Below are 230,686 nucleotides of genomic sequence, written 5' to 3' on the forward strand. Positions count from 1 at the left end.
CCACATCTAATGGCATTATGCCATACGTTTCGGAGCGATGAATTTTAGTTGGAAAGTTAACTAAGCTGGGAGGTGTTTCTTCGATTGATTGTAAAAATAGTGCATATAGATGGTCGTTAGTGTAATTCCAGATAATAAATTGGCGACTAATGTGTAGTTATAATAGATAAAAGTAATATCTTTCAGGCCAGCTAAATGTCTTATGAAGTACTCCAACAGCATTAATACAATCATCACATAACCTGCCAAAATAACACCTTTAAGTTGCCAATCTAAAGCAATTTTACCTGATTGGTGCCCAAAGTATTGAGACATAAGAAGTACCCTTTTAAACAATAATTCCATCGCAATATCCATCAGTGTCAAAAGCCCAATAAAATAGTAAATATGAGGTTTGTTAACATAAGATATTTGCCACCAAAAAATTTCAGCGCCAATGCTGCAAAGGATAATGGCGAGGGTGATTTTTGTTGAAACTTGTTCAAAACGGTAAATGGAAATGGCAATGCAGAATGCGTAAACTAAAACCATAAATGTTGTACTTTCTGGAAGCTCATATAGTAAAAGTGTTACGAACCAAAGGCCGAGTAAAATTAATAATGCTCCTAAAGTATCTTTGTCTGACCAACAAAAAATACAACTCAACAAAAGGGCTGCTATATAAATCAGATTAAAGTATTCGGGGTTGTCACCATACAAATATAGTAAAACGGCAAAAAGAGGAGTCGTGAGATAAAAAAGCGCGCGATGAAAATAATATTGGGTATTAAAAGGCAGGGCTTTAAATACTTTAAAGATAGTGGTTAATCCTGCGCGTCAGGCTTAGTGATTTCTTTGGCCCTATTAGACAGATGTTGATCTGAGAAACCAAAGTATTGCATCACGTGTTCAAAGAATTTATGACGGGTGGCAGCCGATGCCCGTTGGGCACAAATCATATGCCACTTAGACATCACTTCAGCGCCTAAGGCTTCAATGGTTTCACGTTTATCATTTTCAATTGCAGAAACTGTTTCACGGCTAATGCCTATGCGTGTAGCTAGATCTTGCTGAGTGAGTTCGGCTTCCTTTCTAAGCTCTCGAAGTAACAGACCACTAATTTTTGTTCGTCTACTCATAGGTTAGATACATCACTAGGTTATTAATACCTGAAGGTTAATCCATTACAACTTGTTTTGTCTACCAATTTCGCCTTAAATTTTTACCTGTAAGGTATGACTATTGATAGTTATCACCGACACTTTTGGAGATGACCATACTCAATTCCTGTAATGAGAGGCCACTTTGTTGCTGCAGTTCGTTAAAGCTGTGTTGAATAGCGCTGAGGCTACGTTTTGACTGATGTGAGCCAGAGATAATATTGCGCTTAGTAAAATAACCCACCACATCACGGGTAAGTAAAAAAGTATCTTTGCCCATTGCCCGCAAACCATAAGGGCCAGTGTTACCTCCGAGCCTTGCACCGTGTTTTTTTAAATAGGCCCAAAGGCCGATAATATCCTCCCTTGGCCAATCAGCTACAAACTTAGCAAAGCTGCCGTGCTCACGAGCTACTGCATCAATCATTATGGCGTTGTCGCGGATTGTTTTAACCTTAGTGTAATTGCGGATAATACTAGGGTCGGTGGCTTTTTGTTCGAGCATTTCATCAGGAATTAAAAGCATTTTTTCGATATTAAAATCAAAAAATACCCGTTCAAAGTCTGGCCACTTATTTCTCACCACTCGCCAAACAAAACCCGATTGGAATACTTTTTTACTGAATTCGGCTAAAAATCTAGCATCGTCAATTTGACTCAATTTGTGGTGAGACAGAGGTTTGTCGATCACGGCCAACAAGGCTTGCGGACCTCCTTTTCGCTCGCAAGCACGTTGGTGGATTTGTTTAAATGTTTCTAGATTAACCATATTTTCTACTTTTTAAGTACAGAGGGTAGTAGTTAGTGGAAAGTAAATAGTTAAATGGTAAGTAATTTAACCGCCAAGCGCTGCGCGACACAAAGGCTACGCGCACAGAGAATCAAAATTAATCTTAAATTGACTAGGCTTTGCTCTGTGCCCTCTTTGCCCTTTGCAGTTCAACGTCTTTTGTCTTTTCAGTCGTACCTATTTACTATCAAGTGCTTTAAGCAGTTATGCCAGAATGCCGGAGTAATGCGTCGACTTCTGGCTCCCGGCCTCTAAAAGCCACAAATAATTGCATAGGGTCTTTGCTACCACCCATTTCTAAGATGTTAGTCAAAAAATCATGACCTGTTTGTACATTAAAAATACCTTCTTCTTCAAAACGGCTGAAGGCGTCAGAAGAGAGTACCTCAGCCCATTTGTAGCTGTAATAACCCGCTGCATAACCACCGGCAAAAATATGTCCAAAGCTATTTTGAAAACGATTAAAGCTAGGAGGAATAAGTACTGCGACTTGCTTGCGCACTTGATCTAACCACTGTTGCACATTGGTTTCCCCAGCAACAAAATTTTCATGCAAGCTAAAATCAAACAGACTGAACTCAAGCTGCCTGAGCATCTGCATGGCTGATTGGAAATTTCGCGCGGCTAACATATTATCAAGTAGTACTTTAGGAAGCTGCTCGCCTGTTTCAAAGTGTCCAGAAATAAAACTTAACGCTTCTGGTTGCCAGCACCAGTTTTCTAAAAATTGACTGGGTAATTCTACTGCATCCCAAGGCACACCGTTGATCCCTGATACGCCACCAACATTTATTTTTGTTAGCATATGGTGGATGCCATGACCAAACTCATGGAACAAAGTGACGACTTCGTCGTGTGTAAATAGCGCCGGTTTGTTGCCCACTGGGCCATTAAAGTTACAGGTTAAATAGGCAACAGGATATTGCTGGCTACCATCTACTTTTTGTCTACGCACTTGGCATTCGTCCATCCAGGCACCACCGCGTTTTTTCTCACGGGCATATAAATCAAAATAGAAACTGCCACGTAACTCGCCAGTTTGATCATGAATATCATAAAAGCGTACATCTTTATGCCAAGTATCTATGTTGTCACGAGCAGTAATGGTTAAGTTGTATAAACGTGATATCACCTCAAACAAACCTTTCACAACTGTGCTTTCGGGGAAGTAGGGGCGCAATTGTTCATCGGAAATTTTGTATGTTTGTTCTTTTAACTTTTCACTGAAATAAGCAAAATCCCAGGCTTGCAATTTATCTGCTTGATAATGTTCTTTGGCATAGGCTGTTAGTGTATCGATATCTTGTTGTGCTTGGGGTTTAGAACGTTTGGCTAAATCTTGCAAGAAACCATTCACTTGTTCACCAGAATTAGCCATTTTGCTAGCCAGAGAATATTCTGCAAAATGTTTAAAGCCTAATAGTTGTGCTAATTCTTGACGTAAACTTAAGGTTTCGTTGATGATCTCGGTGTTATCCCATTTACCAGCGTTGGGTCCTTGATCAGATGCTCGGGACGTATAAGCACGATACATTTCTTCACGTAACTCAGCATTATCTGCATGGGTCATAATGGGTAAATAACTCGGAATGTCCAAGGTAAATAACCAGCCTTTCAAATTTTTACTTTCGGCGAGTTGTTTGGCCGCACTTAAGGCTGATTCGGGTAAACCTGCTAATTGAGACTCATCAGTAATTTGTTTTTGCCAGCCCAAGGTAGCATCCATCACATTATTGCTAAAGGTCGACCCTAAGTCTGATAAACGACTTTGTATCTCAGCATAACGGGCTTTCTTAGATGCATCTAATGCAACACCCGATAGTTTAAAATCACGGATAGCATGAGTGATGACTTTTTGTTGAGCGTCTGACAAGTCAACAAATTCATCGCTTGCTGCGATTTGGCAATAAGCCTTGTATAAGTCAGCGTTTTGACCTACCCAAGTGCCGTACTCCGATAAGGCAGGTAAACAAGCATCATGTGCTTTGCGTAATTCTTCATTGCTGACCACAGAGTTCATGTGGGAAACCGGGGACCATTTACGACTCAGCTCGTCGTCTATTTCTTCAATGGGTGCCACTAGGTCCTCCCAAGTGTAATGACCTGAGTTTAGTACTTCAGTAATTTTAGCTTTGCAAGACTCAATGGCCTCTATGATAGCAGGTTGAACATGCTCAGGTTTAATAGCCGAGAATTGCGGTAGGCTAGATAAATCGGTCAGTGGGTTAGTCATAAAGTATTTCTTCTGTGCTAAGTTACTTAAAGAAATTGGGTTGCATCAACTAAATCTCAAGAGCTGACCGACGGTTCCAACAGATAATTTTGTCAGTGCTGTAATTTAATCATAATAATTAAGTTCTTTTTACATTCAAAACACCCATCGATTGGCTAGATTGCATCAATTGAAAAATTGCGGTGTTATTTTTGTAAGATAGGCATTATCTTCAACTATGATTTTTAACTAGGCAGGCTCATGGCAGATTTTGATTATATATGTATTGGTGGTGGTAGTGGCGGTATTGCATCGGCAAATCGCGCAGCTAAACACGGTAAGAAAGTAGCATTAGTAGAAGCCAACGCAATTGGTGGCACCTGTGTCAACGTAGGCTGCGTACCGAAAAAAGTGATGTGGTTTGGCGCACATGTTGCCGAGGCAATTAATCTTTATGCACCTGATTACGGTTTTGATGTCACCGTGAATAGCTTCAATTGGCAAACGTTAGTCAATAGCCGAGAAGCTTACATTAAGCGAATTCACGCTAGTTACGGCAGTGGTTTTGAAAAAAATGGTGTGACACTTATCAATGGTTTTGCGAAATTTGTTGATAAAAACACCATCGAAGTGAATGGCAAGCAGTATACCGCTGAGCATATTCTTATCGCCACAGGTGGTCGTCCTATTTTTCCTAATATTACTGGGTCCGAACTAGGTATTGATTCTGATGGTTTCTTCGACCTAACAGAGCAGCCGAAACGTGCAGTTGTGGTTGGCGCTGGTTATATCGCTGTAGAGCTGGCTGGTGTAATGCACGCATTAGGTACAAAAACTGATTTAGTGGTGCGTAAACATGCTCCACTTCGTAGCTTTGATACTATGTTGTCTGAGACCTTGGTAGAGCTTATGGCTCAAGATGGTCCAACGTTGCATACCCACGCCACCCCCACTCAAGTGATAAAAAATGCAGATGGCTCTTTAAACATTGAATTTGAAAACGGTGAATCAATTGAGACTGATTGTGTGGTGTGGGCCATTGGACGTGAACCAGCAAACGATAAAATTGGCTTGGAGAATACCGGCGTTGAGCTGAACGAAGGTGGATACGTTAAAGTCGACAAATTCCAAAATACTAACGTCGATGGTATTTATGCAGTGGGCGATAACATCGGTTATGTTGAACTTACCCCTGTAGCAGTTAAATCTGGACGTTTGTTATCGGAGCGTTTATTCAATGGCCAAACAGACGCTCATATGGACTACAGCTTAATTCCAACAGTCGTTTTCAGTCATCCACCTATCGGCACCATTGGTTTAACTGAAGTAGAAGCTAATGAGCAATACGGTGAAGATAACATCACTGTGTACAATTCAGGTTTTGCTGCAATGTATACAGCCGTGACTAAGCATCGTCAAATGACTCGTATGAAGTTGATTTGTGCAGGCGAAGATCAAAAAGTAGTCGGCTTGCATGGCATAGGTGCAGGCATGGATGAAATACTCCAAGGCTTTGGTGTGGCCATGAAAATGGGTGCCACTAAAGCTGATTTTGATTCTTGTGTAGCGATACATCCAACTTCTGGTGAGGAGTTTGTTACTCTAAATTAGGGACGCGTTTTGTATCATCGAAGGTTTAATGTGAGTAAATAAGGAGAAGCCTGAAAATATCGTTGCGGTATTTCCAGGCTTTCTCAATTCTATCTAACCTTGCATACTCTCCAAGGTTTTGCCCTTTGTTTCTTTGACCATTTTTATAACAAAGATCACTGATAACAATGCGCACAGCGCATAAAATCCATAAGCACTGGCTAAGCCTATGGTAGTCAGCATAATTGGGAACATCATAGTAATCGCAAAATTAGCTATCCACTGAGCAAATCCTGCTACAGCCAAACCTGAACCACGTATTTGATTGGGGAACATTTCACCCAGCAACACCCACATAACGGGACCCCATGACAAGTTAAAGAAAAACACATAGGCATTGGCTGCGACCAAAGCCAAGGTGCCATTTTCACCCAATATTAAATTACCATTTTCCGCTACATCTGCATTGGCGAACACCCAGACAAGTGTAAGCAAGGTAATACTCATGCCTATTGAACCGATGATCAAAAACGGACGCCTTCCAAGCTTGTCGATCAAGCTGATGGTTATGATGCAGGCAATAATACTCACAGCACCAACAATCACATTGATCATCAGGGAGTCAGATTCAGAAAATCCTACGGCTTGCCATAATACCGCACCGTAATAAAACACCACATTAATGCCCACTAATTGCTGAAACATAGCCAAGCCAATTCCCACCCAAACAATGGTCCTGACTTTTCCACCTGATACTAAGTCAGATAATTTGGGTTGCTGGTTTTCTGATGCAATAGATTGTTCAATTTCGCTCAATGTGAATTTTGCTTGGTTAGCCCCATAAAGTTTTGTAAGCGTGTCTAATGCTTTTTGGCGTTTACCCTTTATCACTAAAAAGCGTGGGCTTTCTGGGATGGCCAATAAAGATAGAAAGAAGATAACTGCTGGCACAAGTTCAATCCAAAACATCCAACGCCAAGTTTGATAATCAAGCCAAAAAACTTCTGTAGAGCCTCCAGCTGCATTAGCCAGTAGATAGTTGCTGATAAATGCGCAAAATAAGCCAAATATTATGGCTATTTGCTGAATCGTGGCGAGTCGACCACGCATTCTGGGAGGCGCAATTTCGGCTATGTAGGCGGGGGCCATTACAGACGCAGCACCCACTGCAAGACCACCAATAATGCGATAGAAAATAAACTCTGCGGAGCTTTGTGCAATCCCAGAGCCCCAAGCACTAAAGATGAAAAACACTGCAGCAATAATAAGCAAGCCTTTGCGGCCAAGCCAATCAGCTAGGGTTCCGGCGGCAAATGCACCTACAGCACAACCTAACAGCATACTGGCGACATTAAATCCCTGGCCAATAGACTCAGACTGAAATGCTTGTGTCAGTCCATCGACAGTGCCATTTATGACGCCACTGTCAAAGCCGAATAAAAATCCGCCAATGGTGGCTACCGTACTTATAATAATAATAAAAAGTAGATTTTCTTTTTGAGAAGGGTTGTACATCTTTGAATTTCACTTTTCTAGGGTTAATAAAATGCCATGCAACAGCAATTGGCTGTTACTCGACACATAGAATGGGGGATTCGATTTACTCGGTCAGGGGCTTTTTACTCAGTCTTATCTTGTTGGAACTCATTTTTTTGAAGACCACATTAAAATTAGTTTCTAAAGCAGCTAATAAGCCGCTGATATCCGACGTTTTGAAGAGTCCAGCAATCTGAAGGCTTTTAGTATCTTCATCGCCAAAATCAAACTGATAGTTGGTGTAGCGAGACACTTCTTGCATTGCATCAAACAGACTTTCACCACGAAAAATTAAGTTGCCTTGTTGCCAGGCTAAATCAGAAGCAAGTTTCCCTTTATCACTACCAATGATGCTGGTATTTCTGGCTTTTAGCTGAGCTTTTTGTCCTTTGCTGACTGCAAATGATTTGGGAGATAAATACACATTTTTTAATTTAAGAGGTGCAACGCTTTGGCTGTTCAGATCTGACACTAAAACCTTGCCATCAGTCACAATCAATTCCACTTCTTCACTGCCAAGTTCGACATTAAAAGCCGTACCTACCGCTTGGATGATATTGGCGCCGGCATACACACTTAAGGGTTTACGCTTATTATGGGCTACCACCACATGCATTTCTCCCCGTAATAACTCGAACACACGCTGCTTGTCGGTGTAAGTCACTCTAACCAGGCTGTTAGTATTTAATTTTATTCTGGTTTTATCCTGTAAAAAGAAAGTGGATTGCTCACCAATTTTAGTTTCATAGTCACTATTAAATTGCACAACTTGTATTGTGTCTTGTCCAAAGAAAATATCTGCATTTAGCCATAAGCCTACAGAAATGAGCGATGCGAAAATGAAACTCGCAGCCCAAGCAAAAATAGGTGCTTTGTTGCTGGGTACAGGTTGAGGTTTGTGAGGGAATAATTCACTGAGCTGAGACAGTGACTCCATTTTGTCCCATAATTTTACCAACTGCATGAAGGTGTCAACATGAGTTTGAGAAGCCTGTAACCAGATTTTTAGCTCAACCTGTTCTTGTTCAGACAACCCTCTGTCTAGTCGAGTAATCCATAAACTCGCCTCGTCCATAGGGTCTTTATTCAATTCAATTACATTACTCATTTTAGACCCCCTTGATATTTGTTGTAGATCCGGACTGACTCGATCTCTCATCTGTTTGACTGAACTCCAGCATATAACTGGCACATCGTTTAAATCCTACGGCGATATGTTTTTCCACAGTACTCTCACTTAACGTCATTTCTTTCGCTATTTCTTTCTGAGAATATCCATATACTTTTTTTAATACAAAAACCCGTCTGCATTGAACTGGGAGTTGACGAACCGCCTCACAAAAATGAGCAAATTCTTCGTTACTTGCGATACTTTCAAACACTTCATCATGAACCCGCGCTTCGACATCAAAATCACAATCAGTTTCCACTCCATCAGCCAGTCGCGTCTCTGCTTTTTTCAGATGGTCGTAAGCTAAATTCCTTGCTGTTTTCATTAGAAACGACTTGGGTTGTTCAATGGTCTCACGCTTATCCATTTGACAAATTCGCACGTAGGTTTCTTGAACTATATCTTCAATTTCTTTAGGGGGAACTATGCGTGACACCATACGTGCCATGCTGTTCCTCGCAGCCATAAAAATTGGATGCCAAGATGTATGCGTTGCTGATTTTGTTTGCATCTTTATACGTTATTTCTTGCCGACATTGAACTTGCTCTGTGTATCAGACGATTAGTAACGATTATTCCGCTAGTTGAATAATACTTTTTCTTAATCGTGGATGTAGACATTGCTCCAAAAATAGAAATTAAGTGTAACTTTTTTGTTAATACATGTTAACGTTTTAGACTATTTTAATCTTGAAATACCTTCAATAAATACGCTCATAACGTATTGTTTAATATATGAAATGTAAGAACCCAATCTTAACAGCGATTCTCAAGACTAAACTTCATAATATTGGTTGCTGTGTGGTTCTCTGTTTGTTGAGTTCGATGCTCTGGGCTCAACCTAAACAAATTTCTCAGGATTTTAATCTTGACGCCAACTCTGCCGATGTTTCGTTAATCGAGTTTGCTAAGCAAGCTGACCTCACTATCATCTTTCCTTATGAAAAAGTGCAATCTCGCCAAGCCAATGCTTTAAAAGGCAGCTTTACCATCGAACAGGGAATGAGCAAGCTCCTTGAAAATACGGGATTGGCTGCTTCTTTTGAACGGGATGGGGTGGTGACTATCAAACGCATCTCTATTCACGATACCTTGCTTGAAGACAAATCATTGATGCAGGAAATAGTCGATTTGCTTATAGGTAACGGCGACAACATTGTTACTTTTCCTGAAGAACCCTCATATGTTGAACTGATTGAAGTCCTCGGGATCCGTGGCAGTATGGATTGGGCATTGGACATTAAACAAGAGTCAATAGGCGTCTCTGAATCCATACAATCGGAAGAAATTGGAAAGTTTCCAGATCTTAATTTGGCCGAGTCATTACAAAGGATAACAGGGGTATCGATTGACCGTTCTGAAGGTGAGGGGCAATTTGTCACCGTGCGAGGTCTAGGACCACAATTTAATACGGTTTTGAGTAATGGACGAAGGTTGGCAACGGATAACCAAGGGCGTGAATTTAGTTTTGATACAATCGCGTCAGAACTGGTGACCTCGGTGACGGTAGACAAAACGTTTTCTGCATCCCAACCTTCGGGAGGGATTGGTTCAGTTATTAATATAAAAACAGCAAGACCCATGGCATCCAAGGATTTTAAGGTAGCCGGCAGTGTCAAAGCCACATTTGACAATAACAGTCAAAAAATAACGCCTCAGGGCACCGTTTTTTTTAGCCACAGTAATGACAAGTTGGGATGGTTAGTTTCTCTATCACACCAAACGCGCAAAGCACGTATTAACGAAGTGCAAACAGACGGCTGGTTGTTAAATACTGACATTCCGACCGAGCAGCTAACGTCCACGGCAGACACCATTTTTGTCCCGAGAAACTATGATCAACGTGTGCGGTTTGATCAACGCACTCGCACTGGCGGTACCTTGGTTTTACAATATAAGGCAACGCCAAATCTGGATATTAGTCTTGATTATTTGCAATCAGACTTTAATGTGAAAACTGATTCAACATCCCTGGGGCATTGGTTTACATCCAGTAATTTAGAAGATGTTGTGACTGATGAAAACGGTACTGCGATAGCGTTTTCTCAGAATGTAGGGCATGCAACAGACTTTCATGCCCGCACATTCGACAGGCCATCTAGTATTAATGCCTTAGGTGTTAATAGTCGTTGGCAGGCCTCCCCAAAAGTGTTGCTGGAGTTTGATGTGTCTAGTTCTAAGGCCAGTACCAAAGATAGGATAGGTGCAGGTAATGCTTTGACTTTAATTGGTTACCTCAATCGGTCCTCTTTTTCCATATCCGAAGGTAATGTTCTTCCTCGTATAGCAGGCTTCGAGTCTTCAGATCCAAGCATCGTTGATGCCTTAGGAGATGTCACTGGTGTGTCTGATTATTTGGATCCAATCAATGGTAGAGCGCATGTGATGATGCGTCGCGGTTGGAATATTGAAGATAAATTTGATCAACTAAAGACTGATATTACATTTTTCGATGGGCTTGATTCTAATATAGATATCAAGTTTGGCTTCATGTATTCAAAGCAATCAAAACGTAACGAACGCTGGGATAATGAAAAAAATGCAGTGCATTGTTCGTTTTGTGGATATTTCCCAGAACCCGACCTTCCAGATGGGTTTCAAACAATATTTGATGCGGGTAGTGATTTCCTTAGTGGTGTTAGTGGCAGTGAAAATTTGCCAACCCGTTGGTTAAGACACGATGGTGAAACCCTCTTTAACTTTCTGGAATCTGCCAGCGATATTAATTTCGATGCAGTGATACGCAATAATTCTTTCACTGTTACTGAGAACGTCACGTCTGCTTACCTTCAAGGACAGCAGAGATCCCAATGGCGTGATATCGAATTATCCTCACTATATGGGGTGCGTTATGAAAACACTGATATCGTGGTGACGGGCTTTGAGTCAGACTTGTTAGCCCTGACCATCCTTGACCAAACCGAACTAGGTCAACTTAACTCTCCCGGTCGTGCTATCTCCAAGTCTGCATCTTATGATAACTGGTTACCCAGTGTGTCGATAAAAGCAGATTGGCAAGATAATATTATTGCTAGACTCGGTGTATCTCGATCCTTAACTCGGCCCACTATGGGACAGTTGTCGCCGAGTTTGGTATTAACTACCACTCGTCAAGGCGGCGATTTGCGGGCTAGCTCGGGTAATCCAGATCTTAAGCCATTTGAATCCACCAACTTCGATGTGACCCTTGAATGGTATTACCAATCATTGAGTTACTTATCTGCAAGTTATTTCAAAAAGAAAGTGAGCAATTTTATTGTTAGTACAGTGATGCAAACTACTATAAATGATGTCACTGACCCAAGCACTGGGGCGGACTCTCGTGCCCCGGATAGTGAAGATACACTAGCCGAATTTGATTTAACCACACCTACAAATGGTCAAACGGCAACCGTAAGTGGATTTGAGTTTGCGATCCAGCATGATTTCAACAGTGGTTGGGGGGTAGTCGCAAACATGACACTGGTCGATAGCAACGCAAAACTGGATCCCACAGATATTTCACAGAAATTTGCCCTCACCGGCTTGAGTGACTCACAAAATTTGATCGTTTATTATGAAAAAGGCCCCGGTCAAATTAGGCTAGCATGGAATCATCGTGATGGATTTTTGCAATCTTTGGTGCAAATACAAGGGCCTGAGCCAACTTACGTGCGCAGCTACCAACAATTTGACTTAAGCGCTAGTTATGCTGTTAATGACAATGTTTCAGTGTTTATTGAAGGAGTAAATATTACTGAAGAAAATGTGCTTAAACATGGGCGTTATCCCAATCAACTGCTTTTAGCTCAACAGCCAGGTGCACGTTATTCTTTAGGTTTACGCGGTATTTTTTAATGTCGTGATAAACATAGAAGGTATTTGTAGTACAACAACCTTGGGGTGGGTGGAGTAATAGACCATTGCCGGATGAACCCGGAATGAAACCAATGACAGCCTTCGTATTCATCGCTTACTGACGAGCAACTACATTAATTATACTTCGTAGAACGCCAGCTAAAAGTTGCACATCATCAATAAAAGCCGCATCACAGCAACACCACTCTACATTTTATTTTGTTTAAAATAGCCCACCATTATTTTGTACGAAAAACGGTATAACCGACAAGGCCTCAAGAGATTAATTTTTTGTAATGTCAATGCTCAGGGCATTGCAAATATTAAGAGTGCATTAAAATCGGTTTAAAATGCAATAAATTCGGCGTTCACAATGATGTAACGAAAATTAACATTACGTCAAAATCGGTTCTGTATACAACAATATCGGCGTTTTTAATATTGGAAGTGTTACATTTTGTTTTTTAAAAAACAATAAAATTCAATTAAAACAGTAGTTTGGAAGGTGTAACCACGAATAAAATAATAAACATTTATTTTACAGTCTGTTTACATAGGCAGTATATTCCAATTAACAAATGAGTCTTAAGTAAGTAAATTTTTAGGCTCGTTTATTCTGTTCAAAGATCTGGTTAAATAATTCATTACGTTCTTTTTGAAGTAATTCAGCACAAGCATTATCTGTCATTTCCATAGCTTGCTCATCTAGTATTTCAAAATGAAAGTCTGCTTTCAAATATGTTTTGGCATTGGGTAAAGATTTTAGTTTTTCATAGGGCGTCATCATACTTTTGTAAGGGTAAGTTTTACGTTGTTTCCCTTTATCATCAGTGGTGACTTCAGGAAAGAAACAAGGTCTATGATAATTGATATACGGGTAAAGATATTTTAAATTAAACGTATTGATTAACGGTGCCCATTTCTGTGGAATATGTGTGTAACCAAACTGTTTTCTTACAATTGATGCATTTTTACTTTCTGCTAAGGCATTATCGTTTGAGTGTCTTGAGCGTGATTTAGTGAGCTCTATTTCAAGTTTGGTGAGTAATTTACACACGTGTTTGTTGATGTATTCAGAGCCATTATCTGAATGAAACCCTTTGATAATAAAAGGAAATGCGGCCATCATTTGCGTTAGTACTGGAATGAGGTAACGCTCACTAATACGTTCAACTGAGCAAACAACCTCAAACTGTGTCACCTCATCAACTGCATTAATATGATACACGCCTTTTTGTTTATCTAGGTCTCCTTGGTGCACGGTATCAATACGAATATAGCCAGGCTCGCCGTTGGGTTGAGGTTTACGCCGTTCGCCAATAGGCACTTGTCTTGATTGTGTTTTTGTGAAGTGTCTGCGTTGTTTTTGGTAGCCTTGAGAGTGCCTCAAGTTATATAAATGTGAAACAGAGATAGTGGCAAGCATTTGGTATTCTGATTGCTCAAACGTATTGTAGGCACGCTCCAACAGCTTTTTAGTGGCATGACCACAGATATCATCATGCCTTGCGTCCATTTCAGCCAGTAGCTTAATATCCTTTGTACTGTAAATGGTTGAAAAGCCGTTAGTTCGGCAAGGTTGCCAGTTAATTCTGCCGACGTCCTTGTATTGTTTTATCAATCGAGTGAGTTGCTGCCGCGAGTAGCCTGTCACCTTTTTAAGGTATTGATTGACGATCCCTTTGTCGGTTTTTTTTAACGTGATATAGCGAAATTTTATCAATGTTTTTTGAATGAATTGATATCGCTGATTTTTATCACCTAAAACGGTAAAGGCGACGGCTTGGTTACCTTGAATAAAGCGTTCAAGCTCTTCAATAGTGGTGAGGTTTTCTATATTCATGATCGCTTGCATCTTATGATCATGAACAGAATTTAAGTCTTTAGACGCATTTCATTTTGGAAACACGCAATTAGTTAAGACTCATTTCATATTGGACAAGGCTTAGGCTGTTCAAAGTTAACATTCTCATGTTTTAATTTAAGCGCAGAAGGAATAAATCAATATCAAAATCCTGCTGCACAGACAGACATTTCTTGGCAGATAATCAGTTTATCAAAAGACAAATAATGAGTTATTTATTGCCCGGAAGGTAGATTGACTGGAGGAAAACCGATAGCCAATCGTCTATCAGATACAGCCATGTAAAAAAATTGTAAATTAAGCCAAATAAATATTTAACATGGTGTAAACGTTTTGTTTTTTAACTTAATACTAAAACACACATAGGCACAATAAGATGATGAAAACACATAAAGTATTTAAAAAGTCGTTATTAACGCAAACTATCGGAATCATGCTTGGCACAGCAATAGTTTTACCTTCTGTGGCACAAGAAGTAGATAATACCGAAGTGATCCAAGTTAAGGGTGTTCGAGGCAGTTTGTCTCAGTCAATGGACATCAAACGTCAATCATCAGGTGTAGTTGACGCGATTTCTGCTGTTGATATGGGTAAATTTCCAGATACTAACCTTGCAGAATCTTTGCAGCGTATTACCGGTGTATCCATTAACCGTGTTAATGGCGAAGGGTCTGAAGTCACAGTGCGTGGATTTGGCGGTAATTTTAACTTGATTACCTTAAACGGTCGTCAAATGCCGGCAGCGAATGTATCTACTATTACCGGTAACCCGGTGGATAAAGGATCATCAGGCACCAGTCGTTCATTTGATTTTTCAAATATCGCTTCTGAAGGTGTTAGTGGTATCGAAGTATATAAAACAGGTCAAGCAGCCACGCCTTCAGGTGGCATTGGTGCAACCATCAACATCAATACCATTAAACCTTTAGCTGCCGGTGAAAATCGTGCTTCTGTTGGCGTTAAAGCCGTGAAAGATGAAGGTGGTGATGGTGTTACTCCAGAAATCAGTGGGTTGACTAATTGGGTTAATGACGAGGGTAATTTCGGTATTTCATTATTTGGCTCGTTCCAGGAGCGCAACTCGGGTAGTCGCCATGCAAGTGTTGAACAATTCCAATTACGAGAATGGGCAGAAGGCGATCTAGAAAACTTCACTGCACCTGGTGTTGAAGTTATAAACCCACCCACTATTGGGCAAATCGTGGCGATCCCATCTAACATTGGTTTAGGTGTTAACGAGGATGAACGTGAACGTACCAATGCTATGTTAACAGTGCAATTTGCGCCGATGGAAAATTTAACATTAACTGCCGACGTTACTTACGCAAAAAACGAACAGAACTCTAAATCATTAATTGATGGTGTTTGGTTTTCACAACAATTCAATAGTGTCGAGTTCGATGGTAACCCTGTTGTTTCTACTCCTGTTAAGTTTTCTGAGGACATCGATGGTGGTAAAGATTTCTTCTTCCAAAACCTAGCATTAGCCACAAAAGATGAATTAAAATCTTTTGGTTTTAATGCCGATTTTTGGGTCAATGATTCGTTAAATTTACGTTTTGATGCAGCCACATCAAACGCAAAAAGTGGAGGCAATGGACCTTTAGGAAATAACGCTATTCGCTTTAACTTGGCAGGGTCAAATGCTGGCTGGCAAGCAGCTGATTTTACAACTGCTATACCTCAAGCAAGCATAGTGATTGACGACATATTAAAAGGTAATAATAACGGTATTTTTGATAAAGCTGACATCGGTTCTCAGGTTGTGCAAACAGATAAGTCTAATCAAGAAACAGATGTAGACCAATTACGTTTTGATGGCGAATGGGCTAATGATGACATCACTGTCGATTTTGGCGTAGGGTACCTTAAAACAGAAATGAGGCAAACACGTGAGTCTACTAGCGAAGCTTTAGGTGGCTGGGGTGTAGGTTTTCCTGGCGATATTCCAGAAGGTTTGTTTGACCAAAGTTGCACGGCTTGTGCCTTTGAAGATCATGATATGTCAGGTGTAGCTGGCGCAGACTCTATTGCAGTGCCAGCGGGTTCCACAACTATTGCTTTGGGTAGTGTTTCATTTAGCGGTGATCCAGTTGAGCTTTTAAGAGAAATTGGTCCTCTATATGGACTCACTTTAGAAACACTTCCTATAAATGGATTTGATGACAATCTAATTGAAGAAGATATTCTATCTGCCTATGTTCAAATCAATATGGATTATGAAATTGGTGATATGCCTTTAAACATTAACGCTGGTCTGCGTTATGAACAAACTGATGTGACTTCAACCTCGTTCCAGATAGTGCCACTGCAAATCGTCTGGGAATCAGACAACGACTTTAGAACCGAAATCAGTGATACCTCTGAAGCTTTAACGGCAGAACATGACTATTCAAACTTGTTACCTAGTCTTGATTTAACCCTTGATGTGACCGATGAAGTTAAGGCTCGTGCTTCTTTTAGTAAAACCTTAGCTCGACCTGCATATAATCAGTTGTTTAATTCAACTACTGTATCTGCACCGGGTCGTCCCACTGCTTTAGGTGGTATACCCAGTGGTAATTCAGGTAATGCTAGATTGGATCCCCTTGAATCGACTAATATCGATCTGTCTTTAGAATATTATTACAGTGACTCAAGTGTTATCTCAATTGGCTATTACAGAAAAGATGTTAAAAACTTTACGGGTATTGCCCAGGCTACTGAATCATTGTTTGGCTTGTTAGATGCGTCTTCAAATCAAGCTGGAACCTTGGCAGCACAAGCGGCAGATGAGTTGGCGACCTTAGGTTTTGATAACAACGAACGTAACCTGTTTACGATGACGGCTATTTTGCAAAACCCGGATGCTTTCCCAGAAGGCGCGGCAGAGTTTGATGCCTCACAATCTTTTGCAGACTCGGTATTTGGTACTTATGATGTGTTCCCGGAGGCTGGCGATCCATTATTGGAGTTCCAGGTAACACGCCCTGTTAACAACAATAGTGCGGTAATCGATGGATTTGAATTTGCATGGCAGCATTTCTTTGGAGATAGTGGCTTTGGTTATCAAGCTAACTACACCACGGTTGATGGCGATATTGGTTTTGATGTTGGTGGCGCGATAAGCGTAGACCAATTTGCCCTAGAAGGGTTGAGTGATACAGCTAACTTGGTGTTAATCTACGAAAAAGACGGGCTTTCAACGCGTATTGCTTATAACTGGCGAGATGAGTTTTTGAGTCGCGTAAACCGTGGCAGTGGGCCCCGTAATCCCTTGTTTGTCGATTCATTCGAACAACTTGATATTAACGTAAGTTATGACATCAGCGATGATATGTCCGTTAGTTTGGATGTTATCAACTTAACGGAAGAAGGGCAGCGCCAGTTTGGTCGTTCGAAAAATAACGTGTTCTTTGTTCAAGAAGCAGATAGACGCTTTGTATTAAGCGCAAGTTACAACTTCTAAACATTGAGGAACTTCCCCGAGCAGAGTCTCTGTTCGGGGTATTTACCCCCGAAATTATTTTGTAAATACAAAGCACGCACTTTACGTTTCTTTGTTAGCCGTTGCGAGGCCATACTCAGCAAGTTAGTATGAACTCAATCAAACCTTTTTATATAACCAGTAAAGCGAAGTACGCTGATGAGCAAAGCAACAGTCTTAAACAATGTTGATCATAAAGACGTGAAGGTTAATAACCAGCCAAGTCTTTATAAAAATGAACATGTTAACCGTTCGATGATATACGTCACCGAAATTGGCGAGTTACACAAAGAATTCCCGTTGGTTTTTTACAAAAATCCTAATACGGATTCTGATAAAGGACAGCTACAATTACATGCCATTCTTGGTCTTGAAAAAGACGAAAATCTATTTCTGGGAGAAAATGGCTGGAATAGCCGATTTGTACCAGCTTTGTTAGCTCGGGGGCCATTCAGTTTAGGTTATAAAAAAGCCGAAAGTGACGATAGTGAACAAGCCGCCCCTGTTATCTGTATCGATATGCAAGACTCTCGTGTTAACACAGAGCAAGGAGAAGATATTTTCCTTCAATATGGTGGAGAAGCGCCTTACCTTAGCTATGTAAAAAAAGCACTGCAAACCATAGAGAACGGCATAACGTTTAATAAGACTCTTTATACCCTTGTAGAAGAATTAGACTTATTGGAACCCGTGTCTATTCAAATTAAGCTTAGTAATATTGAAGAAGTCAATTTCAACGATTATTATACCGTTAACCAGAAAAAACTGGCGCAATTGGACGGCGAGAAACTAGCTAAGTTAAACCAATATGGGGTGCTGAGTTTGTTGTATTTTGTGCTGTCTTCAATGGGAAATTTTCAACAATTGACTGAGCTTAAAAATGCAAAATCGGCTATGTTCTGATCTGCTGCAAAACGCGGAGTGGCAGGTATGACACCAGCAAAAAATCACGTTAAAGTTTTGCATGGGATAACACCCCAATGTATTCCCTATGATGAGCTGTTTTCATCAAACCAGCCTGTTTTGTTAAAGGGATTGGTAAAAGATTGGCCCTTGGTAAAAACCAGCCAACATTCCCCACAAGATGTTATGTCGCAGCTAGAACAAAATTATAGCGGACGCCCCATGCTGTTATATAAAGGGTCGCCACAGATAAAGGCACGATTTGGTTATAACGAAGCCTGTACCGGATTTAATTTTGATAGCCAACGTTCGACTATCCCTGAGGTGTTCAACACAATACGTAGTCAATTAAATCAAGATGAACACGACTATTTGTATATCAATTCCCTCAAATTAGATGAGGGTTTCCCGGCACTGAGTTCAGCCCACCAGTTAAGCTTTGATCATGCTGAATTCGAGAATAATACGCCTGTTGCTAAAATTTGGTTAGGCACCGAGTCTATTGCCGCTGCACATTTTGACCAGCCTAAAAACATTGCCTGTTGTGTCTTAGGCAAACGACGTTTTACACTTTTTCCTCCGGAGCAAATTCATAATCTCTATCCCGGGCCGCTGTCGCCGACGCCCGGAGGCCAGGTTGTGACTATGGCCGACCTAAATGAGCCAGATTTTGAGCGTTTCCCCAGACTACAGCAAGCACTGGATAGTGCCTACATCGTCGAGCTAGAGCCCGGTGACGCCTTATATTATCCGAACATGTGGTGGCACCAGGTACAAGCCTATGCTCGTTTTAATGTCATGGTGAATTTTTGGTGGATGACCGCCGAGCCGCATATGGGCAATCCTATGGATTTATTAATGCACGGTATGATGAATTTGCGGGACAGACCAACAGCGGAAAAAGAAGCTTGGAAAACGTTGTTCGACTATTACGTTTTTGGCGATGCCAACACTGTTCGGGAGCATCTACCATCCCAAAGCCATGGTGCATTTGCTGCAATGGATGATCAATTAGCAAGGCGTTTACGGGCCATGTTACTCAACAAGCTCAACCGCTAAAGAAGAGATAAGTAAGCATATGAATGCAAAGACTAAAGTAGTGGTAGCGGGGGGCGGCACATCCGGCTGGCTGACCGCATACAGTTTGAATGCTCGACTGGGCGCTTTGTTAGATATCACACTTATAGAGTCTGATCAAATTGGCACGGTGGGAGTGGGAGAAGCGACCATTCCTACCATGCGTACCTTTCACCGTTTAGTGGGTATTGATGAGCAGGAGTTTATGGCTGCCACCCAGGCAACGTTCAAGTTGGGGATCATGTTTGACAACTGGGGCCAGCAAGGTGACAGCTACATTCATTCTTTTGGTGAGATTGGTCAGCGCTCGTGGATGGCCGAATTCCACGAATTTTGGCTGGAGGCAAAAGCACAGGGTTTTGGTGGCAGCCTGGAAGATTATTGTCTCGAACTCAAAGCCGCTAAAGCGAATAAATTTGCTACTCACGTAGGAAAAAAGCCCCTTAACTTTGCTTATCATATGAATGCCACGGCTTATGCAGCCTATTTGCGCAAAAAAAGTGAGGCGGCGGGTGTCAAACGTATTGAAGGGCGTATCACCGAGGTACAAAACGATCAAAGCGGTAATATTTCATCACTCATATTAGAAGGGGGTGAACACCTATCAGGGGATGTGTTTATTGACTGCACCGGGTTTAGAGCCCTATTAATCGGTGATAATTTAGATGTGGAATATGAAGACTGGACTCACTTGTTGGCGGCCGATAGTGCTATTGCGGTGCAAACTCAGGCCGTAGAAGCGCCCCGACCTTATACCCGAGCGATTGCTCATCCAGCGGCTTGGCAATGGCGTATTCCTTTGCAAAACCGGGTGGGTAATGGAATTGTCTATAGCAGTCAGTTCTTGTCTGATGATGAAGCCCGAAGCACCTTATTAGCGAATCTTAGTGGCGAAACAATCACTGAACCACGGCAACTTCGGTTTAAAACCGGTAGACGTAAAAAAGCATGGCACCTTAACTGTATTGCCATTGGCCTTTCCAGCGGATTTTTAGAGCCCTTAGAATCAACCAGCATTCATCTTGTCACGACCTCAATACTAAGACTGATGAAGTTGTTTCCTTTTGGCGGCAATAGCGCCTTGCTGGCAGAACAATTTAATCGGGAGACTCAGCTAGAGCTTGAGACGGCTCGGGATTTTGTTATTTTGCATTATCACCTGACACAACGTCATGACAGTCCATTTTGGGATCATTACCGCACTATGCAAATTCCTGACTCCCTTGTGCACCGCATGGCCATGTTTCGTGAAAATGGCTATGCATGGCCTGACGATGTGTCTTTATTTCGGGTAGATTCCTGGGTGCAGGTCATGATGGGCCAGGGTTTGATACCTGAGCAACATCATGGTGCAGGACGTGTTTTACCGGTCGAGGGTCTAAAAGCGCAGATGCTAGCCCTTAGCAAAATGATAGACAACTCTGTCGCCCAATTACCTGAACATGGCGATTTTATTCAAACGTACTGTCCTGCGCAGGAGTGATAGTTTATTAAAGCCTTAGGTGAAAAAAAATGAAGACGCGGGTGGTCATAGTTGGTGGTGGAACAGCAGGTTGGTTAACGGCGGGTATCATCGCCGCCAGGCACTGCGCAGACAGTACCTCATCTGAGCAAACCGAAGTTGTCCTTGTAGAGTCGCCGGAGGTTAAAAATTTGGGTGTGGGTGAAGGCACCTGGCCTACCATGCGGGACACATTGCGCCAGATAGGCATCTCGGAGAGGATGTTTCTGTCTTGTTGCGATGCGAGTTTTAAGCAAGCTTCGAAGTTTGTGGGATGGTCACAAGGAAAAAATGAACATTATTATCACCCATTTACGGCGCCGGTAGGGTATGGCGGGATAAGTGCTGCGGAACATTGGTTGGCAACAGCGCAAGAGGTGGATTTTGAGTCTTGGGTGTGTGCACAAGGGGCTGTCTGCAAGGAAACCTTAGCTCCCAAACTCCCGCAAATGCCCGAATATGCCTTCCATCTCAATTACGGCTATCACCTGAATGCGGGTAAATTTGTAACGATGCTGCAGCATCATTGTGTTGAGAAACTGAGCGTCAAATATATTCAGGGGCATGTGCAACATGTCCTTCCCGCAGACAATGGTGACATTAAAGCGATTGAATTGGCTGACGGCGAGCAGATCACTGGGGAATTGTTTATCGATTGTAGTGGTTTTGCGGCCATATTGATTGCTAAGCATTATCAGATCCCGATCACGTCAAAGCAGCATATTCTATTTAACGATACGGCCCTTGCGCTGCAGGTTGATCACGCTACAGATGAGGTGCCGATAGCCTCCTGTACGGTGGCAAGCGCACAGGAAAGTGGTTGGATTTGGGATATTGCCCTGCAAAATCGACGGGGCATTGGACATGTGTTTTCCAGCGATTTCACCAGTGCAGAGCAGGCAGAACAGGCCTTGTTAAAGTACGTGCAAAATGATCCCTACCTCGCTGCACAAGAAATTAGCCCGCGCACTATTAAATTTACCCCGGGTCACCGGGAAACCTTCTGGCACCATAACTGTGTGGCCATTGGCGTATCGGCGGGCTTTGTTGAGCCTCTCGAGGCGACCGCTCTGGTATTGATTGAAAAGTCAGCCGAATGGATTAGCGAGCAACTTCCTCGTGAACGCAGCGCAATGACGGTGTTGGCGAAACGATTTAATACCCTTACCCGACAACGGTGGCAGGAAATCATTGATTTCCTGAAGTTGCATTACGTACTGACACAGCGCCAGGACAGTGAATATTGGCGAGAACATCAACAATTGGACTCCATCCCCGACAGTTTGCAAGAGGCCTTGACTTTATGGCGCTCCCAAGCGCCCGGTTTGTATGAAAGCAATCAACGTTTTGAGCTGTTTTCCTCGGCCAGCAAACAATATGTACTTTATGGTATGGACCTTAAATCCGAACAAAAACACCCTGCAAGCTTTGCGCAAAAAGAAGCTTCGCTGATAAAACGATTACGGAATGAAACCGTGCATACCACGGAAAAGTTGCTCAGTGTTTTACCCACAAATCGGCAATTTTTGCGCAGAGTAATGGAGGGACAAGGGCAGAAAAAGTAACATGCCTCTGTATTTGACTTAGGCTGGGTTGGTGGCAAAAAATATTATGTTTTACCACAGAGTACACCGAGGACACAGAGGGAATGATTGTTAAGATCGAATGATCTTATACGTTTTTACTTTGTGATCTCTGTGCTGAATTACTTCTTTGTTACTTTTACGGTATAGGCCACCCTGAATAATCTGCATAGCCATGAAAAGTAAAAAAGCTGAAAAAGTAAAAATGAGTGTGCAGGCAAGCTGGCTCGATAATGCCACAGGGCCCCCTACGTTAGGCTAGTTGTCACCTATTCCTGCAAGGTAGTTCATTCATCACAGAGCAAACATCGGATAGCCAGACCTGAGGCCCAATGTTAAACGCTAAAAATCGACTTCAGGGAAATTGGATAGGTAATGGGTCAAGACGAGTTTTCAACATTCGAATGTGATAAAAATGCAGCACTTCAGTATCTGCGGATCGGTAATGAAGCAGAGCCGCTGGTTCAAGTTGACAGCTTCCTAAAAGGGCTCGATGCCCTTAAGGCTTATGCCGTGTCCAACAATCAGTTTTCTGCACAGGATAGTTTCTATCCCGGTATTGGAATGCAGGTGCCGGATGCGTATGTTATCTCCTTGGTGAGATTGCTTGGAAAACCCATAAGAGATTTTTTTGAGCAGGATGTACGCAAAATACGCTCAGCCGCCGCCAGATTTTCCATTGTCACTACTCCAGCATCCGATTTGAACCTTTTGCAACGCGTGCCCCATTTTGATGCGCCCTCGCGATATAGTTTGGCGACTATTCACTATTTGTGCGATGTCCCTGACTCAGGCACTAAATTATATCGTCACCGCCAGACCGGTTTTGAATTTATTGATAACGACCGAATCAATCATTATATGCGTAGCGTGAAGGCGCAATTTTCGGACCCAGCGCACCACCCATCTGGGTATATTTGTGGTAGCAGTCCTGAATATGAAGAAATTGCATCATTCGAAGCGGTGTATAACCGCCTGGTGATGTATCGGGGATCCAGCCTGCACTCGGGAAATATTGGGCCTGAATATAATTTTGACCCGAGTCCGGCAACTGGGCGCTTGACGATAACGACCTTTATTGAGTTTTCCCCTTGAAGGGCAACGAGCCTTGAAGGCGTATAGCCAAGCTCAGGCATAGCTTGCTGTGATTGAGTCCCGAATGTACTCCAATACCAGGGTTAGGTATTGGCATGATGATGTAGATTGATGAAATCCACAGATTGTAATAATAGTTGATCTACTGTGTGTGCCACGTTTACGTTTAGGGTAAGTTGAGCCATTTCGTTACTCAGGGGCTCCATGGCCGCAATTTGGCTACTCAGCAGTTGTGGCGACATAAAGTGATTGCGCCGGGCCTGCAATCGTTGTGCGAGTATGCTTTGATTGGCCTTGAGTAAGATACCAAGTGCATGGTGGTATGCGTTGAATATTAACTCCCTGTGCTGCTGTTTAAGCCCGGAGTAAGCGAGTACGCAGCTAATATTTTGTGCTTCAAATTGCCTAAGTTGCCGGCAAATTCGCTTGATCCAGGGTAGGCGAAGTGTGTCGGTCAATGGGATCCCTTGGGACATTTGTTTGATGGCATCTTCACTGTGTAAGGAGTCCGCATCTAAAAATTCTATGTCGAAGTGTTTAGCTATTTCAGTGGCAAGGGTGGTTTTCCCGGTACCGGATACGCCCATAACGACCACCAATAATGGCGGTTTATTACTTTGCATGACGGAATTGGACAATAACACTATTGGCTCCTCTTTTTCAGGCATGCAGCTTGGCACAAACCTGCATGACAAATTGAGTATCGAAGTACGAAAGATAATATTCTCCAGGTAAATTAGCACATCAACAGCCCTTAAGGCTTCTATATATGGGAATAAGGCGATGAAATAGGCAGCAAAAATAAAAACTCACCACAGAGAGCACAGAGGGCACAGAGAAAGACGAATTAGCTGAAAAACATAACCATTGGGCTAGTAGTTCGGCGGCCAGGGAACTCAGCCCCTTGGGCTTAGACCGACCAAGTGCAACGGGTTTGGCAATAGAGATGAATGGGAGCAGCCAACAACGCTGCAATAAAAATAAAGGTTAAGACAATGGACATGAGTTTACTTTTTGTTGCGGCTGCTGGGGTTGCGCTACTGCTTTTACTGGTTATCCGACTGCGAGTACCGGCCTTCTTAGCCCTATTGGTTACGAGTTTATTGGTTGGACTTTTGTCTGGATTACCCCCAGAAGCAGTGCTCAATTCAATTAAAAACGGCATGGGTGGCACCCTGGGTTTTGTCGCGATTGTTGTGGGGCTGGGTGCTATTCTTGGACAAGTTTTAGAAAGCGCTGGTGGGATAGAACGCATTGCCGGCAGTTTAATTCGATCTTTTGGCCCTGAAAAAGTGCAGTGGAGTTTAGCCATAACAGGCTTCATTGTGGCCATCCCGGTTTTTTTTGACGTGGCATTTATTATCCTTGCGCCCTTGTTATACGGTTTAGCCAAACGTTCCGGACGTTCACTTTTGTATTACGCGATCCCCCTATTAGCCGGACTGGCTATTACACACAGTTTTATTCCACCCACTCCCGGGCCTATAGCCGTGGCAGAATTAGTCAATGCCGACTTAGGCTGGGTTATTTTGTTTGGCGCAATAACGGGCATACCTGCCATGATAATTGCTGGTCCATGGTTTGGTAAAATAATCGCCAATAAAATTTTCATTGCAGTGCCAGAAGCTCATAAAATAAACCATAAAACCTCAGACCAACCGTCGCCTAATTTTGCTTGGGTGGCATCTATTATTTTATTGCCACTTATACTCATCATGCTAGCGACCACCGGGCCATTTTTTTTAGATGAAAGCAGTGGATTGTTAACGGTACTTAGCTTCTTAGGACATCCATTTGTGGCCCTGAGCATAGCGACTATTTTTGCTATGTTTATAGCGCATACTAAATGCAAATTAAGCACCCATTCTCTACTTAACATTGCCAACAAAGGCCTAGAGCCTGCTGGCGTTGTGATACTCATTACCGGCGCTGGTGGTGCTTTTAAACAGGTATTAATTGACTCTGGTGTAGGCCAAATGTTGGCTTCGGTGTTTATTGAAGCTCAGTTTTCGGTGTTTATTTTAGGGTTTTTAATTGCAGCTATTACTCGAATTGCCCAAGGTTCAGCCACAGTGGCCATGATCACTGGTGCCGGTTTAATTGCTCCCGTTCTGGAATTACATCCCATGTCCGCCCCCAGTTTAGGTTTATTAGTGATCGCGATTTCATCCGGTGCAACCATACTTTCCCACGTGAATGACTCGGGCTTTTGGTTGGTAAGTCGTTACCTTGGTATGAGCGAAAAAGACACATTAAAATCATGGACAGTCATGACCACCCTCATTTCATTAACAGGATTAGCCAGTTGTCTGGTCATCTCGATATTTTTATAAATGTTCGACGGGTTTTAATCGTGCTTTGTATTGATACACCTGATGGGTTTTTGATAAAGGAAATATATGCCCAGTAAAAAGTCTCACACCATTGCCACTCTTCGAAGTGGCAACAGGCTCACATTGAAAGACGTCGCTGTAAAAGCAGGCGTTAGCCCAATAACCGTTTCCAGAGTGGTTAACCATTATGCTGGTGTGCGCAGTGAGGTGCGCGAAAAAGTTGAAGCGGCAATTAATGAATTAGGATATATCCCCAATCGTTCTGCAAGCATTCTGGCGTCCTCTCGATCAAAACTTATTGGTGTGCTTATCCCTTCATTATCAAATGTCGTGTTCAACGATGTACTGCGTGGCATTTACAGTATTGCCGTTCCAGCTAATTATCAAATATTATTAGCTGATACACATTATTCCCCCATGGAAGAAGAACGTTCAATTCGTACCTTATTAGGGCAATCTCCGGATGGACTGATTATTACCGGTGGTGAGCAAACAGACACAGCCAAAACGATGTTAAAAGCGAGCACTTTCCCTGTAGTTCAAATTATGGATCACGTTAAAGACCCTATCGATATGAACATTGGATTTTCTCATTTCCAGGCAGGCGTAGCCGTTGCAAAGTCTCTGTTGGAAAAGTCCTACTGTAAAATTGGTTTTATCGGCGCCCGAATGGATCCTAGAACTTGTAATCGATTGGCGGGTTTTAAATCAGTGTTATCCGCCGTTGACCGTTTAGATCACAAGCGAATAATCACCAATCCACAGCCATCTTCTGTGGCGATGGGGGCAATGTTATTTAGAGAACTGATGGCTGCCACTGATGGCGAATGTGATGCGGTATTTTGTTGTAACGATGATTTAGCTCTGGGTGCACTGCACGAATGTAAAAAAATGCACATAAGCGTGCCTGACAAATTTGGCGTTTGTGGATTTAACGATATTGAAATGGCTGCCTACGCAGAGCCATCGCTGTCGAGTGTTAAGGTGAATCGTTATGAAATGGGCCGCCAAGCTATGGAATTGATCCTTGAACGATTACAAACTAGCGGCAATGAGAGTGACACTGTTAGCAACACTGTTAGCAAAAAAGCAATACGAACCAATAACACAGCAACCCCGACACAAATAATAAAAAGTGTTACGGATACTTATATCGACACTGGCTTTGAACTTATCAATCGTAAGTCCACAAGATAAATTCAAAGTAGGACTCTTTTGGTTTTTAAAGGAAAACTATGAACATTAGACATGCAATACAAAACGATATCGAGCTCATTGCTCAGATATATTTAACTTGTTTTCCAAATGAACGAGATCACATTTTGTGGATTAAGTCATCATTCAGTGCATTTCCGCGGGCGGTTTATTATGTTGTCGAACACCAAGGGGTGATTGCCGGGTATATCCTGTGGTGTGTGAAAAATGGGTTTAGAGATTCAACTATCGCCGAGCTGGAACAAATAGCCGTTGACCCTGAATATAGTGGTGGCTGATTAGGCCGAAGACTGATTGAAGATTCGTTTGAGCAATTCAAAAAACATGTGGAAGATACAGGCCACCGAGTATGCGCGGTGATGGTGACTACAACAGAGGGCAACTACGCAGAAAATTTGTATAAATCGACTTTAAACGTGTCTAGGGCAGCAGTATTGGCAGGATATGGCTCTGGCAACGAAATTATTTTATATAACTCATCGGTCGGATCTAAGTAGGCCAATTATGCAAAACAATCACTTTTCAGAAAAACTGGCAAACACAGGGAGTCACCAAGACTATCGTTTTGCATTTGTTATCATGACATCGCTGTTTTTTCTGGGGTTTTATCACTGTATTGAATGATATTTTGATCCCTCTTTTAAAAGAGTCATTTAATCTGAGTTACACCCAAGCCATGTTGGTACAGTCCTGTTTTTTTAGTGCCTATTTTATTGTATCCCCCTTTGCTGGTCGATTAGTAGGTAAGGTGGGCTATCAAAAAGGTATTGTGCTGGTACGCACTTAATGGTGCTAGGTTTATAGCTAAGCCCGACTAATATCACTAGATTTTGCAGGTAAAAAAATATAGATTTATACACCAGCATCGTTAACAATTATCTTACAATAATTTACCTGAGGGAAAGGTCATTTCGGTGAGTAAAAATAAACAAACACCACCACACATAAGTTTAGATAGTCTTCCTGTGGAGTATTTATTAGAAGCCTATGATCTGTTGCCAGACATATTGTTTTGGATTAAAGACACAAACAGTAAAGTGATATATGCCAATCAATGTTTTTTAGATCATGTTGGCGTTCCCTGTTTGGAACAAGCTATTGGCCTGACAGATTTAGACTTTGCACCTAAACACCTAGCCAAACAATTTATGATGGATGATCAACGCGTATTAAAGGGTGAATCCGTCACGGATAGGTTGGAGATGAACATGCCTGACTCAGGTGAAATCTGTTGGTTTACTACTTCAAAGCGCCCATTAAGAGATGAAACCGGCCAAATTATTGGTACTTATGGTATGTCTCGACATTTGGAAAAAACCGCTATTGCACTCAATGTTATGAGTGCGTTAAAAATGCCGGTCTCATATATACGTCTTAATTACATGCATAAAATCAGTCTTTCAACGTTGGCCGATATTTCATACCTGTCTATTAGTGCCTTGGAAAGACGTTTTAAAAAATTTTTACATAAAACGCCGCAACAATATATAACACAGGTAAGACTCGAAAATGCACGACGAATGTTAGTAGAAACCACATTACCTATCTCAGTTATTGCAGGTGAAACTGGCTTTGGGGACCCCAGTTATTTTAGTCACAAATTTCATCAAGAATATGCTGAACTTCCCTCAGAATTTAGAGCAAAGCACCAATAAAATAGCTGTAGCGAAACTTTCAGCGCAGGTAAAACACCTGAGTTGCTGGACTAATTCAGTCATATTGGTACCGCCTAGCCTCTGAAATTTAGGCTTGTAGGCTATCTCCATATTGAATGGATCTAGCCTTTGGTTTGATCAAAGTTTAAGTAAATACCCATCCAAACCCTTTTTAGACATTTCAACTGCTTGCATCGGTGTCAGGTCATTAGGATATTCTTCTTGCTCCACTACTAACCAACGGGTGCCTCCCACCTCAATATTCGCTTGGATTAATGCAGGCCAGTCTATAGTGTCTTGTCCAATAATAGGCAGCTTACCTTTTGTACCTTCAGGTAATCGCACTTTATAATGAGTCGTTAAAGTACGTCCCGGATAACGACGGACATATTCTACTGGGTCTTTACCTGCGTAAGTTACCCAGCCCACGTCTAGTTGTAATATCACGTTTTGGTGAGTAGATTGAGCGATAAAATCCCAGTATGTGTTTTGTTTATAATCATTAAATTCTTGAGCGTGGTTGTGATAACCAATCTGCATTCCGACTTTCGCCAACTTCTCTGATAATGTGTTCAACTCATTGACGACTTGCTGCACACCGACAGGACTAAAGGCTCGTTCATCGTAGGGCACAATTAAGCTGGTGCAACCAATCGCTTGGTAAAACGCGACAGTTTGCGCTAAGTTATCATCACTGAGTTTGTCAAAATGCACATGGGCACCACTGACCTGTAAGCCCAATTCATCTAACAATGATTTTAGGCCCGTTGGGTTCTCAGAAAATTCACCAAATTCACCAGCAAATTCAACGCCTTTAAAACCCATATTAGCCAATGCCTGCAGAGTGCCTTTAACATCGGCTTTTACTTCATTCTTAACCGACCAAAGCTGCACACTCACTTTTGATAAGCTTGAGGCCGTTGTTGACTGGGTTGCACAACCCAGAAAACTCAATATTAATACACCTACCATACTGGCCAGGCTCATTCGTTTAATTATGTTCATGTCTTTCTCCAAAATCATCAATATTATATGCAATTAATTCATACCTAAAGGCAACCAATGCAGGGTGACTTTATATTCTGCCCTGTTTCAATTGCTCGGCTGCATAGTCCACAGCGCGCACAGTGAGTGCCATAAACGTTAATGACGGGTTTTGAACCGCTGATGAACAAAAACTTGCACCATCGGTGACAAAAAGGTTGTTTACGTCATGAGATTGGTTGTATTTATTTAACACCGAGGTTTTTGCATCATGCCCCATACGAGCACTACCGACTTCATGTATAGCGATACCAGGACTACGATGTGTTGCACCACTTGTAACGTTTTCTAAACCGGCTTTAACCAGCATCTCAGCGCCAACTTTAGCCGCATCTTCCATCATTAACATTTCATTCTCTGACCATCGACAATTGATCTCCAATTGCGGCATTCCCCATTTATCTTTAAGGGTGGGATGTAAGGCTATATGATTTTCAAAGCGAGGTAACATTTCACCTTGGGCACTCAAATTGAATCTCCATTTACCCGCCTGACCTAATTTTTGTTTAAGATTTATTCCTATGCCATCTGCATGTTGCATACTTTTCCAATCCTCTCGATAAGCACCACCAGAGAAAGCAAATCCTCGAAGATAGTGTTTACTGCCCAGACTTGGTTTATATTGAAAATTGGGTATCAATATTCCACCGGGGCGTCGTCCCCGATAGTTCTCATTTTCAAAGCCTGGGATGTCTCCTTGGGCAGTAGCGTTGTAGTTGTGATCCATTAAATAATGGCCGAGTGTACCTGAGCTATTGGCAATACCATTGGGAAAGGATTTTGATTTGGAGTTGAGCATGATTTGAGTACTACCAATAGTAGATGCACATAAAAACACTACTTTGCCAAAGTATTCACGTTCACTCAGATCATTATTGTCAATAATCCTGACTCCCTTGACCTTTTTGGTTTTTTCATCATAAATCAGGCTTTGCACCACACTATTAGCGGCCACATGTAAATTGCCGGTTTTTGCTGCTGCAGGCAAAGTAGAGCTTTGAGTCGAAAAATATGCACCAAAAGAACAACCCTTATGGCATTCGTTTCGGGCCTGACATTGTATCCGCCCCTGAGAAAGATGCAGTTCCGTGGGTTGAGTCAGATGTGCCGTGCGCCCCATGATCATAGTGCGCCCCGGAAAATTCTTTTCGATTGACGCTTTAACCGCTATTTCTGGAAGGGTCATTTCAAGGGGGGGTAAATATTCACTATCAGGCAGTTGTTCCAGATTTTCATGAGAACCACTGATCCCGGCATGAATTTCCACATGGCTGTACCAAGAGGCCAAATCTTTATAACGAATTGGCCAGTCATTGCCATGTCCATCGAGGCTATTGGCAGCGAAGTCGTGATCACTGAGCCGATAAGACTGGCGATGCCAAGTTAGAGATTTTCCGCCTAACTGGTTTCCGCGGATCCAACTGAATGTCGTACCTTTTGCTGTGGTGTAGGGTAGGTCTCGGTCATTACCAAAAAAGTGCTTTGTTGCATCATTAAAGGCATAACACTGTTGCTGGATTTTGTATTGTTGCTCAACCAGTAAATTATTAACTTTGGTGCGTTGGGGTTGCTGCCAGGGAGGAATACCTTCCCCAATATAGTCTTTTCTATGTTCAACTACTGGGCCTCGTTCAATCATTAATGTCTTGAGACCGCGCTCACAAAATTCTTTGGCTGCCCATCCTCCTGATATGCCTGAGCCAACCACTATTGCGTCAAATACCTGCTTGGTTTCTTTGATATACAAGTCGTCATTCATTGCTTGTTCCTTTATTCACTTATCATAATTTCTAAAATATTGGGAATATGTTTGTGATCAGTTACTATCAATAATAGGCCAGTGAACCTGTGCCTTTTCCGTCTTTATCATAAGGGACTGAACCTGTGAAACCACCAGGCACGGCTAAATAATTTAGCTCTTGTGAGGCACCAACCTCGGAAGTGTAATAGCCAAAAATAATCAGACCTTTAATTAACTTCCAGTTTTGTTTGTCTTCACTGTTAAACCCATTTTGTATTTTTTCCAGTGACGTCAGTAAGTCATATTGTTGCTGCTTGTCACAAGCAGTGAATGGCTTGTTAAACTCTTTGCTAGCCACTTGGTCAATTTTCATTAGGATAGATTTGGCCTGCTGTTGTTGATCTTTTGTGTGGCAATGAAACAACTGATTATCTAAAAAACCATGAGTGTCGACTTCTGCAGCACCTAGTGTTTTAGTTTTAGGGATCACTACCGCACAGATATCCTTTAATTGATTCATCTGCGTTTGTCTGAATATTTTCCCTGCAGTTTTGGCACTATTGGCTTTGGGGGTATAAGCAACTGCCACCGAAATGGCATTGCCCCCTAGCAACTGCGCAGCTGTGGCAGCACTGAAAATTGCGGTCATGCCAGCAATAAAACATCGCCTGCTTTTATCTGTGACTGCTGGTTTATCAACTTGCGTTGTGTTTTTCATATTGCCTCCTAATGGCTATAGGTAAAATTTTGTTGTTGTGCTGCCAAACATGTTTTATCAATCACACTACTCGTCAACGGATCCCAACTACTGGCGACTAACATTCTCAATGAGGTTAGTTAACCTTTAAGGATGGAACTTAGTCACTGGCAGTGATCTTCTCATTTTTAAATGCCAGTAAAAATATGATGAATACACCCAAGGCAAACGCGGCTGGAAATAACCAAATATCAAACCAGGAATGACCCACATCGGTTGTGTACGAGTCGGTTATTTTACCCGCCATCCAAAATCCGATTAACATGCCGACACCATAAGTGGCCAAGGTAATAAGACCTTGCGCCGCATTTTTGACTTTTTCACCTGCTTTGGAATTGGTATATATTTGCCCAGACACAAAGAAAAAGTCATAACAAATCCCATGTAAGGCTATACCTATGAGTAACAGGGCAATGCCGCTATCTGCGTTGCCATAAGCAAACAAGATATAACGAATGACCCAAGCAAACATGCCAATTAGTAAAGTGATCTTGATGCCAAAGCGATTTAAAAATACCGGCAGTGCCAGCATAAATACAACTTCTGATACCTGCCCGAGGGTCATTTTTCCTGTGGCGTTGGCGACACCTGATTCAGTTAAAAATGGGTTGGCATTTTGATAATAAAAAGCCAAAGGAATACAAATTAGAATCGAAGATAAGAAGAACACTAAAAAGTTTCTATCCTTCAACAGTGCTAATGCATCCAGTCCCAATACCTGTCTCAAACCCACTCTCTCCCCGGAACTTTTGGGAGGCGTTTTAGGTAAAGTGAAACTGAACAATCCTAATAATAGTGAGGCAACGGCACACAATAAAAAGGTGTTACGCAACATGCCCTGTGCGATAGCTTCCTTGCCGTCCCAGGCAAACAGGTAACTGATTGCTAAACCGGCAACAATCCAGCCAATCGTGCCCCAAACTCTAATTTTTCCAAACTGCTTTGACGGATCCTTCATTTGTGCAAAGGAAACTGAATTAACTAAAGCTAAGGTTGGCATATAGGCAATCATGTAGGCCAGTACAAAGGGGTAAAACGCTTCAAAATCAGCTGCTTGATATAAACAATATAACAGCCCAGCACCAATCAAATGCAATACCCCCAGGATCCGCTCGGCATTAAAATAACGATCGGCAATGAGACCAATAATAAAAGGGGCGATGATCGCACCCCATGATTGAGTTGAGAAAGCCATACCAATTTGGCCGCCCGAAGCAGACAAGTTGTTAGCTAAGAATGTTCCTAGGGTAACAAACCAGCCTCCCCAGATGAAAAACTGTAGAAACATCATGACACTAAGGCGAAGGGTTATATTATTCATCATTGTTATTACTCCTATAGGCAAAGTCGCTGCGCGCAGGCCATTGCAAAGACTTAATCATGTAAGCCTAAAATTTGGCGATTTAAATTGTCATCTTTTGCAGTAGAAGCAAAATCATCAAAAGCCTTTTCAGTGGTTCTAATGAGATGTTTACGGATAAAATCTACCCCTTCTTTTGCGCCATCTTCCGGGTGTTTTAAACAACATTCCCACTCAAGCACTGCCCACCCATCAAAACCATATTGGGTGAGTTTGCTGAAAATGCCGTTAAAATCTATTTGTCCATCACCTAGAGAACGGAAACGTCCAGGACGCTCTACCCAATCTTGATACCCTCCATAAACGCCTGATCGACCAGACATATTGAATTCTGCATCTTTCACATGAAATGCCTTGATGCGCTCATGGTAAATGTCAATAAAGGCAAGGTAGTCCACATGTTGTAATACGAAATGACTTGGGTCATAGAGGATATTGGCCCGAGGATGATTATTGGTGGCGGCTAAAAACCGCTCAAATGTTACGCCGTCATGAAGGTCTTCACCGGGATGTAACTCATAACAAACATCAACACCCGCATCATCAAAGGCATTTAGAATGGGTAGCCACAGACGAGCCAATTCGCCAAATCCTTTTTCTACCAATCCCGCGGGGCGCTGTGGCCAGGGATAAAAAGTTTGCCATAATAATGCGCCTGAAAAAGTGACATGGCAGGTAAGTCCAAGTCTTTTACTGGCCAGTGCCGCGTACTTAAGTTGTTGCGTTGCCCATACAGCCCTTTCTTTAGGATTGTTTCTCACTGTTTCTGGTGCAAAGCCATCAAACATTTGATCATAGGCTGGATGTACCGCTACCAATTGTCCCTGTAAATGAGTGGACAACTCACTTATTTGTAATCCGGCGGCTTTTACGACGGCGGCAATTTCATCACAATATGTTTGGCTATTAGCTGCCAACTCCAAATCGAAGACTCGCTTGTCCCATGTGGGTATTTGTACCGCCTTATACCCCAGCTGTGCCACCCAAGTACAAATATTGGTTAAGGAATTAAATGGGGCTTCATCGCTTAAAAATTGTGCCAGAAATATCCCTGGTCCTTTGATGTTTTTCATGAATATGGGTTACCTGTATTTTTATTTTTGAGACATGGGTTGAAGAGTGAAGCTATGCCATTTTTGTTGTGATTGACTCGAAGCCACTACGTTTTCAATAAATGCCATGCCTCGAACAGCTTGGTGAATGCCTGGCATATCCTCAGCGTACTCCGGGCTAGGTTGATTCGCTTTTTTTGCCTCAATTTGCCCAGCAAAGTTTACGTATAAGTTGGCAAAAGCTTCGATATATCCTTCTGGATGTCCAGCTGGTGTTCTCAGGTTAGCAAGCGTCAAAGGAGACAGGGATCCCACTCCAGCTCTGAGTATCTGAGTTGATTGGTCAGGAAATTTAAGCCACAGCGAATTGGGTTCTAATTGAGACCATTCCAAACTGGCTTTCTCACCATATACCCGTAAATTCAGTCTATTTTCTTCACCTATGGCCACTTGGCTTGCCAGTAATACCCCTCGTGCACCCGAACTAAACTTCAACATCACAGTGCCATCATCGTCCAGTACTCGGCCAGTAACAGTGGGAGCGATATCAGCACACATCTCACTGATTTCATCATCACAGCAATACTCTGCTAGATTAGCCGCGTGTACTCCGATGTCTGCCATACAACAACTTATACCCGCGTATTTAGGGTCGAGGCGCCACATGGCTTGTTTACTTGCTTCGTCATCAGAGCTGGCTAACCATCCTTGAGAGTATTCAACGACCACTTTTTTTATCTTTCCCAATTGCCCGTCAATGATGCGTTGTCGCGCTTCTTTTACCATGGGGTAGCCTATGTAGGTATGGGTTAAACCATACAAACAGCTAGAATCGTCAAGCAGCGTTTTAAGCGCTAATGCTTCTGCGAGATTAAAGGTGGCAGGTTTGTCAGACAACACGTTGAAGCCACTTTGAATAGCCAATTTGGCAACCGGGAAATGTAAATGATTCGGCGTGACAATTGTCACAAAATCCATACGTTCATCTTCAGAGAGAGTGGACTCGGTGGCAAACATTTGTTGATAAGAGGCATAACACCTTGATGCATCTAAACCCAAAGACTGCCCACTATGCAGGCATGTTTGCGGATCACTACTAAAAGCACCACATACCAGCTCAATTTTACTGTCTAATGCGGCGGCCATACGGTGGATCTCACCAATAAAAGCACCAGCACCCCCACCCACCATGCCCATCTTTATTTTATTGATCATCATTCACCTTTGTTTGCTAAACACGACACCGCGGATTACATTGCAAAATGTTAATTTATTGTAAAGGTAATATTAAATGTATTGGGACCAAAAAAGGTATCGTAAAATCGGTTTTATATGCAACAAAATCGGCGTCATGAAGACAATATCTTTAACTACTCATTTTTGAAAAAAATCGATTCATTAAAAATATTACGTTATACCCGTTCCATTTCTAAGCATTCGCTGTAACTAAATGTTCTAAAAAGTAGAACAAACGTAGCTAATTATTGCGTTATTTTTTCATTAATATCGCAAGTATACTTTCCTCATCAACTTAGAAGAGGAAAGTATTATGTTCGTTTTAAGACCATCATCACAGCGCGGTAGCGCAGACCATGGCTGGTTAAAAAGCCAGCATAGCTTTTCCTTTGCAAATTATTATGACCTCGCACAAATGGGCTTTTCAAAACTCAGAGTGATCAATCAAGATATGGTTCAACCCAGCATGGGTTTTGGCACTCACAGCCACCGAGACATGGAAATTATCAGCTATGTGCTTGAAGGTAATATCGCCCATAAAGATAGCCAAGGAAATGTCAGAACCTTGCCCGCGGGTGAGTTCCAATTGATGTCAGCTGGAAGCGGTATTACTCATAGCGAATACAACCATTCAAATACACAGGCACTGACATTTTTGCAGATTTGGATTGAGCCCAATATTAAAGGGCAAGCGCCGGGATATCAGCAAAAGGACTTTGGTCAAAATGAAGGGTTAACGCATATTATTAGCCCAAATGGAGCTGTCGATACTTTGCAAATAAAACAAGATATGCATTTGCATCAATTGATTTTAAGTACAGGACAGTCAACCCATTTAACTAACACGCTTGCGAATCAGTATGTGCATTTAGTCAGTGGGAAATTAGATGTCAATGGTGTTGAAATGGGGCCTGGAGATGGATTAAAGATCACTGATGAAGTAAAACTGGTCTTTAAATCAGTAGATGAAGAGGCAGTTCAAGCGTTAGTTTTTGAGCTGCCTTAGCTAAGACAGTTTCAATGTGTTTTGATATTTTGGTTACATCTGTAAATCGAACAAATTGGACCTTAGACAATTCGACAATTCGGGTGGTGTTGAGTGAGACCCTGACTAGGTTAAATAGGAGTGAAAAGTATGTCGTCTGTTATTAATGTGTTTGATCTAGATTTTCCTTGGCAAACACAGGATCCTTTTTTATTTTGTGTGTATCACAAAGATGATTTTCCAAAAGGTAACGGAAAATCTGGACCTAAAGCGTCATTGGCTGAGCGTAATATTGGCCAAGACTTCAATTCCCTCGATGGTTGGAATATGTATCACGGTGAAACTGTACCGGGGTTTCCTGCTCACCCACATCGTGGTTTTGAAACCATTACGGTGGTGAATGAAGGAGTAGTTGATCATGCGGATTCATTGAATGCTGCAGGCCGATATGGTGGTGGTGATACTCAATGGATGACCGCGGGCAAGGGCGTTCAGCATTCTGAAATGTTCCCCTTGGTAAACGAAGAGCAAGGTAATCCATTGGTGTTATTTCAAATCTGGATTAACCTGCCTGCGAAAAACAAAATGGTAGAACCACATTTCGCCATGCTGTGGGGTAAAGATATCCCCGTTGTGGAATGTGCCGATGTCAAAGGCAAGGTCAGTACGGTTAAAATTATCGCAGGGCAGTTCAATGGGTATCGACCACCTTCACCCCCACCAGAATCCTGGGCTAATGATCCGGAAAATGCTGTATGGGTGTGGAATATTAAAATGCCTAGCCATGCTCAATTTACCTTGTCAGCCTCAAGTGCGGGACTGAACCGTGTGCTGTATTTTTATAAGGGACAAGTAGCGACGGTTCAAACAACGCCGATTAAAACACAACAAGGTGTACATCTAATGTCAGATGCTGAGGTGATATTGCATTCTGGAGATGAAGCATGTGAATTTTTATTGCTTCAAGGTCGCCCAATTGATGAGCCCGTTGCTCGGTATGGTCCATTTGTCATGAATACCGAACAGGAAATTCAACAAGCATTTTCTGATTACCGTAAAGACCAGTTTGGCGGTTGGCCTTGGCCGAATACTGCCCCTGTGCATTTCGATGCCAAAGGGCGTTTTGCAAAACATGCCGACGGCACACTAGAAGAGCCAGATGTTTGATGTTCGATGCTGCAGCCCCACTTAAATCAGCTATCTCATCCGTTTTGACACTGCCGTTATGCCTTGCAAATCGCTGTAAACATTTAAATAAGTTTCTCTTTTAAATGTTGTTGCATGAAATTATTTGCAGCCCAAATGTCTGTTAAAGGTTGCTGTGTATTCGGTTGCACATGAGCGTAGGGAAAGGGGCCAAATTCTGGAGTAATGGTAAAGGTTTTTTGACCTCTATTTTTGGCAAGATTAATCACTTTTTGCCATAGATCCACATGATTCTTTAAGTGACCTGCCCAAAGTTCGTCTTGAGGGTTAATGACCTGTGGCCCTTCTTCAAAACCTACTCGCCCATGAATGTGATGTACGTGTGGAAAAATAGTGTCCAAACGAGTCAGTTGGTCGCTTAAGTCAGACTCATGCACCACCATCCAATGGCTGATATCCAAATTTAATTTTAATTCTGGTAACACCTTGATAATTTTTTCAGTATCGAATGTGCTGAATGTGGGTCTAAATCGGTGGGTTTCATGGGTAATGATTACATTGTATTTTTGTTCGAGTTTTAAGGCGTTTTCAAATAAGCGTAAATTGTCTTCAAGGCTGAAAATATCTCGGCCGGTATGGGAGTTAATAAGCACAGGGGAAAACTCAACCGCGCGCTCAATTTGAGCATTCATGCTTTTGAGATGGGCTTGAACGTTGTCTCCTTGAGTCGCTATTCCAGTAATGATGTTGAGGCCGTGTTCGGCATGGGCTTTAAGGGTGGTGTCGGTATCAATCTCAAAGAAGGGTAAGAACAGTTCGGTACCCTGATAGCCATCGTCAAAGCTGCGTTTTACTAGTTCATTAAAATCCTGCTCGTTATTGCAGGGCGCTTCCCAAAAAGATTTATGAAAATTAAGTTTCATTTAGTGTTCTCGCAAATGCAGGCTGCTTGATAGTGAGCAGCGTTGAGGATGTGGTTCTGTTTTGATTTCTTTAGGCCAGTGCTGTCGAAAGGCGCATTGCTCGATGAAACACATAAGTATTGGTGCGCAAATTGGGGTTGTGTTTGATGATGTTGTTACGTCTTCCTTGTTCAGTGAAGATGCGATTGGGGTCAATTTCAACCTCAAAAGGTTTGATATCTAAGCGTATCAGGCGTTTACCGTCTTGGCGCAAGATAACAAACACTCCACTACGTTCAATAATTTGTTGGATAACATAATCATTGGCTAGGTTCTCGTTTTCGTGTGGAGCAAAAAGAGCGAAATTAGGGTTGCTTGAAACTTGCCCAATCACTGCAAGCTTTATGTTGGGCTGAGCAGGGAACAGGATAATCTGACTTAGAAGGAGAAAAATAAAATTCACGTTGGGCTTATTTACTGACATTAAAAATAATAAGTGGAGCGGTAAATTAACAAAATTGGTGTTCTGATACAAAGAAAATCTATTCCTGATTATCCAGAGATCAGGTTAATTATTTATGTGGTTATATTCATCTAATGAAGGGGTACTGTTATCAGATGTCTGCATAATTAGGATGAAGCTACGAAAGTACAGTCATATTATATAAAGGTGGCTATTTCACCGAGTGGCTTTTTATTAATAGCATGGCGTGGCACAGTGGCATCTTCTGCGGGATAACCGACAATCAATAACATATAGGGGCGTTCGTTATCAGGACGGTCACATATTTTGGATAAGAAACTCATGGGTTTGGGGGTGTGGGTGAGGGTTGCCAAGCCACAGTGATGCAAGGCATTGATGAGAAAACCTGTCGCGATACCCACCGATTCGTGTACGTAGTAGTTGCTTTGTTTATTGCCGTCTTCTTGCTGAGTATTCTTTTGGCTGAAAATAGCAATGAGCCAAGGGGCATGTTCTAAATAAGGTTTATCGGCATCAGTGCCTAAGGGTTTGAGTGCGTCTAACCATTGTGCCCCTCCACGCCCTTCGTAAAATCCTGTTTCGTGTGCTTCGGCCTGCTCGCGGACTTGTGTTTTGACTTGTCGTGAGTGGATAGCAACAAAATGCCAAGGTTGATGATTGGCACCATTTGGCGCAGTACCTGCGGCTTTGATGCAGTTTTCGATTATGGTTTGGGGAACTGGACGATCGCTAAATTGCCGAATGCTATGCCTGCGTTTGATCTCAGTATAAAACTGCTCAGATCTGCTCAGCATTTCCGCTGGTGCATATTCGATAAAGTCCTTTAGGGGTAAAGCATCATGTTTTTGCATGGAGCGTCTCGTTATGGATGATTTATTTACTGTATTTTATCAAATTCTTTTTTTACTAGCGATGAGAACAAATATTATGCGGACCTGATATTTTAAATACGTCAAAAATACATGTCGTTAGTGCGCACTGAATGTTTCTCTTACTTGCGGCATCATTCGTCGGCTAACAGGGATTTGGGCGTCATTAGACAAGACTAAGTACCCATTTTCACCATCTCGTTTCATACTGACTACTTTATCAATATTGACGACATATGACCGATGCACACGGACAAAAGTGGTGGGCAACTGCTCAGCAATACTTTTTAAACTGCCACTATATAGCAACTCTCTACTTTGCAGATATATTTCAACGTAATCACCAGATGCCTGACAGTAGAATATGTCTTGTGTCGTTATTTTTTCAATTTTCCCCGCACTGTGAATATTGAGGGTCTCTGATTTTTGTTGTTGCTGCATTTGCTCTAATTTAAACTCAAGCTTCGCACGCAAGGTTTTCTCTGCTTGTGCGGACTCAAGCTCCATGGAATATTCGCTAGCTTGCTGTATAAACAAATACGCCAGTAACATGGCAACAAGGAAGTAAAATACGAGTTCATGAAAGTATCGAAAAGTCAGAATTACGGTGAACAAAAACACACTCAGAACCGCCAAGTATTTTAGCGCATGCCAGCTAAATTGACGTTTTAGGTTGACTATTATAAGGACAAACGAGACCAAAATAGGTACCACAATCGCTAAGTTAGTTTTTATATCAAAACCAGGAAACATTAAAACAATGACACAGGTTAATAACGCTCCTGCATAAATCCAATGCAGTTTGTGGGTATCCGCAAATTTGATACTCAGCAACGTTAATAATGAAAGCCCAAAGCCCAATGCGAGCAAACAGACACTAATAAGTCTTAGGTCGTGTGTTGGATATTCATAGTTGACCAATCCTCTTGATATTTCGACTGCTAGTTGAGAACCCCCGAAAAACGACATTAAAAATAGGAGTGTTGGATTACCTTTGTTCTCCGATCGCAACGCTAAGCTGCCATAATAGAGGCTACTTAATACAAACATACCCACAAAAATAAGCCCTAGAGTGCTATGACTTTGAACAAAACGTTTGCTGTCTCCATAGGTTGCTAGGCCAATAAAATGCATGGGATATGACAAGTCAACATAACCATTGTGACCAGATAAATGGATCACCAACTCATTTTTTTGGGCTCTTAAAAGTGCTCTGGGCACATAAAACACATGATCCATTGTCCCTACAGCTTCTTTTTTAGCGCCGCTATTGGGCTGACCATTATTACCAATTATCACGCCATTTAAGTAAATGACGCTGGCGGCTTTTCCCATTAAATATAAACCTAACGGTTTTTTACTAAGCGCAAATATTGTCTCATTGGGTATTTCAGTGTGTAACCACAACTCGCTACTTTGGGGATCAATGTCGCGAAATTTTATTGGTACGCAGTTTGGCTGAGAAAAATCTGGCAAGATCGCAGGGGAAGTAACATGAGAACACTGAATAAATATTTGCGAATTTAGCGAATAAATAGGATCAGCAGAAAATACGCTTGAGGACATCAAGATGAAAATAATACTGATGCAGGCGTGGTATGGACGCAATCTCTATCCCTTTTATAAAAAACAAACTAAAAAATGGCTACCGAATATCTGATAAACACTACCGCTTATCGATTGAACCTTATTTTTCGGGGTCTCAGGTAGAAACCTTCTGTCGCCAAGGCTGTGTTATATGGTGCAATTGTTGAGTCTTAAATCAAACCATAGGTAAAACCCATGCGCCATCAATTTTTGTTTTTACTACTGTGTGCAACATTTAGTTGTGTTGCAGTTGATAGCCAGAAAACGCTTTCCCCAGAAACATTTAATAATGAAAAGGCCATCATATTTAAAGCGAATGACGGTCAAGAGACTGACGCATTTGAAGGGTTTATTATGGTTGATGAAAATCGTAATAACGCTAAGTCAAGAAAGATACGAATAAACTATGTGCGTTTTCCTGCTACAGGTACAAAAAAGGGATCGCCGATAATCTATTTGGCTGGAGGCCCCGGTGGCTCAGGTATTGCCACTGCCAAGTGGCGACGATTTCCTTTGTTTGTAGCCCTTAGAGAGCACGCCGATGTTATTGCGTTGGACCAACGAGGCACGGGAGCATCAGAACAAATGCCATCTTGTCAGTCCGATTTTTCATTGAGCCTGACAGAAAAAATAACGCCCTTAAAAGTTACCAACCAATATCGCCAGGCTGCCATTGTTTGTGCAGCCGACTGGACTAAACAAGGTGCTGATGTTTTAGGATATACAACAGTACAAAATGCTTGGGATTTGAATGATTTACGCCAACATTTTAGTGCAGAAAAAATATCACTCTGGGGGATTTCGTATGGCAGTCATTTGGCGTTGTCAGCGATATCCTTGTTTGAGCAACATATTGATAAAGTTATTATTGCCAGCGCCGAAGGGTTAGATCAAACCGTTAAGTTACCGAATAATACGGCTTTATATTTTCAGCGTGTGCAGCAACAAATAAAGCTACACTCAGAATTGACTCCGTTTTATGGCGATATTGTGCTTAGAATGCAGCGAGTTCATCAGCAATTACAAGATAATCCGATTGCTCTACAGTTAAATAAAAAAGACGCTTCTGTCTTGCCATTTTTGTTCCAAAAACATCACATGCAGCTTCTCGCATCGATGATGATAGCCGATCCGAATCAATATCTAGCCATGCTATTAAACATTTATCGAGATATAGAAAACAGCAACTATCAATCGGTCACTAAAATACTTGAACGGGGTATGTTTAGTGATGAAAAAATTAGTTTTAAGTTAATGTCCATGGCAATGGATGTTGCATCGGGGATCACGCCATCTCGTCTTCAAAAAGCTAGCCAGCAAGCGCAAAATGGATTATTGGGTAACTTGCTCAATTTCCCTATGCCCCATTTGAACGAAGTCATTAATGGACTCGATCTTGGTGATGATTTTCGTCAACCTAAGTTGTCCTCGGTCCCGGTTTTATTATTGACAGGAACGCTTGATGGTAGGACGTATGTCGAAGGGCAAAAACAAGCGGTCGCACACCTCAATAATCTGACGCAAATTTATGTTGTCAATGCAGGACACAATCTGTTTACGTCGACTCCTGAAGTATTAAATAGCATGCATCAATTTTTAAATGGAGAAAAGATAGAGAGGCTTGAAATTAAGGTAGAGCCGGCATTTATTGAACACCTCAAACAGTCTTTGTAGTTGACCGATAATTTACAATAGCGGGGAACAGTGTAAGCTGGTCCTCGCTATAATCCAATCATTAAAGGTCTCGTTAGTAGAACTAAACTAAGCTACCTTTAATGCAGCCTCGCGACTGGAGAGGTATTCGTTGTAGGTACCTTGAAAATTAATGATTTCGTGATCAGTAATTTCAATAACGCGAGTGGCTAAAGACGAAACAAACTCTCTATCATGACTGACAAAAATAAGCGTGCCGTCGAATTTTTTGAGTGCGTTATTTAAAGCTTCAATGGCTTCCATATCCATATGGTTGGTGGGTTCGTCCATTATCAATACATTGATATCTGACATCATTAATTTACCAAACAACAAGCGGTTTTTCTCTCCACCTGAGCAAACTTTCGCTTTTTTATTAAAATCGTCAGCCGTAAATAATAAGCTACCCAATAAACCACGGACTGCTAAGTCATCGTGTTTTGGAGTACGCCACTGTGACATCCAATCAAACAAAGTGAGATCGGTATCGAAATCAGCGGTGCTGTCTTGTGGACAATAACCTATGCTGGCATTTTCAGACCATTTGACTACGCCACTAGTGGCTTGTAAATCATCAATCAAACAACGTAATAGGGTGGTTTTACCTGCGCCATTTTCACCTATTATGGCTAGTTTTGCGCCAGCTTCTAAAATTAAGTCAGCATTGTTAAATAGCGGTTTGTCATCAAATCCATGACTAAGTTGCTCGAGAATCAAAGCCTGACGATGCAATTTTCTGTGCTGTTTTAACATGATTTTTGGTGTGCGGCGGCTGGATGATTTGACTTCGTCTAACGTAATCTTTTCCATTTTTTTAGCGCGAGAAGAAGCTTGTTTCGCTTTAGATGCATTAGCTGAGAAACGATTCACAAAAGCTTGTAACTCATCTATTTCAGCACTTTTCTTAGCGTTTTCTGTGTGTAATTGTTCTTGAATTAATGACGATGCCGCTTGGTAAGCTTCATAGTTACCAGGGTAAATACGTAATTCGCCATAATCAATATCGGCCATATGGGTACACACTGAATTCAAAAAGTGCCTGTCATGGGAAATAATGATCATGGTGCATTTACGTTCATTCAGCACACCACCAAGCCAATTAATGGTGTAAATATCCAAGTTGTTGGTTGGCTCATCCAACAGCAAGATATCTGGATTAGAGAATAATGCTTGGGCTAATAATACCCGCAATTTCCAACCCGGTGCTACCTGTGCCATCAGTCCAAAATGATAATGCTCGGCAATACCGGCTTGTAATAATATTTCACCGGCTCTAGATTCTGCAGTGTAGCCGTCCATTTCGGCGAATTGGGTTTCCAATTCTGCCACATGCATACCGTCTGCTTCACTCATTTCTGGTTTTGAGTAGATGGCATCACGCTCTTGTTTGACCTTCCAAAGCTTAGCGTCACCCATGATCACGGTGTCGACTACTGTGTATTCTTCAAAGGCGAATTGGTCTTGGCTTAGTGTGCCGACTTTGTCTCCAGGCGTAATAGATACATTACCGGCGCTAGGTACTAAGTCACCGCTGAGGATTTTCATAAATGTGGATTTACCACAGCCGTTAGCACCAATCAGTCCGTAGCGATTGCCGTGGCCAAATTTAGCCGAGATGTTTTCAAACAAAGGCGCAGCGCCAAATTGCATGGTGATATTTGCAGTAGAAATCAAAAGTAGGTCGTCCAGAAATAAAAAATTAATCGATATGTTTGCCAAATGGTTCAGCCATCAGGTAAACAAGGCCGCGCATCATACGGAAATAAGAGACTAAAGTCGAGTCGAGCTGATGATTATTTATACAGCCGGGGTATTAATTGTACTTCTCATAAACTGCTTGATAGCATCCTCATGCAGACAAATTTTTAATGGATTATTTATGACCCTTAGCTTTAATGTGAAATCATCTGTTGTTGTGATGTTAATACTGTTTGTATCTGCATGTGCATCGCCACCACCACCCATTAGCGAAATTGACAGATTAACTGCTAGAGCTCAGCAGGTCGAAATTATTCGCGATGACTTTGGGGTACCGCATATATACGGCAAGACTGATGCAGACGCTGTATTTGGTTTGTTGTATGCCCAAGCAGAGGATGACTTTAAGCGGGTAGAGCGCAATTACATTTGGGCTATCGGCAGACTGGCAGAAGTGGAAGGCGAAAAAGCCTTGTACAGTGACTTGCGTGCGCGTTTATTTATGACCATCGAACAAGCAAAATTAGCCTATCAAAATTCTCCTGCAACACTTAAAGCTTTGTGTGATGCGTTCGCTGACGGTCTCAATTATTATCTCGCCACACATCCAAACGTGACACCAGCCTTACTGACACAATTTGAACCTTGGATGCCGATGTTTTTTTCTGAAGGCTCGATAGGTGGCGATATTGAACAAATTTCAGTGAAAGGTATAGAAGCTTTTTATGGGGAGAGAGCGGATTACCTCGATATTCCAGACTTGGCTATGGTTGAGCCTAGCGGTTCTAATGGGTTCGCTATTTCGGGTAAGTTGACCCAATCCGGTGATGCCATGTTATTGATCAATCCTCATACTTCTTTTTACTTCCGACCAGAAGTGCATGTGGTTAGCGAAGAAGGCTTAAATGCCTACGGAGCAGTAACCTGGGGTCAATTTTTTGTGTATCAGGGATTTAACCAAAAAAATGGCTGGATGCACACTTCGACCCATGTAGATTTTATGGATGAATACCTTGAAACCATTATTGAACGTGGTGAAGATTTATATTATCTATATGAAGGTGACGAATTGAAGGTTGATACCTCAGCCATAACCTTAAAGTATCGGGATGCAGACACATTTAAATATAAAACTTTTCCTACTTTTCGCACCCATCATGGACCCGTAACCCATATGGTGAATGGGCAATGGGTAACTACAAGAATAAATTGGGATCCTGTGAATGCCTTACAGCAGTCATTTGTCCGCACAAAAACAGCTAATCATGACGAATTTCGTAAGATGATGGATATGCGCACCAACTCATCAAACAACACCGTTTATGCTGATGCCGATGGCAATATCGCTTATTATCACGGTAATTTTATCCCCAAACGCGATCCCAGCTTTGATTATTCACAGCCGGTGAATGGCTCCAACAAAAAGACAGACTGGAGTGGTCTGCATACAGTAGATGAAACCATTAGCATTCTTAATCCTGCCAATGGTTGGATCCAAAATGCCAATTCTACTCCCTTCACTGCAGCTGGTGAATTCAGTCCTAAAGCTGAAGATTACCCAACTTATATGGCACCTGATCCTGAAAATTTCAGAGGCATACACGGGGTTCAAGTACTAACAGGTCAATTTGATTTTACTTTAGATAAGTTAATTGAGGTGGCTTACGACCCCTATTTATCAGGATTTAAAACCCTTATATCTGGGCTTATTGACGCATATGACAAATCACGTAAGCCGCTTAGAGCTCTAGAGGAACCTATTAATGTGCTGCGTCAATGGGATTATCGTGTATCAGTGGATTCTGTTGCTATGTCTCTGGCACATTATTACGGTATGCAATATTTGGCGGATGGTACCCGGCCTGAAGATAAAAGTTTTATGCAAATGATTGAACATTTTGGCAAGGGGTCGCTGCGTTCAGAGAGATTAACAATCTTTGATTTGGCAGTAGAAAAATTGAACGCAGACTTTGGCCAGTGGAACACCCCTTGGGGAGATATAAATCGACTCCAAAGGCTTACAGGGGATATTGATTTGCCCGTAGATGATGCACAGCCAAGTATTCCAATCGGTATGGCCTCAGGGAGGTGGGGTGCATTGGCCGCTTTTGGTGCCCGTAGTGTCAATGGCAGTAAAAAGCTTTATGGCTATCGCGGTAATAGTTTTGTGGCTGTGGTGGAATTTGGCGACAAGGTAAAAGCCAAATCGTTATTGGCAGGCGGCCAAAGTGGTGATCCAACATCGCAGCATTTTTACGATCAGGCTCAGCGGTACGCTCAAGGTCAGTTTAAAGATGTTGCTTTCTACAAAGACGATGTGTTGAAGCGCGCAGTAGAGAGATATCAGCCGGGTAAGCGCCAATAAACTTGGTGTTTACCCTTAATAGATGATAACAAAATTGCTGATCAACCCTTGGCCATATCATTGCCTTTTGCATCAGCAGGTCGAGCTTTTAAATACTGTTGGGTTATTTTTTCGGCGGAACGACCCGCTACATAACCACCTAAACCTATCTGCAGCAGAGTCCAAGCTTCGTCAGCTAATGGCGTCACTAATAAACCAAAACTATTAAGGACGACTAAGGCTAAAAATGTCAGCATGGTGATGGGCCGCCAATTGCGCTGCATCCATGACTGCCCTGTGGCTTCGGCTGTGATAATGGCGGTTTTGCCTTCCAGTAACTTGCTTTCGTAATCAATGACTTTGGCCAATAACTCGTTTTCTACCGCTTTAATTTGTGCCTGTAGCTTGAGTTTTTCTTCGTCACTGGTGTGGATTTCATCTATCAACTTTACGGCAGGCTCAAAGATGTTACTGATAAAAGAAAAAACGTTCATATTCCCTCCTAGGAATGGTTTTGTTCTGAGTTAGGCATCATCTTTTTAAATGCTGCATAGTGTTTTTGTATTTTATTGCCATACACTTTTTTCTGACCTTTACCGTTGTACATGCCAGCAAAATCTTCAAAGGCTAAATCTTTCAGGTACTGCAACATTCTGGGTGAGAAAAAATCAAACAACCCATTAATTTGGCCCTGAATACTGCCTGCAAAGGCATCAAACATTTCGACTTTTGATTGATATCCAATACGTTCAAAATGAAATCCCATAATTTGTGGTGCGCCCATGCTGATAGATAAAATTGCCGCGTCTTCATCTAACTGACGAGCAAATTCAAATACTTGCCATTCACTTAGTTGACTGCCGTGAAATACCTGCCATTCTGCATTTGGTTCCTTTCGCCATTCATGACCTTGCCATACTTTGTTACTGCTGTAGCGAAAGTGCTGACGGTATTGTGGGATATTGCTTTTACCCCAAAATTTCCAAAACTTGTGATTCTCAAAGCGAATGATCATCCGGTCACTGTTGTTTTGTTCAAATCCTTTGCCAGAGCTTTCTACGCACAACACCGCTAAGGCACAGGCTACGTCTAGTTGCTTTTTATCGCTTAAATCAGTTAATAACGCCCCCCACCGGTTCCATGTTTCAGCGGCATTACGTTGTTCGCTGTTACCAGTAACAGTCAAAATGGTAGAAGGTGTGAGTCGAGATAGTTCTTGATCTTGTTCAGCAATAGGAATACCAATATCGTCTTGATGATCCGATAAAGCGATAGGGCCTGATTGTTTTGGGTTGATGTGGGCTATATCTACTGGCGTTAAGTAACGACTGGCCACATAACCTCGGTTGCCATTAAAGCGAATTTGACTCCACTTTTGTTGTTGCCCTTCAACCCATATTTGACCACCCATAGTGATTTGGCCAAATAGACTGGCGCTTGGGTAGGGGGCAGAACGGACATTCAAATGGTCTGCACTGACTTTGGCATAGTAGCCTTTTGATACGTAAACCAAATCAACAAATCGTGCGGCAACATAGGCAGTTTCGCCATTGAATTCAATTTCTAACCAGTCGTTTAACACAGCTAGTGTTTTAACTGACGCCCCTCGGCTTATTGTTGCTAGGTGTTTAGCGCTAGATGAGGGACCTTGGCGTACATTCAATCTGCTGGTGTTAACTGTGCCGGTGAGTCTGGCTAAGTCGTTGACAGGTTTAAGGTAGTGGGCGGATACAAAACCAAAGGTATCGTTATAGTTAAGTTGTAGCCAATTATCGAAGGGTCCGTCGCCCTTAATCACCATGCCTTCAGTGAGCTGTCCCAAAATAGCACCACTGGACGTTGGCATGCTGCGAACATTGAGTAATGAGGTAGAAACTGCGCCTAACATTTTGGATGCCCGTTACGGGGATGTAGAACGAAGAGGTCAAACACGTCAGTGATCCTTTGACTATTTATTGAACAGCTATGAATATAGGGTGCGGAAAGACAATTTACAAATTTCTGTTGGTCAGTCTATATATTTTATATTTAGTAAGATTCTGGATTGCCTAGCAATTATCGTTACCTATTCGGGCTGTTATTCATCATAACTTAGCAAATTTAGCATTAACCGCCTCGTATATCAGTCTAGCTGCCAACTTGGCTGTTCTATTGTCGATGTCATAATTGGGATTCATTTCGGCAATATCAGTAAGTTGCCAGTTGTAGTGAAATGCAGATTGTGACTGAGCAATCCAGTGCAGCATGTTGATCACAAATTCTACTGGAATACCTAAAGCACTAGGTGCACTTACACCAGGCGCAACACTTGCTGGGAATGCATCAAGGCAAACAGTGACATACAGTTCATCTATTTCAGTTAACATCGATTCAAGTAATTGTTTGGCGGCGTTAAGATTGCAATCAATATCCAGCAGATACCGTGTTTGAGTTTGTTTGGCATAGGCAAAAAGTGCCGAGGTATTTGATGATTCAGCCACACCTAAGCAGGTATAATGAAAAGGCAGATTTTGGGCTTGGCAATATTCAGAAACTTGCCTGAAGGGTGTGCCTGAGCTGGTAATTTGAGCAGGGTTACGTAGGTCAAAGTGGGCATCAAAATTAATGATGCCCACTTTGTTGTTGTTAGCAGCAAGATGCTGAACCAAACCTTGGTAACTACCCCAAGCAATTTCGTGTCCGCCACCTAAGCCAATCACAAAAGAATTTTCACCTAGGCTCTTTGCGATTTGCTGGGCATATTGAGTTTGGGCATCGGCCAAATGGGTTGCAGCAACGATATTGCCAACATCCGATAAACCACAATCTGCATGCCAGGCTAAGTTAGCTAGTGCATTACGTATGACATTTGGACCTTTGGCTGCTCCAACCCTGCCTTTATTAGCGGCCACACCTAAATCACATTCAAAACCAAGCAGACTGCAACTATTGGTTCGTTGATGGTTATCCATCACTTGATGCCATCGCAGTCCGTTTTGACCCTCTTCAGTATCTTCACGGCCTTGCCAGTGATAGGTTTTATCTAGGGTAGTCACAATGCTTAGCACTCCCTTCCAGCGAACCACTTAGCCGATGGCCTATGCTGGTTAATACCATAAACCAGCTCTGCCGGGTGTTCGATATCCCACAGGCATAAGTCTGCATCCATCCCGGTTTTAATTTGGCCTTTGTTTGCAAGATCTAGTGCTTTGGCAGCATGCAGGGTGACACCTTGAAGTACTTCTTCTGGTGTCAAACCAAACAACACACTCGCCATATTCATTATGGTTAAAATGGATGCAATAGGTGAACTACCAGGGTTTAAATCGGTGGCTATGGCAATAGGCACATTGCTGGCTCTGAGTTCGGCTACAGGGGGTTTTTGGGTTTCACTCAGATAATAAAATGCGCCGGGTAATAACACAGCAACAGTACCTGATTGTTTTAATGCAGGGATATCTTGCGGGTCTAAATATTCAATATGATCGACAGAAATGGCACCAAACTCAGCGGCAAGTTTGGCACCCTTTAAATCAGATAGTTGTTCAACATGGGCCTTCACATTGAGTTTGTGGATTTTAGCGGCTGCAAAAATCTTGCGGCATTGCACAGGTGAGAAACCAATGCTTTCACAAAATACATCGACACAGTCTGCCAATTGTTGTTGAGCGACAACAGGTATCACCTGATCGCAAATAAATTGCACATAGTCATCTGGGTTGGAACGATATTCTTTAGGAACAGTGTGAGCACCAAGATAAGTGGGAATAATATTTACAGGTAAATGTTCAGAAATTTGTTTGGCAACTTTGAGCATTTTTAACTCTGTATCCAGATCCAAACCGTAACCCGACTTCACTTCAATGCAGGTTACACCTTCTTCAGCTAATCTCGCAGCGCGTTTAATGGCACTGGTGAGTAGGGTTAGTTCAGATGCTTCTCTGGTGGCATTCACCGTACCTTGAATACCTCCACCTTGTTGGGCTATTTCAGTGTAGGTTTTACCTTGTAGGCGTTGTTCAAACTCATTGGCTCTATTGCCGCCATAAACAAGATGGGTGTGGCAGTCGATAAACCCAGGTAGTAACCATTTGTTTTCGCCATCGACTCTTTTACTAGTCTGATAGGACGTGTCAGTACTATCGAATATGGCGAGCACTTTGCCGTCTTTTATGGCAACACAAGATTGACTAAGTATGCCGTAAGCTTTGCCGTTTTTTTGCATCGAAGCAATACGCACATTGTCTATTACTACATCACACTGCTTAGTCATGGCTTATACCCTTTAGTTTATATACGTATGAGTCTACTTGTACATACTTGTATATACAAGTATGTACAAGTGTATTAATATCACTTTATTCTTACATGCTGGATGGGTTGATGATGAATAATACACCTTCGGTGCAAGCCAGATTTGTACAAATTAAGTCTGCATTATTAGACAAAATTGAACGTGGCGACATGCGCCCAGGTGACAAAGTGTTGTCAGAAAATAAGCTGGCAGCTAGTTTTGGTGTGAGTCGTATGACTGCTCGCCGTGCTTTATCTGAATTGGTAGTGGAGGGTATTTTGGCCCGGTCTCAAGGTGTAGGTACCTTTGTTTCTGACAGCAGACCCATGAGTTCGATTCTTGAAATACGCAGCATAGACGACGAGATCATGCAGCGCGGACATCGTTATTCAAACAAAGTGTTAGGTGTGGACACAATACATGCATCTGAACGACAAAGTGTTTGGTTGGGAGTTTCGGCTAATAGTTTAGTTTTTCATACTAAGGTTGTGCATATGGAAAACGATCTAGTCATTCAATTAGAGGACAGATTAGTTAATCCTACCTTAGCTCCTCAATATATTGAACAAGACTTTATACACACTACAGCGAATCATTATTTGAGTAAAGTAGCGCCTCTGACTCAGGCCGACCATTCTGTTGAAGCTATATCCTCCAATAAAGAATTAGCCGATATATTGGATATTGATATCACCCAGCCTTGTTTGAAAATAAGTCGTCGCACTTATTCAAGTAAAGGCATTGTCAGTTATGCCCGTTTATATCATCCAGGTAACCGCTATCGAATTGGCGGTCACCTTGATTTTCACCCTTCAAATTAGGACATTTTTATGAATCGTTTTGATCCCAGTCGCACTATCCGCGCACCTAGAGGCAATCAACTCAACGCTAAGAGCTGGCAGACAGAAGCGCCCCTTAGAATGTTGATGAATAACCTTGACCCTGAAGTGGCTGAACATCCCCATAGTTTAGTGGTTTATGGTGGCATTGGGCGCGCTGCTAGAGATTGGCCAAGTTATGACAAAATTGTTGAAGTTCTGAAACGCCTTAATACTGATGAAACTTTGCTGATCCAAAGTGGCAAACCCGTAGGAGTGTTTCCTACTCACGAAAATGCACCGCGGGTCATTATTGCTAACTCAAACCTGGTGCCACACTGGGCAAACTGGGAGCATTTTAATGAGTTAGATAAACAAGGCCTAATGATGTATGGCCAAATGACAGCGGGATCTTGGATATACATCGGCTCACAGGGCATTGTTCAGGGCACTTATGAAACCTTTGCCAGTGTGGCAAAACAACATTTTAATGGTGAAGCCAAAGGCCGCTGGATTTTAACCGGTGGTTTGGGCGGTATGGGGGGCGCGCAACCACTTGCGGCCACTATGGCTGGTTTTTCCATGTTAGCCATTGAAGTGGACGAAAGTCGCATCGATTTTCGGATCAAAACTGGGTACTTAGATAAAAAAGCCCAAGATCTAGACCATGCTATTGAGTTATTAAATCAAGCTAAATTGGCGGGAGAGCCTGTTTCAATTGGGTTGTTGGCGAATGCTGCAGACGTTTTCCCCGAATTAGTAACACGAAATATCACCCCAGATGTAGTGACTGACCAAACCAGCGCTCATGATCCATTAAATGGATACTTACCTAAAGGGTGGAGTTTGGAGCAGGCGATAAACATGCGTCAATCCGACGAAAAAGCAGTCGTCAAAGCGGCCAAACAATCTATGGCCGTGCAGGTTAAAGCCATGTTAGACCTGCAAACCAATGGTGCGGTCACTCTGGATTACGGCAACAACATTAGACAAATGGCGTTAGAAGAAGGCGTCAAAAACGCCTTTGATTTCCCAGGTTTTGTACCAGCCTACATCAGGCCCTTATTCTGCCAAGGCATAGGCCCATTTCGTTGGGTGGCATTATCCGGCGATCCAGAGGATATCTATAAAACCGATGCAAAAGTAAAAGAATTAATTCCAGATAATGCACACTTACATCAATGGTTAGATATGGCCAAAGAGCGCATTCAATTCCAAGGTTTACCGGCACGTATTTGTTGGGTGGGTTTAGGTGAAAGACAAAAACTGGGTCTGGCCTTTAATGAAATGGTCAGAACAGGTGAACTATCGGCACCCATAGTGATTGGTCGAGATCACCTAGATTCAGGATCAGTCGCTTCGCCTAACCGTGAAACAGAAAACATGTTAGATGGCTCAGACGCGGTATCAGATTGGCCGATACTGAATGCGCTGCTGAACACCGCTGGTGGCGCAACATGGGTAAGTTTGCATCATGGAGGCGGCGTAGGCATGGGGTTCAGTCAACATTCTGGTGTGGTTATTCTGTGTGATGGCACTGAAGATGCTGACAAACGTATCGCCAGAGTGTTACATAATGACCCCGCCACAGGCGTGATGCGTCATGCCGACGCAGGTTATGAAGTAGCGAAATCATGTGCCAGAAAGCACAATTTAGACCTACCCATGTTAGACAATGAGGAAGATAAGTAATGGAACGCATTGTAATTCAACCGGGGCAACTCACCTTATCGCAATTAAGAGACGTGCATCGTCAGCATATCCCTATTTCTTTATCACCTGATGCTCATGAGGCTATTCATAAAGCGGAACAGGTGGTGTTGGATGTGATTGCACAAGACAGAACTGTGTATGGGATCAATACTGGTTTTGGTCTATTAGCTAACACCAAAATTGATGTGTCGGAGTTAGAGCTTTTGCAACGCAGCATAGTGTTGTCACATGCTGCTGGTATTGGCAATTTTATGTCTGAAGATGTTGTACGTTTGTTGTTATTACTTAAAATAAACTCGCTGTCACGTGGTTATTCCGGTATTCGCCTGCAAGTGATTGAAGCCCTGATTACCTTGTACAACAAAGAAATCTACCCTGCCATTCCAGAAAAAGGTTCGGTGGGTGCTTCGGGAGATCTAGCGCCACTGGCCCACATGAGTGTAGTGTTGTTAGGAGAAGGCGAAGTTATCTATCAAGGCACGCGAATTTCAGCAGAACACGCCTTAAAAATAGCGGGACTTGAGAAAATTGCACTCGCACCTAAGGAAGGATTGGCCCTACTCAATGGGACTCAGGCGTCTACAGCTTTTTCCCTAAGAGGTCTGTTTTGTGCCGAAAATGCATTAAATTCTAGTATCGCCATTGGGTCATTAAGTGTCGAGGCTGCACTGGGTTCGAGGGTGCCTTTTGATGAACGTATTCATGAGGTGCGTGGCCATCAGGCACAAACTGATGTGGCGGCGGCTTACCGAGGTTTATTAAAAGAATCCTCTATTGGTCATTCCCACGGCGGCTGTGAAAAGGTCCAAGATCCTTATTCACTGCGTTGCCAACCCCAAGTGATGGGCGCTTGTTTGCAACAAATGCGCTTTGCGGCACAGACGCTTGTAGTAGAAGCCAATGGCGTATCAGACAACCCATTAGTGTTTGCTGATAGTGGCGATATTCTTTCTGGAGGTAATTTTCACGCTGAAATAATTGCTATGACCTCAGACATGTTAGCCATAGCCTTATCTGAAATTGGTGCCTTGTCTGAAAGACGTATGGCTTTGTTAATTGACTCGCACCTAAGTGGTTTACCCCCCTTTTTAGTGGATAACGGTGGAGTGAATTCTGGGTTTATGATTGCACAAGTGACCAGTGCCGCTCTTGCAAGCGAAAATAAAACCCTAGCACACCCAGCATCAATAGATTCATTACCGACTTCGGCCAATCAAGAAGACCATGTGTCTATGGCCACCTTTGCAGGCAGACGATTATGGGATATTTTCGACAATGTAGCGGGTATTTTGGCCATCGAATGGCTGGCGGCTAGCCAAGGGTTAGACTTTAGATCACCACTTGAAACCAGCGACAAGCTCAAATCAGTTAAAGCCTTGCTACGTACCAAAGTATCCTTTTACGACAAAGACCGATACTTTTCACCGGATATTGAGAATGCCAAAAAGTTGATAGTGAATCGTAGTTTGTTGGATATTGTTGATATTGAACTGCTCTGATGTAAATAAATCTATGTCTCAGAATGCCAAAAGTTGGGTATTGACGCTTTGCCAAGGGGCCAGCACAAAAGTGCTTGAGCAAAACTTAGAGAGTAGTTGTCCCGAAGCGTTCTTAAGAGGCGAAATTGGACAATTCGTTGTACGTTAATAAAAAACAGATTGTCAGGAAATTTTTTTAAATTGATTACGGCCACTTGACCCTAAGTAACCTGAGTTCGGGATAAGCCATACCGTCCAGCACCACTATTATTGCGCCTATCTTCGTTGAACTTGCTCACAATAGCTTGCTATTCCTTCGCAAGCTCGCCTCGATAAACGCAATAATAGCAGCACTGGATGCGTCTAAAGCTTTAGTCAATCAATTATAACGATCTAACATACTGTTTTTATTACAATTACTATTAGGGGAGCGGCACGTCTTAACCCGAGCTCAGGTTAAGTAATCTATCGATAACAACCATTAATACGACATTTTACTTAGGCCACAGCCAGATAATCAGCTTTGGGCTCTTTAATTAAGTTTTGTTCGGGTAAATCAATGGGACTAATGGTTGCTAAAATCAATATCTTTTATGCGGATCCTCAATGCTTCATTAATCCGCAAGCCACAGCCATATAATATAGCGGTTACCAACCAATACTTACCTTTTAGGCAACTAAGCACCGCCTTGACCTCATCAGCGTTTAAAACAGTAGGCAAATTTTTAGGGGCTTTAGCATAGCGATATTTTAAATCTACTAGTTCTTGATTCAGTACACGCTTATACATAAAAACAATGGCGCATAAGGCAAGATTTTGTGTTGCCGCACTAACACCACGATTCACAGCAAGGTGATTTAGAAAACGCTCTATTTCAGCATTACCCATCACATTTGGATGTTTCAGGCTATTAAAACGAATAAAATACCGACACCAATACAGGTATGTTTTTTCTGTTTTAAGACTGTACTGAAGAGTGCGGATTTCTAAGCGGATCGACTCAATAAAAGCTGACATTAAAACATCTCAATTAACTGTATGTATGTAAGGGGTATCCTGTTAGCTCCACTACCCACTACATGTTGTGTTTAGCGCTTTTTGATATTTTCATAACTAACGGGCGGTGTAACCACCGCTTGTTCAAGCAATCTATAAAATAGTAAACCACGTGAATTAGATGCTCGACGATTAAAACGAAAGGCATATTCGTCGAGATAACTATCTAAATGTTCATGCCCTACTGAGCCTTGATGAGTTCCTAATATCCATCTTTTCAATAGTGAAGCGACTCTATGCACACCGACTAGCGTCTCATGAGCAGGCTCTTTAGACCCAAGTTGAACCAACTTATTACGCTCATAACCAAGCTCATAAATTCTATGATAGGCACTTGAACCATCTGTTTGGACGACTGAACCGGGCTCTATCGTTTCTTGTATAAACGAATGCAATTGAACTTGCGTTGCCGCTTCAATACGTTTTAACCTTATTCTGCCAAATCCCTTGGGCTTTTTAATTTCAACCGCTATCGCCACAATTGATTTCTTACTTTGGGCACAAGGAGCACGGGTTTTGGCTTTATCAGCGCCACCCACGTAGGTTTCATCTACTTCGACAATACCTGATAATTTTCCGCGACTGGGGTTGACCATCGCCCGCCGGTAACGATGTAACATTGTCCATGCAGTTTGATAACTACCTAACCCAAGTAACCTTTGCAGACCTAACGCACTCACTCCGTGCTTTTCATTAGTGATATACCAAGCTGCGGCAAACCAATTAGTTAAGGGAGTTCGGCTTTTTTCAAATAGTGTTCCTGCTGTCACCGTGCCTTGATATCGACATATAGAACACATCATTCGACCGCGAGTTAAGTGATAAGGTTTGGATAATTTGAGACAACGTGGGCATACAAAACCAGAGGGCCAACGTAAGTGCTCCAGAAACTGAAGGCATGCATTATCATCCGGAAACCATTGTAAAAACTGAGTCCAATTTCCGGGATAATCTCTACCTGATTTTAGTGAATTTGATGAAATAGCCACCACTACATATTGACATAGGTGGAGCTAAGTGGATACCCCTTATGTATGTACAGTTATAATAAATATTTGAAATATTGCCAATGTTTTATGGAGAACTCACGCAAAATGTGTAGCGCTTAATGTCATATTTCTCTTGTAGGTTATTGTTAAATATGAATTTAATGTGAAATCATATTTTTATGAAATTTCGTATTTAACCGGAATAGCGGTTTCCACTTGTCAGAAACATCCAGGAAATGACTTACATATGCGCTAAGACTATGAAAGGATGTGATATATTTTTACCTTGTCGGAAGTATTAAGTCAAATTGAATCCGGACTTAACACGAGTTCCGACTAATAAACTGTTATGTGAATTCAGCGGAGATTCGAAGTGAAAAGTAGAATCGAATTATTTCATGATTTTAATAAGCTCCTCGACGGAAAAGAGGAAGGGCAAGTATCTGCTCCACTGGTTTGTTACGGTACAGTTCAACAAATGGAGAAAGAGAATATTGTCTTGTCTGAAGGACAGATCGTAACGCTCATAGATCCAGATGACGTCGATGAGAATGGTAAACCTGATCGTCTTGAAGTGGAGGCACAAATCCGATTTGATCAAGAGCATAATTGCTGGGTGGGTGATTTCACGCGTGCAGAATTGAAATATAGGTCAGAGAAATAATGACTCACATAATAAACAAGGATAGGTCGCGAGCTTTTTCCGCGACTTAATCCTGTTGTTGGACAAGCCCGGTGTTGAAGGTGTCTGCTTATATAGTAGATATATCGAAGGACGGCTGAGGAGTAACGATTTGTTGTTGTAACATCTCTTTTTTATAGACGAGTTTGGCTAAGACCGCCATTATTACTACTTTAGCTGTCTGTTTTACTTACCTTTTTAGTTCTTTTTTTCTTGTCACCTCCTAGGTTGTTTTTAGTTGTTTGGGCGTGGGCGCATCCTGTGCCTAGGCGCAATCCATTGCTGCTTGAGTTCGTGGTATCAGTAGTATGGGTTTATTTCGTTTTAGCCATATCAGGTTCAGTTTTGTGCCACAGTCAGGGCAGCACATTGCTGCTTTATGCCGAGGCGTTGGTGGTGTGAGTATGACTTTCAACATCAGTTGAATACGCTGCAATGTGCGCTTGGCGTTGCCATGTAAGAAGCCATAATCTCTGGCTCGGCGAAAGCCTTTTGGCAACACATGTTGTATCACGCGCCATAAGAATTGAGTGGCAGTCTCGGTGATGTTTTTATATTGCCCTGTGGTGCTGTCTTTATAACGAAATGTGACCTGGCCATTCTGGCAGCGCAGTATGTTCTTCTCATTGATAACACCGCGATACAGATACCGAGCGAGGTAGGTCAATGCGCCATTTCCTTTACCGACATGCTCACAGTCAGCGTTCCATTCTTTGGGTGTATGAGGAGGTAAGCGATATGCCGCTTGATACATAGCTTGAATGAACTTGCCCCTAAATACCTTAGCCAGATTGTCAGCATTAAATAGGTAATGGCCAGTTTTTTGTCGCCATAATCCACTGCGTTTGTTTAGGCTGCCTGCTGGAACAATGAGGTGGATATGGGGATGGAAGTCCAAGTTGCGGGCATGGGTGTGTAACACCGCTGTCATTCCGGCTTTGCCATTAAGACGTTTGTCGCGCCCAAAGAATGATTGCAAGGTCGCTACAGCACAATCCAATAACGCCTTGTAAGCCCATTTTTGATGATGCCATATGAAGGGTCTTAACTGGCGAGGTACAGTGAAGGTGATGAGATAATACTCAACGGGTAATAACTTTTGCTGTTGCCTGTCTAGCCAGTCACTGTTAGCGAGGTGTTGGCAAGACGGACAAAAGCGGTGCCCGCAAGAAGGGTAATGCACATTATCATGCTGACAGTCTGGGCACTGGCTGTGTATTTCACCAGAACTGGGCGTGTGACAGGCCAATATCTTGTCAATGGCGCGGTGATGCACCGTGTGTATGAGATGAGCATAGGCGCTGATAAATTCACCATGATGCTCACGTAGGATATCTGCCAGCTTAATCATCACTGCTCTCCTCGTTATCGTCGACCCAATCAATCTCAACATCGCTGAGCATGTCATTGATCATCAATGCACTGTTTTGTATGACTTCCTCAGTCATTTTGGTGTATCTGGCAGTGGTGACTGGACTGGCATGGCCTAGATGAGTTTGAATAGCGCGTAAACTCACACCCCGCTCCAACAGGTGAGTGGCAAAGGAATGTCGCAGGGTATGAATGTGTACGTTTTTACTGATACCGCATTCTCGGGCGACCAACTTAATGGTTTTTTGCACCCCGCCTTTGTCCATTACCATCGTTTTTCCCTCACGTAGATAAGGCGCTTTCCCCCCGGGGAATATTAAACTGGGATGACGATGAGTCAGCCAATAGCGTCTAAGCGCCAACAAGGTCACTTGTGGCAACGGCACAAACCGGTCTTTTTTACTTTTAGTGAAACGTAAATGCACCCGCATCAAATGCCTGTCGATATCCGCCACGGTCAAATTCAGTGACTCGCTGAGCCGCAAACCCAAACTGTACGTCACCCAATAATAGGTTTGATAACGCAACTTTCGAGTGCAACTGATAATGGCCGCCACCTCAGACAGCGATAACACATCTTGCAATGGCTGCACCACAGGCGGCTTAACAATGGGTATCCAATCCCAGGGTTTATTCAGCACATGTCGGTAAAAGAACTGGATGGCGTTACGGGCAATCTTCACCGCACTCCATGATTTAGCCTGCACCAAGGACAAAAAGTAGGTTTTAAGTTGGGCTGCGGTTAATGTATCGGGGCAGGTATCAAAAAACACCGAGACTTGACGCAGGCAGCGGCTATACATGTCAACGGTTTTAGGACTTTTACCTTGCAAGGTCAGTTCATTTAGATATGCTTGGTAAACTTGATTAAAACGGGTTTGGTCGTTGATGTTCATTACAATACTCCTTAAGACACCTCCAATATTGAAGGGTATAAGTAGTACAGACGATCATTGCTTTTTCTGCCGCATAGCGGCTTCGTTCAACAAGCGGCTCAAACGGACAAATATTCGCTGTCACCTTTTATGCAAAGAAACGCATAAAAGCCGCCATCAAACATTTGCGCGGTTAGCCGGGCGTTAGAGCGTCAAGTTTAATCTTGATGCGTCTTGCAGGGTGCAAGTCCCTGTCGGGTAAGGCTTAACTAGTCACCCGTATCGAGTGTTGCGCCTGTGGCGGAAGGCGAGGAAAAGAAATATTATTTTCCTCTAAAGCCCGAACAAAACAGGTGAAGCGTACACAGAGAAATGTATAGGCCGTAGGGGTTTCGCAGACCCTGAGAACTGGCATAGCAGACAGCTTCGAAATAAAAATTGAGGTCGGTGAGGGGTTTAACGCCCACCGAAACCAACACAGAAGCATTCGTATTAGTGAGAATGTGGAGGGCCTCCGGAGTCAAAAGGTTGTGGCATGTACATAGAGATGTATTTGAGAACTTGAGAGATCCATTTATTCCCCTTATGACATTATTCTCAGAAACTGAAATGCTAGAGACACGAAGCGATGTGGAGACGGTTCTGCGCTGGTGTCTGAGAATAATTAATTCGCGTGAGGAAAGTTGTGAGACCCGTAACTGGGATAGCAACCGATGGTTAAATGGAAGTCGGATCAACCATAGTACTCTGAGGTTGGGAGAGCCAACTACACGGGGAAGGTCTTGACGGAAGTACGTAGCCTGCAAAGTTATTTCATGCCGACATTGAAGATCGGATATACATGAGCAAAACTCACTGCGGGGAACAGCCACTTGTAAATGCAATCCTGGAGGTGTTTTGTATCAGGGAGGTTTACACTGCGAGAGCGAGTATGACCGAGGAGCCGGATGCGGGAAAACCGCACGTCCGGATCTGTATGGGGGGCACTGGGAAACCGGTGTTCCTACCATGACTATTTCACGGAGGATTCGAGTTGAACAAAGAGGATGTCATATCAATTTTAAAATTAGCTCAGGATCAAAAACTTCCTGACAATATAAATTCGGATTCAGGATTAAACCTAGATTGTGTAAAAGGTTTAGTTGAAAGTGGTTATATTCAAGCTATCGATATTTCTTCTAAATCAGGTGTAGGTTTCATGGAACCTAAAATCACCCTTGCTGGTGTCGAGTATCTAGAGGCTAATTCAACCAAAGTTAAATGGTTTCATTCTTTCCCAAATCGTATCGCAGTAATCTCGCTAATCGTAGCTGTAATTGGTTTATGGTTTGCGGTAAAGTGAAATATAACAAGCTAATTAATAAGGACAAAAAACAGTTGGCTGTTTTCGTTCCTCAACATTTTAGCCAACAATTTTTTGCCCATTATTAGGGCGTTAGTAGCCCTATTAGTTTTCATCATGGTTACTTGCAAGTAGGTGCTCAAACCTGATAGTTTTTAGTTTCATACAGTCGGTAAGTTTGTCACACCATAACCAGGGAGTTGGTCATCACATGCACATCAAATCTTTTACCCAAATCACCGTTGGTAAATTCAGCATTCCACTTCAGCAAGTTATGGTGTAGCGTGTCAGTTATTCAAAATAATCAAGTGCTTGCGTGTATCGTGGGCACTAACAAGTTAAATCAACGGAAAATCCCTCGCAGGCCAAACAACGGCCAAAGCGCTCGGTCTTTCCGCTGTTTAAAGCGTTATAGCTCTTAAGGAACAACCGTGATAATCAGTGATGGATTACGCAAATTTATTAATAGGGCTATTGTAAAATCTAAGCGTGAACGCGTGGCTGGTTTTATCGCTAACTCAAAGAATCATAAAAAGTTTTTTCGTATTCTAGATCATGAACTTTTGGGTATTTTGGACAATTCAAACTTCAGAGAACCAATTGATGTAAATTCCTTAAATGAGCTTGGTTTCCTATATTGCTCAAACGGTGTTTCAAGCGAGATAGGCACTAGTATCACTGACCTTTATGGTAAGGCTCCATGGGAAGGTGGTTGGTTAATTGTTAATTTAGCAGGTAGTTTTGCTATATACCGTCCTGAAGGTAAAATCGATGATGAAGTGTTTATCGAGCTATAACAAAAACATCATGGTGGGAATTTTACTCGCTGGTAAAGCGCTCCTAAAATCCCCATATGTTAAGCGTTAACTGCCAACGAGAGTCATGGAAGAATTTAAGCCTAATCACATTCCGAAGAAGACGCGCATTTTTAACGTAATATGGGCGTTCGTCCTTATATTTCTGGCTATATATGGTTGGTTATCTGGCAGCTTTTATTTTCCTGGTCGGGCTGGTAGCAATGGTGTTACGTTCACCAGTTTAGGTTTGATTTTATTCATTTGCGCTTTGATCACCGCAGCAATAAATGCGCTTTTGGTAGTTGTAGACCACTACGATAAGCGTAACAATGAAACACAATATAAAATGTTTTCTCGGTATCTTAATATCTTTGGTGTCATTGTCATTATCAGCGCTTTTGGTTATCAATATGTTCATAGTCAAAAGCCAGCGGTAGTTATTAGCAATGGCAGTTAACAAAAACATCATGGTGGGAATTTTACTCGCTGAAAAAGCGCTCCTAAAATCCCCATATGTTAAGCGTTAGCATGCCAAAGCGGATTTTCAATTGGCTACCTAAAAGTGGTGTGCAAAGCGGTTAGCTTTTTAGTCCATCACAAACGGTAAAAAAGGTTCACGTAACTAGTAAGTTCTGGCAATATCAATCATCAATCACTGACAACAAAAGGCAACGGATAATGCAGCATTTAGTTTCACAATGGGACGTCACAGTTTGTTAGTTCGTCAATCAAATCAAGCAGCACCGTGTATCTCGGCTGCTAACAAAACAATCAACATCGTTCGCTTTGCTCACTGTGAAAAAAACTCGCTCTCGCTCTTTTTTTCACGTTATTGTAGGCGTTAGGCTTCTTTAGAGATTCTGAGATGTCAAAAACTAAGAAGAAAAATACTACTTGGGCTGCGCTAATAATATTTAGCTCAAAAATATGTTTTCTATGGAGCTTGATTTCAATATTTCAGTTTGTCCAGGGAGCCGATGAAAACATGGTAAAAGTGGGCCTGCTAATGTTATGTGGAGTTATCACTGCGATAGTGGGGTTTGCTATGGTTGGTGCTTCAAAAACCGCATGGTTACAGTTACCACATCAAACATTGGCAATACTAGGAGTCGGTTTGTTTGTATATGGTGGTATTGAAATATACGATGGCAATAGCAGCACTGCTTTATGGGTCTTAGTTTTACTTGGCCCCATTTTTACAATAAGTTGGATATATTGTTCAAAGCATAATGTTTACAAAGCCTAACAAGCCAAGTCAGCGGGAATTTTACTCGCTGAAAAACACTCATAAAATCCCCTGCTTGGGGCGTTATATTTCACGGAGGATTCGAGTTGAACAAAGAGGATGTCATATCAATTTTAAAATTAGCTCAGGATCAAAAACTTCCTGACAATATAAATTCGGATTCAGGATTAAACCTAGATTGTGTAAAAGGTTTAGTTGAAAGTGGTTATATTCAAGCTATCGATATTTCTTCTAAATCAGGTGTAGGTTTCATGGAACCTAAAATCACCCTTGCTGGTGTCGAGTATCTAGAGGCTAATTCAACCAAAGTTAAATGGTTTCATTCTTTCCCAAATCGTATCGCAGTAATCTCGCTAATCGTAGCTGTAATTGGTTTATGGTTTGCGGTAAAGTGAAATATAACAAGCTAATTAATAAGGACAAAAAACAGTTGGCTGTTTTCGTTCCTCAACATTTTAGCCAACAATTTTTTGCCCATTATTAGGGCGTTATGTGCCAAGGAGAGGTTCAAGTTTTGCGTAATTATCACATCGTCTTATTCTTTATCGCTTCTTTATTTGGATGTGAACAAAAAGCTGAATCAACTTCGGAGCAGATTGAGGCAAATATTGTTCAAACCTTGAAAGTTGGAGATGATGCTAAAGCTATTGAGAATTATCTTAACTCCCAAAATATCCCTTTCACTTATGACAAATACACCAATAGATTGCAGGGCATAATTCGAGATGAAGACTCAAGCTTTCATGCTATTACCATTTCAATTGTATTGGATAATCAACAGAGGTATGTCAACGTTGAAGTTAATGATAGTTACACTAGCTTGTAAGGCACATAACAAAAACATCATGGTGGGAATTTTACTCGCTGGTAAAGCGCTCCTAAAATCCCCATATGTTAAGCGTTAGTTGCCTATGACTAAACTTGAAATTTTTGGAATTAATATTCAGCAATACTCAATTGGGTTTGCCTGTCTACTTTTTGGTTACTTGTTTAAAGTCCTAATTGTATTCAATGTCGTTACAGGAGATGGATACTGTCTTCATACTTTTTGGTTGGGTGGCCCTCATCAACTGTTGTCACCATTTTTTCTAACTCTTGGTTGTGTATCGCTGTTTTTTATTTTTGGTGCATCCAAATTTATTTCATTAGCATTAAGAAAATTTGAAAAACGACAAGAGGCTTTTTTCTATTTTGTATTGTGTGTTGTAACTGTTGTATGGTTGCATGGGCTTTTTGGTTTGTGGAGGGCATTTGAATATGAAAAAGGCAATATTGCTAAGGAAGACTATTTCTCTCAGCAAACTCTTTCATATTTGGAGTTTAACACGCAGCCTATTCCCCATAAATGCAGCACCGGCAACTAACAAATTGCCTAAGTTCGCCGCAAAAAGCGCGGCTGGGACAAATGCTCACTGGGCAAAGCCCAACAACGTTCGCATTTGCCCCTTGGCAAAGCGTTATACAACTTGAGGAAGTAGTAAAAAATGGAAGTGGTAGCTAAGAAAATATCAAAAAAATCACTCTTTAAACTTTTAACCATAGGTTTCACATTTGGTATCAGTGTATTCGCCATACTTTGTGGTATAGCTGCATTTTTTGGCACTGAAACTGTTGAATGGAACGGGGTGTACAAAACGGGGATTGAAGGTTTCCTCTACAGTTTATTAATCGGGCCGGTACTCGGCTTTTTGTCGGCCTGTTTCATTTGGCTATTTACTGTATTCGGGCTTTGGATTTATTCCTTTTTTCGCCCAATCAAAATTACTTTCAAACATCCTATTGGTGAGTGAAATAACGTTGTATAACAAACCAAGTCAGCGGGAATTTTACTCGCTGAAAAACGCTCATAAAATCCCCTGCTTGGGGCGTTATACGAAAGGAGGCGTTCCATGCACTTAAAGTTTCATGCTGAAGAAGTATGTTATTCCGAAGCTCTCGGTGGTGATATTATTCAGGTCTCATTTCAAGAAAAACCTGATCCTGAAATTGACTACGACAAGAAAAATAATTTGCTATCACCACCGATAAAATATATCGGGTTTTCTGCCTGTTATGAGTTTCCTCCTTTTACTACTTCGGTTGACTGGTGCGATGGCGAAAATGACGATGGCGGAGAATTGATTAAAAAAATAGAGCTAACCGAGACCAACCTGAAACTCGTATTGGAAAATAACTATAGTTTTGAGGTTAACTTTAAAACTGACGATATCACCTTTCAAAAAATAAAGTCGTTTTTGTTGGGTGCTAACTCATGAATAAATCGTATAACAAACAGCTCAAATCGGATTCCGTAAATCTGTCAACTTTCTTGCAAAAGGCCGCAAAAAAATCGCCAAATTTACTCCACCGTTTAGCTGGGCGTTAACTGTCTATGAGTATGGAAGTATCACAAATAAATAAAATGGAGCTAGCTGAGCAGCTTGAGTCCTATTTGTCTGGAAAAATGGGTCATGAGGCCATCAAGTCTCATGCCTGGAGTTTATCTGATGCCTCACCAAAAGAGCCCACGGCAACCGATAAGGTTTTTTGGTCTAGTGTATTTTCTATAATTCACTTAGCAGATGATAAACACTGGAAAGACGGTTGCACCCAAAGAGATTTAGGTGAATTATTAATCCAGCTAAAAGGTAGTAATAGCTAGCTATGAGCCAACGGCAACAGTTAACAAGAGTACTATGTTGTTCGTAAACTCACTGGGAAATGCAAACTGCGCATTCCCCATATACAAGCGTTAGTAGCCCTATTAGTTTTCATCATGGTTACTTGCAAGTAGGTGCTCAAACCTGATAGTTTTTAGTTTCATACAGTCGGTAAGTTTGTCACACCATAACCAGGGAGTTGGTCATCACATGCACATCAAATCTTTTACCCAAATCACCGTTGGTAAATTCAGCATTCCACTTCAGCAAGTTATGGTGTAGCGTGTCAGTTATTCAAAATAATCAAGTGCTTGCGTGTATCGTGGGCACTAACAAGTTAAATCAACGGAAAATCCCTCGCAGGCCAAACAACGGCCAAAGCGCTCGGTCTTTCCGCTGTTTAAAGCGTTACATGCTCTAATTGGCGTTGCATGGGTACCGTGATTCCGTTAATATAATTCTTATGATTATCTCTTTCGGCGACAAAGCTACTTCTGACCTATTTCATGGTGTATCGAGTCGCCATGTTCGGAAGTTACAAAGTCAATTACCTGAGACAGCTCTTTACAAGCTTGATGTACTCAATGCCGCTCAGAATTTAGAAGATCTCCGGTCGCCTCCTGGTAATAGACTTGAGCCATTGAAGGGCAATTTTAAAGGGTTTCACAGCATTCGCATTAATTCACAATGGCGAATTGTTTTTCGTTGGGACTCCAATGCAGCACATGAAGTCCAAATTGTGGACTATCACTAATATTGAAAAGGTGAATTATGATCCCGTCAAATAGAACAGCCACTCATCCAGGTGTTATCTTACTCAAGGAATTTCTAGAGCCGCTTGAATTGACTCAAAAAGCTCTTGCTACTCACGTTGGTGTACCCGTTCAACGGGTTAACGAAATAGTCCGCGGTAAACGAGGTGTTACTCCAGAAACTGCTTGGCTACTTTCTGAGGCTTTAAGTACTACTCCAGAGTTTTGGCTCAATCTGCAATCAATTCACGACTTATCGGCCAATCGGCCGGATCACCATGTTCAGCCATTAATCGCTGTCGGCATGTAACAAAACAATGTTAGCGATGCAAAAAACGCACGCCAAATTGTGGCGTTAGGTAACTAATTTAAATTATGCGTAAAACTGAGATTAGTGAAATCAATAGAGTAGCCTCTGTTAAAAGTAAAAAATTGTTTACCGTTGCTATTCCTATTTCATTTTTGGTAATTATCACTGCAACAATACTGATCAAATTCGACCTCGTTTCTGAATCATATGTAAATTGGTTATATATCACGGTTATATTAGGCTTGATTATCCCACAATTTATAGTGTTTAAAGGACTACGGAAACTAACTAAAGGCTTAGATATAGTTTGTGTGAGTTGTTCAACTAAAATCGACTTGGATTCGTTAGACAATGTGAACCCAAATAGTGTTTGTCCAAAATGCGATAATAATATATTCAGTGATTAAGTTACCTAACAAGTTGCCTAAGTTCGCCGCAAACAACGCGGCAGGGACAAATACTCACTGGGCTTCGCCCAAAAACGTTCGCATTTGCCCCTTGGCAAAGCGTTATAATTCAAATTAAATTATGAAGTATGGATATATATATGAACATAAATGCGACCTTCGCAGGAGAAGTAATTTTCATCAACTTTATCGTTATTATGTATTTGACTTTAAAGTTTGCAAAAGGCAAAACCCATAACCTTCCTCTAGTGGGGTTTTATACTTTTTTACTCAGTTGTCTCTTCTTCCCAGCAAGTTGGTTTTACTGTTGGTACTGGTCAAGAAAGCATAAAACAGTAGAAAATGAATTATAACAAAAACATCATGGTGGGAATTTTACTCGCTGAAAAAGCGCTCCTAAAATCCCCATATGTTAAGCATTATATTTTTGAGAAAGTATGGATGTAATTGAAACGGTGTTTGGCATTATTCTAATTTTATTTTTAAGTTTTTGTGGTGTATTTGCACCAATGTTAATGCCATTATTCGTAAAGGATGAATATAAGGATAAGTTTCCTAGCTATATGGACTCTATTCAGCCGCCTTATGTTTACCAATCAAAATGGTTTAAGCCGAAAGGTGTTATTCTTCAAAGATTAGCGCTAATGATCTGGATTCCCTCAATATTTTTCGTTGTATATATGTTGGTTACAGGGCAATTAAAAATATAACAAGCAATTAAACAGGGTCAAAAAACAGTTGGCTGTTTTCGTTCCTCAACATTTTAGCCAACAATTTTTTGCCCGTTAATTGGGCGTTATGCCTACCACACAGTATCAAGTAACTCACTATTTCGAAGGTTTTTATCAGCGGTTATCAATTGAGCGTTATAGATAATAGATGTTGCTGCAATGATTCGATCAGCGGGGTCATTGTTAATTTCGCTGTCAAAATTGACTGATAGCTCTGCAATCTCTGGGGAAATTGATTTAACAGTAATGTTTCGAGACTGAAGAAATAAATTGATAAAATTAGCAGCGGTTGTTGCCACTTCAATCCGCCCCTTCTTGATTAGCATTGATATTTCCCAAATAGAAATATCGGAAACAATCAAAGCATTGTGCTTGTCTGCTTTATCAATGGCGTCTACTGCTTTGCTAGTAAGTTGTGCCGGTTCTAGTGCATCCCAAACAATTACGCATGTATCCATCAAAATCATGATAAAGCATCCCAGTTACTATCAATGGGGTTAATAACGTCCTGTATTTTTGCAGTCGAGGCAAGAGAGTTTAACTGTTTCTTAGCAAGTTCTTTTTGGTTCAGTGGTGGTGCTATTGTCGCTAAAAGCTTACCATTAGAAGTGACTGTAATCTGCTCGCCAGATCCGGCAATTTCTAAATATTTCAATAAGTTAGCTCTAAAATCACTTATATTAACAGTTTGCATTTTAGTACCCATAAAGGCTTGTACCGAATTGTTGTACAAGTGTATACTCCAGGCATAACAAGCGCAAGCACGCGGAACAATTTTCCGCTGCGCTCCAAATTGTTCGGTGTTGCGGGCGTTGTGTAAGAGGGAATTAAATTGTGAGTGAAGCGGACATCGTATACCAACTGTCTGAAATCTATAATCGATATTGGGTTGTTCTTCAATGGTGGACAGGTACGACGTTTGTACTTTTAGGCGTTGCCCATGTCGCTTCGAGTAAATTGCATATTTTCATAAATGTCATTCTGACATTGCTATACAGCTTGTTCAGTTTGTGGATTCTGAATTTCAACAATAGCAATATTCTGGCGATCAATGGTTTTATCAAAGATCTGATTGCTTTAGAGGAGGCAGGTGTGACCATTTCGTATGGAGCGAAGGGTTACCTTGAAGGTTATCATCAAATTTCACAGGTTCTTCCTGTGTTTGTTTCTACTAGCATGTACTTCTGTGCAGTTGGTTTTATCATCTATTCAACCACGTCATGATGGAGTTGATACATAATAAGCAATTTAAACGGAACTAAAACAGTTGGCTAAGTTCCGCTTCGCTCAACATTAAAGCCAACTGTTTTAGTCGGCTTTATTGTGGCGTTATGTTTGAGTTGATACCGGTTGAAGTTTTAGATGTTTTGTAAAAGGAATGAAGTCTCTGTCAGCAAATAGCAAGGGAATGCGATTACTTATACAAAATGTAGCAATTATCACGTCAGCGGTTTTCCTTATCGTTATCCCTTTTTTCCTTAAAATACGATAATTTTCTGCAGCTTTTAATGCTATATCTGGCGAAAGCATGCTGAATTGATGCAATGCCAGAAGGTGCGCTTTAGCCGTTTCATAGTCCTTGTCAGATCGAAACCCTTGAAGTATTTCTAACAAAATTAGATCACCAATCGCAACCTCATCATTAATTAAAGCGATATCTAGTAAATTAGATTCTTGGGTCTCTACTCCTTTGAAGTAATCAATCCAAACGCTTGTATCGACCAATATCATTCAGTGACTCTCATATCGTTAAGATCACCTTCCCAATTAAGCTTTCCTCTGAGGCTACGAATACTAGCTTGTTTCCTTAGTCTTATTAAGGCTTTAAGGCCTTCTTCAACAGCTTCTTTTTTAGTTTGTAGTCCGGATGCACTTAGTGCGTCCGCCATTAATTTATCATCAATTACAATATTAGTTCTCATGTTGCGCCTATGTGTAAGGGGTGGTGCATTTATACACATTATGACTCAGTCGAGAAAACATAACAAGCCAAGTCAGCGGGAATTTTACTCGCTGAAAAACACTCATAAAATCCCCTGCTTGGGGCGTTCTACTAGTTTGACAATTCCGCCTCATGTACATACAATGTACATGTGATTAAGTTCGATTGGAATGCAGTAAAAGCTGCAACAAATATTAGAAAACACGGGGTTTCTTTTGAAGAAGCTAAATCTGTGTTTTTTGATGATTTTGCTTTGCAGTTTTTTGATCAAGCAAACTCAGAAGTTGAAGACCGATTTCTGATGCTTGGAATGAGTAATGAAACCAAGTTACTTATCGTATGTCATTGTGAACGCGATGATGGAAATACCATCAGAATAATCTCAGCTAGAAAGGCAACGAAAAACGAAAGTAAACATTACCTGAAAGGGGATTAATTATGAAAGATGAATATGATTTATCTGCAATGAAATCGCGTAAAAACCCTTACGCAAGCAAACTAAAAAAATCAGTCACTATGCGGCTAGGGGAAGACGTTATTTCGTACTTTAAGAGTATGGCTGAAGAGTCAGGTGTTCCTTACCAGAGTCTTATTAATTTGTATTTACGAGACTGTGTAGCGACACATAAAAAAATTGATATCAACTGGCATGCGTAATCGCAGCCCTAACAAGCACAGCCATCCGACGCCAAACTACGGCGCGGCGGCTGTGAATCGTTATAACTCAAAATAATTTCTTAGCATCTCTGTAGAAATTTTCATGTGTTCCTAAAGTCATCAATTCAAGAACTAATGCTCCGTCTTCGTAGCTGTAACCAAGAAGCGTGAGTTGTTTTGCCATCTTGAATTTGTACACTCTCATAAAAGAAAGGTCACCTTTCTTTTGTTCACCGATAATTGGCGATTCCAATAACGTTTTGACTGCACTATCTAAATCAGACTTTTGGTTTTTATGCAGTTTCTTTACTGCTTTTTTAAAACTTGGGGTTTGTAGTACTTTGATCTTACTAACCAAAAGTATATTCCTCTAGCTTCCCGGCCTCTTTTTCCGCTTTTGCAATGATGACTTGTTTAACAAATTCGTAAGGTAACTCAGGATTATCTTCCATCATCTCGCCTATCTTAGCCCAATGTTCAATTTGCTTTGGGGCCGTTCTATTTAGGGCTTTAGCCATAATTGTTGCTTTTTCAACTAAGTTTTGATCTAATCGAATACTTGCAGTTGCCATAATAACTCTCCTGTTGCTTGAGTTCATTGTAGTACTTTGCTACAAATGTGGCAATGATTTATAATCGGGTAGCCAGAGGTCTCTAACCTCCAGCCCCCACAACACCCTGCATGCGGCTCCGCACAGGGCGTTTTATTTAGGATAGTGAAGCGCAATCCAACCATCACGTAACGAATAAAGCCCTTCGGATTTTAAGTAATCAAGCGATAAGGCTTGATTGATCCCCGGAGTTTTCGCACTACGCCATGGCCCTTTACTGGTAATGCCACACGCAACCGCAGCTTGTACATGCACACCTAATCTCATTAAACTTCTGACTTTGGTACGTGGTCTTCGCCACTGCCGCCAATACGCCATTCTCACTCTGCGCCTGATCCAATGATCTAAGTCTACACATCGTTGATAGCTATTAGCGATACCAAAGTAGTTTATCCAGCCTCGTAAATATTGACTGATTTTAAAGAGTTGATAATGCATAGACACGCCCCAGTTACGGTTCGTTAACCGCCGAACTTGCTGTTTAAACTTCAGCAAAGTCTTCGGATGCCATTGAATGCGTCCTCTGTTGAATGTGAATCCAAGGAATTTGCTTTCACTGGTTTTAACGACGTGGCTTTTGGTCGTATTAACGACCAGTTTCAAACGGTGACACAGGAACCTGCTGATACTACTCAGCACACGCTTGCCCGAACGCGGCGTCTTTACCAAAATGGTAAAGTCGTCCGCGTATCGGGCAAACTGATGGCCTCGTTTCTCAAGCTCTTTGTCCAGAGGGTCGAGCATGATGTTGGACAGCAAGGGTGACAACGGCCCGCCTTGTGGTACTCCTTCTCGGCTCTCCACGTAAAGCTGGTTATCGATAACCCCAGCTCGCAGATAACGTTTAATCAATTTAAGTAGACGTTTGTCCTTCACTTTGTAGCCAAGGAGCGTCATAAGTAAATCATGATTAACGCGGTCAAAGAACTTAGACAGATCAACATCGACTGTAAAACGGCGACCCGTTTTAATGATGCTTTGTACCTGTTTCACCGCTTGTTGCCCATTTCGATTTGGCCTGAACCCAAAACTGTTGTCTGAGAAGGTCGGGTCGAAAATAGGCGTAAGGACTTGAGCAATGGCTTGTTGGATCACTCGGTCAACGATGGTCGGGATACCTAGCTGACGTTTACCGCCATCTGGTTTATCTATTTCCACACGCCGAACGGGTGAAGGTTGGTATTGACCTGAGCAAAGCTCAGACATAATACGTTTCCAGTTTCCATCCTTTGCCCAAGCGGGGAAGTCATCAATGGACATCCCATCAATGCCAGCGGCCCCTTTGTTGGCTCGAACTCGTTTCCATGCAGCCAAGATATTGGCTGGACGAAGAATAAGCCCAAGTAGATCTGCACTAAAGGCTGGCTGCTTGTCGGTACGCTGAGTCACGTCACTACCGGACGGCATTCGTGTATTCAAGTCTGACAAGGCTCCTCCTTTGTTCTAAATGTTCGGACCTTCACCGTGTCCCAACCATTACGATGGGCATTTGGCTAATATGTCGTCTGCTGACTTCTGCTTAATCACATGACGGCTTACACCGTTATGCGCTATCGGTTTTCATCTATTTGCTCTTTCCAGTCGATGACACTGAAAAGCCAAGGCACTTGTATACCAGAGCCTCACTGGTTAGTTACCGATCGCTTGTTAAGCAGATCTCCGGAAGGCCGGTCCCACCCGAGATAAGAGCATAAACTTTCTCTGCACTGCTGCATCATTTACGGTGGCCATTAGATCACGTGGTTTCGTCGTCTTGTGCCAACTCACCTCTAGCCTACGCCTCATATGATGTTCTTGTTCATCAGCTCGCAAATTTGCGTCCGGCTTCCTCCAGACCAAGCCTCGCGGCTAAGCCCTTGCCATTCGCTAGTAGTTAACGTTTAATAACGGTAAGTTATATAAACGGTGATCTTCCTACAGAGGACTTTCACCTCATTAGTTCGTGCCCATGCTGGGCGTACACAAGCGCATCAAGTCAGACTGCACAATTTAGTCCAATTTTTTGCAGGAAAAAACGACGCAAAAAAGCGTCCAAAATTGTTCCGCTTCTTATGCGGCGTTAGTAGCCCTATTAGTTTTCATCATGGTTACTTGCAAGTAGGTGCTCAAACCTGATAGTTTTTAGTTTCATACAGTCGGTAAGTTTGTCACACCATAACCAGGGAGTTGGTCATCACATGCACATCAAATCTTTTACCCAAATCACCGTTGGTAAATTCAGCATTCCACTTCAGCAAGTTATGGTGTAGCGTGTCAGTTATTCAAAATAATCAAGTGCTTGCGTGTATTGTGGGCACTAACAAGTTAAATCAACGGAAAATCCCTCGCAGGCCAAACAACGGCCAAAGCGCTCGGTCTTTCTGCTAAGCAGACACCCATAAGTAGTTGACTAGATAAAATAGTGAACTAGGCTTTATGTACGGTTGATTTTTGAAGGTGGTGGGTTATGCCGCAGGCAAGAAAGAGGTTAATCAGTTTAATTGATACGCAGTTTTATCATTGCGTATCGCGTTGTGTGCGTCGTTCATATTTGTGTGGTGTGGATGATTATTCTGGACAGAACTATGAGCACAGGCGAGGTTGGGTAGAAGAGCGTTTACTTTATCTATCCTCGGTGTTTGCCATTGATATTTGTGCCTTTGCCGTGATGAAGTAATCATGTGCACTTGGTTTTACATGTCGATGTATTAAAAGCTCAAGGCTGGTCAGATAAACAAGTCTTGGCGTTATGGCATACTGTTTACAAAGACACTTTGCTCACCCAAAAGTTCATGCGGGACGAAACGTTAAGCCAAGGTGAGTTGATATCCCTGAATGAAACCATCGAGATTTATCGCAAGAGGCTGTATGACATTAGTTGGTTAATGCGTAATCTCAATGAATACATTGCCAGAGAAGCCAACAAAGAAGATAACTGCAGTGGCAGGTTTTATTCGCTGCCATCCCTGGCGCTCACCCTACGGGCCAGCTAAAGCTGTTCTAATTTATTCCCGATAAATTAGTGGGAAGGACGATTCAAATCTCAAGCCTGCTTTTACGGCAAGGAGGGATGAATCAGCTGTTTTAGCTTGTATGGCTTATGTAGACCTAAACCCTATTCGCTCCAAGATGGCCAAAACCCCAGAAACCTCAGACTATACCAGTATTCAACATCGTATCAATGCAGCTAAAAAAACACAGCAACCTAATAACCTATTACCTTTTGTAGGTAATCCGAGGCAAGACATGCCTAAGGGTATTGCCTACAGCTTCAAAGACTACTGTGAATTAGTCGACACCACAGGCAAGAGCATTCGAGAAGACAAACGCGTTTACATTGAAGAGAAAAGCCCGATACTGGAAAGACTAGGTTTAGACTCAGAACAATGGCTGATTCTGACTACAGAGTTTGAACAACACTTTAATACAGCGGTAGGCAGCGAAAACCTGATGCGTCAATTTGGTATTCATACTCAACACCAAAGAATACGAGGTATAGGTAAAGCGAAAACGTTGTTAAAACACACCTAAATCTACCATTTGAAGTTTAATAATATCAATCGTAGTGATTGAGATAACAACTTGTTCTAAATTCTAGAAAAACTTTATTCCCGACTGTTTTCAAACGAATTTATCTAAAACAGATATCTTGATATCTCCCATTTTTTGTTACCCATAATTCGATAAATTAAACCTTGTTGGTCGAGTGTATTATTGGTAATTAGTATTAGTTGGACCTTTATTCCGGTAAAGATTCGAGCGCTTAGTTGATAAAAATACTGCTGTCAGTGCCATAACAGTAATAATCGGCGTCGTAGTAAAATAGGTCGATTTTGCACCGACCTTCAGGATAGCATGACTAGCTGGTTTGAGCTGTGAGTTGAATCGTTTGAGGCAACACATTGGTTGAATCTCTCTGCTGGTGTCTCATAGTCTAACGTTTTTCTCGGTCTTTCGTTTAGTTGTCTAGCAACTTGACTCAATTTTTGTTGAGAATATGCATTTAAGTCTGTTTGAATAGAGGCAGTTAATCATAATAAACAAAAGCAATATCCAAAACTGGTATACAAAACAATAGGTGTCGTTTATTTTAAATTCTGAATGATGTGAAAACAGTCTAGTAATAGACAAAAAATAGCCGACTTTCACTCTCTCAAGGATATAAATTAGTGGTGAAATTTTAAATAAGAGTTAATACAATCTTTAATGGGTAGGGGCAAAGTTGTTGGTAACATTTTAAACAAAGGTTAACTTAATTTTATGAAAAAAGTAGTGGTGTTAGGTGGTGGTGGATTCATCGGTGGCCATCTGGCCAAAAGACTAAAAGATGATGGAAATCAGGTGACAGTCTGTGATATCAAAGATCATGAGTATTGGGACTCAAACACAATTTGCGACAAATTTATTGTTGGCGACTTAAGAGATCCCAGCATAGTATCTAGTGTAATCAGCACAGACACAGATGAAGTATATCAACTGGCTGCAGATATGGGGGGGGCCGGTTATCTCTTTACTGGAGACAATGACGCCAACGTCATGCACAACTCTTCGTTAATTAACCTAAATGTTATACATGAATGCACTAAGAAACTGGTAAAGAAGGTATTTTACTCATCTTCGGCTTGTGTCTACCCGGAACACAATCAATTAGATCCAAATAACCCCAACTGTGAAGAATCATCGGTCTATCCTGCTAGCCCCGACTCCGAGTATGGTTGGGAGAAATTATACTCTGAAAGGTTATTCTTAGCCTTTAACAAAAATTATGGGATTGATGTGAGGATTGGCCGATTCCATAACATTTTTGGACCTATGGGCACATGGTCAGGAGGTAAAGAAAAAGTACCTGCCGCAATATGTAGAAAAACCGCAGAAGCTAGTAATAGCGTTGAAGTATGGGGCGATGGCTTACAAACACGCTCATTTTTATATATTGACGAATGTGTTGAAGCCGTAATTAAATTAATGGAATCCGATTTTATGGGACCGGTTAACATCGGCTCCCAAGAAATGGTGTCTATTAATGAGTTAGCCCAGATGGTGATTGATATTTCTGGAAAGGACATTAGTATTCAGAATATCCAAGGTCAAACATTTGTCGATAAATATGGATTCAATTGTCCGGAGGGTGTCAGAGGACGCAACTCTGACAATAGGCTGTATAAAGAAAAAATAGGTTGGGCAGTATCACAACCACTACGAATTGGCCTAGAACAAACCTATCGCTGGATAAACCAAGAGGTTAACAGTCCAAGGCACTAAATCGCATGGATCTATGTTTAGCAAAGTCACAGTGACTTTACATCAGGTAAAAAAGTCACTCATACTTTGTTAACATAGGTGATGAATAAGAGGGATACAGATCAAAGAGCAATTAAATTGTTCTTTGATCTGATGTTTTCATCAATTTCAGACATCATTTTATGAGATGAGTATCGAATGAAAAACAATCAAAAATCTGTGTTGTTATTTACCATCTTTGGTACCGGCCACAACCTAGTTCATTTTAATATCGTCATCAAAGCGATGATAGATAAAGGTCATCAGATCACACTTGTTTTGCCTGAAAACTGTATTAACAAAGACTCATACAACACTCATATATTACCCTATCTAAGCCATGTGAAAATCATCACACATCAACATCAACATGTTAATGGCCTATTTTTAAATAGCTGGCGTGAATGCGGTGTTTTAAGAGATACCATCTTATTTAACAATAGCCGCTACGATGCAATTCTGGCACTTAATTGCTCACAAATACCTTTTTTATGGCCAATTTTTAGGATCTTCAACCTTAAGGCTTTAAAAAATATGGCGGAAATTAAATTTGGCATGAGTAGTACTGGTTTAAACCATGCTCCACCCACCATTAAAACCAAAGTAAACAATTTGATTAGAAAAACGTTGTTATCTTTACATACAGACGGCGCCTTAAAAACCATAGACGCTTATGCCTTTTCCAAGTTAAAAAACAGCTCCCCTAGGTTGCAAAACGCCTATACATTAATACCCGACCCAATGGACAAGGTAGCGATTGTAGATAAGATATCAGCTAGAGGGCTATTGGGAATACCAGATGATGTATTTGTGGTGAGCATTAGTGGCTCTATTAACAGCCACCCTAGAAAAAACTGCCCATTATTAATCAGCGCTCTGTCTGATCAGAGGATAAACAAAAAGATTTGTTTATTAATTGCTGGAAAATTGACGCCTGACATCAACGAATACATTAAAAAATCCCAAGCATTTCAAGATAAACGAATATTTGTTATGGATCGATATTTGAGTGATGAAGAATTAACAACAATCACTTGTGCCTCTGATTTAGTCTGTACCCCATATTCTGGCCATTATTGCCCGTCTGGCATCGTATTAAGGGCCGTCAAATGCGATGTGCCGGTTTTGGTCCCCAATTATCATTGGTTCAAATTCATGGTCGACACATTTAATATAGGTTGCACACTTAAGACCCTAACCAAAAGCACCATCATAGATTCGCTAAATGAAATTTCTGAAGGAAACGGCAAACTTAGAAACATAACAGCCCAAAGAATGCTGGTAAAAAAATACTTTAGTGAAGACAATTTCGCAGCACACTGGTTATCACAATTTGAAGGCTACCACCCCTATAGTTTTGAAGAATTATTAGTGGACTACAATAACTAAATTATTTGGGACAGGATTAATTTAAACCCAAAACAGCCTAAGAATAGATTTGCCATTAATACTATTTCTGCAGATTACCCAAAGCCATATAGTAAAAATGCGCAAAGATTTGTTTCTATTAAGCTATGAAAGTGATTTACTGGAAGTAGAAATTGATGGCCAACGAGTATCAAATTTCACCTCGTCAAATACCGCACTTTATATACATTTGGTCGATCATCCGATTCATTGAATGCAACGATTTATTGGATTACCTTTCACAGTTCTAAATGTCGTCCAAGAGCATGAGGGATTTTGTCAATTATTTAGGATCAAAAGTATTTGGTTTCCTCATGCAGTTGGTGAAGATGAAATTCGCACTCTGGCGAAAGGTGAGCATGAGGCTAAAACTGACGAAATACTATTTCCAGCAATTTACCTCAACTTAGAAGAAGTTCATAAGCGTTTAAAGCCAGTTTGGCATCAAGTAGGTCAAATTCTCGAGCAATGTCCGGATGTCACACGTTTCATGCAGGTCTTAGGCGTTTTACCTTCAGGTAACCTAGCCGCAACTGTGCAATTGGACGAAAATGTGCGTCGTATAGTTGTATTTGCAGACCTTTATGTGCTCGCCAAAAGGCGTGAAGCGTGCTTTAGATGTTTTTGAAAACATACACCTCCGAGGTCAGAACCGATGCAATTTTATTTATGAGTCTGAAACAGTCGATGACATCAGGACCAGTGTACGGCCGAAAAGGTGGCCTAAATGACTACCAAAACCCGTTTTATCGAGCCCCCGCTATAACCGCTTCTGGCACAGGCTGTGTAAAAACTCTTTCCTAAAAATGAAAGTGGAAAATGTATTTCACATATTGACCGAGAATGATACAAAAGTGGGTAATAGAGCGCAAAATACGACTTTATATTAAGCCTACGTGGGAATAAATTTGACGCGAGTGTTGAATTTTGGAGTTTTCACACAGCCTGGGCACAAAGCGCCGATAGCCGTGACCGTCTGTTTTACTTTGTGAGCCAGAGTGACAAATTAGCCACTTGATTTGGCTAAATGAGTTTCAACCTTCTTACTTTTAGAACGCATGTCTTCTCTAATCATCACCAATGCTGGAATAAGAAACAGGATGATCACGCTGGCGAACACAATACCGGTTGCCAAGCTTACCGCCATGGGGATCAAAAACTGCGCCTGTGTGCTGGTTTCGAACAACATGGGTGTTAAACCAAGCGCGGTGGTGGCAGTGGTCAGAAAAATAGCGCGAAACCTGCGCCGTGCAGCCTCGACAACGGCTTTGGCGTTGTCCCAACCTTCATCAACAAGTTTGTTGTAACGGTCCAACAGCACCAGTGAATCGTTAACGACCACACCACTGAGTGCGACTATTCCGAAGATAGAGATGAATGACAAGTTGTAGCCAAGTAAGTAGTGCCCAACCAAGGCTCCTGCCGCACCAAAAGGCACGCCTGCTAAGATGATGAGCGGTTGTGAGTAACTTTTTAATTGCGATGCCATCATCGCAAAAATGATGAGCAGTGCGACTAGGGTCAACCTGCCCAATGAGGATAGATCATTTGATTGTTCACGGCCTGCTCCAGATTGGCGTATTTGTAAGCCAGGAAATTGTTGCTTAAGCGCGGGGACAAATTGCTCTAATATCTGAGTGTTAGCAATGCTTGGCGTGGTCACAGCATTGTCTACCTGACCTGAAACCGAGACAATTCTTAGGCCGTCAATACGATTGATGGCAGACAAGCTTCTTGACTCTGTGACTTGGGCAACACTGGCAAGCGGTGCTTCGCTACCGTCGGCAAGGCGGATACGTGCATCAAACAAATCTTCGGTAGAGCTGCGGTTGGTCTGTGGATAACGAACCATTACTTTTAACTCTTCGCGTCCACGCTGAATACGTTGCACTTCTTCACCAAAAAAGTTTCGGCGAAGTTGCCTAGCGATGTCAGTCGGGGTGAGTCCAGCGGCTTCACCAGTGGCTGTTAAATTTATATCAAGTTGCCGTTTACCAATGCTGTTGGAATCTTGGACTTCGTAGACACCATCAATGGTTTCGTAACTTGCCCTTAAACTTGAAACAGCTTGTTCAAGGGTTTCGCTATCTTGATGGGCGAGTTCAAATTCCAGATCAGCTTGGCCGCCAAAAAAGTCAGCGACATAAGAGAGTCGTTCGACACCGGGAATATCACCCACCTCGGCTCGCCACAAGCGCTCCAATTCTTTTGCGTTGCGGGTTCTGGGAGGCTCAGGCCCCAGTGTTATTTGTACTGATGCAAGATGACTCGCTATTGTCATGCGACTGCCACCGCCGGGTCCACCGCCTGATCTTGTTTGTCCACCTATAGTGACGCTAATAGATTCGAAGGCAACACCATCGAGGCGTGCATTAACCGTATTCGCTGCTGCAACCATTTTGTTAGCGGCGTCTTGTGTTGATTCAAACGGAGTACCAATGGGGAATTCAACTGTAGCCCGAATCGAGTTTGCTTCCAATGCAGGAAAGAATAAGAATCGCACAGCACCACTTCCCACTAATAAACCTGCAAGTACTAATAGGCCGATACCGCCCACCAGTGTCAGGTAACGAAAGCGGACAGCGCGTGCTACCGCCGGTGCTAGGATTTGGGTGCGGAATTGGTCAACTTTCACTGATACGGCGTTTTGTATTCGATCTAGAGGCCATCGGCTCCAATTTCCTCCGTTTGCTAAGTGCGACGGTAAAATAAGGAAGGCTTCAATCAACGACATAGCCAGTACCAGAATAACCACTACCGGCACCACGCCAAGAATTTGCCCAAATGTCCCTGTGACAAACAGTAATGGTGCGAATGCTGCCATGGTTGTTAACACCCCCACCATCACAGGCCCAATTACAGCATTGACACCGTCCATCGCGGCTTGCATACCCGTTTTACCCTGTTCTTGTTCTGAAATAATACTCTCGCCCACCACCACTGCATCATCAACGACTATCCCCAGCACAACAATCAAGGCGAAAAGGGATATCATATTAATATTGATAGCGAAGGCATCAAAAAATAAAAACGCACCCAAAAATGATATTGGCACACCCATGGCAACCCAAAGGGCGAGCCTTAAATCCAACATGATCACTAGGAAAAGGAAAACCAGAGCAAAGCCAAGTAAGCCATTTCTCAGCAACAAACCAATACGATCTTCCAGAACTTCTGTTTGGTCATTCCAAACGGATACATCGATACCCGGTGGCGGAGTATAATCTGCTAGAAATGTTTTGATCTCTTTTGCTATAGCAAGTACATCTTCTGTTTCTGACTTTTGGATTTTTACCAGTACACTCTCGCGACCATTAAATTGATTGATTAGGTCAACGTCGACAAACCCATCACGGACGGTCGCTACATCAGATACTCGCAGCACACTGCCATCTGGATCTGCGCGAAGTACAATATTTTCGAAGGCGTCACCAGAAGTACCCTTGGTGTTGGTGCGAAGTAATAGATCGCCACCTTGGGTTTGAATCTGACCCGACGATAGGTTAATAGAAGACCTACGGATTGTATTGGCGACTTCTGACATCGTGAGGTCATAGCGTCGTAGCGTATCCTCACTTATCTCGATAGCGATTTCGTAATCCTTCGCGCCGATGAGTGACACTAGGGATACGCCAGGTAGTGCCAGTAATTCTTGCTCAACCCTTTCAGCGCCGCGCCTGAGTTCCCGCTCACCCATTTCTGAGCTGACAACAATAGTCAATACATCTGATAGCGTCTCAGCACGGACTATTTTGGGTTGCTCTGCATCCTCTGGTGGAAAGTCGATAAGTTGCTGAACTGCAGCCTCAGCATCGTCACGGACCTTGTCCGCGTCGACAAAATCCTTTAATTCAAGTGTCACTGAACCGAGGTTTTCTGAAGCGCGAGAAATAACACGGTCAACGCCGTCGATGCCAAAAACGGCTTCTTCGACTCGCCTAGTAATACCTTCCTCAACTTCCGTAGGTGTTGCGCCAGGGTATACAACTGAAATACTCACAGTGCCTGGGTCGATCGTCGGAAAGACCTGCGCAGTCAGGCCCAGTGCAGACAACAAACCGCCCACGAGCAGGATCACCATAAGAAGATTGCCCGCAACTGGATTGTTGGCAAAATATCCGATCAAACCGCGATAGTTATCTTGGGTAGGTGTATCGGTTTGTATCTGTTTGAGGTCAGACATCAGTTTGTCTCTGCCAAGCGAACTGCCATTCCATCTCGAGCACCAGGAATAGTGCCAGTAACGATCCCGTCTGCAAATTCGAATGCCTCAACTAGATATTGGCCATTACTACGCCCTAAAATTTTGGCTGAGACACTCTCGATGCTGCCATTTTTCAAAATCCAGAACGTTTGTGCGACTTGAAGCGCGCTCTCTGGCAGCATAAAAGTGTTGTCGATTTCCGGTCCGCTTAAATTAACAGATACAAAGGTTCCTGGTGTTAATGACGGGTTATCATTTACCGTTAGAAAAACTTGAGAGAATTGGGTACGCGAATTTCGTTCGGCCGCTATTCTGTCGATGCGACCTTCAAAAGTGACACCATCGACCGTGATCATGGCTACGCGGTTTTTTGCAGGCAATATTTTAGCCAGCTCTTTTGGCGCAAGTGCTATGACGATTTCAACTGCATCTAAGGCATAAACTCGGCCAAAAGATTGACCCGCATTTAATATTTGACCTTCATCGGCGGAACTTTCAACTACTCTTCCCGAAAAAGGCAACGAATAAACGCTGCGCTCAAGGTTGACTTGTGCAATGTCCCGGCGTGCAATAGCGGCTTGCAATTGTGCATTGGCACGGGTTATTTGTGGTTCTTTAGCGATGAGTGGTGGCACGTCTTTTCCTGGGTTCAGACGTTGGTAACTGGTGATGTCAACTGAAGCTTCAGCTTGACTCAATTGCAGTGATGCTTGGGCTGAGGTGACGTCTGCCTGTACCTGGGCTAAAGCAAGGGTAAAGTCTCGCTGTTCAAGGGTGACTAATGTCTCTCCTGCTGAAAAGCTACCACCATTTCGTAAAACATCAGAGGTGGCAACAACTCTGCCAGATACTTGAGATGTTAGGGTTACATAACTGCGAACGGTAACAGAACCGGTTGAAGTGACCGTTAGTTGCTCGGACGAAATAAAAGGTTTTACAACGGAAACCAGTGGTATCAGTTTACTTGAGTCAGATGAAAAATTTTGTAGTGGTGTTGCCGCCGCGGATTGATCAGGGGCTCTCGAATAGACAAATGCTAAGACCATCAAAACAACCACACCTACTATTTGAAGCACACCGATTATTGGTTTTTTTCTTACGGTTACCGTCATACATTTTTCTCAAATTACGTGGCATGGCGCCAATATAAACTACACAAAGATCTTATACGGAAATTTTGTCTTTATAGACCACAAAAAAATATGCTGTATAACTTAGATAATAAGGTTGCTTGGCTAACAAACTAGATTGCAGATTAATTAGGTTCTAAAACCAGAAACGGATTAGCTTAAATATTTCGTGGTTGGATGTTGTTTGCGTCTATGTATGTCGCTATTTTTTTGACGGGGATACAGAGTGGAAGCTGAACTTCTTGGTGAAGTCCAGCTAGTCTTTAATACTATAGGTAGTAAAGCAACACATAAGCCGATAACAACCCTGCAATCCATAAAGCGGTGGTGCCCACAGGCCAAGAACGAGCAAACACGCCACGTTCTTTACTGTCAGAGGTATGTGGTTGACCCAGGTAATTGATGGCCATCCGATGTAAGAATTTCTGCAAACTTACTCTTCGTACTGCAATCACTTCACCGATTGAACTAAGTACATGCTCAATTATTCTCACCAATGAAACGGCCGCACGTCGCCACAACCAATCAGTGTCGAGACTTATCGTCATGGTCCGTTTCATCAGTGGTAAGAGCACGAAAAATGCCAGACCTGAAAATAGTAGTAGCTGTAAATAAAATAGCACTTTACCCACAGTATACGGTTGATAGTCAACTGGGTAAGGTAGCAAGCTATAAAGCAACTCGGGGAAAATACCCAGCAGAATACATAAGCTGGCAAAGATGATCATCGCCAGTCCCATATTCCATGGAGCATCTTTAGGTCGTAAACCTGAATCTTTTTGAAAAAACACAAACCAAGGAAATTTGATCCCTGCATGTAGAAATACACCGGCAGATGCGGCGGTTAATGCCATGTACACCCATACTAGATTTCCATCAACGGCAGCTTGGGAAATCATGCTTTTTGTGGTGAAGCCTGATGTCAGTGGAAAACTTGAAATGGCTAGAGCACCAATAATACCGCAAACGCAGGTAAGTGGCATGGTGCGAAAAAGACCACCCAGCTCCATACATTTATTTTTCCCAGTGCGGTAGATAACAACACCTGCGCTCATAAATAGTAGGGCTTTGTAAATAATATGAGCAAAGGCATGCGCCGTCGCACCATTGAGAGCCATTTCGGTGCCAATACCCACGGCAACAACCATGAAACCGACTTGGTTAACCACAGAGTAAGCAAGAATTCGCCGAACATCGTTTTCAAGTAGGGCAAAGATGATGCCGTACATAACCATAAATAAACCGATGCCAATCAACACAGGCTCGCCCGGGAACAATAATATAAGTGCCAGCACCGCAGTTTTAGTCGTAAATGCCGACAGAAACACCGAGCCTGTGGGTGTGGATTCTGGGTAAGCATCGGCCAGCCATGCGGAAACCGGTGGTGCTGCGGCGTTTATCAATATGCCAATCAGTATCATCCATGTACTGAAATCTGTTGCCAGCATAGGTTGAATTTGGATAGAACCGGTACCCACAACCACACCTTCAATTCCAACCTTTAGCACCACTCCACCGAGGAGATGCATGATGGCATATCGTATCCCCGCTGCTCGTGCGCCTGGCGTACCGCCGCACCATACAACTATGGTAGAAAATATCGCCATCAGTTCCCAGTATAAAAATAGGGTAATAAGGTCACCAGCAAAACAGACACCTATGGCACCCGCGGCGTATGCAAAAGCGGCGGCAAGTTCATACCAACGTGCTACGCGAAAAGAATAAAGCCCTCCCACAAAGACCATTATCGCAAAAATGGTAGCGAACAAGCGCCTTAGGGGGCTACCCTCAACGGGTTCAATATTGTAGGAAAGAAATTTCACGGTACTTTGAACACCGTCGGGGATCTGCCATATGGCCCATAGGGTAATTATGGGGGCTACTAATATGACGGCGGTCCGAGCATGACCTTTAACCAGACATATTAGGACAGCAGCTATCAGCAAGATAAGTGCAGGGGAGAAAATGTCAAACTCCATTGCTGCTCTCCTTTACCTTGTCATGACTCGAGTCTGGGATTTGAGCATTTTCTGATTCATCATAATAGTCTTGTGGGCGCTTCAATACCAAGCCTAATAATTTTGCTACTAACACCATTACCAGACAACTTACAAATCCATAAACTGCACCAAAACCAAACCAAGCATCAAAGCCGAAATAACCTTTAACGTAAATCACGGTCTGTGCAAGTACCGTTAATGCGAGCAAAATGCTGGAACCAATCCATAACTTACGAATAGTTGACGGTCGGACTAACCAGTGAAGTTTATTTTCATCATTCATTACTATCCCAACCCCTGCACTACTTGGCTTTCCAATTCGATTACTGGACCGTTAAACAAAAAGAAAGCGAGTGTCAGAAGTGCGGTTAAACACAATGCTAATACGGCTAAAAACGGTGCCTCTCCATGTTCTTTGCCACCTTCTTTTTCACGTTCAAACCAGACCATGTATAAAATAGGTAAAAAGTAAGCTGCGTTGAGAACAGTACTGGCAATGATAGTGAATACGGCTACTAGATTGTTAGCTTCGAATGCGCCCGCTAAAATATACCATTTGGAGACAAAACCGCCTGTGGGTGGCACACCGATCATACTCAGCGCTCCGATCGTAAACGCCGCCATGGTCCATGGCATACGCCTACCAATACCCCGTAATTGATGAATTTCGGTTTTCTTGGAGGCAATATAAATAGCACCTGCCGCAAAGAATAAAGTTATCTTTCCGAAAGCGTGAGCAACCATATGTATGGCGGCACCTACCTCTGCTAACGGTTTTAGTATAGCTGCGGCCATCACCACATACGAAAGTTGGGCAATAGTAGAGTAAGCAAGTAGGCGTTTGATGTTGGTTTGCCGTAATGCCACTAAGCTTGCTGTAATGATGGTAAATGCTGCAGCATATAACAACCATTGTGAGCTGGAAGCTTCAAACAGAAAATCAATTCCAAATATGTAAACGATAATTTTTGTTATAGTAAAAACACCCGCCTTTACCACTGCAACGGCATGCAATAAGGCGCTCACTGGCGTAGGTGCCACCATAGCTGCAGGTAGCCATTTGTGGACCGGCATCACTGCTGCTTTACCCACACCAAATACGAACAGGCCTAGAAGTAAACCAATCTCAGGATCATTCAATTTACCAGCGAGGATACCCCCAGTGGTAAAATCGCCTGTTCCTGCCACGGTGTAGGTCCAGATTATCGCAGGCAAAAATAAACCGATGGATGTGCTAAGTAAAACACCTAGATAAATTCTTGCTGAACGCACTGTAGCAGCATCACCTTTGTGGGCTACCAGCGGATACGTAGAAAGCGTTAACAATTCGTAGAATAAAAATAAAGTAAACAGATTGCCGGCAAAAGCGACACCAATAGTGGCGGAAAGAGCAAGGGCGAAACAGGCAAAAAAGCGTGTTTGGTTTTGCTCTTTGTTGCCACGCATGTAGCCTACGGAATATATTGAGTTGATAAGCCAAAGACCAGATGCCAAGGCAGCAAATAACATGCCCAGCGGTTCCACTGTAAAAGCAATGGTAAGCCCCGGCATCACCTGACTTACCTCTACTGAGGGACGTCCACCATCCATCAGAATTGGCAACAGTCCCCAGACTACCCAAATCAATGACAGTGAGGTAATGGCAGTGGCTGCTTCACGCAGGTTAGGACTTATGCGCCCAGCAAGAGCAATAGCTAGTGCGCCTAATAATGGAATGCCAATGGCGACTAATATTGCGGTTTCTGGTGTCATCGTGAGCCCTCTAATAGCAGGGCTGCAGCACTATTTGCTAGCTCTAATGGAACCTGCGGAAATAATCCAAAGTATATGTTCAGCACCGCAACCAGCCCAGTAATCAGTAATAGTTGTACTGGTGCTTCAGATAGCGGGGCTTCTCCTTCAACAGGAGCCTGGAAGTAAAGTGCTTCAACGATGCGCCAGATATACACTACTGCCATCAATGAACTAACAAGAATAATAGCGACTAAGCCCCAGCCCCAAGGTCCGGTCTCTAGTGCTGCATTAATTAGCATCCATTTACTGATAAATCCTGCGGTACCCGGGACACCGATTAGGCTTAAACCACAGACCACAAAAGCGGCGCAGGTCCAAGGCATACGAGTGGATGCACCACCGAGTTGGTCTAGTCGCAAGTCGCGATATTGGTAGGCTAGGCAGGCAACAGCAAGAAATAGCCCCCCTTTTGCTAACGCATGGTTGAATATATGCATGGCACTGGCACTTAACCCTGCCATGCTCACAAAACTAACACCCAGCAAAATATAGCCAATTTGTGCAATAGAAGATGAAGCAAGCAACCTCTTAAGATGGCCTTCAAACATAGCGACTGCTGAGGCGATAAGTATCCCTAGAATGGCTAGGGGCATCATAAATATTGCGAATTGGATTTCGTGAGCATCAAGCGTGGCTTGAAATACCATGTAGTCAAAGCGTATTAATACATATAACGCCACCTTGGTGGCGCAAGCCGCGAGAAACACTGTCACCATATGTGGTGCATGTGTATACGCATTTGGGACCCAAACATGCAGTGGAAACACTGCCGCTTTAAGAGCTAAACCGATAGTAATGAACCCTGCTGCAACAAGGATTGGATTGATATCGGTAACATCACCAATCCGCGCCTCCATATCAGCCAAGTTAAGCGTGCCAGTCATCATGTAAATAAGACCCACACCAATAAGGTAAAAGGTTGCACCTATTGTGCCCATCATCAAATATTTGAAAACAGCAGGTAGCGCGCGACGGTCAGGACCACCCGCTATCAATATGTAGCTAGCGAGTGATGAAATCTCCATAAATACAAAGATATTAAAGGCGTCTGCTGATACAACTATGCCTACTAACCCAGACAGAACAAGGAGCCAAGCCGAGTAGAAAAGGGGGTGACGTTCGACTTCTATTTGTTGATCAATGCTGGGTTTAGCCCCTAGTAGGGCGGCTGCTGCTGCGCCCGTAATGACCAGTAACACCAGCGCACTAAACGCATCTACAGACAGGGCAATACCATAAGGTGCAGGCCAGCCACCCATGGCATACTCAATGGTTTGACCGTCTAATACCGCAATGGAAAGGGCCACGGCAATGGCAAAACTGAGCACAGCAACGGCAGTTGCTCCCGCCCATGCTAGACCACGTGGTTGTAATAAGACTATAAGTGGGGCCGATAACATCGGAACCACAACTTGCAGTGCAGGAAGGTGTGCTAATAAATCCATAGTAGTTAGTCGGCGTCCAAAATTTCGTTTTCTTCGATAGTGCCGTAACATTCACTGATACGCACCACCATGGCCAAGCCTAATGAGAGAGTCGATACCCCCACAACTATGGCTGTTAGTATCAAGACTTGAGGCAGAGGGTTAGAAAATATTTGATCTTCTACACCCTTTTGTATGATGGGAGCCGTGCCGCCTTCTACCTTGTCCATAGTGATATACATAAGGAATACTGCTGATTGAAAGATGGATAATCCAATCAATTTTTTGATTAGATTGGTTTTATTGATGACTGCGTATAATCCCACCGTTAAAATGATAGCGAACACCCAATAATTGAAATATCCCAGTAGTTCTAAAAAATTCATGACAATATCTCACGGGCTGCAAAAGCATGGAAAATAGCCAGAAGGGCTCCACAAACGGCCATGCCCACTCCGGCCTCAATAATTAAAATACCCAGCTGCTGTCCAAATATAGGGTCGGCTGCCAGTACAGAATAATCTAGAAAAGCGCCGCCCATAAACATACAAGCCACTCCAACACCGCCATACAGTAGCGCACCACCTATAACCATACCCAGTAACACTCCACGAGGTATTGCGCGCAGCGCTTCAGATTCGCCTTCAAGCAAAGCGTAAAGGATGACACCTGTGGCAATAATAGCGCCAGCCTGGAATCCTCCGCCTGGACCATACTCACCATGAAATTGCACGTACAGACCAAATAGCACTATAAACGGGATCAGTAACCGACCGACCACTTGAGGTATCAGATGATGGCGAAGACCACTATTCTTTTCGGTCACTTTTCGAGTTTTCCGTGGAGGGCTCACACCAAGAATAAATAAGACCCCAATACATGCAGCGAAAACAACAAATACCTCGCCAAGTGTATCGTAACCTCTGAATGAGCTCAGAATAGCGGTGACTACATTGGGGATATCGATATATTCAGTAGTTTTCTCTATATACCACGGAGCAATATGTTGATGCACTGGGGCATCTGGGTCGCCAAGCCTTGGTTTATCAAAGGTTGCGTAAATAATCAGCAGTGCCAGCACGCCCACAGTACCAAAAGCTACCCAACGTCCTCCCTCTCGAGGTTTCTCCTTGTCATCAGTTAGCGCTAATGCATACAGAAAAATGACTGTTGTTACTCCAGCACCCACCGCGGCTTCTGTTAGCGCTACATCGGCAGCGTCCAGAATAAAAAAGTTGGCAGCCATCAGTAAACTGAAGATAGATGTCAGCATAACTGCAACGAAAAGATCTTTAGTGCGCACAATAGCGATCGCGGTAATCACGAGTAGGGTGAGTAGAAACAACCCAAAAATGAATATCATTCTGGCGTGTTTTCCTTGGGTTTGTCGCTAGCAGTTCCAGCGTCTGGTTTGAGACCGGATAACAGTGCCGCATTGGCTAGCGCATAGGTAGCGGTTGGCCCCGTTAACAGTAGAAATAGCATGATAGCGAACAGCTTTAAAGTGGCCAAAGTTAAGCCGGCTTGTAGCATCATGCCAACAAAGATTAAAATGGTTGCCATGGTATCAGTAAGGCTGGCGGCATGAATTCTGGTGTAAAAGTTTGGCAGGCGCAGACCGCCAATGCCGCCGATCAACACACAGGCACCTCCTAAAGAAAGCAGGATCCAACTTAGAATATCCAACGCGATATCAATCATCTTTGGACCCAGATTCTTTTCGTGCGCGATTTTGGAAGAACTCCAATACCGCAAGGATCCCAACCATATTGATTAGGGCGTAAGCTAGTGCAAGATCAAGAAAATCTGGCCGACCGTAAAGAAAAGCAATAACAGACAGCAGCAATACTGTCTTGGTGCCGAATACATTGACCGCCAGTACACGGTCGTAAACACTTGGGCCCATTAGAGCTCTAACGAGGGCTAAGACCATGGTTACCAAAATGGCGATAGAGACGAGAATATACATGCCTATTTGCGCTCCAGTGCGGCGGCTCGACGATTGGCTTCGCCTTTTTGTAATTCACGTGCACCTTCGTTGGTTAGGCAGTGAATCAATAGTTTCCCCTCATGTAAATCCAAGGTGACAGTCCCCGGAGAAAGCGTAATCGAATTGCCAAGGATCACCTGACCCACATCAGTTTGGGCTTGGGCTTCTAGCACAACCACTGTGGGACTTATAGGTAGGGAGGGTTTTAGTATCAGCTTGGCCACATCTATGCTTGAAACAATAATTTCACGTAGCAACCATATCCAATAACCGGGCAGGCGGGGCAAAAGTCCAAGCAATGCCTGATGCCGGAAAAACCCCATGCGGTGGGCTAGGTAAACACTAAGCACGCAGGAGAAAACGCCTAATCCCACGACCAGTGGTTTGTAAAGACCTGACCAAAGTAGCCAAGTGATAGAAAGAATAAGTAACAACAGCAAAACAGACGAGAGACGAGCCTCACCTCGCTGCAGCATATGCGGGGCTCGAGTTAGACTCATTGTATACAGGGGTAATTATTAAGTAGTGATTTGTATACGGCTTCCATAGCAGGTTCATCTTTTGTTTTACTATGTTGTTGGACTGCCAGATCGGCAACAACAACGGCAACAACATCACGAAGTGGCAGTGGGTCACCAAGGCAAAAACCGGCCAGTTTTGCAGCTCGAGAACGATCAACACGGCCTGGCATACGAGTGCGCATCGCACGATCTGCAAAGGTCTCATTGCCAGAAATAGCATTTTCGGCATTCAACATGACACGGGCATCGGTCGCAATGGCCCCGTCTATAAAGCCTTGAATATAACGGACACAGTACTGGCCATCTACGCCTTCCGGATCAGTTTTAAGTAATGCACAGTGGGATGCCAATTCCTGAGAAGAAAGTACTTCCAGTGCATTGGCCGAAGTTACTGACATTAATTGCAGTAACAGGAGCGCGCAGCCAAGCTTGGAATAGCGCTTTGCAGTATTACGTAGACTTGAATGTTTATTTTCTAGATACATGGACAGAGACCCATTGCTAACATTATGAATAGTATGAACTATTTACCGAGGGGTGCAAGCATTTGCGAGTGAGTATCAGTAAGTTTGAGTGAACGCATATTTTCTCGTACTTTTGTTATATTTTGAACGACAACTTTATACTGCTGTTGTTGTGATTTGGATCTGAAGTTGCCTAATAACGATTAATAAATTAGTTGAGCACTAATCTGCAACTGCCAGATTAAATTTAGATACATTCTTATAAAAAATATAGAGTCGATATTTAAATGCCATTCAAGTTGAACGGCATTTATATTTTATTTATTGGTTTGAAATTTACAGAATAAAGCGACTTAAATCTTCATCGTCTACTAACTTCTCTAAGTGATCGTCAACGTATTTAGCATCGACAATTAACGATTCGCCACTTTTTTCAGAGGCGACGTAAGATATCTCTTCCATCAGTTTTTCCATGACAGTATGCAAACGTCTGGCACCAATGTTTTCGGTACGTTCATTTACTTTCCAGGCGGCCTGAGCGATACGCTCTATACCTTCTTCAGTAAATGACACATCTACACCTTCGGTTTTCAGAAGAGCAACATATTGTTCGGTAAGCGATGCGTTTGGCTCAGTCAAAATGCGCACAAAATCGTGAGCAGTCAACGCGGAAAGTTCAACACGAATGGGTAAACGGCCTTGTAGTTCGGGAATTAAGTCTGAAGGTTTGCACATTTGAAACGCACCAGAAGCAATAAACAAAATATGATCGGTTTTGACTGTGCCATGTTTAGTGGACACGGTCGAACCTTCAACTAAGGGCAATAAGTCCCGTTGTACGCCTTCACGGGATACGTCTCCACCGCTGGTCGAGCCTTCCCGCTTACATATTTTGTCAATTTCATCAATAAACACTATGCCGTTTTGTTCAAGTGACTCTATAGCGGTTTGTTTCAGGTCTTCTTGATTGATTAACTTGCCAGCTTCTTCGTCGATTAGTAATTTAAAGGCTTCTTTAACTTTAAGTTTTTTCTTTTTATTTTGACTACCCGACAAATTTTGAAACATGCCTTGTAGTTGATTGGTCATTTCTTCCATGCCTGGAGGTGCCATTATTTCTACGCCAACTTGAGGCGCGGCAACGTCTAGCTCAATTTCTTTATCATCTAACAAACCTTCACGGAGTTTTTTGCGGAAAATTTGTCTAGTGCCCTTATCCTTATGCTCTTCCTTATCATCAAAGGCATTTTCTGGTGGTGGTAATAATGCATCTAAAATACGTTCTTCTGCCGCTTCTTCAGCGCGGAACTTTACTTTGCTTTTGGCTTGTTCTTTGGTCATTTTAACCGCGATGTCAGCCAAGTCACGAATGATAGTTTCGACTTCTTTACCTACATAACCCACTTCCGTAAATTTTGTGGCTTCGACTTTAATAAAAGGTGCGTTGGCTAATTTGGCTAAGCGACGTGCAATTTCGGTTTTTCCCACACCCGTTGGGCCGATCATCAGTATATTTTTAGGGGTCACTTCTTGGCGCAGCTCCAATCCAAGCTGCATTCTGCGCCAGCGATTTCGAAGAGCAATAGACACTGCACGTTTTGCATCTTGCTGACCGATAATATGACTGTCCAATTCGTGGACGATTTCTCTTGGGGTCATTTCTGACATAAATAAAACCTTCTAATTTGGGTAATCGACTGGCGATAAATGTATTCAACGCCAGTCAGGAAAAGTGTCTTAGCCGATATGGTTAATAATCGATTGTTTCAATTGTTTGGCTATGATTCGTAAATACGCAAATATTGCCCGCTATGGTCAAACTTTTTTCGGCTATTTCTTTGGCTGATAATTCGGTGTTATCCAACAACGCCATAGCGGCTGATTGGGCAAAGTTGCCGCCAGAGCCTATGGCAATTAGGTCATTTTCTGGCTGTACTACGTCGCCATTTCCAGTAATGATGAATGAGGCTGTTTCGTCTGCAACAGCTAGGATTGCCTCTAGTTTGCGTAACATACGATCGCTACGCCAGTCTTTTGCTAATTCAACGGCTGCACGTGTTAAGTTTCCTTGATGCATTTCAAGTTTAGATTCAAAACGTTCAAACAAGGTAAACGCATCAGCTGTGCCGCCAGCAAAACCCGCCAACACTTTATCATTATATAAGCGACGTACTTTTTTTGCGTTGCCTTTCATTACGGTATTGCCAAGTGATACTTGACCATCGCCTGCTATTACAACTTGATTATTGCGGCGTACAGATACAATTGTAGTCACGAAAATTCCTTGAATGTCCAAGGACAACAATATAGGTATACACGAAGGTTTACATAAAGGTTGTCAGAGCTAAGAGTGGGCTATTGTCTTCTTTATCAGAGGAACAATGCCAGATGGATTAGATGTGGGGAGTATTCTGTTTTTTTCAAGCCGCAAGCAGTTGCTCACGACTTGTAATATTCAGTGTCCGATTTTATTAGAGGTTCCAATTCCAAATCTTACAGCCGTTAATTTTTGCACGTTGCAAAGTATGGCGGTGTTTTTCGGCTAAGCGTTTGCTGTCATAAGGACCAAGGATGACACGATACCACACTCCTGACGTCCCTTTACTGGACCTAACTTGTGCTTCTAAACCTTGAAAGGCAATATTTGCTTTAAGCGCTTGAGCCTGTTCCTTTTTTCTAAACGACCCACACTGGATTAGACGGCGCACTGTTGGTACGTCTTGCTCTTTATGCTCTATTTTGACAGTGAATTCTGGCAAGCTTTTAATAAATTCCCATTCTTCCTCTGGAATATCAGGCATTGATTTTTTTTCGTTTTGGGCTTGCTCAATGCTTGCGTCATCCTTGGATATCTCTTCAGGCGCGGTACCTTTGATACTCCATAAAAAATAGCTAAAACCGGCCACCAATGAAAGGGTGATGACGATCCGCAACCAAGGTAGTGAATGTAGTGAATGTAGTGAAGGTTTGGGAGGAGGTGGAGCTTGTTTTTTGCTGCGTCCACGAGCCACGTAATCTTTGTGAGCCATGTTTTAAAAAGTACTGCATAGAAATAAGGGCCATGATGTTACCTAGGTTCACAGGATCCTCAATCAGAATTTGCATTATTATTGAATATAACCTGAACTCTGGTTAAGACTTGCTGCTGGACGGTATGGCTTATCCAGAGTTCAGGTTAACTAAAATCCTGCGGATCGATATCTAACGACCAGCGAATTTTATTGGCCAAGTTTAATGTTTCGATCTGTTTGATTTGTTGCCCAATGGCTTTTTGTAAGGTACTACGCTGCGGACTTTGTAATAATAATTGCATTCGATATTGGCCTTGTCGTTTTTCCATTAAAGCTGGAATAGGGCCGACACAATCCACAGCGCTAGCAGCACAGAATAGATGGGAAATTTGTTGTAAAAAATCAAAAGCATCGCGGGCGCTTAATGCCTGTGCTTTGAATAATGCTTGAAACGTATAAGGTGGCAAATTTGCATGTTGTCTCTCCAATAAAGCATATTGCGCAAAATGTGCGTAGCCGTTATTAATCAAGTCCTGTAATAACGGATGACCAGGGTCGTGAGTCTGCAACCACATTTCACCGGGTTTTTCTGCACGCCCTGCACGTCCTGCGAGTTGCGTGATAAGTTGCGCCAAATGTTCTGCTGCTCGATAGTCTGCACTAAACAGTGCACCGTCAACATCAAGAATAAGCACCAGTGTGACATTGGGAAAGTGGTGACCTTTAGACAAAATCTGTGTGCCAATGAGGATTTGATGCTCGTTGTTGTTAATACTATTGAGCATGTTATCTAGTTTGTTTTTGCCTCTAGCGCTGTCACTATCTATTCGAATGCTGCTGTACTGTGGAAAATAAGCGGCTAGTCCTTGTTCCAATTGTTCTGTACCGACACCCATCGAAGTCAGCTCATTGGATTGGCATTGTTGGCAATTCTTAGGGATCGACTTAGCGCTACCACAGTGGTGGCATTGTAATTTGAACAACTGTTTATGCACAGTGAACGGTTTGTCACATCGCTTACAGTGTTCAACAAAACCACATTGATGGCACATAAGGGCTGGCGCATAACCCCTGCGATTAATAAACAACATCACCTGACTGCCTTGCTGCAAATGCTGACTCATACGATCCAACATGCCCTGGGCCACACCAAATTTCAGAGGCTGCTGGCGAATGTCAAAAACGTGTTGAGTAGCGAGTGATGCATTGCCAGCTCGCTCATGCAATTTAAGGTGTTGATATTTACCGGTTAGTGCATTGTTTAGTGTTTCTAGCGCTGGAGTTGCCGAACCCAATACCAGCGGTATATTTTCTTCACGGGCGCGCATCACCGCGAGATCACGTGCGTGATAACGTAATCCATCTTGTTGTTTATACGAAGAATCATGCTCTTCATCAACAATTAGCAAACCAGGTTTAAGCATGGGTGTGAATATTGCGGAGCGGGTCCCTATAATGATACCTAACTGTGCATTGGCACTTTGTTGCCATACCTGAAGGCGTTCATTATTGTTAAGTCCTGAGTGTAAAATGCCTACATCAATACCGAAGCGATATTTAAATCTATGCACAGTTTGTGGTGTAAGCCCAATTTCGGGCACTAAAATCAGCACTTGTTTACCTTGTTTAAGCACCTGTTCTATTGCCTGTAGATACACCTCTGTTTTACCGCTACCGGTAATACCGTCTAACAAAAAACAGCCATATTGGTCGAGTTTTGCTTCAATGCAACTTATGGCGATGGCTTGCTCTACATTGGCCATAGGTTTGTCTTGGATGGTTAGATCTTGTTGCCATGTTGATGCTGTAGATGGGGTTTTTTCAATGAGATTGATTAAATCTTTTTCTACTAAAGATTTAATCACAGCCGCGCCAAAATCAGCTTTGGCCTTAGACTTAATCATATCTTGGTTACGCAATGACTCTACTAACGAGCGCTGTTTCGGTGCGCGGGACAAACTGTTTATATCTGCAGACTGGCCAGCGTCGCTTAATGTCCAATATTGAATCGGTTTTGCCAAGCTTGACTCACCTTTTCTAAGCGCTACCGGGATTGCCGTTTGAACTACGTCACCAATGGGGTGTTTATAATATTGAGCCAACCAGTTGCACAGTTTAATTAATGTTGGATTAAATATCGGTGTATCATCTATTACCGTTTCAATGGATTTTAGTTTACTGATATCCCAATCTGACTTTTCGCTTATTCCCCAAACCACACCTATTAATTTGCGAGGACCAAAAGAAACACGCACACGAACACCCACAGGTAACGCTGTACCTTCATAGATATAATCGAACAATTGACGCTTCGGAATAGGGAGCGCGACACTAAGTATTGCCATTTTTTTACTGTATAGCCTTTGATTGAAGAGGTGGTTTGGGTATAAAATCAACAAAACCCTTGATCGCCTAAGCCCGTTACATTAATATGCGCGCCACTTTGCGGCAAGCCACAAAGCTTTTTAATTTAATTTTCGTATGGTGTTCAACTTCGGGTTGGATAGCGATGCGGCCTGACGAAGAGGTAACCCATGAAACAAGATATCCATCCTGATTATCAAATAATGACTGCAAACTGTTCTTGCGGAAATATTATCAAAGTACGTTCTACTTTGAAAAAAGACCTCAACTTAGACGTATGTTCGTCTTGCCATCCTTTCTATACTGGTAAGCAACGTAACGTCGACACTGGTGGTCGTGTTGATAAATTCAACAAACGTTTTGCTGGTCTTAAGAAAAGCTAATACTTTTTTTAGTCTGACAATACACCGAAAAGGCGCTTGTTTAGCGCCTTTTTTGTGTCTTTTTATCAGTACATCCCACTTATACTGAAGTTAAAGTGGCTATCACTACTAAGTCACCAGTTAACAGCAACTCATACTAAAGTTGTAGTTTAATCTCTACTAAGTTCGGTTATTATCAAAAAGATTGTGGTATTGCTGAGTCTATGCGTTTCAAAACCATCAAGAATACCACTACTACTCTTACACTTATTGCTATTTGTTTAATGTGTGCAGCAGTGCTTATCTTTCTTGGGTTGAGCAAACAACCTTATGGCGAAGACTAAAACACATAAACTAAAATTAAAAAAAATTGGAGAAACGTAATTAAAAAACTCCCTACGATTGACGAAGCACTCACTGAAATTTTAAATGATTTAGTTGGTTATTCATGGCCTAGTAATATATTAGAATTAGAACTTGTCCTTGAACAGGTTATTGCATCTATAAATATGCCGGAAAACCCCTCAATGATTAAGCACGCATTGCGTGAGATTTCCCCTGAACTCTTTATAGAAAAAAATTAATACTGGTTGAATTTAGGTTAGGAAAAAAAAGCGCTGGAACTGGTGGTAAACCCAATACATTGATGTGGCTCAATAGATCCTAATACCTAGGTTAAGACCATAATATTTTTAACTTGGTATAGGTAATGACCACACTAAGAAATATTCAAAAGAATTCAAACTAGCTTGTTCTGCTTTGATTCAACTCGCTTAAGTTTTGTGTTCAATGGGGAAACTACGAAATATCAATACTAATTATAATGGCTATATAGAAATACTGGTCTGATCTGATATGTTCAGTGGCTAATGCTGTGTTACATTCCAGCAACAATGTTGTTTAACGCTTTGTTTGGTGGGACTTTCATATAAGAGCCCTTTTTTAGAAGAGCATATTTATATAAAAGCATTCATTTATGAAAACACCAATAAACGTTTAAACTTGCCGTCAACATTTCTTAATTTTAAAAGGACTGACAACATCATGTCTGATTTCCGCCAACAAGCCCTTGATTATCATTCCAAACCTGTACCAGGAAAAATCAGCATTGAGCTCACTAAGCCTGCCGAAACTGTCACCGACTTAGCGCTAGCATATAGTCCTGGTGTGGCTGAGCCCGTTAGAGAGATTGCAGCCGATCCCGATGCTGCTTATAAATACACTGGCAAAGGAAATCTAGTGGCGGTTATTTCAAACGGCACGGCCATTTTAGGCTTAGGTAATTTAGGTCCTCTTGCGTCCAAACCCGTTATGGAAGGTAAGGCCTTGTTGTTTAAACGTTTTGCCAACATCGATTCTATTGATATTGAAGTGAAACATACTACAACGGAAGAATTTATTAACACTGTCGCCAGTATTGCAGATACCTTCGGTGGGATTAACCTTGAAGATATTAAAGCCCCTGAATGTTTTGAAATAGAGCAAGAATTAATTAAACGCTGCGCCATACCTGTTTTTCATGATGATCAGCACGGTACTGCTATAGTCACCGCCGCAGGCATGTTGAATGCGTTGGAAATTCAAGGTAAAAGTATTGGCGATGCGACTATTGTGTGTCTAGGCGCGGGTGCTGCAGCTACCGCTTGCATGCAGTTATTGATTAAATGTGGTGCAAAACGCGAACGCATCTACATGCTTGATAGACAAGGTGTGATCCATACTTGTCGTGAAGAACTCACCATCCACAAAAAGATGTTTGCCAATAACACAGACAAACGCACCTTAGAAGATGCCCTAGATGGCGCAGATGTATTTATTGGCGTCTCTGGACCTAATTTATTACCTCCTGAAGCATTGAAGTTAATGGCGCCTAATCCCATCGTTTTTGCATGCTCGAATCCTGATCCTGAAATTAAACCTGAGTTGGCCCATCAGGTACGGGATGACTTAATTATGGCAACAGGGCGCTCTGACTATCCTAATCAAGTGAATAACGTACTGTGTTTTCCGTTTATTTTCCGTGGCGCGTTGGATGTGCGTGCCTCTAAAATTAACGATGAAATGAAAATTGCTGCGGTAGATGCCATTCGCAGCATTGCTAAAGAAGACGTGTCCAAAGAAGTACTGGCTGCTAGTAATATAGATAGTCTTAGTTTTGGTAAGGACTACATTATCCCTAAACCAATGGATCCACGACTCTTGAAACGTGTGGCTCGGGCAGTGGCTCAAGCCGCTATAGATTCAGGAGTGACAGCCATAAAAGAGTTACCTCTAGGTTATATGCAGGAGTAAATACAAAGAACACATGGCCTCAATGTTGCTAGCCTCAATACTAATAACAAGTACTAGTTAGTAAAAATTGATATTAATAGCAGCATGACACTAGCAATGAGATTTTGACTTAAAATGTCATCTGCATGTAACAGGAGTCAAAGTCATGTCCACAGTCAATTCAATCCATCATTTAAACTTTGTGGTGCGAGAACTCGCGCCACAGGTTGAGTATTTACGCACCCTCTTGCAGTCTGAGCCTATCATCGAAGACTTACCCACCAGACAAGTTAAAACCGCTCGTTTTTGTTTGTCAGGGGTATGGATTGTCCTTGTGCAACCCTTATCAACGGAAGGTGAAGTGGCTCGAATTTTGGCCGAACGAGGAGAAGGACTGTTTTTATTATCATTCAACGTAGATTCTTTGGATGAGTCCTTGGAAACGTTATCTAAGCAGGGTATTTATTCAGATAACAAAGGTAAACGACAGGGATTAGATAATTGGACAATTCAAGATCTTGATTGCCCCAATGCATTAGGTCCGATTTTACAACTCTGCCAACTGATTTCTAAATAGCAAATCTCTTTATTATTCATTCAATTTGAAATATTATTTTTCAAATTGAAATGAAAACCATCTAAAAATTCTTCGTTAGTTTGATTATAAATTTTCAAACTAACATTTAGCGCCATTAAAAATGGGCTATCAACTATAAATTGATGAAAATGGCATAACTAATGCTATCTAAAGCTATCTTTTATTCAACTTGAAAGTTGGCTAGTTATTTTGCATCAGCTTTTGTTCACTTTTATACAACCTCTAGTTGTCAGTCCTCCGGATCTGGAGAGAGCATTGTGAATAAAGTGAATACAAAACCCCAAGCAGTGAGGATTTTAATCTTTGGTCATAAAGAATTTAGTCAGCTGATGACAAGTGTCTTGCCCGAATTTGGGGGACAGGCAAAATTTAAATTATTCGATGCCATAGTCGGCAGTGTATCGGAAATAGATGAACATATTAGTAGTTTTTTACCCGATGTAATTGTCAGTGCTGGCTCTAATGCAGCCTACTTGAAGTCAGCCTTAGATTTACCCGTTGTATCCTTAGATTGCAGTGTCATAGATATTATTTCAGCATTAAAACGTGCTGCCCAAGTGGCTCGCAAAATAGTGATGATTAATTTTGCTGAAGCGTCACCTGTTGTGCCCGTGTTAGAAGCGGCATTGAATGTCACGGTGCAAGAGGAAATTTATACCACTGCCGAACAAGCCCGTGAATTATTTCAGTTAACACGTCAGCAGCCCAATATTGCCTATGTCGGGGCTAGTTTGGTGTGCGGTTTGGCTACCCAACATGGTATCCCTTCTTTTTTGTTATACAGTGCGGACTCCTGTCGCCAAACCATTGCTAGTGCCATTCGAATAGCCAATGAACAGTTAGTGACGAATCAAGGTGCTGCGTTAACTAATTGGTTGTTGAAACAATCAAAAACACCGATTTTTATGACCGACGAAGATGGTCAGTCTATTATTTTTAATCAAGCCGCTAGGCATGATTTAGGTGTGGAAAACGACAACTGTTCAGATTTAGAAAGTCTCATTCACTCCGAAGAAATAACCCGTCCCACAGACGGCGAGTGTCGAATTCAAGGGATTGACTGGTGGTTCCATCAAGATTGTGTGATGACAAAAGGTAAACCTCTTTATATTTACCAATTATATAGAAAAAAGCCTAAACCAGAAAAAGCCAAAGCCTCCTCTCGTCACAAATTAGTCTTTGAGTCATCCGCTATACAAAAAGTGATGCAGCAGGTCAGGGCATTTTCTTCTTCACCCAGTAATGTATTAATTTATGGTGAATCTGGAACAGGTAAGGAGCTTATTGCTCGTTCGGTACATGCAGCTAGTCCATTTTCAGAAGGTCATTTTGTCGCCCTTAACTGCTCATCCATCCCTACTGAATTGTTTGAAGGAGAACTCTTTGGGCATCGGGATGGTGCCTATACTGGAGCCAAGCGAGGTGGCAGGAAAGGACTCATCGAAGAGGCGCAGGATGGGGTGTTATTTCTTGATGAAATCAGTGAGCTTGCACTTGATCAACAATCAAAGTTACTGCGGTTTTTGCAAGAGCGTCATTATCGACCTTTAGGCTCTAATGAAGAAAAGCCTGCCAATTTAAAAGTGGTCGCTGCATCCAATAAAGAACTTAAACAGCTAGTCGTAGAAGGCAAGTTTCGGGAAGATTTATTTTTTAGACTCAATGTATTTAATATTGATATCCCACCTCTACGGGAACGCCCTGAGGATATCTCGAGTATTGCACAGCAGAAACTTTTTCGCTTTATCAGCAGTTATCAATCGCAGTTTACAGTTGATGAAATACTCACTGAAATCTTAGGTGACTTAGTGAGTTATTCGTGGCCGGGTAACGTACGTGAATTAGAAAATGTCCTTGAACGGGTTATTGCATCTATACAGATGGCAGAAGATCTCTCAAAGATTAAACATATTTTGCAGGAGATTTCCCCAGAACTATTTTTAGAAACAACATTTAATAACGACCAAGCATTGGTTAGAAAAAAAGAGTTACAACTGGTGGTGGACACCATGCATAGATTCAATGGCGATAAGCAACAGGTCGCCCAGTACCTTGGGTTGAGTCAAACAACCTTATGGCGAAGATTAAAACACATAAATCTAAAATAAAATAATAGGAGAAATACAATGGCAACACTCCGTAAAAGCGCGCTTGCAACAAGTATCTTTGTCGCTCTGTCCGCAAGTAGTTTAGTTGGAATCAATCAAGCGGTAGCTCAAGAGACGGCTGATCAAGAAGACGATTTTGAAATCATCAGTATTTCTCGTAAACGACCAGAAAGTCTGCAGGAAGTACCTATTGCCGTCACTGCTATCTCTGAAAAGATGATTGATAGTGCTGGCATCGAACGTCCTGGCGATTTTATTGGGCTTATTCCTAACGTGACTATGGTTGATGCAGCAAACGTGGGTGATACGCAAGTGACCATTCGCGGCATAGTATCGACCCGTGATGCTGAGGGTACTTTTGCCTATGTGGTAGATGGTGTGTTGATGACTAACCCAAACAGTTTCAATGAAGAATTATTAGATGTATCACAAATCGAAGTGCTTAAAGGCCCACAAGGTGCGTTGTATGGTCGAAATGCTGTGTCGGGTGCGATAATAGTCACCACTAAAATGCCAGCAGATGAACTAGAGGGCAGGGTCACCTTAGGCGTAGGAAATAACAATAGCCAAAGAATAAATGGTGTGATCAGTGGCCCATTATCAGAAAACGTTCGTGGTCGCTTAACCGCTAGTTATAAAACCACAGATGGTTTTTATGAAAATACTTTTACTGGTGCAGATGATTCAGTTGATTATCTTGAAGATACTAATATCCGCGGTCGTTTGATTTGGGATGCTAGCGATGATTTAACCTTAGATTTTCGTGCCAGCATGGGCAAGGTCGAGGGTGGTGCAATCAACTATAACGCTGTGTTTGCGTTACCTTCATTTGTGGCTAATGGATTTGATCCCGCTTTTAACAAAGACGTGAATGATGTCGATATTAAATTTGCTTTTAATGTACCAGGCGTCAATAAACAAGACACCACTGAGTTATCTTTAAAAGCTGACTGGGATCTAGATGGTATGGATGTCACCGCCGTTTTAGCTTACAACGATTTAGAAGAAGACCTACTGTCTGATGGGACCAGTGCCACCTTCTATGGTTATGAATTGACCCCTCAGTGTCAAACCGACCGCGCTAGCCTAAACAATACACCCGGTGCATTAGGTGGGGCAGATAGAACTGACTTATTCGGTGATTTTTTTGCACCTTTTGGCGTATTTCCTCCTGGCGTAGAGTTCACTGGGGTTTACGGACCCTTTACACCCTTATCGTGCGATGGTTATCAGTATCAAGAGCGAAGCCAGTCTGATATTAGTGGTGAATTACGTTTTACCTCAGACGATAACGATGCAGACTTAAGATGGATTGGTGGCGTCTATTTTGCCGAGATCGAACGTGATGTAGTCGTTGCTTATGGTGCCGATACGGGGCAAGGTTTCTTGAGCCAAGCTTATGTGCCACCCACTGGCCCTAATCCAACTGATTTACTATTCTCTGACACCTTTGATACCTCAGTAATGTCTGCATTTGGTCAGCTTGAATATGATTTGAGTGAGCAATGGGAATTAGCTGTAGCGCTTCGTTATGACTACGAAGATAGAGAAGTAAATAATAACGTACCCAATGTGACTGCCTCTGGACTGAATGTGAACACTTATGTTAACGGTGTATTAGGCCCAATTAATCCAGCCTTTAACGCTAATCCAAATGGTATTCCGAATCGAAACCGCTCATTTAGCCAGTGGCAACCTAAAGTTACTTTAGGTTATGCGGCGAATGACAACCTTAATTGGTATGCCAGTTATGGTGTAGGTTTCAGAAGTGGTGGGTTTAACTCTATCGGCACAGAAGCGACATTAGACTTTTGGTTTAATGCCAATGGTAATGGAACACCTGGTGATGCGGTGAATGCACAGCTCATCGTTAAAGACGAATACGATAAAGAAGTCACGACTAATATCGAGCTGGGTTTCAAATCGAAGATGATGAACAACAAAGTGAAACTGAATGCGGCTGTGTTCTCAACCACTGTTGATGATAATCAATTCTTTGAATTTTTCGCGGGGCCATTTGGTCTATTGCGTGCTGTGACCACTATCGAAGAATTAGCTATTCAAGGTTTTGAATTAGATCTCAGTGCCCAAGTGACTGAAGACATCACAGTATTTGGTGGTATGGGTTTATTGGACAGTGAAATTAAAGAAAACCGCAATCGTCCACTTTCTGTGGGTAATAAGGCTCCCCAAGCCGCGGATGAAACGTTTACTTTTGGAGTAAGCTGGGATTACACACTGACTGCTGATGTATTTATGACTACTCGATTAGATTGGCAGTATGTAGGCGAAACTAACTTCCATACATTACAAGGTACAGGACCCGAAGAAACGGCACAAAGTTTACCCACTATTTGGGACTTTTTTGGCACTTTGGGCGGCGGTGTACCTCCCGGTCCACATCCAGTTAACTTTGACAACGCTAGTCGTGATGCCTACAGCACAGTTAACCTAAGAGTCAGCTTTGACGCCGAAAATTGGAACTTAGCTATATGGGCTAAAAACTTAACGGACGAGAAATATTTGCAAGAAGTTATTCCTACTCCTGAGTTTGGTGGTTCTTTCATCCAACCTTCAGCACGTGATGCTTACGGTATCGACTTTACATATCGTTTCTAGTGTGTGGGAGCCGCAAGGCTCCTCTATTATTTATTGGAGTAGTTTACAGTGACTAATAAACCATTGTCAGGCACACGTATTCTTGATTTAACGCATATGTTATCTGGACCTTATTGCGGCATGATATTAGCCGATTTAGGAGCAGAGACCATAAAAGTTGAACCACTTAAGGGAGAGGGAACCCGCAAACTCTTAGCCACAGATCCAGAAAATTCTATTAATGGCATGGGGGCATATTTTATTACCCTTAATCGTAATAAACAAAGTGTTTGTATCGACCTGAAAACGGCCAAAGGCCTCGAATTATTTTATGACTTAGTGAAAATATCTGATGTGGTGATCAATAATTTTGGCGCAGGAGTGCCAACACGACTCAAAATTGATCATGCACATTTAAAAGAAGTGAATCCTCGTATTATCAGCTGTTCTATCACCGGTTTTGGTAACGATGGTCCAGGTTTTAAACGTCCGGCTTTTGATCAAGTTGCCCAAGCTATGGGCGGTGGTATGTCCATTACTGGTGCCAATGCGGATCAGCAAGTGCGAGCGGGTATACCTATTGGTGATTTAGGTGGTGGAATGTTTGCTGTAATGGGCATTCAAGCGGCATTGCTGGAGCGGGAGAAAAGTGGCGAGGGGCAAGATGTGGATATTTCTATGCTGGATTGCCAAATATCGTTATTAAATTATATGGCAACCATGCATTTTATCTCAGGTAAGGATCCCTATCCAATTGGTAATTCACATTTTGTGCATGTGCCATACAACACATTCAGCACCAGCGATGGACAAATTGTTATCGCTGTTATCACCGATAATTTTTGGCAAAATCTGAAACAAGTGGTGCAAATTGATGGTTTAGATAAACCTGAATATGATACCCAACCAGGTCGTTTTAAAGATCAGCATTTTATTAATGCCACATTAAACGAAACACTATCAACCCAAAGCTCTAGCCACTGGTTGGCGTTGCTTGAAGCTGCGCGTATTCCTTGTGCTCCAGTGAATAAGTTTTCTCAAGCACTGAGTGATCCCCAAGTATTACATCGTAATATGGTAGTGGAGTTATCTGACCCGCAAGGGCACAAAACCAAAGGACCCGGTAACCCTATTAAATTTTCTAGAAGCAACGAAGAAAGTTTTAGTGCTGCGCCTGCTTTAGGTGAACATACCAACAAAGTATTACATGATTTGTTAGGTATGAGCTCAGAGGATGTTGCCATTCTAAGAGCTGCAGAGGTGGTGAGTTAATGGTTCCCAATTACATAACAATTAACGATGTAGGCCCTCGAGATGGTTTGCAAAATCAGCCTAAATTATTAACTAAAGAACAACGACTGAGTTTAATCAGTGCATTGATAGATGCCAAAGTACCTGAGATAGAGGTGGGGGCTTTTGTCTCTCCTAAATCAGTGCCAGCTATGGCCGGTACTGCTGAGTTATTTGCGGCACTTGAAAACAGCACAAGCTTATTGTCTGCCTTAATACCCAATATGAAGGGGTTTGAGTTAGCGATGTCAGCACAGGTTCCGGTGATGTCATTAGTGGTTGCTGCATCAAATACCATGAATCTGAAGAATATTCGTATGTCCACAGAGGATAGTATCAGAGTCAGCAAAGACGTACTAAAAGTGGCCAAAGAACAGGGAGCAAATGTACAAGCTTATGTGGCCACCGCTTGGGCCTGTCCTTTTGAAGGAAAAATTGGTGCAGATAGTGTGTTTAGTGTCACTGAAAAATTACTGCAAGCGGGTGCTTCAAATATCGTTATCGCAGATACCATTGGTGCTGCTAACCCTTTAGAGGTCAATCAGCTGATGGAAGCCATGGCTAGTCGTTTTGATCTTGCTCAGTTGTCCTGTCATTTTCATGACACCAGAGCCATGGGTCTCGCCAATGTTTATGCGGCGATAACAGCAGGAATAAGAAAGTTTGATGCGTCCATCGCCGGACTAGGCGGCTGTCCATTTGCACCAGGTGCCAGTGGTAACGTGGCCACCGAAGATGTCGTTATGATGTTAGAACAAATGGGATTCTCTACGGGTATCGATATGGCACTCTTAGTTAAAGCGGCAGACTTAGCCATCGAATTGACTGGTACTGCTAAAGGCGGCAACGCCAAACCCTGGATTGAAAATTATTATCTTAATTAATCGGCATACTAAAAGTCGCCGGATATTGGAGTAAAATATGAGTTATAGATTAGGTGTTGATGTGGGTGGAACGTTCACTGACTTGTTACTTATTAACGAAGTGAATGGGCAAACTCATACGGCTAAAGTGCCATCCACTCCCGAGGATTCTTCTATCGGGGTGTTAAATGGCATCGATAGAATTTGCCGAGAGTCTGGTATAGACCCGAAGAAAATTAGTCGTGTGATGCACGGTACCACAGTGGCCACCAATGCAGTCTTAACAGGAAAAGGCGCAAAAGTAGGTCTAGTGACGACTAAAGGTTACAAGCAGGTTTTACAAGTTGCTCGCTCATTCTGCCCAGGTGGACTAGGTGGTTGGGTGAGTTTTGTGAAAAAACCCTTATTGGCCCCGCTCGAATTAACGATTGAAGCCGATGAAAGAATGGGCGCAAATGGTGAGACAGTGGATACCTTAGACGAAGCCGCACTTCGCGCTTCGTTAACCACCTTAAAAAACACCGGTCAAGTTGAAGCACTGACTATTTGTTTTATTAATGCCTACTTAAATGGTGCTCACGAACAGAGGGCTAAAGAAGTCGCTGCAGAAATATTTACGGATATTCCTATTTCAATATCCAGTGATTTAGTCCCTGAAATGCAGGAATACGAACGTACAGAAACCACTGTTGTGAATAGTTATGTACGCCCAGAAGTAGCAAGATATGTAGAAAATTTAAATCGTTCTTTAATAACCACTATGGGTGAAGACTTACATCTTTCTATCTTGCGATCAGATGGAGGGCTAGCATCAGCTAGAGCATCAGCTGAAAGTCCGGTTAATCTATTAATGTCTGGCCCTGCGGGCGGTGTGTCGGGTGCCATGCATTTTTGTAAAAAAGCCGGATTCAACGACATTTTGACTTTTGATATGGGCGGTACATCCACAGATGTCGCCTTGATCCAAAACGCCAAAGCTCGGGTCAGACGTGAAACCAGAGTCGGTGATGTCACAGTTCGCGCTCCATCGGTTGATGTACGCACAGTGGGTGCTGGTGGCGGCTCATTAGCCTTTGTACCTGAACTTACCAAAGCGTTACGTGTTGGACCTGAATCAGCCGGCGCTAAGCCCGGACCTGCAGCCTATATGAAAGGCGGCACTGAACCTACAGTGTGTGATGCAAATGTTGTATTAGGTTATTTGCCGTCCAATGTGCAACTTGGTGGCGCAATGGCGATAGATAAAGATGCGGCAGTGGCGGCAGTCAAGAAAGTTGCTGATGCTATGGATTTAACAATAGAAGAAGCCGCGGAAGGTATTGTTAAGATTGCCAACGAAGCCATGTTTGGTGCGTTACGCTTGGTATCTGTGGAGCAAGGATTTGATCCAAGAGATTTTGCTCTGGTTGGTTTTGGTGGCGCGGGTCCATTACATGCCAATGCACTGGGAATTTTGACTCAAGCTTGGCCTACTATTATTCCTCCGGGTCCTGGGGTGTTATGTGCTTACGGTGATGCGACAACTGTGGTGCGTGATGAAGCATCAAAAACCTTTGTTAAACTACTTAAAGATGCCTCTGCAGTAGAACTAGAAACAGTATTAGATGAGTTAAAACATAAAGCCAGTGCCACCTTGATCACTGATGGTATTGCGTTATGCGATCAAAAAGTGACTTATCAGGCAGACTTGCGATATACCGGCCAAGCGTTTCAATTATCCATTGAATTTACGTTAGCTGAATTACAAGCTCAGGGTGTAGAGGTACTTAAATCTCAGTTCGACAAAGAACATACACAGCTCTTTACGTTTGCCTTAGAAGAAGGCCATGAGATTGTTATGGTGCGCGCTATTGCTACCGCCAGTAGCGGTGAGTTACCCACCATGCCACAAGGCAGTGCGGTTAACACGCTAGATGAATGTAAGTTGGCAGATAGTCAGATTTATTTCGAAGGACAATATCACCCTACACCTATTTATGATCGAAATAAGATGCAAACTGATTTGCAGATCCCGGGACCAGCCATTGTGAGTGAAATGGACTCAACCACCGTTATTTTACCTGGTTATCACACTAAGGTTGATGCAGTCGGTAATCTTCTTATTAATCCAGCGAAGTAATTGGAGATGACAATGAATAACAAAATTTTACAAACCAATACGTCACCTTTGAAAAGAGTCGAGGTGGACACAGTTACGGTAGACATTATCGAAAACGCCCTGAGTAATGCACGCGAAGAAATGGATGCGGTATTGTTTAGAACCGCCATGAGCCCGGGCATTCGAGAACAAGGTGATTGTTTTCCGATGATTGCCAATAAAGACGGAAAAATGGTTGTGGGTCAGTTTGGCTCATTTATTCATGGGTTTTTAGAAGCATACACCGGGCAGTTAGAAGAAGGGGACGTCATATTAACGAACGATCCTTATATGACTAATGCCGCTGTATCCCATCTACCAGATTGGATTGTGCTTGTGCCTATTTTTAAAGAAAGCCGGCATATCGCGTGGTCTGCCATGTTTGGTCATATGTCAGATAATGGCGGTATGGTGCCTGGCTCTATTCCTATTAAAGCAGAAAGTATCTTTCAGGAAGGGATCCGTATTCCTCCCACAAAACTGTATAAAAAGGGTGTATTGCAAAGCGATCTTTTAGACCTGATTTTGCACAATGTGCGCACCCCACAATGGAATAGATTTGATTTGAATGCCTTAGTGGCGGCTTGTAATACCGCGGCTAAAAGGTGTGTCGAAATCTCCGAGCGATTTGGGGATGATATGTTTTATTCCACCATGGAGATCATGCTCGAGCGTAACCATGTGGCAATGGAAGCCATTATTAATATGCTGGTACCAGAAGAACCACGTACCTTTGTAGACTATGTCTGTGATGATGGCGTTGGCATGGGTCCTTATAAAATACAGTGTAAAATGTGGCGAGAAGGTAATCGCGCGATATTTGATTTTGAAGGTACCGATCCTCAAGCCAATAGCTCGATTAACTTTTACCTAAATGAAGACATGTTTAAGATGTTTTTTGGGTCATTTACTATCAATCTTGTGGATCCTCAAATTGTGTTCAACGATGGTTTTTATGACCTAGTCGATGTGCACATACCCGCAGGTAGTTTGCTCAAACCCAATTTCCCCGCTGCGCTGTCAGGACGGACCCATGCATTAGGTCGTATTTTTGATGTAATGGGAGGATTGTTAGGACAAGGTGCCCCAGAAGCCATGAATGCGGCGGGATTTTCTGATTCACCTCACTTGTTTTATTCAGGTTACGATGACAAAGGCGAGTGGTTCCAATTGTTCCAAATTGGGTTTGGTGGCATACCGGGTCGCCCAGTTGGTGATGGACCGGATGGGCACTCTTTGTGGCCAGGATTTACTAATGTTCCCAACGAATTTATCGAAGCCTACTTCCCATTAAGGGTAGAAAAATACGAGACCATTACTGACTCTGGTGGCGCGGGTAAGCATCGTGGTGGTAATGGATTATCGGTAGCTTATCGTTTTCTTAACGATGGCAATATCGCCATTCATGATGAAAGATGGTTGACTTACCCTTGGGGAGTAAACGGTGGCACACCAGGACAAAGGTCTACTAAAATACTAAAACGTGCAGATGGTACACAGCAGATTTTACCAGCTAAATGTGATGGTGTTGCAGTGAAAACAGGTGACCTATTGTACTTCAATACATGGGGCGGCGGCGGTTGGGGTGACCCATTCTTGCGTGATTGCAATAGTGTACTTGACGACGTAAATCGTGGTTTAGTGTCTATTGAGGGAGCAAAACGTTATGGCGTGGTGATAGTTGATGGTGTGGTTGATGCACGACAAACCACCACATTACGTGCGGCCTTAACTGAGAAACGCGGTGAAACACAGTTATTTGATTTTGGTGGCACTATTGAAGAAATCAAAGCTAGATGCCTTGAAGAAACGGGGTTGCCTGCACCACAAACGCCTAGTTTTTTGAAGTCTCGAGCCCTGAAGTGAGATAAGTAGACTATGTCAAATACACCACAGGATCGTGATTTAGCCGTTGGCACATTAAGTCTGGGCTTATGCCCAGCACTTATTGTGGTTGATTTGTCTAATGGCTTTAGCGATCCAGCTAGCTCACTTGGGGGAGATTTTGACAGTCAAATTTCACAGATAAACGGGTTGTTAGAGGCTTTCAGAGCTAAAAAACTGCCCGTTTATTATACTTCTGTGGTATATCACGATGAGACCACTGCCAGTGTGTTTCGTCAACGTTTACCTGATTTAAATATCCTACAAGCGTCTAGTGAGTGGGTAAAAATCAACAGTAAAATCAATAAAAAACCCGATGAACTGATCATTGAAAAACAATGGCCAAGCGCCTTTTTTAATACGGAGTTAGTAACACAGTTAGAAAAAAATGCAGTGGACTCAATCGTGGTTGTGGGTTTAACCACGAGTGGTTGCGTTCGAGCAACTGTGGTGGATGGCCTACAACATAACTACCCAGTTTTTGTGGTGCCTGAAGCATGTGGCGATAGGAATGTAAGTGCCCATCACGCCAGTCTGCATGATATGCATGCTAAATATGCTGTGGTGATCCCCGCTAAAGACTTATGTGCTCAGATTTTATCTCTGTGACTGCGACAGCAATATTGAGACTAGTTACCTCAGATAGGTAAATGTAACAAAATTAAACAGAATACGACGAAAAGTAGAGGATAAGCGCTCGATTATCGCTGTATTTAACTGTTTGAACGCTTCGTCGCGTTTCACCGTGATTAACCTGTTTCGTCCCGTCAATATCAATATTTGTCCCTACTCTATGGGTGTACTTAAAATTAATCAAAACAAACATAGAGAGACTTATCATGAAAAAAGTAATTATTAGCACCATCATCACTGCAGGTATTCTTTTAGCGGGCAGCGCGCAAGCAAACTATATTGACCCAGTCACTGAAAGCAAATTAGTCAAAGTATGTGAAGCCATAAAAAGTGATAGACTAATTAAAGTGAATGTTGCGGTAAAAAATAGCGGCGTAAGTATTAAACAAATTGCTAACGGTTTAGTGTGCAATGGTCTTGACCCAGTCAGTTTTGCTTTGGCCAACGATGCCCAAAAAACGGCTAAATTCATGGCTAAAAGAAGCAATGTTAATGGCCAAGAGTTTTTGGCTAAGTTATAGGCTGCCAACATTCCGTTAGATAAAGAGTGTGAGCTAAGCATGGTAGTCATATCATCTTTGCTCAAAGACTTTCCACAGTAACCCAATCAGTTGACTTTGTTTCACAGCGAATACAAGCGAGTATTGACATTCTCACTAATGTTCATTATTTTTCGCTGAGATAAAGTCCTTTGTAACAAACCATCATCTCCTTAATAGAGTCGTGTTAACTCCTAATTTACGTTTGGACATTAGGGGCATGATGATACATAAAATGATGTTAAACATGGGGTTAAGAGTTTTTCAAAAGGCGCCTCCCTTGTATTATTTGATAAATACTACTTCTTAAAGAGACTTGAAAATTAGTGATGTTAGATAGTTTCAAACATGTAAGACGGTTGAATGAAAATCAAGACTTTTCACTATTGCTAATTATTTAATATCATATATTGAATTCATATTTACACTCTAGTATAAGTACGTAATATAACCTTGAAGAAAGAAAGGGTATTGATAATTAACCTTAAAATAAAAGTGCTAAGTATTGTTACCTTCACTTTACTGATTTTACTCTGGGTTAACAACCTGTAAGGTAAAGTTAGAGTTATACGGGTAATATAGTTGACAGCAAAAGAGGAATATAAAGAATGGAAGAATCAAAATCCAAGAATGAATCTAATGCTGATGATGTACAAGAATCATCAAAAGTTATGCGTAACACGCAGAAACAAAAACGCGTGATTGTTGACTTTCCTGGATGGATGTTGGAATCTCTTGACAGGGAAGCTAATCGAGTTGGCGTTACTAGGCAATCTATTATAAAACTTTGGTTGGCTGAAAGGTTGGCGGGTGAAACTAGTGATTTCATAGAAAAAAGACGGGGGAAAAAAGTTAATGGTTAGCCTTAGATATCCCGAGGATGTACTAGGTTTTGTGTAACTGACGTTAGTTAAATCTGTACATCAAACCTAGACATAAATTCAATCATAAATGGTATCATTCCCTGTTGGCAGCTTATGAGCAGCATGGCCAGTTCTTTTTGCATCTATGAAAACAGCATAAAGCATCTTCTTGGCTGAATAATCAACTGGACCACCTTACGTTTTTCAATGCCTTTCGAATATTATCGTTGATCGACACTAACGCATTGGTGGTGTAAATCATTTTGCGTACGTCATCAGGGTAATTGAATAGGGTGTTGAAGTTGTCCCAATGAGCCATGATTTGCGGATATTGAAAATCCTATTTGTCCCATCTTAGAATAAATTAACAATATTTAAGCCAGCGATTATCGCAGGCTTTTTATTATTTGCACTTTGTTAGGTGTTTTCATATCTAAACTCAAATGTGGCCGCATCTCGTTGTAGATGTTTATCAATTCGCTTACCAATATTCTTAGCTCATCCAGTGTATGGCTTTGATAAAGTAAGAATTCTTGTTTAAGTATCCCGTTTATTCGTACAGCAAGTGAGTTTTGATACTAATCATAGCCATCTATTCACGCCAATACATGATCCATTCTTTGATAGGACTGGGTTCTCTCGCCTAATGTCCATTGTCGATACCGATGGATAAACCGATTACCGAGATATACCGGACAATCGGCAAGCAATAGCTAAGCTTATTTCGCCTTTTTCTACTAGCTCAGCAACACTTAATTTAAGCCTAATGTGTCATCTCGTTGTTAGCGTCTAGCGCTTTTTTTGACCTTTGATGCAATTAGCGAAAGGCTTGTCGTTTAAATTCATCGGATATATTTATTCATAATATTTTCACCTTGCTTTGGTCACTAAGTAAAAGTGACTACAAATTTAGGGGGAAGATCAGTATTTGTCACCAATAAGCCCAAGTCTTTATTAAAACAATAAAATAGCTTATCCCTCTGGGATTGGGCAGTTCCTTTATTCTGAGGGAGTTAGATACAGTAACCCAGCTCTTATAGGCGCTTAAAAGATAAAGGAGGATTAAACAGAAGGATGAATACAGGTGCTTTTTTAGCCATGTAATTGGTTAAATAACACCTATTAAGGCATGAGTTTCAGAGTATTTTAAATCACTTAGTATCTACAGCGATATCTTTATGATAGGGTACTTTCGATATTTAAGTGTGTTTATATGTCACTTACATATCACATATGTGGTACTTTTATAGCACTGCAGGTTGCATTTATGATCAGTTGCTTACCGAATATGTAGTATCGTTGTTTAGCGTACAAAAGCCAGATAAGGTAGAAATATGCAAAAAAGAAGTGGTTTGAGTGCTGTGCTACCTTCAGGGATAGTAAGTTTAATAGCTCTAACAATAGTGGCCTTTAGTGACTCTTTAATTGTCTTGGCAGTTGCCTTTTGTTTGGTAATGGCTGAATTTTATTTGGGTTATCTGAAGAAAAATATGCTCGCTGTAACCAGTGAAAATAATGAAGCGCTCAGACTAGTTATATCTGAATTAGAAAATGACCTGCAAACACTGAAAGTTTCAATTAAATCATTTGAGTCTATGGGTAAAGATTGTTTGCCAATTTTGTCTCACCAAATAGGCAATTGTATTGACATATCTACCCATGAAATGAATGAGCTCGCTGAACGATTTGTGGGTATGGTTAATGATTTAAATAATATCGTGAATAAACGCGATGATGTTGACGCACTATCCTCTTCGCAAATACAAGACCGATTAGATACTGTTTCCCAAACATTAACTCATCTACTCGACGTGAGAGTTAAATCCCAAGAGCAGATTTTCGAACTTTCTAGTTTTACTGAAAGTTTGGAAAACATGGCCCGAGATGTAGGCGGCATAGCCTCTCAAACCAATCTTTTATCGCTAAACGCTGCTATTGAAGCTGCTAGAGCGGGTGAAAGTGGGCGTGGGTTTGCTGTGGTTGCTGATGAAGTGCGCAGCCTAGCCAACCGTTCAGGTCAAATAGCCGCTAATATCATTACTACTGTGAGCGATGTTAATGCTCAGTTTAATCAGATAAGAGATAGCTTTAGTATTGATAGTGATAACGGAAATAAACTGACTATGACTGCCAATGAAAATATTAAAACCGTTATTGCGCAATATAATGAGACCAAAGCGGCCCGTGATAATCATGCTAAAAACCTAGAAGAATTATCTTCAGGTGTTCGCAAGAAAATAGAAGACACGTTGGTGTCCCTTCAGTTTCAAGATCGCGTTTCACAAATTTTGGGTCATGTAAAAGGTAATCTATCACAGTTATCTGATGATATCCCAAATCACGAAAATCTTAATATTCAAAATTTTTTAGAGCAAATGTCGGCTAATTATACCACCACAAGTGAACGTGAATTTCATCGTAAATTTTCACATGAAGTCGCCTATGACATTGATGAAGAAACGTCTAACGATAGCGAAGTTGTATTTTTTTAGAGGATAAATAAACATGTCAAAAACCATACTGATTGTCGATGATTCAGCTTCTGTACGAAGCGTTGTCGGAATTGCATTACGAGGAGCCGGTTATGATGTTATCGAGGCCTGTGATGGTCAAAACGCTTTAGATAAGCTAACGGGAAACAAGGTTCATCTCATCGTAAGTGATGTCAATATGCCTATTATGGACGGTATTACCTTCGTCAAAGAGGTTAAAAAGCGACCAGAGTATAAATTCACACCCATATGCATGTTAACCACTGAAGCCGGCCAAACAATGATGCAAGAAGGTAAAGCCGCTGGTGCAAAAGCGTGGATTGTCAAACCTTTTCAGCCACCTAAATTATTAGATGTTGTATCGAAATTAATCTCATGAAAAATCCATTAAATATGACACGCTTTATTAATTTAATAAAAAGATAAATAGGAAAACAGATGACGCTTAAAATAAGTCAAGACAGCAATGTTGAAGGGTTATGTAAGTTGACTATTGAAGACGATATGACCATTTATTCGATTAATGAGATTAAAAGCGCCATAAGTCACGAGATTGAACTCTATCAAAAATTTGAGCTTGATTTGAGGGGAGTTGAAGAAATTGATACCGCGGGTATTCAATTGATATTAGCGTTAAGGCGTGAGCTTATTTCAAAAAGTAAGGAGCTCAAGATTTCTGCAGCGAGTGGCGTGGTCACTAAATTATTCAAAAGTTATAGTATTAATAGTCTTTTTGATCTGGGAGATAACGTATGACCGATGAAGGATTACAAGTATTCTCAGATGAGGCAGAAGATTTATTACTGGTTGCTGAGAAAGCCTTACTGGGCTTAGATGATTTAAGTAATAAAGAGGAAACAGCAGAAGGGGTTAATGATTTATTTAGGACCTTTCATACTATTAAAGGTGCTGCAGGGCTCTTTGCATTAAACAGTGTTGTTGAATTTACGCATGTGGTTGAAAGTGTATTGGGTGATATTAGAGAGGGGACCCTTCCCCTTGATAAAGACTTGGTTTCGCTATTCTTGTTAAGTCGGGACCATTTGGAAGTGCTAGTTGACAGTGCCTTAAATGGCGTTGTTGAGATCAGTGGAGCAATAAAAACAACAGATGACGCACTTATTGAGCGTTTAAATTATTATTTGGGCCTTAATTCTGTTTTAGATAAGTCGACAACTCCCACCATCGAAAACGCTGAGCAAAGCGACAACGATGGGGTCGAAAATCAAAACTGGCATATATCATTGCGCTATGGAATTCATGCTTTAAGTAATGGAATGGACCCCATCTCATTTATCTCATACCTCAATAAAATAGGCGAAATTAAAAGTATCATTATCATGGGTGATGCTATCCCCGTATGGTCTGAATTTGAGGCTGAGAACTGTTACTTGGGTTTTGAGATAGCATTATACGCACCCAACAGCAATAAGGCTGAAATAGAGGACGTATTTGAATTTGTACAAGATGATTGCAAAATCCGGATCCTTCCACCTCATAGCTATATAGAAAGCTATATACAATTGATTGAGCAACTGCCAGAAAAAGATTTACGTCTTGGGGATATTTTACTGGCCTGTGGTGCGTTGACAAAATTAGAAATAGACGGTGTTTTAAATATTCAAGATGTGATGATCGATGACGTCACTGTGAGTGGTGAAGACATTGCAAAATCTCGATTAGGGGACATTGCCGTTGAACAAAAAGTGGTGGACCAAACCATCATTGATGCTGCAATAAATAAGCAGACTACAAACAAACTTAATCGTAATAACGAACAACAAACCATTCGAGTTAACGCAGGTAAACTTGAAAATTTAGTGAACTTAGTGGGCGAATTGGTGATTGGTACGGCGAATGCCGAAATAAGTGCCATACGACTTGCTGATCCTAAGATGAATGAGGCAATGGAAAACTTATTACGCTTAGTTGAAGAAGTACGAGATACGGCATTGGGATTACGCATGATGCCCATTGGTGAAACTTTTTCCCGCTTTAATCGTGTTGTCCGTGAAGTCAGTCGCGACCTTGGCAAAGAGATTGACCTGTGTATTACCGGTGAAGATACCGAATTAGATAAAACCCTGATAGAAAAAATTGGCGACCCATTAATGCATTTAGTTAGAAATGCCATTGACCATGGTATTGAATTACCTGAAGAGCGAATAGCTTTGGGTAAGCCAGCTAAGGGTGTCGTGAATTTAGATGCGTTTCATGAATCGGGCAGTATTGTCATCCGGATAAAAGATGATGGACGAGGTCTGCAAAAAGAGAAATTACTCAGTAAAGCGCTTCAAAATGGGTTAATTCAAGAAGGACAGCAATTAACCGATCAGGAAATATATCAACTTATTTTTACGGCTGGTTTTTCTACCGCAGATCAGGTGAGTAATCTATCAGGTCGTGGCGTCGGTATGGATGTGGTCCGCACAAATATTGAATCACTGCGAGGTACGATTGAAATAACCAGTGAACAGGGGATAGGCAGCAGTATCACCATTCGGTTACCACTCACTCTGGCAATAATCGATGGTTTTCAAATACGTGTAGGAGACGGAAAATATATTGTGCCATTAGACATCATAGAGGAATGTCTTGAATTAGATAAATCTTTAGATGGTGAAAGCAAAGGGGCAAATTATTTGAATTTGCGCGGTGAAATTCTGCCCTTTATGTATTTAAGTGACTTATTTGGTGAGAAGAGAAATGTATCCGAGGGGCATAGGGACGATATTATTGTCGTCAAATGTGGGGGTAAAAAAGCCGGTTTTGTTGTGGATGAATTATTAGGCGAACATCAAACGGTTATTAAGCCGCTGGGTGAGATATTTAAAAATCTGAAAGGCATCAGTGGTGCAACCATTTTAGGTAGCGGTGAAGTGGCTATGGTAATAGACACACCGGCGATGATCAATCTAGTGATTAACGCTGGAAATGATCAATCTGTTACTTCTAAGCTGTGACTTAAATGAAAAAAATAGGCGGATAGATAGATGCAAGAACAAGTACAGAGCATCGAAGAGACTGAAGGTTTATCACAGACTGAACAGTATTTAACGTTCCAGATGATTGATAAATCATATGGTCTTGAAATTCTTAATATTAAGGAAATTATTGAATATGCAGAGGTAACAGAAGTACCTATGACCCCTGATTTTATTTTAGGGGTCATCAATCTTCGGGGCAGGGTGGTTCCTGTTATCGACCTGGGACTTCTTTTTGCAGGACAACCGGTAATTCTAACAAGGCGCACCAGTATTATTATTCTTGAAGTGAAAAACAGTGATTTGCAACTCGAGATTGGCATTGCAGTAGATGTAGTAAATGAGGTGATAGACATTAATGATAATGATATTGAACCCAGCCCTTCGTTAGGCGATAAAATCAATACAGCATTTATCAGTGGGATGGCAAAAGTGGATAAAGAATTCTTAATTTTACTGAATGTTGAAAAAGTGATGTCAGTAGATGAATTTACCATCATTAGCTCTATTCAAGCTTAGATAAATGGTAGGACTCATATAAGAATATGTGAAAAGGTACATAGCAGCAAACGTCTTTAATTGTGTTGAACAATACTTCTTTAATGAATGATGTTTTAACCGACGGGTTGGTTCTATTTTAGGTTAAATCAAGAATAATCAAACTATTAGGAAGTAAGTTATGAATATACGACCACGAATATCCGTAAAAACATCAAGTGTGTGTTTAGCTTTCTACGCAACGCAATACTCAAAAACTTTTTCTAAAAATATTAAGAGAGCTTAAGTCATGTTAAAAAATTTAAATTTAAAAACCTTGTTAATAGCAGGTTTTGGGTTGGTAATATTATTACTGTTAGTGGTATCGACAAGTGCGTTACTAGGAATAGGTAGTTCAGGTACCGGTTTTAGCGACTACCGTGGATTAGCGAATGATTCTAACCTAGCAAGGAACCTGCAAACCAATATGATAGGCACTCGTATGCAGGTAAAAGATTTTATTATCAGTAAAAGTGACAAGGATATACGTCAATTCCAAGAATACGGAGATGCGACCACAGCATTAGTTGATAGAGCAAAAAAAGCTCTGCTAGATCCTAAAAGATCACAACTCATCAGAACGATTGAATCAGAGCTTGATGCTTATAAAAAAGATTTTGATAACGTTGTCAAATTAAACGAGGAAAGAGAAGACGAGGTTAACAATCGATTATATGTTCAGGCCATCAAAACACGTGAAATAATGGGTTCTATTATTGAAAGATCCTACAGTGAGAAAGAGATCACCTCGACTTTCCTTTCTAATGAAGCACAAAAGCGGCTGCTATTAGGCCGTCTGTATGTTGTCAAGTATCTCCAAAGTAGCGACGACAAGGATTATAATCGCGCTATGTTAGAACTCTCAACCAAACTTCCTAAAGATGTGATTGCGTTGGAAGTGGCCCTTTCAAATGAAAAAAGTAGCGATGAGTTAAGAAAGTTCAGTGACGAACTGGATCTTTATATTAATTCCTTTAAGGCTACTTATGCCTTAATACAAGAAAGCGACGAGATTATTCAAGTTATGTTGGATGAGCGGGGTCCACTGATCGCTAAAAATACAGATGCGGTAAAAGAATCTCTTAAAGACAGTCAAGCGCTTCTTGGTGCAGACGTTCAAGGCAATAATCAAACTACAGAAAGTATCGTAACCTGGGTGTCATTAGTGGCAGTGCTTTTGGGCATAGCGACGGTAATCATTATTATCCGAGATGTGTTACACAAAGTAGGCGGAGAGCCTAATGTCGTATCCGATATAGCACGAAATATTGCATTAGGTAAACTGGATGTTGAACTTGATATGGATGAGACAAAAACCACGGGTATTTTGGCTCAAATCATTACCATGCGGAATAAATTAACCGAGGTGGTTGAGCAGATATTATCTAATTCACAACAAATATCATCCGCCGCTACTCAGGTGAGTAATACCGCGTCATCGCTAAGTGGAGCCGCTAGTGAGCAAGCCGCAAGTGTTGAAGAAACGAGTGCCTCAATAGAGCAAATGGGCGCATCTATTGCACAAAATAATGAAAATGCACGAAACACGGATACTATTGCTACTGTGTCAGCAGATGCCGCCAAACAAGGTGGCGATGCTGTTAGCGACACTGTTGTAGCCATGAAACAAATAGCCGATAAAATTACGATCATAGAAGATATCGCCTATCAAACCAATATGCTGGCCCTGAATGCTGCCATTGAAGGCGCTCGAGCGGGTGAGCATGGTAAAGGATTTGCTGTAGTGGCTGCCGAGGTAAGAAAGCTGGCTGAGCGCAGTCAGATAGCCGCTTCTGAAATTAGTAGTCTAACCAAAGACAGTGTGTCCATTGCGGAAACTGCTGGTACATTACTTGAAAAAATGGTGCCGGATATTATTCAAACGGCAGGATTGGTTCAAGAAATAAGTGCTGCATCAGAAGAGCAATCAGCGGGTGTATCTCAAATTAATAAAGCGATGCAGCAGCTCGACGTAGTGACACAGCAAAATGCGTCAGGCTCAGAAGAACTAGCGGCAACAGCTGAAGAAATGCAGGCCCAGTCTAAAAACTTGACCAGTGCAGTCTCATTTTTTAGTATGAAAAACTCTGACTCATCTAACTCTGGACAATATAAGCATTCACCCGACAATAACGCCTCATTTGATAAGTATGATAATTCAGGGGTTGATAATAAAGCGGTTGATAAATCAAAATTTGAACGTTTTTAACAGAGGCTTGTGGTTCAGTTATGGAAAAAAATATATCTCAGCCAACACCCTTGAAATCGGGTGCGGGCAACAATAGCCGGAAATTTTTAACCTTTGTGTTAAACAATGAGATTTATGGGATAGACATTCTTTCAATTAAAGAAATAACCGATTTTAGTAATATTACTCGAGTACCTATGGTGCCGGGTTATATTGCGGGGATGGTTAATCTTCGTGGCAATGTTGTACCTGTGATTGATTTGGCGCAGCGCTTCTCGGAACAACCTTCCGAGCGAACTAGGCGAAGCAGTATTGTTATCGTTGATATAAAGAGTAATGAAAAAAGTATGGTCCTTGGTATTATTGTTGATGAGGTCAGTGAGGTGATTGATGTTTCTTTATTGGAAATTGTGCCTGCACCTGAATTTGGTACCAAGATCCGTGCTGACTTTATTCATGGAATGGGAAAAGTAGACCAACGGCTATTAGTGTTACTGAATATTGAAAATATTCTAGCGATAGATGAGCTTTCTTCATTTTAAGATGCGAGTCGATTGATTTATGCCACAGGACACTTTGATTAAAATACGTGTCCTGTGCAAATATTCTTTGCTAGTTAGCATTATGAGGGGCGACGGTACCTGTCTTGTCGCTTTTTTGGGGATACAATAAACAATATAGCTCAACAGTGTAAATCATTCGTTATCATTGATTTTAATTTTAAGGTTAATCACATCCACACCATCTTAATTAAGTCACAAGTGTGATGTTGAATGGTAGTTCTACCCTTCAGCATCACACTTATATCGAAAGTATTTAGGTGATCATAAAGGTTCATATGTTTCAGGAAAGAATATCAGATGCAGAATTCAATCGATTTAAAGATTTTATCTATGATCGTGCAGGAATTAGGCTAAGCGATGAAAAAAAAACCTTAGTGACTTCTCGTTTAAGTAAACGGTTACGGCATTATTCTATGACTAGTTTTGGCACTTATTTTGATTTAATGACTGAGTTAGGGCGCGAGAAGGAGCAGCAAATAGTTATTGATCTGTTAACCACGAATGAAACCTTTTTTTTTAGGGAGCCCAAACATTTCGAATTCTTAGCCAATGACATTATTCCTACCTTAAACAGAAATAAAAGGTTTAGGGTGTGGAGTGCAGCCTCATCAACAGGCAAAGAAGCCTATAGTGTAGCGATGTTGTTAGATGATAAATTAAATAATAATCTCTGGGAAATATTGGGTTCTGATATTAACCACACGGTTCTTCAAGAAGCAGCGCTTGGCCTTTACCAACAGGACAGGATTGATGGTATACCAGCGGATTATTTAAAAAAGTATTGTTTTAAAGGTAAGGATGAATTCGAAGGCAAATTACTAATAGATAAAGGCTTAATCGACAGAGTTAAATTCATCTATGTTAATTTAACGTTACCCTTGGATGAGTTTGGGACTTTCCAGCTAATATTACTCCGTAATGTGTTGATATATTTTGATAACGAAACTAAAAGCCAAATTATAAAAAAGGTAGTCCTTAAATTGGAATCTGGAGGCTTCTTATTTATTGGTCATGCTGAGTCTTTAAAGGGATTCACCCATGGGTTAATTCGAATATCATCATCTATTTATAAAAAGCCATAATCTTAACTTGAGGTAACCCAAAAAGTATTTTGATGACATCTTAGTTGGTTTTCAATTTTGCCAACCGTATAAATGTTCACGGATGGTGTAAAGTTTAAGGAATGCAAGGACGTGGTTGTAGAGGATCCAATCAAACGACAAACTCATTTAAACGTAGACAGAAAATGATGTGAGCCCTTTAACAGAGGTGCTTGTATCGATTCATAACCATTAAGCTCTCGCGGCCTCGCAGCGACGGTAATCTAAGGCGACACGGCATTCAACTGCGTTAGAGTGTCGCCGCTTAAATAGCTTACAGAAATGGATGTCAATTTATCACGTGCCCGGAGGGCAAGATCAGTGCACCAGTTAAATCTCAAATGCATGACATTATTTAACTGAACTAGAGTATGTTGTTCACCATCTGAATTGATCAACCACTCCTAATGTACAAGTAAACTTAATAGCCTCATATTTCATGGATAATAATGATGAGGCGAGCGTTAATAAAAATGAATGGTCAAACTTGTTGACCATTTCGCTAACTGAATATAAAAGTTTTTAGTTTAATAATGATAAGAGAGTATAAATGAGCATACGCGTCTTTATTATTGACGATTCAGCTGTTGTCAGGAAAGTACTGACTGATATCTTGACTGCGGCAGCAGGTATTGAAGTGATTGGTAGTGCACAAGACCCAATATTTGCCCTAGCACATATGGAGAAAAATTGGCCGGATGTCATCACCCTCGATATCGAAATGCCTAGGATGGATGGCATTACCTTTTTAAAAAAAATAATGGTAGAGCGACCAACACCGATAGTAATGTGCTCTACCTTGACTGAAAAGGGCTCAAAAGCCTCACTTGATGCCCTTCGTTTTGGTGCTATTGATGTTGTAGCTAAACCTAAATCGGATGTTAAAACATCACTGCCTGAATCTTCACGAGATTTGGTCAATGCTATTAAGGTAGCAGCAAAAGCAAATATGGCCGTTTTAAAGCCAATGCCCATTGCTCGTATCAGTCCAAATAGAAACAAGTTTACTGCTGATGCTATGTTAGACAAAGGGCATAAACTTGGATTAAAAAAAGCCGGTCCATTAATTGCTATCGGGGCATCTACCGGAGGTACGCAAGCGATAGCCGCTGTCTTAGCGGCATTGCCTAGTAATACTTTACCCATTCTTATCGTGCAACATATGCCAGCCCATTTTACCCAAGCTTTTGCAAAAAGATTAAATGAAGTGAGTAGGCTCGAAGTTAAAGAAGCCCAAGACAATGATGCATTATTACCTGGTCTGGTGTTGGTTGCACCAGGAGGCAAACATATGATGCTCCAAGTTACACAATTTGGAGCATCAGTAAAAATAAAAGATGGTCCACCTGTCAACCGTCATAAGCCTTCTGTTGACGTACTGTTTCGTTCAGTTGCCAAATACGCAGGAGCCAACGCATTAGGTATTATCTTGACAGGCATGGGTGATGATGGGGCAGTGGGCATTAAAGAAATGCATGAAGTGGGCGCTAAGACTATAGCTCAAAATGAAGAAACTTGTGTTGTTTATGGCATGCCTGCTGTAGCAGTAAAATTAGGTGGGGTAGACCATGTCCTTGCACTAAGCAAAATCCCACAAATGATTGTTCAGCATAGGAGAGTGTAAACGATTCTGGGTAGGTGACTGCTTTACACTTTACCCGTAAATCGCTCTTCAAACACAGTCTTCAAGGACTCATTGCTGTTCGCCAAATAGGCCGCATTATCCTGTGAATCATTACTGGGAAATAGTTTGTGTGTCATAGTGACCATTTTTATAAGTCTTTTGTTTAAAGCTAGTGTGACTGTTTAATCAAGGTCTATTTGGCAAAAAGTATAGCCATATCATTCTTATTTGCATTCGATTGCAATGCTTGTGTATGGCATCTGGAATTGACGAAAATTTGCTCAAAAGAAGAGGATATTAATATTGAGCGAGTTTAAGTCACGTTAATCTAAGGCTCAATAATATTTTAATAAAGTCAACAGTAACCTTCTGTCGTGATGAAATTTCATTTGCCATTTAAATAACATGCACGACCAGAATATACATCATTTATGTATATTCTGGTCGTGCATATGTGTCATATTAGGTGTGTATGTATGTTATAATTATTTATTTAAATATCCGGGTTACGTCATCAATTGCATCTTAATATAAAAAATAATCAGAGGCTTTATGGAATCCTGTTGATATTATTATCCCTTCGTTATTTTCTAAATCCAGTGCCAATAGTTCATCGATTGGCTTTAGACACTAGTGAGGCAAAAAAAATTACTAATGCATTTGAAGTTTTTTCAGGTGACAGAATAGGTGTACTAAATGATGTGGCTATTTTATGGCCAGATAGGGATGTAAATTTATTAGATTGGTTTCATTTCATACTTAAACAGCGAAAGGACCTTAGACTTAATTGATGAAATCATTTCGAATTATTTTCCCGTTATTTATCACTGCTGCCATTCTTGTTAGTATGAACATTAGTATGTCTTTAAACGCTGCTGATGAAAGTCAGCAGGCTGCATTTGAACGTAAACAATCTTTGCTGGCAATGGACATGTCAAGTATCCTCCTCTCTAGTATAAAAGACGCGGAAACAGGGCTGAGGGGCTACCTTCTTACCCAAGATAATAGCTATTTGGAACCTTATTGGACTGCCGAAGATAACATTAAATTACAGCTAAAAATGCTTAAAAAGCTTATGCAACATGATGACCATAAAAAAGATTTATACGAACTTGAACCTATTATTTACGCTCTAATGGCATCCCTTCATACCTCCGTTGAATTCATAAGCAATGAACAATCCATTGACGCATATGCAAAGTTACAAACAGGTTCCGACAAAAAATTAATGGAGAATATTCGTCACTTGATAGGGCTGTTTAAAATAAACGAAACGGTGAAGTTAGACCAGTTAGATAAAACATTTAATTATTCATTACGTAGAGTATCGATTATTAGCACCTTGTCGAGTGCTATGATTACGTTGATGGCCATCATTGCTTCATTATTTATTTATCACGCGTCACGTCAGCAATTATTGTTACACAAAAAAACCAATAAAAAATTACAGCAGTCGAACTATGATCTTACTAATGAAGTTGAGATGCGTCACAAAGCTGAAATTGAATTACGTATCGTGGCCTCCACTTTTGAACTAAAAAACGGTATATTAGTCACGGATGCTGATGGCGTTATTCTGCGAGTCAACTCGGCATTTACCCAGACGACTGGCTATAGTCCGCAAGATGCGATTGGCAAAACACCTTATATATTATCCTCTAAAAAGCATGACAAAGCTTTCTACGCTAACATGTGGCATCAAGTTACCCATACCGGTGTCTGGGAAGGTGACACATGGAATCGTCGTAAAGATGGCACAGTTCATCCAGAGTATCTCACCATCACAGCCATCAAAAATAATGACGGACTCGTTGTTAACTATGTTGCCTCTTTGATTGATATTTCTCATCGTCTTGCGGCAGAAGACGAAATTAAGCAGCTCGCGTTTTATGACCATTTGACACAGTTACCCAATCGAAGATTGTTGCTTAAAAGACTAACTCAGGCGTTGGCTAAGGGCATTAGTAGCGGTAAACAAGGGGCGTTATTCTTTATTGACTTGGATAATTTCAAGTCGATAAACGATACCTTGGGGCATGATATAGGCGATGTATTGTTGCAACAAGTGGCTAAACGATTGACCGAGTGTGTTCGAAAAAATGATACTGTTGCCCGCCTTGGTGGCGATGAGTTTGTCGTCATGTTGATGGACGTGACTGAGTCGTCAACAAAGACGGCAGCACAACATGCTGAGACAAAAGGGCAACAAATACTCAATAGTCTGAACCAGGCATACGTCCTCGGCAATAAAAATTACTCTCGTCATGTCAGTCCCAGCATAGGGATAACACTATTTGGCAATCATGAGCAATCAATAGAAGAAATACTCAAGCAAGCAGATATCGCCATGTACAAGGCAAAAGAGGATGGACGAAATATGCTGCGATTTTTTGATCCAAAAATGCAAACTATAGTCGTTGCCAATGCCTCGCTGGAAATAGATCTGCGTGAGGCCCTACACAAAAATCAGTTGGTGCTTTTCTATCAAATGCAAACAACCAATACTAAAATTATTGGTGCTGAGGCACTTATTCGATGGCATCATCCAAAGCGTGGCATGGTTATGCCAATGGAATTTATCGCACTGGCAGAAGAAACAGGGTTGATCATTCCTATCGGAAATTGGGTACTTAGAACATCCTGTGAACAGCTTAAGAAATGGGCCTTGAACCCCTTGACACAACACTTATCACTATCAATCAATGTGAGTGCACGACAGTTTCACCAACCTGACTTTATTGAACAGGTACAATCTATTATTGATGACAGTGGCCTTAATAATCTGGATAAATTAAAGTTCGAACTTACCGAAAGCGTTATCCTTGATGATGTAGATGACGTTATCTTAAAAATGAACCAACTCAAAGGAATGGGCATACTTTTCTCAATGGATGATTTTGGTACGGGCTACTCTTCATTGTCTTACTTGACACGTCTACCCCTTGATCAAATTAAAATTGACAAATCATTTGTAGAATATATAGGTAAAAAGCATCTTGATAATATAATGGTGCAGAGCATTATCAGTTTGGCTAAAGAATTAAATCTGGACATCATCGCAGAAGGTGTAGAAACTGAAAATCAGCGCCTATTCTTAGAACGAAATGGTTGCTTTAGCTGCCAAGGCTATTTATTTAGTAAGCCGTTACCCTTGAGAGAATTTGAACTGCTTATCACGTAAATAAGTGCGTGACAGATACTAAACCTTACGTTGGTGTTCGATTCCTGTAAGGAAGCGTCCATCTCATCACCCATTGTTAAGAAAAAAATGAAGCAGGTTAAGGGAGCCATTGTGACTTACCGATAACTGATTGTAAGAGGCAATACTGCGCGGTGGCATGTTGATATGCAGTTAAAAACTGCCCAACAACGAGGGAGCCCTCACCTCCAGCTCAGAATTCAAATATCCCTCGCGGCATAATATACGCGAGGCTTCAAAACGATTGGGCACATTTTCAAGCCAGGCACAGGCTTGTTTTAAAGCTGTACACAACGCGAATACAGTATTGGGGATCGTGGTACGGGTGCCCAAACCCAGAGTTAATCTTACGCGTATTTACGGGGTGGCCTCCACTTAATAGTCGGCACCGCTGACAATAACACCGTCCTTAAGAAATAAGGCTAAACAAGCTTTGCCGACAGGGCAGGAAAAAACACGAGCAGAAAAGCACCAGTCGATGACCTAGACGCAGCCAGCGGTGGTGCTGTCCTGTCTTTTTTTCGATATCACTTTTACGCGCAGAAAAAGTATTCACTAGCTGTGACGCCACTTGATTACTGGGCCACGAATATTGCTGTCTATGCTTATATGGTTCGACGTTCTCTACGTATAATGCACTAGACTGATTATCAAAAAAACACATTGTGCGGTGAGGAGATGGCTTTTGCTAGACGCTAACTTTCATATGCCATATAAATAACAAATATTCAAAAAAACATCATGCACGTATATTATTATGATGTATATGTGTCGTATTGGGTATGTACATATGTCACTATAGTATATCTATGTGTTCAAGTTAGGTCATCAATTGCATCTTAATATAAAAAATAATCAGAGGCTTTATGGAATGCCGTTGATATTATTATTATCCCTTCTCATGTTATTTTTATTCCTTCGTTATTTTCTAAATCCAGTGCCAGTAGTTCATCGATTGGCCTTAGCTACTAGTGAGGCAAAAAAGATTACCAATGCATTTGAAGTCTTTTCAGATGACAAAATACGTGTACTTAATGATATGGCCAATTTATGGCCATATACGGATCCACATTCACTAAATTGGTTTGATACTCAGGCTGCCAATATGAGCAAGGTACATACCGACATTGTTGATATTGGGTGGATAAATTCAGATTTTACGGTCCGTCAGGCTTTCGCCTCTAGAGAGCACCTTTTGGTACTGGATAAAAGCATCACTGAATTTGGTATCAATACTGATGAACTTAAGCTTATTGGTCAAACTTCCAGTTTATATCAAGCCAATCATTCATTCGTTTTCTTCGTAGTTAGAATCGATCCAGATAATCCTCAGCTAGGTTATCTGTTAGCAAAATTTGACTTAGAAAAAAACTTATCTGTGATGACGGGTGACCTAATCAATCGCAAGTTTAATTTCTCTATCAGTGATAGCAAAATCTCATTGTTGGAACACAGTGACTTTGTGGATGACGAGACAGTGGTGTATCAATCGTTCAACTTTGCCGGTCGCACTTGGATGTTAAAACTACAATACGCTGATACATATTTGAAAATAGATAATATGATGTTTTGGCTAGGCTCAATCGTTTCTTGCTTCGCTAGTCTATTTTTATATTGGCTACTACGCATAAAAGCTTTCAGACCCAGTAAGAACCAATTATGTCATCAAGCTGTCATTGAAGCCGCACTCGACGGTATTCTTGTCTATAAGGCTTTGGGTGAAAAAAACTGCGATATAATCGAATTTGTGTTGGTTGATGCTAACAAAGTGGCAATGAAAATGTTGAATATTACGCTGCCTACAACACAGCCAATTAAGCTCAGTCAGCAATTGCAGCTAATTCAAGCTCAGGATATTTTGCCTAATATTATTGACGTAAACCAAAGTGGCTCACCATTCGAGTATGAATTACACATACATTCATCAAACATCAATCAATGGTTTAAATTACAAGTTGTCAAAGCCGGTGATGGAGTTGCTCTGACGTTCAGAGATATCTCTCAAAACCTACTTTCCCATCAGAACCTGCAACGCAGTGCGACCAAATTTCGACGTTTGATTGATGGCCTCAATGACCATTATATTTACTCGAAAGACGTCTCAGGCCAATACACTTTTATTAGCCATAGTATTAAACACATACTTGGGTATGAGGTTGACGATTTCCTAAAGAATTACAACAATTATCTGATCTCTTTGCCAAAAGACACGGAAGATCCATGCCTAAATCAACAACGAGGCAAAGGATCTCAATCTTACACTGTGGTCTATCTTTCTAAAAATCAGCAGGAAGTGAATATTGAATATCATGATTCACCGGTATTCGATGGGTCTGGTAACGTGGTCGCAATAGAAGGCATTGGGCGCGATGTTACGGCCGAATTGATATTAAAGGAACAAATTTACTATCAAGCCAATCATGATAAGTTAACTGGCTTGCTCAACCGTCACGCCTTTGATCTTGAATTACAAGCCCTCATTACACGATCGAAGGCAACCCAAGAGCAGGCCACTTTATGCTATATAGACATAGATGGATTTAAGTTAATCAATGATACCTGTGGTCATCATGCTGGTGACCAATTGTTGAACCATATTTCTAACTTACTGGGGGAAAAATTGTACGGTGATGATGTATTAGCCCGCGTGGGCGGTGATGAATTTTGTATGATATTGTGGGGTGTGGACAATAAAAGTGTTGAATCGAAAGTACAAACCGTTATAGAGCATGTGGCAGCCTATCGATTTTTATGGGAGGAAAAAATATTTCACGTCAGTGTCAGTATCGGGTTAGTGCATGTCGAACCTGAAGTTTCAGACGCGGTAAGTCTGGTACAGGAAGCGGATCTTGCCTGCTACAAAGCTAAGAGTAACGGTAAAAATCAATTTTGTGTGTATGAGTCCAGCGGATTACAAGAATCATTTCGCAAGCAAGAACTTGATATTTTAGAGTTATTACAGGTTGCAATCGAGCACAATAAACTGCAACTGTATTTTCAAACTATTAAACCACTGGGCTCATCAAACACTAATCACAACTATGAAGTCCTCTTAAGAATGTTCGATGAAAATGGTGCTATGATAAGCCCAAGCGTTTTTATTCCAGTCGCAGAACGTAACGGCTTAATGTCTCGGGTAGATACATGGGTTTTTGAACACACCATAAACTTACTTGAACGACATCCTAAACACACCCTATTACTGGATAAATGTGCGATCAATTTGTCGGGCGCTAGCCTCAACTCTCCATCACTATTAATAACCATTTTAGAACGATTGCAGCACACTAGTGTACCGCTTAACAAATTGTGTTTTGAAATTACTGAAACCGCTGCGGTGATGAATTTAGTCACAGCGAGTAAAACGATTGATAAAATTAGACTGCTAGGGTGTCAGTTTGCACTAGACGATTTTGGTGCGGGTATGTCTTCATTTACCTATTTGAAGAACATGAACGTTGATTATGTGAAAATTGATGGCTCATTTGTTAAAAATATGAGTAAAGATATCTGTGATTTTGCCACAGTCAAAGCCATCCATGAGATTGCTAGAAGCATGGGAAAACAAACTATTGCAGAATTTGTAGGTGATGAGGAAACAGAACAACTATTGCGGCAATTGGGAGTGGATTTTGCACAGGGTTTTAGCATTGCTCATCCCATGCCTATGCTGCCAATGTTATCCCAAATTTAGTTGTTATTAGGTTGGCTCTTTTTAATCCTCAGCGGTGCTAGAAATTGCAGTGCTGTAGCTGGCGAATAGCTTATTTGGGTATGGGTACAGCGTGTTTGGTAATGATGGCATCAATGTGTGTCGCCAGTGCACTCAACGCCAAACTGTTCCATTCAACAGGGCTGATTAATGTGGATATGGCGTGATGTTTTAAACTGACATAACCATGCACAAAAGCCCAAATTTCAAGCGCAACCCGTTGTTTTTCTGCTTTTTTTGTATCCTCTGGCAGTATAAGAGAGCTAATATCAACTAACTTTTTAAAGGCTTTTTCTGCCATGGCTTGGGCTTCTTCAGATGGCAAGTAACCCGCATCACCTTCACCAAAAATCAGCCGGTAATGGGCTTCATATTGGTCGGCTAGCTCTAGGTACCCCTTTACGCCCTGCAAAATAACGTCTCGTACTGGTGCATGAGTATCAAGAATATCCATAGCCGAAAATACTTTTTCGAACCCCTCTATATACAGTTCGTCTAAGATCCCTTGCTTGCCTTTAAAATGACTATAGATGCCAATAGTAGACACCCCGGCGCGTTTAGATATGGCTCTTACACTCAGTGCAGAGGTGCCTCCTTCGAGAAATAATTCAGATGCGGCTTTTAAAATGGTGTTTCTTGCGTCGCTCATAATGATGAATATCTAACCAATAAGAAAGGTGTAACAGTTGACTGACATAACAGTGTTATGATTAACTATAACACTGTTATGCGCAATGTGATTCTTTGCTTTTCACTGGTGCACAATAATAATTCATTCACACCGGGGATCAAAAGATGACAGCACACACTCATGAAACAGATTACCTAATAGTTGGTAGCGGCGCAGTAGGAATGGCATTTGCAGATATTTTATTAACAGAAAGTGATGCAAATATCATCATTGTTGACCGCTTCCATAAACCTGGTGGTCATTGGAATGTCGCCTACCCTTTTGTCACACTGCATCAACCGTCTTATTTCTACGGCGTCAGTTCTCGTGAGTTGAGCAAAGGTTGTATTGATCAGGTGGGATTAAATAAAGGGCTGAATGAATTAGCCTCTGGTGCTGAAGTCAGCGCTTATTTTGATGATGTGATGCGCGAGCAGTTTTTGCCAACTGGTCGGGTGAAGTACTTTCCTATGTGTGATTATAAAGGTGACGGCAAGTTTGTTTCGTCACTGACCGGTGAAACCCATCAAGTCACAGTGAACAAAAAAACAGTCGATGCTACCTACTTAAATACGAATGTGCCGTCTACACACACGCCAAATTTCAGTATTGCCCCAGATATTCAATTTATGCCCTTAAATGATTTGCCCAAAGTCACCCAACCACCTGCTGGTTATGTGGTCATAGGTGGTGGTAAAACCGGCATTGATGCAGTGTTGTGGTTACTTGAAAAAAACGTTAATCCTGATGATATTCAATGGGTAATGCCCCGTGATGCTTGGTTAATAGATCGTAAAAACACTCAACCTACAGAAGAATTTTTTGCCGATGCCATTGGCGCACAAGCCTCTCAAATGGAAGCCATTGCGAATTCATATTCCATTGAAGATATGTTTGACCGATTAGAACAAGCGGGCGTATTCCTAAGGATTGACACTAATGTTCAACCAGAAATGTTCCATGGTGCCACTGTCAGCCAAATGGAGCTGGAAGCCCTACGTAAAGTAAAAAATATTATCCGTATGGGGCGAGTCACCCACATTGAAAACCAACAGATTATATTAGAGCAGGGGGTCATCCCAACTAGTACCAAGCATTTACATATTGACTGTTCGGCTAGTGCATTAACTAATTTAACCATCAAACCTATCTTTGCAGGCGACGTTATCACGCCGCAAACTGTGAGTTCATATCAACCTGTTTTTAGCGCCGCTTTCATTGCCCATATCGAATTAGCTTACCCAGAAGAGGCAAAAAACAAAATCTGTAATGTGGTGCCTTTACCAAATACGTTAATTGATTGGTTACGTTTAACCGCCGCCTTTATGATGAATCAGTATATGTGGTCACAAGACGAAAATTTACGTCAATGGCTATTAGAAAATCGCTTAGATGGCTTTAGCCAGTTGATGCGCGGTGTTAAAAAAGACGACATTGAAAAACAAGCCATAGTGAAACGTTTACGAGCCAATGCACAACCAGCCATGGCAAAGCTGCAGCAATATTTGGCTCAAGCACAAGTCAGCGTTAATTAAGGAAAGGTATATGAGTGAATTTCAAATACGTAAAGATAACTACCTGACCAATCGAATCGTCGATACTAGTTTGTCTGAAAGTGATATCGCAGAAGGTGAGGTGTTAGTAAAAATTGACCGCTTTGCGTTTACAGCCAACAACATTACCTATGCAGTGGTGGGTGACCAATTTGGTTATTGGCAATTTTTTCCGCCAAGCGGTCACGATGTTAAGAACTGGGGCATTATACCCGTTTGGGGTTTTGCCGATGTGGTGGCTTCCCATGCTGAGGGTGTGCCAGTAGGCGAGCGATTATTTGGTTATTTCCCGCCCGCCACGTACCTTAAAATGACACCCACTCATGTGAATAAACTGCGTTGGATTGATGGTGCTGAGCATCGTGCTCCCTTGCCTTCAGGATATAATGCGTATCGCAGAGTATTGGCTGAACCCAATTATAATAAGGCAATGGATGATTTTAGGATGTTGTTGTTTCCACTGCATCTAACATCCTATTGTTTGTACGATAACCTACTTGATAACAACTGGTTTGGCGCTGAGCAAGTTGTGGTGATAAGTGCCTCAAGCAAAACCAGTATTGGTTTGGGTTATGCATTGGCAGATGATGAAAATGCGCCTAAAAGCATTGGCATGACATCGAGTCGCAACCTAGATATGGTCAACAATTTAAGCCTTTATGACAACACAGTGACCTATGATAATTTGACAGAAATCGATGCATCTAAGCCAACAGTGATAGTGGATATGTCTGGAAATGGAGAGGTGTTAGGTAGATTACATAAACACCTTGGCGACAATATGAAGTTTTGTTCAAATGTGGGTTTCACTCACTGGGAAGACGGTGGCATGGGCCCTGATTTTATTCAGCAGCGTAGTGAAATGTTTTTCGCCCCTAGTCATATCCAAAAGCGGCTCAAAGAATGGGGGCCTGAAGTATTCGAGCAAAAAACTACGGCCTTTATGCAATCCACTATCCGCAGAAGTGCCAGTTGGTTGACGTTGACCCAGCTTAACGGGTTACAGGGGTTAGCCGAAATTTATCAAGATGTGTGTGAAGGGAAGGTTGATCCTGAAGCCGGATTGATCGTTGAAATGTGACGAATAGGTAAAACAATACCTTAATCAGTGTCCGGCAGGGAAACCTCAATGTTACCTGCTGTGATATTGCTAAGTTCGGTTTTAAACGTGCTCACTTCGCTGCTCGCAATTGCAATACTGAGAGTAACTTGTTGAGCATAATCTGGATCAACATCCTGGACATCATAACGTGCTAGTAACCGCGATATACTGCCATCATAGGTATAATCATAGGTAAATTTTAAGAGGGTTCGGTTAACCTTAAGCCTTATAGGTAAATCTTTTAGCACCAACGACACCGCCTCAGAATAGGCTCGTTGTAACCCGCCAGTACCTAACTTAGTGCCACCAAAATAACGGACTATTGCAACCACAATATCACCGTATCCACTGTATTCGAGGACCTTTAACATAGGCATGCCCGCCGTTCCGCTGGGCTCACCGTCGTCACTCATTGAGCGAATAGTCGTATTGGGAGCACCAGCAATATAAGCCCAACACACATGATTAGCTTGAGGATGTTGTTGGCGCAAAGTGCGGATGAAATGGTCTGCTTCCCGGCGATCGACGGCAGGCGCAGCAAAGGTCAAAAATTTGCTGCGCTTTACCTCTAGTTCAACTTGGCATATTTGCGCAGGCACTTGATAGCTTTGTGAACTCAATACATTATGCCCACATTACCAAAACAGCGGCCGCAGCGATAAGCAATAAGCCAATTATTTCATGTTTCTGTACTTTGTTTTTTAACCAAAACGTTGCGAGTAACATGGTGAGTAATACCTCTACTTGACCTAATGTTTTCACATAGGCGACATGATGTAATGACACCGCACTAAACCAACAAATAGTGCCAAAACAACTGATAATGCTAGTGGCTAAGGTCATCCTAGCGTTATTTTTCAATGCTACAAAAGTGCTTTTGTGTTTTACCGCGATATAACTCACAAGTAAGCTAGTTTGAATGCATAACACCCATAACAACACCCAAGCCGCACTGTGTGGAAATGGCACATTTAGCAAATGACTCGCGTCTCTCACAAATAATGATGTCAGTGCAAAACAGGTGCCACAAGCCAAACCTATGATCACCGTTTTAACGCTTAACTGGCCTTTTCTGCCACCACCTGACAATACAAATATCGCTGTCGCACCAACAACAATGCCTACCCAGCCAAATGCACTCAGTTGGCTGCCAAAAAATATAGTCCCTAATACTGCGGCCACCAAAGCCTCGCTTTTGGCTAGTCCGGCCCCAACAGAAAAGTTTTTTTGTTTAAACAGAATAACCATTAATGAAGTCGCGGAGATTTGCATTACAGAAGCGAGTAAAACAAGGAGCACAAATTTGAGGGGGAACTCAGGGATAGCTTGATGTGAAAAGGTATACAGCAGTACTAGGTATGTCAACGCAATAGGTGGTGCAAATAAAAACCGCGCTAGAGTCACACCAGAGGTGCTCATATTCGCACTTAGCTTACTCTGCAACGCGTTTCGAAACGTTTGCAGTACCACCGCACTTAGCGTAAAGAAAACCCAGCTCACAGCAAGACCTTAAAAATTAGAAGGTTTGATCTTACTCCATAAACGAGCGAATAGATTATCATCTGTTTACATAGCTAATATTTTCACTGTCTATCCAATTCAATTTATTACTTTGGTGAATTTTTTGTTATTTTAAATTATTGATTAAATTAGCTATTTTCGCATGTGGCGTCAAAGTGTTATTTGTGACGAATCAAAAAATTGTGGCTCTATTTTCTCTTATTTAGAATGCGGACATTAAAAACGCCAATCCTTGATGAGTGGCGCTTTCGTGTCATCTATAAACCACAATGTGGCAACTAAGCCCTGTGCCTCAATGGTTACTGTGGTTCCAGCTAAAATATCCGTTTATTCGTTGGGTATATTGCGAAGGTGCAGACAGCGGTTGATAGTAAGTTCGATAACGTTAAGCACAATAACAGAAATGCTAGTTAGTGAAGGATGGAAGTCGACAGTGCCGCTGATGGTGGATCAGCGAAATAAAAACATGAGGTTATGCCAGTGGTGGCTGGATTATCTCGACTTAGCACGGCAGTCTAAGTTTCAACAAAATATTGGTTTACTGACCCATGCTTGCATTGCACCTATTGGTCACTTGCGAGTTAAACAAGCCTTTGACAGCCGACCACAGCAAAATGATATGCGCTTTCCAATCGAGCAAGCTATTGCCATGCAATACGATTTTCTCGAATATGCTAACCAACAAAGTGCGGCTATAGGTGGTGCTATTGGTGCGGGTGGTGTTGCTCCCAAATTGTTATTAATGGTAGAAAATGAACATGTTTATATTGATGCTGACTTTGCTGGAAAACCACTAGCAGCGACGCCTTATTTAGTTAAGTTTGCTCGTAACAACAGAAGTGAACGTGACAATAACGTTTTAAGAGCTGAAGGTATTTATTACCGTGTGCTTGCCGAATTGTTAGCTGATACTAGTTTACAAACTATCGATGTTGAAGAGCTGCGAATAGAAGAACACCAAGGCCAAGTCAGTTTATGGTTACCACGCTTTGGCTCTTCTCCGCTCCTGTGAGCGAAAATGGCCTGGCAAAACGTATTGGCCTAGAAAGTGTTTATTCCATTATCGAAGCAGGGCCGGGAAGTGCACAACAACATTTTGATGTAATCGACCGTTTATGGCAGCGATTAGAGTGGGTAAGCAAAATGTCACCGGCAGATTTTGTCAAAGAGTATGTAGCCAGAGACTTACTGAACATTGTGTTTGGGAATTCAGATAACCACGGCCGAAACACTGCTTTTTTAAAGTTAGACAATGACGTTCGTTTCGCGCCAATTTATGATTTTGCGCCTATGAAAGCCGCCCCCGAAATGGTGACTCGTTTATTTAAATGGGGTAAAGATTGTGAAACAGGCGGGGAGGTAAACTTTGCACAAGTCGCCCAGTATTTAGGTGAATACTGCCCACCGGAAGAGATGATGGCCTTTTTAAACAAGTTGGCTAATAAATTAATTAATGTTCCCAAATACCTAAAGGAACAAGGATGTCCCAAAGAAATTTTAAATTTCCCAGCCATTGGCTTTAACTTCACAGAACAAAAATTACAGCGTATGGGGGTAATCAATGCATAACCTTACAACACAAGAACGTAAAACCTTATTGGCCGACATTAATCATAACTTATTAACCGGCGGCTTGACGCTGGGACAAGCCGCTCGGCGGATACGTACCGAGTTGTACCAAATGTCACAAACTCAATATGCCGCGTTTATCGGCCTATCTGCAAAGACCCTTCGAGATATCGAAAAGGGTAATACCGATCCTAAGTTATCGATATTAAGTAAAGTATTCAGACCTGCTGGAATGAATATTATTGCTCAAGCGAAGTAATATAAGGTAATGAAATGAGGATATTCTTCATCCAATGATCAGCGAACTTTGAGTAGAGGGTAAGTCAGAAGCATCGCTTTTGCTGAAGTTTTAGGTTGCTTCGTAATTAATTAAAGTGGATGTCCTGTTAATTTCATATGGCTATCTGGGATCCCCTGGAATCCCTGTATCAGGCACACCCGATCAATACGGATCCCACATATTATACTTGTTTTTGCTATGTTGTTGGCGGTGCTATATCGCCGCTTTTGGCGAATATTTACCTTCACTATGCATTGGATAAGTGGGTGGTAGAGTGGCGGTTACATGAGGCGCGAGGAGAGGTGTACATCATCCGATATGCCGATGATTTTGTCATGGGTTTTCAATATCAGGATGATGGAAAGAGCTTCAAACGAGCCTTGGAAACCCGTCTTGGTGATTTTAAACTGAGTTTACACTCAGGCAAAACGCAGTTGATAGAGTTTGGTCGTTTTGCCAAAAGTAATCGAGAGCAAAGAGGGGTAGGTAAACCCAAGAGTTTTGATTTTCTTGGATTCACTCATATTTGCTCAATCCGCAGAGACAATGGAAAGTTTAAGTTAATGCGCGAATCGATAAAGAAGAAACTCAGGGATAAAATCAAGCAAATAGGTAACACACTAATGCAATACCGGCACAAACCGCTATGGGAATTAGGCAGTTGGTTAAGGAAAGTATTAACGGGTTACTACAACTATTTTGCTATCCCAGGCAACCACACTAGTCTACAGATGATGCGCACGGAAGTAGCGCGAGCTTGGATCAAAGCCATGCGTCGTCGAAGCCAAAAAGGAAGAAATTTCAATTGGTTTAAGATGCAGCGATGGATAAATCGATTCAGCCCGCACACTCGCGTGCGCCACCCGTATCCCAATCAACGCTTTCACCTTTGACTCGATGTAGGAGCCGTATGCGTTAGTAGCGCCCGTACGGATCTGTGCCGGAGGCCTGATTTAAGCTTGTTAAAACTAATTAAATCAGGGCTTTACGGCGATTCGTATCAAAATCAAAAGCAATATTTCTGTGCCGCTAGGCATAATGCTTTTTGTTCACTAAAATCGGGTTTTTCGTTTATAACTCAATCACTGAATTTTGTTAACTTTCCACATAAGTCATATATCCGCTATAGTGAACTATGAACTGTCAACTAAATACTAAGGAAGAGATCATATGAAGGTTTACCGTCAATTGCTGTTGCTCACGGCGTTCACGAGTGCTTTATTTGTTGCTATCGCAACTCAGGCTCATGAAGGTCACGATGATCCGGATATGATCATTAAAAACCTCGGTAATTTAGGTAAAGTCGACTTTTCCGTTTCCTGTAGTACCGATGCACAAAAGGCCATAAGCACCGGTGTTGGACTGCTACACCACATGATGTATGCCCAAGGGGAAATGTTTTTCGGAAACTGGCTTGAGAAGGAGCCAACTTGTGCCATGTTGCACTGGGGTTATGCAATGACCTTGTTCCACCCTCTATGGCCAGATACCATAAAAGAGGAAGCTCTGATCCGCGGTGAAGCCACCCTTACTAAGGCAATGCAACTCACTGCTACATCTAGAGAAAAGGCCTATCTCAACGCGGCAAGCGCATACTACAAAGATTGGCAAAACGTAGCAGACAAACAGCGCATTAAAGCATGGGCAAGCGCCCAAAAAACTGTATATCAACAAAATCCCGAGGACATAGATGCAGCGGCTTTTTATGCTTTGTCTTTACTGGTTACCGCTTCAAAACAGGATCAAACTTTTAGTCAAAACCGAGAAGCGGGTTTACTTTTGGATAAACTCCAAAAGCAATCGCCCACTCACCCCGGCGCTATTCATTATACTATCCATGCCTATGATAATGCGCCTTTAGCCGAACTAGCAATTGATTCAGCAAGGGCTTACGACCAAATTGCACCTGACGTGCCTCACGCACTACATATGCCAAGCCATATTTTCGTGCGTTTAGGAATGTGGGGAGATGTAGCAAGTTGGAATATTCGTTCTGCAAAAGCGGCTTTGAAATATCCAACAAAAGGGGCGACGACCATGCACTATGTGCATGCGATTGATTACTTGATATACGCCTATTTACAACTTGGAGATGGGGAAAAAGCCGCCCAAGCGCTTAAACAAGTGCAAGCTTATCATCCCATTCAGGGGACTTTCCCAGCAGCTTACGCTTTATCTACCATGCCCGCCAGGATAGCTCTAGAGCAAAAAAATTGGCAGCAAGCAAGTCAGCTAAGCACTCAACAACCGGACTATATAAACTGGCAGAATTTTCCCCAGGTTGAAGCTATTACCTACTATGCTCGTGGCATAGGTGCTGTCAAAACTGGTGACTTAAAAGGGGCTAGAGAAAATATAAACATGTTGGATGAGCTATACCAAAAAACAAAAATACTCAGTCCAAATTATTGGGCCATTCTGGTAGACGCTCAACGACAGGTAGTAAAGGCGTGGGTCAACTATGCAATGGGAGAAAAAAAACAAGCTTTAGTTGAACTACGTCAAGCAGCCGATCTTGAAGACACTCTAGACAAAAACCCCGTCACTCCTGGTGCGGTCTTGCCCGCAAGAGAGCTACTGGCCGACATGCTAATGCTTAACCAGCAGTATGCTGATGCTGTGACCGAGTACGAAGCGAGCTTGGCTATTAATCCAAACCGACGAAATAGCATAACGGGTTTAAAAGCTGCCAAAGGAAACCTTCAATAAAATTACAAGCCAGCATTGCCTAGGAAATAAAATATAGACCAATAAAAAGCCTTATATCAGTTACCTAAGATAAGGCTTTTTAATAGTCAGTTTTCTTTAATATTAATGTTGATAAACTCGCTAGGTTTATACTACTCCCAATCCATAATTGGTAACGAGAGATGGTTCGTTTTATTATCGAGTTCGGGGAACACCTCGAAAAGCATATTAACTAAATAGCATTTACACAGAGTATAGGTAAAATAAAACTTCATTTTTCCTAAAATCAAAATACATGATGCCTTATATTTTCCATATTGACATCTATTTCATATTCTTAAGGGAGTGAAAGTTGGTTGTTTTTCGTCGATTAATCAACTGTTTCTTCTTAATTCAGAATTCAAGACAAGCGCCTCCCGCTGTTGTGCAAACCAGTTTTGCTTATGATGATGAACGGCTTTTATTCAAACAGACTTATCTGAGGCGGTGCTCGACTTTGTGGAGTGGCAGATACGACGACTTCATCATTCTTTGTATTCAGGTGGATGAGTATCTTTTGGATCACCAATGGACAATAGAGCCGTATTTAACGACTGGCTGAACGTCTGGTTTGTAAGTAAACTTGCTGTAGAATTTTTGCTACTGACTGACTATAGATCGCTCAAACTAATCCTAAACATGGCTTGGAAAATCGACGTCGCTTAAGTCAGCAATGTCGCAACTGCTGAAATTAGATACAGTATCTCGACTGGCGACTGATCGCTCAAACCCGCCTGTCAGTTTATTAGGCAAGTCTGAGTTTCAAACATTAATTCGTCGAATTTTTATAGAGTTTTAACTTTGGTTTTTCCTAGTTACAAACATTAATATGCTCGCACACCAAATGAACTATTAGCCCGATTAGGTACATTAGGACAAGTACAATAGGGCCAAAGCCGACAATAGATTATTGAAGAGCGGCTTAAAGCAAATGTTGTCTAGGATTTGTAGCCTCGAATGTCGTTGTGAAGCTATAGTAAGATCCTTTGCCCTACGATTACCATATGTTCAAAAAGTAGGGCAGAGGTCAGCGTCGCGTTGCTGATTTTGTTTGTCAATAATACATTAAGGTGACGGATGCTCCGTCAAGGGCTTCGCTGAGAATGTTAGTATCCAAAACGAACCGCTCCTTGATCGCTAGTCTTCTTCATCTAAGGTCATGAGTGAGGTATTACCACCAGTAGCGGTGGTATTAATACTGATAGCTTTTTCTGTTAATAATCGTTGCATTAAATTATCAAAATATTTTGAACTGATCACCGGTAAAATTGCACCTTGACGTTCTGCTAATTTCTCACTGATATAATGTTTACGGTCGCAATGACTATCAACAACAACACCTGATAATCCAGGCTGTACCAGCAACGCTGTTAAATGGCATAACCGAGTAATTTGAAAAACATTCTCATCTTCGCCTGTTGCAATGAATTCATCTCTAAAAGCCATTGCTTCATCATAAAACAAGTCAGAAACAACCGAGATCACGGTATTACCGGTTGCCAAAGCCGTTACGACAGAAAGCAACCAAAAGTGAAAACTAACATTTTCGTCAGCAAAACAGATGATGTTGCCACGATTTTCTAAATATAGAGTATTAGACTCACCTGTTGGACCCGGTAAAACGGTTGGTTCCTTCAGGTGTTTTTCAATATCAATTAATTGTGAGCGCGCCGCTTTTAAAGTATGCGTTAAATCGTCTGCTAAATTACCAATGATTTCGATATGAGCTATTTTTGCTAACACTTCGCTAACACAAGATATACGGGTATTTAACTCGGTCAAACGCCATACTTTTTCTGCTGTACTCGCTCTGTCCATAAATAATACGGCTTGCGCATCCGTATCGCTGTTTGAGGCTTGTGCTTGCTGCGGTATTAAATTAAGTTTCTTGGCACTGGGTGTTGTTATTTCTTTAACTAAACGCGTTAAATAATATGGTCCACCTGCTTTTGGCCCTGTACCTGAAAGACCACGACCACCAAAAGGTTGCACACCCACAATGGCGCCAATCATATTGCGATTTATATACACGTTACCTGCTCGTGATAACTTCGCCAAATTTATGGCTCGCTGTTCAATGCGGGTATGGATACCCATAGTTAAGCCAAAACCTGTGCCGTTAATATCATCAATGACTTTTTCTATTTCATCGCCTTTAAAGCGAACAATATGAACACAAGGGCCAAATACTTCCTGCTTCAGCGCGCTAATATTCTCTATTTCATAAAGTCGCGGCGCAAAAAAGAAATGGTCGTTATCTGCTATTTCATTTGTTATCTCATCAGAAATATCGCATTGGTATAATAGCTGACCATGAGTTTTCATATAGTCACTGTGAGCATTGAGTGAATCTAGCGCTTTTTGATCAATGACAGGACCTACGTCAGTACTCAGTTTTTCTGGGTTACCCACATGTAATTCTGCTAATGCGCCTTTAAGCATTGTAATAACATTATCAGCAATATCTTCTTGTAAAAATAACACTCGAAGTGCAGAACAACGTTGACCTGCAGATTGAAACCCTGAAGAAATAACATCATCAACGACTTGTTCAGGTAGGGCGGTAGAGTCAACTAACATGCAGTTTTGACCACCCGTCTCAGCAATAAAGGGCACTTGATCGCCGCCTCTATCAGCCAATGTTTGCGAAATGATAGTCGCTGTTTTAATAGAACCAGTAAAAATAACCGCTTGAATACGTGCATTAGGAATAATAACACTACCCACATCACTACCCCGTGCAATAACGGCTTGTACAACGCCATGTGGTAATCCAACAGAGGTCATGAGTTCAATAGCGCGCAATGCAATTAAACTTGTTTGCTCGGCTGGTTTAGCTAACACCGTATTACCAGTAGCAATGGCAGCAGTCACTTGCCCTATAAATATAGCTAACGGGAAGTTCCAAGGGCTGATACATAACACTACACCACGGGCTTCTAAACGATCATCTTCTGCAAGTTCAATCGCTTGTTGTGCATAATAGCGACAAAAATCAACCGCCTCTTTGATTTCATCAATACCATCTTGTGCCGTTTTCCCTGCTTCTTTGATGCATAAGGCAATTAACTCGTCCATATGATGTTCAAGAACATCGGCAACACGGCATAATAAGGCCGCGCGTTCAGATACAGGCGTTTGTGACCATGAACCAAATGCGTTTTGAGCTGTTTCGATCATCGCGAGCATTTCATCGTTGCTGTGATGTCGTTGAAAGCCAATAATTTCACTCTGCTTTGCTGGGTTTCTAATAGCGACAGACCCCTCTGGCACATCATCTTCAGAGAACAAGTTATCCATAAGCCAGTTATCCAGTGATGTTTTTAAAGGGGTTACTGTATTGATATCGGTTAAATCTAGGCCCTTGGAATTATCTCGACCACCACCTTTTTCATCATGGTATAACGCGATGGGTTTGATTATCTGGCCATTATATTTGTCTTTTAAGCGATGCATTTTTTCAACGGGATCGACAAGTAAAGATTCGACCGGTTGTGACTCATCAATAATGGCATTAACAAAAGAAGAGTTAGCGCCATTTTCTAACAAACGACGCACTAAATAGGCGAGTAGATCTTTATGAGGACCAACCGGTGCGTAGACGCGACATTGAACATTTTCATTGGCAACAACTTGATCATACAACGAGCCACCCATGCCATATAGACATTGAAATTCAAAACTTGTTTTGTCATCGCCCGCCAGTTCAAGAATAGTCGCGACAGTATAGGCATTATGCGTAGCAAACTGTGGGAAAATGGTATCTCTATATTCTAATAATTTTTTCGCACAGGCGAGGTAAGATACATCAGTAGAAGCCTTGCGAGTGAATACCGGAAAATGCTGATAACCCCCTTTTTGGCTGTTTTTAATCTGAGTATCCCAATAAGCGCCTTTCACTAAGCGCACCATCATTTTTCGGTCAACACGCATGGTGAGTTCACGTAACCAGTCAACTATAAAGGTGGCGCGTTTTTGATAAGCTTGCAGGGCCATCGAAAAGCCATTCCAACCTGCTAACTCATCATCACTAAATACCGCCTCAATAACATCAAGGGATAGTTCTAATCGCTCAGATTCTTCCGCATCAACAGTTAAACCAATATTGTAGCTTTTGGCTTGTAAACAAAGTGCTTTAAGTTTGGCGGCAGCTTCAATCATTACCCGTTCTCGTTGTGCAAATTCGTAACGAGGATGGATAGCAGAAAGCTTAACTGAAATACCAGGCACTTTGCGAGGGTCGTCCTTACCCGACGCACGAGCAACTGCGCCAATGGCATCTATGGCAACTTGATAAGCTTTAAAATACTTTTGGGCATCACTCATGGTTCGGGCACCTTCACCTAGCATGTCGTAAGAATATACGAAGCCTTGCCGCTCTTTCTTGGCAGCATGATCAGTTGCCTCTTGAATCGTTTCGCCCATAACAAACTGCTCACCCATAATTTGCATGGCGTAGTTCATTGCCTTGCGAATGACAGGCTCACCTAATCGACCAATAACCTTCTTCAATAGACCAAAGCTATCTTTTTCCCGTTCATCAGCATAGTCAACCATGGTTCCGGTCACTAATAACCCCCAAGATGAGGCATTAACGAACAGTGAATCACTGCTGCCTATATGACTGTTCCACTGCCCTTTAGATATTTTGTCACTAATTAGGGCATCTTGAGTTTGCTTGTCTGGTACACGTAATAAGGCTTCGGCTAAACACATCAATACCACACCTTCTTCACTGGATAATGTGTATTCTGCCAGTAAGGCATCTATTGCACCGTTTCCCGATTCGTCTCTACGTATTTTCAGAGACATTTTACGGGCTTTTTCCCACGCCTTGCTTGCAGCATTATCGCTAACTTCTGCCAAGGGTAAAATATGCTCTACCGCAACACTTTCATCAATACGATAGAACTCGCGAATTTTTTGACGAATAGGGGACTCCGTGATGTTTGAATTATTAAAAAGCATATGCTTCACCTCAAATTTTTTTTAAAATGTTTTGCAATTACATAAGTTAATTACAATTTAATTTACTGCTTCGATTGAATGTAAAATTCAGTTGCTGTGGATCCACAGAAGCTCACATTGTAATCAGGGTACTGCTCATCATTTTTATGCAGATTAAGTTGATATTTTTCGCTAATCAAAATAACGGTAAGACTGACCACTGAGGCCCAGCTCACTAAAATATCTGAATACACTTTGACCCGTAAAAAAGCACCTAGCCTAAACACTTGTTTTGCGCTGAATAAAATTGAATGTGTACCCTAACTTTGACGGTCACTTTTTAACTCTTCAGTCTTAAATAGGCGCATGACCCATATAAAGAAGAAGGGCGCGAAAAATAAAACCAATATTGTTGTGGCCGTAATACCACCCAGTACGCCAATTGATATTGCATTTTGCGCTCCTGACCCTGGCCCTGCGGCAAATGCCAAAGGCATCACACCCAAAATAAATGTTAGTGATGTCATCAAAATAGGGCGAAGTCTTTGTTTAGCGGCCATGACCGCTGAATCATAGGCATTCATGCCATCTTCAAAATTAATTTTTGCAAACTCAATTATCAAAATTGCATTTTTGGCAGCCAAGGCAATGGTCATTAATAAGCCCACCTGAAAGTAAACATCATTTGCTTGTCCAGACCACCATGTGGCCAAAACAGCACCAAATATACCAAGTGGAACAGTTAGTATGATCGCCAAAGGTATGGTCCAGCTTTCATATAATGCGGCCAATGCTAAGAACACGGCAATGATTGAAATCAAGTAAACAATCCAAGCCTGTCCACCGGATTCTTTTTCTTCATACGATAAGCCCGTCCATTCCAAACCAATTCCACTTGGTAAGCTTTCAGCGAGTTTTGATATCTCGTTAAGGGCTTCACCTGAACTAATGCCTTGTGCGGCCTCACCTTTAATTTCAAGAGAAGAATTGCCGTCAAACCGTGTTAGCTTTGGTGCGCCATATGACCATTCACCTGAGCCGAAGGCTGACAAAGGAACCATGCCACCAGTTGAATTGCGTACATACCATCGGTCTATATCCTTTGGCAGCATACGGTACTCAGCGTCCGCCTGTGCGTAAACACGCTTAATACGACCATCTTCTAAGAAGTCATTAATGTAAGAACCGCCAAGTACAGTACTTAAGGTTTGGTTGATTGTGGCAATGGGTACACCCATTGCTCGCGCCTTGCTCGAATCAATATTGATGTCATATTGTGGGCCGGGCGCCAAACCATTAAAACGTACGCCTTTTAAAGAACTGCTGTGGTTAGCCTCTCCAAGAAACTGTTGCATGGCATTGTTAAGAGCGTCTTGCCCCAGTCCCGCTCGGTCAACCAATTGAAATTCAAAACCGCTGGAATTACCTAACGCTATTATGGCCGGCGGCACAATTGGAATAATCATAGCGTCTTTTACAGATGACAATGCTTTACCTGCTTGTTTACTCACTTTAAAGACGCTTTGATTTTCTGTGCGCTGGGCCCAATCTTTCATTTTGATAAATGCGATTCCCACGTTTTGACTGTTCCCAGAAAAACTAAAACCAGCCGCAGTAAATATTCCTTCAACCGCACCGTTTGTTTGGTCTAAATAGAAGTCTTCGACCTGTTTATTTTTCTCAACTGTTTGTTGCAAGGTTGAACTGACAGGCCCGTTAACCAATGTGAACATACGGCCTTGGTCTTCGTCAGGCAAAAATGACGTCGGTATTCTAATGAACAGACCAATTGCAACAGCGATTATCGCAAAGAACACGGCAGGTAGAATAAATCGGTTCGCCAATACTTTTTCTAAAAGGTTTGCGTGGCCCATCTTCATTTTATTAAATGCTTTATTGAAAAGTCCGAAGAATCCAGTGTTCTTTTCTACCTTCGCTTGTTTTAGAACAATGGCACATAATGATGGCGATAGGCTAAGCGCGACAAAAAGTGATATCCCCATTGCCACTGAAATCGTAACGGCAAACTGTCGATAAATGACCCCAGTCGATCCTTCAAAAAATGTAATCGGAATAAACACCGCCCATATAACTACGGTTGTGCCGACAAGTGCTCCTGAAATTTCTTTCATTGCTTTTATGGCTGCGTCCTTTGGACTTATATTGGGATCCTTTTCCAATTTATTTTCAATGTTTTCGGTAACAACAATCGCATCATCAACCAACATTCCGATGGCCAGAACCAGCGCGAACAGTGTCAAAATATTGATGGAATATCCGATCACAAGAAGAAACGCAAAAGTGCCAAGCAGCACAACTGGAATGGCTACCGTCGGTATGAAAGTCGCGCGTGCTGTTTGTAAGAATATATAAATCACTAATATTACTAATAAGATTGCTATTAATAGCGTTTTTATGACGTCATAAATTGAAGCTTCAACAAAAGGTGAAATATCAACTGGATAAACGACCTTTAATTGTTTAGGAATAATATCGTCAAATTCTTGAATTCTATCTTTAACCGCTTGGATGGTTTGAAGGGCATTTGCATCTGACGCTAGTTCAATGGCAATTCCCGATGCAGGGCGGCGATTATAGCGGCCGATAACACTATAGCTCTCGGAACCAATTTCAACGCGGGCAATATCACCTAAGGTTACGTGAGCTCCGTCTTGATTCACAGTCAGTAATATGTCTTCAAATTCATCCACGGTTTGAAGTAAGGTTTGTGCCGTAATGGTTGCGTTTAATTGTTGACCTTCAACACTCGGGGTCCCACCAATTTGTCCGGTGGCTAGCTGAACATTTTGTTGCTGCACCGCATTAATGACATCTTGTGTTGTGATGTTGTGATGTTGAGATTGTTCATTGATTGTGGATTGAGCCAGATACGCATGGCATGCTCTGGCCCGAATGTTCTGATTTGTCCGACACCGTCAATGCGGCTAAGTGGTTCTTCCAAATTAGACGCCAAAAAGTCGGAAATTTCATTTCGCCCATATGTGTCATCCGTTGAATAAAACCCAACGATTAGGGAATAACTGCTTCCGGCCTTACTAACGGCAACACCTTGACGTTGAACCGCTTGAGGCAAAGAGGATTCCGCTTGAGATACTTTATTTTGAGTTTGCACCTGCGCGATATCTGAATCGGTTCCTGGCTCGAAGGTCAGGTTAATGCTTGCCCGCCCAGATGAAGAACTTTCCGATTGGATGTAGCGCAGATTATCAATACCCGTCAAATTTTGTTCGATAATCTGCGTTACTGTATTTTCAAGTGTTTGTGCTGAAGCACCTGGATAAGTTGCTGATATTGATACCTTAGGAGCTGCAATATTTGGATATTGCTCAACTGGCAGTGATGTTATGGCAAGCGTTCCGGCCCCCATAATAACGATGGCAATAACCCACGCAAAAATGGGTCTGTCTATAAAAAATTTAGAGATCATTAATTTGAGCTCGTTTTGTTATTTTCAGCATTGGCTGTAGCACGGTCATCAGATTTCGTTGCTCCAGAGGACCTATTAGTTGAATCCTTCGAGTTGATGTTTTTAGGATCGACTTTGGAGCCTGGCTGCAACATCATTGCCCCCACTACAACAACGGTATCGCCAGTTTTAAGACCGCTTTTGATTACCCAATTATTTTTGTAAGTGCTGTTGGTGACCACTGCACGCTTGCTTGCTATATTCCTAGCATCAACAATCCAAACCGCCTTTGAGCCATCGGCCTCTATACTGACGGCTTTTTGCGGCACTATGATTGTTTCTTGAATTCCCATTTTATCGATGGTTGCACGCACGAACATACCAGGTAATAAAGCTGTATTTGGGTTTGGAAACACAGATCTCAATCGGATCGTACCCGTGTTCTCATCTACGGCTAAATCAGTAGCATACAGACTGCCTGTGTGGGGATAGACAAAATCGTTATTGCCAAATAAAAGCGTTACCTCAAACTTTGCATCTTCGCCTTTGGTCATGTGACTGGTCATCAAACTTTGCTGCAAAGTCTTTGCATTGGCCGCAGACTGAGACAAGTCGACGTAAACTGGGTCAAGTTGTCTAATGGTTGCTAAAGCTGCTTGTTGTTGCGCAGTAACGAGAGCACCGTCGGTCACTGTAGATGGGCTAATATAGCCTGAAATAGGTGCATAAACCTTAGTGTAGTCAAGGTTGATTTTTGCTATTTTCACCTCAGCCCACGCAAGAGAAACAGCGGCTTCGGCTTGTGCCACACTTGCCTTCGCGCTATCAAACTCTTGCTCGCTTACGGCGTTGGTTTTTATCAGGCTTCGATAGCGGCTCTCTAATGCAAGGGCAAGCTCCAGTTCTGCTTTTATATTTTGCAAACTCGCATTTGTGCTTTGATAATCCGCCTCATATCTTGCCGGATCAATCTGGTAGAGTTGCTGACCTTCTTCAACAAGGCTACCTTCTTCAAAAAAACGGGATTGAATAATACCGTCCACTTGAGGACGAATTTCTGCTGTCTTAAAGGCCTCTACACGGCCGGGCAATTCGTTAGCCATGGATATTATTTGCGGTTCTATCGTCATGACATTTACTTTTTTTAAAGGACGTTGCCGCGTTTGCTCTGCATCCCCTTGTGAAGAGTTTGATAGGGACTGATGCGGATTGTCCGTGCAGCCCGTTAACAAAAATACGCTTAAACATGCCATTAATATTGAGGCCACCGTTTTCTTGGGTGAAAAAGGGTATGTAACCGTTGCATTTGGTGAGCAGGGGAGTATGCCACCAGATTCGCTGCTTATGATTTTATTTGCTTCGAATGTTTTCGATTTCATCCGTGAACCCGAACAGCAAGAACGTCTTGTTTCACGCCATGCAATACAGAATTGGCTGTTGAACCAAGCAGCAATTTAATGCCACTTCTGCCATGTGTGCCTATTACAATTAGGTCTATATTCTTTTCATTGGCCATTTCTCTTATCTCATCTGCCGCGACACCAATTTTTACAAAAACATTATGTTCAGTAATGCTAAATTCTGTGGCGATATCACTTAGTTTTTTATGGGTTAAGGACATGCGTTCAGAATCGTCTATCGCGTTGTATTCCATTGGATAAAGGTAAGGTTGAATATATGTTGTAGGTAGCAAGGTATACATCAATATTAAATCCTCAGGAGACTGAGAAACCGTTAATGCTTTGCGAATAATACTTTCGTGGGGTGCATTAACATCTATTGCGACTAATATGTTTTTGTAATTGCTCATCGTGTTTACTCCATTGAGTGTGTAAATTGTAGAACGATTTTATTGCTGTTAGTCCGTGCATGCTCAATCAAATGATTAGCTAGTTGTGTAGCGATGCCCTGATGTTGAAACTCATCCGACACAGTGACAGCCATTTCACGTTCATCTGGTTTTGAATCTATCGCATAAAAGCTGCCTCTATTTCTATGCCATCGGATGTGATCGGTCGAATAGTGACGTCTAAATCGCCAGCTTTTTTATGTTTGTAATCATGAGTAGTCGCTCTGTCATGATTAATATCCCCTGTAAAACAAAGTAGTAGTTTGTTTTACACTCAATATATATATTCAATTCGATAAGCTCAATTAGGGGTATCCATGCACAAACTGTGGAAACCACGTAGTGATCTTAGGATTCACACTATGACTAACCCTTGCAAAACATGTCATATTTCTGATGTACTAATGTTTTTATTGGTGATAATCCTCAACAAACTAATTTACGGTTCGGTATCAAGGGCAAACCGTGCTGACTTAACACGACCTCCAAGCGGGGTATTTAGACTAAAGACAAATTAAGAAACAAGGATTTGAATAATGCACAGATATGTATTGATGGTTTTATTTACATGGGGGATATTACTGGCAAGTAATGTCAGAGCAAAAGATGTACAGCTTGTCCCTGGTGAAACATTTAGTAATGATAACGTTACTATCACATGTGGCCAATCGACAACTCATACCCCCTTGGCACTGAACGACTGCCAGTATTGGGATGATTTTAGTAACAAGTGTCTGTTTGAGAAAACCACTTATACGAATGAAAGCCTTGAATGCGTTGAAAAATGTCAGCGCTGGGATAAGTTCACAAGCACTTGTTTTTACCAATCAAAATGTACCTTTTACCCATCGCATATGACATTTGTGAGGACTACATGCGAAAAGTTTGACGACTTCAACAATACTTGTTTGAAAATGAAGGATACAAAAATTGGGCGGTGAGAGGAAAAAAACCAAACTGATCTTCCCCTAAAACTCTAAACTATTTTTTAATATAGCAGTAGTACAATTGATGATGATGAAGTTGTATTGAAATTGGACGCCATAGTAAGTCGTAGGTGGGTTGATGCACACTTAGTCTAATGAGGATTTACATGTGTTTCACGAAACAAGATACAAAACCATATATGTCTAAACTTAGGTAGTCGGATCTATTCAACCACCTCACTTAGTAGACCTATTTTACTAACAGGGTACAGATCTGATAAATACCCTCCCGGCATTGTTAAAAAACAACGGTAAAGGTAAAATGGGAGACAGAAAAACTCAGGCAACGTTTAGTTGCATTGTATGCACAAGGTTTACGTTAAATTTTATGGACCATTTTGAGCTATTGGGGGTCACCAGAACCTCCACGACCACCGAAATTAAAAAAGCGTATCGAAAACTGGCCAATCAATACCATCCCGATAGAAATGATGCTGCAGAGGCAAAAGAACAATTTCAATTAATTCAAAAAGCGTACGAAGTTATTGTTGATCCTCAAAAGCGCTCTTTATACATTAAGAGCAATTACACTATTATCACCGACCCAAGAGAAATCGCAGATTCTTTTTGGCACAATGCTTTGTTGTAGGGATCAATTAAATGTCATTTGAAACACCCATACCTTCTTATCTATCCGATGACTTTTCTATGTATTTAGAAAATATGGAGTCATTGACCGATCCAGAAAACCCTGATTTGTTGACTAATTATTTAAAGGTTTTGTCAGCTCAGTTAGCCTCAAACAGCTCGGTCTTTAATGGCCTAGTGGACCAATTGGCCATGGCCATTACTCGCAGCGTAAGAATTGATTCGAAAAATCTAGCTAAGCTAGATGTCACTCAGCAACCGGCATGGGCTGACATCAAGCCTTTTGTGGGTGTACATGCTGATGCCAGAGCCACTATTACAGAATTAATGAATCACTCAGAAAGTGAGCTAAAAACGGCAGTGCTGCTTATTCATTTTTATAATACCTATGATGCCACCCCTTTACCTGCTTTACCCCAGGACGTGGAAGCTGACGATGACACAGAACAACCCTATGCAACCTACGGCTATGATGAATAATATGAGATTATTTTTAAGGAATACCAATTGACTAGTAAAGCACTGATTCTCGCCACCGATATTACGGAACAAGCCCAACACAGCGGCAGGCATGCGGGTACCTCATTAGAAAAAATTGCATCTGAGCAGGGTGATAACGCCATGTTAGCGGTATTTGCTGAAATGGATATTTTAACCGTGGCTAAAATTGTGCGCGAGCATGATGCCACTATACCTTCTATTGCCACTTGGTTGATGGATGCGGATTCCATTAAAAAATTATTAAATGTCGAGCCTTCATATTGGCAAAATTTGGATGAAGAGTCGTTATTTTGTGCACAAACCGAGGCCCACAGTTTGCTCGCACAAATATTTCTTTCTTATGAAGATGATGAAAAACAACGAGAAATACTCAAGGCCATTATTCAAGATGATTTTGGCTTGTTATATTTATCATTGCCTTTTATTGGTCATGACTTTTCTGAGCTCGAATACGATGAAGAACAAGTGTCTGGCAGCATTGAAGAGTTGCTTCTGAAAATAAAAACCCTAGATGAAGAAGCCTATAATGAAGTGATGGCCGTGAGCACTAATGGCACTTTGGAGAATATAGAGGCGGCCTTAAAAAATAATGCCAATAAACAAAGAGTGACGGCTGTGGAAATGGATACAGACGATATGTTTGCACCGCTATAGGATAATGTCATGAAAATAGCAGAGTTGCGGAATAAACCCTTTATCCTTTTGGTATTAAAAGACGGTCTGGCTGACGGATATTTTTCTGAGGAGTTTGTGCATAAAACTAAGCAACAATTGTCAGATATGTCGCTGCGGATCGCCTCTGATAATTTATCTATTATTTATGCTGATCATATTAAAAAAGCCTGTGAAATAGTCCTAGGGATCATCAATCTAGGGCTGTTAAGTCATTGTGACAATAGTACCGAAAAAGCCAAAGATATTATCAAGACCCAAGGTATTGTTTACTGTTTCAGAGCGGGCTGGGCAAAATATGCTGGATTAAAGAATATTTCAGCCGAATATTTTAAACAAATCAAACTCAGCACTTACGCTTTAGCAGCCAACGACACCTCTGATATAACAAGCATACATGCTGGTTTAGTTAAAAAAGGCCAGGACAGCTTAAAGCTATTAAACTTGTACAGAAGTATCTCGTCAAAATATGCTGCCAACGCAATAATACCTGAAACCGATGAAGACTATCTAAAATTTGAGCTGCAAAAACTGCTCAATTCAGCCGTGGCCTTGCTGTTGATCGACTCCCAGCAGAATGTTTTTAATCATGAGCGCTACACCCAACTGATGACTTATCTGAGCAGTACAGATGTGCAGCTTGTGCTCGAAAAATTTGCGGTGTGTGTGTCAAACTTTTCGGAAAGTCAGTCAGTTAGTATAAGAAATTTTCTTGAAGAGACGTCTTTACTGGATTTTAGTGAATTTAAAACCATCATCACCTCACAAAAAAACTTGGCTATGTATATTCCTGAGATTTTAGAACTCTCAGTCAATGTCACCAATGAATTAAATGATGACTTTGAAGGGGGCTACGATTTTGGTTTAGACGACCAAGAGGATATCGCTTATCTAAAACCTGATTAGGCTTATGCCAAAAAGGCAGGTATGCCTATCTCAGTGTTTATTTGAACACCCTGAGACTGACATCGTTTTAGAGTGAATGCACAAACAGTGTTATTGGGTGTTCAAATAACACATGCTGATCTTTCTTTTCAATTTAGACCTAAAAGTGCCTTATAAAATCAACAACGAGTGCCATTATGGCGATAGCTATTTCCCCTTCCAAACTCAGCCTACCTCAGCATAACCCTGGTGTAACGACTGTTCTAGAATTTCTTATTCGTAAGTTTCCCGGTATAACAGCTGATGTGTGGCTACAACGTATGGTTGATGGCAAAGTGCATTGGCATGACGGAAGTTTAATTCGTGCGCAAACCCCTTATGCGGCCCAGCAGCGGGTGTATTATTATCGTGAAGTGGCACGTGAGCCTGTGATCCCTTTTGCAGAGGAAATTGTGTTTGAAGACGAGTTGATTTTGGTGGCCTATAAACCGCATTTTTTACCGGTTATGCCAGGGGGAAAGTATGTTGAAGAATGCCTGCAAAATCGCTTGCGGAATAAAACTGGTAATCAGCAATTACAAGCAGTGCATCGTATTGATAACGGCACTGCTGGTTTGGTATTATTTTCAGTTAACCCTGACTCACGTACCCATTACCACCGATTATTTGAAGCTCATAAAGTGACCAAAACCTATCAGGCGATTGCCAGCACGATTAACAACCCAGTGATTGACAACCAGAAATGGGAGGTTAAAAATCGTTTGGAGAAGTCTGAACCAAGATTTTTAATGCATATTGTCCCAGGGCTGGCCAACAGTCATTCGCGGATCCGTTGCCTGCAACATGCAGCCGACAAAGCCTTATTTGAGCTGAATCCCATAACAGGTAAAACGCACCAATTACGCGTACATATGCAAAGCCTTGGCTGGCCGCTATTAAACGATACTTACTATCCACAGTTACAGGCAAGTAAGCCGGATGATTACAGCCAACCCCTGCAACTATTAGCACAACAATTGCAATTTATTGATCCTATGACAAAACAGCTTAGACATTTCTTTAGTGGGAATGAACTTAGATTAAATTAAAGGGCACACAGATGATGTGCCCAATTGACAAGTTTAGAAGGTATTTAGACTTATTGTATTGTCAGTAGAATATTATTCTGTGCACCTTTTTCAACACTAAAGGTTAGGGATTGCTCTATACCTTGATAGCTAAATGTAATTTCATAATCGCCATAAAACCCACGGCCTGAAAAGATACCCTCGGAGCTGGTTTTAGCTGCAAATTGGCTGTGCCACTGGTTGAATACTAAGTCTTTCCATACAATTGCATTTGGCTTTTCTCGCCATTGAAGGTCATATAATGCGGCATCTGGGAACCAATGCCTACCCGCCCAAAATCCCCATAGTTGCACGCCAACCGTCGCCGGGTGGCTGAAGAATATGGTGAGAAAATCACGGGTGTAATCGGCTTGTAACTGCTCATCAAGTGTTGAAACATCAAACTCAGTTGAGCGTATGGAGGCACTGGGGAATGCCAGATGGAAACGGTCAATGATGCTATACACCTTAGTAATATCTGTGAGCACATCATTAAAGTGGCTTTGTAATCCAATACCATCAATGGGCGCATTTTGGGCGAATAAATATTCAATGGTGTCTTGGTAATGTTGCTGGTGGGCTGTGTCTGACCCAGCCGATGATAAAATGCTGTAGTCGTTGATATACAGTTTATGCTCAGGCAAGTTTTTACGGGCTTGTTCAAACCAATCAAGCATGACTTCATCACCAAATGCGTCCATTAAATAGTGGTTGTCGTAAGGTTCGTTAAGTACGTCCCATTCAGAAATTAGGCTGGCTGTTCTTGAGGTAATGTCATCAATATGGTTACTCATCTCAACTAAAGCTTGAGGATCGGCATTGGCAGGGTCGTCAGGTAAATATTGTTGCATGGCATCAGGCAGGTTGCGTTTAGAAGGCCAAACTAACACATGGCCACGGGTGTAAAACTCGTTATCTTTTAGCCACTGCAAACCCGCTAGGGTAGTTTCTTGGTTAAAACTACTGCCCCATTCACCAGTCCACGGTGCCCATTTTAAATCGTTTTCTGGCCCAGCTTGATTAAAAAGCTCTAATACTTTTTGTTGGTATATTTTTTCATCAGCACCTTCACCTACTAACATGCTCGATACCACTGCCGAGCCAAAATGATATGCATGTTTTTGCATATTGATACTAATATCAGCATCGCTAATTTTGTCGCCGCTAGGCGTTTGTAAGGTGACAGTGAAGTCACCTTTGCGATGTTGTTCAATGCGTGCTTCTGCTGCTGCGCGCCACGTTGCCGTCTCGTTTCGGCCCCCATAAGTCGCTTTGGTTTGAGGTAGGTCGGCAAATGCTATGTTTTGTTGATAGTTGTACAATTCAATGCCTGCCAGCTGAAACCTTTGTGGTTTGTCTCCCGCTCCCAGTTCGAACATTAGGTTGAGTTCACCTTTAGCAAAATCTTGGGTCACTGTGGCAGGAATAAAAAACTCTTCCCATTCACTGGCACTGTTGATGTTGCGACTAATTAATTTTACATATTCAGGTTCAGGACCCTGCAGTAACACACGAGTAAAACCGGTGCCCGTTTCATACTGACTGGCCATAGTACGAAAGTATAAATGTAGCAGTATGTTATCACCGACTTTTACGTCTTCACTGAGGCCAATACTAATACTGCCATTCCAAGTGACACCTGAAGGATTAGTAATATTCACTTCTAAGGCTTGTGAAAATTGCGGGTGTACTACATCGACAATGGTTCGAGTGCCCACTGGTTGACTACCGTTACCTTCCCAAAACGTTGCCGAGGCTAATGGGTCGGCTTGTAAAATAAACGCTCCGCCGTCAGGCACCGTCATTTCGCCTGTTGGGGGCGGAGAGGGGGGGCTAACGTTCTGAATGGTGACCGACACCGTATCGCTGCTAGTTGCACCATCGTTGTCGGTGACAGTAAGAGAAAATGTCAGCACTTCGTCACTCGTTAAATCAGGTGTTGTAAAAGTGGCAGATGCCTTATCTGGTCCGGTTAACGTTACCGATGTGCCAGTGGAAGTTAATGCCCAGCTATAGGTGTTGATTGTTCCATCAGAATCCGATGCGCTGCCAGTTAATGTGACATCAGTTAGTTCATCCACTACCTGATCGACACCTGCATTGACTATTGGGGCAATATTAGCTGCAGGCGAACTAGGAGGATTGGTTGCTGTACTTCCGCCGCCACCACCACCGCAAGCACTCAGATAGCTAAGCAGGAGTATAATGAAGCCAATATTTTTTCTGTTATATAACATCAGGCAGACCTTGTAAAATTAACCTTAATTGAGGAAATGTTGGCATTCGAATTTTTTTATTGCAATTATGAAAATATATAAATGCTTTATGTATCATTGTGCAACTGCTTATGTTGATATCGTGATTGGTTTACTAGGATAAATTACGCTTAAGAGTGATTTATTTATGTAGATTTGCATAAATGTTGGGCACACTAGCCGCTAACTTAATTGTAAATACTGAGATTTCTTTGTGCGTGTCACTACCGTTTTTACTCATTTCCTGTTTTTTTCTATAACAATGTATTTGGCTTACCACCCCTTGGTGGCAGCACAGCAATGGCCTGAGGGTCATAAAATAGCGATTAGTTTGTCATATGACGACGCCCTAAATAGTCAGTTAGATAATGCATTACCAGCGTTAAACCAGCGGGGGCTTAAGGCGTCATTTTATATTGTGCCTTTGTCAGACGCATTTAAAAATCGTATTGAAGAATGGCGTCAATTGGCTAAGCAAGGACATGAGCTGGGCAACCATTCGTTATTTCATGCGTGCCTTAGTGCCAAACCAGGCCGAGAGTGGGTTCAAGCCTCGAACGCACTGGATGATAAAACGGTGCAAGCTATGGTGAATGAAATCACTGTGGCCAATACGGTACTCACGTCATTGGACGGATATAGTGAACACACGTTTACGCCACCTTGTTTTGATCAAATGGTTAAAGACGGAAACTACGTTGAGGCAGTAAAAGAGCAGTTTGTAGGGGTGAAAAGTTTAGAAGATCCCAATTCTACCGCACTTATTGGACCAAGTGACATGAGTAGCGCACAAATCATCAATTTCATTGAAAAACAGCCGCCTAACATCAGGTTGATTAATGTGCTTTTCCACGGAGTAGGGGGCGACCATTTAGTTACAACAACTGAAGAGCACGCTAAGTTTTTAGATTACTTAGTGGCTAACCAAGATAAATATTGGGTGGATACCTATCGAAATATTATGTTGGCTGAGAAAAGTAACCTAAAGTAAAACCATCCGCTCTATTGGTTAGTTCGGCCTATGTGGAATTAAATCCTAGTCGATCCAAAAATGGACAGCATGCCCTAACTCACAACAAGCATCACTCACCAAGTGATGCTTGTTGGCTATAGTCACCAAATGGTCCTAAAATATTTTTTGACAGTGATACAAATAATTAAACTCAGAGAAGAAAAATTATGCCAAGTCATCCTGTCGGTTGGTTTGAAATTTATGTTGATAAGTTAGACCGCGCAAAATATTTTTATGAATCTGTTTTAAACGTTAGCCTAGAAGAGTTAGGTGATCTGAACGATTCTAGTATTAAAATGCTAGCGTTCCCGTTTGATATGGAAACATATGGAGCCAGTGGCTCATTGGTAAAAACACCAGATGTCTTTGCTGGTGGCAATCGTACTTTGGCTATTTTTCCTAGGATGACGCTACCCTAGAAGAGTCTAGAGTTGAAGCGGCCGGTGGACGAATAGAAAAACAGAAAATGTCTGTTGGTGACGACGGTTTTATTTCCTTGGTGGTCGATACCGAAGGTAATATATTGGGTTTACACTCTCAGCAATAATGCTAATTTTTTTAGACTGGCATTTAATCAGTGGGGTAAAAGTGGCGCCGACAACACTATCGCCAAGTATGTTTTCGGCTATTGACCAAATGTTTGTTAACATACCCAGTCCAGTTTACACAGGTAATTCCTAGATGACGCAAGCCTACGCCGACACCCTTGTTGTACTTGATTTTGAAACCACTGGGCTTTCTCCCGACATGGGAGACAGAGCCATCGAAATAGGGGCGGTTCGTCTGGAAAAAGGGCTGGTGGTTGATCGTTTTCAAGCATTAATGAACCCAGGAAAACGCGTCAGTGCTTTTATTGAAAATTATACCGGGATCACTAACCGTATGTTAAGCAAAGCGGCCCCCTGCAATGAGGTAATGGAACAGTTTGCTGACTTTATGGGGGAGCATAACCTTGTTGCCCATAATGCGTCATTTGACAAACGCTTTTTGGATGCGGAGTTAGCTCGAATTTATAGATCCTATCATGGCCAATTTGCGTGTTCTTTACTGGTATCGAGACGTATCTATCAACAAGCGCCTAATCATAAGTTAGGTTCGCTCATAGCCTATAAAAACATTCCATCAGAAGGAGGATTTCACAGAGCGTTATACGATTCAGAAATGACTGCCAAACTGTGGATGACCATGCTACACGATATTTCCCACTTAATAACGTTACAAGACGTACCCTTTACATTGACACAAAAGCTCGCTAAAACACCTAAGAATGGGGTGAATAAATTGCTGCAAGCACAGTCATTACTGCGTGGCTGATGCAGCAAGCAATTACTCAATTCATTGAGGTGGTAGGGCTTCACGCTAGTCTTTTTTACTTATCGTTACCTCAATATTTTTGCTATTACCTCGACTCCTACGTATAAAAATAGCGCCACTACGCCTAGTATCAATTGTGGGTAAGCTTTTAAGCTGCCCGCTTCTGCATCCGCCGATTGTGGTTTTTCCAGGACTAAGTCTGGTAATGATGAAAATTTTACTAAAACGGCTAATGCAAACAAAGCCAGAGCCATATAAGCATAGGGCAAGACTAACCCATCAGATAAAGCAGTAATTTGGGCAACACGTTCGGCTTCTGGCAGTGCTGCAATAGATTGGGCATTCACGCCTACAAACTCTCCCAACACTAAGGCAGTAAAAACAATTGGCGCAAGAAAACCCGCAAACTTATTCAGTAAACCCATAATGGAAATACGCACTGCTGCGGTTTCCTGTGGACCGATTTTAACAATATACGGGTTAGATGCAGTTTGCAGAATAGTCAGACCTGTTCCTACAATAAACTGAGCAACAAGAAACACTGCGAATTCTTGGGAATATGCCGCTGGAATAAACAGTAAACATCCTAAAGCTATTCCTACTAAGCCTAAACACATAGCATGTTTGTAGCCTACTTTGTCTAACACCCAAGACATAGACAGTGCCATCACTACATAGGCAATATAAAAGGAAAAGGCAACGAGTAATGCCTGTGATTCTGTGAGATCACAAACTATTTGTAAGAATGGGATCAATGCGCCGTTGAGCCATGTGAAAAACCAAATACGAAGAACAACATGCCTATAATAAGCATAGGTATTAGTGCACCTGATTTAGACTACGGGGTATTAATTGTTTGTATTGTTCACATTCTTATTGTTTTTAGGGTTAAGTCTGCTTTAGCCGAATACTTGCTCACCAGCTATATAACTGGCATTCACATAATATTGGTCGGTTAATACGACCCAGTCTGCGGCAAACCCCGAAGCCAAATAGCCCTTTTGTTGTTGCAAGCCTAGGAATGTGGCTGGAGTAGTGGAAGCCATCTTGATAGCGTCTTCAATAGAACACTGTAAATCTTGTACGCAGTGACGAACGGCACTGGCCATATCAAGTGCCGATCCCGCTAATCTACCGCCTTCAATGGTCAATTTATTCCCTTGTCGATTGATCTGCATACCGGCAAATTGCAATTCAATTTGTTCACTACCTACATGAGACATAGCATCGGTAACCAGCATGATACGGTTGGGGGTTTTACATTTAATGGCTAATTGGCAACTGGTCATATCCACATGTTCATGATCAACAATCAATCCACAGTAGCTAGTTGCGTCTAATAATGCCGCTCCAACCATGCCCGCTGCTCTACTTTGCAGCGGAGACATGGCATTGAATAAATGGGTAAAACCTTGGGCACCCGCTTGCAGTGCTGCAAACGTTTGGGCGGCACTCGCATTAGAGTGACCTAAACAGACCTTTACATTAGCTTGTACTAACTCTTTGATTATCTCGACAGGTACATTTTCAGGGGCCAAGGTTACACATACTAAACCGAGGTCGGTGCGTTTAAACAGGGCCATTTCATCAGGACTAATTTGCCGAATATGCTGAATGGGGTGAATGCCTTTTTTAGGCTGACTTAAATGAGGTCCTTCAAAATGAATACCTATTATGCCTTTTACATTTTGGGCAATGGCTGCAGCCACGGCATTTGCTGCCTGCTGCATAGTCGCGAAATCATCGGTGATAAGCGTAGGCAAGATAGCGGTGCTACCAAATTGTTGATGGGCACGACTCATAGTGAGCAGCGTCTCTAGGTTTGGCTGATTATTAAATAATACACCGCCACCACCATTGACCTGCACATCCACAAAACCGGGAGCAACTAAACCAGATAATTGAATCACATCATCTTGCAACTGTGCTGATTCAATTGAGCGAATGGTGCCGGCCTCAACAGTAATCATTTGATTTTTTAGAATGGTGTTTCCATCAAACAAACTTTCTGCAAAAAAACGCTGCATCTGTACCTCTAAAATGTTTTAGTTAATTTTGTCTTGGCGTATAGAATTGCGCCTTGTTCTGGCGTCGCTTTAGCGGGCTGAATGTTAGCCTGTAGTTGGCTATCCAAATAAGGCATCAAGGGTTGCGTAATGCCGCCGATCAGGGATAAACGATCTAAGTTACCTATTAATAATCGATGGCAAAGCTTGTTGATATAAGTCGCAGCTTGATTAACTAGTAATAATGCATCTTCTTGCTGACTTGCCGCGAGTTGCAGAATCAGCGGGGCAATAGATGCGTAAAATGCCGGTTTTGCCTCTAAAGTTAAACTAACCAAGTCGTAAGGATTGTCACAATTAAGTAAGCTCAGTACATGTTCACAAAGAAGATTGTTAGGGGTAATACCATCCAATGTTTCAAGGCAATGACTAACCGCCATCTTGCCAAGCCATGCGCCACTGCCTTTATCGCCGACGACAAAACCATGACCTCCCACTTCTAACTGTTGATTGTTATGGATAGCTATCCCAGATGAACCTGTTCCTACTATTACAATGGCTCCGTCTTGACCTAAATGAGCGCCAAGACAAGCAATGTGTAAATCAGTGGTAATGTGCCAACTAGCAAAGGGCAGGGTTTGTTTTAGAAAGGTTTGTTTAACTTGGGGAATATTAATACCAGCCAAGCCAATTCCCGTATGGATATGGTTTAGGGTTAATCCTTTAATATTAGCGTTGGCGATGGCTTTTTCACTGGCTTCAAGCACAGCTGCAACTGAACCCATTAAATGTTGCGCGGCATTTGCTGGACCTGAGGTAGCTTCAGCCAAAAGGTTTCCCTGTGCATCTTCCAAGCGAGCTTTACATTTGGTGCCGCCGCCATCAATGCCTAGAAAAATATTCGTTGAATGAGTCAAAAATTATTCCTCTGTTTTTAGAACAATACACACTTTATTTATTCATCATTATTAGATTACTTTTTATGGTTATACAGCCTTGCCTGGCACTCATTATTGAGCAGCCGTCGCTATTTAACTGCGTATTTAATAGTTATGAAAATAACCGTAATCTTCAATTAACTTACGATTTTCGTTATCAGCCCACTGATAGTAACTTTGGTCGCTTAATTCACTGGCGGCTGCTTTATCTAATAAGATAATTGCATTTTCATGCATTTGTAGTGCAGAAGCGGGACACATGGCCGAAACACCACCAGTGATCATATCTTTAACCCCATTGGCTTTGTTAGCACCAGTAGCCATCAACAACACATAACGTGCATCCATAATTGTGGCAATACCCATAGTCATTGCCATAGTGGGTTGCTTTTCATTGGGCTTAAATAAACGACTATTATCGGAAATTGTTTGTTGGGTTAAAGTTTTAATTCGTGTTCGCGAAGACAAGCTTGAGGTAGGTTCGTTAAAACCAATGTGTCCATTAGCTCCTATACCTAAAATTTGTAAATCAATACCGCCTTGTTGTTTGATTTTTTCTTCATAAGCCAATCCTTGGATTCTTGGGTTTTCGCCCGTAGCGCAGGTAGGTAAAAAGGTATTGCTCACATCAATATCAACATGATTGAATAAATTTTTATCCATAAAACTGCGATAGCTTTGTGAGTTGGCTGGATCTATTTGGTGATATTCATCTAAGTTGAAGGTGGTGACGTTTTTAAAGCTAAGGCCTTGCGATTTATGTTGATCAACTAACTGTTTGTATAAGCTAATGGGTGTATTACCTGTTGCTAAGCCTAATACAGGGTCGGGTTTTTTCTTAATCAGCTCTTTTACCCATAGTGCAGCGCTTTCGGCAACCTGTTGAGCATTGTCATAAATAATAATCTGCATAAAAATTCCTTTGAACTGTATTATTTTTAGTTAGTATATTCACTATCCATTGCGATAACCTATTGATAAATGACAGCGTTGTCATTTATTCTATCAACTAAAGAATTATTTACAACATTCTGAGCTTGTTATTTAAAGACTGGGAGTGAAGACGTAATCATCAATACTGATTGCTCTGTTATTTACCTAAAAATGACACTGACAATGTTATTTTTGTTGATTTAAAAATTTAAGCCAAGTGTTCGTTACACAATATAAAAAATGGTGCTTGATACAACAATGAACACAAAAACTACCATTAAAGATGTGGCTGAATTAGCCGGTGTGTCTTTTAAAACTGTATCCCGTGTCATCAATAATGAAGGCTCGGTCCGTAAGGAGACGTTGCAAAAAGTTAACGACGCAATTAACGAATTACACTATCAACCCAATACTGCTGCACGAAATCTTGCGGGCAGTAAATCTTACTCTCTAGGTTATGTGTACGACAATCCGAACGCTTATTATGTGCTCGATATGCAAAATGGAATATTGGCTGAATGCAGAGATCGCGGCTATGAATTGGTTATTCACCCTTGCTCAGCCAATAACAAACATATCGTAGAAGAATTAGCGACTATGGTTAAACGTTCTCAGTTAGCTGGGTTGATCATTTCACCACCATTGTCGGAAATGCCTGAGGTGCTTAGGGGCTTAGATGAAATGAATATTCCGTTTATTCGGATTATCTCTGCCAGTGAAGTGAGTCAAGAATCGTCGCCCTGCGTATATATTAATGACAGAGACGCGGCCTTTGATATTACCGAACACCTGATCGAACAAGGTCATAGCAAGATTGCTTTTCTACGAGGTGACGAGAGTCACCGTTCGAGTCATGAGCGCAAAATAGGTTATTTAAATGCATTGAAGAAACACAATATACCGATTATTGAGGATTATCAGATTGATGGCTCTTACTCTTTTGAGTTCGGCGTTCAAGGAGCGAAACAATTATTGTCTTTAGCAGAGCCTCCTACTGGGATATTTTCCTGTAACGATGAAATAGCGGCGGGAGCGTTATTTGCAGTGCGCTTGCAAGGTCTCAATGTGCCTGATGATATGGCAATTGCTGGTTTTGAGGATAGTCCATTTTCCCGTCAAACTTGGCCAATGTTAACCACTGCCGCACAGCCAACTAATATTATCGCGCGCAAGGCAGCTGCGTCTTTGATCCAGCATTTAGTGAATCTACGCTCCCCTAAAACCAGCGTCGATAGTATTCCTCATCTGCACTTTAGACCGCAATTAGTGAAACGTGAATCGACCCTCACAGTCACTTCTGAACAGTCACTTGAATGAATCTCGTTCATTATTCATAGTAGGTGGAGCGACTGAAGTTTGTGTGACAACCAATTCGTTATTACAAATGTTGTTTGCTCGTTTAACGCTAATTTTGTCGGCGTCTAAATTCACTTGGTGATATGCCGACTATTTTTTTGAAACTTTTTGAAAAATTAAAGATATTTGTGTACCCAACATAACTCGCGATATGTTGCACAGGCCAGAGGGTATTTAACAATAAACTTTTGGCCCGTTCAATACGCAAATGAATGAGTTTTTGTATAGGGCTTTTTCCAAATTGTGCTTTGCACAGGCGGTGTAAATGGGGCGGCGAATAGTGTAGTTGGTCACACATCGCCTCTATCGTCCAGTTGTACTGGAGGCGTTTCTCGATATCTTGAAATAAGTTAAATAGTCGGTTATTTGTTTTGTTTTGATTGTCCCCTGTGAGGGTGGCATTGAGATAATAACTCAATATTGGCATCACACCTTCGCGCAAAGTAGCATCTGGCTCACTATATAAAAGCTCCATGGCAAGATGTAATGGCGCGAGTTTTTGGTCCTCGATTATTAAGGCTTTTTCCAAAGCGAGATGTTGCCAACGTTTTGTGTTTGCGAGGTTTAGCCAAATAATATCCCATTGCTCTGAAGCGATGCTTACCTCGAAACTCTGCTTGGTTGGCAAAATAGCCAGAGTATTTGCCACGAGAGAGTATTCGCAGTCTATAGTGGTTAACTTACCTTGTCCTTTAAGGGTATAAAACAGTGTATGTTCAAGAGGAGCTGTGCGCCCTACACAATATCTCCCTGATAAGTTTGAACATCCAGCTAAAGTGATTTCCAGATCTTTTATTTCAGCTAATACATCCGCATCTATGAAACGTTCATAGCAGTTTTGGCCAATATCCAGTAGGTCTTTGATGTGATGTTTCATAAATTTAAAATGATAGTTTTAGATAAATTTTAGATAGTTTTAAGCATAATATAAACATAGGGTTTTAGCTATATTATGTGGCATCAGCAAAACACTATAATATGCATGTATATGCCTACGAGAAATACCATGACGTCATTAGATCACATTCTTCAGCGCCGCGATTGGGAAACACCACTCACGACGCAAATAAATACAGTGAGAGCCCATAGTCCACTTAATGGTTATAAAACCCTTGCTGATGCACGTCAAAAACAAAACCCTCAAAGGCAACTCTTAAACGGTGACTGGGAATTTAAGCTATTTGATAAACCTGAAGCAGTAGATGGCTCCTTTCTTAGTGAACAAACCAATGACATCTGGCAAAAAACGCCAGTACCGTCAAATTGGCAACTTCAAGGTTTTGATAAGCCCATTTATTGCAACGTAAAGTATCCCTTTGCGGTCAATCCGCCTTTTGTTCCCAGTGATAACCCAACAGGGTGTTATCGTACCGAATTTGAAGTCACTCCTGAGCAACTCAGCCAGCGTAATCATATTATTTTTGATGGTGTTAACTCGGCTTTTCACTTGTGGTGTAATGGCCAGTGGGTGGGATATTCACAAGACAGCCGCCTACCTAGCGAGTTTGATTTACAAACATTTTTGCAGGCAGGTAAAAACCGCATAGCAGTGATGGTGATCCGTTGGAGCGATGGCAGTTACCTTGAAGACCAAGATATGTGGTGGTTAAGCGGTATATTTCGCGATGTGATATTACTCACCAAACCCCAACAGCAAATTCGCGACGTATTTATTACGCCTAATTTAGACGCCTGTTATCGCGATGCCACTTTGGCCATTAAAACGGCTATTAATGCACCTAACAATTACAAGGTAAGTGTACAAGTATTTGATGGTGACATTGCCATTAGTGAACCCCAAACTCAAAGTACCAACAACAAACGAGTCGATGAGAAAGGTGGCTGGCATGATGTGGTATTCCAAAGTATTTCCATTGAAAACCCTCGAAAATGGACTGCTGAAACCCCTAACTTGTATCGCTGTGTGGTAAGTCTGCAAGATGAACAAGGTAACACCGTTGACGTAGAAGGTTATGACGTTGGTTTTAGAAAGGTGGAAATTACAGATGGGCAATTATGCGTTAACGGACAACCGCTGCTGATACGCGGGGTTAATCGACACGAACATCATCCAGAAAATGGCCATGCGGTAACTGAATCAGACATGATTGCTGATATTAAGTTAATGAAACAAAACAATTTCAATGCGGTGCGCACTGCTCATTATCCCAATCATCCTCGTTGGTATGAATTATGTGATGAGTTAGGGCTGTATGTGGTGGATGAAGCCAATATAGAAACCCACGGTATGTTTCCTATGGGCCGGTTAGCTTCAGATTCTCAATGGGCTGGGGCTTTTATGTCGCGTTATACACAAATGGTAGAACGGGATAAAAACCATGCCTCTATTATTATTTGGTCATTAGGAAATGAGAGCGGCCATGGTGCAAATCATGATGCTATGTACGGCTGGTCAAAAAGCTTTGACCCATCACGACCAGTGCAATATGAAGGCGGTGGTGCCAATACCTTTGCTACGGATATTATTTGTCCCATGTATGCACGAGTTGATTATGATATTGAGGACGAAGCGGTACCTAAATATTCCATTAAAAAATGGCTCAGTTTACCAGGCGAAACCCGACCACTGATTTTATGTGAGTATGCTCATGCGATGGGTAACAGCTTAGGTAACTTTGATGATTATTGGCAAGCTTTTAAAGAATACCCGCGCCTACAAGGTGGTTTTATTTGGGATTGGGTTGACCAAGGTCTATCAAAAATAGATGAAAATGGTGTGCATTATTGGGCCTATGGTGGTGATTTTGGCGATACGCTGAATGATCGCCAATTTTGTATTAACGGGCTGCTATTTCCTGATCGAAGCCCTCACCCTAGTTTATTTGAAGCTAAATATTGCCAACAACATTTGTCTTTTACACTAGAGCCTTTGTCTAATCCTGAGTCTACAAAGGTAACAGCAAAACAGTCAGTCCCAAATGAATATAGACTCGCAATTTTTAGTGACTATGTGTTTAGAACCACAGACAACGAAAAACTAGTGTGGCGACTGCTGCAAAATGGTGTGGAGGTTGAGCAAGGTGATTTAACCCTGAACATCGCACCGCAAAGCTCAGTCAACATGGTCATTGTACCTACTACACAATTTGCACAAGGTGCTCAATATCACTTAAATATAGACGTTGAACTTGTTGACGATTGCAGTTTTGCGCAATCCGGACATGTCATGGCTACCGAGCAATTTGTATTGGCAAACAGCCAACGGTTATTGAGCACTACTTTTTCGAATAAAAGTGCTCAAGCGCCTCTTACCTTAAGTGAAAATATTGATACCATTACTATTCTAGGATCCGGTTTAAAACTCATATTTGATCCCAAAACAGGGTTGATCGAAAGTTGGCAGCAAGACAACATCGCCGTCATAGCCAGTCCACTAGTTGATAATTTTTATCGTGCTCCACTTGATAATGATATTGGTGTAAGTGAAGTGGATAACTTAGATCCCAATGCTTGGGAAGCACGCTGGATAAAAGCAGGCGTGGGTAAATGGCAACGTAGATGCCGCCAGATTAATGCCATAGCCTCAAAAATCGACGTGCGTATTACCTGTGTCTTCGACTATGAATATAAAGATGAGCTATGTGCACAAACCCAATGGATCTATACCATCAACAATAGTGGTGAAATAAAAGTTAATGTTGATGTACATTTAAACGAAAACTTACCACCGCTGCCACGTGTTGGAGTCAGTTTGGGGATAGCAATACAAGAAAATCTTCAAGTTAACTGGTTAGGATTGGGACCATTTGAAAACTATCCTGATCGAAAATCGGCAGCACGTTTAGCTCAGTACAGCTTAACTTTAGATGCATTGTATACTCCTTATATTTTCCCCACTGATAACGGCCAGCGTAGTGATTGCCAACGGCTTGAAATCGGTGAGTTACAGGTGGCGGGTCAGTTTTCATTTGCAGCAAGCGAATATTCCCAAAGCCAGTTAGCAGCAGCTAAACACACTAACGAGTTGGTAAAAGATGATGTGGTTTATGTGCACATAGACCATCAACATATGGGCGTTGGTGGTGATGACTCTTGGAGTCCGAGCACCCATAAAGAGTATTTGCTAGAGAACAAGCAATTTAGTTATTCATTCTTTTTTCAGCACAAAAATAACTCATAAGGCAGCGATATGTGCAGTTAATGGATATTTAACATACGCCCCATCGCAGACTTTAATTGCAGGTTAGCAATGCAGATGCAGTAGATAACCAAGCCTATTTTTTGAAACATTCAACTGGCTTCGAGTACCCTCTGTATCTGCTGCTCCACATCCCTTAAATGCCCAGTCTTTATCCAAATTTTTGCACCAAGCTCGGCAGTGGTAAAAGTTAATGGATAACCGACTGGGGTGCGCAACCAACTGTGTGTTACTAGCAAATCCTGCTGCTCTTTTACGCTGCCTTGTAAAACAAATAATTCTGCTCCGCCCTCAGGAACAAATTCCATATTAGTGTGTGGCTGAATATCCATTACAGAAACGTGTTCGTGTTTATCTGTAAACAATGGGATAAGCGATACACCTTTCACATTTGCGTGTGGTAAAGGTATCACCTCGTTGATATTTAGCCTTACTGGGGTTCGGTCTTCTGGTTGGAATTGCCATAATTTGACGAGGATTACGCAGCCAGCTTCTGAGCCTGGAGTATGGCTAGATTGAGGAGGGTTACGTACATATGAGCCTACAGGATAGTCCCCATGCTCGTCTTGAAATACACCTTCCAAAACCAAAAATTCTTCTCCACCAACATGTACGTGAGGTGAAAACTGGCTGCTAGGGGCATAGCGCACAACTGAAGTGGCTCGTGCAACTTCATCACCCACTCTGTCTAAGGGTCTTCTTGACACACCAGCCATAGGTGAATCTACCCACGACATGCTGGCACTGTGAACTATCTCTCGCTTATTAAAATCAGCGGCAATTTTCATGTTTATGCTCATTGAAAGTGAAAAAGTTGGGCTGGAAAAATATTGTCTGTTATCCCTAAAACAAAACAAGCGCCGATTAAGGCGCTCGTTTTATTAATCACAAGCCTAGGCTTCTGAAGGGGATGTATCGGTAGGACCGGTATTTTTGCTTTTTCGGCTAAACACTCTGCCAATAAATTTAAACAGAGTGATAAATAAAGCCTTGAAATCTTCTAAAATCATATACAAACAAGGCACTAAAATTAGGGTGACCAAGGTTGCGTAAAGCACCGCAAAACCTAATGCTACGGCCATAGGCACTATGATTTTGGCTTGCAAGCTCGTTTCAAACATTATGGGTAATACACCAGCAAAGGTGGTGATAGAAGTAAGGGTAATAGCTCTGAATCTGGCACAACCTGCTTCAGTTACAGCAGCTTTAGTCGCATGGCCTTGTTTACGTCTTTGGTTAACAAAGTCAGTCATCACTAAGCTGTCGTTAATGACCACCCCAGCTGCAGCGATAAGTCCAAAAAATGACATCATGCTTAAATCAATGCCAAAGAAAAAGTGCCCCCAAATAGCGCCGGTTAAACTAAAGGGGATAACTGACATGATAATCAGTGGTTGACCGTAACTTTTTAAAGGCGCGGCAAGTAAGATAAACACAATTAGCATACCAGCAATAAAGAAAGTAATTTGCTGATCTTCTTGGGCTTGTTGTTCTTCGATGCTGCCACCTAGTTCCGATTTAACCCCAGGGAAATTAGCTTGTAATTGAGGCAAAAGCTTTTCTTCAACCTCTTTTATCACCTCGTTTGGTTCAACCTGTTCTTCATCAATAGAACCATACACATAGACACTACGATACCCTTGTTCTCTGCGAATATAGTTGATACCAGGCTCTTCTGTAAGAGTCACTACATCACCTAACATCACTTCTTGTCCGGTTGGCGTCGTAATAACCGCATATTTTAACTCGGCGAAACGTTCGCGAGTAAGTTTAGGGTAGCGCACCATGACGCGTACTTCTTCACCATCACGGATCACCCTTTGTGCTTCGCCACCAAAGAAGCTGGCTCCTACTTGACTGGCAATACTGGAAAGGTTTAGACCAAGATCATAAGCCACAGGTAACAAATCAATTTGAATTTCTTTGCTGGCAGGATCGATAGAAGAGCTAATATCAAACAGACCTTCTTGTTGTTGTAACATGGCAATAAATTCACGACCAGCAGCATTCAGTTGATTGATATCAGCGCCAAATAACATGAAGCCAAATTCACCGTCGTCGTTGCCACCACCCATTAAGTCGTCTTGAATAGTAATAGATTTAAGCCCTGGTATCACGGGTAGCTCTTCGCGCCATCTTCTGGCTAACTCAAAAGCATCAAAATGACGTTCTTCCTCATCTACTAATGGCACTATGATTCGACCATCAGTGCGACCCTGATTAAACACCATAATGTCTTTCATCATGCTGCTACCGTATTCTTCGATTATCTTTTTATCTACAAAAATGATAGTACTTTCGATGGCTTTTAATGCGTCGATAGTAGCCATGTCAGAGGCATTTTCGTTCATCGATATATTGATACTTGGAAAGTCGTGGGGCACTTTTGGTGAAGGAACCATACGAACGTAATTACCTTGAAGTAACCCAAGGCTAATAAAAAGCATGGCAATGAAGGCCGCAAACACTAACCAGCGCCATTCAATGCAACGGATAATAAAGCGTTGATAAGGACCATTCACAAAACCAAAAAAGCCCTTGTTGAATTTGGCACGCCAACTGTTTTCTTTGATTGGAGTAAACTTCATATGGGCTAAATGTGCTGGTAAAATTAACTTTGATTCAATTAAACTAAATACCAAACACAAAATCACCACTGTGGAAATATTAACAAAAAACGCGCTTTCTGGACCAGATGAAAACAGAGTCGGAGCAAAAACCGCTATAGTGGTTAACACCCCAAAAGTAGCGGGTGTCGCTACGCGTTTAGCCCCGCGAACAACACTTTCAACGCCACCCCCTTTCTTTTCTATCTCTGTATAGGCGCTTTCACCTATGACAATGGCATCATCTACCACTATCCCCAGCACCATAATAAAAGCAAAAAGTGACAATATATTTATAGTGATACCAAATACCGGCATCATCATTACCGCACCTAAAAAACAAACAGGTAGCCCCACCATTACCCAAAAAGCTAATCTAAACCTTAAGAAAATAGTCAGTAATAAGGCCACCAAGAATGCACCTTGAAACAGGTTGCCTAACATCATATTCAGCCGACCATTCAGATAGAAGGTCATATCGACTAGGGTTTTAATTTGTAAACCTGGTGGTAACGTTTTATTACGCTCTTCTATGTAGGCCTTAACCGATTCGGCGACTGGTACGGTATTTTGGTCTTTAGTGGCTTTAACTGATAAAAATATGGCGTTTTCGCCTGAGTATTTAAAGTACCGCTCGCCTTCAGTGAAACCGTCCTTTATTTCGGCTACATCTTCGAGTAACACTTTGGCACCGTTAGCACCAATTTTGACCGGAATACGTCTAAATTCATCGCCGCTGTATAATTGGTTTTCAACTCGTATGGCGACTATGCCCGAATCAGTGCGTAATTGTCCCGCAGAGATATTGGTTGAATATCGACTAATAGCTTGGGTAACATCCGCTATAGTCAAATTATATTTACGCAGAGTTTCTGGGTCGATTTCAATGGCTATTTCGTCCTGAGGCGCATCTAGCGACACCAGTGAAACGTTATTCAACTGCAATAATTCATCTTCAATTTGTTTCGCTATGGGTTTGAGCTCAGTAATAGGAGTATCACCCACCAGTGCCATTTCAATTACATCTTGCCTAAATTCAACTTGTGAAATATTAGGTGGCTCCATATCTGCCGGAAAAGTTGCAATGCTATCGACCCTAGCTTTGACCTTGTCGAGTACCTCAGTGAGTTCTTGGTCTTTTTGAATTTCTAAGCTAATTCGCCCGTTGCCGCGAAATGCCCGTGAAGTCGCCTTTTTGATTTCAGTAATGTCTTTGATGGCTTCTTCAATTTTTATCAGGATGCTTTGTTCAATTTCCTGAGGCGAGGCGCCGCGATAGACCGCACTAACATTGATATAGTTGACTTCAATGTTAGGGAACATTTGCCGTTGAATAGAAAAATAGCTATATAGCCCCATGACAATGATAAACATCATCATTAAATTAGCGGCCACTGAATTATTGGCAAAAAACGCGATTAACCCAGTTTGTTTAGGCTCGGGTGTTTGTGGCTCGGTAGCTGGACTGCCTGTATTTTCGGTAGACATGATGGTGCCCTTATAATGATTTCTGAACGACTAAGTCTTCTTTAGGCTCGGCAATTTTAACTTTCATGCCTTTCTGGGGATATTCAGGCAGAGTCGTCACTAATTTATCTTGGTTTTGTAGACCTTCACTTATCAAAAAATATGCACCTTCTTCGCGCAGGATTTCAACCCGTTGCGGCTGCATTTGTTGTTCTTCGTCTAACAGCCAAATAATACGGTTATTGACTAATTCTTGGGGTAAACGATATACCTGATTTAGCGTTTTTCCGGCAAAACTCACTTCCACATAATGGCCAAATTTTAATGGTGGAGCAGAAGATTTTAAGCCGTAAGGGTCTTCTATTTTCACTACCAACTGACTCATGCGTGTACTTTGGTCAATAATGCCTAAATCTCGGGTAACCATACCCTCGCGAACAATGGCGTTATATCCTTTGGTTCTGATAGTGGCTATTTGTTGGGTAATGTCGTTGGGTAAAAATTCTCTGTCAAAGCCAGCAATAGGGAAAGTGACTTCTGCAGATTCGATATTGTAAAGTATACCTACTTGAGAACCTTGGTTAACGTATTGTCCAACACCTAAATCACGACTAATTACCAAGGCATCATAGGGTGCTTTAATTGTGCAGTTTTCTAGGTCTCGTTGGGCGATTTTTAATCTTGCTTGAGCTGATTTGACTGATGCTTGAGCACTTAACATCTGCGGTTTACGCAAATACAAATCAGATACTCTGCTGCCTTTTGCTTCACGCTCGGCCACCTCTGCTCTAGCTTGTTCTTCAATTAGATTTGCTTGAGCTAAACTCAGGTCAGCTTCTGCTTGTAATAAAGCGGCTTCATAAGTGTATAGTTCGATGGTAAAAAGAGTATCACCACGCAAAACCAAACCACCGGGTACAAAGTTAGGATGCCAAGTCAGTACTTCTCCGGATACTTGTGCCGAAACCATAGTACTCTCAAGCGGTTTAACCTCACCGTAGCTAGTAATTCTCACTTGGTAATCTTCGGCAATAGCGGTTTCAATTTTGACCGTAGGGCGTGTGTCGACTGGTTCTTTATTTTCTTCTTCTTCGCCAGAAGCCTTTATAACAGTCATGCCGCCAAAACCAATTGCCAGTATTACCAGAGGTAATATTCCTTTAAACCACTTCTTTTTCATTCTGTTTTGCCCTAACTACAACTTCTTATAAATTTATAATAACTTACGAGAACCAAGATATATCAGTTCATTTGTAAAAATGTGTGATTTATATGCCGATTTTTTATGAAAGTGCCGCATGCTGTGGTGTAAAAACCATGCTGAATTTATTATAGTGAATGATCATTCAATCATTTAACAATGAAGATACCTATGAAACGTTGTGCTTTTTTATCCATGGACAGTCTAGAAGACTTTTTTTCTTACGACCAAATGTTATTTGATCCATTAAAAGCTGCGGGCTGGTTAGCCGAAGAAGTGTCTTGGCGAAAAACGGATGTTGATTGGAATGACTATGATGTGGTGGTGATCCGCACAACGTGGGATTATCAGGACGATGTCGAGGGGTTTATGGCATGTTTACAACGTATTGAGGCCTCGTCAGCTCAATTGCAAAATAGCTTGAAAATTGTCGAGTGGAATATCAGTAAAAGCTACTTGAATGATTTACAAAACCAAGGTATCAATATTGTGCCCACGCTTTGGTTTAACGCTTTTATATTGACTGAATTGCAGCATGGTTTTAGTCATTTTGATACATCAGAAATAGTCCTAAAACCTTTGGTGAGTGCTAACGCCGATCATACCTATAGATTGACGCCAGAAAACCTCAAACAGCAAGCTGACCAGCTAAAGGCCGTTTTTGCTGAGCGTGAATTTATGCTGCAGCCTTTTTTAACTGGCATTGTTGATGAGGGCGAGTATTCACTGTTTTATTTTGCTGGACATTATAGCCACAGTATTTTAAAACAGCCCGGAGCTGGTGATTTCAGAGTACAAGAAGAGCATGGTGGTCAGCTCAAATCTATTCAACCATGCGAAGAGATGCTAACCACTGCAAGACATTGTTTAGCTGCGTTGCCAGCAGATGTGTTGTATGCGCGGATAGATTTGGTGCGCTATAAAAATGAATTTGCTGTCATAGAAATAGAGTTGATCGAGCCATCGTTATATTTCAATATGGATGCTGAGTCCCCGCAACGATTTGTCGATGCCTTTATAGAAATGTGTTGATCTGTTATGGATACATATCAATTAACAACAACTTGTTATAACGTTGATTGTGTTATTTTTTTGTTAATAAAATTGAAGTGGTGGAATGTCTGTTGGCGCTAGAATTAAAAGATGTCAGTTTGCTGGTGGAAGAGCAGTGTTATCTCCAAGATATTTCACTCAGGTTTGAGGCCGGATCGTTCAACGTGCTGTTAGGCCGAACACTGGCTGGAAAGACATCTCTGCTAAGAGTGCTTGCCGGTTTAGATAAACCGAGTCGTGGACAGGTGTTTTATAATGAGCAGGATGTAACAGGTGTTGCCGTTCAAAAACGCGGTCTTTCGATGGTCTATCAGCAGTTTATTAATTACCCTCATTTAACCGTCTGGGAAAATATTGCTTCCCCGTTGCAGCTGGCAAAAGTATCCGCTGGCGAAATAACAAGACGCGTCAAACACATCGCCGACATGTTGCATATTGGAGAATATCTGCAACGCCTGCCTTTAGAACTTTCAGGTGGACAACAACAACGTTGTGCTATGGCCCGAGCACTCGTTAAAGACGCCGGCATCGTATTGTTTGACGAACCCCTAGTGAACTTGGATTACAAACTTAGGGAAGAACTTCGAAGTGAATTAAAAGTCTTGTTTAAAACCCGAGAAACCATTGCTATATATGCCACCACCGAGGCCCATGAAGCCTTGGCTTTGAGCGGCACTACTACCTTGCTGCATCAAGGGAAAGTATTGCAGGCAGGTTTAGCGCAAGAACAGTTTGCTAAGCCAGTAAATTTGTATGCTGCTGATTTATATAGTGAGCCTCCTTTGAACGTTTTTTCTGCCAGCGTAGACAATGGTGTATTGCAGATTCAAAGCCCTACCAGTCTGGCTGACATCGCTCATTTATGTGATTTGCCAAACGGCCAGTACCAGTTTGCAATAAGACCCAATCATATTTATCTTCAGCCAAACAATACTGCGAGCATTGTTTTGAGAGCCAAAGTTGATTTAGCTGAAATCAGTGCCTCAGAAACCTATTTACACGTAGAAGTCAGTGTAGACTCGGATCAAACAAGCTTGAGCTGGACTTTGCATATACTGTCAATTATGAGTTTTCGGTCGGGCAGTGGCATTGACATTTTTTTACCCTTGGAGGATCTTTTTGTGTTTGACCTAGCAGGTAAGGCAATTCGCTGGCCAGACACACATTCTTTGGAAGTAAAGTAATGGCTACCATTACGCTTAAAAGTCTTGCTCATAGTTATTTAGCACAACCCCGTAATCCCCAAACACATCCTCAAGACTATGCTATTCAAGCCTTAGATCATGTCTGGAAGCAAGGCGGCGCCTATGCTTTGTTAGGACCTTCTGGTTGCGGGAAGTCGACGTTACTGAATATTATTTCAGGTTTGCTCAGTCCCTCACAAGGCGAAGTATTATTTGACGACCAAGTAGTGAACGCCCTAAGCCCTGAGCAACGTAATATCGCTCAGGTGTTTCAATTTCCAGTTGTTTACGATGCCATGACAGTGGCAGAAAACTTGGCTTTCCCTCTTAAAAATATAAAAATGCCCAAAGCACAAATTAAAATTAAGGTGCGCGAAATTGCTGACTTGTTGGAGCTAACAGACTCTCTTGATAAGAAAGCTAAAAACTTAAGCGCTGACCAAAAACAAAAGGTATCAATGGCACGGGGTCTGGTTCGTGAAGATGTATCAGCCATTTTGTTTGACGAACCTCTCACTGTGATTGACCCTAATCTAAAGTGGAAGCTAAGACGCAAACTCAAACAAATTCACGAGCAGTTAAATATTACTATGCTGTATGTGACTCATGACCAGCTAGAAGCCGCTACCTTTGCGGATGAAATAGCCTTGATGTACCAAGGGAAGATTGTACAGTTTGGTAGCCCTCAAGAATTGTTTGAGCGACCTAATCACAGTTTTGTGGGGTATTTTATTGGTAGCCCCGGAATGAATTTTATTCCAATTAAAAAAAGTGAAGAAGGCAAAAAAAATGAAAAAGATAAAGGGCGAGTGTTTTACCAGAACATTAGCTTGGCTATCAGCGGGTCACAACAAGCGGCTTTGAAGAGCTGTCACTCTACTAATCTTAAACTAGGCATTCGGCCAGAATTTATTGAGTTGAGTGAAACGTATGAAGCGAATAGTTTCCCCGCAAGTGTTTTATCCGTGCAGCATTTAGGTAGCTACCAACTGGTGGTGGTGGACTTTGCCGGACTAGAGATGCAGGTACGTGTAGCCGAAAAAATGCAGTTTAGCGGTGCTGGCGTATATTTGGTTTTCCCTAGCCAATGGTTAAAATTGTATATAGATGAGTATTTGGTGGGTGAACCTGTTCTCGTGAATAAGGGCGATTACAAGAGCGAAAACCATGAATAAGGTACCCAATAACAAAGCCTGGTGGTTAGTTTTACCGATGTTTTTGCTGGTGGCATTTTCGGCTATTATTCCCCTGATGACAGTCGTGAATTATTCACTACAAGATATTTTTGACCAGAATACTGCTTATTTTGTGGGAGTTGAGTGGTATCAAGAAACGTTACGCAACACACGTTTACATGATTCTTTATTGCGTCAGTTTGGTTTTTCGTTTTCGGTTCTTTTAATTGAAATTCCCTTAGGTATCGTTGTGGCATTAATGATGCCCACGCGCGGATGGCAGGCGTCAGCGGTGCTTATTTTATTGGCATTGCCATTGCTTATTCCTTGGAATGTAGTGGGCACCATTTGGCAAGTCTTCGCTCGGGGAGACATAGGACTTTTTGGCTGGACCTTGAACAATTTAGGCATCGACTATAATTACACCTCTAACCCTTTAGATGCTTGGTTAACGGTGTTGTTGATGGATGTATGGCATTGGACTTCGCTGGTCGCCTTGTTGTGTTACTCAGGGTTGCGGGCTATCCCCGATGCTTATTACCAAGCGGCAAAAATAGATCGTGCGTCACCCTGGGCAGTCTTTCGGTATATCCAGTTACCGCGCTTAAGAAATGTGTTGGTGATAGGGGTGCTGCTGCGCTTTATGGACAGCTTTATGATTTACACCGAGCCCTTTGTATTGACAGGTGGTGGTCCAGGCACCTCGACCACCTTTTTGAGTCAAACCTTAACCCAAATGGCCATAGGTCAGTTTGATATTGGCCCAGCCGCGGCATTTTCTCTGGTGTATTTCTTAATTGTGTTGCTGGTGTCTTGGTTGTTTTTTACCACAATTACACATATGGAAAAGTCTGATAATGGCAACAAACATGATAAGTAAACGTAACTTAGGCATGTTCATGTATCTCATCTTCGTGTTGTTACCCATTTATTGGTTGCTCAACATGTCGTTTAAAACCAATGACGAAATCTTGGGGCAGTTAACGTTATGGCCAACAGACTTTACGTTTGATAACTACATTACCATTTTTACTGATGCAAGCTGGTATATGGGATATGTGAACTCTATGACCTACGTGGCAATGAATTTGGTGATCACCTTGCTGGTTTCGCTACCCGCAGCGTATGCATTTAGCCGTTATAAATTTGTGGGTGATAAACATTTGTTTTTTTGGTTGTTGAGTAACCGTATGGCGCCGCCAGCCGTGTTTCTATTACCGTTTTTTCAATTGTATTCCTCGGTAGGATTATTCGATACACACCTAGCGGTAGCACTCGCTCACTGTTTGTTTACTATCCCCTTAGCGGTATGGATTTTGGAAGGTTTTATGTCTGGTGTGCCTCGGGAAATCGACGAGACGGCGTATATTGACGGTTATAGTTTTGGGCACTTCTTCATCAAAATATTTATCCCGATGATCCGCTCGGGTATAGGTGTTACAGCCTTTTTTACATTCATGTTTTCTTGGGTTGAATTACTCTTGGCACGAACGTTAACATCGGTCGATGCAAAGCCTATTTCGGCCATTATGACCCGCACTGTTGGCGCTGCAGGAATCGACTGGGGGGTGTTAGCTGCTGCCGGAGTGCTGACTATTTTACCGGGCATATTGGTTATTTGGTTTGTGCGTAACCATGTTGCCAAAGGTTTTGCTTTGGGGAGGGTATAAATGAACGTTCATCTAAAATGCAGTGAAAAAACATGTTGAGCTGGATGGCATGGACTATGCCCAGTGCCTTGTTTTTTATAGGGATTGCCAGCCTGTTGTTGGTCATGACTATTTTGGAAATTCGTAAGCCATGTGTTGAACGTAAAGGTTGGCTGCCTATATCCACAACGCGTGGTGACAGGTTATTTATCGGGTTATTAAGCAGTGCATTTTTGCACTTACTTTTTCTGGGCTTAACCGATGTAACTTTATGGGTAGCCTTTGGTATTTCGGTCGTAATTATGGCGGCGCTACTTCGTTGGGGTTGACCTCAACGTTAATGTTTATTCAATCTATTTATTGCCAGTAAACTGGTCAATCGTAAAAGAAAATTTAGGGGGTAGTATGCAAAAAAAAATACAATTAGCCAGTTTGATGTTGACCCTTGGCTTATCGGTTCAAGCCGTTAAAGCAGATGAAGATGCGGCGAAACGGTGGCTAAAAAGTGAGTTTACTGATTCCACCTTGACGCAAGAGCAACAGTTACAGGAAATGCGTTGGTTTATCGAGGCGTCTAAACCTTTCGCCGGTATGAGCATTAATGTTGCCTCAGAAACCATTGCGACACATGAATACGAGTCTAAGGTATTAGCGAAAGCGTTCAGTGAAATTACCGGTATCAATATTACTCATGACTTGATCCAAGAGGGTGACGTAGTCGAAAAACTACAGACCCAAATGCAATCGGGTCGAAATATTTATGATGCTTACGTAAATGATTCTGACTTAATTGGTACTCATTTTCGCTACGGTAAAGTTGTGCCTATTTCAGATATGATAGCCGGTGATGGCAAAGACTTAACGTTACCCACGTTAGATTTAGAAGACTTTATCGGTTTAAGTTTTACTACTGGTCCAGATGGAAAAATCTATCAGCTACCCAGCCAACAATTTGCCAATCTGTATTGGTTTAGAGCCGATTGGTTTGAACGAGCGGACCTAAAAAGTAAATTCAAAGAACTATATGGCTACGAATTAGGGGTACCAGTTAATTGGTCTGCCTATGAGGATATTGCCGAGTTTTTCAGTGACAAAGTCAAAGTGCTTGATGGTCAGCCAGTTTATGGTCACATGGATTATGGAAAGAAAGACCCGTCTCTTGGATGGCGATTCACCGACGCATGGTTTTCAATGGCAGGTGCTGGCGATGTAGGCATACCTAACGGATTACCAGTAGATGAATGGGGCATTCGCGTAGAGGGCTGCCAACCAGTGGGCTCTAGTGTTTCCAGAGGGGGAGCAACCAACGGCCCTGCAGCTGTTTACGCCACCCAAAAATATGTGGATTGGTTACGTCAATATGCGCCACCAGAAGCACAGGGTATGACTTTTTCTGAATCAGGCCCAGTGCCGGCACAAGGCGCTATTGCGCAACAAATATTTTGGTACACGGCGTTTACGGCCAGTATGAATGTGCCAGGACTACCGGTAGTGAATGCCGACGGCACACCTAAGTGGCGTATGGCTCCCTCTCCAAAAGGTCCATACTGGGAAGAAGGCATGAAGCTGGGTTATCAAGATACAGGTGCTTGGACATTCTTAAATTCAACACCAGAAAAACGTCGTTTAGCCGCTTGGCTGTATGCACAGTTTACTGTTTCTAAAACGGTATCTTTGAAAAAGACCTTAGTGGGTTTAACACCTTTCCGTGAATCTGATATTAACTCACAACAAATGACTGACGTGGCGCCAATGCTGGGTGGCTTGGTTGAGTTTTATCGAAGCCCAGCCCGTAAACAATGGACTCCCACAGGAACCAACGTGCCAGATTATCCCAAACTTGCACAACTATGGTGGAAGTATATTTCTGACGTTGCCAGTGGCGAGAGCTCAGCCCAAAAAGCGTTAGACGGACTAGCCGCTGCACAAGATAAGGTGATGCAACGATTGGAACGGGCCAATGTGCAAGGAGAGTGTGGACCTAAACTAAATAAACCAAGAGATCCCGAATATTGGTTAGCGCAACCTGGTTCGCCAAAAGCTAAATTAGCCAATGAAAAACCTCAAGGCCAGACGGTTGCCTACGAGCAACTTCTAAAAAGTTGGCAGGGCGAGTAACTGTTGTATTTACCTGACTCTAAGGAAAGAGCATCTTGATGTGCTTATAGCAATTAAATAGATCAGGTAAGCCAATTATTATTAGCTGGGGTTCATCGCTATAAACTTAAGTGCTACGCCATTGTTACACCAACGTTTGCCGGTGGGCTTAGGCCCATCATCGAACACATGGCCCTGATGTCCACCACAGCGTACACAATGATATTCGGTACGTGGCCAAATCATTTTATAATCTGTTTTAGTCGCCAAATGTCCAGGTATGTGAGTGATAAAACTCGGCCATCCTGTACCGCTTTCAAACTTCATCGCTGACGAAAATAATGGTAAATCACAACCTGCACAGGCATATATGCCCTTGCTATGTTGTTGATTTAGGGCGGATGAGCCAGGGCGCTCTGTTTGCTCATCTCGCAACACTTTAAAGGCAGCTGAACTAAGACGTTGTTGCCATTCTTGCTCACTCAATTCAATAGGCGTTAACACTAAGCTGTCACTGTAGTCCTTAGGTAATAACTCGCGCCATTCCTGCTCTACTGCAAGCGCAGTTTTGGTTTTTTTCAACGTGGGCTCAGCAAAAGCCGAAAACATGGTGCTACCTAATCCTAGGCTAGCGGTGACTGCAAGGGTTGACGTGATAAATTTTCTACGGTTCATAAGGCGCCTCTTTTTGTAACTTATAAGTAACTAGACCGTAAATTGCAGTATTTATTTCTAAATAAAAGGTCAGAGCCAATTTGAGTAAGTTGCGTTCTAGCTTAGATTTTCACATATAAATATTAATACGAAACGACTTAAAAACATGTTCACAATTTATTGTTACATATATATTTAGTGTGCACGATGTTGCTCTTTTATTTGTGAAGCAGAATGACTATTTAGCAGCGAATAGTAGCGAATAGTAGCGAAATTTCGACGGTTTTTAAGTGTGAACGAGCGGGTTGTCTTAAGTATCTGGAGTCAGTGAACTAATAACTACCACACATTCTGAACTCCTCCGACACGAAGTCTGCTCATCCACATTGCCCGCATTTTGCAGCTGGACAACCCACTTAACTGTATTCATATTGTTAAATCTTAAATAATCTCGAACCCATCACTTTAAAGCGTAAAAATGAAAAGCTACCCACCACCTTGTGAATGTCGATTAGACTGTACTTGGGTACTTTATTACTTTGGTTTCTGTGTCAATGTTTACAAATGACTAGAAACTTTCGACCTGCTATTTAACTGCTCCATAAATACATTTCATCGGCTCTGAACCTGCAGGCTCCATGATTGAGTGCATTTGATTAACGATTTAAAATAGTAAGAGATGCAATCAATTAAATCACGTATATTTGGGCCATTTCTGTCTTAATTTCTATCCCAATATGCGGTTCAATTAACCCTCTAAATCACCAATACAATATTTTTTGAAATCACTATCTTATTTTGGAAAGTGGAGTAATATCCGCGAATTCAATACCTCTCAGTCTATTTTCAATGGTCATTGGTTTTCACGAAAAAAAAGAAAAACGCCTATTAACCCTGTCATTCTATGTGGCTGGATTATTTGTTTTTGTTGCTTTTGGTTTTGCTCTTATTACTCATTCTGATGCTATTTTATTTGACGGTATCTATTCTCTCATTTCTTTTTTCATGGCTTTGTTAACGTTGAAAGTGGCTAACCTTGTGCAAATGCCCGACGATGACAGATTCCACTTTGGCTATACCGCCATTGAACCCACTCTTAATCTATTTAAATCATTAATTATTATTGCCACTTGTTTGTACGCTGTTGTTGGGTCTATAAATAGTCTGATGACGGGGGGTAATTCTGCGGAATTTGGGCTGGCGATAATTTATGGTGCTATAGCAACAATAGGCTGTTTTGCAGTATCCAGTTATATGAAATATCAAGGTAGTAGTTTGCGTTCAGATTTAGTTGGCGTTGATGCTCATACTTGGTTTGTGGACGGAGTGCTAAGTGCATCGATATTACTGGGTTTTGGTCTTGCTTATTTTATTGAAAAAACTAGTTTTGCAAACTATGCCCCCCTGATCGACCCATTGCTACTTATTTTCTTGGGCACTGCGATTTTACCTATACCAGGCAAAATCATGCTCGATAGCCTCAAAGAAGTCATCAACAAAGCACCGCCTGAAGCTGTTACTGCGGTAATTGAGAAAAAACTCAAGCAAACGCTTTTAGCTGTTCCTTATGAACATGTTGAAGTACGTATCAGCAAACGTGGAAGAGATCTTTATATATTGGTACATATCATCGTTAATGAGTCATTTTCAGTTGCCACTATTAGCGAACTCGATGATATTCGTATAAGTTGCGAAGCAGCCATGCGCGATTGGAATCCATCGATTATCATGGATATTTTGTTCATTAAAGATCCAAAGTTGGCGGGATAGGCTGAATTAATTTGCGTAACCCATTTTTAATTGGGAGTTTATGTACTTGGGTGTTTTCTTAGCTGCTTTTTTATCGGTTCTGATCTCGCAGGTTTCGGTTTCAAATCCCTTATCACGGCTTAGGTTTTCCCACATGAACAACTACTGTGTTGTTACTTAGAAATTGATAAATTGCAGCCGCTTTCATTACCATTCTATCATCTCCGGTAACTAGACAATCTACACCCGACGCCATGGACATGTGTCCCAAACTGGCTATTTTCTCTCTCGCGTTTGTGGATGTGGTGGGTAATAAAGCTCACGGATCCGACATAACTCAAATGAAATCGAGCCGCTATATCTGTCAACTTCGCTGCAACTAACTCCTGGCTAAAATACATTGCAACTTTCTTGCTTCGTTCTCTTTTTGCGAGCCCTTGACTCTTTTTATAATATCGACTTCGGTTATAGCAACATAATTGGCTACGACACTGATCACATGCCCCATAATTAAATCAGGTTAAATGACTCTGCTTTTTTGTTCAGGTAGGTCAAAAGCACAAGCTTCGGCTACGCCTATTTTTGATCTTAAGTGGCTCCACCACTGCTATTTCCAAGAAGCGTGCTTTCACTTTTCCCAAATAGGGCCTGAGAGGAATAATTGGGGTCGTAGTCGATTTACTTTTGGAATCGCTGCATTATTGATTCAGCCGACTATTAAAAATGTTTCTAGACCAGTTGAACTCAAAGCACCCCAGTAGCGCTCATTATCAAACGAATACCTAATCCCGCAGTCACCATTACCACTATGATACCCAAAGTATTGCCCAACCATTTATTGGTATATTGACCTAATTGTTTTTTCTGATTCATCACAACCAGCAAAAATATCGCAATAATAGGCAACAATAAACCATTGGCAAATTGTGCGGTCAAAATAATGCTAATGGGTTTGATGCCGGTTAAAGCCAAGCTTGCACCACTTAAGATGACGCTAAGGGCAATCCACTTGAATATACGTGATGAGGTGCCGCCTTTAATCCCTAATATTTCTGTCATGGCATAGGCGGTGGCTAAAGGCGCGGTGATTGAACTGCTTAAACCTGCCGCAAAAAAGCCTATTCCTAACATGGTCTTTGAAAATGAACCGAATAGAGGCTCCAATTGTGTAGCCATATCGCCGGCCCCTGATATGTTCAAACCGCTCCCAAAGATACTGGCTGCGGCAGTAGAGGCTATCAATATGGTAATCAAACCGCCTAGCCCAATGGCGGTGGCGGTATCTGCACGAGCATGATTCAAATCGGTGACAGATGACCATTTTGCTTTTACCGCGGAGGCATGCAGAAACAAGTTATAGGGTACAACTGTTGTGCCAATGAGTGCGATAACCGTTAACAGGCTGCCGTCTGGAATTTTGGGTGAGGTGAGCCCTTTAAATAGTGCGCTTAAGTCTGGTCCTACTGAGATAAAAGTGCCGATAAATGCGAGTGCCATCAGTGCCACTAATATAAGCAATATACGTTCAATGTGTTTATATGATCCCTGCCACAATAAAATACCGGCTAACAGCGAAATAACTACTACAGAAATGGGGTAAAGCGCTTGGTTTTCGCGTGCTAGTGCTTCTATGCCTAAAGCCGCACCCGATAAGTTACCTGCTTCGTATGCCGCGTTTCCCAAATACAAAGCCACTATGACCAATCCAAACAAGGGCCATTTCCAGATAGACTGACTCAGCATAATACGTAATGTTTCGCCCAGACCTTGTTGGGTTACTAACCCTAATCGGGCTGACATTTCTTGTAATATAATAGTGGCGACAGTCGCAAATAGCAGAGCCCAGAGTAAGGTATACCCGTAATTTGCCCCTGCTAAGGTACAAGCGGTGACAGTGCCCGGACCAATAAAAGCGGCTGCGATTAAAGCACCTGGGCCGATGTTTTTAATGCGTTTTAACATAGGCCTCGAGCTTCTCTTAGATACTTGCTTAAATTATTCATCCGCTTTTCCATAACCGCCTCCTGTGGGTGATTGAATAGAAATACTCTCTCCAGCGGTAACCTCAGTATGGTCACACCCTTTTAAGTCTTTGCACTCGCCGTTGGGTTTAGTTAACCAATTTCGGCCGAGCCTTCCGGTTTCGCCACCCTTAAGGCCATAGGGCGGGGTGACTCGGTGTCCCGACAAAATGGAACACTGCATATCCTCTAAAAAAGTAATCGTGCGGGTAATGCCGTCTCCTGCATTCCATTTACCCTTGCCACCTGAATCGCGATCAATTGTAAATGATTTGAGTATCACCGGGTAACGTTGCTCTAAGATTTCGGGATCGGTCATGCGGGTGTTGGTCATATGGGTATGCACCGCTGCTACACCATTAAAACCATTACCTTTAGCGTCGACTCCCGCGGGACTGCCGGAACAAATTGTTTCGTAATACTGATAATGTTCATTTCCAAAGGTGAGGTTATTCATAGTGCCTTGGCTTGAACCTAATACACCTAAGGCAGCAAATAGCGCATTGGTCACCGCTTGGCTAGTTTCAACATTACCTGCTACTACGGCCGCCGGGAAATATGGATTAAGTAACGAGCCTTCAGGCACAATAATATCTAGCGCTTGCATGCAGCCTGCGTTAAGCGGGACATCATCGTTAACCAAACATCTAAATACATACATCACAGCAGCTTGAGTTATGGCTTTTGGGGCATTCAAATTGTTGTTTTGTTGCTCACTGGTGCCTGTAAAATCAATACATGCCTTTAATTTGGTTTTATCAATACTGATTTTAACCACAATGGTGGCACCCGATTCTAACGGGTAGCTAAACTCGCCATCTTGTAATCTAGCCAGCACTTTTTGTACTGAGGTTTTGGCGCTGTCTTGGATATGTTGCATATAAGCATAAACGGTTTTAAGACTATGCTGCTCGACCAGCTTCAGTAATTCATTTACACCTGTTTTATTAGCGGCGGTTTGCGCCATTAAATCAGCCATATTTTGGGCGATATTTCTAGCTGGATAATCACCTGAAGAAAAAATATTTTCAAGACGCTCAGTTTGAAAATATCCTTGTTCAATTAGTTTTACGCTGTCTAGTAATATGCCTTCTTGATGGATATCTGTGGCCAGGGAAGACATTGAACCCGGTGCGATGCCTCCTACGTCTTCATGGTGAGCACGACTGGCGACATAAAATAAAATATTGGCGTTAGCCGAGTCAAATACTGGGGTAATAACTGTAATGTCGGGTAGGTGAGAGCCCCCGTTGTAGGGATTGTTTTGTACAAATACATCCCCTGCATTGATGGATTGTGGGCCATTTATAATCACTTTGACACTGGCATCCATTGAGCCTAAATGCACAGGCACGTGAGGTGCGTTGGCAATCAAGTTACCAGTTGCATCAAAAATGGCACAGGAAAAATCCAAACGCTCTTTGACGTTGACTGACTGTGACGTATTACGCAGCACTATGCCCATTTGCTGCGCTATGCTCATAAAAGCACTGTTAAATAGCTCTAGGGTGACTGGGTCTGCTTTGCTTAGGGGGTGGGCTTCTGAAGATGAACCTGAATCTAATAGCGTTTTGACTTTCTCAAAGTGAAGGATCAGGTGGCCATTCACATTGACCTTCACCCGCCAGTTTTTTTCAACAATGATGGTGCCTGTTGGTTCAATAATAATTGCAGGGCCTGCTAATTCATGGCCAAACCTAAGTGAAGATAATTGTATTACGGGGGCATTTACCCACTCGCCTTGAGTATAAATTTGCCTGACAGTTTGTATCTTTATTGCTAAGTCGGTGACTAAGATTTGTTTGGCTTCTGTAACCTTCTCGGCGCCACCATAAGATTCAACAATTAACGTATCAATTATTATGGTTTTGTCTGGTGCGCCGGGGGCGGCCCCACTAAAGCCAAACTGTTGTTTATGTTGTTCAGTAAAGTGCTCTTGCATGGTGCTAAAAGAATCTAATGGGATGTTAAGACTGGTGTCGGTATTGAGGTATTTGAGCAAAGCAGTACAGTGATGAGTGATTTGTTTATTGCTTAACCCTTGGTTGTTTAAGTCGTCACTATTGGCGTGTTTCAGTTGCTCAATGGCAATATCAATGGCGTGTATGTCACCTTTTTGAATAAGCGGGCTTGCTACCCTCTGGCGTTCTACCTGTATATCGGCCAGCCCCATACCGTAAGCTGATAATATGCCAGAATAGCTATGCAAGAATATGGTTTTAATGCCTAACTTTTCAGCCACCAAACAAGCATGTTGCCCACCTGCACCACCAAAACAATTCAGTACATAATTGGATACGTCATAACCCCGTGCGATGGATATCTTTTTGATGGCCTGGGCCATATGTTGAATAGCAATCGCCAGAAAACCTTCGGCTACATCTTCAGCGCATCGCCCATCATCAATCTTGTTAGCGATTTCAGCGAAAGCTTGCCGTGAGCTTGTTTTATCTAAAGGTTGGTTTTGCTCTGGGCCAAACAGACTAGGAAAAAAATCCGCCTGAATTTTGCCTAAACACAGGTTAATATCGGTCACTGCAAGTTTACCATGACGGCGATAACATATGGGGCCTGGCACTGCACCTGCAGACTCAGGACCTACCCGAAAGCGTCCATCCTGATAACGTAACACCGAGCCACCACCGGCGGCAACAGTATGAATATGTAACATGGGAACACGCATACGCACCCCCGCAACCTCCGTTTCGTAAGCCTTCTCAAACTCGCCCGCATAGTGAGACACATCGGTAGAAGTGCCACCCATATCAAAACCAATGATTTTATCAAATCCTGCTTGTTTAGCGGTATGCACTGCACCCACTATGCCGCCTGCGGGGCCAGATAATATGGCATCTCGACCACGAAATGACTCAGCGCTAGTCAGGCCGCCAGATGACTGCATAAATAATAATTGAGCAGGCGTGTGTTGGTTAAGCCCTTCGCTAATATTTTGGATGTATCTTAATAATATGGGAGTGAGATAAGCATCCACTAAGGTGGTCTCACCTCTGGATATGAGTTTTTGTAAGGGACTGACTTCATGGCTAACAGAAATTTGCTTAAAGCCAATTTCCTTAGCTAATTGCATCAGTTGTTTTTCATGCTGGTTATATTGGTAGCCATGCATCAGCACTATCGCAATGGCGGTTAAACCTTGGTTATAAGCAGCCTCTAAGGCCTTTTTGCTTAATGGGATATCGAGCTCTTGCAAGACTTTACCCTTAGCCGTGACTCGTTCGTTTATCTCGACAACTTGGGTGTAGAGAATATCTGGCTTTTCAATCTTTAAGGCAAAAGTATCGGGACGTGCCTGATAACCAATTTCAAGTGCATCTTTAAAACCCTTAGTGATCGCGAGTAACACATTGTCACCTTTGCGTTCTAATAAAGCGTTAGTCGCAACAGTGGTACCCATTTTTATTTTGTCGATTAGGTCATCAGGCACAGGATCGGATTGACGGATATCCAGAATTGATTTAATACCGAACACGGCCGCATCGTCATAGGCTTCTGGATTTTCTGACAAGTATTTTTTGCATTGCAGTGTGCCATCGGGATGCCGGGCAATGATATCGGTGAAGGTGCCACCGCGATCAATCCAAAATTGCCAGTTTTTATGAGGTGTATGGAAGTCTTTAGTCATTGGATATGCAGTTGAGAACCTTAATTGTGATTATGCCAGACCCTGTGTTTTAATCTATTCACTCGACAGAAGAATATAAAAGATGACGTAAACGATATGATTATTATTACAGGTGAGTTATTCATAAAAGATGACAGCATGCAGCAAGCTATGCAAGCTTGTCAAAAACATGTTGCTTACTCGCGCACTGAGCCGGGCTGTATTAGCCATGCTGTGTATCAGGATCCTGAAGATGGCTTACGTTTGTTTTTTTATGAACAATGGGAAGACCAAGCTAGTATTGATGCTCATTTTGTTTTACCTAGTTCTCAAGCTTTTGTTGCAGCGGTGAGAATGTTGGTTTCCGCACCACCTACTTTGCATATTTTTAATGCCGAACAAATAAAATAATACGTTATTTAAACTTTTTGATAGTGGTCAGCGACATAGTTTAAATAGGTCATCAGACTCTTGTTTAAAAAAAGGATTAGGTCATGAAAAAGTTGATTGTTGTTGGTTTAATTGTCGCAACTGTGTTTTTGAGTCAAGGGTTATTAGCCGACGTTTGGGGCAGTATAAAGTTACATAAAGAAGTGGAGTTAGCTTTAGCAGACAATGAAATCGGGCAGCTTAACATCGATGTTGGTGCCGGCGACCTAAGCGTAATGGGTAATAAGGACCAAACAGAAATAACCGTCATCGCTAAAGTGTATGGTGAAAAATTAAATGATGATGATTATGTACTTAGTCTTGAACGAGAAGGTGACAAAGCCATATTAATTGCCCATTTCAATGACAATACCTACAACAATGAAAGAATCGACGTAGAGGTCTCCATGCCGTCATCTTTAGCTTTGTTCGTGGATGATAGGTCAGGGGATTTAACCATTGAGTCAGTCGACAATGGTCTTACTCTGAATGACCGCTCTGGTGATATTGAATTAAACAATATCGCAGGCTTAATCAAAGTTGAAGACCGTTCAGGTGATTTAAAAGGTAAAGACTTACGTGGTGACGTGCAAATTAAAGATCGCTCTGGGGAAATTCACTTAAAAGAGGTTATCGGCGATGTAAACATTGACGACTCATCAGGCGATATTCGCGTTAAAAACGTATCTGGCATCGTCACAGTTGCAGACAGTTCTGGTGATATCAATATTAACGGTGCTGCTGATTTTAGGTTGAAAAACGATGGTTCGGGTGATATCAGTTTGCGGAATATTAAAAGGGATTTGAAGTAGCTTTTTTCGAAGCTCCACACAACCCAGACACCTATCTCTGGGTTCACATTTAACGATTTCAGTTAGTATGACGTCGCTTTGTCAGTTTCGAATTACTGCTTTTTTCGATATTTTCTATTTTCATTTAACTGCACACCAATAGAAAGTAGCGCTGAGCAATAGCACATGACAGCCACAAACCCTGTGGGTACTGCCAATAGCAACATACTAGAATTCCAACCAAAAATAGCCATCATAGTACATATAATTCCTAACAAAAAATCCCTTAGAATAGACTGCCAACCAATGACCGCTTTTGAAACTCCCGGTTTAGCATGATGATTTATTTTATTTCCCAAACCTAACCTCTAAATGTAACGCCCGAAACACCGGTCGGACTAAAATTGCTGTAGTGAAACGGTAGCAGCTTTAAACCGATCCAAGTGACTTCTTTTGGCTGTTCAAAACCCTTATCCGCTTGATTCAGGATGCTTTCTATATCAACTTCTTGGCTCTCCCATTGCGCCACACCACCACTGGCAGTCATCTCGACAATGAACTTATCTGAAAATGTGGTTGCACTTGCTTGTTGTGAATTTTGTCTGCCAATTTATCTGTATGTTGTCTCTGGTTAGCTATCTCGAAATCATACTCACTTCTATTCAAAGGTGCATATGATATTGTGGTGTCAGATTTAAATACCAAACGTGGATAATTGAATGGCACAGTGGTTAGATGCAAAAGTGGTGAGTAGAACAGATTGGAATGATCATTTGTTTAGTTTACGTTTTTCTTGTGCGGACTTTCCTAAATTTAAGGCTGGGCAGTTCACTAAAGTGGGTGTTGAACAAGATGACAAAATACTATCCCGCCCTTATTCACTTGTTTGTGGGCCTGATGATAATGAGCTAGAGATTATTGCTGTACCTGTTGAAGATGGCTTGTTGTCTCCCAAGCTACATACACTGCAAATTGGTGATTCTTTAAAAATCATGTCACCCGCAACAGGGTTTCTGATCCTTGACGAAGTACCGAAAAGCCGAGATTTATGGTTAATGGCAACGGGTACCGGTGTGGGACCTTTTTTGTCTATTTTAGCCTCCGAACAGGTTTGGCAAAGTTATGAAAATATAATACTAGTCTATGGCGCACGTTATGAGGAGGACCTAGCCTATTTACCACTGATTGAAAGCTGGTCCAAGCAATATGCGAGTAAGTTTCACTTCGTGCCAATCGTAAGCCGTGAACATAAGGCTGATAGATTACACGGGCGTATCCCAACATTACTTAAAACAATATCGATTCAAGAACAAGTAGGCTTAGATATTCATGCCGACCATAGCCAAGTCATGTTATGTGGCAACCCAGCTATGATCGAAGAGGCCACGCAAACCTTAATTGAATTGGGTTTATCTAAACACCTTCGCCGTTCGCCGGGGCATATATCTTTGGAGCGGTATTGGTAGAAAAGAGCAACTGCGCGTTATTAGCGTCGAGTTCGAGTAAAGCAGAGTCTGTCATTCAAAATTAACAGTACATCTAAGATAATGATCTTCAGAACAGCCAAATCTTTGCCACTTGCAAAGTCCATTTTGATGTTTTTACATTCTCATAAAAAGTATGTCAGATAGCATATTTGTTTAGAGTAATTTAGTAAGTTTGACTCTTACCACCTATATCCAATAACAGCTAAAGTTACTTTCTACTTTTGATAAACGTGCTTCAGAAGGTAATTTTCATACACTGAGTCTAAGCCGGTTGAATAGATGATCCGCATCGTTTATGATTCTTATCATAAAGGTTGTAAGGACACGATATGGTTATTGAATTTTTAACCCACGAAGCTAACGCCCCATATTTTTTTGCACTTTCTTTTTTGGTTATCCTTTTTGTCTTTGAGGTGTTGGGATTGCTTATTGGTATGAGTGTAAGTCATGCCTTTGATAGCTTAATTGATTTTGATGTAGACACCGATGTAGGTGGCCATTTAACCCTTTTAGGTTTGGGTAAAGTACCATTTATTATTTGGTTAACATTCTTTTTTGGCTTATTTACCATCCTCGGATATGCCGCCAACGCAATCTCCAGTTCTATAGTAGGGTTTATGCCTATTTGGTTAAGCATAGCCCCTGTAGTTATTGTATCTTTCATTATCAATGGGGTTTTGTGCAAGGCGTTTGCTAAAGCCTTTCCTCGATTTGAAACCACAGCTGTTAGCACCGATACCTTTTCAGGTAGGGTTGCCAAGGTAACAATTGGTAATGCAACATTTACAAAATTTGCTATGGGAGTAGTGATTGATGAGCACCAAACCTCCCATAACATAAGAGTACAAGCGATGGATGACGGTATTATTCTTAATCAAAGTAATCACGTTATTCTCGTTGAAAAAATAAAGGGTAGCGCAATTTGGCTTGCTATTCCTTATGAAAACTAAGCCGAATTCTGCGTGTTTTTTATTTTAAACACTCAAAAACTATACACACCTAAACAATCCACTAAGGAGTATTATAAATGGATTTAAATAACATCATTGGTTACGTAGTAGCCGCAGGTATCTTATTACTTGTTCTTTTCATCGTCGGATTCTCATTATCGAGGATGTATAAAAAATCGACCAAAGATTCGGCGTTGGTTAAAACCGGATTGGGTGGTGAAAGAGTCATCACAACTGGTGGCGTAATGTTGATCCCTGGCTTCCAAGAGCTAATGAGAGTCAACATGCGCACGCTGCGTATTCGCGTTGAGAAACGAGAAGCTGAAGCATTGATTACTGAAGACTGTATGCGTGTTGATGTTGGCGCCGACTTTTATGTGCGCGTCGCAAGTGATACTGACTCTATTGCCAAAGCCGCTCAAGCGCTCGGTGATCGCCTAGATGATCCTGATAAAGTGAAAGAGCTAATGGAATCTAAGTTCGTCGGTGCGCTTCGTTCAGCCGCAGCTTCGATGTCAATGGATGAGCTTCATAAGAATCGTCCTGACTTCATTCTTGCCGTACAAAATGCCATCGCTGATGAGTTGGCTCAAAACGGTCTTGAACTCGAGTCGGTTTCACTTACTAGCTTCGATCAGACCAAACTTGAGTATTTTGACGAAAATAACGCGTTTGATGCACAGGGCCGCGCAAAACTTGCAGAAACTATTGAAGGTCGTAAACAGCGTACTAACGAAGTTGAGCAAGAAAACCGCATTGCAATTGAGCAACGTAATCTTGAAGCCGAAAAGGATTCACTCGCAATTGAGCAGCAAAAACGTGAAGCTGAAATTGCCCAAGAGCAGGAGATTCAAGTTAAAGAAGCTGAACAAAAAGCCTTGATAGCTGCTAAGCGTGAAGAGCAAGAGCAGAAAGAGCGTGAAGCTGAGATTGGAAAAAATCTTGCTATCGAAGCCGCTGAAATTGCAAAAAGTCGAGCTATTGAATCGGCTGAAATCGAGAAAAAATTAGCGCTTGATAAGATGAAAATTAATCAACAGCGTGACCTTGAAGTTGCTGAACAGGAACGTCAAATTATCATTGCTGAAAAGTCAGAAGCTGAATCTGCAGCCCGTGCTAAGGCAGCAGAAGCAGAACAAGACAGAGTGGTCAAAGAAGAAGGCGTCATCACAGCTGGTGAAGTCGCTAAAGCTGAGCGTCAAAAGCAAATTGAAGTTATTGATGCACGTAAAGTGGCTGAGCGAGAAGCGGTAGGTATCACTGTTGCTGCTGAAGCTACTAAGAAAGCTGCTCAAGATGATGCTGATGCGAAGTTGATTCTTGCCAGAGCGAATGCGGATGCAATCATAATGAAGGCTGAAGCGGATGAGAAGCAATATACGGTTGATGCTGAAGGTCGTCGTATCTTGAATGAAGCTGACAACGCCTTGAGCGAAGGACAAGTAGAACTTCGTCGCATACTCGCAACACTTGATGCGTTGCCTAAGGTTGTTGCTCAAGCTGTTGAGCCTCTTAAAAATATCGAAGGTATTAAGATCTTACAAGGCTATGGTGGCGTGGCTGCTGGCGCTTCAAATGTAGCTGGTGGTGCTGCGTCGGGCGGTGATCCTATGTCACAGCTTACAAACGCTGCATTAGGCTATAAAGCCCAAGCTCCTGTAGTTTCTGCGTTACTAAATGAGTTAGGTCTCGGTGGATCCCTTGAGGATCTTGTTTCTGGAGGTGCACTAGCCGACCTTGTCAAAGGTAAAGCGACTGCTGAATCTTCAGAAGCCGCTGATCCGGTAGATGCTGGAGTCACTGAAACGGGTCGCTAACCTTAACCTTATGTGTATTGGTTTGGGTCAAGGTATAGTGACAATTTTTGAGTAAGTAAGAGAGACTTAGTTCAGGATAAAATTAAGTCTAAAAAAGCCATTTAAAATGGCTTTTTTTATGTGTGGTATTTTCTTCTCCTTTCCCTTGAGCTGATTCACTAGTATTTAGCTGCGACCCAAGACAGGCTATTAGGTATAAACATCTGTAAAATTATAAACCCAATTCACACCTTGTTTCTGTCTTATCAAACTTACTAGTAGTCAACTAAATGAATCAAATAGCAACAAAATCGATGCCTGTTGAATAGGTTAGGAATGTGGCTTATTCTTCCTACATTCAACAAGCTCCAAGGAGTCTAGACATGACTGCACGATTTACAAAAAAAACAATTATTATCACTGGTGCGTCTGCAGGTGTCGGCGCCGCCTGTGCCCGGGCTTTTGCTGCTCAAAAAGCAAACCTAGTATTGGTGGCTAGGGGTCAAGAAGGACTAGACTTAATTAAACAGGAATTGTCGACCCAGACTAAGGTGCTTACCGTGGCAATGGATGTAGCAGATACCGAGCAATGTTTGGCTCTGTTTGCTAAGGCTGAGCAGGAATTTGGGACGGTTGATGTGCTGGTGAACAATGCTGGTATGCACAGCCGAGGTAACCTTGATACTATCTCTCCAGCAGACGTAGGTGCCATGGTTGATATCAATCTTCGCGCCCCACTGATGCTGTCTTGTGCCGCTATTCCGTATTTGCGTCGTGCTGGTGGCGGTGGCATTGTTATGGTCGGCTCACTTGCAGGCATGGCTCCTTTGCAGGGCGCAGCAACCTATTCCGCTACTAAATCTGGGTTGCGCGCCTTTGCTTATGCCCTAGCTGATGAGATGCGAGGTACAGGCATACATGTTGGAGTGGTCTCTCCTGGGCCAATTGATACTGGCTTTATTATGGACGAAATTGATAACGTTGAAGACATCGTCTTTTCTCAGCCTATGAGCAGCGCTGATGAAGTAGCCGATGCAGTGTTGAGAATAGCAGCTGGAGATAAATTAGAAATTGCCATGCCAGCTGCCAGTGGCAGAATGGTTAATCTAGGTTATCTGTTCCCTTGGCTACGTCGCTACCTTCGGCCAAAGCTCTATGCTATGGGACGAAAAAATAAAGAGAAGTACCGTAAGATTAAAGAATAATAGGGCATGTAATGAAGCTGTATTATATCCACCGAGGCACTGCACTCCGGGGTCTTCATTTTTGAGCCGACGACAGGTTATCCGATAATAAACGGTCCGTCGGTATTAAGCTTTTAAGGTGTGTGGATGTTGTAAAAAACACTTCATTGGATTTAAATGACAGAAAAACTGAGAGATATATCCAGCAAAATTGTGGAACGCCAGTTAACTTCATACACTAATGTCGTTATTGCTGTATAAGTGAGACAAAAGCAGCAGCACTATCCACATGGTGACATATTATGGGCCTTTCGCCGCTGCTCTCAACCCACTTATTGTTACATGCTTCGAAATCCTGATTCAGCAGGTCAAGTTTGCCTTAAGTCGCTTTAGGCGTCTTTGACCATAGCTGCTTTGTAGATGCTGTTAAGCGGACGGGCGAAAAGTTCCATGACCATGGGTTCAAAGAACTCTATTGCCAAGGAGTCATATTCGGGATCAAAAGCAGGACAGTCATATTTATCGATAAATTCTTCGGTAGCGGCAAAATATTTATGTCCCCGAAATTGCTCGCGCATATCAGGGTCGAGCCCAATATGATGGAAGAAATTTTTGCCCTGAAAAATGCCGTGATGCTGCACAATCCAATGTAACTCTTCTGATACAAAAGGCTTGATAATGGCGGCAGCAATATCGGGATGATTATATGCCCCCAAGGTATCACCAATATCATGGAGTAAAGCCATGACCACATAATCAGCATCTCGACCGTCGCGGTATGCTCGAGTGGCCGTTTGCAAACAGTGAGTAAGTCGGTCGACTGGAAAGCCGCCATAATCGCCTTCCAGTAGTCGTAAATGCTCAAGTACGCGCTTCCCTCCGTTTGCCGCAAATGGGGTTTGTTCTTTGATAATTATTGCCCAATCTTCAGTGGTACTTTGTGCCATATCGCTAAACGCGGCATGTTTACTGGTAGCTTTGTCCATGTACTTTCTCCAAGAGTCTAGGCTTAGAATATTAGCATTGCTATTCGTTAAATTCTCACACTTTATCTTGGGGGGTAGTTAGTTATGGTGGATGACTTGTTAAGTTGGTGCGGGCAGTACACAACATTGATACTAGGTTTTAACTTTGACGCAGCCAATCAAAAACAGCTTGTGCCAATTTCAAATTTATCTTCTTAAAAGCTCGCAGCTTAGCTCCCTTTACCAAACCAATTCAACTTCTCATGTAAACTCACTACCGACCCCACAATGATTAAGGCTGGTGGTTTGATTTGTGCTAATTCCGCTTTTTGCTGAATATTTTCTAAGGTACCAGTCACTACTTTTTGCTGTGAAGTGGTAGCAGATTGCACCATGGCGATGGGGGTTGTGGGTGCTAGCCCATGTTTAACTAGTTGCTCGCAAATAATGGGTAAGCCGGTTAAGCCCATATAAAATACTATGGTTTGGTCTGGCTGTGCTAATCCTTGCCAGTTTAGGTTGATGCTATTGTCTTTTAAGTGACCTGTGGCAAAGACCACTGATTTTGCATGATCTCTGTGGGTTAGCGGTATGCCTGCATAACTGGCTGCGCCGCTAGCAGCAGTAATACCAGGTACTACCTGAAAGCTAATGCCATGTTCTATTAGGGTTTCAAGTTCCTCACCGCCCCTACCAAAAATAAATGGGTCGCCGCCTTTTAATCTCACTACGCGGTTGCCTGCTAAGGCTTCTTTGGCCAATAATGTATTAATTTCATCTTGTGGAATGGTGTGTTTACTTTTCGCTTTGCCCACATAAATTTTTTCAGCATCTCGCCTTACCAGCTCAAGTATTTCTGGAGAAACTAAGCGGTCATAAACCACCACATCTGCTTTTTGCATTAAACGTAAGGCTCTAAATGTTAATAGATCTGGATCGCCAGGGCCAGCGCCTACGAGATAAACTTCACCTATTGTTTTACTTGCATCGGGTGCATTTAATTTTTCTAAAAACTTTTGTTCAGCGACTTTTTCGTTGCCTTGTAATACGTTTTCGGCAATGTCGCCGTCTAATACTTCTTCCCAAAAATAACGTCGTTCTGTTACAGAGTTAAAGCGTTTTTTCACAGACGCTCTGAATTTCTCTGAAAACAGTCCTAATAAACTGACTTTCTGGGGAATAACAGATTCGAGTTTCTGTCTTAAATATCTGAGTAATACTGGTGCTACACCACCACTACTCATAGCAATAATGATCGGTGAGCGGTCAACAATCGATGGGGTAATAAATTGACAAAGTGGGGTGTTGTCTACCACGTTGACTAAGATTTTTTGGACGCGCGCTTGGTCGTGAATTTGTGCGTTTAATACGCTGTTGTCTGTGGCCACAAAAACCATTTGTTTATCGGTCAGGTCTGAATCGTTGTAAGGTCTTACGATAAGTTGGATCTTGTCTTCTTTGGCAAATCGTTGCAGCGTATCGCACACCCAAGGTGCAACGACTGTAATATGCGCCGAGGTTTTTAACAGTAATTCCACTTTACGTGCGGCAACTTCTCCAGCGCCCACGACCAAACAGGTCAAGTCTGTGGTATCTAGAAAAATCGGGAAGTATTGCATGTGTTATTACTCGTTAAGTATAGATGTTTAGTGTGCCCTTTCAGACTAGAAGTGCAAACCAATTAAAACAGAATTGATATTCTATTAGGTTATTAAAAAATATTGATGCTGACATTGGAGGTATAAAAAAAAAGGGCCGTATAGGCCCTTTTTTCATTATTTTAAACTTAAAGTTTAGTCACGGTTATCTGGATTACCACGTTTCTTTGGTGGTTGTTCAGTCCATTCGCGCATACCTAAGCTTCTGCCTGCAACACGAGTCTTTTGCAAGGTGTCGTGAGTTGCTTTTGGCATATCTTTAGGCAAATCTACGGTGCTGAAATTATCGTAGATTTCGATAGAACCGATATTTTTACTACTGATGTTAGCTTCGTTAGCGATAGCGCCCACTATGTTGCCTGGTTTGGCACCATGAGTATGACCTACTTCTATACGATAACGTTGCATTCCTTCACTAGGTGGTCCAGATTTGCGTTCGCGTTTAACACGCTCACCGCCACCACGCTCACCGCCACGTTCAGGACGAGCACCGCGCTCTCTTGGCGCACGATCATTTCTGTCGTTACGGTCATTTCTTGGAGGCGCAGCATTTAAGTCGGGACGGTCACTATCTTTAAGGATAAGTGGCTCATCACCTTGAGCGATTTTGGCTAATGCTGCCATGATCACTTCTGGCGCAGCTTCGGTTTCTGCTTGAATGGACTCAACGATAGGGATAAGTGTCTCAATTGATGCATCACTTATGGCTTCAATCACACTGCTTTTGAAACGAGATAAACGTGTTTCATTAAGTTGTGAGATTGACGGGATAGTCATTGCATCGATTGTCTGTCTGGTGGCGCGTTCAATAGAAAACAACATACGTTTTTCACGGTGTGAAATAAATAATATTGCATCACCTTCACGACCCGCGCGACCAGTACGGCCAATACGATGAACATATGATTCGGTATCGTAAGGAACGTCAAAGTTGATTACATGGCTAACACGTTCAACATCAAGACCACGAGCTACCACATCTGTAGCAACTAGAATATCAATTTTGCCTTTCTTCAAACGGTCAACGGTTCGTTCACGTGAGTTTTGTGGAATATCACCGTTAAGTGGTTCAACCGCATAACCTCTCGCAGAAAGTTTTTCAGCCAATTCCATGGTGGCTGTTTTGGTACGTACGAAGATAATCACACCATCGAAGACTTCTACTTCTAATATGCGTGTTAGGGCTTCTAACTTGTGATGTCCAGCAACTTGGCAATAACGCTGACGAATGGTACTAGCTGTGGCAACTTTGGATTCGATTTTGACTGATTTAGGATCATTTAAATAACGTTTCGTTATTTTACGAATAGCATCAGGCATAGTCGCTGAAAATAATGCAGTTTGGCGCTCTTTTGGAGCATGACCCAATATCCACTCTACATCATCAATGAAACCCATACGTAACATTTCATCAGCTTCATCGAGTACCAAAAACTTCAATTTATCAAGTTTGAGGGTGCCCTTTTTAATGTGATCTATTACACGGCCAGGTGTGCCGACAACAACTTGTGTGCCACGTTTTAGTTGGCGAATTTGGTTATCATAAGATGAACCGCCATAAATAGGTAAAACGTTAATTTTCTTAAGGAAGCTAGCATAAACCTGAAAGGCTTCGGCTACTTGAATGGCTAACTCTCTGGTAGGAGTTAATACCAATAATTGGGTGCTTTTATCATCAGGATCAATATTGGCCAACATAGGTAGGGCAAAAGCAGCGGTTTTACCGGTACCTGTTTGCGCGGTGCCTAATAAATCCTGGCCTCCAATAATAAGTGGAATACACTCTGCTTGAATAGGTGTAGGTTTTTCATAGCCGACTTTGTCTAATGCTTGCAGCAGTTCTTCGGGTAGGTTTAAATCTCTAAATGTTATTTCAGATGTGGTGGTGGTCATCAATTTTCCCAGGGTACAGGCAGGCACAGCGTTATTTGAATCGGTAATACAATTTCTAAAATCAGTAAAACAATTATTTAAGGCGAAGCCGGCACGGTTTCAAAGGTCAAATTATATTCGATATTCAACATTTACTCCATGTAATGCTTTGTTTAATTGCATTATTCTTGAAAAATGCCATTTTGTGGTGCACGACTTTGTGGTTTATTGTCAATGTTGTTGCAAATATGTCATCTGTTTGCGTTGCTTGGTTAACATTTGGCGATTGTTATCTTTATTTGGCCTGTTTTTATTAAATGGCGTTTTTCACCAACTTATTGACAGTGCTGAAGAAGAGGAATGCAAAGAGGCTATCTTGGCTTACTATTTAACTTTTCCAAAGCACCATTGCCAGAGTGAGAGTTTAACATTTGCAAATAAAACCTGAAGCGTTGATCGAACAGGGTAAAAACATGTCATTATACCTTCATAAGAATTTACACAGGAATAACCAATATGAAAGGTTTGAATTCAACACTATTAAAATATGCATTAACTGTTGTTGCAATAGGTGTGTTATCTGGTTGCGGTAAACAAACTAGCGACCAATATATACAAGAGGCTAAACAGTATGTTGCAGAAAATGATCCTGCAGCTGCAATTGTTGCGCTAAAAAATGCGGTGCAACTTGAGCCGAAGTTGGCCCAAGCCAGATTTGAACTTGGCCTGCTTTATATTCAACAGAAACAGTTTGAAAGCGCAGAGAAAGAGCTGAATCGTGCTCTGGAATATGGTTTCGAACCATCGAAAGTGTTGCCGTTATTAACCCAAGCTTATCAGCAAACAGGTGCCTACTCAGCCATTAGTAAATTAGAGCATGGGCAACAAGGGCTAACCTCTGTTGAACGAGCTGAAATCGGTTATTTCAAAGTGGTTGCATTGGCGCGATTAAATAAAATAGATGCTGCTCGTGTATTGATTGAAGAATTGAGAGAAATTGAAACTAGCTCTGTTTTTAAGGGCCTGACAGCAGCTTATATGTTGGTGTTAGATGAAAATTATGAAACCGCTGCCACTGCAGTATCTGAGTTGCGTGAACAAGCTCCGCAAAATGCAGAAGTACTGAAGTTATTAGCTCAGTTGAAATTATCCCTTGGTAAACCAGCTGAGGCCGCTGATATATTCAAAGATTATGTTCAGTTTTACCCTGAAGATAAACAAACAACCTTTGTCTTGGCTAAATTATTGGTAGATGTGGGAGATTTAAAAGCTGCTGATCCTTATATTGATGAACTGCTTTTACTGAATGACCAAAATCCTCTGTTGAATCAATTAAAGTCTGCAACCTATGCTTATAAAGGTGATTATGCGAATGCCCTTAAACGTGCAGAATTTGCCTTTAACGGCGGCATAGAAGCACCGTCTTTACGCTTGGTAGCAGGTTATGCAGCCTATCAAATACAAGACTACTCGAGTGCAAATCGTCATTTGACTTATATTGCGGGGATCTTGCCAGACAATCACCCTGGCCTCAAGTTACTCGCTGCAAGCCAACTCCAGTTAGGACTGAGTTCAGAAGCTGGCGATGTGTTAGGGAGGCTTGACCAACTGACAGATGAAGACGCACCTTTATTTTCCAAGGCAAGTTATGAACTACTACGTGATGGTTTTGAAAAAGAAGCCAAAGTATTGATTGAAAAATCCACAAGTATCAGTCGTACTGCTGAAGATTTAACGCGCTTAGGATTATTACAACTTTCTCTGAACAACCTTGATGGCATAGTTAACTTGGAAGAGGCAGTCAGTAAGTCGCCTGAATTGGAAAGTGCACAAACTACTCTAGCAAAAGCGTACTTAGTCACTCAGCAATATGACAAAGCTTTGGAGCTGGCAAATAATTGGAAAAACAGCAGCCCTGATGATGCAAAACCTTATATGTTGGCCGGCGATGTTTACACAAAGCAACAAAAATTTACTGAAGCAAAAATAGAATTTGAAAAAGCGATAGCCCAAGACAGCAAAAGCCCCTCACCAAGATTAGCTTTGGTAAACTTGGCTGTGGTGCAAAAAGATATGCAACAGGCTCGACTGTTATTAGAGCAATTACTGATTGAATTTCCAAATAATGTACCTACATTGGCGACGTATTATTTGATCAATAAACAAGCTAACAAAGAATTATTAGGCATTGTAAAAATCCAATCTGCTTTTGAACGTGATCCCACTAACATTGCAACAAGGTTATTATTAGCCAGAGTTCAGGTTGTTGAAAACAATTACCAAGCGGCAATTGATCTGTTGACGGAAGTAAAAGATCAAAATGATTTGCCAAGAGCTTATTGGAAAACATTAGGTCAAGGCTTCATTAAATCCAACCAATTGCGGCCCGCAACTTTGCATTACGATGCATGGCTTGCAAAAGAACCCAATGATAAGGACGCCATAGTCGGTAAATTATTATTACTAGATAACCTTAATAAGTTTGAAGAAGCATCAAAATTGACCCAAGGGTATCTTAACAATCGTGACGATGTGCAAATGCAGTTGTTGAACACCCATTTTTTACTCATGCAAGGGGATTATCCAACAGCCCAAAAAGCGTATGATGCATTACCAAAAAATGTACTTGGGTTACCCATAGCCAAAGGTTTTCTGGCTCGCTTTCAGTTAAACAATAAACAACCAGAGTTAGCGTTAGAAAATGCGCTTATTGCTTACAATGCTACCCCAAATAATAGAAACCTAATTTTGTTGGTATTCACTTACGATAAGTTGCAGCAGTTAGATAAGTCCATGGAGTTGCTTGTGCAGCATATCGAGAAATTACCCAATGATTTGGGCGCAAGAATGTTACTGGCAGAAAGGCAGATAGGTGAGGATTTATCAGGTGCAATTGCAAGCTATGAAGTGGCTTTACAACAAAATCCAAATAATTATATTGCCAATAATAACTTAGCGTATTTATATTTACAGGAAGGCGATATTAATAAAGCTAGGGGGTATGGGGAAAAGGCAGTTGAACTTAAACCTGATAACGCTGCAGCATTAGATACCTTAGCGCAAATATATATGGCGGATAAAGACTATGAAGGAGCATTAAATTTATATGATCGGGCCATAACTGATGCCATGCAAAATGAGGAAATTTATCTGAATTACGTTGAAGCCCTGTTATTAGCTGAAGAAACAGTTTTAGCTAAGCGTAAACTTAGCCAGCGAGAGATGAAACAAAAGACATCTATTACCAGAGAAGCGAAGCTAAGAGCTGACTTTGGTATTGAGTAGTACCTTATATCCTGAATGCTATAAATGAATTTGGTTTTTTAGCTAATATTAAGATTAGTTTCATTATTAAAAGGTCACAATTTGTGGCCTTTTGTCTTTGAATAAGCCATCAATAACCTGCTGTTAACCTGATTAACCTGAGCTTGATGTATGGATAAGCCATACCGTCCAGTACCACTATTATCGCGCCTATCTTCGTTGAACTTGCTCACAATAGCGGGTTAATCCCTCAAAAGCTCGCCTCGATAAACACAATAATAGCAGCACTGGATGCATTCAATGTCTTTGCAAACCAATTGGCACCACCTAACATATTGTTTTTATTGTAATTACTTCTAGGGACGCGGCATGTCTTAACCCTCGAGTTCAGGTTGATTAAACTTGGCCAACATAAGTGATTGGATATTATGGGTGTCAGCATAAGTATTGGCTGCTTTTTAGTTCATCAGAGGACGCTATTATATAGTATGTGTCCGAAATGCCATGAGTGCCGTGTATACCACGTGCAAAACAAACTATCTAAGCCTGAAACATGGCCTAGATTTGAACCATGAGATGGCTTATGGGTGCAATTGAGGCAAGCTAAAACTCTATCAGCTTGCAGGCAAGCCACTAAAGTAATAAAAATTGCAGTCAGTATATCCGTTAGTTTTTTCTGGTTTAATTTGTTTGCTGCAAAAGGATGGCCAAACTGTTCAAGATACGAGTAATATTGCAGCGCCTGACACCATCCAATCTAAGGCTCCCACTGTGCTCCTTAAGCAATACATAGAGGGCTATGTAGAGTCATCACAATAGATCTAAACTATCTCGCATATTAGCTAATAGGTTTTCTCTTGGTACTGACACATCTTCCCTCACAATTTCGCCAGTAATCTATGCTCTTAAAAAAACTGGCCTTTATTTGTTCTCACTAACAGCTAAGAGAATAGACGTGCTTCACCGGCTTGGCGTCTTTTGGCTTTTATGACTAACAAAAGTGTAATGATTCCAGGCAATGCTTGTATATATAGCATACTTAGTTTAACTGTGAGCCCTCCAAAAATACCGGCAATAGTGATACATATGAGTAAAAATACTTTTAAACTTTGATTGCCGCTGATTAAACCCCAAAGTAAACCAAAGCCCAAAAAGCTATTGTATAAACCTTGGTTCAAAGCTAGTACTTCTGAAGATTGTGCCACCTCTGCTGTCATGGAGAATATTTTTTGTCCAACTGGATGATTCCAGAAAAACATTTCAAGCACCATTATGCCAATATGTAAAAGGGCGACTAAAAAGGTCATAAAACCAGCAAAAAACTTCATAGATAATACCTTGACTACTTTGTATCAGATGTAGCTTTTTATAGTGTGGCAAATTGGCTTAAGTTGCAAGGATTGGTGTTAATACTCCTGTCTTAGTTAACAGACAGTCACTATATCAAATAATAACGTATCAAAAAAAAAGCGCCTTGCGGCGCTTTAAATTATGAACTAACTTTTCGGTTGTTTTCCGCTTGGGTCTTTCATGTAGCGAAAGAAGTCGCTGTCTGGTTCAACAACCAACACGTCTTGTTTGCTACTAAAGCTTTTCCTGTAAGCATCCATACTACGTAAAAAACGATAAAACTCAGGATCTTTTGTGTAGGTCTCAGCATATATCTGTGCTGCTTGTGCTTCACCTTCACCCCTAAGTTTACGCAGGTTACGTTCTGCGTCAGCTAACATAACTGTGATTTTAGCATCGATATCAGCTTTAATAAATTCAGCTTTTTCTTTACCTTCAGAGCGATGCTCTCTGGCTACTGCTTCGCGTTCACTGCGCATACGTTGGAAAATAAAGTTTCTTACTTCCAAGGGTAAGTTGATTTGTTTTACACGCACATCAATTATTTGTATACCCAATTCGTCTGAGCTGGTCGAGGCTTGTGTCATAGCTTCATCCATCAGTTCTGAACGTTCACCAGAAACAATTTCTTGAATAGTACGGGTACCAAACTCAGAACGTAAGGCGTTATTCACTTTCTGTTGTAACAGTATTTCTGCACCAGCTTTGATACCACCAGTGGCTAAATAGTACTTAGCAAAATCTTCAATCTTCCATTTAACATACAAGTCGACGATCAAATCTTTTTTCTCAGCGGTTACAAAACGATCTGGCACTTCGTCCAATGTTTGAATACGTGCATCAAGTCTTACCACACGGTCAAAGAAAGGAAGTTTTAAGTGTAAACCAGGTTCGAAAACTGTGGTGTCACCGGTCTCGCTGTCTCTCTGTACTTTACCAAATTGTATAACAATGGCTTTGTTGCCTTCTTCTACAACAAATAACGAACCAAATATAAGCAACCCTAAGGCTACTATTATTAATGCAATAAAATTTTTCATAGCCTAGTTTCTCCCACTACGTACGCCGTTGTTACGGTTGTTTCTGGAGTTGCCGTTTACCGGTTGTGTATCTTCATCTTGATTACGCAAACCTTCTAAAGTACTGCGGATGTTGGCTGGAATTGTTGGCCCAGACTGATTTCCCAATATTTTATCTAGCGGTAAATACATCATGTTGCCAGTGCCTTCCGTATCCACCAATATTTTACTGGTGTTACCGTAGACTTCTTCCATAGTTTCAAGGTAAATACGACTACGAGTGACTTCTGGTGCAGAAGTATATTGAGGAAGTAATTCTTCAAATCGTGCGATTGCACCTTGCGCTTCCAATGTGACACGTTCTTTATAAGCTTGGGCTTCTTGTGCTAAACGGTTAACCTGTCCACGAGCACGAGGTTCGATTTCACGAGAATAAGCTTCTGCTTCGTTTATAAAGCGTTGTTCATCTTCTTGTGCTGCAATGGCATCATCAAAAGCTTCTTTCACTTCTTCTGGCGGCCTTGCATCTTTAAAGTTCATATCGACAACAGATATGCCCATATCGTATGACTCAATGATACCCGTTAATTCATCAAGCACGCTTTGCCTTGTTGCTTCACGTCCACCTGTTAGTACGGCATCCATTCTAGAGTGACCTACAACGTAACGAATGGCACTATCGAATGCTTGACTCAAACTCTCTTCAGGGCTAGTCACAGCAAAGCTATATTTATAAGGTTCGAGGATACGGTATTGAACTTCCATCTCAACACGGACCACGTTTTCGTCTTCAGTTAGCATCGAGCCAGAAGAAGGCATAGATCGAATTGTTTTCACATCTACCGGTATAATCTCGTCTACAAAAGTTGGTTTCCACTGCAGACCGGGATCCACAAAATGACTGAATTCTCCAAACCGTAAAACCACGCCGCGCTCAGCTTCACGAATAGTGTAAAAACCACTAAACACCCAGCCAATAACTAATATACCTACAATTACAGCAGCGCCTATACCACCAAGGCTTTTACCGCCTGATGAGCCACCGGAACCACCACCACCAAACTTGCCGAATTTATTCATTAAGTTTTTGAATACCTCGTCTAAATCAGGCGGGCCTTGATCTCGGCCGCCCTTGTTCTTCCAAGGATCATTATTGTTTCCACCGGGCTCATTCCAAGCCATTATGTCTCTCCAGCTAGTTAATTCAATAAATAGGTCTACTGACCATTACGAGTTTTTTAAAATTTTTGATCTGTTATTTGTTACTAATATTTTACTATATATGAGTCTAAATCAACGTCGACACGTTTAACTAATCTGTTCCAATCTCTCTGTTCCATGCGAACATCAATTTGCCAATCACCATTTTCGGCATAACTTTCTGCAGCAATGCAATTCATCTCAAAAAACACACCACGTAAACTACTTTTCCGTGGAGGAATTAATAAACTATGTTGTACCATGTTTTTTGATAAACATTCAGTAATTGCGCTGAGCAGTAAATCAATACCCAGACCTTGCTGAGCAGATAACCAAACCCGAATAGGCATACCTGATTCATCGCGATCTATCTTTGCACTGACGCCATCCATCCGATCAATCTTATTACACACCATCAATTGTTGGATTTCGTTAGCATTTATCTCTTCAAGAACTTCATTTACTTGTTCGATATTCTCTTGAAACTGGTCGTCAGAATAATCCACTACATGCAATAGTAAATTTGCTTGTTGAGTTTCTTGTAATGTAGCTTTAAAGGCCGCAATCAGATCATGGGGGAGGTGACGGATAAAACCAACCGTATCAGCAAGAATTGCTGAGCCAACATCTTGTAACTGAATCTTTCTAAGCGTTGGGTCAAGTGTCGCAAAAAGTTGGTCAGCAACATATACAGCAGATTCTGTCATACTATTAAATAAAGTGGATTTGCCAGCGTTGGTATACCCTACCAGTGAAACTGTAGGGATTTCTGCGCGAATTCTAGAGCGTCTTCCTTGTTCTCTTTGTTTTTGTACTTTATCAAGGCGACGCTGAATCGCTTTGATCCTTGCTCTGAGTAGTCGCCTATCAGTTTCAAGTTGACTTTCACCTGGGCCACGTAGACCAATTCCACCTTTTTGCTTATCTAGGTGAGTCCAGCCTCGAATCAATCGAGTACTCATATGTCGAAGTTGTGCTAGCTCTACTTGTAATTTACCCTCGTGAGTACGGGCGCGTTGGGCAAAAATATCTAGGATCAGTCCAGTACGGTCGAGGACTCGACATTGACACAATTGTTCTAGATTACGTTCTTGGGAGGGGGATAAACTGTGATTAAAAATGATCACATCAGCTTGCTGAGCTCTCACCGCATTGGCAATTTCTTCTGCTTTGCCGCTACCCACAAAATAACGTGCCTGTGGTGCTTGCCGAGATCCTGTGACTACATCTATGGCATTTACACCAGCAGACGCCACAAGCAGTTGTAATTCTAATAAATCTTCTTTGCTATTTTCATCAGCAAAATCAACATGTACTAAAACAGCCTGTTCACCTGCTTCATAACGGTCAAACAAGCCGCTCTCCTAAAACCATATTTAGTCTTCGTCTGCTTCCGTTTGACCAACAGTAGGCATGGGAATTGCGCGTGATGGTACAACGGTAGAAATTGCGTGTTTATAAACCATTTGGCTTACAGTATTTTTAAGTAAAATCACAAACTGATCAAACGATTCTACTTGCCCTTGAAGTTTAATCCCGTTAACAAGGTAAATGGATACGGGAATACGCTCTTTACGTAGCGCATTGAGGAATGGGTCTTGTAATGATTGCCCTTTTGCCATGATCAATCCTTTATTTTTATTATGAAATTTTACTTTATAGAAAGATTATACATTAAAACATATAGCTGTATAGGCCGCGTTATGATTGAGACTCACTCAGTTTTATGACTTTCGTCAGATTGTCCGTCGAAAACGTATCTAATTGGTGAACATTTTCCCAACCTCTTAGCCAAGTCAGCTGTCTTTTAGCTAGCTGGCGAGTGGCTGCAACAGACTTTTCGAACATTTCGTTAAAATCATAATCACCATCAAGATGCTGCCACATTTGTCTATAACCGACACATCTAATAGAGGGTAGGTTCAAATGTAGATCACCTCTATTTTTTAATTTTTCTACTTCGGCCTGAAACCCTGTATCGATCATCAGTTGAAAACGCCGAGCGATACGTTGATGTAATACTTTGCGATCCTCTGGTGCGATACAAAATTGTTTTACATTATAAGGTATGGGGTCAGACTTGGTTGCCATCAAGTCAGTCATAGAACGATTAGTAAGTTGATATACTTCTAGAGCCCTAATTAAGCGTTGAGGATCATTAGGGTGGATACGTTTAGCCGAAGTCGGATCTATTTCGGCTAATTGTTGATGTAATACATCCCAACCGACCTCATCGGCTGTTGCTTCTATGGTTTTTCTCACGTTTTGATCTGATTCTGGTAACGGCGAAAGTCCCTCAATCAAGGCTTTGTAATACATCATAGTGCCACCCACCAATAACGGGATCTTTCCCCTAGTTGTGATGTCTTGCATGGCCAGTAGTGCATCGTTACGAAATTCGGCCACTGAATAACGTTGTGCGGGATCTAAAATATTGATTAATCTGTGAGGGGCTTTTATCAATTCAGTGGCGTTTGGTTTAGCCGTGCCAATATCCATGTCACGATAGATCAATGCAGAATCGACACTTATTATTTCGCAGGGCAGGTTTTCGCAAAGCTCAATTGCAAGGCCTGTTTTTCCTGACGCAGTTGGTCCCATCAAAAATAACGCAGGTGGCAAAGCATTAAGCGTTGTTTCTTTGATCTTATTCATAGGCATTCAGCCAATCATCTAAATATACTTGTTTACTTACGTGAGCAATATCATGTTCTACATCATCAGATGAATGAACAAACTGTTGCCACAATTCTTGTATTTGAATAAGTGTCATCTCTTCACTTGAAACTATACTAGTTAGCAAGTGCTTACGTACTGATTTGCTATCTATTTCTATACACCCCAAAATATCCTCTAGGTACTCCACCCATCGAAATTGCCTTAAACCTGCGGGTACCTTACGTAAAATAATCCTATTTGGTGTCCAGCCAATTTCTACGCTGTTTTCCAAAAGTGGTTGATAGAGTGCTTTTGCTTGGGCTAGTAAATCAGCCGTGGCTTTTATAGAAATAGGCATTAATAAAGGTTGGCTTACTGGCATCGTATCTGAGTAGAGTTTAGACATTACATTAAAATGTAATGCCTTTGTCTCCAGTAAATAAAAATTTCTCCCAAGCTTCATCAAAATTTTCTTATCGGTTACTTGCAGCCATTGCCCAGGCATTATGGTTGCAGGTGCTGCAACACTGGTCAATGAATTCACTGGTTGTATTGGGGTCATCAATTGTTGATAGTTTTTTGAAGATTGATTGATAACTTGTGACGAGTTGACTAGGTGTGCCGCCATATCCTTATTTGCCAATAAACCGGACGCACCAGATACGCGAGTACCTGTGCCTGTATAGTTGGGCAAACGTTCGTCAACACTAGTCTCAGATTTTGGACTTTGCAAAGGTTGAATATAATCATGATTGGGCTGCGCTTTTGGTAACTCCTTTGCTTCAGGATTTGGCTGTTGCTGCCCTTGTTGAAAATATTGATTCAGGGAATCTGTTAGTGCTCTGTATATGAAATCATGTACTAAACGTGCTTGATGAAATCTCACTTCATGTTTGGCTGGGTGCACATTCACATCGACTTGGTTTGGTTCAATGGTCAAATACAGCACATAGGCTGGATATAAATCGGCAGCAATAAGCCCTTCAAACGCTTGGCGAACCGCATGATTGATTAACTTATCGCGCATCATGCGGCCATTTACATAAAAATATTGAAAGTCGCCTTGGGTTTTGGCTTGTTCTGGTTGCGCCAACCAGCCCTTTAACTCAAATTGTTGATATTGACTATTTAGTTCAATACTTTGCTCAGTAAATTCTTTGCCGCATATAGTTCCGAGACGTTTTAATTCAGTGTCTTGTGGCTTCACTGCTGGGTATTTACGCAGTAATTTGCCATTATGTTTAAGGCTAAAACTCACATCAAAACGACTCAGCGCAATACGTCTGACTACTTCATCGATATGGGCAAATTCGGTTTTCTCAGTACGTAAAAACTTGCGTCTGGCGGGGGTATTGAAAAACAAATCGACTACATCAACACTGGTTCCATCTGGGTGTGCCACTGGATTGAGTTGCACTTGCATATCGCGACCTTCACAGTGTGCTTGCCAGGCTTGTGTTTGTTCTTTGGGCTTAGAGCTTAAACTCAAGCGTGCAACTGAACTGATACTAGCCAAGGCCTCACCACGAAATCCTAAACTACAAATGGCTTCTAAATCATCTAATTTGGCTATCTTACTGGTGGCATGGCGGCTAAGGGCTAATGCGAGTTCGTCATGGGGAATACCACTACCGTTATCACGGATCAATATGCGTTTATGGCCGCCTTTTTCAATATCAATTTCAATCGAACTAGCCCCTGAATCTAGGCTGTTTTCTACTATCTCTTTGACCACGGAAGCAGGGCGTTCAACCACTTCTCCAGCGGCAATTTGGTTGGCTAATCTTGCGGGAAGAATTTGAATCGGCAAAATAATGACCTTGGTGTAATGCTAAATGAATAAGTTAGGTGCTGGGGATCGTCAGAACTTGTCCGATACGCACCACATCAGTATTTAGATTATTGGCTTTTTTCAGAGTACTGATTTGTACATTATAACGTTGAGCCAGCAAAGATAATGATTCTCCGCTGCGCACTCTATGGGTGCGGTTTTGTTGCTTCCATTTAGCCCATAAAGAACCGTCCGGAGGTGAACCTTTAAAATGTTGTTTAAGCCCATTAAATACTGACTGCGCCATCTTTTGCCGATACTCAGACCAATTCAGATTTCTTTCTTCTTGAGGGTTAGATATAAATCCCATCTCTACCAAAATCGACGGGATATCTGGTGAGGTTAATACCGCAAAACTAGCTCCTTGGGGCGTCTTTTTATGTAATTTTGTTACTTTACCTAGGTGTTTGATCATGTCCCGACTCACGTCATAACTCGTGGTCAAAGAGTGGTCCATAGACATATCGAGAAACGTTTGAGCTAAATACCGTTCATTGGCTGTATCTTGTATAATCTCAGCTGCACCGCCCAATAATTCAGAGTGGCGTTCGGTTCTTTCTAGCCAGCGACCCAATTCAGTGTTCGCCCTTTTCATAGATAACACCCACACCGAGGCCCCTCTAGGCTGAGGTGTGGTAAACGCATCTGCGTGTATTGACACAAACATATCTGCTTTATGTTTTCTAGCAAGTTGGGGACGTTTATTCGGAGAAATATAGTAGTCGCCGGTGCGTGTCATCACCGCTTTCATGCCTTTTTCTTTGTTAATTAGAGACTCTAAGCGTTTTGCTATACCCAATGTGATATTTTTTTCATAACTACCGCTAGGGCCAATCGAGCCTGGATCTTCCCCACCGTGACCCGCATCTATGACAATCACTATGTCTCTGTCGGTTGTGGATGTTGAATTCAATACAATTTTTTGTGCTGCAGGGTCAGGGTCGTTGAGATCAATGACTAATCTATCGCCATAAGGTGCAGTAGGAGGCAAAGCAAAAATATTTTTTTCGAGTTTTTTATTTAACTCAATAACAACTCGCACTGATTGAGAATTTTTGGCCGTACTATAGCGGACTTTTTTCACCAGTTTGCTGTCATTAGCAACCTTTTCAAAATCGAAATTCTTGGGTGTATTTTCTATATCGATAACTAATCGTTGTGGGTTTTTTAATGTGAAGTAACTGTAGGTAGGTGTATCAGCTAAATCGAAAACTAACCGTGTGGTGTTTGGAGAGGGCCAAATACGCAGTCCTTCAATGGTATTTTTAGCAAAACTGAGTGTACTGAAGGCCATCAGTAAAAAACTGATTAATATTAGATTAAATTGTTTGGACCAAAACGTTTGCATTAATATTTTTCTAGTTTAATTGCTTAAGCAAATCCGAGCCTTTTGTAGACTTGGCCTGCATTGATAAGACCCGTCCTGCTTCCGTGAACCCAATACTAATGTGTAAATCCGCAGATGCCAAGAGGCCAGCGCCTTTGTCTGGCCATTCAATCAAACAAATACAATCAGAATCGAAATAATCACGAATACCCATAAATTCTAACTCTTCAGGATCAGACAAACGGTACAAATCAAAGTGAAACACACGCCAGTTAGCTATTTCATAGGGTTCAACCAAAGTATAAGTCGGGCTTTTGACATGACCAATATGCCCTAAACCTTGAATAAAACCTCGACTAAATGTGGTTTTACCCGCGCCTAAATCCCCTTCAAGATAAATCACCATACCCTGATGACAGTTCTGAGCAAGTTTTCTAGCTAAAGCAACGGTGGCAGCTTCATCTGCTAACTCGTAATGAGTTGGGGGTAAATAAGATGTGGGCGTAATCAAAGAAATGCTCATAATCCGTTAACAATGGCTCGTAAAGGCTGCAATAAATCTGAGGCAATCATACCACGTTGACCATACTGTGTGGCAACTCTGTCACCTGCTTCAGCATGAGCGCAGACCCCGTATACAGCCGCTTGTTGTGAAGTGAATCCTTGCGCCAAAAAAGCACCAATAACACCGGTTAGTAAATCACCCATGCCTGCCGTTGCCATACCAGGGTTACCCCCTTTGCAAACAAAGCATTGAGGCTCTTGGTGTGATCCATTCTGTTGTATAATAGTGCCTGCACCTTTTAGAACACAGGTTGCCTGATATCTTTGAGCAATGTTTTGACTAGCCAAATACCTATCGTTTTCAATTTTAGCAATGTTGCCATTTAATAATCGACTCGCTTCGCCAGGATGGGGTGTTAATACTAATGCGGGTAAGCATGCCAAAATATTCTGCATGTCTGAATCATCTGCCATGGCCGCTAACAAATTTAGGCCATCAGCATCAATCACTAATGGCTTCGGATGGTGTTTTAGGTATTCAAATAAACTAGAAAATTGCTGATGAGCCCAATCATCTTGGCCTAATCCAGGCCCTATCACTATGCAGTGACACCAATCTAACGCTGCCTCAAGGTTTTTGTGAGTCAACATTATCTCTGGACGACCTGCAGAGATACCCATGATACTTGACTCATGGCAATAGACTTTTACTAAACCTACGCCACACCGTAAAGCTGACTCGGCACTGAGTCGAATTGCCCCTGGCATACCTTGATTACCGCCTATACACAGTAATTTTCCAAAAGAGCCCTTATTGCCATGCACTGGCCTTGCTTGCAGTGGTTGCAACATAGGCCAGTCGACTAATTGTGCTTCACTGTGAGCAATGTCAAAAAATTCTGTGCCGATTTTTAAATCAGCAAAAGTGAGCTTGCCGCAAAAGTCTTTACCAATACCGCTCACTAATCCTGGCTTGGTTGCAACAAAAGTGACAGTCACATCAGCTTTGATACAAATCGGTAAGGCTTGCCCTGTGTTAGCATTCATCCCTGATGGTAAGTCAATGCTCAATACAGGAATATTTGTTCGATTTATTTGTTGAATCACGGCTTGAAAAGTGGGTTTAACTTCGCCTGTGACCCCTGTTCCCAACAATGCATCCACTAATACATCAAATTGTGAATAATTTTGTTCAGCAAATTTAAGTGTTTCACCCTCCAGCTTTTGCCATTCTAGTTGTGCTTGTTTTGCATCACCTACTAATTCTCTTTTTGGCTGTTCACAGATGACTACAACATTGATACCTTGCTGTTTGGCAAGTTTAGCCAATACATAACCATCTCCCGCATTATTACCGTTGCCAGCAACCACTATAATATTTTGTACATTTGGCCATTGTTGCTTTAATACTTTAAACGCAGCTTCGCCTGCTCGTTGCATTAATTCAAACATAGTACATCCAGCTATCTGGGCTGCCTTGGGTTCTATCGTTCTGACTTGTTCTGAACTCACAATTTTATGTGCTAGAATCTCAACCGCTTGCTCGGTTAACAGGTTTGTCAATGTCATCTCTAAACACTTCTGAATTATTGTCTTTAGCTGAAAATATCAAGGCTTGGGGTAAAGTGCTAGGTTTTCAGCAAGTGGGTATTTGTGATGTTGACCTAGAACAGCATGAATCCCACCTGCAATCATGGCTGGAAAAAGGCTATGCCGGTGAAATGCATTACATGGCAGAGCATGGTATGAAAAGGGCTCGACCCGCTGAATTGCTGCCCGGTACGATGCGAGTTATCAGTGTCAGAATGGATTATCTGCCCCCTGATGCGAAATTTGCCCACACCTTAAAAAATAAACAACAAGCTTACATTAGTCGTTATGCTTTGGGACGCGACTATCACAAGTTGTTACGTGCTCGTTTGAAAAAGCTTGGCGATAAAATCAAAACTGAATGTGAAGATTTAAATTTCCGACCTTTTGTTGATTCAGCTCCAGTACTCGAACACGCCATTGCCGAAAAAGCCGGTATTGGTTGGACAGGTAAGCATTCACTTACTATCAATAAAGAAGCTGGTTCTTGGTTCTTTTTAGGCGAGTTGTTTGTGGATATTCCTTTGCCTGTGGATAAGGCGGTGGAAGACAACTGCGGTAATTGCACCGCTTGCATAACCATCTGCCCCACCCAAGCTATAGTAGAACCTTATGTGGTGGACGCAAGACGCTGTATTTCATACCTGACCATAGAACAAAAAGGGGCTATTCCCGAGCAATACCGTAGCTTAATTGGTAACCGCGTCTATGGCTGTGATGACTGTCAACTTATTTGCCCGTGGAACCGTTACGCCCATATTACAGATGAAGCCGATTTCCACCCTAGGCAAAAACTAATGAGCCAAGAACTTATCGACTTGTTTGCTTGGGATGAACCCACCTTTCTGAAAAATACCGAAGGTTCAGCGATCCGGCGTATTGGTTTTGAGCGTTGGCAACGTAATTTAGCAGTGGGCTTAGGTAATGCGCCTTATTCGACTCAGATTGTTAGCACGTTGCAAGGCGCCTTGGATCACGCAACAGATTTAGTCAAAGAACATATTCAATGGGCCTTGGCACAACACCAGCACAGAGCAACGCAGGATGAAAAATCCGATAACCGCTTAACTCAAAGGTTAGTTCGTAGCATCGAAAAAGGGTTGGTTCGGGATGCGTAATCAAGGATGAATGCACTCTCACTTACCTCTAAACGTAATCTTTAACAATTCTACACACCGCCCCATGAGATGAAGAAAGTTGCATATTTGACTCAATATGATCAGCAGGGTAACCATACAGGCCGAAACGGTTGCCACGGCTATGGCTGATGATCAGTGCAAAATTGGGGTGAAAATCAATGTTTCCTCGAAAAGGATCTAAAACAGGTATCTTGTATCGCGCCAAATGCAAAAGGCCGATTTTTCTGCCGTTTCGAAATACAACGTTATCAAATATTGGTTTTTCGATAATAGCATAAACAGCAAATTTGGGGATCTGGACTGGCACACCCTGCCAGACCATTTCGACTATTTGCAGCTTCTCAGCCAGTGATGATATTGACTTGGGTAATTCAAATGTTTTCATCATTTCTCCTGAGATTAGTAACTACTCATCAAAAGATAGTGGATAAGTACAAGATAAGTACAAAAATCGTCAAAAACTTAAGTAATAATCTTTGCAAAGAGCAATATATTCTTTGGAATAGTGGCCTAGTTGATTGTAAATTGTTAGTTTTTCAGAGATTTTAGTTTGTTTTGTACGACTAAATTCTAATAAAAGTCGCGTCACATGTGTTTGGGGTTTTGGCTGTACTAGAAGCTCCCGCATACAATATAGCCCCGCTGTTTCAGCATCCACTATGAAGACCTTAGCTACATCCGCTGGCAAGACACAACAAAATTTGCCGCTAGCAGATAAGTGTTGTGTGACTTCTTGCAAAAGTGTTGGATGATCTAACTCAATCGTTTGCCGAGCATTGAGTCGATTTTTTGCCGAGTGAGCTTTGTTTGCGCTGACATTAATTGAAAAATAAGGAGGATTGCTGACAATTAAGTCATAAAGGGTACCAATAGGAAATTGTTGTAGGCTTGTATGCTGAAAAGTCAGCTGCAGTGCCCAGGGGCAATTCTTCTCATTGTCTTTAGCTTGTGCAATCGCGGCAAAGTCGATATCTATCCCGTCTATCAAACAAGTAGGTTGCGCTTTTTGAGCCAACATAATGGCTAACAATCCACTACCCGTGCCAATATCTAAAATACGCTGGGCGTTATTAGTTTGCACCCAACTGCCTAACAAAATACTGTCGGTACCCACTTTCATAGCGCAAGCATCGTGTTCGATAGTGAATTTTTTAAACGTAAATCCCACTTTAGAATACCTGTAGGCGGATCATCTGAGCCGCCACATCAGCAGCCTGGACAGGTTTGTATTTGCTTAAACTACCTATCAACAGCGGAGACAAAAATGGACCTAATATACCGGCAAATTTTTCGGCAGGCCTCATATCTTCTCGCTCACCTAATAACAATGAGGGTCTGACCGCAGCAGCATTATGCAAACCCGACATACCCAAAATGGCATTTTCTAATTCACCTTTTACCCGTAAGTAAAAATTGTGACTTTTAGCGTTAGCACCCACTGAGGAAATCCAAACAAAGCTAACGGCACGTTGTGCTCTGGCGAGTTGCGCTGCGACATGTACATATTCAAAGTCTACTTTTCGAAATGCACTCTTGCTTCCGGATTTTTTGATTGTGGTGCCTAAACACACGTAAATATGCTGACAACCGAAGTAACCTTGGTAATCCTCTAAGTTTTCAAAATCGACAACTATAGGCTCTACCTTATCGGTATTTCCGGCAAAAAAATCTTTTGATAATGGTTTACGAACCAAACACGTGACGGTTTGATATCGGTGGTCTCTGCAGAGCTGCTCGACCAATGTTTTACCAACTAAACCTGTGGCACCTAAAACTAAAGCCGCTTTTAACATCTGTTACCTGCAATTTTACCTGTAGGTAAGAAATCCCTACAATGCGGTTAAAGGGACATGCCCTTAAAATAATAATGCATCTTATCCTAATTACTAAAGGAGAGAGCAAAGTAGATAGTAGTAAAAGCTAAAAAGAATTTGAATGTCAAAAACGGTATCTTTTTTCAGTTCTTTTCTATTGGATTGTTTTGCCCAGATACCCAAATTTTTAGTTTTGCATCTAAATCGAAATGCCCAGCGGTTTCGATTTTAAATTGGGTGATGGCGCGGTAGGGAATCGAATGATAATCGACTTTTCGGCCCGTCATACCTTGTTTATTACTTCCCCTTGGAATTTCATAGTCTTAAATAAACTGATCCCCATCGTAATAAAGAGGATTAGCACAAACGCTCCAACGATAATTTTTAACCATGTAGAGCCTGGGGATATACTTTCAATTAGGGTATCGCTTAAGTTTATAGCTGAAGTAATTCAGAAAGGTGCTTAGAGGATGCATCTAAAATATGGACTTTGCCGATAAGAAACTGATAACAAGCTATTGCCCTTAAGCAAACATATGAGTAGCCAACGTTTTTTGAATCCCTACAACGGTATCTTTCTTGAGTTCTTTTTCAATGGGATTGTCTTGCCCAGATATCCAGATTTTGAGTTCTGCGTCTAAATCAAAGTGTCCGGCCGTTTCGATTTTAAATTGGGTAATGGCGCGGTAGGGGATAGAATGATAGTCGACCTTACGGCCAGTCATACCTTGTTTATCAATCAGGATAAGACGTTTATTAGTGAATACATACATATCTCGTACAACTTTAAAAACCCGTTGTATGCTCTCTGTATCACCGATAATGGGTGCTAATTCTTCTACCACTTCACTGATATCAATTTCAGACGCGTTGCCAAGTAATGCATCGAGTAATCCCATTTTTTGTTCCTTCAAATATTTAGTGAGTGATCAGCATAATTGTTGATGCGAAAATAGCAACTACAGGCTACCATCCCAAATCTTTAGGTGCCCTGATGAAGGTGATTATAAATTTATGTCTAGTGTGACTTTTGCCGATGTGCAAACTGCCGAAAAACGTATCAGTCCTTTTATCAATAAAACGCCAGTGCTTGAGTCTCAGTTATTAAATAGCTGGCTAGGGCACAAGTTGTTTTTTAAAGCAGAGTGTTTTCAGAAAACAGGGGCCTTTAAATTGCGTGGCGCACTGAATATGATGTTAAAAGCCAAAGAGGAAGGGCGACTTGGTAATCAAGTGGTTGCCAGTAGTTCGGGTAATCACGCACAAGCCGTGGCTTATGCCGCTAAAATATTGGGTGTTAAAGCCACAATTTATAGTGCACAGAACTTATCTAAAGTAAAAGCAGCGGCAACCAAGTATTACGGCGCGTCACTTGACTTAAGTGCGACACGCAAAGAAGCGGATGAAAAGGTCGCCGAGGCGGCGAGTAAATCAGGCGTATTATGGATGCCCCCCTTCAATCATAACGATATTATAGCCGGCCAAGGTACCGCTGCACTTGAGGCCATTGGGCAAACGGGTGAAGTGAATAGTGTGTTCGCACCAGTGGGCGGTGGTGGATTGGTGTCGGGTTCTTTGTTAAGCACCAGAGCTTTGCTGCCTAAGGCAAGTGTTATAGGCGCGGAACCCTTGGTGGCAAATGATGCAGCAGAATCTCTGCGTACGGGTGTTATTCAATCTTTAACAGAGCAGCCTAATACGTTGGCAGATGGTGCGGCAACACTGCAAGTGGGTGAAAAGACCTTTCCACATTTGCAGGCCTTAGATGGTTTTTATGAGGTAGATGAAACCACCATTGCATATTGGACTCAATGGCTTCAACACTTACTTAAAATACATGTTGAGCCTACTTGTGCAATGAGTATGGGAGCAGTGGTTGCGTGGCTTAAATCACAGACAAGTGAGCAAAAGGTATTAGTGATGTTATCTGGTGGCAATATTGATCAACAAAAAATGCGCCAAATATGGCAAGACGATCACTTACAACAAATTCCTAGTTTGTTGATTTAAAAACTAAAAGCTGCGATAACTCATTTATTATCGTCATCTGTGTCATCATTCTTATGAAAAAAATTTGGGAGTAAACAATACATTGCGGATCTATTCAGCAAGCATAATATTAAGTCTATTGGCGTTAATACCCCACACAAGTTTTGCTCAAGAAAGGGTCTTTACTCAAGCCAACTGCACTATTGTGTATTCTTTAGAACGCTCAGCTTATAAGTATTTTAATAGCGAAATTGACCAGTTAAGAGTGTAATTAAATAAGAAAAACATCCATTTTATTGACTTAAACAACTGGGGTAAAAAGCCAGCGCATATAGAATTTAGTGGTAGATTACGCAATCAATTGCGCCAGCATACGATCTTAAAAGTGGTATAAACCAAGCGGTTCTAGTGAATGATCAAGGGGAATTGTTAAGCCGATACAGTGGTTCGGTCACCTTGGTTAACGCTCTATTAGATTGTCACTAGATACTGTTTATTAAAAAACTATAAGCTTTTTGATACAAAGTGTAAGGCGATTGCCACAAAATTTCTTTTTCACATCCAAACTGTGACGCAGCACATTTAGAAACACTCATCAATATACAAGTATTGCATCAACTAAAAATCTAGGGCAAATTAAGTAAAACTTTTAGATGAGATCACTTGTGAAAATAATATTTATTGCCTGTTTGTTGTTTATCAGTTCTACGGTACTTGCTGCACCTAGCCATATTGGTAATGTAAAAGGGTACACTCTCAATAATGCTGGGGAGCTTATTCGCTTTTCAAACATAGTGTTTGATGGAGGAAAAGTGGTGGCAATTGGTGCTCAAGAGCTTCGCCAAAGCTATCCCAATGCAACCTTCATCGATGGTCAAAATAAGGTGTTGTTACCAGGACTCATCGACGCCCATGGACATGTGATGGGACTAGGTGAAACATTATTACAAGTCGATTTGCGAGAGAGTCAATCCGCTTTAGATGCTGCAAAAATGGTACAAGCTTATGCCAACAGCCAGCAAGGTTTAGCGTGGATAACTGGACGTGGTTGGAATCAAGTACTTTGGCCAGGCAAAGCGTATCCCACTGCTAATTTGTTAGATGAATATGTCAATGATAAACCTGTGATGTTGTCGCGAGTGGATGGTCATGCGAGCTGGGTTAATAGTAAAGCCCTAGAAATCGCCGGTATTACCAGAGATACACTGGACCCGCCGGGGGGCAAAATTGTACGAGATAAAAAAGGCAATCCTACAGGGATATTAATTGATAACGCTGAAAGTTTACTCCTCAAGTACCTACCTAAAACTTCTGAAGCCATTTTAACTGCCCAGTTGAACGCCGCAGGCAAACATCTTCTTTCTGAAGGTATCACTAGTGTCCATGACGCAGGTATTGATGTCGCGGTCTACGACTACTACCAAAAACGTGTAGCAGAACACTCATTACCTATGCGAATTTATCCCATGATTGCGGCTACCTCCGCCCAGTTAAATCAATTATTAGAAAAAGGACATGTGCAAGACCAGAACGATTGGTTATCAGTCAGGAGTGTTAAACTATATGGTGATGGAGCATTAGGCAGTAGAGGTGCAGCCTTGTTGCAGCCATATTCTGACGATCCAGATAACAGCGGTTTGTTGGTTACCCGGGAACAAGATTTGAAACCGTTATTTGATTTGGTATTAGGCAATGGCTTTCAACTCAACTTTCATGCGATTGGTGATAAAGCCAATCGCTTAGCCCTAGATCAGTTTGCTGATAGCTTTAAACGGATTGGAGGCAAATCACTACGTAACCGTGTTGAACATGCTCAAGTCATAAATGTGGACGATATTCCTCGATTTAAAACGCTCAATATTATTCCTGCCATGCAACCCACACACGCTACCAGTGATATGAATATGGCTGAAGACAGGGTAGGGGCCGACAGACTTAAAGGGGCTTACGCATGGCAAGCCTTCTTGAAACAGGGATCCCCGGTGGCTTTTGGTTCTGATTTCCCAGTAGAACTCTCCAACCCATTTTTTGGTTTACACGCCGCAGTCACCAGACAAGATCGCAATAATTCGCCAAACAAAGGTTGGATACCAAGCGAAGCGGTGACAGTCAAACAAGCCTTCCGTGGCTTTACTTTAGATGCGGCTTATGCCGCTCACCAAGAAAATATTTTAGGTGGTTTAACCGAAGGGAAATGGGCCGACTTCATTTTGGTGGATCAGGATATCTTTAGCATACCGGCTCAGAACATTTGGAAAACTCAAGTGCTTGAAACATGGATCGCGGGTGAGAAGCGTTTTACAAAAACACCTTAGTGTAAATGTAGTACCAAGAACCAAGTACCAAGTACTAAGAACTAAGAACTCAGAAAATTATGGCTAGAGGATATTAGCCTTTCTCATATACGCACAATTTTGCATATTTCCTTGGAAGGGCTGTTCGGGATAATCCGTTTCAATAAAGCCCAGTGATTGATAACACTGGTAGGCCACAATATTATCTCTGAACACAAATAAGGAGGCTCCTTTGGCGGGTTGTGCCAAAAAAGCTTGCTCAAGTATGATGGTGATTAATATTTTGGCCAATCCTTGACCGCGGTGTTTAGGATTAACGGCCAGTCGACCAAGATGATGATGGTCTAAACGCCTATAGTATTGACCAAATGCGACAAGTTGTTGCTTACCGTTTAGCAAACCAAATGACTTGAGATGATCGGCTGTTAGACATTTAAGAACGTTTTCGTTAGACATGGGGTAGGTCATATTTGGCCCTCCCCATGTATGGATTTCATGATGATTGCTAAACCAATCTTTTACCTGTAAATACTGTTGTTCTGTCGGGTCCGTGAGTGTCATTGGTTTAATCTTTCTGGTTACTGTCCAGTATACAAAGTGGTGATCCACTTTTCTTCAGTGATAAAATTCCATGACCAGGCTGTGTATTTCTCACCTAGACCTTGCTTCACTGCATCTTCAACACTTATGCCTTTGGCTTTCATGCTTTTTACCTTGGCAGCAGTATCAACAAGCATATCCAAGGCTTTTTGATAATCGGCTTTAGTGGCCAATTTACCGTGCCCTGGGATAATTTTGGTGTCGTCTTTCAGCATACCAATCAGTGTAGTCACATTCTTAATATAACCTGCAACCGTGCCACCACCATCCAAATCAATGTACGGAAAACGCCCTTCAAAGAATAAATCTCCTGGGTGTAAAACATTGGCTTCTTCAAACCATACTACGCTATCACTGTCAGTGTGACCTGCTGGTAAGTACATTACTTTGATGGTGTCGCCATTAAAATGAAACGTGATCCCTTGTTGAAAAGTAACCACAGGTAACTCGGCGTGTGTATGTTCTTCTTTATCGGCTAAACGTTTACGCACATTGTCATGTGCAAAAATGGTACTACCTTTAATTTCTTTAAAGTAAGCATTAGAACCAGTGTGATCACCGTGGTAGTGAGTGTTCACAACATATTTAATCTGTGAATTTGAAATATCACCAATGGCCGTCGCTATTTTTTCGGCTAGTGGCGCATATTGGTCATCAATGATTAAGATACCTTCAGGGCCAGCTGATACACCAATATTGCCACCCATACCCTCTAACATATGTACTGATCCACTCACAGCTTGGCTGGTGACTTCGACTTTATCCCACCTGTCTTGTGCAAAACTCGAACTGGTTGAAAAAATAGCTGTAATGGCAGTCACTAAAAAAAATTTTGAGCGCATAAATGTTGTCCCTTGATTAAAATTAAGTAAATCCTAGACGTTTGCTGCAACTGACGACAAACTATGAAATATACAAGACTGTTAAGATACCCTGCATGTTTCAATTTACAAAACGTATTAGTTTTATTTTCTTTGTGCTCAGTCTGGTAACTGCGTTGTACATTAACTTCAAAGTCAGCCCGACTTGGGTTGAAACTCAATTGCAATATCAAACCTATAGCAATGAATTGGGACAATTGGCTTACCGCACGAGCGGCCAAGAGAACTTGATAAATAACCCTGTGCCTTATAACGAGTCACCTTTAAGACAATCAATTCTGAATAACCAACAAAGTAAACCCGCCCTCTCACAGCAATGGGTGTATAAAAATAACAGGGATAAGGTGGTCTTACTCAAAGCCGACTTTCATTTTGGTATTTGGTCCTTATTGCCGGCTTTAGTCGCCGTAGTCTTGTGCTTAATGACTCGTGAGCCCTTGGTTGCGCTATTTAGCGGGATCGTAATTGGCGCGGTGATGTTAGGACGATTTGATATCACGCATGAAGTCTTTATTCCGAATATTGGCACATCAAGTGCAGCATCCATTTTGATTTTATATTTATGGCTGCTCGGAGGGTTAATGGGCATGTGGGCAAAAACAGGTGCAGCAAAGGCCTTTGCCGACCATATGAGTCAACATTATGTAAAAGGACCTCGTTCAGCCAAGGTTGTCACTTGGTTTTTAGGCTTAGTGTTTTTTCAAGGGGGGACTATGAGTACGGTATTGGTAGGCACAACGGTTAAACCCATCGCAGACAAGGCTGGGGTCAGTCACGAAGAACTCAGTTATGTGGTCGATTCTACTGCGTCTCCTATTGCGTCAATCATTGCATTTAATGCGTGGCCTGCCTATATACAAGCCTTTTTGTTTATTCCCGGTGTCGGATTTTTGGCCACAGAAAGTGACAGAATAGCGTTCTTTTTTGCCAGTATTCCTTTTAGTTTCTACGCAATACTTGCTGTTTTGGGGACGTTGTTATTAAGCCTCAATATCACGACCTTTAGTGGTTCACCCCTGAAAAAAGCAATCAAACGTGTGACCGAAACAGGTGAATTAGACGCACCTGACGCTTCTCCTATTAGTGCTAAAGAATTACATGAAAGCCAGGTTCCTGAGGGATATACAGCCCATCGGATAGAGTTTATCTTGCCTTTAGTGAGCTTGATTATTATCGCTATCGGTTCTTTTTTTGTGACGGGATCACCACAAATTCACTGGGCGTTTTCAGGAGCATTGTTTCTATCTATTTTTATAGCGTTGGCAAAAGGCATGTCACTCAAACATGTATTGGATGGTTTTGGTAATGGTTTAAAAGGTGTGGTGGTAGCATCGGTCATATTAATGTTTGCTTTAACTATAGGTGTACTTAGTAAGCAGTTGGGCGGTGGCATTTATTTGGTTGAATCTTTAGGCGAACATATTCCTTTTTGGGCTTTGCCGGTGATATTACAAATTATGACCATGCTTATCGCTTTTTCAACCGGTACCAGCTGGGGCACTTACGCCATTGCTTTCCCCTTAGGTTTGCCTTTGGCTTGGACTATTGCTCAAAGCCAAGGTTTAGACAACCCGGAACTGTTTATGATGGTGTGTTTCGCTACTATTTTGAATGGTAGCGTATATGGTGACCAATGTTCACCTATCTCAGACACCACTATTTTGAGTTCTATGACCACAGGCTGCGACTTAATGGATCACGTGAAATCGCAGATAGTGCCTGCATCTTACGCGGCCTTGTTAGCTGCGGTATTGTGGACCACTACAGTTTTGTTTTTTGCATAGTATGATTTTAATTGTAGCTTGCTGGTCAAAAGTCACAGTACCTTTGTGCTTATGATGCGAAAGGTCACTTTGCAAAGGGGATGATGGGATAAAGTATTATGGGCTAAAGATAAGTGCGAAACAGTTTAAAGATAAAATGAGAGCTCAGATAGTTATCCTTTTTAAATAATATCCTGTTCCACTAGTTAACCTAATTTATCATCCAATATACTTAAACCTGGGTATTGTTTCGCCATTAACTTTTACAGTTTCGATGAACATACTCAAGGGTCGCACCCATAGAGCTCTTTCACCGTATAGAGGCCGATAAACCACCAATTCAGTTTCATCCTCTGAATGTTTAGCTACACCAATTACTTCGTATTCATTTCCTTTGTAATGACGGTAACGCCCAATTTCTAATGCCATATTTGTTCCTCGTTGTTAAGGGTTTCTATTGTTGAGCTACAGACTTTTTTTGCCTGATCTGCTGCCATGTAATGACGATCAATTGAAGCCCTATGATAACAAAGCTAGCAAGCAATAAACCGCGCCAATTAATGAGGTTGAGAAATACGCCTGCACTTAACGCTGCTGTCGCTTGACAACCAAACACCAAAAATTCATTGAGACCTTGGACTTTAAATCTTTCGGTAGGCTGATAACTTTGTGCCAGTAAAACCGTGCCCCCAACAAACAAAAAATTCCAGCCAATGCCTAATAACACCAAAGCGCTCCAATAATTCAACCACTCGCTGCCAGTTAGTGCGATCAAAATAGTGGCTACATAGGCAGATAACCCCAAGTAGATTATTTTCGACGTGCCTAATTTACTGATCAACCAACCACTGAATAAGGATGGGAAAAACATCGCGAAAATATGGCTTTGGATCACCCACTTTGTATCCTGCAAAGAATAAGCTTCATGGACGTGCATGTGCACAGGTGTGGCTGTCATAATAAAGCTCATCAAGGCATAGCCTATCACTGAGGCAGAAACAGCAAGTATAAAGATTGGTTGCCGTGCTATTACATTTAATTCTCGTCCAGTATCCACAGATTTTGCTGTGACAACATGAGTATTCTCAATTTGAGTAAACAGTAAGCTGCATAGTAACAGTAAGGCCGCTGTTAAATAAAATCCGCCAACAAAGGCTTGATCTGTAACCAGTTGACCAAAAGTCACTAACTCTGGACCTAGGATAGCCGCAACTAACCCACCCAATAACACAGTCGAAGCTGCCATAGGTATCAACTCAACAGCGACTGATTCCATAGCCGCAAAACGAATTTGCTGAATTGCAGACATCATTATACCCAATAAAAACGCAGAGATAACCAATCCCCAAAAACTGTTGTCGGCGATACTCGCAGCGGCTAATAGCGTCACCAGGGCACCCAAAATGGTCGCTGTAATAAATACTGGCTTTCTACCAAAGTGTTGCATCAAACGTGTAATAGGCACCACACCACAAGCGGTACCTACAATGCTCATGGCAAGTGGCAAGGTTGACCATTTAGGATCAGGGGTAAGCTGAGCACCCAACACACCACCCGCTAATACCAGCATAGTGCCTGCGCTCATCGCTAGGGCTTGAATGAGAGTTAATAGCCAGACATTTGAGGGCATTCTTGGCACTAATACGCTTCCTTGTTAACTTGAGGCAGAAATATCTGTGTGTAGTGTACCGATTTTGAGGATTTTAATCTGCTGTATGTGAAAACGAAAACGTTAATTGTTTACTGTCATCAGTTTCTGCTAAGGCAACATGTAATCCCACCAATCTGATGCCCCTATTGGCTTGACGTGAAAGTCCTTCAGTTAACAATGTAACAAAGTATTCTTTGTTTAATAGTTGGGATCTATGATCAACAGTGGTTTGTTGAAAATCGCTGAATTTTAATTTTATGCCCTGACTTTGAATTTTAGCTTCTGATTGGGCTAAACGTTTTTCCAATAACGGAAATAGATTGTCGATCATTTTTATACAGTCTTCTTCTGTACGAATGTCTTCGGCCAAGGTTCGTTCTACTCCGACAGATTTGCGCTGTCTTGCAAGACTTAGGTTTCGATCATCTAGGCCGTGGCTCCTATCCCAAATAACAGAACCAAATTTCCCAAAACGTTTGATTAAGTCTTCAAAGGGAAACTGACGTACGTCAGCACAGCTATACAGCCCAATACTGTGTAACTTAGCTAAGGTGACCTTACCCACGCCGGGGATCTTACCTAAGGGCAATCTAATCACAAAATCGTCTAATTTTTCAGGAGTGACCACACAAATACCATTGGGTTTATTTTCATCACTGGCGATTTTGGCTACAAACTTACATGGCGCCACGCCAGCTGAGGCAGTGAGTTGGGTCTCTTCAAAAATAACTCTTCTGATGTCTTCAGCGATTAATGTGGCACTGCCTGAGAATAAGTCGCAATCAGATACATCTAAATAGGCTTCGTCTAATGACAGCGGTTCTATTTTGTCGGTGTATCTGCTGAATATTTCACGTATTTGTTGGGATATTTCACTGTATAAGGCCATTCTGCCGGGTGCCAGCACTAACTCAGGGCAGAGCTTTAAGGCGTGAGCTGTGGCCATAGCTGAGCGCACCCCAAACTTTCTTGCTTGGTAGTTACAGGTAGATATCACGCCACGCCTGTCAGAACTGCCACCTATGGCTAGTGGCACATTTCGATATTCTGGATTGTCGCGCATTTCAACGGCTGCGTAATAACAGTCCATATCAATGTGAATAATTTTGCGCAAAGAATAAACCTGACAAAATAACTGTATATAAAGAAGGGGTATCCTGTTAGCTCCACTACCCACTA

At 41.8% G+C, this 230,686-nt stretch carries 192 protein-coding genes and 7 pseudogenes; 101 read left to right on the top strand and 98 right to left on the bottom strand.

The genetic code is table 11. The annotated features are described in order from the left end of the window. Window positions 1-60: 60 nt before the first annotated feature. The 4 genes from CXF95_RS16745 to prlC all read right to left on the bottom strand — a co-directional run bounded on the left by CXF95_RS16745 (window position 61) and on the right by prlC (window position 4,162). On the bottom strand, window positions 61-648 hold the full coding sequence (locus tag CXF95_RS16745) for a hypothetical protein (protein ID WP_157828167.1): 588 nt from the start codon (window positions 646-648) through the stop codon (window positions 61-63). Between the two features lie 155 nt (window positions 649-803). Further along, a complete protein-coding gene (locus CXF95_RS16750; RefSeq protein WP_101199742.1) occupies window positions 804-1,118 on the bottom strand; it encodes a helix-turn-helix domain-containing protein in 315 nt (104 codons plus the stop codon). Window positions 1,119-1,218: 100 nt separating this feature from the next. Next, window positions 1,219-1,908, bottom strand: a complete 690-nt coding sequence (locus CXF95_RS16755) for a DNA-3-methyladenine glycosylase I (RefSeq protein WP_101199743.1) — start codon at window positions 1,906-1,908, stop codon at window positions 1,219-1,221. A gap of 217 nt (window positions 1,909-2,125) precedes the next feature. After that, a complete protein-coding gene (gene prlC / locus CXF95_RS16760) occupies window positions 2,126-4,162 on the bottom strand; it encodes an oligopeptidase A (RefSeq protein WP_101199744.1) in 2,037 nt (678 codons plus the stop codon). A gap of 240 nt (window positions 4,163-4,402) precedes the next feature. Between prlC and gorA the strand changes: the two genes are divergently transcribed. Next, complete coding sequence (gorA, locus tag CXF95_RS16765) at window positions 4,403-5,752, top strand: glutathione-disulfide reductase (protein ID WP_101199745.1); 1,350 nt, start codon at window positions 4,403-4,405, stop codon at window positions 5,750-5,752. Between the two features lie 93 nt (window positions 5,753-5,845). Here gorA and CXF95_RS16770 read toward each other — a convergent pair whose 3' ends face one another. From CXF95_RS16770 to CXF95_RS16780, 3 genes are all read right to left on the bottom strand, one after another. Further along, window positions 5,846-7,246, bottom strand: coding sequence for a sugar porter family MFS transporter (locus CXF95_RS16770; RefSeq protein WP_101199746.1), 1,401 nt, complete (start codon window positions 7,244-7,246; stop codon window positions 5,846-5,848). A gap of 85 nt (window positions 7,247-7,331) precedes the next feature. Beyond that, entirely contained in the window at window positions 7,332-8,375 is a 1,044-nt protein-coding gene (locus CXF95_RS16775; RefSeq protein ID WP_232787893.1) for a FecR family protein, read from the bottom strand. Between the two features lies 1 nt (window position 8,376). After that, entirely contained in the window at window positions 8,377-8,949 is a 573-nt protein-coding gene (locus tag CXF95_RS16780) for an RNA polymerase sigma factor (protein ID WP_101199747.1), read from the bottom strand. A gap of 314 nt (window positions 8,950-9,263) precedes the next feature. On the opposite strand from CXF95_RS16780, the gene CXF95_RS16785 reads away from it, so the two are divergent. Continuing rightward, on the top strand, window positions 9,264-12,275 hold the full coding sequence (locus CXF95_RS16785; protein WP_101199748.1) for a TonB-dependent receptor: 3,012 nt from the start codon (window positions 9,264-9,266) through the stop codon (window positions 12,273-12,275). Window positions 12,276-12,876: 601 nt separating this feature from the next. Here the strand turns inward: CXF95_RS16785 and CXF95_RS16790 are convergent. Beyond that, complete coding sequence (locus CXF95_RS16790) at window positions 12,877-14,130, bottom strand: DDE-type integrase/transposase/recombinase (protein ID WP_101196919.1); 1,254 nt, start codon at window positions 14,128-14,130, stop codon at window positions 12,877-12,879. Window positions 14,131-14,515: 385 nt separating this feature from the next. Here CXF95_RS16790 and CXF95_RS16795 point away from each other — a divergent pair, with 385 nt between their 5' ends. From CXF95_RS16795 to CXF95_RS16820, 6 genes are all read left to right on the top strand, one after another. Next, the gene (locus CXF95_RS16795; RefSeq protein ID WP_101199749.1) at window positions 14,516-17,587 is read left to right on the top strand and encodes a TonB-dependent receptor; all 3,072 of its coding nucleotides are present in this window, start codon (window positions 14,516-14,518) and stop codon (window positions 17,585-17,587) included. 177 nt (window positions 17,588-17,764) lie between these two features. After that, window positions 17,765-18,508, top strand: a complete 744-nt coding sequence (locus CXF95_RS16800) for a SapC family protein (protein ID WP_101199750.1) — start codon at window positions 17,765-17,767, stop codon at window positions 18,506-18,508. A 27-nt stretch (window positions 18,509-18,535) separates the two neighbouring features. Continuing rightward, window positions 18,536-19,567, top strand: coding sequence for a cupin-like domain-containing protein (locus tag CXF95_RS16805; RefSeq protein WP_101199751.1), 1,032 nt, complete (start codon window positions 18,536-18,538; stop codon window positions 19,565-19,567). Window positions 19,568-19,586: 19 nt separating this feature from the next. Continuing rightward, the gene (locus CXF95_RS16810) at window positions 19,587-21,068 is read left to right on the top strand and encodes a tryptophan halogenase family protein (RefSeq protein ID WP_101199752.1); all 1,482 of its coding nucleotides are present in this window, start codon (window positions 19,587-19,589) and stop codon (window positions 21,066-21,068) included. Window positions 21,069-21,097: 29 nt separating this feature from the next. After that, on the top strand, window positions 21,098-22,651 hold the full coding sequence (locus tag CXF95_RS16815) for a tryptophan halogenase family protein (protein ID WP_101199753.1): 1,554 nt from the start codon (window positions 21,098-21,100) through the stop codon (window positions 22,649-22,651). 393 nt (window positions 22,652-23,044) lie between these two features. Then, window positions 23,045-23,764 carry a DUF6445 family protein gene (locus CXF95_RS16820; protein WP_101199754.1) on the top strand — a complete coding sequence of 240 codons (720 nt, stop codon included), beginning with the start codon at window positions 23,045-23,047 and terminating at the stop codon, window positions 23,762-23,764. A gap of 83 nt (window positions 23,765-23,847) precedes the next feature. On the opposite strand, the gene CXF95_RS16825 is transcribed toward CXF95_RS16820, so the two are convergent. Next, on the bottom strand, window positions 23,848-24,432 hold the full coding sequence (locus CXF95_RS16825; protein ID WP_232787894.1) for a gluconokinase: 585 nt from the start codon (window positions 24,430-24,432) through the stop codon (window positions 23,848-23,850). A gap of 333 nt (window positions 24,433-24,765) precedes the next feature. On the opposite strand from CXF95_RS16825, the gene CXF95_RS16830 reads away from it, so the two are divergent. The 5 genes and pseudogenes from CXF95_RS16830 (at window position 24,766) to CXF95_RS16850 (ending at window position 28,967) form a co-directional block, all read left to right on the top strand. Then, on the top strand, window positions 24,766-26,097 hold the full coding sequence (locus CXF95_RS16830) for a gluconate:H+ symporter (protein WP_232787895.1): 1,332 nt from the start codon (window positions 24,766-24,768) through the stop codon (window positions 26,095-26,097). A gap of 66 nt (window positions 26,098-26,163) precedes the next feature. Next, window positions 26,164-27,294 carry a LacI family DNA-binding transcriptional regulator gene (locus CXF95_RS16835; RefSeq protein WP_101199756.1) on the top strand — a complete coding sequence of 377 codons (1,131 nt, stop codon included), beginning with the start codon at window positions 26,164-26,166 and terminating at the stop codon, window positions 27,292-27,294. Between the two features lie 38 nt (window positions 27,295-27,332). Further along, a complete protein-coding gene (locus CXF95_RS30780; protein WP_232787896.1) occupies window positions 27,333-27,590 on the top strand; it encodes a GNAT family N-acetyltransferase in 258 nt (85 codons plus the stop codon). A 226-nt stretch (window positions 27,591-27,816) separates the two neighbouring features. Further along, window positions 27,817-28,087: pseudogene (locus CXF95_RS16845) on the top strand (glucose/galactose MFS transporter); the annotation flags it as partial. Window positions 28,088-28,226: 139 nt separating this feature from the next. Next, the gene (locus tag CXF95_RS16850; protein ID WP_101199757.1) at window positions 28,227-28,967 is read left to right on the top strand and encodes an AraC family transcriptional regulator; all 741 of its coding nucleotides are present in this window, start codon (window positions 28,227-28,229) and stop codon (window positions 28,965-28,967) included. Window positions 28,968-29,105: 138 nt separating this feature from the next. Here the strand turns inward: CXF95_RS16850 and CXF95_RS16855 are convergent, their stop codons facing one another. The 6 genes from CXF95_RS16855 to CXF95_RS16880 all read right to left on the bottom strand — a co-directional run bounded on the left by CXF95_RS16855 (window position 29,106) and on the right by CXF95_RS16880 (window position 36,136). After that, window positions 29,106-29,972, bottom strand: a complete 867-nt coding sequence (locus CXF95_RS16855) for a sugar phosphate isomerase/epimerase (protein ID WP_101199758.1) — start codon at window positions 29,970-29,972, stop codon at window positions 29,106-29,108. A 70-nt stretch (window positions 29,973-30,042) separates the two neighbouring features. Continuing rightward, the gene (locus CXF95_RS16860; RefSeq protein ID WP_101199759.1) at window positions 30,043-31,770 is read right to left on the bottom strand and encodes a GMC oxidoreductase; all 1,728 of its coding nucleotides are present in this window, start codon (window positions 31,768-31,770) and stop codon (window positions 30,043-30,045) included. Between the two features lie 67 nt (window positions 31,771-31,837). Beyond that, the gene (locus CXF95_RS16865; RefSeq protein WP_101199760.1) at window positions 31,838-32,470 is read right to left on the bottom strand and encodes a gluconate 2-dehydrogenase subunit 3 family protein; all 633 of its coding nucleotides are present in this window, start codon (window positions 32,468-32,470) and stop codon (window positions 31,838-31,840) included. Between the two features lie 139 nt (window positions 32,471-32,609). Then, on the bottom strand, window positions 32,610-33,830 hold the full coding sequence (locus tag CXF95_RS16870; protein ID WP_101200099.1) for a nucleoside permease: 1,221 nt from the start codon (window positions 33,828-33,830) through the stop codon (window positions 32,610-32,612). A gap of 53 nt (window positions 33,831-33,883) precedes the next feature. Beyond that, window positions 33,884-34,942, bottom strand: a complete 1,059-nt coding sequence (locus CXF95_RS16875) for a sugar phosphate isomerase/epimerase (protein WP_101199761.1) — start codon at window positions 34,940-34,942, stop codon at window positions 33,884-33,886. A gap of 21 nt (window positions 34,943-34,963) precedes the next feature. Next, window positions 34,964-36,136 carry a Gfo/Idh/MocA family protein gene (locus CXF95_RS16880; RefSeq protein WP_369809317.1) on the bottom strand — a complete coding sequence of 391 codons (1,173 nt, stop codon included), beginning with the start codon at window positions 36,134-36,136 and terminating at the stop codon, window positions 34,964-34,966. A gap of 334 nt (window positions 36,137-36,470) precedes the next feature. Here CXF95_RS16880 and CXF95_RS16885 point away from each other — a divergent pair, with 334 nt between their 5' ends. After that, the gene (locus CXF95_RS16885) at window positions 36,471-37,163 is read left to right on the top strand and encodes a pirin family protein (protein ID WP_101199763.1); all 693 of its coding nucleotides are present in this window, start codon (window positions 36,471-36,473) and stop codon (window positions 37,161-37,163) included. 129 nt (window positions 37,164-37,292) lie between these two features. Continuing rightward, entirely contained in the window at window positions 37,293-38,309 is a 1,017-nt protein-coding gene (locus tag CXF95_RS16890) for a pirin family protein (protein WP_101199764.1), read from the top strand. An 83-nt stretch (window positions 38,310-38,392) separates the two neighbouring features. Here CXF95_RS16890 and CXF95_RS16895 read toward each other — a convergent pair whose 3' ends face one another. The 4 genes from CXF95_RS16895 to CXF95_RS16910 all read right to left on the bottom strand — a co-directional run bounded on the left by CXF95_RS16895 (window position 38,393) and on the right by CXF95_RS16910 (window position 42,151). Continuing rightward, the gene (locus CXF95_RS16895) at window positions 38,393-39,211 is read right to left on the bottom strand and encodes a sugar phosphate isomerase/epimerase (RefSeq protein WP_101199765.1); all 819 of its coding nucleotides are present in this window, start codon (window positions 39,209-39,211) and stop codon (window positions 38,393-38,395) included. Window positions 39,212-39,281: 70 nt separating this feature from the next. Next, a complete protein-coding gene (locus CXF95_RS16900; protein WP_232787897.1) occupies window positions 39,282-39,653 on the bottom strand; it encodes a hypothetical protein in 372 nt (123 codons plus the stop codon). A gap of 197 nt (window positions 39,654-39,850) precedes the next feature. Further along, a complete protein-coding gene (locus CXF95_RS16905) occupies window positions 39,851-40,525 on the bottom strand; it encodes a nitroreductase family protein (RefSeq protein ID WP_101199766.1) in 675 nt (224 codons plus the stop codon). A gap of 117 nt (window positions 40,526-40,642) precedes the next feature. Further along, a complete protein-coding gene (locus tag CXF95_RS16910; RefSeq protein ID WP_101199767.1) occupies window positions 40,643-42,151 on the bottom strand; it encodes a LytTR family DNA-binding domain-containing protein in 1,509 nt (502 codons plus the stop codon). A gap of 174 nt (window positions 42,152-42,325) precedes the next feature. Here CXF95_RS16910 and CXF95_RS16915 point away from each other — a divergent pair, with 174 nt between their 5' ends. Next, complete coding sequence (locus CXF95_RS16915) at window positions 42,326-43,804, top strand: alpha/beta fold hydrolase (RefSeq protein WP_101199768.1); 1,479 nt, start codon at window positions 42,326-42,328, stop codon at window positions 43,802-43,804. Between the two features lie 87 nt (window positions 43,805-43,891). Here the strand turns inward: CXF95_RS16915 and CXF95_RS16920 are convergent, their stop codons facing one another. After that, window positions 43,892-45,496 (bottom strand): ABC-F family ATPase, encoded by a 1,605-nt coding sequence (locus CXF95_RS16920; protein WP_101200100.1) that lies wholly within the window; start codon window positions 45,494-45,496, stop codon window positions 43,892-43,894. A gap of 205 nt (window positions 45,497-45,701) precedes the next feature. On the opposite strand from CXF95_RS16920, the gene CXF95_RS16925 reads away from it, so the two are divergent. Next, window positions 45,702-47,885: an acylase gene (locus tag CXF95_RS16925; protein WP_101199769.1), complete on the top strand. Its 2,184-nt coding sequence runs from the start codon at window positions 45,702-45,704 to the stop codon at window positions 47,883-47,885. 41 nt (window positions 47,886-47,926) lie between these two features. On the opposite strand, the gene CXF95_RS16930 is transcribed toward CXF95_RS16925, so the two are convergent. From CXF95_RS16930 to hutI, 4 genes are all read right to left on the bottom strand, one after another. Continuing rightward, window positions 47,927-48,358, bottom strand: coding sequence for a 3TM-type holin (locus CXF95_RS16930; protein ID WP_101199770.1), 432 nt, complete (start codon window positions 48,356-48,358; stop codon window positions 47,927-47,929). Between the two features lie 8 nt (window positions 48,359-48,366). Beyond that, window positions 48,367-49,752: an N-acetylmuramidase domain-containing protein gene (locus CXF95_RS16935; protein WP_101199771.1), complete on the bottom strand. Its 1,386-nt coding sequence runs from the start codon at window positions 49,750-49,752 to the stop codon at window positions 48,367-48,369. 196 nt (window positions 49,753-49,948) lie between these two features. Beyond that, complete coding sequence (gene hutG / locus CXF95_RS16940) at window positions 49,949-50,899, bottom strand: formimidoylglutamase (RefSeq protein ID WP_101200101.1); 951 nt, start codon at window positions 50,897-50,899, stop codon at window positions 49,949-49,951. A 5-nt stretch (window positions 50,900-50,904) separates the two neighbouring features. Then, the gene (gene hutI, locus CXF95_RS16945) at window positions 50,905-52,116 is read right to left on the bottom strand and encodes an imidazolonepropionase (RefSeq protein WP_101199772.1); all 1,212 of its coding nucleotides are present in this window, start codon (window positions 52,114-52,116) and stop codon (window positions 50,905-50,907) included. A gap of 110 nt (window positions 52,117-52,226) precedes the next feature. On the opposite strand from hutI, the gene hutC reads away from it, so the two are divergent. The 3 genes from hutC to hutH are packed head-to-tail and all read left to right on the top strand — an operon-like array spanning window position 52,227 to window position 56,167. Further along, entirely contained in the window at window positions 52,227-52,958 is a 732-nt protein-coding gene (gene hutC, locus CXF95_RS16950) for a histidine utilization repressor (protein ID WP_198556612.1), read from the top strand. A gap of 9 nt (window positions 52,959-52,967) precedes the next feature. Continuing rightward, window positions 52,968-54,647 carry a urocanate hydratase gene (gene hutU / locus CXF95_RS16955; protein ID WP_101199773.1) on the top strand — a complete coding sequence of 560 codons (1,680 nt, stop codon included), beginning with the start codon at window positions 52,968-52,970 and terminating at the stop codon, window positions 54,645-54,647. Continuing rightward, window positions 54,647-56,167 carry a histidine ammonia-lyase gene (hutH, locus tag CXF95_RS16960; RefSeq protein ID WP_101199774.1) on the top strand — a complete coding sequence of 507 codons (1,521 nt, stop codon included), beginning with the start codon at window positions 54,647-54,649 and terminating at the stop codon, window positions 56,165-56,167. Before hutU ends, hutH begins: the two co-directional genes overlap by 1 nt. A 544-nt stretch (window positions 56,168-56,711) precedes the next feature. Here the strand turns inward: hutH and CXF95_RS16965 are convergent. Further along, complete coding sequence (locus tag CXF95_RS16965) at window positions 56,712-57,164, bottom strand: phage integrase N-terminal SAM-like domain-containing protein (RefSeq protein ID WP_101199775.1); 453 nt, start codon at window positions 57,162-57,164, stop codon at window positions 56,712-56,714. Between the two features lie 71 nt (window positions 57,165-57,235). Next, on the bottom strand, window positions 57,236-58,192 hold the full coding sequence (locus CXF95_RS16970) for an IS1595 family transposase (RefSeq protein ID WP_198556578.1): 957 nt from the start codon (window positions 58,190-58,192) through the stop codon (window positions 57,236-57,238). A gap of 373 nt (window positions 58,193-58,565) precedes the next feature. On the opposite strand from CXF95_RS16970, the gene CXF95_RS16975 reads away from it, so the two are divergent. Then, window positions 58,566-58,856 (top strand): hypothetical protein, encoded by a 291-nt coding sequence (locus tag CXF95_RS16975; protein ID WP_101199776.1) that lies wholly within the window; start codon window positions 58,566-58,568, stop codon window positions 58,854-58,856. A gap of 283 nt (window positions 58,857-59,139) precedes the next feature. Here the strand turns inward: CXF95_RS16975 and CXF95_RS16980 are convergent, their stop codons facing one another. Continuing rightward, window positions 59,140-60,225 carry an IS91 family transposase gene (locus tag CXF95_RS16980; protein WP_232787929.1) on the bottom strand — a complete coding sequence of 362 codons (1,086 nt, stop codon included), beginning with the start codon at window positions 60,223-60,225 and terminating at the stop codon, window positions 59,140-59,142. Then, window positions 60,218-61,141 carry a site-specific integrase gene (locus CXF95_RS16985; protein WP_101199778.1) on the bottom strand — a complete coding sequence of 308 codons (924 nt, stop codon included), beginning with the start codon at window positions 61,139-61,141 and terminating at the stop codon, window positions 60,218-60,220. Before CXF95_RS16985 ends, CXF95_RS16980 begins: the two co-directional genes overlap by 8 nt. A gap of 1,012 nt (window positions 61,142-62,153) precedes the next feature. Between CXF95_RS16985 and CXF95_RS16990 the strand changes: the two genes are divergently transcribed. The 13 genes from CXF95_RS16990 to CXF95_RS17060 all read left to right on the top strand — a co-directional run bounded on the left by CXF95_RS16990 (window position 62,154) and on the right by CXF95_RS17060 (window position 69,323). Further along, window positions 62,154-62,462, top strand: a complete 309-nt coding sequence (locus CXF95_RS16990; RefSeq protein ID WP_101199779.1) for a hypothetical protein — start codon at window positions 62,154-62,156, stop codon at window positions 62,460-62,462. Between the two features lie 431 nt (window positions 62,463-62,893). Continuing rightward, complete coding sequence (locus tag CXF95_RS16995; RefSeq protein ID WP_101199780.1) at window positions 62,894-63,259, top strand: hypothetical protein; 366 nt, start codon at window positions 62,894-62,896, stop codon at window positions 63,257-63,259. Between the two features lie 85 nt (window positions 63,260-63,344). After that, window positions 63,345-63,716, top strand: a complete 372-nt coding sequence (locus CXF95_RS17000; protein WP_101199781.1) for a hypothetical protein — start codon at window positions 63,345-63,347, stop codon at window positions 63,714-63,716. Window positions 63,717-64,124: 408 nt separating this feature from the next. Beyond that, window positions 64,125-64,505, top strand: a complete 381-nt coding sequence (locus CXF95_RS17005; RefSeq protein ID WP_101199782.1) for a hypothetical protein — start codon at window positions 64,125-64,127, stop codon at window positions 64,503-64,505. Between the two features lie 86 nt (window positions 64,506-64,591). Next, window positions 64,592-64,900 carry a hypothetical protein gene (locus tag CXF95_RS17010; protein ID WP_101199779.1) on the top strand — a complete coding sequence of 103 codons (309 nt, stop codon included), beginning with the start codon at window positions 64,592-64,594 and terminating at the stop codon, window positions 64,898-64,900. Between the two features lie 119 nt (window positions 64,901-65,019). Then, on the top strand, window positions 65,020-65,331 hold the full coding sequence (locus tag CXF95_RS17015; RefSeq protein WP_101199783.1) for a hypothetical protein: 312 nt from the start codon (window positions 65,020-65,022) through the stop codon (window positions 65,329-65,331). An 85-nt stretch (window positions 65,332-65,416) separates the two neighbouring features. Then, window positions 65,417-65,869, top strand: a complete 453-nt coding sequence (locus tag CXF95_RS17020) for a hypothetical protein (RefSeq protein ID WP_101199784.1) — start codon at window positions 65,417-65,419, stop codon at window positions 65,867-65,869. Between the two features lie 120 nt (window positions 65,870-65,989). Next, window positions 65,990-66,295 (top strand): hypothetical protein, encoded by a 306-nt coding sequence (locus CXF95_RS17025; protein WP_101199785.1) that lies wholly within the window; start codon window positions 65,990-65,992, stop codon window positions 66,293-66,295. A 99-nt stretch (window positions 66,296-66,394) separates the two neighbouring features. Then, window positions 66,395-66,760 (top strand): hypothetical protein, encoded by a 366-nt coding sequence (locus CXF95_RS17030; protein ID WP_101199786.1) that lies wholly within the window; start codon window positions 66,395-66,397, stop codon window positions 66,758-66,760. Between the two features lie 116 nt (window positions 66,761-66,876). Beyond that, window positions 66,877-67,146, top strand: a complete 270-nt coding sequence (locus tag CXF95_RS17035) for a hypothetical protein (RefSeq protein WP_101199787.1) — start codon at window positions 66,877-66,879, stop codon at window positions 67,144-67,146. Between the two features lie 461 nt (window positions 67,147-67,607). Then, window positions 67,608-67,898, top strand: a complete 291-nt coding sequence (locus CXF95_RS17040; protein WP_101200103.1) for a type II toxin-antitoxin system RelE/ParE family toxin — start codon at window positions 67,608-67,610, stop codon at window positions 67,896-67,898. Window positions 67,899-67,915: 17 nt separating this feature from the next. Beyond that, window positions 67,916-68,206 (top strand): HigA family addiction module antitoxin, encoded by a 291-nt coding sequence (locus CXF95_RS17045; protein ID WP_101199788.1) that lies wholly within the window; start codon window positions 67,916-67,918, stop codon window positions 68,204-68,206. An 844-nt stretch (window positions 68,207-69,050) separates the two neighbouring features. Further along, the gene (locus CXF95_RS17060) at window positions 69,051-69,323 is read left to right on the top strand and encodes a hypothetical protein (protein WP_101199791.1); all 273 of its coding nucleotides are present in this window, start codon (window positions 69,051-69,053) and stop codon (window positions 69,321-69,323) included. Window positions 69,324-69,415: 92 nt separating this feature from the next. Here CXF95_RS17060 and CXF95_RS17065 read toward each other — a convergent pair whose 3' ends face one another. Continuing rightward, entirely contained in the window at window positions 69,416-69,811 is a 396-nt protein-coding gene (locus CXF95_RS17065) for a type II toxin-antitoxin system VapC family toxin (RefSeq protein WP_101199792.1), read from the bottom strand. Continuing rightward, the gene (locus CXF95_RS17070; protein WP_101200104.1) at window positions 69,808-70,038 is read right to left on the bottom strand and encodes a type II toxin-antitoxin system Phd/YefM family antitoxin; all 231 of its coding nucleotides are present in this window, start codon (window positions 70,036-70,038) and stop codon (window positions 69,808-69,810) included. Before CXF95_RS17070 ends, CXF95_RS17065 begins: the two co-directional genes overlap by 4 nt. A gap of 140 nt (window positions 70,039-70,178) precedes the next feature. On the opposite strand from CXF95_RS17070, the gene CXF95_RS17075 reads away from it, so the two are divergent. Then, window positions 70,179-70,568, top strand: coding sequence for a hypothetical protein (locus CXF95_RS17075; protein ID WP_101199793.1), 390 nt, complete (start codon window positions 70,179-70,181; stop codon window positions 70,566-70,568). A 105-nt stretch (window positions 70,569-70,673) separates the two neighbouring features. On the opposite strand, the gene CXF95_RS17080 is transcribed toward CXF95_RS17075, so the two are convergent. Both CXF95_RS17080 and CXF95_RS17085 read right to left on the bottom strand, forming a co-directional pair. Beyond that, the gene (locus CXF95_RS17080) at window positions 70,674-71,075 is read right to left on the bottom strand and encodes a PIN domain nuclease (protein WP_101199794.1); all 402 of its coding nucleotides are present in this window, start codon (window positions 71,073-71,075) and stop codon (window positions 70,674-70,676) included. After that, complete coding sequence (locus CXF95_RS17085; RefSeq protein ID WP_007618174.1) at window positions 71,072-71,266, bottom strand: type II toxin-antitoxin system VapB family antitoxin; 195 nt, start codon at window positions 71,264-71,266, stop codon at window positions 71,072-71,074. The genes CXF95_RS17080 and CXF95_RS17085 overlap by 4 nt, the downstream gene beginning before the upstream one ends. Before the next feature lie 171 nt (window positions 71,267-71,437). Between CXF95_RS17085 and CXF95_RS17090 the strand changes: the two genes are divergently transcribed. Further along, on the top strand, window positions 71,438-71,722 hold the full coding sequence (locus CXF95_RS17090) for a BrnT family toxin (protein WP_101199795.1): 285 nt from the start codon (window positions 71,438-71,440) through the stop codon (window positions 71,720-71,722). Between the two features lie 2 nt (window positions 71,723-71,724). Further along, window positions 71,725-71,943: a BrnA antitoxin family protein gene (locus tag CXF95_RS17095; protein ID WP_033078690.1), complete on the top strand. Its 219-nt coding sequence runs from the start codon at window positions 71,725-71,727 to the stop codon at window positions 71,941-71,943. Between the two features lie 67 nt (window positions 71,944-72,010). Here CXF95_RS17095 and CXF95_RS17100 read toward each other — a convergent pair whose 3' ends face one another. The 3 genes from CXF95_RS17100 to ltrA all read right to left on the bottom strand — a co-directional run bounded on the left by CXF95_RS17100 (window position 72,011) and on the right by ltrA (window position 73,982). Then, window positions 72,011-72,301: a type II toxin-antitoxin system RelE/ParE family toxin gene (locus tag CXF95_RS17100; protein WP_101199796.1), complete on the bottom strand. Its 291-nt coding sequence runs from the start codon at window positions 72,299-72,301 to the stop codon at window positions 72,011-72,013. Further along, the gene (locus CXF95_RS17105; protein WP_101199797.1) at window positions 72,294-72,515 is read right to left on the bottom strand and encodes a hypothetical protein; all 222 of its coding nucleotides are present in this window, start codon (window positions 72,513-72,515) and stop codon (window positions 72,294-72,296) included. The genes CXF95_RS17100 and CXF95_RS17105 overlap by 8 nt, the downstream gene beginning before the upstream one ends. Window positions 72,516-72,647: 132 nt before the next feature. Further along, a complete protein-coding gene (gene ltrA, locus CXF95_RS17110; protein ID WP_101197890.1) occupies window positions 72,648-73,982 on the bottom strand; it encodes a group II intron reverse transcriptase/maturase in 1,335 nt (444 codons plus the stop codon). A 1,018-nt stretch (window positions 73,983-75,000) separates the two neighbouring features. Here ltrA and CXF95_RS31520 point away from each other — a divergent pair. The 5 genes and pseudogenes from CXF95_RS31520 (at window position 75,001) to CXF95_RS17145 (ending at window position 79,848) form a co-directional block, all read left to right on the top strand. Further along, window positions 75,001-76,064 (top strand): annotated as a pseudogene (locus tag CXF95_RS31520) (transposase). 729 nt (window positions 76,065-76,793) lie between these two features. After that, on the top strand, window positions 76,794-77,795 hold the full coding sequence (locus CXF95_RS17130) for an NAD-dependent epimerase/dehydratase family protein (protein WP_101199800.1): 1,002 nt from the start codon (window positions 76,794-76,796) through the stop codon (window positions 77,793-77,795). Window positions 77,796-77,972: 177 nt separating this feature from the next. After that, window positions 77,973-79,202, top strand: coding sequence for a glycosyltransferase (locus tag CXF95_RS17135; protein WP_101199801.1), 1,230 nt, complete (start codon window positions 77,973-77,975; stop codon window positions 79,200-79,202). A 49-nt stretch (window positions 79,203-79,251) separates the two neighbouring features. Then, complete coding sequence (locus CXF95_RS17140) at window positions 79,252-79,434, top strand: hypothetical protein (protein ID WP_101199802.1); 183 nt, start codon at window positions 79,252-79,254, stop codon at window positions 79,432-79,434. Further along, a complete protein-coding gene (locus tag CXF95_RS17145) occupies window positions 79,435-79,848 on the top strand; it encodes a hypothetical protein (protein WP_101199803.1) in 414 nt (137 codons plus the stop codon). Between the two features lie 378 nt (window positions 79,849-80,226). On the opposite strand, the gene CXF95_RS17155 is transcribed toward CXF95_RS17145, so the two are convergent. From CXF95_RS17155 to priA, 16 genes are all read right to left on the bottom strand, one after another. Then, window positions 80,227-83,403 (bottom strand): efflux RND transporter permease subunit, encoded by a 3,177-nt coding sequence (locus CXF95_RS17155; RefSeq protein ID WP_101199805.1) that lies wholly within the window; start codon window positions 83,401-83,403, stop codon window positions 80,227-80,229. Next, window positions 83,403-84,536 (bottom strand): efflux RND transporter periplasmic adaptor subunit, encoded by a 1,134-nt coding sequence (locus CXF95_RS17160; protein ID WP_101199806.1) that lies wholly within the window; start codon window positions 84,534-84,536, stop codon window positions 83,403-83,405. Before CXF95_RS17160 ends, CXF95_RS17155 begins: the two co-directional genes overlap by 1 nt. A 287-nt stretch (window positions 84,537-84,823) precedes the next feature. Further along, complete coding sequence (locus tag CXF95_RS17165; RefSeq protein ID WP_101199807.1) at window positions 84,824-86,533, bottom strand: Na(+)/H(+) antiporter subunit D; 1,710 nt, start codon at window positions 86,531-86,533, stop codon at window positions 84,824-84,826. Then, entirely contained in the window at window positions 86,523-86,837 is a 315-nt protein-coding gene (locus tag CXF95_RS17170; RefSeq protein WP_198556613.1) for a hypothetical protein, read from the bottom strand. Before CXF95_RS17170 ends, CXF95_RS17165 begins: the two co-directional genes overlap by 11 nt. A gap of 2 nt (window positions 86,838-86,839) precedes the next feature. Continuing rightward, window positions 86,840-88,306, bottom strand: coding sequence for a monovalent cation/H+ antiporter subunit D family protein (locus CXF95_RS17175; protein WP_101199808.1), 1,467 nt, complete (start codon window positions 88,304-88,306; stop codon window positions 86,840-86,842). Then, a complete protein-coding gene (locus CXF95_RS17180) occupies window positions 88,303-89,793 on the bottom strand; it encodes a monovalent cation/H+ antiporter subunit D family protein (RefSeq protein WP_101199809.1) in 1,491 nt (496 codons plus the stop codon). Before CXF95_RS17180 ends, CXF95_RS17175 begins: the two co-directional genes overlap by 4 nt. 5 nt (window positions 89,794-89,798) lie before the next feature. Beyond that, window positions 89,799-90,158, bottom strand: a complete 360-nt coding sequence (locus CXF95_RS17185) for a cation:proton antiporter subunit C (RefSeq protein ID WP_101199810.1) — start codon at window positions 90,156-90,158, stop codon at window positions 89,799-89,801. Next, entirely contained in the window at window positions 90,155-91,135 is a 981-nt protein-coding gene (locus CXF95_RS17190; protein WP_101199811.1) for a DUF4040 domain-containing protein, read from the bottom strand. The genes CXF95_RS17185 and CXF95_RS17190 overlap by 4 nt, the downstream gene beginning before the upstream one ends. Further along, window positions 91,132-91,473 (bottom strand): monovalent cation/H(+) antiporter subunit G, encoded by a 342-nt coding sequence (mnhG, locus tag CXF95_RS17195; RefSeq protein ID WP_101199812.1) that lies wholly within the window; start codon window positions 91,471-91,473, stop codon window positions 91,132-91,134. The genes CXF95_RS17190 and mnhG overlap by 4 nt, the downstream gene beginning before the upstream one ends. Then, window positions 91,466-91,741 carry a monovalent cation/H+ antiporter complex subunit F gene (locus tag CXF95_RS17200; protein WP_232787898.1) on the bottom strand — a complete coding sequence of 92 codons (276 nt, stop codon included), beginning with the start codon at window positions 91,739-91,741 and terminating at the stop codon, window positions 91,466-91,468. Before CXF95_RS17200 ends, mnhG begins: the two co-directional genes overlap by 8 nt. A gap of 2 nt (window positions 91,742-91,743) precedes the next feature. Then, complete coding sequence (locus tag CXF95_RS17205) at window positions 91,744-92,262, bottom strand: Na+/H+ antiporter subunit E (RefSeq protein ID WP_232787899.1); 519 nt, start codon at window positions 92,260-92,262, stop codon at window positions 91,744-91,746. Then, window positions 92,259-92,681 (bottom strand): Rap1a/Tai family immunity protein, encoded by a 423-nt coding sequence (locus CXF95_RS17210; protein ID WP_232787900.1) that lies wholly within the window; start codon window positions 92,679-92,681, stop codon window positions 92,259-92,261. Before CXF95_RS17210 ends, CXF95_RS17205 begins: the two co-directional genes overlap by 4 nt. A 402-nt stretch (window positions 92,682-93,083) precedes the next feature. Continuing rightward, entirely contained in the window at window positions 93,084-94,415 is a 1,332-nt protein-coding gene (gene hslU, locus CXF95_RS17215) for an ATP-dependent protease ATPase subunit HslU (RefSeq protein WP_101199815.1), read from the bottom strand. An 82-nt stretch (window positions 94,416-94,497) separates the two neighbouring features. Then, window positions 94,498-95,022 (bottom strand): ATP-dependent protease subunit HslV, encoded by a 525-nt coding sequence (gene hslV, locus CXF95_RS17220; protein ID WP_101199816.1) that lies wholly within the window; start codon window positions 95,020-95,022, stop codon window positions 94,498-94,500. Between the two features lie 196 nt (window positions 95,023-95,218). Next, window positions 95,219-95,776 carry an SPOR domain-containing protein gene (locus CXF95_RS17225; protein ID WP_101199817.1) on the bottom strand — a complete coding sequence of 186 codons (558 nt, stop codon included), beginning with the start codon at window positions 95,774-95,776 and terminating at the stop codon, window positions 95,219-95,221. Window positions 95,777-95,922: 146 nt separating this feature from the next. Beyond that, window positions 95,923-98,103, bottom strand: coding sequence for a primosomal protein N' (gene priA, locus CXF95_RS17230; RefSeq protein ID WP_101199818.1), 2,181 nt, complete (start codon window positions 98,101-98,103; stop codon window positions 95,923-95,925). A 189-nt stretch (window positions 98,104-98,292) separates the two neighbouring features. Here priA and rpmE point away from each other — a divergent pair, with 189 nt between their 5' ends. The 12 genes from rpmE to brnA all read left to right on the top strand — a co-directional run bounded on the left by rpmE (window position 98,293) and on the right by brnA (window position 114,268). Further along, the gene (gene rpmE, locus CXF95_RS17235) at window positions 98,293-98,505 is read left to right on the top strand and encodes a 50S ribosomal protein L31 (protein WP_007638226.1); all 213 of its coding nucleotides are present in this window, start codon (window positions 98,293-98,295) and stop codon (window positions 98,503-98,505) included. A gap of 1,023 nt (window positions 98,506-99,528) precedes the next feature. Next, entirely contained in the window at window positions 99,529-100,776 is a 1,248-nt protein-coding gene (locus tag CXF95_RS17240) for a malic enzyme-like NAD(P)-binding protein (protein ID WP_101199819.1), read from the top strand. A 145-nt stretch (window positions 100,777-100,921) separates the two neighbouring features. Further along, window positions 100,922-101,332, top strand: coding sequence for a VOC family protein (locus CXF95_RS17245; protein WP_101199820.1), 411 nt, complete (start codon window positions 100,922-100,924; stop codon window positions 101,330-101,332). Between the two features lie 278 nt (window positions 101,333-101,610). Next, complete coding sequence (locus CXF95_RS17250; protein ID WP_101199821.1) at window positions 101,611-103,461, top strand: sigma 54-interacting transcriptional regulator; 1,851 nt, start codon at window positions 101,611-101,613, stop codon at window positions 103,459-103,461. Window positions 103,462-103,479: 18 nt separating this feature from the next. Next, complete coding sequence (locus CXF95_RS17255) at window positions 103,480-106,080, top strand: TonB-dependent receptor (RefSeq protein WP_101199822.1); 2,601 nt, start codon at window positions 103,480-103,482, stop codon at window positions 106,078-106,080. Between the two features lie 48 nt (window positions 106,081-106,128). Further along, on the top strand, window positions 106,129-107,331 hold the full coding sequence (locus CXF95_RS17260; protein ID WP_101199823.1) for a CaiB/BaiF CoA-transferase family protein: 1,203 nt from the start codon (window positions 106,129-106,131) through the stop codon (window positions 107,329-107,331). Beyond that, the gene (locus tag CXF95_RS17265) at window positions 107,331-108,233 is read left to right on the top strand and encodes a hydroxymethylglutaryl-CoA lyase (protein WP_101199824.1); all 903 of its coding nucleotides are present in this window, start codon (window positions 107,331-107,333) and stop codon (window positions 108,231-108,233) included. Before CXF95_RS17260 ends, CXF95_RS17265 begins: the two co-directional genes overlap by 1 nt. A gap of 37 nt (window positions 108,234-108,270) precedes the next feature. Next, on the top strand, window positions 108,271-110,331 hold the full coding sequence (locus CXF95_RS17270; RefSeq protein ID WP_101199825.1) for a hydantoinase/oxoprolinase family protein: 2,061 nt from the start codon (window positions 108,271-108,273) through the stop codon (window positions 110,329-110,331). A 12-nt stretch (window positions 110,332-110,343) separates the two neighbouring features. Next, window positions 110,344-112,215, top strand: coding sequence for a hydantoinase B/oxoprolinase family protein (locus CXF95_RS17275; protein ID WP_101199826.1), 1,872 nt, complete (start codon window positions 110,344-110,346; stop codon window positions 112,213-112,215). A 12-nt stretch (window positions 112,216-112,227) separates the two neighbouring features. Further along, window positions 112,228-112,842, top strand: coding sequence for an isochorismatase family protein (locus CXF95_RS17280; RefSeq protein WP_101199827.1), 615 nt, complete (start codon window positions 112,228-112,230; stop codon window positions 112,840-112,842). 230 nt (window positions 112,843-113,072) lie between these two features. Then, a complete protein-coding gene (locus CXF95_RS17285; protein ID WP_198556614.1) occupies window positions 113,073-113,387 on the top strand; it encodes a DUF3718 domain-containing protein in 315 nt (104 codons plus the stop codon). Between the two features lie 626 nt (window positions 113,388-114,013). Then, window positions 114,014-114,268, top strand: a complete 255-nt coding sequence (gene brnA / locus CXF95_RS17290) for a type II toxin-antitoxin system BrnA family antitoxin (RefSeq protein WP_101199828.1) — start codon at window positions 114,014-114,016, stop codon at window positions 114,266-114,268. 181 nt (window positions 114,269-114,449) lie between these two features. On the opposite strand, the gene CXF95_RS29635 is transcribed toward brnA, so the two are convergent. Then, a complete protein-coding gene (locus CXF95_RS29635; RefSeq protein ID WP_369809327.1) occupies window positions 114,450-114,590 on the bottom strand; it encodes a transposase in 141 nt (46 codons plus the stop codon). A gap of 64 nt (window positions 114,591-114,654) precedes the next feature. Further along, a pseudogene (locus CXF95_RS17295) lies at window positions 114,655-114,861 on the bottom strand (integrase core domain-containing protein); the annotation flags it as partial. 1,287 nt (window positions 114,862-116,148) lie between these two features. On the opposite strand from CXF95_RS17295, the pseudogene CXF95_RS31525 reads away from it, so the two are divergent. From CXF95_RS31525 to CXF95_RS17355, 11 genes and pseudogenes are all read left to right on the top strand, one after another. Further along, a pseudogene (locus CXF95_RS31525) lies at window positions 116,149-116,439 on the top strand (methyl-accepting chemotaxis protein); the annotation flags it as partial. A 334-nt stretch (window positions 116,440-116,773) separates the two neighbouring features. Beyond that, on the top strand, window positions 116,774-117,139 hold the full coding sequence (locus CXF95_RS17305) for a response regulator (protein WP_101199830.1): 366 nt from the start codon (window positions 116,774-116,776) through the stop codon (window positions 117,137-117,139). Between the two features lie 59 nt (window positions 117,140-117,198). Next, window positions 117,199-117,516 (top strand): lipid asymmetry maintenance protein MlaB, encoded by a 318-nt coding sequence (locus tag CXF95_RS17310; protein WP_101199831.1) that lies wholly within the window; start codon window positions 117,199-117,201, stop codon window positions 117,514-117,516. Next, a complete protein-coding gene (locus CXF95_RS17315; protein ID WP_101199832.1) occupies window positions 117,513-119,723 on the top strand; it encodes a chemotaxis protein CheA in 2,211 nt (736 codons plus the stop codon). Before CXF95_RS17310 ends, CXF95_RS17315 begins: the two co-directional genes overlap by 4 nt. Before the next feature lie 30 nt (window positions 119,724-119,753). Further along, window positions 119,754-120,263: a chemotaxis protein CheW gene (locus CXF95_RS17320; RefSeq protein ID WP_101199833.1), complete on the top strand. Its 510-nt coding sequence runs from the start codon at window positions 119,754-119,756 to the stop codon at window positions 120,261-120,263. 268 nt (window positions 120,264-120,531) lie between these two features. After that, window positions 120,532-122,490, top strand: coding sequence for a methyl-accepting chemotaxis protein (locus tag CXF95_RS17325; RefSeq protein ID WP_101199834.1), 1,959 nt, complete (start codon window positions 120,532-120,534; stop codon window positions 122,488-122,490). Window positions 122,491-122,510: 20 nt separating this feature from the next. Beyond that, on the top strand, window positions 122,511-123,011 hold the full coding sequence (locus tag CXF95_RS17330) for a chemotaxis protein CheW (protein ID WP_101199835.1): 501 nt from the start codon (window positions 122,511-122,513) through the stop codon (window positions 123,009-123,011). Between the two features lie 296 nt (window positions 123,012-123,307). Next, window positions 123,308-124,114 (top strand): protein-glutamate O-methyltransferase CheR, encoded by an 807-nt coding sequence (locus CXF95_RS17335; protein WP_101199836.1) that lies wholly within the window; start codon window positions 123,308-123,310, stop codon window positions 124,112-124,114. 568 nt (window positions 124,115-124,682) lie between these two features. Next, on the top strand, window positions 124,683-125,756 hold the full coding sequence (locus CXF95_RS17340) for a chemotaxis response regulator protein-glutamate methylesterase (protein ID WP_101199837.1): 1,074 nt from the start codon (window positions 124,683-124,685) through the stop codon (window positions 125,754-125,756). 790 nt (window positions 125,757-126,546) lie between these two features. Further along, complete coding sequence (locus CXF95_RS17350) at window positions 126,547-128,937, top strand: EAL domain-containing protein (protein WP_101199839.1); 2,391 nt, start codon at window positions 126,547-126,549, stop codon at window positions 128,935-128,937. 889 nt (window positions 128,938-129,826) lie between these two features. Continuing rightward, window positions 129,827-132,649: an EAL domain-containing protein gene (locus CXF95_RS17355; RefSeq protein ID WP_101199840.1), complete on the top strand. Its 2,823-nt coding sequence runs from the start codon at window positions 129,827-129,829 to the stop codon at window positions 132,647-132,649. A gap of 70 nt (window positions 132,650-132,719) precedes the next feature. On the opposite strand, the gene CXF95_RS17360 is transcribed toward CXF95_RS17355, so the two are convergent. Next, the gene (locus CXF95_RS17360; RefSeq protein WP_101199841.1) at window positions 132,720-133,316 is read right to left on the bottom strand and encodes a TetR/AcrR family transcriptional regulator; all 597 of its coding nucleotides are present in this window, start codon (window positions 133,314-133,316) and stop codon (window positions 132,720-132,722) included. Window positions 133,317-133,462: 146 nt separating this feature from the next. On the opposite strand from CXF95_RS17360, the gene CXF95_RS17365 reads away from it, so the two are divergent. Next, window positions 133,463-134,872: a hypothetical protein gene (locus CXF95_RS17365; RefSeq protein WP_101199842.1), complete on the top strand. Its 1,410-nt coding sequence runs from the start codon at window positions 133,463-133,465 to the stop codon at window positions 134,870-134,872. Window positions 134,873-134,882: 10 nt separating this feature from the next. Beyond that, the gene (locus tag CXF95_RS17370; RefSeq protein WP_101199843.1) at window positions 134,883-135,971 is read left to right on the top strand and encodes a DUF2855 family protein; all 1,089 of its coding nucleotides are present in this window, start codon (window positions 134,883-134,885) and stop codon (window positions 135,969-135,971) included. Window positions 135,972-135,991: 20 nt separating this feature from the next. Here the strand turns inward: CXF95_RS17370 and CXF95_RS17375 are convergent, their stop codons facing one another. Continuing rightward, complete coding sequence (locus CXF95_RS17375; protein ID WP_101199844.1) at window positions 135,992-136,612, bottom strand: YigZ family protein; 621 nt, start codon at window positions 136,610-136,612, stop codon at window positions 135,992-135,994. Window positions 136,613-136,616: 4 nt separating this feature from the next. Next, window positions 136,617-137,492 (bottom strand): EamA family transporter, encoded by an 876-nt coding sequence (locus tag CXF95_RS17380; protein WP_101199845.1) that lies wholly within the window; start codon window positions 137,490-137,492, stop codon window positions 136,617-136,619. A 424-nt stretch (window positions 137,493-137,916) separates the two neighbouring features. Here CXF95_RS17380 and CXF95_RS17385 point away from each other — a divergent pair, with 424 nt between their 5' ends. The 5 genes from CXF95_RS17385 to CXF95_RS17405 all read left to right on the top strand — a co-directional run bounded on the left by CXF95_RS17385 (window position 137,917) and on the right by CXF95_RS17405 (window position 142,071). Then, entirely contained in the window at window positions 137,917-138,525 is a 609-nt protein-coding gene (locus tag CXF95_RS17385; protein WP_157828171.1) for a hypothetical protein, read from the top strand. Continuing rightward, window positions 138,522-139,082 carry a HipA domain-containing protein gene (locus tag CXF95_RS17390; protein WP_157828172.1) on the top strand — a complete coding sequence of 187 codons (561 nt, stop codon included), beginning with the start codon at window positions 138,522-138,524 and terminating at the stop codon, window positions 139,080-139,082. Before CXF95_RS17385 ends, CXF95_RS17390 begins: the two co-directional genes overlap by 4 nt. Continuing rightward, a complete protein-coding gene (locus CXF95_RS17395) occupies window positions 139,075-139,341 on the top strand; it encodes a helix-turn-helix domain-containing protein (protein WP_101199848.1) in 267 nt (88 codons plus the stop codon). The genes CXF95_RS17390 and CXF95_RS17395 overlap by 8 nt, the downstream gene beginning before the upstream one ends. Window positions 139,342-139,478: 137 nt before the next feature. Then, window positions 139,479-140,255: a reverse transcriptase domain-containing protein gene (locus CXF95_RS17400; RefSeq protein ID WP_101199849.1), complete on the top strand. Its 777-nt coding sequence runs from the start codon at window positions 139,479-139,481 to the stop codon at window positions 140,253-140,255. Window positions 140,256-140,532: 277 nt separating this feature from the next. Further along, the gene (locus CXF95_RS17405) at window positions 140,533-142,071 is read left to right on the top strand and encodes a hypothetical protein (protein WP_101199850.1); all 1,539 of its coding nucleotides are present in this window, start codon (window positions 140,533-140,535) and stop codon (window positions 142,069-142,071) included. A 1,155-nt stretch (window positions 142,072-143,226) separates the two neighbouring features. Here CXF95_RS17405 and putA read toward each other — a convergent pair. From putA to CXF95_RS31530, 5 genes and pseudogenes are all read right to left on the bottom strand, one after another. Further along, window positions 143,227-147,057 (bottom strand): bifunctional proline dehydrogenase/L-glutamate gamma-semialdehyde dehydrogenase PutA, encoded by a 3,831-nt coding sequence (putA, locus tag CXF95_RS17415; RefSeq protein WP_101199852.1) that lies wholly within the window; start codon window positions 147,055-147,057, stop codon window positions 143,227-143,229. A 299-nt stretch (window positions 147,058-147,356) separates the two neighbouring features. Then, window positions 147,357-150,484: pseudogene (locus CXF95_RS17425) on the bottom strand (efflux RND transporter permease subunit). Further along, window positions 150,484-151,842: an efflux RND transporter periplasmic adaptor subunit gene (locus CXF95_RS17430; RefSeq protein WP_101199854.1), complete on the bottom strand. Its 1,359-nt coding sequence runs from the start codon at window positions 151,840-151,842 to the stop codon at window positions 150,484-150,486. The pseudogene CXF95_RS17425 and the gene CXF95_RS17430 overlap by 1 nt, the downstream one beginning before the upstream one ends. Beyond that, on the bottom strand, window positions 151,839-152,273 hold the full coding sequence (locus CXF95_RS17435; RefSeq protein WP_101199855.1) for a universal stress protein: 435 nt from the start codon (window positions 152,271-152,273) through the stop codon (window positions 151,839-151,841). Before CXF95_RS17435 ends, CXF95_RS17430 begins: the two co-directional genes overlap by 4 nt. Before the next feature lie 5 nt (window positions 152,274-152,278). Continuing rightward, window positions 152,279-152,407, bottom strand: coding sequence for a GNAT family N-acetyltransferase (locus tag CXF95_RS31530; protein ID WP_101199856.1), 129 nt, complete (start codon window positions 152,405-152,407; stop codon window positions 152,279-152,281). A gap of 1,219 nt (window positions 152,408-153,626) precedes the next feature. Between CXF95_RS31530 and CXF95_RS17445 the strand changes: the two genes are divergently transcribed. The 5 genes from CXF95_RS17445 (at window position 153,627) to CXF95_RS17465 (ending at window position 157,032) form a co-directional block, all read left to right on the top strand. Beyond that, window positions 153,627-153,887 (top strand): DnaJ domain-containing protein, encoded by a 261-nt coding sequence (locus tag CXF95_RS17445; protein ID WP_101199857.1) that lies wholly within the window; start codon window positions 153,627-153,629, stop codon window positions 153,885-153,887. 11 nt (window positions 153,888-153,898) lie between these two features. Continuing rightward, complete coding sequence (locus tag CXF95_RS17450; protein WP_101199858.1) at window positions 153,899-154,366, top strand: hypothetical protein; 468 nt, start codon at window positions 153,899-153,901, stop codon at window positions 154,364-154,366. Between the two features lie 27 nt (window positions 154,367-154,393). Continuing rightward, a complete protein-coding gene (locus CXF95_RS17455; protein ID WP_101199859.1) occupies window positions 154,394-155,041 on the top strand; it encodes a hypothetical protein in 648 nt (215 codons plus the stop codon). Between the two features lie 9 nt (window positions 155,042-155,050). After that, a complete protein-coding gene (locus CXF95_RS17460) occupies window positions 155,051-155,965 on the top strand; it encodes a hypothetical protein (protein WP_101199860.1) in 915 nt (304 codons plus the stop codon). 176 nt (window positions 155,966-156,141) lie between these two features. Further along, window positions 156,142-157,032: a pseudouridine synthase gene (locus tag CXF95_RS17465; RefSeq protein ID WP_101199861.1), complete on the top strand. Its 891-nt coding sequence runs from the start codon at window positions 156,142-156,144 to the stop codon at window positions 157,030-157,032. 50 nt (window positions 157,033-157,082) lie between these two features. Here CXF95_RS17465 and CXF95_RS17470 read toward each other — a convergent pair whose 3' ends face one another. Beyond that, a complete protein-coding gene (locus CXF95_RS17470; RefSeq protein WP_198556615.1) occupies window positions 157,083-159,287 on the bottom strand; it encodes an endo-1,4-beta-xylanase in 2,205 nt (734 codons plus the stop codon). 232 nt (window positions 159,288-159,519) lie between these two features. Between CXF95_RS17470 and CXF95_RS17475 the strand changes: the two genes are divergently transcribed. The 3 genes from CXF95_RS17475 (at window position 159,520) to CXF95_RS17485 (ending at window position 161,631) form a co-directional block, all read left to right on the top strand. Next, window positions 159,520-160,296, top strand: a complete 777-nt coding sequence (locus CXF95_RS17475) for a polysaccharide deacetylase family protein (protein ID WP_101199862.1) — start codon at window positions 159,520-159,522, stop codon at window positions 160,294-160,296. A 188-nt stretch (window positions 160,297-160,484) separates the two neighbouring features. Then, entirely contained in the window at window positions 160,485-160,736 is a 252-nt protein-coding gene (locus tag CXF95_RS17480; RefSeq protein WP_369809318.1) for a hypothetical protein, read from the top strand. Window positions 160,737-160,998: 262 nt separating this feature from the next. Beyond that, on the top strand, window positions 160,999-161,631 hold the full coding sequence (locus CXF95_RS17485) for a PolC-type DNA polymerase III (RefSeq protein ID WP_101199863.1): 633 nt from the start codon (window positions 160,999-161,001) through the stop codon (window positions 161,629-161,631). Window positions 161,632-161,711: 80 nt separating this feature from the next. On the opposite strand, the pseudogene CXF95_RS17490 reads toward CXF95_RS17485, so the two are convergent. From CXF95_RS17490 to nagB, 4 genes and pseudogenes are all read right to left on the bottom strand, one after another. Then, window positions 161,712-162,445 (bottom strand): annotated as a pseudogene (locus tag CXF95_RS17490) (MFS transporter); the annotation flags it as partial. A gap of 85 nt (window positions 162,446-162,530) precedes the next feature. Further along, on the bottom strand, window positions 162,531-163,658 hold the full coding sequence (gene nagA / locus CXF95_RS17495) for an N-acetylglucosamine-6-phosphate deacetylase (RefSeq protein ID WP_101199864.1): 1,128 nt from the start codon (window positions 163,656-163,658) through the stop codon (window positions 162,531-162,533). Between the two features lie 8 nt (window positions 163,659-163,666). After that, window positions 163,667-164,554 (bottom strand): BadF/BadG/BcrA/BcrD ATPase family protein, encoded by an 888-nt coding sequence (locus tag CXF95_RS17500; RefSeq protein ID WP_101199865.1) that lies wholly within the window; start codon window positions 164,552-164,554, stop codon window positions 163,667-163,669. A 126-nt stretch (window positions 164,555-164,680) separates the two neighbouring features. Continuing rightward, window positions 164,681-165,487 (bottom strand): glucosamine-6-phosphate deaminase, encoded by an 807-nt coding sequence (gene nagB, locus CXF95_RS17505; protein ID WP_101199866.1) that lies wholly within the window; start codon window positions 165,485-165,487, stop codon window positions 164,681-164,683. Between the two features lie 279 nt (window positions 165,488-165,766). On the opposite strand from nagB, the gene CXF95_RS17510 reads away from it, so the two are divergent. Next, window positions 165,767-166,825 (top strand): LacI family DNA-binding transcriptional regulator, encoded by a 1,059-nt coding sequence (locus CXF95_RS17510; protein ID WP_232787902.1) that lies wholly within the window; start codon window positions 165,767-165,769, stop codon window positions 166,823-166,825. Window positions 166,826-166,913: 88 nt separating this feature from the next. On the opposite strand, the gene CXF95_RS17515 is transcribed toward CXF95_RS17510, so the two are convergent. Further along, window positions 166,914-167,741, bottom strand: a complete 828-nt coding sequence (locus CXF95_RS17515) for a helix-turn-helix transcriptional regulator (RefSeq protein WP_101199868.1) — start codon at window positions 167,739-167,741, stop codon at window positions 166,914-166,916. A 129-nt stretch (window positions 167,742-167,870) separates the two neighbouring features. Here CXF95_RS17515 and CXF95_RS17520 point away from each other — a divergent pair, with 129 nt between their 5' ends. Further along, window positions 167,871-171,005, top strand: coding sequence for a beta-galactosidase (locus CXF95_RS17520; RefSeq protein ID WP_101199869.1), 3,135 nt, complete (start codon window positions 167,871-167,873; stop codon window positions 171,003-171,005). A gap of 110 nt (window positions 171,006-171,115) precedes the next feature. Here CXF95_RS17520 and CXF95_RS17525 read toward each other — a convergent pair whose 3' ends face one another. The 3 genes from CXF95_RS17525 to CXF95_RS17535 all read right to left on the bottom strand — a co-directional run bounded on the left by CXF95_RS17525 (window position 171,116) and on the right by CXF95_RS17535 (window position 176,276). After that, on the bottom strand, window positions 171,116-171,811 hold the full coding sequence (locus tag CXF95_RS17525) for a cupin domain-containing protein (RefSeq protein WP_101199870.1): 696 nt from the start codon (window positions 171,809-171,811) through the stop codon (window positions 171,116-171,118). A 105-nt stretch (window positions 171,812-171,916) separates the two neighbouring features. Next, window positions 171,917-175,117 (bottom strand): efflux RND transporter permease subunit, encoded by a 3,201-nt coding sequence (locus CXF95_RS17530; RefSeq protein ID WP_101199871.1) that lies wholly within the window; start codon window positions 175,115-175,117, stop codon window positions 171,917-171,919. A gap of 10 nt (window positions 175,118-175,127) precedes the next feature. Then, window positions 175,128-176,276, bottom strand: a complete 1,149-nt coding sequence (locus tag CXF95_RS17535) for an efflux RND transporter periplasmic adaptor subunit (protein ID WP_101199872.1) — start codon at window positions 176,274-176,276, stop codon at window positions 175,128-175,130. A gap of 192 nt (window positions 176,277-176,468) precedes the next feature. Between CXF95_RS17535 and CXF95_RS17540 the strand changes: the two genes are divergently transcribed. The 7 genes from CXF95_RS17540 to CXF95_RS17570 all read left to right on the top strand — a co-directional run bounded on the left by CXF95_RS17540 (window position 176,469) and on the right by CXF95_RS17570 (window position 183,476). After that, the gene (locus CXF95_RS17540) at window positions 176,469-177,329 is read left to right on the top strand and encodes a RimK family alpha-L-glutamate ligase (RefSeq protein WP_101199873.1); all 861 of its coding nucleotides are present in this window, start codon (window positions 176,469-176,471) and stop codon (window positions 177,327-177,329) included. Window positions 177,330-177,421: 92 nt separating this feature from the next. Beyond that, the gene (locus CXF95_RS17545; RefSeq protein WP_101200108.1) at window positions 177,422-178,534 is read left to right on the top strand and encodes an ABC transporter ATP-binding protein; all 1,113 of its coding nucleotides are present in this window, start codon (window positions 177,422-177,424) and stop codon (window positions 178,532-178,534) included. Next, complete coding sequence (locus CXF95_RS17550; protein WP_101199874.1) at window positions 178,534-179,709, top strand: ABC transporter ATP-binding protein; 1,176 nt, start codon at window positions 178,534-178,536, stop codon at window positions 179,707-179,709. Before CXF95_RS17545 ends, CXF95_RS17550 begins: the two co-directional genes overlap by 1 nt. Further along, on the top strand, window positions 179,702-180,589 hold the full coding sequence (locus CXF95_RS17555; RefSeq protein ID WP_101199875.1) for a carbohydrate ABC transporter permease: 888 nt from the start codon (window positions 179,702-179,704) through the stop codon (window positions 180,587-180,589). The genes CXF95_RS17550 and CXF95_RS17555 overlap by 8 nt, the downstream gene beginning before the upstream one ends. Continuing rightward, entirely contained in the window at window positions 180,582-181,379 is a 798-nt protein-coding gene (locus tag CXF95_RS17560; RefSeq protein ID WP_304528705.1) for a carbohydrate ABC transporter permease, read from the top strand. Before CXF95_RS17555 ends, CXF95_RS17560 begins: the two co-directional genes overlap by 8 nt. 32 nt (window positions 181,380-181,411) lie before the next feature. Further along, entirely contained in the window at window positions 181,412-181,687 is a 276-nt protein-coding gene (locus CXF95_RS17565; RefSeq protein ID WP_232787903.1) for a DUF2160 domain-containing protein, read from the top strand. 76 nt (window positions 181,688-181,763) lie between these two features. Continuing rightward, complete coding sequence (locus tag CXF95_RS17570) at window positions 181,764-183,476, top strand: ABC transporter substrate-binding protein (RefSeq protein ID WP_101199877.1); 1,713 nt, start codon at window positions 181,764-181,766, stop codon at window positions 183,474-183,476. Window positions 183,477-183,557: 81 nt separating this feature from the next. On the opposite strand, the gene msrB is transcribed toward CXF95_RS17570, so the two are convergent. After that, the gene (gene msrB / locus CXF95_RS17575; RefSeq protein ID WP_101199878.1) at window positions 183,558-184,130 is read right to left on the bottom strand and encodes a peptide-methionine (R)-S-oxide reductase MsrB; all 573 of its coding nucleotides are present in this window, start codon (window positions 184,128-184,130) and stop codon (window positions 183,558-183,560) included. An 828-nt stretch (window positions 184,131-184,958) separates the two neighbouring features. Between msrB and CXF95_RS17580 the strand changes: the two genes are divergently transcribed. Further along, on the top strand, window positions 184,959-185,879 hold the full coding sequence (locus tag CXF95_RS17580) for a cation diffusion facilitator family transporter (protein ID WP_101199879.1): 921 nt from the start codon (window positions 184,959-184,961) through the stop codon (window positions 185,877-185,879). A 723-nt stretch (window positions 185,880-186,602) separates the two neighbouring features. Here CXF95_RS17580 and CXF95_RS17585 read toward each other — a convergent pair. Both CXF95_RS17585 and CXF95_RS17590 read right to left on the bottom strand, forming a co-directional pair. Then, complete coding sequence (locus CXF95_RS17585; protein ID WP_101199880.1) at window positions 186,603-187,820, bottom strand: Nramp family divalent metal transporter; 1,218 nt, start codon at window positions 187,818-187,820, stop codon at window positions 186,603-186,605. 33 nt (window positions 187,821-187,853) lie between these two features. Continuing rightward, a complete protein-coding gene (locus CXF95_RS17590) occupies window positions 187,854-191,522 on the bottom strand; it encodes a hydantoinase B/oxoprolinase family protein (protein ID WP_101199881.1) in 3,669 nt (1,222 codons plus the stop codon). 96 nt (window positions 191,523-191,618) lie between these two features. Here CXF95_RS17590 and CXF95_RS17595 point away from each other — a divergent pair, with 96 nt between their 5' ends. Beyond that, on the top strand, window positions 191,619-191,912 hold the full coding sequence (locus CXF95_RS17595; protein ID WP_101199882.1) for a putative quinol monooxygenase: 294 nt from the start codon (window positions 191,619-191,621) through the stop codon (window positions 191,910-191,912). A gap of 83 nt (window positions 191,913-191,995) precedes the next feature. Next, on the top strand, window positions 191,996-192,742 hold the full coding sequence (locus CXF95_RS17600) for a DUF4097 family beta strand repeat-containing protein (protein WP_101199883.1): 747 nt from the start codon (window positions 191,996-191,998) through the stop codon (window positions 192,740-192,742). Between the two features lie 92 nt (window positions 192,743-192,834). Here the strand turns inward: CXF95_RS17600 and CXF95_RS17605 are convergent, their stop codons facing one another. Continuing rightward, window positions 192,835-193,080, bottom strand: coding sequence for a hypothetical protein (locus CXF95_RS17605; RefSeq protein WP_101199884.1), 246 nt, complete (start codon window positions 193,078-193,080; stop codon window positions 192,835-192,837). 2 nt (window positions 193,081-193,082) lie between these two features. Next, window positions 193,083-193,268 carry a hypothetical protein gene (locus CXF95_RS17610; protein WP_101199885.1) on the bottom strand — a complete coding sequence of 62 codons (186 nt, stop codon included), beginning with the start codon at window positions 193,266-193,268 and terminating at the stop codon, window positions 193,083-193,085. Window positions 193,269-193,440: 172 nt separating this feature from the next. Between CXF95_RS17610 and CXF95_RS17615 the strand changes: the two genes are divergently transcribed. From CXF95_RS17615 to CXF95_RS17630, 4 genes are all read left to right on the top strand, one after another. Further along, entirely contained in the window at window positions 193,441-194,187 is a 747-nt protein-coding gene (locus CXF95_RS17615) for a ferredoxin--NADP reductase (protein WP_101199886.1), read from the top strand. 350 nt (window positions 194,188-194,537) lie between these two features. Further along, window positions 194,538-195,158 (top strand): OB-fold-containig protein, encoded by a 621-nt coding sequence (locus tag CXF95_RS17620; RefSeq protein WP_101199887.1) that lies wholly within the window; start codon window positions 194,538-194,540, stop codon window positions 195,156-195,158. Between the two features lie 77 nt (window positions 195,159-195,235). Beyond that, window positions 195,236-196,975, top strand: a complete 1,740-nt coding sequence (locus CXF95_RS17625; RefSeq protein WP_101199888.1) for a flotillin family protein — start codon at window positions 195,236-195,238, stop codon at window positions 196,973-196,975. A gap of 362 nt (window positions 196,976-197,337) precedes the next feature. Beyond that, a complete protein-coding gene (locus CXF95_RS17630) occupies window positions 197,338-198,159 on the top strand; it encodes an SDR family oxidoreductase (RefSeq protein WP_101199889.1) in 822 nt (273 codons plus the stop codon). 368 nt (window positions 198,160-198,527) lie between these two features. Here the strand turns inward: CXF95_RS17630 and CXF95_RS17635 are convergent, their stop codons facing one another. The 3 genes from CXF95_RS17635 to CXF95_RS17645 form a co-directional block, all read right to left on the bottom strand. Then, on the bottom strand, window positions 198,528-199,124 hold the full coding sequence (locus tag CXF95_RS17635) for an HD domain-containing protein (RefSeq protein WP_101199890.1): 597 nt from the start codon (window positions 199,122-199,124) through the stop codon (window positions 198,528-198,530). Between the two features lie 209 nt (window positions 199,125-199,333). Next, on the bottom strand, window positions 199,334-200,722 hold the full coding sequence (gene cysG / locus CXF95_RS17640; protein ID WP_101199891.1) for a siroheme synthase CysG: 1,389 nt from the start codon (window positions 200,720-200,722) through the stop codon (window positions 199,334-199,336). Window positions 200,723-200,896: 174 nt separating this feature from the next. Next, the gene (locus CXF95_RS17645) at window positions 200,897-202,654 is read right to left on the bottom strand and encodes a DEAD/DEAH box helicase (protein WP_101199892.1); all 1,758 of its coding nucleotides are present in this window, start codon (window positions 202,652-202,654) and stop codon (window positions 200,897-200,899) included. 495 nt (window positions 202,655-203,149) lie between these two features. On the opposite strand from CXF95_RS17645, the gene prsT reads away from it, so the two are divergent. Then, the gene (gene prsT / locus CXF95_RS17655) at window positions 203,150-205,918 is read left to right on the top strand and encodes an XrtA/PEP-CTERM system TPR-repeat protein PrsT (RefSeq protein ID WP_101199894.1); all 2,769 of its coding nucleotides are present in this window, start codon (window positions 203,150-203,152) and stop codon (window positions 205,916-205,918) included. 920 nt (window positions 205,919-206,838) lie between these two features. Here the strand turns inward: prsT and CXF95_RS17660 are convergent. From CXF95_RS17660 to CXF95_RS17705, 10 genes are all read right to left on the bottom strand, one after another. Further along, the gene (locus CXF95_RS17660; protein WP_101199895.1) at window positions 206,839-207,225 is read right to left on the bottom strand and encodes a DUF1304 domain-containing protein; all 387 of its coding nucleotides are present in this window, start codon (window positions 207,223-207,225) and stop codon (window positions 206,839-206,841) included. 168 nt (window positions 207,226-207,393) lie between these two features. Beyond that, window positions 207,394-208,287, bottom strand: coding sequence for a protease modulator HflC (hflC, locus tag CXF95_RS17665; protein WP_101199896.1), 894 nt, complete (start codon window positions 208,285-208,287; stop codon window positions 207,394-207,396). Window positions 208,288-208,290: 3 nt separating this feature from the next. Next, window positions 208,291-209,448 carry an FtsH protease activity modulator HflK gene (gene hflK / locus CXF95_RS17670; protein WP_101199897.1) on the bottom strand — a complete coding sequence of 386 codons (1,158 nt, stop codon included), beginning with the start codon at window positions 209,446-209,448 and terminating at the stop codon, window positions 208,291-208,293. Window positions 209,449-209,531: 83 nt separating this feature from the next. Then, window positions 209,532-210,821 (bottom strand): ribosome rescue GTPase HflX, encoded by a 1,290-nt coding sequence (gene hflX, locus CXF95_RS17675; RefSeq protein ID WP_101199898.1) that lies wholly within the window; start codon window positions 210,819-210,821, stop codon window positions 209,532-209,534. Window positions 210,822-210,842: 21 nt separating this feature from the next. Next, complete coding sequence (gene hfq / locus CXF95_RS17680) at window positions 210,843-211,088, bottom strand: RNA chaperone Hfq (protein WP_101199899.1); 246 nt, start codon at window positions 211,086-211,088, stop codon at window positions 210,843-210,845. Between the two features lie 79 nt (window positions 211,089-211,167). Continuing rightward, window positions 211,168-212,121 carry a tRNA (adenosine(37)-N6)-dimethylallyltransferase MiaA gene (miaA, locus tag CXF95_RS17685; RefSeq protein WP_101199900.1) on the bottom strand — a complete coding sequence of 318 codons (954 nt, stop codon included), beginning with the start codon at window positions 212,119-212,121 and terminating at the stop codon, window positions 211,168-211,170. Next, window positions 212,114-213,934, bottom strand: a complete 1,821-nt coding sequence (gene mutL, locus CXF95_RS17690; RefSeq protein ID WP_101199901.1) for a DNA mismatch repair endonuclease MutL — start codon at window positions 213,932-213,934, stop codon at window positions 212,114-212,116. Before mutL ends, miaA begins: the two co-directional genes overlap by 8 nt. Before the next feature lie 34 nt (window positions 213,935-213,968). Next, a complete protein-coding gene (locus CXF95_RS17695; RefSeq protein ID WP_101199902.1) occupies window positions 213,969-215,303 on the bottom strand; it encodes an N-acetylmuramoyl-L-alanine amidase in 1,335 nt (444 codons plus the stop codon). A 10-nt stretch (window positions 215,304-215,313) separates the two neighbouring features. Further along, window positions 215,314-215,805, bottom strand: coding sequence for a tRNA (adenosine(37)-N6)-threonylcarbamoyltransferase complex ATPase subunit type 1 TsaE (gene tsaE, locus CXF95_RS17700; protein ID WP_101199903.1), 492 nt, complete (start codon window positions 215,803-215,805; stop codon window positions 215,314-215,316). Then, entirely contained in the window at window positions 215,802-217,355 is a 1,554-nt protein-coding gene (locus tag CXF95_RS17705) for an NAD(P)H-hydrate dehydratase (RefSeq protein ID WP_101199904.1), read from the bottom strand. The genes tsaE and CXF95_RS17705 overlap by 4 nt, the downstream gene beginning before the upstream one ends. Here CXF95_RS17705 and queG point away from each other — a divergent pair. Next, window positions 217,349-218,494: a tRNA epoxyqueuosine(34) reductase QueG gene (gene queG, locus CXF95_RS17710; RefSeq protein WP_101199905.1), complete on the top strand. Its 1,146-nt coding sequence runs from the start codon at window positions 217,349-217,351 to the stop codon at window positions 218,492-218,494. The two genes, CXF95_RS17705 and queG, sit on opposite strands and share 7 nt — an antisense overlap. Window positions 218,495-218,522: 28 nt before the next feature. Here the strand turns inward: queG and CXF95_RS17715 are convergent, their stop codons facing one another. From CXF95_RS17715 to CXF95_RS17735, 5 genes and pseudogenes are all read right to left on the bottom strand, one after another. Then, window positions 218,523-218,900, bottom strand: coding sequence for a hypothetical protein (locus CXF95_RS17715; protein WP_101199906.1), 378 nt, complete (start codon window positions 218,898-218,900; stop codon window positions 218,523-218,525). A 69-nt stretch (window positions 218,901-218,969) separates the two neighbouring features. Further along, on the bottom strand, window positions 218,970-219,683 hold the full coding sequence (locus CXF95_RS17720) for a tRNA1(Val) (adenine(37)-N6)-methyltransferase (RefSeq protein ID WP_232787904.1): 714 nt from the start codon (window positions 219,681-219,683) through the stop codon (window positions 218,970-218,972). A gap of 1 nt (window position 219,684) precedes the next feature. After that, window positions 219,685-220,308 (bottom strand): NAD(P)H-binding protein, encoded by a 624-nt coding sequence (locus CXF95_RS17725; RefSeq protein ID WP_101199907.1) that lies wholly within the window; start codon window positions 220,306-220,308, stop codon window positions 219,685-219,687. 93 nt (window positions 220,309-220,401) lie between these two features. Continuing rightward, a pseudogene (locus CXF95_RS17730) lies at window positions 220,402-220,628 on the bottom strand (PH domain-containing protein); the annotation flags it as partial. A 225-nt stretch (window positions 220,629-220,853) separates the two neighbouring features. Beyond that, a complete protein-coding gene (locus tag CXF95_RS17735) occupies window positions 220,854-221,228 on the bottom strand; it encodes a PH domain-containing protein (protein ID WP_101199908.1) in 375 nt (124 codons plus the stop codon). Between the two features lie 115 nt (window positions 221,229-221,343). On the opposite strand from CXF95_RS17735, the gene CXF95_RS17740 reads away from it, so the two are divergent. Beyond that, entirely contained in the window at window positions 221,344-222,339 is a 996-nt protein-coding gene (locus tag CXF95_RS17740) for a serine/threonine dehydratase (protein WP_101199909.1), read from the top strand. A gap of 644 nt (window positions 222,340-222,983) precedes the next feature. Then, the gene (locus CXF95_RS17750) at window positions 222,984-224,633 is read left to right on the top strand and encodes an amidohydrolase (RefSeq protein WP_101200111.1); all 1,650 of its coding nucleotides are present in this window, start codon (window positions 222,984-222,986) and stop codon (window positions 224,631-224,633) included. Window positions 224,634-224,696: 63 nt separating this feature from the next. On the opposite strand, the gene CXF95_RS17755 is transcribed toward CXF95_RS17750, so the two are convergent. Then, on the bottom strand, window positions 224,697-225,173 hold the full coding sequence (locus tag CXF95_RS17755; protein ID WP_101199910.1) for a GNAT family N-acetyltransferase: 477 nt from the start codon (window positions 225,171-225,173) through the stop codon (window positions 224,697-224,699). Between the two features lie 17 nt (window positions 225,174-225,190). Beyond that, window positions 225,191-226,054, bottom strand: a complete 864-nt coding sequence (locus CXF95_RS17760) for an MBL fold metallo-hydrolase (protein WP_101199911.1) — start codon at window positions 226,052-226,054, stop codon at window positions 225,191-225,193. A gap of 95 nt (window positions 226,055-226,149) precedes the next feature. On the opposite strand from CXF95_RS17760, the gene CXF95_RS17765 reads away from it, so the two are divergent. Next, window positions 226,150-227,877 (top strand): Na+/H+ antiporter NhaC family protein, encoded by a 1,728-nt coding sequence (locus CXF95_RS17765; RefSeq protein WP_101199912.1) that lies wholly within the window; start codon window positions 226,150-226,152, stop codon window positions 227,875-227,877. 198 nt (window positions 227,878-228,075) lie between these two features. Here the strand turns inward: CXF95_RS17765 and CXF95_RS17770 are convergent, their stop codons facing one another. The 3 genes from CXF95_RS17770 to dinB form a co-directional block, all read right to left on the bottom strand. Continuing rightward, a complete protein-coding gene (locus CXF95_RS17770; RefSeq protein WP_101199913.1) occupies window positions 228,076-228,285 on the bottom strand; it encodes a DUF1653 domain-containing protein in 210 nt (69 codons plus the stop codon). A gap of 25 nt (window positions 228,286-228,310) precedes the next feature. Further along, entirely contained in the window at window positions 228,311-229,486 is a 1,176-nt protein-coding gene (locus CXF95_RS17775; RefSeq protein WP_369809319.1) for an MFS transporter, read from the bottom strand. A 73-nt stretch (window positions 229,487-229,559) separates the two neighbouring features. After that, window positions 229,560-230,621 (bottom strand): DNA polymerase IV, encoded by a 1,062-nt coding sequence (gene dinB / locus CXF95_RS17780; protein WP_101199915.1) that lies wholly within the window; start codon window positions 230,619-230,621, stop codon window positions 229,560-229,562. Between the last annotated feature and the right edge of the window lie 65 nt (window positions 230,622-230,686).

Source organism: Paraglaciecola sp. MB-3u-78, assembly GCF_002835935.1.
Taxonomy (GTDB): Bacteria; Pseudomonadota; Gammaproteobacteria; order Enterobacterales; family Alteromonadaceae; genus Paraglaciecola.

Excerpts from the sequence above, each read along its gene's own strand:
- CXF95_RS16750 (WP_101199742.1), bottom strand. The coding sequence starts at position 1,118 with ATGAGTAGACGAACAAAAATTAGTGGTCTGTTACTTCGAGAGCTTAGA.
- CXF95_RS16755 (WP_101199743.1), bottom strand. The coding sequence starts at position 1,908 with ATGGTTAATCTAGAAACATTTAAACAAATCCACCAACGTGCTTGCGAG.
- prlC (WP_101199744.1), bottom strand. The coding sequence starts at position 4,162 with ATGACTAACCCACTGACCGATTTATCTAGCCTACCGCAATTCTCGGCT.
- gorA (WP_101199745.1), top strand. The coding sequence starts at position 4,403 with ATGGCAGATTTTGATTATATATGTATTGGTGGTGGTAGTGGCGGTATT.
- CXF95_RS16770 (WP_101199746.1), bottom strand. The coding sequence starts at position 7,246 with ATGTACAACCCTTCTCAAAAAGAAAATCTACTTTTTATTATTATTATA.
- CXF95_RS16775 (WP_232787893.1), bottom strand. The coding sequence starts at position 8,375 with ATGAGTAATGTAATTGAATTGAATAAAGACCCTATGGACGAGGCGAGT.
- CXF95_RS16780 (WP_101199747.1), bottom strand. The coding sequence starts at position 8,949 with ATGCAAACAAAATCAGCAACGCATACATCTTGGCATCCAATTTTTATG.
- CXF95_RS16785 (WP_101199748.1), top strand. The coding sequence starts at position 9,264 with ATGCTCTGGGCTCAACCTAAACAAATTTCTCAGGATTTTAATCTTGAC.
- CXF95_RS16790 (WP_101196919.1), bottom strand. The coding sequence starts at position 14,130 with ATGCAAGCGATCATGAATATAGAAAACCTCACCACTATTGAAGAGCTT.
- CXF95_RS16795 (WP_101199749.1), top strand. The coding sequence starts at position 14,516 with ATGATGAAAACACATAAAGTATTTAAAAAGTCGTTATTAACGCAAACT.
- CXF95_RS16800 (WP_101199750.1), top strand. The coding sequence starts at position 17,765 with ATGAGCAAAGCAACAGTCTTAAACAATGTTGATCATAAAGACGTGAAG.
- CXF95_RS16805 (WP_101199751.1), top strand. The coding sequence starts at position 18,536 with ATGACACCAGCAAAAAATCACGTTAAAGTTTTGCATGGGATAACACCC.
- CXF95_RS16810 (WP_101199752.1), top strand. The coding sequence starts at position 19,587 with ATGAATGCAAAGACTAAAGTAGTGGTAGCGGGGGGCGGCACATCCGGC.
- CXF95_RS16815 (WP_101199753.1), top strand. The coding sequence starts at position 21,098 with ATGAAGACGCGGGTGGTCATAGTTGGTGGTGGAACAGCAGGTTGGTTA.
- CXF95_RS16820 (WP_101199754.1), top strand. The coding sequence starts at position 23,045 with ATGGGTCAAGACGAGTTTTCAACATTCGAATGTGATAAAAATGCAGCA.
- CXF95_RS16825 (WP_232787894.1), bottom strand. The coding sequence starts at position 24,432 with ATGCCTGAAAAAGAGGAGCCAATAGTGTTATTGTCCAATTCCGTCATG.
- CXF95_RS16830 (WP_232787895.1), top strand. The coding sequence starts at position 24,766 with ATGAGTTTACTTTTTGTTGCGGCTGCTGGGGTTGCGCTACTGCTTTTA.
- CXF95_RS16835 (WP_101199756.1), top strand. The coding sequence starts at position 26,164 with ATGCCCAGTAAAAAGTCTCACACCATTGCCACTCTTCGAAGTGGCAAC.
- CXF95_RS30780 (WP_232787896.1), top strand. The coding sequence starts at position 27,333 with ATGAACATTAGACATGCAATACAAAACGATATCGAGCTCATTGCTCAG.
- CXF95_RS16855 (WP_101199758.1), bottom strand. The coding sequence starts at position 29,972 with ATGAACATAATTAAACGAATGAGCCTGGCCAGTATGGTAGGTGTATTA.
- CXF95_RS16860 (WP_101199759.1), bottom strand. The coding sequence starts at position 31,770 with ATGAATGACGACTTGTATATCAAAGAAACCAAGCAGGTATTTGACGCA.
- CXF95_RS16865 (WP_101199760.1), bottom strand. The coding sequence starts at position 32,470 with ATGAAAAACACAACGCAAGTTGATAAACCAGCAGTCACAGATAAAAGC.
- CXF95_RS16870 (WP_101200099.1), bottom strand. The coding sequence starts at position 33,830 with ATGAATAATATAACCCTTCGCCTTAGTGTCATGATGTTTCTACAGTTT.
- CXF95_RS16875 (WP_101199761.1), bottom strand. The coding sequence starts at position 34,942 with ATGAAAAACATCAAAGGACCAGGGATATTTCTGGCACAATTTTTAAGC.
- CXF95_RS16880 (WP_369809317.1), bottom strand. The coding sequence starts at position 36,136 with ATGATCAATAAAATAAAGATGGGCATGGTGGGTGGGGGTGCTGGTGCT.
- CXF95_RS16885 (WP_101199763.1), top strand. The coding sequence starts at position 36,471 with ATGTTCGTTTTAAGACCATCATCACAGCGCGGTAGCGCAGACCATGGC.
- CXF95_RS16890 (WP_101199764.1), top strand. The coding sequence starts at position 37,293 with ATGTCGTCTGTTATTAATGTGTTTGATCTAGATTTTCCTTGGCAAACA.
- CXF95_RS16895 (WP_101199765.1), bottom strand. The coding sequence starts at position 39,211 with ATGAAACTTAATTTTCATAAATCTTTTTGGGAAGCGCCCTGCAATAAC.
- CXF95_RS16905 (WP_101199766.1), bottom strand. The coding sequence starts at position 40,525 with ATGCAAAAACATGATGCTTTACCCCTAAAGGACTTTATCGAATATGCA.
- CXF95_RS16915 (WP_101199768.1), top strand. The coding sequence starts at position 42,326 with ATGCGCCATCAATTTTTGTTTTTACTACTGTGTGCAACATTTAGTTGT.
- CXF95_RS16925 (WP_101199769.1), top strand. The coding sequence starts at position 45,702 with ATGACCCTTAGCTTTAATGTGAAATCATCTGTTGTTGTGATGTTAATA.
- CXF95_RS16930 (WP_101199770.1), bottom strand. The coding sequence starts at position 48,358 with ATGAACGTTTTTTCTTTTATCAGTAACATCTTTGAGCCTGCCGTAAAG.
- CXF95_RS16935 (WP_101199771.1), bottom strand. The coding sequence starts at position 49,752 with ATGTTAGGCGCAGTTTCTACCTCATTACTCAATGTTCGCAGCATGCCA.
- hutI (WP_101199772.1), bottom strand. The coding sequence starts at position 52,116 with ATGACTAAGCAGTGTGATGTAGTAATAGACAATGTGCGTATTGCTTCG.
- hutC (WP_198556612.1), top strand. The coding sequence starts at position 52,227 with ATGATGAATAATACACCTTCGGTGCAAGCCAGATTTGTACAAATTAAG.
- hutU (WP_101199773.1), top strand. The coding sequence starts at position 52,968 with ATGAATCGTTTTGATCCCAGTCGCACTATCCGCGCACCTAGAGGCAAT.
- hutH (WP_101199774.1), top strand. The coding sequence starts at position 54,647 with ATGGAACGCATTGTAATTCAACCGGGGCAACTCACCTTATCGCAATTA.
- CXF95_RS16965 (WP_101199775.1), bottom strand. The coding sequence starts at position 57,164 with ATGTCAGCTTTTATTGAGTCGATCCGCTTAGAAATCCGCACTCTTCAG.
- CXF95_RS16980 (WP_232787929.1), bottom strand. The coding sequence starts at position 60,225 with ATGATTAAGCTGGCAGATATCCTACGTGAGCATCATGGTGAATTTATC.
- CXF95_RS16985 (WP_101199778.1), bottom strand. The coding sequence starts at position 61,141 with ATGAACATCAACGACCAAACCCGTTTTAATCAAGTTTACCAAGCATAT.
- CXF95_RS17000 (WP_101199781.1), top strand. The coding sequence starts at position 63,345 with ATGGAAGAATTTAAGCCTAATCACATTCCGAAGAAGACGCGCATTTTT.
- CXF95_RS17005 (WP_101199782.1), top strand. The coding sequence starts at position 64,125 with ATGTCAAAAACTAAGAAGAAAAATACTACTTGGGCTGCGCTAATAATA.
- CXF95_RS17020 (WP_101199784.1), top strand. The coding sequence starts at position 65,417 with ATGACTAAACTTGAAATTTTTGGAATTAATATTCAGCAATACTCAATT.
- CXF95_RS17025 (WP_101199785.1), top strand. The coding sequence starts at position 65,990 with ATGGAAGTGGTAGCTAAGAAAATATCAAAAAAATCACTCTTTAAACTT.
- CXF95_RS17030 (WP_101199786.1), top strand. The coding sequence starts at position 66,395 with ATGCACTTAAAGTTTCATGCTGAAGAAGTATGTTATTCCGAAGCTCTC.
- CXF95_RS17035 (WP_101199787.1), top strand. The coding sequence starts at position 66,877 with ATGAGTATGGAAGTATCACAAATAAATAAAATGGAGCTAGCTGAGCAG.
- CXF95_RS17040 (WP_101200103.1), top strand. The coding sequence starts at position 67,608 with ATGATTATCTCTTTCGGCGACAAAGCTACTTCTGACCTATTTCATGGT.
- CXF95_RS17045 (WP_101199788.1), top strand. The coding sequence starts at position 67,916 with ATGATCCCGTCAAATAGAACAGCCACTCATCCAGGTGTTATCTTACTC.
- CXF95_RS17060 (WP_101199791.1), top strand. The coding sequence starts at position 69,051 with ATGGATGTAATTGAAACGGTGTTTGGCATTATTCTAATTTTATTTTTA.
- CXF95_RS17065 (WP_101199792.1), bottom strand. The coding sequence starts at position 69,811 with ATGATTTTGATGGATACATGCGTAATTGTTTGGGATGCACTAGAACCG.
- CXF95_RS17070 (WP_101200104.1), bottom strand. The coding sequence starts at position 70,038 with ATGCAAACTGTTAATATAAGTGATTTTAGAGCTAACTTATTGAAATAT.
- CXF95_RS17080 (WP_101199794.1), bottom strand. The coding sequence starts at position 71,075 with ATGATATTGGTCGATACAAGCGTTTGGATTGATTACTTCAAAGGAGTA.
- CXF95_RS17085 (WP_007618174.1), bottom strand. The coding sequence starts at position 71,266 with ATGAGAACTAATATTGTAATTGATGATAAATTAATGGCGGACGCACTA.
- CXF95_RS17095 (WP_033078690.1), top strand. The coding sequence starts at position 71,725 with ATGAAAGATGAATATGATTTATCTGCAATGAAATCGCGTAAAAACCCT.
- CXF95_RS17105 (WP_101199797.1), bottom strand. The coding sequence starts at position 72,515 with ATGGCAACTGCAAGTATTCGATTAGATCAAAACTTAGTTGAAAAAGCA.
- CXF95_RS17130 (WP_101199800.1), top strand. The coding sequence starts at position 76,794 with ATGAAAAAAGTAGTGGTGTTAGGTGGTGGTGGATTCATCGGTGGCCAT.
- CXF95_RS17135 (WP_101199801.1), top strand. The coding sequence starts at position 77,973 with ATGAAAAACAATCAAAAATCTGTGTTGTTATTTACCATCTTTGGTACC.
- CXF95_RS17145 (WP_101199803.1), top strand. The coding sequence starts at position 79,435 with ATGCAACGATTTATTGGATTACCTTTCACAGTTCTAAATGTCGTCCAA.
- CXF95_RS17155 (WP_101199805.1), bottom strand. The coding sequence starts at position 83,403 with ATGTCTGACCTCAAACAGATACAAACCGATACACCTACCCAAGATAAC.
- CXF95_RS17160 (WP_101199806.1), bottom strand. The coding sequence starts at position 84,536 with ATGACGGTAACCGTAAGAAAAAAACCAATAATCGGTGTGCTTCAAATA.
- CXF95_RS17165 (WP_101199807.1), bottom strand. The coding sequence starts at position 86,533 with ATGGAGTTTGACATTTTCTCCCCTGCACTTATCTTGCTGATAGCTGCT.
- CXF95_RS17170 (WP_198556613.1), bottom strand. The coding sequence starts at position 86,837 with ATGAATGATGAAAATAAACTTCACTGGTTAGTCCGACCGTCAACTATT.
- CXF95_RS17175 (WP_101199808.1), bottom strand. The coding sequence starts at position 88,306 with ATGACACCAGAAACCGCAATATTAGTCGCCATTGGCATTCCATTATTA.
- CXF95_RS17180 (WP_101199809.1), bottom strand. The coding sequence starts at position 89,793 with ATGGATTTATTAGCACACCTTCCTGCACTGCAAGTTGTGGTTCCGATG.
- CXF95_RS17185 (WP_101199810.1), bottom strand. The coding sequence starts at position 90,158 with ATGAATTTTTTAGAACTACTGGGATATTTCAATTATTGGGTGTTCGCT.
- CXF95_RS17190 (WP_101199811.1), bottom strand. The coding sequence starts at position 91,135 with ATGATATTCATTTTTGGGTTGTTTCTACTCACCCTACTCGTGATTACC.
- mnhG (WP_101199812.1), bottom strand. The coding sequence starts at position 91,473 with ATGATTGATATCGCGTTGGATATTCTAAGTTGGATCCTGCTTTCTTTA.
- CXF95_RS17200 (WP_232787898.1), bottom strand. The coding sequence starts at position 91,741 with ATGTATATTCTCGTCTCTATCGCCATTTTGGTAACCATGGTCTTAGCC.
- CXF95_RS17205 (WP_232787899.1), bottom strand. The coding sequence starts at position 92,262 with ATGAGTCTAACTCGAGCCCCGCATATGCTGCAGCGAGGTGAGGCTCGT.
- CXF95_RS17210 (WP_232787900.1), bottom strand. The coding sequence starts at position 92,681 with ATGTCAGTAACTTCGGCCAATGCACTGGAAGTACTTTCTTCTCAGGAA.
- hslU (WP_101199815.1), bottom strand. The coding sequence starts at position 94,415 with ATGTCAGAAATGACCCCAAGAGAAATCGTCCACGAATTGGACAGTCAT.
- CXF95_RS17225 (WP_101199817.1), bottom strand. The coding sequence starts at position 95,776 with ATGGCTCACAAAGATTACGTGGCTCGTGGACGCAGCAAAAAACAAGCT.
- priA (WP_101199818.1), bottom strand. The coding sequence starts at position 98,103 with ATGGCAATACTTAGTGTCGCGCTCCCTATTCCGAAGCGTCAATTGTTC.
- rpmE (WP_007638226.1), top strand. The coding sequence starts at position 98,293 with ATGAAACAAGATATCCATCCTGATTATCAAATAATGACTGCAAACTGT.
- CXF95_RS17240 (WP_101199819.1), top strand. The coding sequence starts at position 99,529 with ATGTCTGATTTCCGCCAACAAGCCCTTGATTATCATTCCAAACCTGTA.
- CXF95_RS17245 (WP_101199820.1), top strand. The coding sequence starts at position 100,922 with ATGTCCACAGTCAATTCAATCCATCATTTAAACTTTGTGGTGCGAGAA.
- CXF95_RS17255 (WP_101199822.1), top strand. The coding sequence starts at position 103,480 with ATGGCAACACTCCGTAAAAGCGCGCTTGCAACAAGTATCTTTGTCGCT.
- CXF95_RS17265 (WP_101199824.1), top strand. The coding sequence starts at position 107,331 with ATGGTTCCCAATTACATAACAATTAACGATGTAGGCCCTCGAGATGGT.
- CXF95_RS17270 (WP_101199825.1), top strand. The coding sequence starts at position 108,271 with ATGAGTTATAGATTAGGTGTTGATGTGGGTGGAACGTTCACTGACTTG.
- CXF95_RS17275 (WP_101199826.1), top strand. The coding sequence starts at position 110,344 with ATGAATAACAAAATTTTACAAACCAATACGTCACCTTTGAAAAGAGTC.
- CXF95_RS17280 (WP_101199827.1), top strand. The coding sequence starts at position 112,228 with ATGTCAAATACACCACAGGATCGTGATTTAGCCGTTGGCACATTAAGT.
- CXF95_RS17285 (WP_198556614.1), top strand. The coding sequence starts at position 113,073 with ATGAAAAAAGTAATTATTAGCACCATCATCACTGCAGGTATTCTTTTA.
- brnA (WP_101199828.1), top strand. The coding sequence starts at position 114,014 with ATGGAAGAATCAAAATCCAAGAATGAATCTAATGCTGATGATGTACAA.
- CXF95_RS17305 (WP_101199830.1), top strand. The coding sequence starts at position 116,774 with ATGTCAAAAACCATACTGATTGTCGATGATTCAGCTTCTGTACGAAGC.
- CXF95_RS17310 (WP_101199831.1), top strand. The coding sequence starts at position 117,199 with ATGACGCTTAAAATAAGTCAAGACAGCAATGTTGAAGGGTTATGTAAG.
- CXF95_RS17315 (WP_101199832.1), top strand. The coding sequence starts at position 117,513 with ATGACCGATGAAGGATTACAAGTATTCTCAGATGAGGCAGAAGATTTA.
- CXF95_RS17320 (WP_101199833.1), top strand. The coding sequence starts at position 119,754 with ATGCAAGAACAAGTACAGAGCATCGAAGAGACTGAAGGTTTATCACAG.
- CXF95_RS17325 (WP_101199834.1), top strand. The coding sequence starts at position 120,532 with ATGTTAAAAAATTTAAATTTAAAAACCTTGTTAATAGCAGGTTTTGGG.
- CXF95_RS17330 (WP_101199835.1), top strand. The coding sequence starts at position 122,511 with ATGGAAAAAAATATATCTCAGCCAACACCCTTGAAATCGGGTGCGGGC.
- CXF95_RS17335 (WP_101199836.1), top strand. The coding sequence starts at position 123,308 with ATGTTTCAGGAAAGAATATCAGATGCAGAATTCAATCGATTTAAAGAT.
- CXF95_RS17340 (WP_101199837.1), top strand. The coding sequence starts at position 124,683 with ATGAGCATACGCGTCTTTATTATTGACGATTCAGCTGTTGTCAGGAAA.
- CXF95_RS17350 (WP_101199839.1), top strand. The coding sequence starts at position 126,547 with ATGAAATCATTTCGAATTATTTTCCCGTTATTTATCACTGCTGCCATT.
- CXF95_RS17355 (WP_101199840.1), top strand. The coding sequence starts at position 129,827 with ATGCCGTTGATATTATTATTATCCCTTCTCATGTTATTTTTATTCCTT.
- CXF95_RS17360 (WP_101199841.1), bottom strand. The coding sequence starts at position 133,316 with ATGAGCGACGCAAGAAACACCATTTTAAAAGCCGCATCTGAATTATTT.
- CXF95_RS17365 (WP_101199842.1), top strand. The coding sequence starts at position 133,463 with ATGACAGCACACACTCATGAAACAGATTACCTAATAGTTGGTAGCGGC.
- CXF95_RS17370 (WP_101199843.1), top strand. The coding sequence starts at position 134,883 with ATGAGTGAATTTCAAATACGTAAAGATAACTACCTGACCAATCGAATC.
- CXF95_RS17385 (WP_157828171.1), top strand. The coding sequence starts at position 137,917 with ATGCTAGTTAGTGAAGGATGGAAGTCGACAGTGCCGCTGATGGTGGAT.
- CXF95_RS17395 (WP_101199848.1), top strand. The coding sequence starts at position 139,075 with ATGCATAACCTTACAACACAAGAACGTAAAACCTTATTGGCCGACATT.
- CXF95_RS17400 (WP_101199849.1), top strand. The coding sequence starts at position 139,479 with ATGGCTATCTGGGATCCCCTGGAATCCCTGTATCAGGCACACCCGATC.
- CXF95_RS17405 (WP_101199850.1), top strand. The coding sequence starts at position 140,533 with ATGAAGGTTTACCGTCAATTGCTGTTGCTCACGGCGTTCACGAGTGCT.
- putA (WP_101199852.1), bottom strand. The coding sequence starts at position 147,057 with ATGCTTTTTAATAATTCAAACATCACGGAGTCCCCTATTCGTCAAAAA.
- CXF95_RS17430 (WP_101199854.1), bottom strand. The coding sequence starts at position 151,842 with ATGAAATCGAAAACATTCGAAGCAAATAAAATCATAAGCAGCGAATCT.
- CXF95_RS17435 (WP_101199855.1), bottom strand. The coding sequence starts at position 152,273 with ATGAGCAATTACAAAAACATATTAGTCGCAATAGATGTTAATGCACCC.
- CXF95_RS31530 (WP_101199856.1), bottom strand. The coding sequence starts at position 152,407 with ATGGCTGTCACTGTGTCGGATGAGTTTCAACATCAGGGCATCGCTACA.
- CXF95_RS17445 (WP_101199857.1), top strand. The coding sequence starts at position 153,627 with ATGGACCATTTTGAGCTATTGGGGGTCACCAGAACCTCCACGACCACC.
- CXF95_RS17450 (WP_101199858.1), top strand. The coding sequence starts at position 153,899 with ATGTCATTTGAAACACCCATACCTTCTTATCTATCCGATGACTTTTCT.
- CXF95_RS17460 (WP_101199860.1), top strand. The coding sequence starts at position 155,051 with ATGAAAATAGCAGAGTTGCGGAATAAACCCTTTATCCTTTTGGTATTA.
- CXF95_RS17465 (WP_101199861.1), top strand. The coding sequence starts at position 156,142 with ATGGCGATAGCTATTTCCCCTTCCAAACTCAGCCTACCTCAGCATAAC.
- CXF95_RS17470 (WP_198556615.1), bottom strand. The coding sequence starts at position 159,287 with ATGTTATATAACAGAAAAAATATTGGCTTCATTATACTCCTGCTTAGC.
- CXF95_RS17480 (WP_369809318.1), top strand. The coding sequence starts at position 160,485 with ATGCCAAGTCATCCTGTCGGTTGGTTTGAAATTTATGTTGATAAGTTA.
- CXF95_RS17485 (WP_101199863.1), top strand. The coding sequence starts at position 160,999 with ATGACGCAAGCCTACGCCGACACCCTTGTTGTACTTGATTTTGAAACC.
- nagA (WP_101199864.1), bottom strand. The coding sequence starts at position 163,658 with ATGCAGCGTTTTTTTGCAGAAAGTTTGTTTGATGGAAACACCATTCTA.
- nagB (WP_101199866.1), bottom strand. The coding sequence starts at position 165,487 with ATGCAGATTATTATTTATGACAATGCTCAACAGGTTGCCGAAAGCGCT.
- CXF95_RS17510 (WP_232787902.1), top strand. The coding sequence starts at position 165,767 with ATGAACACAAAAACTACCATTAAAGATGTGGCTGAATTAGCCGGTGTG.
- CXF95_RS17515 (WP_101199868.1), bottom strand. The coding sequence starts at position 167,741 with ATGAAACATCACATCAAAGACCTACTGGATATTGGCCAAAACTGCTAT.
- CXF95_RS17520 (WP_101199869.1), top strand. The coding sequence starts at position 167,871 with ATGACGTCATTAGATCACATTCTTCAGCGCCGCGATTGGGAAACACCA.
- CXF95_RS17525 (WP_101199870.1), bottom strand. The coding sequence starts at position 171,811 with ATGAAAATTGCCGCTGATTTTAATAAGCGAGAGATAGTTCACAGTGCC.
- CXF95_RS17530 (WP_101199871.1), bottom strand. The coding sequence starts at position 175,117 with ATGTCTACCGAAAATACAGGCAGTCCAGCTACCGAGCCACAAACACCC.
- CXF95_RS17535 (WP_101199872.1), bottom strand. The coding sequence starts at position 176,276 with ATGAAAAAGAAGTGGTTTAAAGGAATATTACCTCTGGTAATACTGGCA.
- CXF95_RS17540 (WP_101199873.1), top strand. The coding sequence starts at position 176,469 with ATGAAACGTTGTGCTTTTTTATCCATGGACAGTCTAGAAGACTTTTTT.
- CXF95_RS17550 (WP_101199874.1), top strand. The coding sequence starts at position 178,534 with ATGGCTACCATTACGCTTAAAAGTCTTGCTCATAGTTATTTAGCACAA.
- CXF95_RS17555 (WP_101199875.1), top strand. The coding sequence starts at position 179,702 with ATGAATAAGGTACCCAATAACAAAGCCTGGTGGTTAGTTTTACCGATG.
- CXF95_RS17565 (WP_232787903.1), top strand. The coding sequence starts at position 181,412 with ATGTTGAGCTGGATGGCATGGACTATGCCCAGTGCCTTGTTTTTTATA.
- CXF95_RS17570 (WP_101199877.1), top strand. The coding sequence starts at position 181,764 with ATGCAAAAAAAAATACAATTAGCCAGTTTGATGTTGACCCTTGGCTTA.
- msrB (WP_101199878.1), bottom strand. The coding sequence starts at position 184,130 with ATGAACCGTAGAAAATTTATCACGTCAACCCTTGCAGTCACCGCTAGC.
- CXF95_RS17580 (WP_101199879.1), top strand. The coding sequence starts at position 184,959 with ATGGTCATTGGTTTTCACGAAAAAAAAGAAAAACGCCTATTAACCCTG.
- CXF95_RS17585 (WP_101199880.1), bottom strand. The coding sequence starts at position 187,820 with ATGTTAAAACGCATTAAAAACATCGGCCCAGGTGCTTTAATCGCAGCC.
- CXF95_RS17590 (WP_101199881.1), bottom strand. The coding sequence starts at position 191,522 with ATGACTAAAGACTTCCATACACCTCATAAAAACTGGCAATTTTGGATT.
- CXF95_RS17595 (WP_101199882.1), top strand. The coding sequence starts at position 191,619 with ATGATTATTATTACAGGTGAGTTATTCATAAAAGATGACAGCATGCAG.
- CXF95_RS17600 (WP_101199883.1), top strand. The coding sequence starts at position 191,996 with ATGAAAAAGTTGATTGTTGTTGGTTTAATTGTCGCAACTGTGTTTTTG.
- CXF95_RS17610 (WP_101199885.1), bottom strand. The coding sequence starts at position 193,268 with ATGACTGCCAGTGGTGGTGTGGCGCAATGGGAGAGCCAAGAAGTTGAT.
- CXF95_RS17615 (WP_101199886.1), top strand. The coding sequence starts at position 193,441 with ATGGCACAGTGGTTAGATGCAAAAGTGGTGAGTAGAACAGATTGGAAT.
- CXF95_RS17620 (WP_101199887.1), top strand. The coding sequence starts at position 194,538 with ATGGTTATTGAATTTTTAACCCACGAAGCTAACGCCCCATATTTTTTT.
- CXF95_RS17625 (WP_101199888.1), top strand. The coding sequence starts at position 195,236 with ATGGATTTAAATAACATCATTGGTTACGTAGTAGCCGCAGGTATCTTA.
- CXF95_RS17630 (WP_101199889.1), top strand. The coding sequence starts at position 197,338 with ATGACTGCACGATTTACAAAAAAAACAATTATTATCACTGGTGCGTCT.
- CXF95_RS17635 (WP_101199890.1), bottom strand. The coding sequence starts at position 199,124 with ATGGACAAAGCTACCAGTAAACATGCCGCGTTTAGCGATATGGCACAA.
- cysG (WP_101199891.1), bottom strand. The coding sequence starts at position 200,722 with ATGCAATACTTCCCGATTTTTCTAGATACCACAGACTTGACCTGTTTG.
- CXF95_RS17645 (WP_101199892.1), bottom strand. The coding sequence starts at position 202,654 with ATGACCACCACCACATCTGAAATAACATTTAGAGATTTAAACCTACCC.
- prsT (WP_101199894.1), top strand. The coding sequence starts at position 203,150 with ATGAAAGGTTTGAATTCAACACTATTAAAATATGCATTAACTGTTGTT.
- CXF95_RS17660 (WP_101199895.1), bottom strand. The coding sequence starts at position 207,225 with ATGAAGTTTTTTGCTGGTTTTATGACCTTTTTAGTCGCCCTTTTACAT.
- hflC (WP_101199896.1), bottom strand. The coding sequence starts at position 208,287 with ATGAAAAATTTTATTGCATTAATAATAGTAGCCTTAGGGTTGCTTATA.
- hflK (WP_101199897.1), bottom strand. The coding sequence starts at position 209,448 with ATGGCTTGGAATGAGCCCGGTGGAAACAATAATGATCCTTGGAAGAAC.
- hfq (WP_101199899.1), bottom strand. The coding sequence starts at position 211,088 with ATGGCAAAAGGGCAATCATTACAAGACCCATTCCTCAATGCGCTACGT.
- miaA (WP_101199900.1), bottom strand. The coding sequence starts at position 212,121 with ATGAATAAGATCAAAGAAACAACGCTTAATGCTTTGCCACCTGCGTTA.
- CXF95_RS17695 (WP_101199902.1), bottom strand. The coding sequence starts at position 215,303 with ATGCAAACGTTTTGGTCCAAACAATTTAATCTAATATTAATCAGTTTT.
- tsaE (WP_101199903.1), bottom strand. The coding sequence starts at position 215,805 with ATGAGCATTTCTTTGATTACGCCCACATCTTATTTACCCCCAACTCAT.
- queG (WP_101199905.1), top strand. The coding sequence starts at position 217,349 with ATGTCATCTCTAAACACTTCTGAATTATTGTCTTTAGCTGAAAATATC.
- CXF95_RS17705 (WP_101199904.1), bottom strand. The coding sequence starts at position 217,355 with ATGACATTGACAAACCTGTTAACCGAGCAAGCGGTTGAGATTCTAGCA.
- CXF95_RS17715 (WP_101199906.1), bottom strand. The coding sequence starts at position 218,900 with ATGAAAACATTTGAATTACCCAAGTCAATATCATCACTGGCTGAGAAG.
- CXF95_RS17725 (WP_101199907.1), bottom strand. The coding sequence starts at position 220,308 with ATGTTAAAAGCGGCTTTAGTTTTAGGTGCCACAGGTTTAGTTGGTAAA.
- CXF95_RS17735 (WP_101199908.1), bottom strand. The coding sequence starts at position 221,228 with ATGGGATTACTCGATGCATTACTTGGCAACGCGTCTGAAATTGATATC.
- CXF95_RS17740 (WP_101199909.1), top strand. The coding sequence starts at position 221,344 with ATGTCTAGTGTGACTTTTGCCGATGTGCAAACTGCCGAAAAACGTATC.
- CXF95_RS17755 (WP_101199910.1), bottom strand. The coding sequence starts at position 225,173 with ATGACACTCACGGACCCGACAGAACAACAGTATTTACAGGTAAAAGAT.
- CXF95_RS17760 (WP_101199911.1), bottom strand. The coding sequence starts at position 226,054 with ATGCGCTCAAAATTTTTTTTAGTGACTGCCATTACAGCTATTTTTTCA.
- CXF95_RS17765 (WP_101199912.1), top strand. The coding sequence starts at position 226,150 with ATGTTTCAATTTACAAAACGTATTAGTTTTATTTTCTTTGTGCTCAGT.
- CXF95_RS17770 (WP_101199913.1), bottom strand. The coding sequence starts at position 228,285 with ATGGCATTAGAAATTGGGCGTTACCGTCATTACAAAGGAAATGAATAC.
- CXF95_RS17775 (WP_369809319.1), bottom strand. The coding sequence starts at position 229,486 with ATGCCCTCAAATGTCTGGCTATTAACTCTCATTCAAGCCCTAGCGATG.